General features: G+C 71.0%; 194 protein-coding genes, 3 tRNA genes and 2 pseudogenes (2 of these 199 running past the window's edge). 75 read left to right on the forward strand and 124 right to left on the reverse strand.

What is annotated here, in order from left to right; all coding sequences use genetic code 11:
* The 6 genes from AB0P41_RS02395 to AB0P41_RS02420 all read right to left on the reverse strand — a co-directional run.
* Positions 1-354 carry the 5' portion of a histidine phosphatase family protein gene (locus AB0P41_RS02395; RefSeq protein ID WP_356715560.1) on the reverse strand. It extends 300 nt beyond the left edge of the window, so only the first 354 of its 654 coding nucleotides appear in the window; its start codon is at positions 352-354; its stop codon lies beyond the left edge, outside the window.
* Positions 351-782 (reverse strand): ribosome silencing factor, encoded by a 432-nt coding sequence (gene rsfS, locus AB0P41_RS02400; protein WP_356715464.1) that lies wholly within the window; start codon positions 780-782, stop codon positions 351-353. Before rsfS ends, AB0P41_RS02395 begins: the two co-directional genes overlap by 4 nt.
* Positions 783-842: 60 nt before the next feature.
* Entirely contained in the window at positions 843-2,585 is a 1,743-nt protein-coding gene (locus AB0P41_RS02405; RefSeq protein ID WP_365929552.1) for an LCP family protein, read from the reverse strand.
* Positions 2,586-2,604: 19 nt separating this feature from the next.
* Positions 2,605-3,222, reverse strand: coding sequence for a nicotinate-nucleotide adenylyltransferase (gene nadD / locus AB0P41_RS02410; RefSeq protein WP_356715468.1), 618 nt, complete (start codon positions 3,220-3,222; stop codon positions 2,605-2,607).
* Between the two features lie 38 nt (positions 3,223-3,260).
* Complete coding sequence (locus tag AB0P41_RS02415; protein WP_356715470.1) at positions 3,261-3,422, reverse strand: hypothetical protein; 162 nt, start codon at positions 3,420-3,422, stop codon at positions 3,261-3,263.
* Positions 3,423-3,506: 84 nt separating this feature from the next.
* On the reverse strand, positions 3,507-3,659 hold the full coding sequence (locus AB0P41_RS02420; protein ID WP_187355734.1) for a hypothetical protein: 153 nt from the start codon (positions 3,657-3,659) through the stop codon (positions 3,507-3,509).
* 110 nt (positions 3,660-3,769) lie between these two features.
* Here AB0P41_RS02420 and AB0P41_RS02425 point away from each other — a divergent pair, with 110 nt between their 5' ends.
* A complete protein-coding gene (locus AB0P41_RS02425) occupies positions 3,770-4,915 on the forward strand; it encodes a M48 family metallopeptidase (RefSeq protein WP_356715472.1) in 1,146 nt (381 codons plus the stop codon).
* On the opposite strand, the gene AB0P41_RS02430 is transcribed toward AB0P41_RS02425, so the two are convergent.
* The 5 genes from AB0P41_RS02430 to proB form a co-directional block, all read right to left on the reverse strand.
* Complete coding sequence (locus AB0P41_RS02430; RefSeq protein WP_365929554.1) at positions 4,848-5,969, reverse strand: hypothetical protein; 1,122 nt, start codon at positions 5,967-5,969, stop codon at positions 4,848-4,850. The two genes, AB0P41_RS02425 and AB0P41_RS02430, sit on opposite strands and share 68 nt — an antisense overlap.
* 309 nt (positions 5,970-6,278) lie before the next feature.
* On the reverse strand, positions 6,279-6,878 hold the full coding sequence (locus tag AB0P41_RS02435; protein ID WP_356715476.1) for a hypothetical protein: 600 nt from the start codon (positions 6,876-6,878) through the stop codon (positions 6,279-6,281).
* A 90-nt stretch (positions 6,879-6,968) separates the two neighbouring features.
* Positions 6,969-8,252 carry a glutamate-5-semialdehyde dehydrogenase gene (locus AB0P41_RS02440; RefSeq protein ID WP_356715478.1) on the reverse strand — a complete coding sequence of 428 codons (1,284 nt, stop codon included), beginning with the start codon at positions 8,250-8,252 and terminating at the stop codon, positions 6,969-6,971.
* 98 nt (positions 8,253-8,350) lie between these two features.
* Positions 8,351-8,836: a hypothetical protein gene (locus AB0P41_RS02445; protein ID WP_356715480.1), complete on the reverse strand. Its 486-nt coding sequence runs from the start codon at positions 8,834-8,836 to the stop codon at positions 8,351-8,353.
* A 130-nt stretch (positions 8,837-8,966) separates the two neighbouring features.
* Entirely contained in the window at positions 8,967-10,085 is a 1,119-nt protein-coding gene (gene proB, locus AB0P41_RS02450) for a glutamate 5-kinase (RefSeq protein WP_365929953.1), read from the reverse strand.
* Between the two features lie 318 nt (positions 10,086-10,403).
* Between proB and AB0P41_RS02455 the strand changes: the two genes are divergently transcribed.
* Positions 10,404-11,816, forward strand: a complete 1,413-nt coding sequence (locus tag AB0P41_RS02455) for a polysaccharide pyruvyl transferase family protein (protein ID WP_365929557.1) — start codon at positions 10,404-10,406, stop codon at positions 11,814-11,816.
* 55 nt (positions 11,817-11,871) lie between these two features.
* Here the strand turns inward: AB0P41_RS02455 and AB0P41_RS02460 are convergent, their stop codons facing one another.
* The 26 genes from AB0P41_RS02460 to AB0P41_RS02585 form a co-directional block, all read right to left on the reverse strand.
* The gene (locus AB0P41_RS02460) at positions 11,872-13,092 is read right to left on the reverse strand and encodes a glycosyltransferase family 2 protein (protein ID WP_365929559.1); all 1,221 of its coding nucleotides are present in this window, start codon (positions 13,090-13,092) and stop codon (positions 11,872-11,874) included.
* Between the two features lie 211 nt (positions 13,093-13,303).
* A complete protein-coding gene (rfbC, locus tag AB0P41_RS02465; RefSeq protein WP_365929561.1) occupies positions 13,304-13,900 on the reverse strand; it encodes a dTDP-4-dehydrorhamnose 3,5-epimerase in 597 nt (198 codons plus the stop codon).
* A 94-nt stretch (positions 13,901-13,994) separates the two neighbouring features.
* Positions 13,995-15,998, reverse strand: coding sequence for a glycosyltransferase family A protein (locus AB0P41_RS02470; protein WP_356715488.1), 2,004 nt, complete (start codon positions 15,996-15,998; stop codon positions 13,995-13,997).
* A 237-nt stretch (positions 15,999-16,235) separates the two neighbouring features.
* Positions 16,236-17,000 (reverse strand): hypothetical protein, encoded by a 765-nt coding sequence (locus AB0P41_RS02475; protein ID WP_365929563.1) that lies wholly within the window; start codon positions 16,998-17,000, stop codon positions 16,236-16,238.
* Positions 17,001-17,324: 324 nt separating this feature from the next.
* Positions 17,325-18,203, reverse strand: coding sequence for a dTDP-4-dehydrorhamnose reductase (gene rfbD, locus AB0P41_RS02480; RefSeq protein WP_365929565.1), 879 nt, complete (start codon positions 18,201-18,203; stop codon positions 17,325-17,327).
* Between the two features lie 138 nt (positions 18,204-18,341).
* Positions 18,342-19,328, reverse strand: coding sequence for a dTDP-glucose 4,6-dehydratase (gene rfbB / locus AB0P41_RS02485; protein WP_356715494.1), 987 nt, complete (start codon positions 19,326-19,328; stop codon positions 18,342-18,344).
* Positions 19,325-20,395, reverse strand: coding sequence for a glucose-1-phosphate thymidylyltransferase (locus AB0P41_RS02490; protein ID WP_356715496.1), 1,071 nt, complete (start codon positions 20,393-20,395; stop codon positions 19,325-19,327). Before AB0P41_RS02490 ends, rfbB begins: the two co-directional genes overlap by 4 nt.
* A 365-nt stretch (positions 20,396-20,760) precedes the next feature.
* Complete coding sequence (locus AB0P41_RS02495; protein ID WP_365929567.1) at positions 20,761-22,806, reverse strand: hypothetical protein; 2,046 nt, start codon at positions 22,804-22,806, stop codon at positions 20,761-20,763.
* 129 nt (positions 22,807-22,935) lie between these two features.
* On the reverse strand, positions 22,936-24,438 hold the full coding sequence (locus tag AB0P41_RS02500; RefSeq protein WP_356715500.1) for a bifunctional cytidylyltransferase/SDR family oxidoreductase: 1,503 nt from the start codon (positions 24,436-24,438) through the stop codon (positions 22,936-22,938).
* A 299-nt stretch (positions 24,439-24,737) separates the two neighbouring features.
* Positions 24,738-26,180, reverse strand: a complete 1,443-nt coding sequence (gene obgE / locus AB0P41_RS02505) for a GTPase ObgE (protein ID WP_356715502.1) — start codon at positions 26,178-26,180, stop codon at positions 24,738-24,740.
* A gap of 139 nt (positions 26,181-26,319) precedes the next feature.
* Positions 26,320-26,577, reverse strand: coding sequence for a 50S ribosomal protein L27 (gene rpmA / locus AB0P41_RS02510; protein ID WP_014045902.1), 258 nt, complete (start codon positions 26,575-26,577; stop codon positions 26,320-26,322).
* 14 nt (positions 26,578-26,591) lie between these two features.
* Entirely contained in the window at positions 26,592-26,912 is a 321-nt protein-coding gene (gene rplU, locus AB0P41_RS02515) for a 50S ribosomal protein L21 (RefSeq protein ID WP_015577124.1), read from the reverse strand.
* A gap of 503 nt (positions 26,913-27,415) precedes the next feature.
* On the reverse strand, positions 27,416-31,612 hold the full coding sequence (locus AB0P41_RS02520) for an Rne/Rng family ribonuclease (protein WP_365929569.1): 4,197 nt from the start codon (positions 31,610-31,612) through the stop codon (positions 27,416-27,418).
* A 228-nt stretch (positions 31,613-31,840) separates the two neighbouring features.
* Complete coding sequence (locus AB0P41_RS02525) at positions 31,841-32,620, reverse strand: TIGR03936 family radical SAM-associated protein (protein WP_356715506.1); 780 nt, start codon at positions 32,618-32,620, stop codon at positions 31,841-31,843.
* A 122-nt stretch (positions 32,621-32,742) separates the two neighbouring features.
* A complete protein-coding gene (locus AB0P41_RS02530; RefSeq protein WP_365929571.1) occupies positions 32,743-33,876 on the reverse strand; it encodes a hypothetical protein in 1,134 nt (377 codons plus the stop codon).
* A gap of 75 nt (positions 33,877-33,951) precedes the next feature.
* A complete protein-coding gene (locus AB0P41_RS02535) occupies positions 33,952-35,877 on the reverse strand; it encodes a TIGR03960 family B12-binding radical SAM protein (protein WP_365929573.1) in 1,926 nt (641 codons plus the stop codon).
* 50 nt (positions 35,878-35,927) lie between these two features.
* Complete coding sequence (locus tag AB0P41_RS02540; RefSeq protein ID WP_365929575.1) at positions 35,928-37,511, reverse strand: CHAD domain-containing protein; 1,584 nt, start codon at positions 37,509-37,511, stop codon at positions 35,928-35,930.
* A gap of 79 nt (positions 37,512-37,590) precedes the next feature.
* Positions 37,591-38,784, reverse strand: coding sequence for a rod shape-determining protein RodA (gene rodA, locus AB0P41_RS02545; protein ID WP_365929577.1), 1,194 nt, complete (start codon positions 38,782-38,784; stop codon positions 37,591-37,593).
* Positions 38,784-40,958, reverse strand: a complete 2,175-nt coding sequence (gene mrdA, locus AB0P41_RS02550) for a penicillin-binding protein 2 (RefSeq protein WP_365929580.1) — start codon at positions 40,956-40,958, stop codon at positions 38,784-38,786. Before mrdA ends, rodA begins: the two co-directional genes overlap by 1 nt.
* 64 nt (positions 40,959-41,022) lie before the next feature.
* Positions 41,023-41,685, reverse strand: a complete 663-nt coding sequence (gene mreD / locus AB0P41_RS02555) for a rod shape-determining protein MreD (RefSeq protein ID WP_356715519.1) — start codon at positions 41,683-41,685, stop codon at positions 41,023-41,025.
* 10 nt (positions 41,686-41,695) lie between these two features.
* Entirely contained in the window at positions 41,696-42,754 is a 1,059-nt protein-coding gene (mreC, locus tag AB0P41_RS02560; protein ID WP_365929583.1) for a rod shape-determining protein MreC, read from the reverse strand.
* Between the two features lie 97 nt (positions 42,755-42,851).
* Positions 42,852-43,871, reverse strand: coding sequence for a rod shape-determining protein (locus AB0P41_RS02565; RefSeq protein ID WP_031091955.1), 1,020 nt, complete (start codon positions 43,869-43,871; stop codon positions 42,852-42,854).
* 293 nt (positions 43,872-44,164) lie between these two features.
* The gene (ndk, locus tag AB0P41_RS02570) at positions 44,165-44,578 is read right to left on the reverse strand and encodes a nucleoside-diphosphate kinase (protein ID WP_014156293.1); all 414 of its coding nucleotides are present in this window, start codon (positions 44,576-44,578) and stop codon (positions 44,165-44,167) included.
* Between the two features lie 109 nt (positions 44,579-44,687).
* Entirely contained in the window at positions 44,688-45,050 is a 363-nt protein-coding gene (locus AB0P41_RS02575; RefSeq protein ID WP_365929585.1) for a DUF4233 domain-containing protein, read from the reverse strand.
* A gap of 3 nt (positions 45,051-45,053) precedes the next feature.
* Positions 45,054-46,577 (reverse strand): folylpolyglutamate synthase/dihydrofolate synthase family protein, encoded by a 1,524-nt coding sequence (locus AB0P41_RS02580; protein ID WP_356715526.1) that lies wholly within the window; start codon positions 46,575-46,577, stop codon positions 45,054-45,056.
* Between the two features lie 124 nt (positions 46,578-46,701).
* Positions 46,702-49,320 (reverse strand): valine--tRNA ligase, encoded by a 2,619-nt coding sequence (locus AB0P41_RS02585; RefSeq protein ID WP_365929587.1) that lies wholly within the window; start codon positions 49,318-49,320, stop codon positions 46,702-46,704.
* A 137-nt stretch (positions 49,321-49,457) separates the two neighbouring features.
* On the opposite strand from AB0P41_RS02585, the gene AB0P41_RS02590 reads away from it, so the two are divergent.
* Complete coding sequence (locus tag AB0P41_RS02590; protein ID WP_365929589.1) at positions 49,458-50,468, forward strand: hypothetical protein; 1,011 nt, start codon at positions 49,458-49,460, stop codon at positions 50,466-50,468.
* A 72-nt stretch (positions 50,469-50,540) separates the two neighbouring features.
* Here AB0P41_RS02590 and clpX read toward each other — a convergent pair whose 3' ends face one another.
* From clpX to AB0P41_RS02615, 5 genes are all read right to left on the reverse strand, one after another.
* Positions 50,541-51,839, reverse strand: coding sequence for an ATP-dependent Clp protease ATP-binding subunit ClpX (clpX, locus tag AB0P41_RS02595; protein ID WP_103516222.1), 1,299 nt, complete (start codon positions 51,837-51,839; stop codon positions 50,541-50,543).
* Between the two features lie 156 nt (positions 51,840-51,995).
* A complete protein-coding gene (locus AB0P41_RS02600) occupies positions 51,996-52,679 on the reverse strand; it encodes an ATP-dependent Clp protease proteolytic subunit (protein WP_356715532.1) in 684 nt (227 codons plus the stop codon).
* A 67-nt stretch (positions 52,680-52,746) separates the two neighbouring features.
* Complete coding sequence (locus tag AB0P41_RS02605) at positions 52,747-53,352, reverse strand: ATP-dependent Clp protease proteolytic subunit (protein WP_031091967.1); 606 nt, start codon at positions 53,350-53,352, stop codon at positions 52,747-52,749.
* A gap of 286 nt (positions 53,353-53,638) precedes the next feature.
* Positions 53,639-55,036, reverse strand: coding sequence for a trigger factor (tig, locus tag AB0P41_RS02610; protein ID WP_356715534.1), 1,398 nt, complete (start codon positions 55,034-55,036; stop codon positions 53,639-53,641).
* Positions 55,037-55,186: 150 nt separating this feature from the next.
* Positions 55,187-55,263, reverse strand: a tRNA-Pro gene (locus tag AB0P41_RS02615).
* Positions 55,264-55,439: 176 nt separating this feature from the next.
* Between AB0P41_RS02615 and AB0P41_RS02620 the strand changes: the two genes are divergently transcribed.
* Positions 55,440-55,513: transfer RNA gene (locus AB0P41_RS02620), tRNA-Gly, on the forward strand.
* Between the two features lie 57 nt (positions 55,514-55,570).
* Here AB0P41_RS02620 and AB0P41_RS02625 read toward each other — a convergent pair.
* Both AB0P41_RS02625 and AB0P41_RS02630 read right to left on the reverse strand, forming a co-directional pair.
* A complete protein-coding gene (locus AB0P41_RS02625; RefSeq protein ID WP_365929592.1) occupies positions 55,571-55,924 on the reverse strand; it encodes a DUF1330 domain-containing protein in 354 nt (117 codons plus the stop codon).
* Between the two features lie 90 nt (positions 55,925-56,014).
* Positions 56,015-56,209 carry a hypothetical protein gene (locus AB0P41_RS02630; RefSeq protein WP_356715538.1) on the reverse strand — a complete coding sequence of 65 codons (195 nt, stop codon included), beginning with the start codon at positions 56,207-56,209 and terminating at the stop codon, positions 56,015-56,017.
* A gap of 491 nt (positions 56,210-56,700) precedes the next feature.
* Between AB0P41_RS02630 and AB0P41_RS02635 the strand changes: the two genes are divergently transcribed.
* Positions 56,701-57,864, forward strand: a complete 1,164-nt coding sequence (locus tag AB0P41_RS02635; RefSeq protein WP_356715540.1) for an acyltransferase family protein — start codon at positions 56,701-56,703, stop codon at positions 57,862-57,864.
* Positions 57,865-57,912: 48 nt separating this feature from the next.
* Here the strand turns inward: AB0P41_RS02635 and AB0P41_RS02640 are convergent, their stop codons facing one another.
* On the reverse strand, positions 57,913-58,413 hold the full coding sequence (locus AB0P41_RS02640) for an HD domain-containing protein (protein ID WP_365929594.1): 501 nt from the start codon (positions 58,411-58,413) through the stop codon (positions 57,913-57,915).
* A gap of 151 nt (positions 58,414-58,564) precedes the next feature.
* Between AB0P41_RS02640 and AB0P41_RS02645 the strand changes: the two genes are divergently transcribed.
* Complete coding sequence (locus tag AB0P41_RS02645; RefSeq protein WP_356715544.1) at positions 58,565-59,743, forward strand: cation:proton antiporter; 1,179 nt, start codon at positions 58,565-58,567, stop codon at positions 59,741-59,743.
* A gap of 114 nt (positions 59,744-59,857) precedes the next feature.
* Here the strand turns inward: AB0P41_RS02645 and AB0P41_RS02650 are convergent, their stop codons facing one another.
* Positions 59,858-61,003: a PP2C family protein-serine/threonine phosphatase gene (locus tag AB0P41_RS02650; RefSeq protein WP_356715546.1), complete on the reverse strand. Its 1,146-nt coding sequence runs from the start codon at positions 61,001-61,003 to the stop codon at positions 59,858-59,860.
* A 104-nt stretch (positions 61,004-61,107) separates the two neighbouring features.
* On the opposite strand from AB0P41_RS02650, the gene AB0P41_RS02655 reads away from it, so the two are divergent.
* On the forward strand, positions 61,108-62,340 hold the full coding sequence (locus tag AB0P41_RS02655; RefSeq protein ID WP_365929597.1) for a GNAT family N-acetyltransferase: 1,233 nt from the start codon (positions 61,108-61,110) through the stop codon (positions 62,338-62,340).
* Between the two features lie 10 nt (positions 62,341-62,350).
* On the opposite strand, the gene AB0P41_RS02660 is transcribed toward AB0P41_RS02655, so the two are convergent.
* Together AB0P41_RS02660 and AB0P41_RS02665 are read right to left on the reverse strand one after the other, a co-directional pair.
* A complete protein-coding gene (locus AB0P41_RS02660) occupies positions 62,351-63,172 on the reverse strand; it encodes a DNA-formamidopyrimidine glycosylase family protein (RefSeq protein WP_365929599.1) in 822 nt (273 codons plus the stop codon).
* 74 nt (positions 63,173-63,246) lie between these two features.
* The gene (locus tag AB0P41_RS02665; protein ID WP_356715551.1) at positions 63,247-63,735 is read right to left on the reverse strand and encodes a ribose-5-phosphate isomerase; all 489 of its coding nucleotides are present in this window, start codon (positions 63,733-63,735) and stop codon (positions 63,247-63,249) included.
* A 249-nt stretch (positions 63,736-63,984) separates the two neighbouring features.
* On the opposite strand from AB0P41_RS02665, the gene AB0P41_RS02670 reads away from it, so the two are divergent.
* Complete coding sequence (locus tag AB0P41_RS02670; protein ID WP_356715553.1) at positions 63,985-65,430, forward strand: amino acid permease; 1,446 nt, start codon at positions 63,985-63,987, stop codon at positions 65,428-65,430.
* Positions 65,431-65,533: 103 nt separating this feature from the next.
* Here the strand turns inward: AB0P41_RS02670 and AB0P41_RS02675 are convergent, their stop codons facing one another.
* A complete protein-coding gene (locus AB0P41_RS02675; protein ID WP_356716495.1) occupies positions 65,534-66,127 on the reverse strand; it encodes a biotin transporter BioY in 594 nt (197 codons plus the stop codon).
* Between the two features lie 256 nt (positions 66,128-66,383).
* Between AB0P41_RS02675 and AB0P41_RS02680 the strand changes: the two genes are divergently transcribed.
* Together AB0P41_RS02680 and AB0P41_RS02685 are read left to right on the forward strand one after the other, a co-directional pair.
* Entirely contained in the window at positions 66,384-67,775 is a 1,392-nt protein-coding gene (locus AB0P41_RS02680) for an amino acid permease (RefSeq protein WP_365929602.1), read from the forward strand.
* Positions 67,776-67,894: 119 nt separating this feature from the next.
* Entirely contained in the window at positions 67,895-69,307 is a 1,413-nt protein-coding gene (locus AB0P41_RS02685) for an amino acid permease (RefSeq protein WP_365929603.1), read from the forward strand.
* 31 nt (positions 69,308-69,338) lie between these two features.
* Here AB0P41_RS02685 and AB0P41_RS02690 read toward each other — a convergent pair whose 3' ends face one another.
* Complete coding sequence (locus tag AB0P41_RS02690; protein WP_365929604.1) at positions 69,339-70,304, reverse strand: winged helix-turn-helix domain-containing protein; 966 nt, start codon at positions 70,302-70,304, stop codon at positions 69,339-69,341.
* Between the two features lie 60 nt (positions 70,305-70,364).
* On the opposite strand from AB0P41_RS02690, the gene AB0P41_RS02695 reads away from it, so the two are divergent.
* Entirely contained in the window at positions 70,365-71,612 is a 1,248-nt protein-coding gene (locus AB0P41_RS02695; protein WP_365929606.1) for an MFS transporter, read from the forward strand.
* On the opposite strand, the gene AB0P41_RS02700 is transcribed toward AB0P41_RS02695, so the two are convergent.
* Positions 71,551-72,003, reverse strand: coding sequence for a GNAT family N-acetyltransferase (locus tag AB0P41_RS02700; protein ID WP_365929608.1), 453 nt, complete (start codon positions 72,001-72,003; stop codon positions 71,551-71,553). The two genes, AB0P41_RS02695 and AB0P41_RS02700, sit on opposite strands and share 62 nt — an antisense overlap.
* A 128-nt stretch (positions 72,004-72,131) precedes the next feature.
* Here AB0P41_RS02700 and AB0P41_RS02705 point away from each other — a divergent pair, with 128 nt between their 5' ends.
* Together AB0P41_RS02705 and AB0P41_RS02710 are read left to right on the forward strand one after the other, a co-directional pair.
* On the forward strand, positions 72,132-73,193 hold the full coding sequence (locus AB0P41_RS02705) for a glycerophosphodiester phosphodiesterase family protein (RefSeq protein WP_365929610.1): 1,062 nt from the start codon (positions 72,132-72,134) through the stop codon (positions 73,191-73,193).
* A 97-nt stretch (positions 73,194-73,290) separates the two neighbouring features.
* A complete protein-coding gene (locus AB0P41_RS02710; RefSeq protein ID WP_365929612.1) occupies positions 73,291-73,932 on the forward strand; it encodes a superoxide dismutase in 642 nt (213 codons plus the stop codon).
* Between the two features lie 135 nt (positions 73,933-74,067).
* On the opposite strand, the gene AB0P41_RS02715 is transcribed toward AB0P41_RS02710, so the two are convergent.
* Positions 74,068-74,928 (reverse strand): helix-turn-helix transcriptional regulator, encoded by an 861-nt coding sequence (locus AB0P41_RS02715; protein WP_365929614.1) that lies wholly within the window; start codon positions 74,926-74,928, stop codon positions 74,068-74,070.
* An 86-nt stretch (positions 74,929-75,014) separates the two neighbouring features.
* Between AB0P41_RS02715 and AB0P41_RS02720 the strand changes: the two genes are divergently transcribed.
* Together AB0P41_RS02720 and AB0P41_RS02725 are read left to right on the forward strand one after the other, a co-directional pair.
* Positions 75,015-75,782 carry an SDR family oxidoreductase gene (locus AB0P41_RS02720; protein WP_365929616.1) on the forward strand — a complete coding sequence of 256 codons (768 nt, stop codon included), beginning with the start codon at positions 75,015-75,017 and terminating at the stop codon, positions 75,780-75,782.
* Between the two features lie 144 nt (positions 75,783-75,926).
* Entirely contained in the window at positions 75,927-76,136 is a 210-nt protein-coding gene (locus AB0P41_RS02725; protein WP_356716514.1) for a tautomerase family protein, read from the forward strand.
* Between the two features lie 70 nt (positions 76,137-76,206).
* Here the strand turns inward: AB0P41_RS02725 and AB0P41_RS02730 are convergent, their stop codons facing one another.
* Positions 76,207-76,854: a DsbA family protein gene (locus AB0P41_RS02730; protein ID WP_356716516.1), complete on the reverse strand. Its 648-nt coding sequence runs from the start codon at positions 76,852-76,854 to the stop codon at positions 76,207-76,209.
* A gap of 133 nt (positions 76,855-76,987) precedes the next feature.
* On the opposite strand from AB0P41_RS02730, the gene pepN (AB0P41_RS02735) reads away from it, so the two are divergent.
* From pepN (AB0P41_RS02735) to AB0P41_RS02750, 4 genes are all read left to right on the forward strand, one after another.
* Positions 76,988-79,576, forward strand: a complete 2,589-nt coding sequence (gene pepN, locus AB0P41_RS02735; protein ID WP_365929619.1) for an aminopeptidase N — start codon at positions 76,988-76,990, stop codon at positions 79,574-79,576.
* A gap of 171 nt (positions 79,577-79,747) precedes the next feature.
* The gene (locus tag AB0P41_RS02740; RefSeq protein WP_365929621.1) at positions 79,748-80,755 is read left to right on the forward strand and encodes a hypothetical protein; all 1,008 of its coding nucleotides are present in this window, start codon (positions 79,748-79,750) and stop codon (positions 80,753-80,755) included.
* Positions 80,756-80,899: 144 nt separating this feature from the next.
* A complete protein-coding gene (locus AB0P41_RS02745; protein ID WP_365929623.1) occupies positions 80,900-84,208 on the forward strand; it encodes a S8 family serine peptidase in 3,309 nt (1,102 codons plus the stop codon).
* A gap of 183 nt (positions 84,209-84,391) precedes the next feature.
* On the forward strand, positions 84,392-85,420 hold the full coding sequence (locus AB0P41_RS02750; protein ID WP_365929626.1) for an aspartate-semialdehyde dehydrogenase: 1,029 nt from the start codon (positions 84,392-84,394) through the stop codon (positions 85,418-85,420).
* 273 nt (positions 85,421-85,693) lie between these two features.
* Here AB0P41_RS02750 and AB0P41_RS02755 read toward each other — a convergent pair.
* A pseudogene (locus tag AB0P41_RS02755) lies at positions 85,694-86,188 on the reverse strand (DUF1203 domain-containing protein); the annotation flags it as partial.
* A 113-nt stretch (positions 86,189-86,301) separates the two neighbouring features.
* On the opposite strand from AB0P41_RS02755, the gene pepN (AB0P41_RS02760) reads away from it, so the two are divergent.
* Entirely contained in the window at positions 86,302-88,878 is a 2,577-nt protein-coding gene (gene pepN, locus AB0P41_RS02760; protein ID WP_365929628.1) for an aminopeptidase N, read from the forward strand.
* Positions 88,879-88,935: 57 nt separating this feature from the next.
* On the opposite strand, the gene AB0P41_RS02765 is transcribed toward pepN (AB0P41_RS02760), so the two are convergent.
* The 7 genes from AB0P41_RS02765 to AB0P41_RS02795 all read right to left on the reverse strand — a co-directional run bounded on the left by AB0P41_RS02765 (position 88,936) and on the right by AB0P41_RS02795 (position 95,273).
* Entirely contained in the window at positions 88,936-89,334 is a 399-nt protein-coding gene (locus AB0P41_RS02765) for a VOC family protein (protein WP_356716532.1), read from the reverse strand.
* A gap of 157 nt (positions 89,335-89,491) precedes the next feature.
* Complete coding sequence (gene alc, locus AB0P41_RS02770; RefSeq protein WP_365929630.1) at positions 89,492-90,637, reverse strand: allantoicase; 1,146 nt, start codon at positions 90,635-90,637, stop codon at positions 89,492-89,494.
* A 59-nt stretch (positions 90,638-90,696) separates the two neighbouring features.
* Positions 90,697-91,617, reverse strand: a complete 921-nt coding sequence (locus AB0P41_RS02775; RefSeq protein WP_356716536.1) for a LysR substrate-binding domain-containing protein — start codon at positions 91,615-91,617, stop codon at positions 90,697-90,699.
* 79 nt (positions 91,618-91,696) lie between these two features.
* Positions 91,697-91,909 carry a hypothetical protein gene (locus AB0P41_RS02780; protein ID WP_015577166.1) on the reverse strand — a complete coding sequence of 71 codons (213 nt, stop codon included), beginning with the start codon at positions 91,907-91,909 and terminating at the stop codon, positions 91,697-91,699.
* 38 nt (positions 91,910-91,947) lie between these two features.
* Complete coding sequence (malQ, locus tag AB0P41_RS02785; protein ID WP_365929632.1) at positions 91,948-94,095, reverse strand: 4-alpha-glucanotransferase; 2,148 nt, start codon at positions 94,093-94,095, stop codon at positions 91,948-91,950.
* Positions 94,096-94,428, reverse strand: coding sequence for a hypothetical protein (locus tag AB0P41_RS02790; protein WP_356716539.1), 333 nt, complete (start codon positions 94,426-94,428; stop codon positions 94,096-94,098).
* Positions 94,429-94,736: 308 nt separating this feature from the next.
* Positions 94,737-95,273 carry an HNH endonuclease gene (locus AB0P41_RS02795; RefSeq protein WP_365929634.1) on the reverse strand — a complete coding sequence of 179 codons (537 nt, stop codon included), beginning with the start codon at positions 95,271-95,273 and terminating at the stop codon, positions 94,737-94,739.
* Positions 95,274-95,590: 317 nt separating this feature from the next.
* On the opposite strand from AB0P41_RS02795, the gene AB0P41_RS02800 reads away from it, so the two are divergent.
* From AB0P41_RS02800 to AB0P41_RS02885, 18 genes are all read left to right on the forward strand, one after another.
* Positions 95,591-96,655 (forward strand): mechanosensitive ion channel family protein, encoded by a 1,065-nt coding sequence (locus AB0P41_RS02800; RefSeq protein ID WP_356716541.1) that lies wholly within the window; start codon positions 95,591-95,593, stop codon positions 96,653-96,655.
* A 147-nt stretch (positions 96,656-96,802) separates the two neighbouring features.
* Positions 96,803-97,963, forward strand: a complete 1,161-nt coding sequence (locus AB0P41_RS02805) for an ROK family transcriptional regulator (RefSeq protein WP_365929636.1) — start codon at positions 96,803-96,805, stop codon at positions 97,961-97,963.
* A 130-nt stretch (positions 97,964-98,093) separates the two neighbouring features.
* A complete protein-coding gene (locus AB0P41_RS02810) occupies positions 98,094-99,434 on the forward strand; it encodes an ABC transporter substrate-binding protein (RefSeq protein WP_365929639.1) in 1,341 nt (446 codons plus the stop codon).
* Positions 99,435-99,445: 11 nt separating this feature from the next.
* Complete coding sequence (locus AB0P41_RS02815) at positions 99,446-100,444, forward strand: sugar ABC transporter permease (protein WP_365929641.1); 999 nt, start codon at positions 99,446-99,448, stop codon at positions 100,442-100,444.
* Between the two features lie 7 nt (positions 100,445-100,451).
* On the forward strand, positions 100,452-101,354 hold the full coding sequence (locus AB0P41_RS02820) for a carbohydrate ABC transporter permease (RefSeq protein WP_365929954.1): 903 nt from the start codon (positions 100,452-100,454) through the stop codon (positions 101,352-101,354).
* A 4-nt stretch (positions 101,355-101,358) separates the two neighbouring features.
* Positions 101,359-102,624, forward strand: coding sequence for a 6-phospho-beta-glucosidase (locus AB0P41_RS02825; RefSeq protein WP_365929642.1), 1,266 nt, complete (start codon positions 101,359-101,361; stop codon positions 102,622-102,624).
* Positions 102,615-103,583, forward strand: a complete 969-nt coding sequence (locus AB0P41_RS02830) for a BadF/BadG/BcrA/BcrD ATPase family protein (protein WP_365929644.1) — start codon at positions 102,615-102,617, stop codon at positions 103,581-103,583. The genes AB0P41_RS02825 and AB0P41_RS02830 overlap by 10 nt, the downstream gene beginning before the upstream one ends.
* A gap of 291 nt (positions 103,584-103,874) precedes the next feature.
* Entirely contained in the window at positions 103,875-105,263 is a 1,389-nt protein-coding gene (locus tag AB0P41_RS02835) for a hypothetical protein (protein WP_356716552.1), read from the forward strand.
* A gap of 11 nt (positions 105,264-105,274) precedes the next feature.
* Positions 105,275-106,315 carry a glutamate ABC transporter substrate-binding protein gene (locus AB0P41_RS02840; protein ID WP_356716554.1) on the forward strand — a complete coding sequence of 347 codons (1,041 nt, stop codon included), beginning with the start codon at positions 105,275-105,277 and terminating at the stop codon, positions 106,313-106,315.
* 47 nt (positions 106,316-106,362) lie between these two features.
* Entirely contained in the window at positions 106,363-107,700 is a 1,338-nt protein-coding gene (locus tag AB0P41_RS02845; RefSeq protein WP_356716556.1) for a hypothetical protein, read from the forward strand.
* Complete coding sequence (locus AB0P41_RS02850) at positions 107,697-110,450, forward strand: tetratricopeptide repeat protein (RefSeq protein WP_365929646.1); 2,754 nt, start codon at positions 107,697-107,699, stop codon at positions 110,448-110,450. Before AB0P41_RS02845 ends, AB0P41_RS02850 begins: the two co-directional genes overlap by 4 nt.
* A 2-nt stretch (positions 110,451-110,452) precedes the next feature.
* Positions 110,453-111,814 (forward strand): PP2C family serine/threonine-protein phosphatase, encoded by a 1,362-nt coding sequence (locus AB0P41_RS02855; RefSeq protein ID WP_365929648.1) that lies wholly within the window; start codon positions 110,453-110,455, stop codon positions 111,812-111,814.
* A 163-nt stretch (positions 111,815-111,977) separates the two neighbouring features.
* On the forward strand, positions 111,978-113,339 hold the full coding sequence (locus tag AB0P41_RS02860) for a VWA domain-containing protein (RefSeq protein ID WP_356716562.1): 1,362 nt from the start codon (positions 111,978-111,980) through the stop codon (positions 113,337-113,339).
* Positions 113,340-113,449: 110 nt separating this feature from the next.
* Positions 113,450-114,979, forward strand: coding sequence for an FHA domain-containing protein (locus AB0P41_RS02865; protein WP_365929650.1), 1,530 nt, complete (start codon positions 113,450-113,452; stop codon positions 114,977-114,979).
* Positions 114,980-115,052: 73 nt separating this feature from the next.
* The gene (locus tag AB0P41_RS02870) at positions 115,053-115,457 is read left to right on the forward strand and encodes a globin (protein WP_356708129.1); all 405 of its coding nucleotides are present in this window, start codon (positions 115,053-115,055) and stop codon (positions 115,455-115,457) included.
* A 158-nt stretch (positions 115,458-115,615) separates the two neighbouring features.
* Positions 115,616-118,942, forward strand: a complete 3,327-nt coding sequence (locus tag AB0P41_RS02875; protein ID WP_365929652.1) for an FtsX-like permease family protein — start codon at positions 115,616-115,618, stop codon at positions 118,940-118,942.
* Between the two features lies 1 nt (position 118,943).
* Positions 118,944-121,715 carry an FtsX-like permease family protein gene (locus AB0P41_RS02880; protein WP_365929653.1) on the forward strand — a complete coding sequence of 924 codons (2,772 nt, stop codon included), beginning with the start codon at positions 118,944-118,946 and terminating at the stop codon, positions 121,713-121,715.
* Entirely contained in the window at positions 121,712-122,668 is a 957-nt protein-coding gene (locus tag AB0P41_RS02885; protein ID WP_356708135.1) for an ABC transporter ATP-binding protein, read from the forward strand. Before AB0P41_RS02880 ends, AB0P41_RS02885 begins: the two co-directional genes overlap by 4 nt.
* Before the next feature lie 88 nt (positions 122,669-122,756).
* Here the strand turns inward: AB0P41_RS02885 and AB0P41_RS02890 are convergent, their stop codons facing one another.
* From AB0P41_RS02890 to AB0P41_RS02920, 7 genes are all read right to left on the reverse strand, one after another.
* Positions 122,757-123,449 carry a hypothetical protein gene (locus AB0P41_RS02890; RefSeq protein WP_365929655.1) on the reverse strand — a complete coding sequence of 231 codons (693 nt, stop codon included), beginning with the start codon at positions 123,447-123,449 and terminating at the stop codon, positions 122,757-122,759.
* Positions 123,446-123,868 (reverse strand): thioesterase family protein, encoded by a 423-nt coding sequence (locus tag AB0P41_RS02895; protein ID WP_356708139.1) that lies wholly within the window; start codon positions 123,866-123,868, stop codon positions 123,446-123,448. The genes AB0P41_RS02890 and AB0P41_RS02895 overlap by 4 nt, the downstream gene beginning before the upstream one ends.
* Positions 123,869-123,873: 5 nt before the next feature.
* On the reverse strand, positions 123,874-125,538 hold the full coding sequence (gene ettA, locus AB0P41_RS02900; RefSeq protein WP_104785750.1) for an energy-dependent translational throttle protein EttA: 1,665 nt from the start codon (positions 125,536-125,538) through the stop codon (positions 123,874-123,876).
* Between the two features lie 207 nt (positions 125,539-125,745).
* Positions 125,746-127,119, reverse strand: coding sequence for a Cys-Gln thioester bond-forming surface protein (locus AB0P41_RS02905; RefSeq protein ID WP_365929658.1), 1,374 nt, complete (start codon positions 127,117-127,119; stop codon positions 125,746-125,748).
* Positions 127,120-127,418: 299 nt separating this feature from the next.
* Positions 127,419-127,844, reverse strand: coding sequence for a single-stranded DNA-binding protein (locus AB0P41_RS02910; RefSeq protein WP_365929660.1), 426 nt, complete (start codon positions 127,842-127,844; stop codon positions 127,419-127,421).
* A 154-nt stretch (positions 127,845-127,998) separates the two neighbouring features.
* On the reverse strand, positions 127,999-130,062 hold the full coding sequence (locus AB0P41_RS02915) for a GTPase (RefSeq protein WP_365929662.1): 2,064 nt from the start codon (positions 130,060-130,062) through the stop codon (positions 127,999-128,001).
* Positions 130,059-131,699, reverse strand: a complete 1,641-nt coding sequence (locus AB0P41_RS02920) for an ATP-binding protein (RefSeq protein ID WP_365929663.1) — start codon at positions 131,697-131,699, stop codon at positions 130,059-130,061. The genes AB0P41_RS02915 and AB0P41_RS02920 overlap by 4 nt, the downstream gene beginning before the upstream one ends.
* Before the next feature lie 318 nt (positions 131,700-132,017).
* Between AB0P41_RS02920 and AB0P41_RS02925 the strand changes: the two genes are divergently transcribed.
* Positions 132,018-132,090 (forward strand) — tRNA-Arg (locus AB0P41_RS02925).
* A 202-nt stretch (positions 132,091-132,292) separates the two neighbouring features.
* Here AB0P41_RS02925 and AB0P41_RS02930 read toward each other — a convergent pair.
* From AB0P41_RS02930 to AB0P41_RS03005, 16 genes are all read right to left on the reverse strand, one after another.
* Positions 132,293-133,681 carry a site-specific integrase gene (locus AB0P41_RS02930; protein WP_365929665.1) on the reverse strand — a complete coding sequence of 463 codons (1,389 nt, stop codon included), beginning with the start codon at positions 133,679-133,681 and terminating at the stop codon, positions 132,293-132,295.
* Complete coding sequence (locus AB0P41_RS02935) at positions 133,681-133,878, reverse strand: helix-turn-helix domain-containing protein (RefSeq protein WP_099172630.1); 198 nt, start codon at positions 133,876-133,878, stop codon at positions 133,681-133,683. Before AB0P41_RS02935 ends, AB0P41_RS02930 begins: the two co-directional genes overlap by 1 nt.
* A gap of 162 nt (positions 133,879-134,040) precedes the next feature.
* On the reverse strand, positions 134,041-135,288 hold the full coding sequence (locus AB0P41_RS02940) for a DUF3631 domain-containing protein (RefSeq protein WP_365929668.1): 1,248 nt from the start codon (positions 135,286-135,288) through the stop codon (positions 134,041-134,043).
* A complete protein-coding gene (locus AB0P41_RS02945) occupies positions 135,285-135,635 on the reverse strand; it encodes a hypothetical protein (RefSeq protein WP_365929670.1) in 351 nt (116 codons plus the stop codon). The genes AB0P41_RS02940 and AB0P41_RS02945 overlap by 4 nt, the downstream gene beginning before the upstream one ends.
* A complete protein-coding gene (locus tag AB0P41_RS02950) occupies positions 135,632-136,534 on the reverse strand; it encodes a bifunctional DNA primase/polymerase (protein WP_365929672.1) in 903 nt (300 codons plus the stop codon). The genes AB0P41_RS02945 and AB0P41_RS02950 overlap by 4 nt, the downstream gene beginning before the upstream one ends.
* Positions 136,535-136,622: 88 nt before the next feature.
* Positions 136,623-136,811: a hypothetical protein gene (locus AB0P41_RS02955; RefSeq protein ID WP_365929674.1), complete on the reverse strand. Its 189-nt coding sequence runs from the start codon at positions 136,809-136,811 to the stop codon at positions 136,623-136,625.
* Positions 136,812-136,828: 17 nt separating this feature from the next.
* Entirely contained in the window at positions 136,829-137,002 is a 174-nt protein-coding gene (locus AB0P41_RS02960; RefSeq protein ID WP_365929676.1) for a hypothetical protein, read from the reverse strand.
* A 136-nt stretch (positions 137,003-137,138) separates the two neighbouring features.
* On the reverse strand, positions 137,139-139,175 hold the full coding sequence (gene traB, locus AB0P41_RS02965; protein WP_365929678.1) for a plasmid transfer protein TraB: 2,037 nt from the start codon (positions 139,173-139,175) through the stop codon (positions 137,139-137,141).
* A gap of 105 nt (positions 139,176-139,280) precedes the next feature.
* A complete protein-coding gene (locus tag AB0P41_RS02970) occupies positions 139,281-139,676 on the reverse strand; it encodes a DUF3307 domain-containing protein (RefSeq protein WP_365929680.1) in 396 nt (131 codons plus the stop codon).
* An 11-nt stretch (positions 139,677-139,687) separates the two neighbouring features.
* Positions 139,688-140,284: a plasmid transfer protein TraA gene (gene traA / locus AB0P41_RS02975; RefSeq protein ID WP_365929681.1), complete on the reverse strand. Its 597-nt coding sequence runs from the start codon at positions 140,282-140,284 to the stop codon at positions 139,688-139,690.
* A gap of 99 nt (positions 140,285-140,383) precedes the next feature.
* Complete coding sequence (locus AB0P41_RS02980) at positions 140,384-140,941, reverse strand: hypothetical protein (RefSeq protein ID WP_365929683.1); 558 nt, start codon at positions 140,939-140,941, stop codon at positions 140,384-140,386.
* Positions 140,942-140,980: 39 nt separating this feature from the next.
* A complete protein-coding gene (locus tag AB0P41_RS02985) occupies positions 140,981-141,307 on the reverse strand; it encodes an RRQRL motif-containing zinc-binding protein (RefSeq protein WP_365929685.1) in 327 nt (108 codons plus the stop codon).
* Positions 141,304-142,308 carry a DUF2637 domain-containing protein gene (locus AB0P41_RS02990; protein WP_365929687.1) on the reverse strand — a complete coding sequence of 335 codons (1,005 nt, stop codon included), beginning with the start codon at positions 142,306-142,308 and terminating at the stop codon, positions 141,304-141,306. Before AB0P41_RS02990 ends, AB0P41_RS02985 begins: the two co-directional genes overlap by 4 nt.
* Complete coding sequence (locus tag AB0P41_RS02995; RefSeq protein WP_365929689.1) at positions 142,305-142,592, reverse strand: DUF6303 family protein; 288 nt, start codon at positions 142,590-142,592, stop codon at positions 142,305-142,307. The genes AB0P41_RS02990 and AB0P41_RS02995 overlap by 4 nt, the downstream gene beginning before the upstream one ends.
* Entirely contained in the window at positions 142,589-142,897 is a 309-nt protein-coding gene (locus AB0P41_RS03000; protein WP_365929691.1) for a hypothetical protein, read from the reverse strand. Before AB0P41_RS03000 ends, AB0P41_RS02995 begins: the two co-directional genes overlap by 4 nt.
* A gap of 204 nt (positions 142,898-143,101) precedes the next feature.
* On the reverse strand, positions 143,102-143,524 hold the full coding sequence (locus tag AB0P41_RS03005) for an NUDIX domain-containing protein (protein ID WP_365929694.1): 423 nt from the start codon (positions 143,522-143,524) through the stop codon (positions 143,102-143,104).
* A 950-nt stretch (positions 143,525-144,474) separates the two neighbouring features.
* Between AB0P41_RS03005 and AB0P41_RS03010 the strand changes: the two genes are divergently transcribed.
* A complete protein-coding gene (locus AB0P41_RS03010; RefSeq protein WP_365929696.1) occupies positions 144,475-145,611 on the forward strand; it encodes a helix-turn-helix transcriptional regulator in 1,137 nt (378 codons plus the stop codon).
* On the opposite strand, the gene AB0P41_RS03015 is transcribed toward AB0P41_RS03010, so the two are convergent.
* From AB0P41_RS03015 to AB0P41_RS03025, 3 genes are all read right to left on the reverse strand, one after another.
* Complete coding sequence (locus tag AB0P41_RS03015) at positions 145,595-146,389, reverse strand: NUDIX domain-containing protein (RefSeq protein ID WP_365929697.1); 795 nt, start codon at positions 146,387-146,389, stop codon at positions 145,595-145,597. The two genes, AB0P41_RS03010 and AB0P41_RS03015, sit on opposite strands and share 17 nt — an antisense overlap.
* A gap of 441 nt (positions 146,390-146,830) precedes the next feature.
* Positions 146,831-147,400 carry a hypothetical protein gene (locus tag AB0P41_RS03020; RefSeq protein ID WP_356708149.1) on the reverse strand — a complete coding sequence of 190 codons (570 nt, stop codon included), beginning with the start codon at positions 147,398-147,400 and terminating at the stop codon, positions 146,831-146,833.
* A gap of 214 nt (positions 147,401-147,614) precedes the next feature.
* Positions 147,615-148,412, reverse strand: a complete 798-nt coding sequence (locus AB0P41_RS03025; RefSeq protein WP_365929956.1) for an HAD-IIA family hydrolase — start codon at positions 148,410-148,412, stop codon at positions 147,615-147,617.
* A 120-nt stretch (positions 148,413-148,532) separates the two neighbouring features.
* On the opposite strand from AB0P41_RS03025, the gene AB0P41_RS03030 reads away from it, so the two are divergent.
* The 7 genes from AB0P41_RS03030 (at position 148,533) to AB0P41_RS03060 (ending at position 155,830) form a co-directional block, all read left to right on the forward strand.
* Complete coding sequence (locus AB0P41_RS03030; RefSeq protein ID WP_365929699.1) at positions 148,533-149,807, forward strand: phosphoribosyltransferase family protein; 1,275 nt, start codon at positions 148,533-148,535, stop codon at positions 149,805-149,807.
* A gap of 128 nt (positions 149,808-149,935) precedes the next feature.
* A complete protein-coding gene (locus tag AB0P41_RS03035; RefSeq protein WP_365929701.1) occupies positions 149,936-150,502 on the forward strand; it encodes a GNAT family N-acetyltransferase in 567 nt (188 codons plus the stop codon).
* Positions 150,503-150,746: 244 nt separating this feature from the next.
* On the forward strand, positions 150,747-152,270 hold the full coding sequence (locus AB0P41_RS03040; protein ID WP_365929703.1) for a sugar ABC transporter ATP-binding protein: 1,524 nt from the start codon (positions 150,747-150,749) through the stop codon (positions 152,268-152,270).
* The gene (locus AB0P41_RS03045) at positions 152,267-153,319 is read left to right on the forward strand and encodes an ABC transporter permease (RefSeq protein ID WP_365929705.1); all 1,053 of its coding nucleotides are present in this window, start codon (positions 152,267-152,269) and stop codon (positions 153,317-153,319) included. Before AB0P41_RS03040 ends, AB0P41_RS03045 begins: the two co-directional genes overlap by 4 nt.
* Positions 153,303-154,358 carry an ABC transporter permease gene (locus tag AB0P41_RS03050; protein WP_365929707.1) on the forward strand — a complete coding sequence of 352 codons (1,056 nt, stop codon included), beginning with the start codon at positions 153,303-153,305 and terminating at the stop codon, positions 154,356-154,358. The genes AB0P41_RS03045 and AB0P41_RS03050 overlap by 17 nt, the downstream gene beginning before the upstream one ends.
* A gap of 54 nt (positions 154,359-154,412) precedes the next feature.
* Positions 154,413-155,498 (forward strand): rhamnose ABC transporter substrate-binding protein, encoded by a 1,086-nt coding sequence (gene rhaS, locus AB0P41_RS03055; protein ID WP_365929708.1) that lies wholly within the window; start codon positions 154,413-154,415, stop codon positions 155,496-155,498.
* 17 nt (positions 155,499-155,515) lie between these two features.
* Positions 155,516-155,830 (forward strand): L-rhamnose mutarotase, encoded by a 315-nt coding sequence (locus AB0P41_RS03060; protein ID WP_356708163.1) that lies wholly within the window; start codon positions 155,516-155,518, stop codon positions 155,828-155,830.
* A 44-nt stretch (positions 155,831-155,874) separates the two neighbouring features.
* On the opposite strand, the gene AB0P41_RS03065 is transcribed toward AB0P41_RS03060, so the two are convergent.
* From AB0P41_RS03065 to AB0P41_RS03075, 3 genes are all read right to left on the reverse strand, one after another.
* Positions 155,875-157,059 (reverse strand): hypothetical protein, encoded by a 1,185-nt coding sequence (locus tag AB0P41_RS03065; RefSeq protein ID WP_365929710.1) that lies wholly within the window; start codon positions 157,057-157,059, stop codon positions 155,875-155,877.
* Positions 157,060-157,117: 58 nt separating this feature from the next.
* Positions 157,118-158,071: an STM4015 family protein gene (locus AB0P41_RS03070; protein ID WP_365929712.1), complete on the reverse strand. Its 954-nt coding sequence runs from the start codon at positions 158,069-158,071 to the stop codon at positions 157,118-157,120.
* Positions 158,072-158,183: 112 nt separating this feature from the next.
* Positions 158,184-159,752 carry a von Willebrand factor type A domain-containing protein gene (locus AB0P41_RS03075; RefSeq protein ID WP_365929958.1) on the reverse strand — a complete coding sequence of 523 codons (1,569 nt, stop codon included), beginning with the start codon at positions 159,750-159,752 and terminating at the stop codon, positions 158,184-158,186.
* 288 nt (positions 159,753-160,040) lie between these two features.
* On the opposite strand from AB0P41_RS03075, the gene AB0P41_RS03080 reads away from it, so the two are divergent.
* Together AB0P41_RS03080 and AB0P41_RS03085 are read left to right on the forward strand one after the other, a co-directional pair.
* Positions 160,041-160,349 carry a trypco2 family protein gene (locus tag AB0P41_RS03080; RefSeq protein WP_356708169.1) on the forward strand — a complete coding sequence of 103 codons (309 nt, stop codon included), beginning with the start codon at positions 160,041-160,043 and terminating at the stop codon, positions 160,347-160,349.
* Between the two features lie 6 nt (positions 160,350-160,355).
* Positions 160,356-165,047, forward strand: a complete 4,692-nt coding sequence (locus tag AB0P41_RS03085; protein ID WP_365929714.1) for a trypsin-like peptidase domain-containing protein — start codon at positions 160,356-160,358, stop codon at positions 165,045-165,047.
* A 44-nt stretch (positions 165,048-165,091) separates the two neighbouring features.
* On the opposite strand, the gene AB0P41_RS03090 is transcribed toward AB0P41_RS03085, so the two are convergent.
* Together AB0P41_RS03090 and AB0P41_RS03095 are read right to left on the reverse strand one after the other, a co-directional pair.
* Complete coding sequence (locus tag AB0P41_RS03090; protein WP_356708172.1) at positions 165,092-165,982, reverse strand: ABC transporter permease; 891 nt, start codon at positions 165,980-165,982, stop codon at positions 165,092-165,094.
* Positions 165,979-168,708, reverse strand: a complete 2,730-nt coding sequence (locus tag AB0P41_RS03095) for an alpha/beta fold hydrolase (protein WP_365929716.1) — start codon at positions 168,706-168,708, stop codon at positions 165,979-165,981. The genes AB0P41_RS03090 and AB0P41_RS03095 overlap by 4 nt, the downstream gene beginning before the upstream one ends.
* 131 nt (positions 168,709-168,839) lie before the next feature.
* On the opposite strand from AB0P41_RS03095, the gene AB0P41_RS03100 reads away from it, so the two are divergent.
* Together AB0P41_RS03100 and AB0P41_RS03105 are read left to right on the forward strand one after the other, a co-directional pair.
* Entirely contained in the window at positions 168,840-169,274 is a 435-nt protein-coding gene (locus AB0P41_RS03100) for a GNAT family N-acetyltransferase (protein ID WP_365929718.1), read from the forward strand.
* A 90-nt stretch (positions 169,275-169,364) separates the two neighbouring features.
* Positions 169,365-170,000, forward strand: a pseudogene (locus AB0P41_RS03105) (phosphatase PAP2 family protein); the annotation flags it as partial.
* 33 nt (positions 170,001-170,033) lie between these two features.
* Here the strand turns inward: AB0P41_RS03105 and AB0P41_RS03110 are convergent.
* Entirely contained in the window at positions 170,034-170,717 is a 684-nt protein-coding gene (locus AB0P41_RS03110; protein ID WP_365929721.1) for a response regulator transcription factor, read from the reverse strand.
* 7 nt (positions 170,718-170,724) lie between these two features.
* On the reverse strand, positions 170,725-172,152 hold the full coding sequence (locus tag AB0P41_RS03115; RefSeq protein WP_365929723.1) for a histidine kinase: 1,428 nt from the start codon (positions 172,150-172,152) through the stop codon (positions 170,725-170,727).
* A gap of 105 nt (positions 172,153-172,257) precedes the next feature.
* Here AB0P41_RS03115 and AB0P41_RS03120 point away from each other — a divergent pair, with 105 nt between their 5' ends.
* On the forward strand, positions 172,258-172,812 hold the full coding sequence (locus AB0P41_RS03120) for a hypothetical protein (protein WP_356708806.1): 555 nt from the start codon (positions 172,258-172,260) through the stop codon (positions 172,810-172,812).
* Here the strand turns inward: AB0P41_RS03120 and AB0P41_RS03125 are convergent.
* Genes AB0P41_RS03125 through AB0P41_RS03135 form a run of 3 tightly spaced genes read right to left on the reverse strand, consistent with a single transcriptional unit; the run spans position 172,778 to position 174,467 of the window.
* The gene (locus AB0P41_RS03125; RefSeq protein ID WP_356708178.1) at positions 172,778-173,383 is read right to left on the reverse strand and encodes a DUF4291 domain-containing protein; all 606 of its coding nucleotides are present in this window, start codon (positions 173,381-173,383) and stop codon (positions 172,778-172,780) included. The genes AB0P41_RS03120 and AB0P41_RS03125 overlap by 35 nt on opposite strands.
* 45 nt (positions 173,384-173,428) lie before the next feature.
* Positions 173,429-173,644 carry a DUF397 domain-containing protein gene (locus tag AB0P41_RS03130; RefSeq protein ID WP_365929726.1) on the reverse strand — a complete coding sequence of 72 codons (216 nt, stop codon included), beginning with the start codon at positions 173,642-173,644 and terminating at the stop codon, positions 173,429-173,431.
* Positions 173,550-174,467: a helix-turn-helix transcriptional regulator gene (locus tag AB0P41_RS03135; protein WP_365929728.1), complete on the reverse strand. Its 918-nt coding sequence runs from the start codon at positions 174,465-174,467 to the stop codon at positions 173,550-173,552. Before AB0P41_RS03135 ends, AB0P41_RS03130 begins: the two co-directional genes overlap by 95 nt.
* A 158-nt stretch (positions 174,468-174,625) precedes the next feature.
* Here AB0P41_RS03135 and AB0P41_RS03140 point away from each other — a divergent pair, with 158 nt between their 5' ends.
* From AB0P41_RS03140 to AB0P41_RS03155, 4 genes are all read left to right on the forward strand, one after another.
* Complete coding sequence (locus tag AB0P41_RS03140) at positions 174,626-174,766, forward strand: hypothetical protein (protein ID WP_365929729.1); 141 nt, start codon at positions 174,626-174,628, stop codon at positions 174,764-174,766.
* 26 nt (positions 174,767-174,792) lie between these two features.
* Positions 174,793-175,407, forward strand: coding sequence for a hypothetical protein (locus tag AB0P41_RS03145; RefSeq protein WP_365929731.1), 615 nt, complete (start codon positions 174,793-174,795; stop codon positions 175,405-175,407).
* Positions 175,408-175,435: 28 nt separating this feature from the next.
* Positions 175,436-175,882 (forward strand): SUKH-3 domain-containing protein, encoded by a 447-nt coding sequence (locus AB0P41_RS03150; protein ID WP_365929733.1) that lies wholly within the window; start codon positions 175,436-175,438, stop codon positions 175,880-175,882.
* A 154-nt stretch (positions 175,883-176,036) separates the two neighbouring features.
* On the forward strand, positions 176,037-176,993 hold the full coding sequence (locus AB0P41_RS03155; protein ID WP_365929735.1) for a hypothetical protein: 957 nt from the start codon (positions 176,037-176,039) through the stop codon (positions 176,991-176,993).
* On the opposite strand, the gene AB0P41_RS03160 is transcribed toward AB0P41_RS03155, so the two are convergent.
* Genes AB0P41_RS03160 through iolC form a run of 6 tightly spaced genes read right to left on the reverse strand, consistent with a single transcriptional unit; the run spans position 176,994 to position 184,374 of the window.
* The gene (locus AB0P41_RS03160) at positions 176,994-178,037 is read right to left on the reverse strand and encodes an aminoglycoside phosphotransferase family protein (protein WP_365929737.1); all 1,044 of its coding nucleotides are present in this window, start codon (positions 178,035-178,037) and stop codon (positions 176,994-176,996) included. It abuts the gene before it with no gap.
* Positions 178,038-178,079: 42 nt separating this feature from the next.
* Entirely contained in the window at positions 178,080-179,579 is a 1,500-nt protein-coding gene (locus tag AB0P41_RS03165; protein WP_365929739.1) for a CoA-acylating methylmalonate-semialdehyde dehydrogenase, read from the reverse strand.
* A gap of 13 nt (positions 179,580-179,592) precedes the next feature.
* Entirely contained in the window at positions 179,593-181,509 is a 1,917-nt protein-coding gene (gene iolD / locus AB0P41_RS03170) for a 3D-(3,5/4)-trihydroxycyclohexane-1,2-dione acylhydrolase (decyclizing) (RefSeq protein ID WP_356708194.1), read from the reverse strand.
* Entirely contained in the window at positions 181,506-182,384 is an 879-nt protein-coding gene (gene iolB, locus AB0P41_RS03175; protein WP_365929742.1) for a 5-deoxy-glucuronate isomerase, read from the reverse strand. Before iolB ends, iolD begins: the two co-directional genes overlap by 4 nt.
* A 29-nt stretch (positions 182,385-182,413) precedes the next feature.
* On the reverse strand, positions 182,414-183,304 hold the full coding sequence (locus AB0P41_RS03180) for a deoxyribose-phosphate aldolase (protein ID WP_356708198.1): 891 nt from the start codon (positions 183,302-183,304) through the stop codon (positions 182,414-182,416).
* Positions 183,301-184,374 carry a 5-dehydro-2-deoxygluconokinase gene (iolC, locus tag AB0P41_RS03185; protein ID WP_365929744.1) on the reverse strand — a complete coding sequence of 358 codons (1,074 nt, stop codon included), beginning with the start codon at positions 184,372-184,374 and terminating at the stop codon, positions 183,301-183,303. The genes AB0P41_RS03180 and iolC overlap by 4 nt, the downstream gene beginning before the upstream one ends.
* A 168-nt stretch (positions 184,375-184,542) precedes the next feature.
* Between iolC and AB0P41_RS03190 the strand changes: the two genes are divergently transcribed.
* Entirely contained in the window at positions 184,543-185,469 is a 927-nt protein-coding gene (locus tag AB0P41_RS03190; RefSeq protein ID WP_365929746.1) for a sugar phosphate isomerase/epimerase, read from the forward strand.
* 169 nt (positions 185,470-185,638) lie between these two features.
* Positions 185,639-185,830, forward strand: a complete 192-nt coding sequence (locus tag AB0P41_RS03195; RefSeq protein ID WP_129263096.1) for a MerR family transcriptional regulator — start codon at positions 185,639-185,641, stop codon at positions 185,828-185,830.
* A 19-nt stretch (positions 185,831-185,849) separates the two neighbouring features.
* On the opposite strand, the gene AB0P41_RS03200 is transcribed toward AB0P41_RS03195, so the two are convergent.
* Positions 185,850-186,899 (reverse strand): zinc-dependent alcohol dehydrogenase family protein, encoded by a 1,050-nt coding sequence (locus AB0P41_RS03200; RefSeq protein ID WP_365929748.1) that lies wholly within the window; start codon positions 186,897-186,899, stop codon positions 185,850-185,852.
* A 218-nt stretch (positions 186,900-187,117) separates the two neighbouring features.
* Between AB0P41_RS03200 and AB0P41_RS03205 the strand changes: the two genes are divergently transcribed.
* Complete coding sequence (locus AB0P41_RS03205; RefSeq protein ID WP_356708206.1) at positions 187,118-187,423, forward strand: heavy-metal-associated domain-containing protein; 306 nt, start codon at positions 187,118-187,120, stop codon at positions 187,421-187,423.
* A gap of 778 nt (positions 187,424-188,201) precedes the next feature.
* Here the strand turns inward: AB0P41_RS03205 and AB0P41_RS03210 are convergent.
* Positions 188,202-189,500, reverse strand: a complete 1,299-nt coding sequence (locus AB0P41_RS03210; protein WP_356708208.1) for a citrate synthase — start codon at positions 189,498-189,500, stop codon at positions 188,202-188,204.
* Between the two features lie 197 nt (positions 189,501-189,697).
* Positions 189,698-191,929 (reverse strand): ATP-dependent RecD-like DNA helicase, encoded by a 2,232-nt coding sequence (locus AB0P41_RS03215; RefSeq protein WP_365929751.1) that lies wholly within the window; start codon positions 191,927-191,929, stop codon positions 189,698-189,700.
* Positions 191,930-192,107: 178 nt separating this feature from the next.
* On the opposite strand from AB0P41_RS03215, the gene AB0P41_RS03220 reads away from it, so the two are divergent.
* Both AB0P41_RS03220 and AB0P41_RS03225 read left to right on the forward strand, forming a co-directional pair.
* Entirely contained in the window at positions 192,108-193,538 is a 1,431-nt protein-coding gene (locus AB0P41_RS03220) for a hydrolase (protein ID WP_365929753.1), read from the forward strand.
* Between the two features lie 246 nt (positions 193,539-193,784).
* On the forward strand, positions 193,785-194,543 hold the full coding sequence (locus AB0P41_RS03225) for a methyltransferase domain-containing protein (RefSeq protein ID WP_365929755.1): 759 nt from the start codon (positions 193,785-193,787) through the stop codon (positions 194,541-194,543).
* A 43-nt stretch (positions 194,544-194,586) separates the two neighbouring features.
* On the opposite strand, the gene AB0P41_RS03230 is transcribed toward AB0P41_RS03225, so the two are convergent.
* The gene (locus AB0P41_RS03230; protein ID WP_365929756.1) at positions 194,587-194,994 is read right to left on the reverse strand and encodes a RidA family protein; all 408 of its coding nucleotides are present in this window, start codon (positions 194,992-194,994) and stop codon (positions 194,587-194,589) included.
* Positions 194,995-195,121: 127 nt separating this feature from the next.
* Here AB0P41_RS03230 and AB0P41_RS03235 point away from each other — a divergent pair, with 127 nt between their 5' ends.
* The gene (locus AB0P41_RS03235) at positions 195,122-195,502 is read left to right on the forward strand and encodes a helix-turn-helix domain-containing protein (RefSeq protein WP_365929757.1); all 381 of its coding nucleotides are present in this window, start codon (positions 195,122-195,124) and stop codon (positions 195,500-195,502) included.
* A 101-nt stretch (positions 195,503-195,603) separates the two neighbouring features.
* On the opposite strand, the gene AB0P41_RS03240 is transcribed toward AB0P41_RS03235, so the two are convergent.
* The 4 genes from AB0P41_RS03240 to AB0P41_RS03255 form a co-directional block, all read right to left on the reverse strand.
* Positions 195,604-197,541: a glycosyltransferase family A protein gene (locus AB0P41_RS03240; RefSeq protein ID WP_365929759.1), complete on the reverse strand. Its 1,938-nt coding sequence runs from the start codon at positions 197,539-197,541 to the stop codon at positions 195,604-195,606.
* Positions 197,542-197,841: 300 nt separating this feature from the next.
* The gene (locus AB0P41_RS03245; protein WP_356708222.1) at positions 197,842-198,675 is read right to left on the reverse strand and encodes a sugar phosphate isomerase/epimerase family protein; all 834 of its coding nucleotides are present in this window, start codon (positions 198,673-198,675) and stop codon (positions 197,842-197,844) included.
* Complete coding sequence (locus tag AB0P41_RS03250; RefSeq protein WP_365929761.1) at positions 198,672-199,814, reverse strand: dihydrodipicolinate synthase family protein; 1,143 nt, start codon at positions 199,812-199,814, stop codon at positions 198,672-198,674. The genes AB0P41_RS03245 and AB0P41_RS03250 overlap by 4 nt, the downstream gene beginning before the upstream one ends.
* Entirely contained in the window at positions 199,811-200,962 is a 1,152-nt protein-coding gene (locus tag AB0P41_RS03255; RefSeq protein ID WP_356708226.1) for a Gfo/Idh/MocA family oxidoreductase, read from the reverse strand. Before AB0P41_RS03255 ends, AB0P41_RS03250 begins: the two co-directional genes overlap by 4 nt.
* A gap of 108 nt (positions 200,963-201,070) precedes the next feature.
* On the opposite strand from AB0P41_RS03255, the gene AB0P41_RS03260 reads away from it, so the two are divergent.
* The gene (locus AB0P41_RS03260) at positions 201,071-202,138 is read left to right on the forward strand and encodes a LacI family DNA-binding transcriptional regulator (protein WP_365929763.1); all 1,068 of its coding nucleotides are present in this window, start codon (positions 201,071-201,073) and stop codon (positions 202,136-202,138) included.
* Between the two features lie 66 nt (positions 202,139-202,204).
* Positions 202,205-202,993 (forward strand): sugar phosphate isomerase/epimerase family protein, encoded by a 789-nt coding sequence (locus AB0P41_RS03265; RefSeq protein WP_356708230.1) that lies wholly within the window; start codon positions 202,205-202,207, stop codon positions 202,991-202,993.
* Between the two features lies 1 nt (position 202,994).
* Here the strand turns inward: AB0P41_RS03265 and AB0P41_RS03270 are convergent, their stop codons facing one another.
* Positions 202,995-203,897 (reverse strand): EamA family transporter, encoded by a 903-nt coding sequence (locus tag AB0P41_RS03270; RefSeq protein ID WP_356708232.1) that lies wholly within the window; start codon positions 203,895-203,897, stop codon positions 202,995-202,997.
* 98 nt (positions 203,898-203,995) lie between these two features.
* Between AB0P41_RS03270 and AB0P41_RS03275 the strand changes: the two genes are divergently transcribed.
* The 3 genes from AB0P41_RS03275 (at position 203,996) to AB0P41_RS03285 (ending at position 207,096) form a co-directional block, all read left to right on the forward strand.
* Positions 203,996-204,913, forward strand: coding sequence for a LysR family transcriptional regulator (locus AB0P41_RS03275; protein WP_365929765.1), 918 nt, complete (start codon positions 203,996-203,998; stop codon positions 204,911-204,913).
* Positions 204,910-205,092, forward strand: a complete 183-nt coding sequence (locus AB0P41_RS03280; protein WP_365929766.1) for a hypothetical protein — start codon at positions 204,910-204,912, stop codon at positions 205,090-205,092. Before AB0P41_RS03275 ends, AB0P41_RS03280 begins: the two co-directional genes overlap by 4 nt.
* A gap of 147 nt (positions 205,093-205,239) precedes the next feature.
* Entirely contained in the window at positions 205,240-207,096 is a 1,857-nt protein-coding gene (locus AB0P41_RS03285; RefSeq protein WP_365929768.1) for a glycoside hydrolase family 3 protein, read from the forward strand.
* A gap of 176 nt (positions 207,097-207,272) precedes the next feature.
* On the opposite strand, the gene AB0P41_RS03290 is transcribed toward AB0P41_RS03285, so the two are convergent.
* The 7 genes from AB0P41_RS03290 to AB0P41_RS03320 form a co-directional block, all read right to left on the reverse strand.
* Positions 207,273-208,754: a S28 family serine protease gene (locus AB0P41_RS03290; protein WP_365929770.1), complete on the reverse strand. Its 1,482-nt coding sequence runs from the start codon at positions 208,752-208,754 to the stop codon at positions 207,273-207,275.
* A gap of 78 nt (positions 208,755-208,832) precedes the next feature.
* Positions 208,833-209,291 carry a hypothetical protein gene (locus AB0P41_RS03295; RefSeq protein ID WP_356708242.1) on the reverse strand — a complete coding sequence of 153 codons (459 nt, stop codon included), beginning with the start codon at positions 209,289-209,291 and terminating at the stop codon, positions 208,833-208,835.
* Positions 209,292-209,374: 83 nt separating this feature from the next.
* Positions 209,375-213,067, reverse strand: a complete 3,693-nt coding sequence (locus AB0P41_RS03300; RefSeq protein ID WP_365929960.1) for an ABC transporter ATP-binding protein — start codon at positions 213,065-213,067, stop codon at positions 209,375-209,377.
* Positions 213,068-213,330: 263 nt separating this feature from the next.
* Positions 213,331-214,194: a serine hydrolase gene (locus AB0P41_RS03305; protein WP_365929772.1), complete on the reverse strand. Its 864-nt coding sequence runs from the start codon at positions 214,192-214,194 to the stop codon at positions 213,331-213,333.
* Between the two features lie 201 nt (positions 214,195-214,395).
* A complete protein-coding gene (locus AB0P41_RS03310) occupies positions 214,396-216,078 on the reverse strand; it encodes a thiamine pyrophosphate-binding protein (RefSeq protein WP_365929774.1) in 1,683 nt (560 codons plus the stop codon).
* A complete protein-coding gene (gene speB, locus AB0P41_RS03315) occupies positions 216,075-217,043 on the reverse strand; it encodes an agmatinase (protein ID WP_356708248.1) in 969 nt (322 codons plus the stop codon). Before speB ends, AB0P41_RS03310 begins: the two co-directional genes overlap by 4 nt.
* Positions 217,044-217,127: 84 nt before the next feature.
* Positions 217,128-218,591, reverse strand: a complete 1,464-nt coding sequence (locus tag AB0P41_RS03320; RefSeq protein WP_365929776.1) for a sodium:solute symporter — start codon at positions 218,589-218,591, stop codon at positions 217,128-217,130.
* Between the two features lie 121 nt (positions 218,592-218,712).
* On the opposite strand from AB0P41_RS03320, the gene AB0P41_RS03325 reads away from it, so the two are divergent.
* Positions 218,713-220,233 (forward strand): PucR family transcriptional regulator, encoded by a 1,521-nt coding sequence (locus AB0P41_RS03325; protein ID WP_365929778.1) that lies wholly within the window; start codon positions 218,713-218,715, stop codon positions 220,231-220,233.
* A gap of 107 nt (positions 220,234-220,340) precedes the next feature.
* Positions 220,341-221,762 (forward strand): hypothetical protein, encoded by a 1,422-nt coding sequence (locus AB0P41_RS03330; RefSeq protein WP_356708254.1) that lies wholly within the window; start codon positions 220,341-220,343, stop codon positions 221,760-221,762.
* 34 nt (positions 221,763-221,796) lie between these two features.
* On the opposite strand, the gene AB0P41_RS03335 is transcribed toward AB0P41_RS03330, so the two are convergent.
* Together AB0P41_RS03335 and AB0P41_RS03340 are read right to left on the reverse strand one after the other, a co-directional pair.
* On the reverse strand, positions 221,797-222,408 hold the full coding sequence (locus AB0P41_RS03335; RefSeq protein WP_356708256.1) for a hypothetical protein: 612 nt from the start codon (positions 222,406-222,408) through the stop codon (positions 221,797-221,799).
* Between the two features lie 214 nt (positions 222,409-222,622).
* Positions 222,623-223,273: an RDD family protein gene (locus AB0P41_RS03340; protein ID WP_365929780.1), complete on the reverse strand. Its 651-nt coding sequence runs from the start codon at positions 223,271-223,273 to the stop codon at positions 222,623-222,625.
* A 220-nt stretch (positions 223,274-223,493) separates the two neighbouring features.
* Between AB0P41_RS03340 and AB0P41_RS03345 the strand changes: the two genes are divergently transcribed.
* Positions 223,494-223,904: a RidA family protein gene (locus tag AB0P41_RS03345; protein WP_365929782.1), complete on the forward strand. Its 411-nt coding sequence runs from the start codon at positions 223,494-223,496 to the stop codon at positions 223,902-223,904.
* A 116-nt stretch (positions 223,905-224,020) separates the two neighbouring features.
* On the opposite strand, the gene AB0P41_RS03350 is transcribed toward AB0P41_RS03345, so the two are convergent.
* The gene (locus AB0P41_RS03350; RefSeq protein WP_365929784.1) at positions 224,021-224,869 is read right to left on the reverse strand and encodes a helix-turn-helix transcriptional regulator; all 849 of its coding nucleotides are present in this window, start codon (positions 224,867-224,869) and stop codon (positions 224,021-224,023) included.
* Positions 224,870-225,118: 249 nt separating this feature from the next.
* Here AB0P41_RS03350 and AB0P41_RS03355 point away from each other — a divergent pair, with 249 nt between their 5' ends.
* The 3 genes from AB0P41_RS03355 to AB0P41_RS03365 all read left to right on the forward strand — a co-directional run bounded on the left by AB0P41_RS03355 (position 225,119) and on the right by AB0P41_RS03365 (position 227,990).
* Complete coding sequence (locus AB0P41_RS03355) at positions 225,119-226,060, forward strand: SDR family oxidoreductase (RefSeq protein WP_365929786.1); 942 nt, start codon at positions 225,119-225,121, stop codon at positions 226,058-226,060.
* 131 nt (positions 226,061-226,191) lie between these two features.
* Positions 226,192-226,860, forward strand: coding sequence for an RNA polymerase sigma factor (locus AB0P41_RS03360; protein ID WP_365929788.1), 669 nt, complete (start codon positions 226,192-226,194; stop codon positions 226,858-226,860).
* Entirely contained in the window at positions 226,857-227,990 is a 1,134-nt protein-coding gene (locus tag AB0P41_RS03365; RefSeq protein WP_365929790.1) for a CU044_5270 family protein, read from the forward strand. Before AB0P41_RS03360 ends, AB0P41_RS03365 begins: the two co-directional genes overlap by 4 nt.
* A gap of 49 nt (positions 227,991-228,039) precedes the next feature.
* On the opposite strand, the gene AB0P41_RS03370 is transcribed toward AB0P41_RS03365, so the two are convergent.
* Positions 228,040-228,600: a hypothetical protein gene (locus AB0P41_RS03370; protein WP_365929792.1), complete on the reverse strand. Its 561-nt coding sequence runs from the start codon at positions 228,598-228,600 to the stop codon at positions 228,040-228,042.
* Between the two features lie 147 nt (positions 228,601-228,747).
* On the opposite strand from AB0P41_RS03370, the gene AB0P41_RS03375 reads away from it, so the two are divergent.
* Together AB0P41_RS03375 and AB0P41_RS03380 are read left to right on the forward strand one after the other, a co-directional pair.
* Positions 228,748-229,341 (forward strand): TetR/AcrR family transcriptional regulator, encoded by a 594-nt coding sequence (locus tag AB0P41_RS03375; protein ID WP_356708272.1) that lies wholly within the window; start codon positions 228,748-228,750, stop codon positions 229,339-229,341.
* 58 nt (positions 229,342-229,399) lie between these two features.
* Positions 229,400-230,038, forward strand: a complete 639-nt coding sequence (locus AB0P41_RS03380; protein ID WP_356708274.1) for a hypothetical protein — start codon at positions 229,400-229,402, stop codon at positions 230,036-230,038.
* Between the two features lie 37 nt (positions 230,039-230,075).
* On the opposite strand, the gene AB0P41_RS03385 is transcribed toward AB0P41_RS03380, so the two are convergent.
* A protein-coding gene (locus AB0P41_RS03385; protein WP_356708276.1) for an alpha/beta fold hydrolase crosses the window boundary here: on the reverse strand, positions 230,076-230,686 show its 3' portion. 244 nt of this gene lie beyond the right edge of the window; only the last 611 of its 855 coding nucleotides appear in the window; its start codon lies off the right edge, out of view; its stop codon occupies positions 230,076-230,078.

Here is a 230,686-nt window from a genome sequence, read left to right on the forward strand (position 1 = left end):
ACCGCGCTTCCACGCGGCGTACTGCTCGCCGTACTGCCCGACGATCTCTTCGTGCGTGAGGCCCTGCCAGGCGCCCGCGTACGTCTCACGCAGCGCCGAGTCGTGCGCGACGCCGAGACCGGTGACCGAGGCGAGCTCGGCAGCCGTGGCCGCCGCCCGCCGCAGGTCGGACGCCACGATCGCGTCCGGCTTCAGCGACGCGAGCAGCCGGGCGGCGCGGCGGGCCTGGCCGACACCGGTCTCGGTCAGCTCGATGTCCGTGGAGCCCTGGAAGCGGCGCTCCAGATTCCACGCCGTCTGCCCGTGCCGCCAGAGGACGATCTTGCGGCCCCTGCCGCTGCTGCTGCCGTTCAGCTCTGGTCACCTTCCGTGCCGCCGTTGAGCTGGGCGTGCTCCTCGGCCTTGCCCCGGGTCCTGAGCGCGTCCTCGGGGAGGGCGATCTCGGGGCAGTCCTTCCACAGCCGCTCGAGCGCGTAGAAAACGCGCTCCTCGCTGTGCTGGACGTGGATCACGATGTCGACGTAGTCGAGAAGGATCCAGCGGGCGTCGCGGTCGCCCTCGCGGCGCACCGGCTTGGCGCCGAGCTCCTTCAGCAGCCGCTCCTCGATCTCGTCGACGATCGACTTGACCTGGCGGTCGTTGGGAGCCGAAGCCAGCAGGAAGGCGTCGGTGATCGACAGCACGTCGCTGACGTCGTAGGCGATGATGTCGTGCGCGAGCCGGTCGGCCGCCGCCTGGGCGGCGGCGTTGATGAGCTCGATGGAGCGGTCCGTGGCGGTCACATGCAGGCTTTCGTCGGCGGTCAGATCGACCTCTAGGGTCTCACGGACCGCCGACAGCCCTTACGACGTCGGCTCGGAGATCTTGTAGTCCTGTCCGAGGGCGACGGACACGTCGGCGTTCGCGGCCGGCTTGCCCTTCTTCACGGCACTCTCCGGCAGACCCAGGGTTTTGGCGACCTCGACCGCCTTGGCCTTGTCCCCGGCGGCCCCGTAGACCACCTCGGACGACGCCGCGGTGTCCGCCTTGCCGCTGTCGACGAAGGTGTAGCCCCCGTTGACGAGCTGCACCCTGGCGGTCTCCGTGCCCTTCGTGTCGCCCGTGGCGTTCCTGATGCCGACGCGTACCGCCGCACCCTGCTCCGGGGCCTTCACCTTGCCGCCCAGTACGTCCTTGACGACGCTCTCGGTCGCCGCGTCGGTGAGGGTCCCGTCGCTCTGGACCGGGAGCAGCTCCGTTTCGTAGTCGCCCACCTTGGCGTGCCCGGCGAGCTTCGCCAGGGAGGCGCCGAGGTCCTGCTCCGGCAGGGACGGGTCGAGGATCTGCGCGAGGGTCTCGATGGTGACGGTTGCGGCCTTGGGGTCCTCGGACAGCTTGCGCAGCACGCTGCGCATCACCTGCCCGAAGCGCGTCAGCTGCTTGGCCTCCGGCTCGCCCTCGCCCTGGTAGGTGGCGTACGCGACGGCCATCGGACCGCTCAGCGTCTGTGCCTCCCCCTTGTTCACCAGTGGCGGCGCGCCCTTCTTGGAGTCGGGCACGGCGGTGTCGGTGTCGACCTCGATGTTGCCCACGAGCTCGACGAGGTTCTCGAGGTACGGGGTGTCGAGGCGCCAGGTTCCGCTGATGCTGGTGCCGAGCAGGGTGTCGATCGCCTCACGGGTGCCGGTGGACCCGTCGTCGTCGACGGACTTGCCGAGCGTGGTGGTGGACCCGTCGTCGGCGGCCACGGCCAGCGAGTTGGGGAGCAGGACGGTGGTTCCCCGCTCGGTGGTGACGTTGTCGACGAGCAGCGCCGTCGAGGTGCCGCCCTTCTTGGTGTTGTGCAGGTGGACGACGATGACGTCCCGCTTCTGCGGGCCCGTCGCCGCGGCGTTCTGCTCGTCCTTGCCCGAGACTCCCGGGATCTTCCCGGCGAACCAGAGGTAGCCCGCTCCACCGACGACCACGAGAGCCACGACGACTATGAGCGCGACCATCCGGTTGTGCCCGCGTCGGCGTGCCTCCTCGCGCCGCTCGCTGCGGCTCTCGGTGAATTTGAGCCAGTCGATGACGTCTTCGGAGTCCTCGTCGGGCTCCTCGATGAAGGAGAACTGCTCGGCACGGTCGTCGCGGTCGGCACGGCGTTGCCCGGGGAGAGCCGGGTCCGCCGGCGGTTCCGGTTCACTCCGCTGTTCCGGGAAGGGAGGCGGGGCCGGGGCCGCGGGCGCGGCCGTCGGCGCGGCGGTGGCCTGCGGTGCGTTCCACTGCTGGGTGGAGTCGTCCACGGCGGGCTGCCGGCCGGTGTCGTAGCCGTACCCGCCGTAACCACCGCCGTCGTAGCCGTACCCCTGCTGCGTCGGCTGTGCCTGCTGTGCCTGCTGGGTGGCGTACGGGTCGTACTGCTGCTGCGTGCCGGCGTACGGGTCGTAGCCGTAGCCCTGCTGCGGCTGCCCGTCATGTTGGGGCTGCTGGGGCTGCTGGGGCTGCTGGGCATACGGGTCGTACTGCTGCTGGCCCTGCTGCTGGTAGACCGGCTGCCCGTACTCGTCGTAGCCGATGATCTGCGGCTGCTGGTACGGGTCGTACGGGTCGTGTCGGTCGGTCACAGGTGCCCCTCTCCGTGGCTCATTCGCCGCGGTACAGCTGGCGCTTGTCGATGTAGCGGACGACACCGTCCGGCACGAGGTACCAGACCGGCTCCCCCTGCGCGACCCTGGCACGGCAGTCCGTGGACGAGATCGCCAGCGCGGGCACCTCCATCAGCGAGACGCCGCCCTTGGGCAGCCCGTCGTCCGTCAGCAGGTGCCCCGGCCGGGTGACGCCGATGAAGTGGGAGAGCGAGAAGAGCTCCTCGGCGTCCCGCCAGGTCAGGATCTGCGACAGGGCGTCGGCGCCGGTGATGAAGAAAAGGTCGGCGTCGCCGTGGACCGCGTGCAGGTCCCGCAGCGTATCGATCGTGTACGTCGGTCCGCCACGGTCGATGTCGCTGCGGCTGACCGAGAACTGCGGGTTGGACGCCGTCGCGATGACCGTCATCAGATAACGGTCCTCGGCCGGCGAGACCTGCTTGTGGCTCTTCTGCCAGGGCTGCCCGGTCGGGACGAAGACGACCTCGTCGAGGTGGAAGTGGGCCGCCACTTCGCTCGCCGCCACCAGGTGTCCGTGGTGGATCGGGTCGAAGGTCCCGCCCATCACGCCGATTCGGCGCTTGCCGCGGCCGGTAGGCACTTCCTGCTCTTCCATGCGTGCAGACCCTACTGGCACAGCTGTTCGCCTCTGCCTCAGCGGTCTCGGTTGAAGCGGGTGGTGATCCACAGCAGGAGCAGCAGCACGAGGAGCGCACCGCCACCGGTGAGGTACGGGCTGAGGCTTTCGTGGTTACCACCCTGTTCGCCTTCGGAGGCGAGGGTGACCAGCTGGTGCGCGGTGCTCGAGAGGCTCATCTTCTGCAGGACCTATCCATCGGGAATCAGGAGGGAGACGTCGCGCACATCGTATGCGGGCGCCCCGGGCACGCTCACGCCGACTCAGTCGTTGTTGTCGTCGTTGCGGTATCCACGCAGGAGGAACCAGGCGAGCAGGGCGGCGCCGACGAGCGAGACGAGCAGCACGATCCGGAGCGTGTTGCCCGGTCCCTGGTCCTCGGACACGGCGGCGAGCATGACGGCGGTGTGCGGCATTCCGGGCGCTCCTCAAAGTTATCCACAGCCCCCCGCACACCGTAGCGCCAGCGCATACGCTGGCATTTGTCAGGGGGACGAGCAACGTCTCGTACGAACAGGGGGCATCCATGACCGACGCCAGTCACGAGAGCGTGCCGAGCAGGCACCGCAAGCGATTCCCGGACATCTCCTCACGGGCCTACGAGCACCCGGCGGACCGCTCGGCCCTCGTGGCCCTGCGCAAGCTGAGCGGCTTCGACACCGTGTTCAAGGCGCTGAGCGGCCTCCTGCCCGAGCGCAGTCTGCGGCTGCTCTTCCTCTCGGACTCCGTCCGGGTGAGCGACGCCCAGTTCACGCATCTCAACGACATGCTGCGGGACGCGTGTTACATCCTGGACCTCAAGAAGGTCCCGCCGATGTACGTGAACCAGGACCCGCAGCCCAACGCCATGTGCATCGGCCTCGACGAGCCGATCATCGTGGTGACGACCGGGCTGGTGGAGCTGCTCGACGAGGAGGAGATGCGTGCCGTCGTCGGCCACGAGGTGGGTCACGCCCTCTCCGGCCACGCGGTGTACCGCACGATATTGCTCTTCCTCACCAATCTGGCGCTCAAGGTGGCGTGGATTCCGCTCGGCAATGTCGCGATCATGGCAATAGTGACCGCGCTGCGCGAGTGGTTCCGCAAGTCGGAGCTGTCCGCCGACCGTGCCGGCCTGCTGGTGGGACAGGATCTGCGCGCCTCGATGCGCGGGCTGATGAAGATCGCCGGCGGTAATCATCTCCACGAGATGAATGTGGACGCCTTCCTGGCCCAGGCCGACGAGTACGAGAAGGGCGGCGACCTCCGCGACTCCGTGCTCAAGATCCTCAATGTGCTGCCCCGGACGCATCCGTTCACCACGGTCCGCGCGGCCGAGCTGAAGAAGTGGTCGGAGACCCGCGACTTCCAGCGCATCATGGACGGCCATTACCCCAAGCGCGACGAGGACAAGGACACCTCGGTGACGGACTCCTTCCGTGAGTCCGCGTCGCACTACGCCGACACGGTGCGCACCAGCAAGGACCCGCTGATGAAGCTGGTCGGTGACATCGCCGGCGGTGCGGGCGACCTCGGCGGCAAGCTCCGCGACAGGTTCACGGGAGCTGCGGGCGGGGGCGCCGCCGGTGGCGGCGCGGGCAAGGGCGGCGCTTCGGCCTCGGACGCTACGGACGGCTCCGAGGGGACCTGGCGACGCCCGGATCCTGAAGAGGGCTCCGGGTCGGGGAGCTGACGGCCAGCGTGCCGCAGAGCGCCGCCGCGGGCACGCCCGTGGCATAGGGGTCGGTGCCTGCGGGCCCCCGGGTGTCCGCCCGCTCGCCCGCGAGCAGCGGGCGCAGCGCTCCCGTCGTATCGGCCGAGCACGCCTGCGGGCCGGCCTGGACGTAGGCGCTGCGGACCTCCAGCCGGTGCAGCCGGATGTCCTCGCGGTCGAGCAGGAAGTGCAAGACGCGGCGCACGGTGAAGAGCGAGGCTCCGTCGGCCCGCTGGGGGCCGGACACGGCGGGCCGCAGTGCGTAGGTGAAGGTGTGGTCGGACACCACCTCCAGGGTGTCCGCCCCCGCTTCCGCGTAGGAGAGGGTGCCCTGCACCCTGATGTCGGAGTCGGCCAGTTCCACCTCGGCCGGGTCGAAGCGCACCAGCCAGCCGGTCGCACTGTGCACGCCGTCGTCGGCCGGTGCGTTTATGCTCCGGTCGAACTGCGCCGTCTGATCCGGGTCGAGCAGCCGGCCGACCGGCCTCACGACCCCTGCGGTGAGTACGTCGGGGTCGAGGGAGGAGCCCACCAGGTAATCCTTCACCGTGGTCAGGGCGATGGTCACCTGACTGTCCGAGAAGTTCTTCGTCCGCCGGACCGACGGGAAGTTGATGCCCGCCGCGCCCGTCCGGTGCCCGGCGGCCGGGCCGTCGGCGAGGAGCGACTCGGCGGCTCCTCCGGGTACGGGGCTTCGGGGGGCGAGCGGGATCACCGTGGTCTGCAAGGGTTCCGCGCGCCTGCCGACGGGCGTCGGGTAGGGGTTGCGGAACCCGAAGTAGACGGCGGTGGCGAATGCCAGCGCGATCAGCACGACGAGAGCGATGCCCGCCCTGGAGCGGTGCCGGCGGACCGGGCGGCCGGGAAGGGAGCGTACGGCGCGCGCGTGGTCACCCATGCGCTCCTGGGCGGAGAATTCCTGCAGCCTGGCAGCGCGGACGAACGATTCGTCGAAGACGACTGAGCGGTACTCGTCCTCCCCGCCCGAGGGGTTGTCGGGCGGATCTTCCGGCGGTTCTCCGCGGCCTGTCATGACTTCTCCCGATCTCCGCGCCACCGGCGGGGCTGGCGCTGGGGTCCGCCTCAGCCCCTTGGCATCGGGCGGACCTGTCCGTCACGGGTTCGACACATGGACACGTGACTTGCCTCTTCCCGGCCACGGGACGGGAGGAGGGGTCACAAGGTCATACCTTCAGATTGGGTCGATCCTCATCACGGTAAACGCCCCGCAGGTGGGAGCGCAGGTGGAGCGCCGCCGGGAGAGCGGTCGCGAGGCAGGCAGGGAGAAGCCACGGCCGGGAGGAGTGACGGAGGGAGGGGGATGCGGGGCGGGGAACGCGGCTCAGGGGGTACGGGGAACGGCCGAGACCGCAGGGCGGGAGTAGTCGGCCGAGGCGGAGGGAGCCGCGCCCGGCTTGTCGACGCCGCTGGTCGCGGGGGGCGGCACCTGGTCCTGCCGGCTGCCCGCGGCGCCGCGGTACACGGCGCTGAAGGCCAGCGCCACCATCCCGATTCCCATCAGCAGGGCGAGCAGCCAGGCGACCGGCCGGTGCCAGCGCGACGTACCCCGGTAAGGGCGCAGGGAGCCGCCGTGGGGCCCGTAGGGGCCGTTGCCGTCCTCGTGGAGGCCGTCGGGGTCATCGGGGTCGTAGAGGTCGCCGAAGGCTCTCTCGCGGCCGTACGCCCCGTCCGGGCCGTAGCCGTCGTCGTAGAGGTCGTCGTCCGGAGGGCCGCCGCCGGAGCGCGCCCTGCTCGCCTCGGCTTCGGCGCGGGCCTGCGCGGCGGCCAGCAGGCGCTCGACCGCGGTGGGCTCGTGGATCTCGGCGGACCGGACGAAGTCCTCGTCGAACACCACGGAGGCGAAGTCCTCGTCCGCGCCCCCGCGGTCGTCGTCGGGCTCCCAGCCGTCCGGGAACGGCCTGCCCCCCACGTCGTCCGGCACGGCTTCAGCGTAGCCCCGGCGGGGCGATTTGGGCAGGGAGCCCGCGCATTCGCCCGGACATGCACGCCCGCCCCGCCCGGGGCCCCGGGACTAACGGATGTGGCCGTCGCCGGTGACGATGTACTTCGTGGACGTCAGCTCCGGCAGCCCCATCGGCCCCCGGGCGTGCAGCTTCTGCGTGGAGATGCCGATCTCGGCGCCGAAGCCGAACTGGCCGCCGTCCGTGAAACGCGTGGACGCGTTCACGGCGACCGTCGTGGAATCCACCAACTGGGTGAACCGGCGGGCCGCGGCCTGCGAGGTGGTGACGATCGCCTCGGTGTGGCCGGAGGACCAGAGCCTGATGTGCGCCACAGCCGATTCCAGCGACTCCACCACCGCGGCGGCGATGTCGTACGAGAGGTATTCGGTCTCCCAGTCCTCCGGGGTCGCCGCCACGACGGTGGCCTTTGACCCCTCGGCGTGCGCGAGCACCCGCTCGTCGCCGTGCACCGTCACGCCGGCCTCGGCCAGCGCGTCCAGGGCGAGGGGCAGGAAGTCCGCGGCGACGTCCTTGTGGACCAGGAGCGTCTCGGCGGCGTTGCAGACGCTCGGCCGCTGCGCCTTGGAGTTGACCAGGATCTCGACGGCCATGGAGAGATCGGTCTGCGCGTCGACGTACACGTGGCAGTTGCCGGTGCCCGTCTCGATGACGGGGACCGTCGACTCCTCCACGACCGTGCGGATCAGGGAGGCGCCACCGCGCGGGATCAGCACGTCGACGAGGCCGCGGGCCCGCATCAGCTCGCGGACCGAGTCGCGGTTCTCTCCCGGGACGAGCTGCACCGCGTCCGCCGGGAGGCCGGACCCGCCCACCGCGTCACGGAGCACCCGCACGAGAGCGGTGTTCGAGGCGTACGCCGACGAGGATCCACGCAGCAGTACCGCGTTCCCCGACTTCAGACAGAGCGCGGCGGCGTCGACCGTCACATTGGGCCGGGCCTCGTAGATGATGCCGACCACCCCGAGCGGCACCCGCACCTGGCGCAGGTCGATCCCGTTGGGAAGGGTCGAGCCCCGGACCACCTCTCCGACCGGGTCGGGCAGCGCCGCCACGTCGCGTGCGTCGGCGGCGATCGCGCGGATGCGCTCCGGGGTGAGCGTGAGCCGGTCGACGACCGACTCACTCGTCCCGGCCTCTCGGGCCTTCGCGACGTCCTCGGCGTTGGCATCGACGATCTCGCCGGTGCGCACCTCGAGGGCGTCCGCGATCGCCAGCAGGGCGTCGTCCTTCGCCGCGCGCGGGAGTGGCGCGATGTCGTCGGCGGCGGCGCGTGCCCGGTAGGCGGCCTGGGCGACCGGGGACATGTTGTCGTACGGCGAAAGCGTGGTCATGCCCGCAGGGTAGTGCGCACACCGCGGGCATCCGTCACGTATCCCGTGATGCGAGACAGGCGTATCAGCGTCCGCACACCCGGTCCGGTATGCCCCCGTCAGTACGGGTGCACCCCGACGGGGGCGGCCGGTGGCGGTCCGTAGCCCTCGGCGATGCGCAGGTGGTAGGTCTCCCGGTCGATGACCTCCAGGCCGACGATCTCCCAGGGCGGGAGCTTCGCGCTGGACCGGTGCTCGCCCCACAGCCGCAGCGCCACCGCCGCGGCGTCGTGGAGGTCCCGGGCCTCTTCCCAGTAGCGGATCTCCGCGTGGTCGTTGGCGTACCGGCTGGTCAGCAGGAACGGGTGGTCGTGCGCCAGCTGTTCCAGTCCGCGTCTGACCTCCTTCAGCGGTGTCTCACCGCCGGAGACGCTGAGGGTGATGTGCCACAGCTTGGAGCGGGTCAGCTCCTCGTCCGTCACCACCGGTTCCTGCTCGGTGGTCCGGTCGGTGGGCGTGCCGACGTAGTCGGCTCCCGCCCCGACGCTGGTCAGGGCACGGCTGCCCGTTCCGCGGGGCAGCGCCCCCGGGCGCGCTCGTCTCACCGGCGGCCTCCTGTGAATGTGTAGCTGTGCCGACCCCACTGTGTCCCCGTGACAAAGTTGACCAGCCCGGGACCGGATGTGGGGCGGTTTTCATGAAGGTGTCCGCCCGAAGGCTGGACTTTCAGCCGTTTCAGGGGGTCGGGCGGGGCGCGAGGACGACGAGATCGTCCCTGTGTACGACTTCCCGCTCGTAGGCCGGGCCCAGCTCGCGCGCGAGGTCGCGGGTGGACCGGCCGAGCAGCTGCGGGATCTCCTTGGCGTCGAAGTTGACCAGCCCGCGGGCGACGGCCCGGCCGGCCGGGTCCCGCAGCTCGACCGGGTCCCCTGCGGAGAACTCGCCCTCGACCGCGGAGATACCGGCGGGGAGCAGGGACGTCCGGCGCTCGACGACCGCGCGCACGGCCCCGTCGTCGAGCACGAGGGCGCCCTGCGGTGTCGAGGCGTGGGCCAGCCAGAGCAGCCGGTCGGCCGAGCGGCGCCCGGTGCGGTGGAAGTACGTGCCGGTGTCACGCCCGCCGAGGGCGTCGGCGACGTGGCTCGCCGAGGTGAGGACGACCGGGATCCCGGCGGCGGTGGCGATCCGGGCCGCCTCCACCTTGGTGACCATGCCTCCGGTGCCGACACCCGCCTTTCCCGCGCTGCCGATGGTGACGCCTTCCAGGTCGGCCGGTCCGCTCACCTCCGCGATGCGGGAGGTGCCCGGCCGGCTCGGGTCCCCGTCGTAGAGGCCGTCGACGTCGGACAGGAGGACGAGCAGGTCCGCGTGCACCAGATGGGCGACCAGTGCGGCGAGCCGGTCGTTGTCCCCGAACCGGATCTCGTCCGTGGCGACCGTGTCGTTCTCGTTGACGACGGGGAAAGCTCCCATCTCCAGGAGCTGGTCGAGCGTGCTGTAGGCGTTGCGGTAGTGGGCGCGCCGGCTGGTGTCGTCCGAGGTCAGCAGCACCTGTCCGACGCGTACGCCGTACCGGGCGAAGGACGCGGTGTAGCGGGCGACGAGGAGTCCCTGGCCGACACTGGCCGCGGCCTGCTGGCGGGCCAGGTCCTTGGGTCTGCGGACGAGCCCGAGGGGTGCGAGGCCGGCCGCGATGGCGCCGCTGGAGACGAGGACGATCTCGCGCTCCCCGCCGCTCCTCACCTTGGCGAGGACGTCGACGAGCGCGTCCACCCGATCGGCGTCAAGCCCTCCCGCCGCTGTGGTGAGCGAGGAGGAGCCGACCTTGACCACGATCCGGCGGGCGTCGGTCACACCGGGCCTGCGCCCCACGCCGCTCCCGGAGGGTGTGTGGAGTGCACCTTCGGGCACCCTTGCCGCACCTTCGGGCTCCCTTGCCGCGCCTTCGGATTCCCTTGCCCCTGACACGTACGCCCGTCCCCATCACGTCGTCCTGCTCGGTTCCGCTCAATCTACGCGAGGGGGCGGGGCCGGCACCGAGCCGTCTCAGCTGCTGTCGCCGCGGGGACGTCATTACACAGAACGACCGGCCAGGGTCACGTTTCGACATGCCCCCGAATGGGGCTATTTACGCAATCTCCACCCCCCATTCATAGAGCTACCCTCTATTGCGTGACAGATGAACTCTCCCGCCAGAAGCGCATTCTCCTCAGATCGGGCAAAAGCCCCTTCGATGTGGCTTCGCTCGAACAGTCCCTCGACAGAGATGTCTTCGCGACCAACGCGGGCAACCTGATCTTCAGTGACGCGGCGCACAAGCTTCTGACGACTCCGCGGGCAGAGGTCTTCTCCAACGGCATCCGTACGGACCCGGCGGCCGCCGAACGCATGAACGAGGAGTTCGACGTATTCGTCGTCCCTCTGGCGAACGCCTTCCGCCCGACGTTCGAGCGGCCCCTGAAGCGGATGACGCAGCTGATCAAGAAACTGCGCATCCCCGTGGTCGTCCTGGGTGTCGGCGCGCAGGCCGACCTCAAGTACGACGCTTCCCGGCTCAAGGCCATGGAGCCGACCGTCAGGGAATTCGTCACCGAGGTGCTCAACCGCAGCGCCTCCATCGGCGTGCGGGGCGAGTTCACCGAGCAGTACCTCAAGAACATGGGATTCCGGGACGTCGAGGTCATCGGCTGCCCCTCCATGTTCATGAACGGCGAGACGTTCACGCTCGACAAGAAGACCGAGTCGCTCACGACGGACTCCCGCATCTCGGTGAACGGATCGCACAGCGCCGTACGTTCGCACGGCCTCGACGCCATCATCCGTCAGGCCCACAAGCGCTATCCGAACCTGCGGTTCATCGGGCAGAACCTTCTCGAGGCCGAGCTGCTCCACTGGCGGCAGACGTCGAACCCGATCGGCGCCCAGACCTCGATGCCGACCCACCCGTCCCACCCGATGTACCGGGAGGGCAAGGTCCGGCTCTACGTCGACCCGGCCACCTGGATCGAGGAGCTGCGCGCGTTCGACTTCTCGTTCGGCTCGCGCATCCACGGGAACATCGCCGCGCTGCTGGCCGGCGTCCCGAGCACCGTGCTCTGCAGCGACTCGCGGACCCTGGAGCTCTGCCGTTACTTCGGCATTCCGCACCGCAAGATCTCCGAGACGCCCAAGAACATCGACCCCGCCGAGCTCTACGAGGCGGCGGACTTCGGTGAGCTGGTGAACGGCCACAAGGAACGCTTCCTCCGTTTCACCGGCTTCATGGAGAAGAACGGCCTGGAGAACACCTTCCACCACGGCGACGGCGGCAAGGCGTTCGACGCACAGATGTCCAAACTCGTCCTGCCGCCCGCCGCCCGGCCGTGGACCGACACCGACCCGGAGACCCTGAGCAGCCGCTTCGGCTGGCTGCAGAGCAGGCTCCAGGAGCTGACGGAGGAGAACAACGAGCTGCGGCGGGCCCAGCTCACCGGCAGGACCGACCGCTTCGGAACCAGGGCACGCGGCGGCGCGGGCGCCACGTACCGGCGCGCCCGGCGCGTGGTGGGCAGGCCCGTCAGGAAGTTCCTCCGCCCGGAGCAGTGAGCCGGAGCATCGAGCCGGAGCAGCAAGGCAGGCCGTTCCCGCGTCCGCCCGGGCCCTAACGCGCGCGGTGCGGGGTGCGCCGCGCCGACCGGGCCGCCCTGCCCGCCTTGCGGACGAGGCGTCGCGTGATCGAGGTGACGGTCTGCCGCTTCGGCACCTCGATCCGCTTGCCGCCGACCCACTCCCGCACGGTCAGCTCGTAGGCGGAGTCCGGCAGCCCCGCGTCCTCGCCGAAGTGCGGATAGGCCAGGTACGCCCTGCCCCGGAGCCCCTTGCGGACCACCTCGGGCTCCTGCTTGTCCGCCATGAACCGGAGGACGTCCAGGAGAAGATCGAGCCGGCCACTGGCCACACAGGCCAGCCGCAGCCGCTCGTGGACCTTGAGACGGCGGCCCAGGCCCGCGGACCAGTAGGCCTTGAGCAGCGGGGCGGCCAGCTCCATCTTCTCCCTCCGCACCGCCTCGGACTGCCGCAGCAGGGACGGGCCGAACTGCGGCAGCAGGGTGATGACGAAGGGCCGGACCATCAGGTCGTCCCGCTCGGGCCCCGGAGGGAGCTGCGCCGCGATGAGCTCCGTCAGCGCCCGTGCGGAGTCGAAGCGCAGCCGGTAGCTCCCGCTCCGGGTCACGTGCTTGCCGTCGTCCCGGCCCACCAGGTAGTAGCAGGTGTAGTCGGCGACGACGGACACCCCGTTGCCGCGCAGGTACGCCTCCATGGTGAAGAGCGCGTCCTCGCCGGTCTTCAGCCCTTCGTCGAAGGTCAGACCGAGCCGCACGAGCATCTCCCGCCGGAAGAGCTTCTGCGCGCTGAGGGTGAACTTGATGCGCGAGGAGAAGAGGTCGGCACGCTCGACGGTCTCCTTCCACATCGACTTCGGCGCTCCGCGGTTGACGCCGACGACCTTGCCGAGCACCACGTCGGTACCGGCGCGGTCGCCCATCGCGACCAGCCGTTCCAGCGCCTCCTCGCCGAAGTAGTCGTCCGCGTCGAGGAAGAAGACGTAGCGCCCGCGGGCCAGCCCCAGTCCGACGTTGCGCGGCCCGCTGGGTCCGCCGGAGTTCTCCTGGTGGACGACACGGGTCTCGATCGCGGTACGCGCGGCGAACTCGTCCAGGTACTCCCCCGTGCCGTCCGTGGACCCGTCGTCGACGGCGATGATCTCCATCCGTCCGGCGGGCAGGGTCTGCGCCTCCACGGACTCCAGGCAGCGGATCAGGTACGGCATCGCCTCGTAGGCCCCGATGACGATGCTGACGTCTGGTGCGCTTGTGCTCATCTCTCCCCGGTCCGGACACTTCGCTCTTCAGGAGAAGACGGTGGAACTGCGGTTCATGTCGCGTTCCTCGCACGGGCACACGAAAGCGGCCTGCCCGTTCCCCTCTTGTCAAAGGAGACGGACAGGCCGTTCATAAGGTTGCCTCTGACACCGGACTACCTGTGGACGTGCGGGGAACGGCTCCGCGCGGGCCAGGAGCCCGCGGGTCGGATCAGCGTGCGCGCAGCTGCTCCCGGAAGGAGACACAGTCCTCGTAGCGGGGCAGCAGGCCACGCTCCTCCGCCTCGGCGAGCGTCGGCGCCTGCTCGTCCTTCGGGGAGAGCAGGGGGGCGATGCCCTCGGGCCAGGTGATGGCCAGACCCGGGTCGAGCGGGTTGATGCCGTGCTCGCGCTCGGGGGCGTATCCCTCGGAGCAGAGGTAGACCACGGTGGCGTCGTCGCTCAGGGCGAAGAAGGCGTGTCCGAGGCCTTCGGAGAGGTAGACCGCGTGGTGGGTCTCGTCGTCGAGCCGGACGATCTCCCACTGCTTGTACGTCGGGGAGCCGACCCTGATGTCGACGATGACGTCGAGAACCGCGCCCCGCACACACTTGACGTACTTCGCCTGGCTCGGCGGCACGTCCGCGTAGTGGATGCCGCGCAGGGTGCCGCGCTTCGACACCGAGCAGTTCGCCTGGACGAGGCTGAGTTCCTGTCCGGTCGCGGTACGGAAGTCCGCGCCCCGGAACCACTCGTGGAAGCTGCCGCGGTCGTCCGGGAACACCTTCGGCTCGTGAACCCAGGCGCCTTCGATGGACAGAGGTCGCATACGTCTCTACTTCTTTCTCGACTGACTGTGCTGTGCGCTGCGGTGTACGCCGCCGGATCCGGAGGCCGGCCCGCCGTCGTGGCGGGCCGGGCCCTCAGCCGAACAGGCCGCGCTTGAGCCTGCCCGCCACGCGCCGGGGGAAGGATCGCTTCTTCGGAGCGGGCGCGGGCTTCTTGGCCGCGGGCTTGGCGGCGGGCTTCTTCGTGGGAGCGGGCTTCGCGGCCTCGACGGTGCCGTCGTCCGCGACCCGGAGCACCGCGGGCAGCGCGCTCCACCGCGGCTTGCCGCGCCTGGCCGACGGCATGCCCAGCCCCATGTCCCAGACCTGTCCCGGAATCAGGCCGCCGGGCAGTTCGGCGGTCAGCACGGCGCCCTCGGGTGCCGCGGTGAGGGTGGCGTCCGCCTGGACCGTGTCGGCGCCCGCGGACTTGAAGCGCAGGACCACGGGCTCGGTGCCGGCCGCAGGGCCCACCGCGAGCGGCAGCGGCAGCTTCACGCGGCCGCTCTCGATCCGGACGTCCTCGGGCGCGAGCCGTCGCACGTCCCGGTCGATACGGCTGGTGGCGAGGTCCACGTCGAGGGAGAGGTTGCCGTGCGGCTCGGTCCAGTAGGGCAGGACCACCCTGCGCGGCGAGCCGGTCAGGCGGGCGAGGCGGCTCTCCTCGACCTGGTCGGCACGGACCGATCCCAGGCGGGTCTCCTTGGTCCAGCCACAGGAGCTGATCCGGAAGAGGATGTCCCAGATGCCGTCCCCGAGCGGCGCCCCGTTGGCGGCGGTCTCCGGGTCGATCGTCGCCGAGGCCCGGAGTTCCTGCCGGAACGTGGAGCCGTCCCCGACCGGGATCCGTTCCCTCGTGAACTCGACCGGCTGGAAGAACTCGGCAGCCGTGGAGCGCTCACGCACGACGAGGTCGACCTTCGACTTCGCGACCGGCGCCACGGTGCTGACCCCGAGGCCGGCGATCCTGCTCAGGGTCTCCCCGGCGAGCTGCGGGGCGAGCAGGTCCTCGCCGTCCACGGAACGGAAGGTCATCGGCGCGTCCGACACCTGGTACTCGGCGGTGAAGCCGACCTTCAGGGTGCCGCCGTCCCAGGCGAGGCTCTCGAGTCGCCCCGCGGGCTTGATGCCGGACTCCCAGCGGGCCAGCTCCTCGATGTCACCGAGGCGGTCGTCCACGATGAGCGCGGCGACTATCTGCTGGGTCGGCTGCATGCCCGCGGCGACGCCCGGGCCGAACCGCTCGGTGACCACACCCCGGATCTCGGTGAAGAGCTCCGCGCGGTAGTCCTCGGGAAGGCTCAGCAGCCGCTTGCCGCGGAGCCGCTCCACCATCTCGTTGCGCAGCCAGCGGCGGTAGAGGCCGTCACGGATCTTCCCAGGCTCGGTGTACTGCTCGACGATGTCGAGCGCTTCACGGAGGTTGCCGTAGTAGCCCACCGGGTCGAAGCGCTGGAAACCGGCGTTCGAGGCGTCCTCGCGCTTGATGTGGTAGTAGCACAGGTAGTCGCTGAGGACGGAGATGTTCGCCGCCCGCAGGTAGGTCTCCACGACGAAGACGTGGTCCTCCAGGCGCCTGCGTCCCTCGCGGAACTTGATGCCTTTGCTCTCCAGGAACTCCCTGCGGAACATCTTGTGCGGCGTCAGGCTGTCGATCAGCGGGGCGTTGGAGACGCTCGCCCTCGGGCGGTTGACGCGGAAGAGCTCCACCGGGACCGGACGGCCCTTGCCCGCCATCTTCCCGATGATGACGTCGGAACCGTTCTCCACGCCGTAGCGGTACATGCGTTCGAGCGCCTCGTCGCCGAGCCAGTCGTCGTTGTCGACGTACATGACGAACTCACCCTTGGCCGCCGCTGTCCCGACGTTGCGCGGCTTGCCCGACCAGCCGGACGACTCCTGGTGGATGACGTGCATGTTCGGGTGGGCGGCGGCGAGTTCGTCCAGGCGGGCGGGGGTCGCGTCCGTGGATCCGTCGTCGACGAAGATGGCCTCGTACTCGTCGTCCGGCAGGGACTGCCGCAACAGGGAGGAAATGCAGTCCTCGATGTACTCGCCCGGGTTGTAGACGGGAATGACGACGCTGACCTTGACGGACATGCAGAACCTCATCTGGTAATCAGGAGAAATCGGCGCTGAATCCCACCCGGGACGCCCGCCCGACAGGATATATCCGGAGAGGGAGACTCTTCTCCGGGGTGGTTGTTCGGTAATCAGGCGAGGACAATGAGTAACGGGCCGGTACGGGGGTGAACGACGAGCCGCCGGGCTCAGAATGTGCCCGGCGGCGGTCGGAGTCCGGCGTCTTCGGGAACGGACGCCGGACGGGCCACGCATTCAGCTCTTGGCGCCTTCCTCGCTGTAGCGCTTCTTGAGCACCCGCTTCTTGTTCGTACCTTCTGCGTTCTTGCCCTTCTCGATGATGACAAGGTTGTGGTAGAAGTGCATGCCCACAATGTTGAGGTCGGTGTAGGACGGCTCGTAACCCTCGTCCACGAACTCCTCGTAGTTGAGGCCGTCGGCGAGCTTTTTCAGCATCGACATGCTGGTCTTCGGGTCGTCCCGGTCCTCGCTGCCCTGCCATTCCGGCCAGTACGAGGTCTGCGTGTCCTCGACGGCATAGATGCCGCCGTCCTTGAGCAGCGGGAAAAGCGTCTCGAACGTGGTCAGAATGTGCGGGCTCAGGTGGCTGCCGTCGTCGATGATGACGTCCAGCGTGCCGATCTTCGAGGCCACACCGATGAGGGAGCCGGGGTCGGACTGGTCGCCGATGAAGGTCGTGATCCGGTCCTCGTCGACAAATGACTTGTCCTGGATGTCCATTCCGAAGATCTGCGCCTTGGGGAAGAAGTGCTTCCACATACGCAGGGACGCTCCGCCTTGCCCCGCTCTGCTGTAGCCGCCGATACCGATCTCCAGCAGATTGAAGGAGTCATTCTTCAGATGCTCGAGGTGCCGCTGATAGTGCTGCGCGTAGCGGTGTGTTCCCCACTTGTCCGTCCTGAAGTGCTGGGCGAGCTTGCGCAGGTCGTGCGAGATCGCAGCGATTCCCGTGGGCGCGGCCGGGCGCGGCGCGGCGGGGCGCGGAACAGGGGCGGGCACTCCCGCCAGTCTCCTCCGGAGGCGGCGCAGCCGCTTCCATCCCGCCTCTCCGACAATTGCCCTGACCATCTTCTTTGCAGCCGTCGTTGTTGCCATCGTACGGATCCCCTTCCGTATGGAACACTGCGCAGGCATCACAACGGTGGGTCGTGATACCCAGAAGTCCAGCTCGTCAGCGATTCGTGAACCCCGGAGTTCAAAGTCGATTCGCCGGCTCGGCCGGCACAGGAACAGCGTGGACGCCGAAATGCGTCAGCCCGCGCCGACCGGCTCGATAAGCAGTGAACTTACTGGGTCCGGGCAACAGTCGGCAATCACCACAGGTCACGGAGTTCCGTGGAGATCCTTGAAAGACTCCGCGAGCGCCTCCCGCCAATTGCGGATGGGTTCGAGACCGGCTTTCGCCCAGCGGTCGTGACCCAGCACGCTGTACGCGGGACGCGGAGCCGGCCTGGCGAACGCAGCGCTGGTGGTCGGGCGGACACGTTCCGGGTCGGCGCCCAACTGCTCGAAGATGGCCCGGGTGAAACCGAACCAGGTGGTCTCGCCGCTGCTGGTTCCGTGGTAGATGCCCGCCGGTGCCGTGCCGGCCAAGGCGCCCCGTCCCAGCCGTACGAGCCGGTCGGCCAGGTCACCGGTCCAGGTGGGCTGGCCCAGCTGGTCGTCCACGACGTCCAGCGTGTCCTTGATGCCCTCGAGCTTGATCATCGTACGGACGAAGTTGCCCCCGCCCGCTCCGTACAGCCACGCGGTGCGGACGACGTAGCCCCGGTCGGGCAGCAGGGAGAGGACGGCCCGCTCGCCCGCCAGCTTGGTCCGCCCATAGGCGCTCCTCGGCGCGGTGGGCGCGTCCTCGGCGTACGGCTCGTCCGCCTGCCCGTCGAAAACGTAGTCGGTGGAGACCTGGAGGAGCACGATTCCGTGCTCGGCGCAGACCTCGGCGAGGAGCCGGGGGCCTTCGCCGTTGATGCGCAGCGCCTCGTCCTCGCGGGTCTCGGCGTCGTCCACCGCGGTCCAGGCGGCGCAGTTGACGATCACGGACGGACCGTGTTCCTCGACGGCCCGTCGTACGGAATCCGCGTCGGTGATGTCCAGCGCCTTGCGGTCCAGGCCCACGGCGCTCTCGCCGTCCCGGGCCAGCCTGGCCAGGACGTCCTGCGCGAGCATCCCGCCCGCTCCTGTGACCAGCCAACTGCCGCTCATACCGCATCCCGCTTTCTGTTGTGCCTGCCGGCGTGAACCGTGAGCCGGTGAACCCGGCAGCAGGGGAGCCGGAGCCCCTTCGGTCCGGCTCCCGCGTCGCTCACCGCCGGGCTTCACCGGCATCGTAGGGCGTAGGGCTCAGAGCGCCGCGCGGTCCTTCAGCGGCTCCCACCAGTCGCGGTTGTCGCGGTACCACTGGACGGTCTCGGCGAGCCCCTGCTTGAAGTCCTTGCGGGGCACGTAGCCGAGCTCTTCCCTGATCTTGGCGCAGTCCACCGAGTAGCGGCGGTCGTGGCCCTTGCGGTCCTCGACGTAGGTCACGCTGGTCTCCCAGTCGGCGCCGCAGGCCTCGAGCAGCAGGCCGGTCAGCTCCTTGTTGGAGAGTTCGGTGCCACCGCCGATGTTGTAGACCTCGCCGGCCCGGCCCTTCGTGCGCACCAGCTCGATGCCCTGGACGTGGTCGTCGATGTGCAGCCAGTCGCGGACGTTCGCCCCGTCGCCGTACAGCGGGACGGTCTTGCCGTCCAGCAGGTTGGTGACGAAGAGCGGGATGACCTTCTCGGGGAAGTGGTGGTGCCCGTAGTTGTTGGAGCACCGGGTCACCCGCACGTCGAGACCGTGCGTGCGGTGGTACGAGAGGGCGATCAGGTCGCTGGACGCCTTGGCGGAGGAGTACGGCGAGTTGGGCTCGAGCGGGTGCGTCTCCGGCCAGGAGCCCTCGTCGATCGACCCGTAGACCTCGTCCGTCGAGATGTGCACGAAGGTCTTGATCCCGGCCAGGTGCGCGGCGTGGATCAGGGTGTGCGTGCCCACGACGTTCGTGCGGACGAACTCTGCACCGCCGTCGATGGAGCGGTCCACATGCGACTCGGCGGCGAAGTGCACCACCTGGTCGTGTTCGGCCATCAGCTTGCCGACGAGCTCGGGATCGCAGATGTCACCCTGCACGAAGGCGAAGCCGGGGTGGTCACGGACCTCGTCGAGGTTGGCCGGGTTGCCCGCGTAGGTGAGCTTGTCGAGCACCGTGACAGCCACGTCGCCCGGCCCCTCGGGGCCCAGCACCGTGCGGACGTAGTGGGAACCGATGAAGCCGGCCCCGCCGGTCACCAGGATGTTGGTCGTCATGAGGAGATCTGTACCTTGCTGTGGTCACCGAGCACGAGTCGGTGGGCGGACGGGCTGCGGGGCGCGGGGGTCACTTCGACGTTGCGGCCGATGAGCGACGCCTCGACCCGCCGGACTCCGATGATGGAGGCGTCCCTGAGGACGATGGAGTACTCGATCTCACTGTCCGCGATGTTGCAGCCTTCGGAGACCGAGGTGAACGGGCCGACGTAGGAGTCGCTGATCACCGAGTCCGCCCCGATGATCACGGGGCCTACGATGCGGCTCCCGGTCACCTTGGCCCCCTTCTCGATGCGGACCCTGCCGATGATCTCGCTGGCGTCGTCGACCTCCGCCTCCTCGGCGTGCGGCTCGACGGTCTCCAGCACCGAGCGGTTGACCTCCAGCATGTCGGTGACGTTGCCGGTGTCCTTCCAGTACCCGGAGATCGTGGTGGAGCGCACGTTCCGCTGCTGGTCGATCAGCCACTGGATGGCGTGGGTGATCTCCAGCTCGCCCCGCCAGGACGGCTCGATGGAGCGGACCGCCTCGTGGATGGAGGGGGTGAAGAGGTAGACGCCGACCAGGGCCAGATCGCTCTTGGGGGCCTTCGGCTTCTCCTCCAGGGCGACGACCCGCCCGTCGGAGTCGAGCTCCGCGACACCGAAGGAGGTGGGGTTGGGGACATGCGTCAGCAGGATCTGGGCGTCGGGCCGGTCACTGCGGAACTCCTCCACCAGCCCGCTGATGCCGCCGACGATGAAGTTGTCGCCGAGGTACATGACGAAGTCGTCGTCGCCGAGGAACTCCCGGGAGATGAGCACGGCGTGGGCCAGGCCCAGCGGCTCGTCCTGCGGGATGTAGGTGACCTCGAGACCGAACTCCGAGCCGTCACCCACCGCTTCCCGGATCTCGTCGACCGTGTCACCGACGACGATGCCGACCTCGGTGATGCCCGCGTCGGCGATGGCCTCGAGGCCGTAGAAGAGAACCGGCTTGTTGGCGACCGGCACCAGCTGCTTGGCCGATGTGTGGGTGATGGGGCGCAGACGGGTGCCCGCCCCACCGGAGAGTACGAGAGCCTTCACGTTTTTCTGTCCCCATATTGAGAGTGTGGTGATCGAGTGCCGGACACCGGTGCGAACGAAGCATGCTGAACGCGATGTGATTTTACTGTGAAATCCCTTGCTCCCCTGCCGCACGGAAAGGTAGGACCGGCGCGTCCACCCGGTCGCGCGGGCCGAGGAGTGAACACGGCGTCACCGGTGTACACCCCGGCGACGTCGTGCAGCCGCCGGGAATCGCACTGTCGTTCACGTTCAATTGAGACAACCGATACGGCGCGTTGGTTGTGCGCGACACGCTTTTTCGACCTGTGAGCTGCACCACAAAGGCCCGCCGAAACCCGTTTCCAGGTTTCGACGGGCCCATGCCCGATGTGTGCTCCGCGGGATCAGCCGCCCACGGGTTCGCCGAGGCTCCGGGCGACGCCGATGTTGCGCGCCTCCGCCTTGGCGGCCAGTTCCCGGACCGCCGTGTCGAACTGCTCGAGGGAGGTGGGCTCGTCGGGGCCGAGCAGGTACTGCTTCAGCTCACGCCGGTCCTCGCCCAGGGAGTCGGCCGCCGGGTCGGTGACGGCGGCCAGCAGCTCGTCCAGCTCGACCGCCGAGTTCGAGAGGATCACCGCGGCGCGTACGGCGGTGTTCTGGCGCCGGAACTCCTCCACGCCCATCGCGGCCGAGTCGGTCACGGCGTACGGCTTGCCGCTCGCGATGAAGTCCGAGACCACGCTGGAGATGTCCGAGACCATGGCGTCCGACTCGTTGAAGCAGTCGTACAGACGGGGGGCGGCCCCGACGATGACCTTGTGCTCCCACCAGCCGGTGGAACGCCAGTAGGCGTCGTTCCACTCCTCCCTGAGCTTCGCGGTCTCCGCCTCGGTCCCCGGGTCGACCTTGGCGTCCCTGGACTGCTCGGCCTCGTCCCGGTCGGTCTGCGCGCTGCCGGCGAGCCGGGACAGCTGCGTCTCGATGCGGAGCATCGCGGCCCGCGCCTCGGCCTGGTCCGCGCGGAGCGCCTCGCGCTCCTTCGCCCACCGGGGGTCGGTGGCGCGTTCGGTGGCGGCCTTCTCGATCATCGCGGTGATACGGGCGTGCACGGCCTTCGCCTGCCGGCTGCGGGTGCCGGTGAAGGGGTGCGGCTTGTAGAGCACCCGGACCGGCTCTTCGGCGGTGAGCAGACGCCTGACGATGTTCTCGCCCGCCAGCAGCAGCGAGGTGTTGCCGGGGTTGTCGTCCCAGCCCTCCCAGGTGGGGGCGTACAGCACGGTCGGGACCGGGTTCTTGGGGGCGCCGGTCCACGCCTTGATCGAGGCGAGCTGGGGGCGCCCCACCTCGACGATGTCCTCGTCGCGGATGCCGACGTCGGCCAGCGCGTAGCGGTCCCGCCCGGCTTTCCCGGCGGTCCACACCTCGTCGTACACCTTGCTGTAGGGGTTGACGCTGGCGAGCTTGTCGCTGTCGCCGTGCCCGATGAAGACGTGCTTCATCGTCGGGACCCGCAGCATGTGGATGTTCTTGCCGACGTTCGCCGCGTACAGCGCCACACGGACCGACGAGAGGTCCAGGTTCATCAGGTGGACCCCGCCGGGCACGCAGAGCACCGGCACCGAGGTCATGGCCAGCTGCGGGACGATGTTGCGCTCACGCAGGAAGATCAGCGGCCGCCCCCCGAGCTGGGCCATCGTCTCCAGCCACATGTTCACCTGGTACGCCGAATCCTTCGAGCCGGAGAAGTACATGATGACCGTCGGCCGGTAGCTGCGCAGCCAGTCGTCGACCGCCGCGAGGACCTTGGCCTCCGGCGGGACGAGGCGGCTGGGGCGCGCGTAGGGCAGCAGCGCGGCGAGGTAGAGGACGGCGAAGCCGAGCATGAGCGCCAGGCCGGCGTACGCGAAGGCGGCGGTGCCGGTCTCGATGGCGATCAGCACGCCGATCAGGCCGAACAGGTCCAGGTGCAGCATCTTCTCGGCCGGGCGGCTCATCAGCCTGCGCGGCGGGGCGTTACCGATGGACACGGCGCTCAGGTCGATGTTCCGTGTGACCACCGGCAGCTTGCGGCGCAGCCTGATGAGGGTGACTATCGCGCTCTGCGGCGCCTGGAGCCCGTAGAAGGCCAGCAGGCAGGCCACCGTCACGTAGAAGAGGGTCGCCTCGCCGTAGCCCATGCGCGAGAGCAGCAGGACCAGCAGCAGCTGACGCACCAGGAAGCGGATCGAAAGACCCGCGCGCACCGCGGCGAGCCGGTTGATGAGATAGCTGCCGCAGCGGTGCAGATACTGGTCCGCCGCATACGTCACGAAGGCTGCCGCCGCGAAGAACCACAGGTTGGGGGCGATGGCCGCGGCCATGATGCACGGGAAGCCCAGACCCAGGAGAAGCGCGGCGGCCAGCTCCGAACCGCTGCCGACACGAGCCAAACGAATGGCTTTCGAAATCACGAAGTACCGCTCCTGAGAATCCGACTGGATAACCTTGCGGGGAAATTGTGAAGAGCGCCTTCACGCATTCGGACCCCGCCGGTTTCGCCCTTACGGCGAACCGACGGGGTCCGAATAGTCGATCACTGATTATGGCACATCGATCTGACGGTCCAGCACCGAGGCCAGGGCCTGCTCGAAGCCCGACGCCTCGCTGGCACCCCGGGTCGGGTCCTGCTGGCGGACATCGATCACATGGCCGGTCATCTCGGACAGCAGGACGTCCACGGACGTCCGGGCCACGGCCTCGGAGGAGAGCAGCGAGCCCACCGGCTCCTCGCCGAACGCCTTGGTCCGCATCGGCGTCGCGGTCCGCTCGGGATTGACGCAGTTCACCCGGACCCCGTCCGCCGCCCACTCGTCCGAGAGCGCCTGGGTGAGGTTCACCATGGCGGCCTTGGTGGAGGAGTAGAGGCTGTACTCGGCGCGGCCGCGGGTGTAGCTGCTGGAGGTGTAGAGCAGCAGCTGGCCCTTGGTCTCCGCGAGGTACTTGTACGAGGCGCGGGCGATCTGGACGGGCGCCAGGTAGTTGACGTTCAGCGCCTCCTGGATCGTCGCGCTGTCGGTCTCCGCGAGCTTGCCGATGCGCAGGACGCCGGCGGTGTTGACCACGTAGTCGATGCGCCCGGTCTCCGCGTACGCCGTGGAGAGCGCCTCGTCGACGTGTTCCGGGTTCTCGATGTGCGTCCCCGTGGTGGAGCGCCCCAGGGCGTACACCTTGGCGCCGAACGACTCCGCGAGCGACGCGATGTCGGCCCCGATGCCGTACGACCCGCCGAAGACCACCATGGTCTTGCCGGTGAGCAGCTCCCGGTAGCCCGCCTCGCCCGTCGGCTGCGGCACGGCGGTCGAGGCCAGCTGGAACAGCTTGTCCGCGATGAAGACGTCGACCGGCTGGGTGACCTTCATGTTGTACTCGTCGCCCGCGACGACGTAGATCGGCACGTCCGGGAGGTACTTCAGGACCACCGAACAGTCGTCGGTGGCCTGGAAGTTGGGGTCACCCGAGGCGACCTCGTAGGCCCGCCGGATGGTCGACAGCTTGAACGCCTGGGGCGTCTGGCCGCGACGCAGCCGGGAGCGGTCGGGTACGTCCGTGATGAACGCGCCGTCCTCGCCGTGGGTGCGGGTCACGATGATGGTGTCGGCGGAGGGGATGGCGACGTCGACCGCCTGGTAGCGATCGAGGGCCTCGACGCAGTCCTTGATCACCCGCTGGGAGAGCAGAGGGCGCACGGCGTCGTGGAACAGTACGTTGCGGTCCTCCCCCTCGGCCAGGCCCTCGCCGAGTGCCGCGATGGCACGCTCGGTGGTCTCGTTGCGGGTCGAACCGCCCTCGATCACCTTGATGACCTTGGTCAGGCCGGCCTTCGCGACGATCTTCTCGACATCGGCGACATACCCCGGCGCCATCAGGACGATGACGTCGTCGATCGATTCGGCCTGCTGGAAGATGCTCAGGGTGTGCTCGATGACGGCTTTGCCGGCGATCTTCAGCAGCTGCTTCGGTATCGACAGACCCACGCGCTGACCGGTACCGCCGGCGAGTACGACTGCCGTGGTGCGGACTTGGGCTATGTACTGCTCAGACACAGACGACCTACCTTGCGAGGGCTGGGGAACATCCCGATGGTTACACTCTCCGTTACCATCTCGCAAGGTGAACGTCGAGTGCGCCTCACCCTGTGAACACCTGCCGTTCCCCTGCCACACAGGAGAAACACCTGAACGGCGGCCCTGCGGGCAGGTGACCGACACCACACGAGTGAGCGGCATGGAGCACCTATGAGCGGAGCCTCCGCGCACCGGATTTCACCCGGGCGGCCCATCGGCACCCTCTGTACTCCGTGTCCCGCCCGGGCGGCTCCCCGTCGCCGGGCGGGACCGCGTCATCAGTCGCTGAAGGGCTCGAACCCCTCGTACTCGCGCTGCGCGACGTCGTGCTCGGACTCACGCTCGCGGCGGCGCTGCGCGGCGGGGCGGGGCGCCTCCAGGCGGTGGTCCTCGCCACGGCGGCCCAGCATCTCGGCCCCGGCGGCCATGGTCGGCTCCCAGTCGAAGACGACCGCGTTGTCCTCGGCGCCGATGGCCACGCCGTCGCCGGCCCGGGCACCCGCCTTGCGCAGCTCGTCCTCGACACCGAGCCGGTTGAGCCGGTCCGCGAGGTAGCCGACGGCCTCGTCGTTGTTGAAGTCGGTCTGCCGGATCCAGCGCTCGGGCTTCTCACCGCGCACGCGGTAGATGCCGTCGTCCTCCACCGTCACGGTGAAGCCGGCGTCGTCGACGGCCTTGGGACGGATGACGACCCGCGTCGACTCCTCCTTCGGCTTGCTGGCCCGCGCCTCTGCGATGATCCCGGCGAGGGCGTACGAGAGCTCGTTGAGGCCCTTGTGCGCGATGGCCGACACCTCGAAGACGCGGTAGCCGCGCGCCTCCAGGTCCGGGCGGATCATGTCCGCGAGGTCCTGGCCGTCCGGGATGTCGACCTTGTTGAGGGCGACGATGCGCGGGCGGTCCTCGAGGCCGCCGTACAGCCGCAGCTCCTCCTCGATCATGTCGAGGTCGGAGACCGGGTCGCGGTCCGACTCCACCGTCGCGGTGTCCAGGACGTGCACCAGGACGGAGCAGCGCTCGACGTGCCGCAGGAACTCCAGGCCGAGGCCCTTGCCCTCGCTGGCTCCGGGGATGAGCCCCGGGACGTCCGCGACGGTGTAGACGGTCGAGCCGGCGGTGACGACGCCCAGGTTGGGGACGAGGGTGGTGAACGGGTAGTCCGCGATCTTCGGCTTGGCGGCGGAGAGCACCGAGATCAGCGAGGACTTGCCGGCGCTCGGGTAACCCACGAGCGCGACGTCGGCGACGGTCTTGAGCTCCAGGACGATGTCCCGGCTCTCCCCGGGCTCGCCGAGCAGCGCGAAGCCGGGCGCCTTGCGGCGGGCGGAGGCCAGCGCGGCGTTGCCGAGACCGCCACGGCCGCCCTGGCCCGCGACGAAGGTGGTCCCCTGGCCGACCATGTCGGCGAGGACGTTGCCGGCCTTGTCCAGGACGACGGTGCCGTCCGGCACGGGCAGCACGAGGTCCTGGCCGTCCTTGCCGGAGCGGTTGTCACCGGCGCCGGGCTGGCCGTTCGTGGCCTTGCGGTGGGGGTGGTGGTGGTAGTCCAGCAGGGTGGTCACGGCCTGCTCGACGACGAGGATCACATCGCCGCCGCGTCCGCCGTTGCCCCCGTCGGGGCCGCCGAGCGGCTTGAACTTCTCACGGTGTACGGAGGCCACGCCGTGGCCTCCGTTACCCGCGGCGGCATGGAGCTCGACGCGGTCCACGAAGGTGGTCATGGTGGGTGCCTCCAGGTACAGCGGAAAGTACGGGAATGTCTCTTGACGTAACGCGCCGAGGGCGGACCCGCTTCCCCGGTTACCGGGAAAGCTGAGATCCGCCCTCGGAAGGTGCTGTGTCGCTCAGCCGTTGCCTGACTCAGGCAGCGACGGGAACGATGTTCACGACCTTGCGGCCACGGTGCGTACCGAACTCCACCGCACCGGCGGTCAGCGCGAACAGCGTGTCGTCGCCGCCACGGCCGACGCCCGTGCCCGGGTGGAAGTGGGTGCCGCGCTGGCGGACCAGGATCTCACCGGCGTTCACGGCCTGACCGCCGAAGCGCTTCACGCCGAGCCGCTGAGCATTGGAATCGCGCCCGTTCCGAGTGGACGATGCGCCCTTCTTGTGTGCCATGTCTCCTCAGTCCCTTACTTCGCAGCCGCGGGAATACCGGTGACCTTGATCGCCGTGTACTGCTGGCGGTGACCCTGGCGACGGCGGTAACCCGTCTTGTTCTTGTAGCGAAGGATGTCGATCTTCGCGCCCTTGTGGTGGTCCACGATCTCGGCCTGGACCTTGATGCCGTCCAGGACCCAGGGGTCGCTGGTCACGGCGTCGCCGTCGACAACGAGCAGGGTCGAGAGCTCGACCGTGTCGCCAACCTTGGCGGTGGAAATCTTGTCAACCTCAACGATGTCGCCGACAGCAACCTTGTGCTGGCGACCACCGCTGCGCACGATGGCGTACACGCGGATCTCTCTCTCACTCGGAACGGATCCCCTGATGCCAGCCGCTCGCACGGGCCGAGGCCCGGGACGATCCGGAAGGATGAGCGGCCTCTGCCGACAGGTGCGCGATGCGCCGAAGCCGGTAGGGATGTGCTCAGGGGTAGGTGCGTACGGAAACACACCGAGCGTTAAGACTACGGACAGCCGCCCTGCCGGTCAAACCGGCCCCGGCCCGGCAGCGGAAGCGCCCGGAAGGATCCCCGGGAGCCGCGAAGAACGCCTCAGAACGTACCCGCCCGAGGGGCGCCGACGGCTTCCTGCGGGACCACGCTCAGGGCCTCTGTCGGTGGCGCTGCGGGCCCTGCACGTGCCGCCCTGCCCTGGCCTGCGCGGGCGTACGGGGCCGTTGTGCGCCCACTCCCCCGCCGCACGGGCCGCGGGCCCCTGTCCTCGTCCCGCACACGTCTGTGGGCCCCGCCTCGGTCGAGGCGGGGCCCACAGACGCTGTCACTTCCCGGCCGGTCCTACAGGTCGGTCGAGGCCGTCACGGAAGGCGACGACTGCTCGGCGGCGACGGTCTTCTTCGCCGCTGCCTTCTTCGTCGTCGTCTTCTTCGCCGCGGTCTTCTTCGCGACCGTCTTGGCAGCCGTCTTCTTGGTGGCCGCCTTCTTCGCCGTGGCCTTCTTGGCGGTCTTCCGCGCCGCGGCCTTCTTCACCGGAGCTTCTGCTTCCGCTGCCTCGGTGTCAGGCACGTCGGACGGGTCGGAACCGGCGTCCGTGACCACCACGGCCGCTGCCTCTTCGGTGCCGGCCGGCGACCCCGCCGGGGCGGTGGCCTTCCGCGTCGCCCGGCGACGGGCACGCGGCGGGGCCGCCTCCGCGTCAGCCGCCGGAGCCTCGGGCTCCGGAGCCTTCTCCGCAGGAGCGGGCGCCGGTGCCACGGCGGCCTCGACCACCGGGTCCTCCGCCGCGACGGGCTCCGCCGCGGGCTCGGCCGGATGCACCGGCGGTGTCACGTCGGCCTGCTTGGGCGAGCCCGCCGGGGCGGTCGCCTTCCGGGTCGCCCGGCGACGCGTACGCGCCGGAGGCGCGGCCTCGGCCTCGGGGGCGGCGGGAGCCTCCGCCCGGGTCTCGGCCACCGGCTCGGGCTGCTGCTCCTCGGCCACGGGGGCCGCCGGAGCGGGCTCGGCCACCGGGGCGGGCGCACCGGCCGGAGCCGTGGCCTTGCGGGTCGCGCGCCGGCGGCCACGGCCGCGCGACGCCGCCGCCTCGGCCTCGGCCGGGCTGCTGTACAGCTCCTCGTCGGCGACGAACTCCGGCTCGGGCAGCGCCACCGGGGCGGCGACCTCCGCGGCCACCTCGGCCTCGGTCTCGACCTCGGCCGGCTGCTCGTGCTCGTGCTCCTGGCCGTGCTCGTGCTCGTGTCCCGCGCCGCCGCGACCGCGCTTCTTGGAGCGCTTGCCACCGCCGCCACCGGCGGCCGTGGGCTGCTCCATGTGGACGATCACGCCGCGCCCGTTGCAGTGGACGCAGGTCTCGGAGAAGGACTCCAGCAGACCCTGGCCCACCCGCTTACGGGTCATCTGGACCAGGCCCAGCGAGGTGACCTCGGCGACCTGGTGCTTCGTACGGTCGCGGCCCAGGCACTCCAGGAGCCGCCGCAGGACCAGGTCCCGGTTGGACTCCAGCACCATGTCGATGAAGTCGACGACGACGATGCCGCCGAGGTCGCGCAGCCGCAGCTGGCGGACGATCTCCTCGGCCGCCTCCAGGTTGTTCTTGGTGACGGTCTCCTCGAGGTTTCCGCCCTGGCCGGTGAACTTGCCGGTGTTGACGTCGACGACGACCATCGCCTCGGTCTTGTCGATCACCAGCGAGCCGCCGCTCGGCAGATAGACCTTGCGGTCCAGCGCCTTCATCAGCTGCTCGTCGATGCGGTACGTCGCGAAGACGTCGACCTCGGAGGTCCAGCGCGACAGCCGGTCACTGAGGTCCGGTGCGACGTGCGAGACGTAGCCGTGGATGGTGTCCCAGGCGTCGTCACCGCTGACGATCACCTTCGAGAAGTCCTCGTTGAAGATGTCGCGGACGACCCGGACGGTCATGTCCGGCTCGCCGTAGAGCAGCGTCGGCGCGTTGGAGCTGCTGGTGCTCTTCGACTTCTTCTGGATCTCTTCCCACTGGCCCTGCAGCCGCTCGACGTCGCGGCGCAGCTCGTCCTCGCTCGCGCCCTCGGCGGCGGTGCGCACGATGACACCCGCGTCCTCGGGAACGATCTTCTTGAGAATGGTCTTCAGCCGGGCACGCTCGGTGTCGGGCAGCTTGCGGCTGATGCCGGTCATCGAGCCTTCGGGCACGTAGACCAGGTACCGGCCGGGCAGCGAGACCTGGCTGGTCAGACGGGCACCCTTGTGGCCGATCGGGTCCTTCGTCACCTGGACGAGGACGGACTGGCCCGACTTGAGCGCGGTCTCGATGCGGCGCGGCCCGTGGGCCATGCCGAGTGCCTCGAAGTTGACCTCGCCCGCGTAGAGGACGGCGTTGCGGCCCTTGCCGATGTCGACGAAGGCGGCCTCCATGGACGGCAGTACGTTCTGCACCTTGCCCAGGTAGACGTTGCCGACGTAGCTGGTGGCCTGCTCCTTGTTGACGTAGTGCTCGACGAGCACGTTGTCCTCGAGGACACCGATCTGGGTGCGCTCGCCGCTCTGGCGGACGACCATGACGCGCTCGACGGCCTCACGGCGGGCCAGGAACTCGGCCTCGGTGATGATCGGGACGCGGCGGCGGCCCTGCTCGCGCCCCTCGCGGCGGCGCTGCTTCTTGGCTTCCATGCGGGTCGAGCCCTTGATGGACTGGACCTCGTCGAAGCCGGTGCCGGGCTCGCGCTCGGCCTCCTTCTTACGGGGCTCGCGGACCTTGACGACCGTGCGCTCCGGGTCGTCGGCGCCCGTCCCCGTGTCCTCGCCGGCGGCGTCCCCGCTGCGGCGGCGACGACGGCGGCGGCGACGGCTGCTGCTGGAGCCGGAGGAGGACTCGTGCTCCTCCTCGTCCTCGTCGTCGTGCGCCTGCTGCTCGTCATCGGAACGGTCCGAGCCGGCGTCGTCCTGCTGCTCGGCGTCGTCCGTGTCGTTGGCCTCGCCGCGACGGCGGCGACGGCCACCACGGCGGCGACGGCGCGAGGGACGGTCCCCGTACTCGTCCGTCTCGTCGCCCTCGTGCTCGGCGTCGGTCTCGGGCTCGGCCTCGTGCTCGTCCTCGACGGGGGCGGCCGGAGCCGCCTGCTCGGCCGGAAGCGTCACCGGCGTCGCGGCCGGCTCGGTCTCCACGGCCTCGCCACGGCGGCGGCGACGGCGGCGCGAACCGCCCTGGGGCGCGGACTCGGCGGCTTCGGCGGGTGCGGCGGCCTCGGCGGTACGCCTGCTCCCGTCCTTGCGCGGCGCGCGGTCCTCGCTCGTCTGCTCCTCGGCTCCGTCGCTCTCGTCGTAGACCGGGGCGGAACCCACGGCGGCAGCGGCGGCAGCCGCGGTCTCCGGGGTCTGGAACATCGGCTCGGAGAAGACCGGGGCCTGGAAGACGGCCACGGCGGGGCGCGTCGCGCGGCGTCCCTTGCGGGCGGGCTCCTCGGTCTTCCCGGTGAACTCGGGGCGGCCGGCGGCGGCGGTGGCGCGGCGGCGCTGGCGGCCGCGCGGCGCGGCCTCCTCGACCTGCTCCGCCTCGGCGGCCAGCTCATCGGCCACCGCGGCGGGGAGGTCCTCACCCTTCTCGGCGGCCGCCTCGGCGACCTCCTCGACGGGCTGCGGGGCACCGGCCGGCGCGGACGCCTTACGGGAGGCACGGCGGCGGGCACGCGCGGGCGGCGCCGCCTCGACGGCGGGCGCCTCGACGGTCTCCTCTGCGCGGGCGGGTGCGGCGGCCGGCTCGGCGGCCTCCGCAACCGGTTCGGCCACGATCGCGGCCGACGGCTCCGCGGTCCGGGCGCCCTGCGGCGTACCGGCCGGGGCCGACGCACGACGGCGGGTACGGCCTCGCGGCGCGGCTGCGGGCTCGGCCGGCTCCGCGGGGACCTCGGCGACGGGCTCGGGAGCCTTCACCGGCTCGGCCACGATGTCCTGCGCGGCGGTCACGTCCGTCCGGGGGGCACCCGCCGGAGCGGTGGCCTTGCGGGTGGCGCGGCGACGGCCGCGGGGGGCCTCCACGACGGGCGCCTCGACGGCCTCCTCCACCTCTTCGGCCTCGTCCTCGGCCGGGGTCTCGATGACCGGCTCCACGACCTCGGCGGCGGTCTGCGGCGCACCAGCAGGAGCGGTCGCCTTACGGACCGCGCGGCGGCGGGTACGGGCGGGCGGCGCGGCCTCGGCCGGCTCCTCGCTCACGGCAGGGGCCTCAGGGGTGGCCGGGATCTCGGCGACGGCCTCCGGGGCCGGCTCCACGATTTCGGCGGCGGCCTGCGGCGCACCCGCAGGAGCGGTCGCCTTACGGACCGCTCGACGACGGGCACGTGCCGGAGGCGCGGCCTCGGCGGCGGGCTCGGCGGAGGCGGCCGGTGCGGCCGGCGTGACGTCCTCGGCGGTGGACGCGCCCGGCGCGCCCGACGGCGGGCCGGCGGGGCGGGACGCCGCGCGGCGCCTGCGGCGCGGCGGCAGCTTGTCCCCGGGGGCGTTGTTGTCGTCCGTGTTCACGGGGTTTCCGGTGTTACCGGGTTCGTTCGGCTCGTGCATGCGGGCGGTTCTCCCGTCGCGCTCCCGGGCGCCACGCCTTGTTCCGGTCCGACGCGATTCGCGTGATGTGCGCGATACCGCCGTCCGGGGCGCGGGCGCCGCACGGGAGCTGATGTCTGGCTCGCCGGTTCCGTACGCGTACGCACGGCCTGGCGAAAGTCTTATGGGGCGGTGCGCGGCCCGACCCAGGTGGCTCCCGAGTCCGAGGGCTGCGCTACAACGACCGCCTTACGCGGAACCTGCACCTTCCGGCGCCGTCGCGGCGGCTGCCGGATCGGCCGTGGAAACGGCCGGGGCTGCCTCGCGGTCAGGCGCGAGCGGGTCGGTCACCGTGCCGGACTCCTCGTCGAAGAGCCCCTGCGCCAGCCTGGTCACCGCTGCGGGGACCGGCGGCGCCAGGTCGGCCACAGCTCGGAGACCGGACAGGACGTCGTCGGGTCGCACGGCAGGTGTCACGTGCCGCACTACCAGCCGCAGTATCGCACAGGGCCCGTCCCCGGACCTATCAGGCTGTGGATCCAGGGCCTCGAGCCCGGCGACCGCGGCACGGGCGTCGAAGGTCCGCATGCCGTTCTTCGCGCGGCGCTGGACCTCGACGGTCTCCGCGCCCAGGAAGGCGGCGACGGCCTTTTCGGCGTCCTGAACGGTGACCCCGTCCAGCCGCATCTCCCATACGGAGGCGGTCAGCCGGTCGGCGAGGCCGGAGGTACGGGCCTCCACCGCGTCGATGACGTCGAGGCCCTCGGGCATCGACGCGTCGAGCAGTCTGCGCAGTGTGTCCGGGTCCCGCGCCTCGGTGAGGGCGATCTCCAGGAATTCGGCCTCGCTGCCCGTGCCCGTGGGCGCGGCGTTGGCGTACGACACCTTCGGGTGCGGGGTGAAGCCGGCCGAGTAGGCCATCGGCACCTCGGAGCGGCGCAGCGCCCGCTCGAAGGCACGCTGGAAGTCTCTGTGACTGGTGAACCGGAGGCGGCCCCGCTTGGTGTAGCGCAGTCGGATGCGCTGCACCGCCGGTGCGGGCGGCGGGCCTTCGGGCTGTCGCTTGCCCAGTGGTTCTTCTCCTCGGTGCGGGGCGGCCGCGGTGGCGTGCCGCCCACGAAGTACGGGGTGCCCCGGGGTGCCGCTCCGGCTCACCCCCGCTCGACGGTTTTGTCGGCAAGCAGGGAGATCTCTGGTGCGGGCGCCGCGCTGGGGACAGTCGTTGTCCTACCCAGGGTACGCGCAGCGGACCCTTCGAGTTCCCGCGCGTCCGTGACCTGCGGTGGTCCCACCAGGGCGCGCCATGCGTCCCTGCGGGCCGTGCGGAGGGTCTCGCGGGCCGAGGCGAACGCGCCGCGGGCCGCGCGTCCGGCCTCCAGAGCGGCCCTCTTGACGGGGGCCCAGACGGCGTCGCGCACGAAGTGCCCCACCGGCGTGAACACCGCGCGGTAGACCCAGGTCACCGGCGCACCGACCAGGTGCCACGCCAGCCAGGCCAGGGCGCGGCCGACGGCGCGGGAGATGAACCCGGCGATCCGCCAGGCGACACCGAAGGCGGCCGCGATCTCCCGGCCCCCGGGCGCCAGGATCCGGCGGTACACCCAGGCGAGTGGCAGCACGAGCAGGCTCATGACCAGCCACACGACGGCGGTCCGGAGCCCCCGGCCGGTGGCGGCGATCCCCTTTCCGGCCATCAGGAACATCCATGCGATGCCGTGTCCCAGCGGTGTCAGCACGTACCGGTACACCCGGGCGAGCGGCAGTACGAGCAGGTGCGTCACCAGCCAGTCCACCGCGATACCGAGCGGCTTGAGGACGTACCGCCACACGCCGACGGCGGGCCACACCAGGAGGAAGGTGATGAGTCCGGTGACCGCCGGGACGAGGAGCTTGCCGTACACCCACCGCAGCCCGTGTCCGAACGGGGTGAGTACGGCTCCGTAGAGCCACACCAGTGGCACGACGACCCTGTACCGGACGGCCGGGACGACGACGTAGCGCCACAGGCCCACCCAGGGCCATACGAGAAGGGCCACGGTCAGCCAGGCGAGCGCCCTTCCGACCGGGGTGAGCACCTGATCGTACAGCCACTCCAGCGCCCGTCCGAGGGGTCGCAGCAGCACCCGTTCGACGAGGCGGCCTCCCGCGACGAGAAGGTCCCAGATCATCCGGACCGGAAGGACCAGGACGAGCACCACGATCCTCACGGGGATCCTGACCAGGGTCGTCAGACAGCCTTCTCCGCCTTCGTACGGCGCGGGCGTGCGGTGCTTGTCGAGGTCCATGCCGTAAGGGACGCGAACGCCCGGCCCGGAGTTTCCCGGGCCGGGCGTTCGTCACCAGGCTGTCACCCGGAGGGTCTACTTCACCACCGTGAGCGGCAGGAGCTTCTTGCCGGTGGGGCCGATCTGGATGTCCAGGTCGAGCTGCGGGCACACGCCGCAGTCGAAGCAGGGCGTCCAGCGGCAGTCCTCGACCTCGGTCTCGTCGAGCGAGTCCTGCCAGTCCTCCCAGAGCCAGTCCTTGTCGAGACCGGAGTCCAGGTGGTCCCAGGGCAGGACCTCCTCGTACGTCCGCTCGCGGGTGGTGTACCAGTCGACGTCGACACCGAAGGCGGGGAGCGCCTTCTCCGCGCTCCTCATCCAGAGGTCGTAGCTGAAGTGCTCGCGCCAGCCGTCGAAGCGGCCGCCGGACTCGTAGACCTCGCGGATGACGGAGCCGACCCGGCGGTCACCGCGGGAGAGCAGGCCCTCGACGATGCCGGGCTTGCCGTCGTGGTAGCGGAAGCCGATGGAACGGCCGTACTTCTTGTCGTCGCGGATCTTGTCCCGGAGCTTCTTCAGCCGGGCGTCGGTGTCCTCGGCGCTGAGCTGCGGGGCCCACTGGAAGGGGGTGTGCGGCTTGGGCACGAAGCCGCCGATGGAGACGGTGCAGCGGATGTCGTTCTGCCCGGACACCTCGCGGCCCTTGGCGATGACGTTGACCGCCATGTCACCGATCTGGAGGACGTCCTCGTCGGTCTCGGTGGGCAGGCCGCACATGAAGTACAGCTTCACCTGGCGCCAGCCGTTGCCGTACGCGGTGGCGACCGTGCGGATCAGGTCCTCCTCCGAGACCATCTTGTTGATGACCTTGCGCATGCGCTCGGAGCCGCCCTCGGGGGCGAAGGTGAGGCCGGACCTGCGGCCGTTGCGGGTCAGCTCGTTGGCCAGGTCCACGTTGAACGCGTCGACGCGGGTGGAGGGCAGCGAGAGGCCGATCTTGTCGTCCGTGTAGCGGTCGGCGAGGCCCTTGGCGATGTCACCGATCTCGCTGTGGTCCGCGGAGGAGAGCGACAGGAGGCCGACCTCCTCGAAGCCGGTGGCCTTGAGCCCCTTCTCCACCATCTCGCCGATGCCGGTGATGCTTCGCTCCCGCACGGGGCGCGTGATCATGCCGGCCTGGCAGAAACGGCAGCCGCGGGTGCAGCCGCGGAAGATCTCCACGGACATCCGCTCGTGCACGGTCTCGGCGAGGGGGACGAGCGGCTGCTTGGGGTACGGCCATTCGTCGAGGTCCATGACGGTGTGCTTGGAGACCCGCCACGGCACGCCGGACCTGTTGGGCACGACGCGGCCGATGCGGCCGTCGGGGAGGTACTCGACGTCGTAGAAGCCGGGGACGTAGACGCCGCCGGTCCTCGCGAGACGGAACAGCACCTCCTCGCGGCCGCCGGGCCGGCCCTCGGCCTTCCAGGCGCGGATGATCTCGGTGATCTCCAGGACGGCCTGCTCGCCGTCGCCGATGACCGCGCAGTCGATGAAGTCCGCGATCGGCTCGGGGTTGAACGCGGCGTGACCGCCCGCCAGCACGATCGGGTGGTCGACGGTGCGGTCCTTGGACTCCAGCGGGATGCCCGCGAGGTCGAGCGCCGTGAGCATGTTGGTGTAACCGAGCTCGGTGGAGAAGCTGAGACCGAACACGTCGAAGGCGCCGACGGGGCGGTGGCTGTCCACGGTGAACTGGGGCACCTTGTGCTCGCGCATCAGCTCCTCGAGGTCGGGCCACACGCTGTACGTGCGCTCGGCGAGGACGCCCTCGCGCTCGTTGAGCACCTCGTACAGGATCATGACGCCCTGGTTGGGCAGCCCGACCTCGTAGGCGTCCGGGTACATGAGTGCCCAGCGGACGTCGCACTCGTCCCACGGTTTGACGGTGGAGTTCAGCTCACCGCCGACGTACTGAATGGGCTTCTGCACATGCGGGAGCAGAGCTTCGAGCTGTGGGAAGACCGACTCGGCAGACATCTGAGGACCTTCGTAGCTGGCAGGGGTGACCATCAAGCGTAACCCGGTGCTCAGCCTTTCCACGCCGCGCGCAGCTTCGGACGTGACGCCCGCGCCCAGACCTCGGGCAGCTCGCGCTCCCGTGCCGCCGCGGCGGCCTCCTCCTGCCCGTACAGAAGGCCCCAGGTGAAGGCGGACTCCCCCGCGCCGTGGGCCTGGACCGCCAGGGTGCGCAGGGCGTCCCTGGCCACGACGCTGTCCTGGTGGTCGCCGAGGACCGACTGCACGGACTTCATCCGCTTGGCGAACTTCTTGGCCGGCTTGCCCAGCGCCGGCCTGGCGGCCTCGGCGGCGTACCGGACGCGTTTGGCGGCCTTGCGCGCTTCGTGCATGGCCACGTCGCGTTCCGTGCCGGGCTGCAGGTCCAGGGCGTGGCCGACGCGGGTGGCGAGACGCTCGTAGTCCTTCAGCACGGCCCGGGGCAGGACGTCCCGCGGCGGCCGCGCGGCTCCGGGGAGCAGGGGCGGGCAGGCGAGGAGGGCGTCCAGGGAGTCCAGCAGGGCCAGGTAGCGCTCCGCGTCGAGCACGGAGGCGACCCGTCGCCGTGAACCGGTGCGCCTGGCGACGGAGGTGAGGGTCAGCCGGGCGCTCACGGGGCCCAGGAGAAGGGTGTCGGGCAGCCCGGCGACATCGGAGCGGAGCCGCTCGGTGAGGACTTCCTCGTCGCGGTCGACCCCGAGCTCCGCGGCGAGCCACTTCAGCTCGGCGCGGAGGGGATCGGTGACGGTGCGGTCGAGCACCTTGCGGTACGTCCTGAAGGCGCTGCGCAGCCGGCGGGTGGCGACCCGCATGCGGTGCACGCTGTCGGGCAGGTCGCGGCGTACGGCGGGGTCGAGCTCGACGAGGGCCGTGACCTGGCGGCGTACGTAGGCGAGCACATGGTCGCCCGCGGTGCGCGGGGACGGCGTCTTCGACTTCGCCTCGGTCTTGGCCTTCGCCTTGGTCTTCGTATCGGCCTTCGACTTGGCCTTCGTCGCCGGCGGCTTCCCCGGAGCGGTCTCGGCCAGCGCCCTGGCCAGCTTGGACGGCGCGGCCGAGGGCCGCACACCCGCCTTGCGCAGCCGCCGCTCGACGGCGTCGAGCAGGGCGGGGTCGCCGTCGTCGGCCAGTTCGACCTCCAGCTCGGTCCACGCCGCCGTGGTGCCGTGCCCGTCCTCGGTGAGCCGCTCCGCGAGGACCTCGTCGATGCTCAGCTCGGCGAGCAGGGCTCCGTCCTCGTCGAGGAGGTGGTGGACGTCGCGGGCGGAGAAGATCCGGACGACGGGGTTCACCGCCGCGTTCCGCACCCGGGAGCGGAGCAGGTCGCCGAGCTCGGGTGGCAGGGAGTCGGTGAGCGGGGCCCGGATCTCGTCACGGACGCCGGCGGAGACGGGGAGCTTGAGGTGCCACCCGGCGTCGTCCCCGCCTGTTCTGCGGCGCAGGGTCAGGGAGTCCGAGGCCAGCCGGAGGTCCTCGGTGTCGTAGTAGACGGCGTCCAGTTCGCTGAGTCCCCGGTGGACGACCGCGGAGACCCCGGCCGCACGGGTCAGGTCGGGCAGCCCGGCCTCCGGAGTCGCTTCGTACTTACGCTCGATCTCACGCTTCGAGTCCGCCATAAGACGAACCTATCCGCGATACCCCGGGATATGCAGGACGGAGCCGGGCCGTCCGGCAGGCACCGGAGGGCCCGGCCGCTCAGGCCGACATCGGCCGTTGCACCTTGATGGACTGGAGCAGCCCGACGGCCACCCAGACGGCGAACATCGACGAGCCCCCGTAGGACACGAACGGCAGCGGGAGCCCGGCCACCGGCATGATCCCGAGTGTCATCCCGATGTTCTCGAAGGACTGGAAGGCGAACCAGGCGATGATGCCCGCGGCCACGATCGTCCCGTACAGCTCGGTCGTCCCGCGGGCGATGCGGCAGGCCCGCCACAGGACGACGCCGAGCAGGACGATGATCAGTCCGGCTCCGAGGAAGCCGAGCTCCTCGCCCGCGACGGTGAAGACGAAGTCGGTCTGCTGCTCGGGGACGAACTGCCCCGTCGTCTGGGAGCCGTTGAAGAGCCCGGTCCCGGTGAGTCCGCCGGAGCCGATAGCGATGCGGGCCTGGTTGGTGTTGTAGCCGACGCCGGCGGGGTCGAGCGCCGGGTTGGCGAAGGCCGCGAAGCGGGCGATCTGGTAGTCGTCCAGGACGCCGAGCTGCCAGACGGCCACCGCCCCCGCCGCGCCCGCGCCGAGGAGCCCGAAGACCCAGCGGTTGGACGCGCCGGAGGCGAGGAGCACGCCGAGCACGATGACGGCCATGACCATCACGGAGCCGAGGTCGGGCATCAGCATGACGACGGCCATCGGGATCAGCGCCAGGCCGAGGGCCTTGGCGACGGTCCGGTGGTCCGGGTGGAGCTGGTCGCCCGCGTCGACCCGGGCGGCGAGCAGCATCGCCATGCCCAGGATGATCGTGATCTTGGTGAACTCGGAGGGCTGGAGGGAGAAGCCGCCGGGCAGCAGGATCCAGGCGTGCGCGCCGTTGACGGTCGTGCCCAACGGGGTGAGGACCGCGAGGACGAGCAGGACGGACAGCCCGTAGAGGACCGGCACCGCCCCCCGCAGGGTGCGGTGCCCGAGCCAGATGGTGCCGATCATCAGCGCGAAGCCGATGCCGGTGTTGAGCGCGTGCCGGAAGAGGAAGAAGTAGGGATCGCCGTGCGTGAGGGACTCGCGGTTACGGGTCGCCGACCAGACCAGCAGCGAGCCGACGAAGGACAGCGCCAGGGCCGACCCGAGCAGGGGCCAGTCCAGCCGCCGCACGACGGAGTCGCGGGCGGTGAGCTTGGCCCAGACGGAGCGTTCCTCGGGGGCGTAGCGCGAGACGGAGAAACCTGCCATCAGTCACGCCTCCCCACGGTCGCGGGCAGGGCGCCCGCGAGCGCCTGGGTGCCGTCGTCGACGGGAGCGGGGGTGTACGGCTTGATCTTGGGCGACTCGATCTGGCCGTCCGGCTTGATCTTGGGCAGGGTCTTCTGGGGCGTGGGCAGCAGCGCCTTCCTGATGTCCTGCTTGCCGCTCGGGTCGAGCCCGTACAGCGCGTTGTAGATGTTGCGCACGGCGGGGCCGGATGCGCCGGAGCCCGTACCACCCTGGGAGATCGTCATGACGATCGTGTAGTCCTTGGTGTACGAGGCGAACCAGGAGGTCGTCTGCTTGCCGTGGACCTCGGCCGTGCCCGTCTTGGCGTGCATCGGGATCTTGTCCTGGGGCCATCCTCCGAAGCGCCAGGCGGCGCTGCCCCGGGTCGCGACTCCCGCGAGGGCTTCGTCTATCTTGTCGCGCGTGTCCGCCTTGAAGGGCAGCTTGCCGTGGGCCTGGGGCGCGATCTCCTGGACGGTCTTGCCGTCGCCGCTGACGACCGCCTTGCCGACGGTCGGATCGTACAGGGTGCCGCCGTTGGAGATCGCCGCGTAGATGGTCGCCATCTGGATCGGGGTGACGAGCGTGTCACCCTGGCCGATCGAGTAGTTGACGGAGTCACCGGCGCGCATCTTGTTGCCTTCGAGGCAGCCCTCGTACGCGATCTTCTCGACGTAGGTGCCGTCCTTCTTGCCCTGCTTGCACCAGGCCGCCTTGTTGGCGTCGTAGAAGTCCTGCTTCCACTGGCGGTCGGGGACACGGCCGGCGACCTCGTTGGGGAGGTCGATGCCGGTCTCCTTGCCGAGCCCGAACTGGTGGGCGGTCTTGTAGAACCAGTCCGCCGGGTTCTTCTTCGGCTTGTTGCCGCCGTCCTTCGCCCACTCCTTGTGGGCCAGGCCGTAGTAGACGGTGTCGCAGGAGACCTCGAGCGCACGCCCGAGGCTGATGCTGCCGTAGCCCTGGGACTCGAAGTTCTTGAAGACCTGGCCGCCGATGGAGTACGAGCTGGGGCAGGGGTAGTTGCCGTCGAATTCGTAACCGGCGTTGACCGCGGCGGTCGAGGAGATGACCTTGAAGATCGACCCGGGTGCGGCGGTGCCCTGGATGGCCCGGTTCAGCAGCGGGAAGTTGGACTTCTTGCCGGTGAGCTTCGCGTAGTCCTTGGCGGAGATGCCGCCGATCCAGGCGTTGGGGTCGTATGTCGGCAGGGACGCCATGGACACGATGCGGCCGGTCTTGGACTCCATGACCACGACGGCACCGGAGTCGGCCTTGTACAGCTCGTTGGTGTTGCGGTCCATCTCCTTGCGGGCCGTCTCCATCGCGTTGTTCAGCTCGTACTCGGCGACGGCCTGGACCCGGGCGTCGATGGAGGTGACGACGCTGGAACCGGGCTGGGCCTCGTCGTTCTGCGCCTCGCCGATGACACGGCCGAGGTTGTCGACCTCGTAGCGGGTGACACCGGCCTTGCCGCGCAGTTCCTTGTCGTAGGTGCGCTCCAGGCCGGAGCGGCCGACCTGGTCGGAGCGGAGGTAGGGCGAGTCGGTGTCCTGCGCCTTCGTGACCTCTTCGTCGGTGACGGGCGAGAGGTAGCCGAGGACCTGGGCGGTGTTGGCCTTGCCGGGTGCGGCGTAACGACGTACGGCGGTGGGTTCGGCCGTGATGCCGGGGAAGTCCTCGGCCCGCTCACGGATCGTGAGGGCCTGCTGGGTGGTGGCCTCGTCGGTGACGGGGATCGGCTGGTAGGGCGAGCCGTTCCAGCAGGGCTGCGGGGTCTTGGCGTCGCAGAGCCGGACCTTGTCCTGGACGTCCTTGGGCTTCATGTCGAGGACGCCGGCCAGCCGGGTGAGGACGGCGACGCCGTCGTCCTTCATCTTCATCAGCTCGGTGCGGCTCGCGGAGACGACGAGGCGGGTCTCGTTGTCGGCGAGGGGGACACCGCGGGCGTCGAGGATGGCACCGCGGACGGCGGGCTGCACGACCTGCTGGACGTGGTTGTTCTTGGCCTCGTCGGTGTACTCCTGCCCGTTGCGGATCTGGAGGTACCAGAGCCGGCCGCCGAGCGTCAGGAGCAGGGAGAAGACGAGGACCTGGATGACGACGAGGCGGATCTGGACCCGCTGGGTCCGGCCCGTCTCCGGGATGTTGCTCACGAGGTCCCCCCAGTGCTGGTGGGCCGGCCGGGGATACGGGGGTCGCCCCCGGGAGAAGACAGCCTCACAGTCGCTTGACCCCCTTGATCCTTCCTGCGCGTGCGGCGCGGCTGCGGGCGGCCCGCAGGCGCATCCCGTTCCGCTGGCTGCCGATCCGCAGCCCGGTGCCGGTGGCCAGCCAGCCCGCGGCGACGTCACCGCTGCCGGAACTGTCGGCGACCGGGTCGTTCTCGGTGCGTCTGGCGAGCGCCATGATCAGCGGAACGGTGAACGGCGCCAGCAGCAGGTCGTACACCACGGCGGTGAACAGCAGGCTGCCCAGGCCCACATGGCGGGCCGCCGTGTCGCCGACGAGCGCGCCGACACCGGCGTACAGCAGGGTCGATCCGAGCGCCGCGGCGACGACGAAGGCCATCGGGGCGAACGCCGACTTGAGCTGGCCCTTCTCCGGGCGGGCCATTCCGGCGAGGTAGCCGATGACACAGAGCACCAGGGCGTAGCGCCCCGCGGCGTGGTCGGCGGGCGGCGCGAGGTCCGCCAGGAGGCCCGCGCCGAAGCCGATGAGGGCGCCGCTGACCGGTCCGTACACGAAGGCGAGTCCGAGGACGACGAGGAGCAGCAGGTCGGGGGTGGCCCCGGGCAGTTGCAGCCGGGCGAGGACGGAGACCTGGACGACGAGGGCGACCACGACCAGGGCGACGGAGAGCAGGATCCTGTTCAAGCGCATGACGTCAGCTCTATTCCTGCTCGTTCGCCGTGTCACCGGCGGCCGTGCCGGTGTCGCCGGAGGCGTCCGGGGAGGCGCCCGGGGAGGCGGAGGCGTCGGGTTTCTCGTTGACGTTCCCGACGACCTTTCCGCTGCCGTCGACGAGGTCGCCGTTCGGCTGGACGGTGACGGTGACGGTCGGGGTGGGCTTGGGCTTCTCCGGCTTCTTGGGCTGCGCCGGCAGGACCATGTCGCGGGGGTCCTCGCGGGGCGCCTGGACGACGATGCCCACGACGTCGAGCTTGGTGAAGCCGACGTACGGGCGGACGAAGACGGTCCGGGTGAGGTCTCCGCCGGACGGGTCGACGCGGACCACCTCGCCGACCGGCACGCCGGGGACGAAGGGCTTGTCCTTGCTGGACCCGAAGGTGACCAGCCGGTCGCCCTTCTTCACGTCGGCCTTGCCGTTGAGGAACTGGACCGACAGCGGGCGGGATCCCTGGCCGGTGGCGAAGCCGAGCTCGTCGGTCTTCTCCATCCGGGTGCCGACGGTGAAGTCGGGGTCGTTGGCCAGCAGGACGGTCGCGGTGTTCGGGCCGACGGTGGTGACCCGGCCGACGAGCCCTTCGCCGTTGAGTACGGTCATGTCGCGCTTGAGGCCGTCGTTCGCCCCCGCGTCGATGGTGATGGTCCAGGAGAAGCCCTGGGCCGCTCCTATGGCGATGACCTGGGCCGCCTTGATGCCGTACTGGCCGGCTCCGGCGGTCTTCAGCATGCTGTCGAGCTGGCGGACCTTGCTGGTGTTGCGGTCGTCGCTGCCGAGCTTCGTCTTCAGCGCGGCGTTCTCGTGCTCCAGGGCCGCGATCCGGTCGTGCCGGTCACCGGAGTCCCGTACGGCGCCGATGGCGTTGCCCACCGGGTCCACCGCCGCCGAGACGCCGTTCTCGACCGGACCGAAGACCGTGGCGGCGGCCTGCCGTGCTCCGTCCACCGGCGACTCCTCGCCACCGCGGATATCCACCGTGATCAGGGCGAATGCGATGGCGATCAGCAGCACCAGGAGCAGCCGGCTCTCTCGTGTGTCCCTCACGTGCGGCGGCCGTGCCTTCCTCGTCGGAATGTTCGTGCCTGTATACCAACGTTCCGCCGTACGGGACGGCAGTGCCCGTACGGCGGAACAGCGTGTTCTAGCGTCGGGGCTGGGCGTCCAGCACCTGCTGGAGTGCCTCGAACTCCTCGACGCACTTGCCGGATCCGAGAGCCACGGAGTCCAGCGGGTCCTCGGCGATGTGGATCGGCATGCCCGTCTCGTGGCGCAGCCGCTCGTCGAGCCCGCGCAGCAGCGCGCCGCCGCCGGTGAGGACGATGCCGCGGTCCATGACGTCGCCCGAGAGCTCCGGCGGGCACTTGTCGAGCGTCGTCTTCACGGCGTCGACGATCGCGTTGACCGGTTCCTCGATGGCCTTGCGGACCTCGGTCGCGGAGATGACGACGGTCTTGGGCAAACCCGAGACCAGGTCGCGTCCGCGGATCTCGGTGTGTTCGTCCTTCTCCATCTCGAAGGCCGAGCCGATGGTGATCTTGATCTGTTCGGCGGTGCGCTCACCGAGGAGGAGGGAGTACTCCTTCTTGATGTGCTGGATGATCGCGTTGTCCAGCTCGTCCCCGGCGACCCGGATGGACTGGGCAGTGACGATTCCGCCGAGCGAGATCACCGCGACCTCGGTGGTGCCGCCACCGATGTCGACGACCATGTTGCCGGTGGCCTCGTGGACCGGCAGCCCGGAGCCGATGGCCGCGGCCATTGGCTCCTCGATGATGTGCACCTGGCGCGCGCCGGCCTGCGTCGACGCCTCGATGACGGCGCGTCGCTCGACCCCTGTGATGCCGGAGGGCACACAGACGACGACCCGCGGGCGGGCCAGGTAACGGCGCTTGTGGATCTTGAGGATGAAGTAGCGGAGCATGCGCTCCGTGATCTCGAAGTCGGCGATCACGCCGTCCTTCAAAGGCCGCACGGCAACGATGTTGCCCGGCGTGCGGCCGATCATCTTCTTTGCCTCGGAGCCGACCGCCAGGATTCCGCCGGTGTTGGTGTTGATGGCCACGACGGACGGCTCGTTCAGGACGATGCCGCGCCCCCTGACGTACACCAGCGTGTTGGCAGTCCCGAGGTCGATAGCCATGTCACGGCCGATGAACGACATTGAGTTCCCCTTGTTCCCCATGAGGATGCGTCGGGCCTTCCCAAGAAGCGAAGAATGGCTTGTTTTGAGTAGGCGAGGGTTGGCGCTGCGGGCGTGGAAGCTTCCATCGTAGTGCCGTATGCACGGACACAGCGCGAGGGTCCTTCGCCATGGCGAGCGGAACGGCTGCCCGTTCCACCCATGGTGACGTTACGTCGGAGGGATGCGTTCCCGCGATACGGGACCCTATGCCGAAGGGCGACCGAATTACTTCGGTCGCCCCAGGTCATGAGCGCTGTTTGGCGGAGCCGAAGTCAGGAAAGCCCGGGAAAGAAAAGCTTGAGTTCTCGCTCTGCGGACTCCTCGGAGTCCGAGGCGTGGATGAGGTTCTCCCGGGTGATCGTGCCGAAGTCACCACGGATCGAGCCGGGCGCGGCGGCGATCGGGTCGGTGGGACCGGCCAGGGCACGGACGCCCTCGATCACCCGCTCGCCTTCGGCCACCAGAGCGACGACGGGGCCGGAGGCCATGAACTCGACGAGCGGCTCGTAGAACGGACGGCCCTTGTGCTCGCCGTAGTGCTGCTCCAGGGTCTCCTGGTCGAGCGTGCGCAGCTCCAGCGCGGTGATCGTCCAGCCGGCTTTGCGTTCGATGCGGCCGACGATCTCGCCGATCAGCCCACGCCGGACGGCGTCGGGCTTGAGAAGGACGAGGGTGCGCTGAGTCATGTACGGCTCCTTGGGGACTTCCGGTGCGGGTGAGGGCGAGATTACAGGGGCACGCGAACGGCCCTACGACCGGGTTTACTCTGCGTCATGCTCGGGGCCCGCGTGGGGGTCAGGCCGGAGCCTGCGTGCTCTCCTGTGCCTCGGCATGGGCCGCCCAGCGCGCCTTCGCCTCGTCGATCCTGCGGCCGTAGTGCACCGAGGCCCACCACAGGGCACCGAAGATCACCCCGAGGATGAACATCATCGGGATGAAGAAACCGCTCAGCACCAGCGCGATCTGGAGCGCCCAGCCCAGCTGAACACCACCGGGACGGGTGATCACACCGCAGAGCAGGACGGACAGCAGCATGCCGATACCGCAGACCGTCCACACCGTGCCCATGGACATGTCGTCGGACTTCATCGCCACGAGTCCGGCGAAGCCGATGACGAAGAATTCACCGATCAGCGTCGATGCACAGAGCGTACGCACAGGTCAGCGCCTTCCCAGGAGCAGCCGGGCCTCGCCGACCGTGATCACGGATCCGGTCACCAGGACTCCGGCGCCCGCGTATTCGGCCTCTTCCTCGGCGAGGGTGATCGCCGCCTCCAGCGCGTCGTCCAGACGCGGCTCCACCTGGACGCGCTCGTGGCCGAACACCTCGACGGCGACGGCGGCCAGGGCGTCCGCGTCCATGGCGCGCGGGCTGGAGTTCTGCGTGACGACGACCTCGGCGAAGATCGGCTCGAAGGCTTCGAGGAGCCCGCGCGCGTCCTTGCCGTCGCTGGCGCCCACGACCCCGATCAGCCGGGAGAAGCTGAACGCCTCGGAGACGCCCTCGGCGGCGGCGAGTGCGCCGGCCGGGTTGTGCGCGGCGTCCAGGACGACGGTGGGACTGGACCGGACGACCTCGAGGCGACCCGGCGAGAGCACCGAGAGGAATGCCTTGCGGACCGCTTCGACGTCGAGGCTGCGGGCCTGCTCCGCGCCGATGCCGAAGAACGCCTCGACGGCGGCGAGCGCCACCGCGGCGTTGTGCGCCTGGTGCGCACCGTAGAGCGGCAGGAAGATGTTGTCGTACTCGCCGCCCAGACCCCGCAGGGTCAGCAACTGGCCGCCGACCGCGATCTCGCGGGAGACGATGCCGAATTCCATGCCCTCGCGGGCGACCGTGGCGTCGACCTCGACGGCCTTCTTCAGCATGACCTGCGCCGCGTCGACCGGCTGCTGGGCCAGGATCACCGTGGCGTCCTGCTTGACGATGCCGGACTTCTCACCCGCGATCTCCGCGGGCGTGGTGCCGAGGCGGTCGGTGTGGTCGAGCGAGATGGGGGTGACGACGGCGACCGAGGAGTCGATGACGTTCGTCGCGTCCCAGGTGCCGCCCATGCCGACCTCGACGACCGCGACATCGACCGGCGCGTCGGCGAAGGCCGCGTACGCCATGCCCGTGAGCACCTCGAAGAACGAGAGCCGGTAGGGCTGCTGGGCGTCGACCATCTCGACGTACGGCTTGATGTCGTTGTACGTCTCGATGAAGCGTTCGGCGTCGATCGGGGCGCCGTCCAGGCTGATGCGCTCGGTGATCGACTGGACGTGCGGGGAGGTGTAGCGGCCGGTGCGGAGCTCGAAGGCGCTCAGCAGGGCCTCGATCATGCGGGCCGTGCTGGTCTTGCCGTTGGTCCCCGTGATGTGGATCGAGGGGTAGGCGCGCTGGGGCTCGCCCAGCACGTCCATCAGGGCCGCGATCCGGGTCACCGAGGGTTCGAGCTTGGTCTCGCCCCAGCGTCCGGCGAGCTCCTGCTCCACCTCGCGCAGCGCCCGGTCGGTCTCGGGATCGGCGGGGCGGTCGGGGACCGCCTCGCCCTGCGGCGGACCCGACTGGGTGCGCAGCGTCCGGCTCCCGGCCTCGATCACCGCCAGGTCGGGGTCGCGCTGGGTCTCTTCGTCGACGATCTCCGCGAAGGTGTCGTCGGGGTCGGACGCGTCGTGCCGGTCTGAAGGGCGGGGCTCACTCACAGGGCCAGTCTACGGATGGCCACGGACATCGCGCGCAGCGCCCGCTGCGGCGCCCGGCCCCGGGCACGGCGAAGCCCCCGCGCTCCCGGTCGGTCGGGGGCGCGGGGGCTCCGGTCCAAGGTCATCAGTCCTTCGGCAGATTCGCCAGCTGGGCGGTGATCCTCTCGATGTCGGCCTCGGCCTTGGTCAGCCGGCCACGGATCTTGTCCACGACGTTGTCGGGTGCCTTGGCGAGGAACGCCTCGTTGCCGAGCTTGGCGTTCGCCTGGACGATCTCCTTCTTGGCGGCCTCCAGGTCCTTGCTGAGGCGCTTGCGCTCGGCGGCCACGTCGATGGTGCCGGAGAGGTCGAGGGCGACCGTGGCACCGGCGACGGGGAGCGAAGCGGTGGCGTGGAAGCCGTCGCCGGCCGGCTGGAGGCGCAGCAGCTGCCGGATGGCGGCCTCGTGGGGCGCCAGGGCGGTGCAGTCCAGGGTGAGCGTGGCGGGGACCTTCTGGCCGGGCTGCAGGCCCTGGTCGGAGCGGAACCTGCGGACCTCGGTGACGACCTGCTGGACGGTCTCGATCTCCTGCTCGGCCGCCTGGTCGCGGAAGCCCGAGTCGTTCGGCCAGTCGGCGACGACGAGGGACTCGCCGCCGGTGAGGGTCGTCCAGAGCGTCTCGGTGACGAAGGGGACGACCGGGTGCAGCAGGCGCAGGGTGACGTCGAGGACCTCGCCCAGGACGCGCGCGGAGACCTTGGCCTGCTCGCCCTCGGCGAAGAACGTCGTCTTGGACAGCTCGACGTACCAGTCGAAGACCTCGTCCCACGCGAAGTGGAAAAGGGCGTCGGACAGTTTGGCGAACTGGTAGTCGTCGTAGAGCGCGTCGACCTGGGCGACGACCGTGTTGAGCCGGGAGAGGATCCAGCGGTCGGTGGCGGTCATCCGCTCAGGGGCCGGCAGTGCGCCCTCGACCGTCGCGCCGTTCATCAGCGCGAAGCGGGTGGCGTTCCAGATCTTGTTGGCGAAGTTGCGGGAGCCCTGGACCCAGTCCTCGCCGATCGGGACGTCGACGCCCGGGTTGGCACCGCGGGCCAGGGTGAAGCGGACGGCGTCGGAGCCGTACTTGTCCATCCAGTCCAGCGGGTCGACGACGTTGCCCTTGGACTTCGACATCTTCTTGCCGGTCTCGTCGCGGACCATGCCGTGGAAGGCGATGGTGCGGAACGGGACGTCGCCCATGGCGTACAGGCCGAACATCATCATCCTGGCGACCCAGAAGAACATCAGGTCGTAGCCGGTGACCAGGACGGAGTTCGGATAGAACTTCTCCAGCGACTCGGTCTGCTCCGGCCAGCCCATGGTGGAGAACGGCCACAGTCCGGAGGAGAACCAGGTGTCGAGGACGTCGGTGTCCTGGTGCCAGCCCTCGCCGGTGGGCGCCTCGTCGTTCGGGCCGACGCAGACCATCTCGCCGTTCGGCCCGTGCCAGACGGGGATGCGGTGGCCCCACCACAGCTGGCGCGAGATGCACCAGTCGTTGAGGTTGTCGACCCAGTCGAAGTAGCGCGGGGTCAGGTCGGCGGGGTGGATGTCGACGCGGCCGTCGCGGACGGCGTCGCCCGCAGCCTTGGCGAGCGTCTCGACCTTGACCCACCACTGCATCGACAGGCGCGGCTCCAGCGTCGTCCTGCAGCGGGAGCAGTGGCCGACGGAGTGGACGTACGGGCGCTTCTCGGCGACGATCCGGCCGTCGGCGCGCAGGGCGGCGACGATCGCGGACCGGGCCTCGAAGCGGTCCAGTCCCTGGAACGGGCCGGGGGTCATGATGATGCCGCGCTCGTCGAGGACCTGGATGGTCTCCAGGTCGTGGCGCCGGCCGATGGCGAAGTCGTTCGGATCGTGCGCGGGGGTGACCTTGACGGCGCCGGTGCCGAACTCGGGGTCGACGTGGGTGTCCGCGACGACCGGGATGGTGCGGTTCGTGAGCGGCAGCCTGATCCGCTTGCCGATGAGGCGGGCGTAGCGCTCGTCGTCGGGGTGGACGGCGACGGCGGTGTCACCGAGCATCGTCTCCGCGCGGGTGGTGGCGACGACGATGGTGTCGTCACCGTCGCCGTACTTCATGGAGACGAGCTCGCCGTCGTCGTCCTGGTAGTCCACCTCGATGTCGGAGATGGCCGTCAGACAGCGCGGGCACCAGTTGATGATGCGCTCGGCGCGGTAGATCAGGCCGTCGTCGTACATCCGCTTGAAGATGGTCTGGACGGCCGTGGACAGGCCCTCGTCCATGGTGAAGCGCTCGCGGTCCCAGGCGACGCCGTCGCCGAGGCGGCGCATCTGGCCGGAGATCTGACCGCCGGACTCTTCCTTCCACTGCCAGACGCGCTCGACGAACGCCTCGCGGCCCAGGTCGTGGCGGGACTTGCCGTCCTTGGCGAGTTCGCGCTCGACGACGTTCTGGGTGGCGATGCCGGCGTGGTCCATACCGGGCTGCCACAGCGTCTCGTAACCCTGCATGCGCTTGCGGCGGGTGAGGGCGTCGATCAGCGTGTGTTCGAAGGCGTGGCCCAGGTGGAGGCTGCCGGTGACGTTCGGCGGGGGGATGACGACGGTGTACGCGGGCTTGTCGCTCTTCGCGTCGGCCGTGAAGTAACCGCGTTCTACCCAGCGCTCGTACAGCGGCCCCTCTACCTCGGCCGGCGCGTACTGGGTCGGCAGTTCGGGGGTGCTGGCTGGCTGCTGCGCTGCGTTCTCGGTCACGCCACACAGTTTAGGGGCGTCACAGTCGTGCACTGAAACCGGTTTGTTCAGTAACGGTGTACGTCCGGATGCCCTATGTGAGCGCCGCTTCCGTCAGGATGTTCGGAACGCATAAGCATTCTGGAGGGGACAGCGCAATGAGCTACAACCAGCCGGGCCCGTACGGCGGGCAGCCGCCGCAGGGCCAGCCCGGACCGTACGGCCAGCAGCCGGGCCCGTACGGGCAGCAGCCCGGCCCGTACGGCGGCCCCCCGCCGCAGGGTCCTCCGCAGGGCCAGCCCGGCTACGGCTACCCGCAGCAGGCCCCCCAGGGCGTCCCGCCGCAGCAGCAGCCCCCGCAGGGCTACGGCTACCCGCAGGGCCAGCAGCCGGGCCCGTACGGCCAGCAGCCGCCCACTCCCCCGTACGGCGGCCAGCAGGCGTACCCGGGCATGCCTCCGCAGCCGGGCGCCCCGAAGAAGAAGACGGGCCTGATCATCGGCGCGGCCGTGGTGGCGCTGGCGGTCGTGGCGGGCGGGGTGTACTTCCTGACGTCGGGCGGCGGCAGCGGCGACGTGGCGGACTCCACGAAGGGCTACAAGCTCACGCCGGCCGCCTCGGTGGACAGCTTCAAGAAGAAGGACACCGCCAAGTCGTCCTCGGACACGCCGACGAGCAAGGAGAAGTCCGAGGCAGAAGCGCTGGGCATCAAGGACCCCCACAAGGCCGAGGCCCAGTACCAGAGCGGCGATCTCGAGAAGAACCCGCTCACGACCAAGATGCTCATGTTCTACGGCAACTGGGGTGACGTCAGCGACCCCGCGAAGGCCCTCGACGGCATGTTCACGCAGGCCAAGATGGGTATGGCCGAGAGCGACGACGCCAAGACCTCCCTGGTCGGCAGCCCCGAGGAAGTCACGCCCTCCGGTTTCGAGGGTGCGCTGATGAAGTGCCAGGACATGAAGGTCGTCAACGACGAGGCCGACGGCACCGCCGCGAACGGGCCCAAGGAAATGGTCATGCCCGTCTGCATCTGGGCCGACTACAGCACCGTCGGTGCGGTCATCGGGGTCGACATCGGCGCGGCCATGACCAACAAGTCCATGTCGCAGGACGAGGTGGCGACCCTCGCCGCCAAGCTCTACAGCACCTCCCGCACCAAGGTCTGATCCCGCACAGCGCGAAGGGGCGCCCGGCCATCGGCCGGGCGCCCCTTCGCGTGCGCGTCGTTGTCGCTGCCGCTACGCGGACTTCTCGTGGCGGCCGCCGTCGTTCTTGCCGATCGTGCGCGGTTCGCGCGGGACCAGCGTCGGGTTGACGTTGTTGCGGACGACGTCCGGGGTGATGACCACGCGGGCCACGTCCTTGCGGGACGGGACCTCGTACATCACGGACTGGAGGACCTCTTCCATGATGGCGCGCAGACCGCGTGCGCCCGTCTGGCGGAGGATCGCCTGGTCGGCGATCGCTTCGAGGGCCTCGCGCTCGAAGTCCAGCTCGACACCGTCGAGTTCGAACAGGCGTTGGTACTGCTTCACCAGCGCGTTACGCGGCTCGACCAGGATCTGGAGCAGTGCCTCGCGGTCCAGGTTGTGGACCGAGGTCAGCACGGGGAGGCGGCCGATGAACTCGGGGATCATCCCGAACTTCACCAGGTCCTCCGGCATGACCTCCTGGAACTGGTCGCTCGCCTGGATCTCCAGCTTGGAGCGGATCGTGGCGCCGAAGCCGATGCCCTTGGCGCCGGCCCGCGACTCGATGATCTTCTCAAGGCCGGAGAAGGCGCCGCCCACGATGAACAGGACGTTCGTCGTGTCGATCTGGATGAACTCCTGGTGCGGGTGCTTCCGTCCGCCCTGCGGCGGCACGGAGGCGGTGGTGCCCTCCAGGATCTTCAGCAGGGCCTGCTGGACGCCCTCGCCGGATACGTCGCGCGTGATCGACGGGTTCTCGCTCTTGCGGGCGACCTTGTCGATCTCGTCGATGTAGATGATGCCGGTCTCGGCCTTCTTGACGTCGTAGTCAGCGGCCTGGATCAGCTTCAGCAGGATGTTCTCGACGTCCTCGCCGACATAGCCGGCCTCCGTCAGCGCCGTCGCGTCCGCGATGGCGAACGGGACGTTGAGCATGCGGGCCAGCGTCTGCGCGAGGAGCGTCTTGCCCGAGCCCGTGGGGCCCAGCAGCAGGATGTTGGACTTGGCGAGCTCGATCGCGTCGTCACGATTCGCGCCGCCGCCGTTCTCCCCGGCCTGGACCCGCTTGTAGTGGTTGTACACAGCGACCGAGAGGGCCTTCTTCGCGGGCTCCTGCCCGACGACGTACCCCTCGAGGAACTCGTAGATCTCGCGCGGCTTGGGGAGCTCCTCCCACCGCACCTCGGAGGTCTCGGCGAGCTCCTCCTCGATGATCTCGTTGCAGAGATCGATGCACTCGTCGCAGATGTACACACCGGGTCCCGCGATGAGCTTCTTCACCTGCTTCTGGCTCTTTCCGCAGAACGAGCACTTGAGCAGGTCGCCGCCATCACCGATGCGTGCCACGAGGTGCTTCCCCTTCGCCTGGGAGCAGCCTGGTTCAGCGGCTCCTGGTGCCTCTATCCGACGGTACCTTGCCTGGCCCCCCGTTCGGGCCCCCCTTGGCACGGTTCACACGGCCGTGGCCGTGCGAACGGAATGTGCCAAGGGGAAAGACCGACGTCAGACGGCCGCGCCTGCGGTGGTCTTACGGGTGGAGACAATCTGGTCCACCAGACCGTACGCGAGTGCGTCGTCAGCGGTAAGGATCTTGTCGCGCTCGATGTCCTCGCTGATCTTCTCCAGCGGGGTGGTGGAGTGCTTCGCCAGCATCTCCTCGAGCTGGGTGCGCATACGCAGGATCTCGTTGGCCGCGATTTCCAGGTCGGAGAGCTGCTCACGGCCGGTCTGCGAGGACGGCTGGTGGATCAGCACACGGGCGTGCGGGAGCGCCATGCGCTTGCCCGGGGTGCCCGCCGCCAGCAGGACGGCGGCGGCGGAGGCCGCCTGGCCCATGCAGACCGTCTGGATGTCCGGCTTCACGAACTGCATCGTGTCGTAGATCGCGGTGAGCGCGGTGAACGAGCCGCCGGGGCTGTTGATGTAGATCGAGATGTCGCGGTCCGGGTCCATCGACTCCAGGCACAGCAGCTGCGCCATGACGTCGTTGGCCGAGGCGTCGTCGATCTGCACACCGAGGAAGATCACGCGCTCCTCGAAGAGCTTCGCGTACGGGTCGTACTCACGCACACCCTGCGAGGTGCGCTCCACGAAGCGCGGGACGACGTAGCGGTTGTCCACCTGCGGGCCGGTGTAGAGGCCGCTCGCGGAGGCGCCGGAGAAGTTGTTCATGTGGGTGTTCACCATCCTGGTGGCGTTTCTGTGGGCTGGAGGTCTCGGCGTACGAGAGGGTGCGGGGTGGTGCACGCCCGGATCAGGCGCCGGTGCCGCCGCCGCCCGGGATGCCCGACGCGACCGAGATGATCTCGTCGATGAGGCCGTAGTCCTTGGCCTCCTCGGCGGTGTACCAGCGGTCGCGGTCGCCGTCGCGGATGATCGTCTCCACGGTCTGACCGGAGTGGTGCGCGGTGATCTCGGCCATCCGCGTCTTCGTACGGAGCAGGTACTGCGCCTGGATCTTGATGTCCGAGGCCGTACCGCCGATGCCGGCCGAACCCTGGTGCATGAGGATGTCGGTGTTCGGGAGCGCGAAGCGCTTGCCCGCCGTGCCGCCGGTGAGGAGGAACTGGCCCATGGAGGCCGCCATGCCCATACCGATGGTGACCACGTCGTTCGGGATGTACTGCATGGTGTCGTAGACCGCCATGCCGGCCGTCACCGAACCGCCGGGGCTGTTGATGTAGAGGTAGATGTCCTTGTCGGGTTCCGCGGCAAGGAGCAGAAGCTGTGCGGTGATCTTGTTGGCGATGTCATCGTCGACCTGCTGACCGAGGAAGATGATGCGCTCGCCGAGCAGTCGGCTGTAGACCTGGTCACCGAGGCCTCCACCGAGGGACGGCTCTCCGGCGGCGTAGGGCATCAGATTCGTCACGTATCCACCTGCTCGTCTCTGACGGCTCCGGCCGTCTCAGCGTCTTCGTACCGGGTGGGCCGGGACTACCCGACCCTTCCTCTTCATGGACCCTAACGCGCAGGTGGGACAACGCCATCCCGCTTCCCCAACTGTTCGCTGGGAGCGCAAGGTAAGCAGTCCGCACAAGGGTTCCAGGGCGGTCCCCCCGGGGCGCGGGCCGATACGACGACGGGCCCCGGACTGATTCGTCCGGGGCCCGTCGTGCGGATCAGATCAACGAGCGGAGCGGGGCTCAGGCCTCGTTCTTCTCGTCCTTCTTCTCGTCGGCCGGCTCGGTGGTCTCCTCGGCGGCCTCGACCGTCTCGGTGGCCTCGTCCTCGTCGTCCTCGAGCTCGACGACCTCACCGTTGGTGTCGACGACCTTGGCGGCCTCGACCACGACGGCGAGCGCCTTGCCGCGGGCGACCTCGCCGACGAGCATCGGCACCTGGCCGCCTTCGACGACGGCCTGGGCGAACTGGTCGGGGCTCATGCCGGAGGACTGCGCGCGCCGCATGAGGTGCTCGGTGAGCTCCTCCTGGTTGACGTTCAGCTTCTCCTTGTTGACGAGCTCGTCAAGGATGAACTGGGTCTTGATGCCCTTGACGGCCTGCTCGGAGGTCTCGTTCTCGAACTCCTCCAGGGTCTTGCCCTGGATCTCGAGGTACTTCTCCAGGTCGAGACCCATCTGGCCCAGCTGGTGGTGCTCGAGGTTGTGCTTGCGGGTCTGGACCTCGTCCGCGAGAAGCTTCTCGGGGATCGGGACCTCGGCCAGCTTCAGCAGCTCCTCGAGGACGCGCTCCTGGGCCTGGGTGGCCTGGTCGTACTGCTTGGTGCTCTCGAGGCGCTTGCGGCTGTCCTCGCGGAGCTCGGCGAGCGTGTCGAACTCGCTCGCCATCTGCGCGAAGTCGTCGTCCAGCTCGGGCAGTTCGCGCGAGGCGACGGCGGTGACCTTGACGGTGACCTCCGCTTCCTTGCCCTCGGCGGAGCCGCCCTTCAGCTCGGAGGTGAAGGTGGCCTCGCCACCGGCCTCCAGGCCGGTCACGGCCTCGTCGATGCCTTCGAGGAGCTCGCCGGAGCCGATGGTGTACGAGACACCGGCGGCCACGCCGTCCTCCAGGACCTCTCCGTCGACCTTGGCCTCGAGGTCGATCGTGACGACGTCGCCCTCGGCTGCGGCGCGCTCGACCGGGTTGGTCGAGGCGAAGCGCTCACGGAGCTGCTCCACGGCCTTGTCGACGTCCTCGTCGCTGACTTCGAGTGCGTCCACGGTGACCTCGATGCCGGAGTAGTCCGGGATCTCGATCTCGGGACGGACATCCACCTCGGCGGTGAAGGCCAGCAGCTCGCCATCCTTGAGTTCGGTGATGTCAACCTCGGGCTGGCCCAGAACGTTGAGCTCACCCTCGTTGACAGCCTCGGTGTAGAACTTCGGAAGGGCGTCGTTGACGGCCTCCTCCAGCACAGCACCACGGCCGAACCGCTGGTCGATGACGCGGTTGGGGATCTTGCCCTTACGGAAGCCCTTCACCGTGACCTGCTGGTTGATCTTCTTGTACGCCGCGTCGAGGCTGTCCTTGAGCTCCTCGAAGGGCACCTCGATGCTGAGCCGAACCCGAGTCGGGTTCAGGGTCTCCACGGCGCTCTTCACGGTTCGGTCTCCTTGGTGGCTGACTTCTTGGGGTTCTGCTGGGCCGCCGAGAGGCGGCTTCGCGGATCGAGCCCGGTACATCAGACACACGGGCACGCAATTTGCATAGTAACGGCAAGCGGGAGGACTCCCACAATGCGATCTTGCTGGTGGTCGGGGTGGCCGGATTCGAACCGACGACCTTCCGCTCCCAAAGCGGACGCGCTACCAAGCTGCGCCACACCCCGTCGGTGCGACACGTAGGGTACATGCAGAAGGGCCCCGCGCAGACCGCTTCGCGCAGGCATCCCCGGCGCAGTCACGGGGGCACACCGATACGGGTGTGCGCGCACCTTCCCCGACCCGCTACGATGCTTCCCGTACCGAGTTCCGCCGGACCTCCCGGACCGGCGTCGCGGTGCTTGCGGGCGTAGCTCAATGGTAGAGCCCTAGTCTTCCAAACTAGCTACGCGGGTTCGATTCCCGTCGCCCGCTCCAACGGCTCAGGGCCGGCCGGAGGATTCTTCCTCCGGCCGGCCCTGAGTGTTTCCGTGGTCACTCGCCCGCCGGCTCCAGGGCCTCACGCATCGCCTTGGCGGAGGCCGCCGGGTCGTAGCCCTCGGGGACGCCGTCGACCAGGATGATGTCGCCCTCGATGTGCCGGGAACGCAGCGGTGCGATCTCCCTGTACGTCGGCGAGTCCCACCACGCACGCGCTTCGGCGATCCCGGGGAAGCCGAGCAGCACCACGCTCCCCGGCCAGCTCCCCTCCTTCACCTCGTGCGGCATGAAGTGCACCAGGAAGCGGCCGCCGAAGGCCTCGAAGGTCGCCGGGAGCCGCTCGACGTACTCGGCGATGTCCGGGTGCGGGGCGGCCTCTTGCAAGTGGGCTATCGCATAGGCGGGCACGGTGTCCTCGTCCTCCGGTGTCGGTCGGTCAGTGGTTCCGTGACGCCGGGAGCCCGGCAGTCGGTCCGGGCCGGGCTCCGCCACGTCACCTCAGAAGCTGATCTGGTTGATCGTGTCGGCTATCGAGTTCATGAATCTGTTGATCGACGGCGCGATGCCCGTCGAGGCGAGGAAGAAGCCGAAGAGCACGGCGACGACCGCCGGCCCGCCCTTGATGGATCCGCCGCGGATCAGCACCACCAGGACGATCCCCAGCAGAAGCACCACAGACAGTGAAATGGCCACGACTGATCACACCCTTGGTCGGTCCGCCTTGCCGGCCCGGTGGCATGCGGCCAGCACACCTCCGTCGCGTCCATCGTGCCACCAACTCGCCTGTGACTGCTGCCGGGTGATGGAGAGAGATGACCGGATCGCGCCATCCTCGCGCCCGCGTGCGACCAGGAGCGCCCTGGCGCGCTCCGGCGCACGCAGCGCACGCCCGGGGGCGGGGAGAGGGGCGCACCGAGAAGCTGTGCACCCGCTGTGCGCAGAGCAGTTCGAATACCGGCCGATGTGATCGTTTCCATATCCCCACACTTCATTCACAGGCTTTTGCCAGGAGTGCGTGCGACGTAATTCACTCTCACCAACCAGCCGCCGATATGCACCATTTAAGCCGGATGAATCATCACGTAACGGGCGGTTGCCGGTGGTTTCGCATTCGAAAGGCGGGGAACACGCGATATTTCTCAGGGGTTTTACGCATACCGATCGGCGGGTCTAAGGTGCATGAGATGTCCAAAGCTCCGAGCGAAATTCAGAGGGCCCCGATCACCCCGGAGAGCCGGGAGTCGGAGCCGAGACACGAGCAGATCCTGACGGCCCCGGGGGCGCCCTCCCCCGCCGTTCGGACAGCTCCTGCCCCCGTGGAGGCACCAGCACCGGCCAAGAGCCGTGACGCGTACTTCGACAATGTGAAGTACCTCGCGATCGTGCTCGTCGCCGTGGCCCACTCGTGGGAGCCGGTGATGGAGGGGAGCCGCGCGACGCGAGCGCTGTACATGGTCGTGTACACGTTCCACATGCCGGCGTTCATCCTCGTCTCCGGATACTTCTCGCGGTCGTTCAACATGAGCGCACCCAAGGTGAAGCGGCTCGTCACCGGCGTCGCGGTGCCTTACGTGCTCTTCGAGACCGCCTATTCGCTCTTCAAGCGCTACGCGGGCGGCGAGGGCGATTCGCCCATCACCCTGCTCGACCCGTTGTTCCTCACCTGGTTCCTGATCGCCCTGTTCATCTGGCGGGTGACCACGCCGATCTGGCAGTCGCTGCGCCACCCGCTCCCGGTCGCCCTGCTGATCGCGGCGCTCGCCTCGGTCTCCCCGGGCATCGGCGACGACCTGGACCTGCAGCGCGTCTGCCAGCTCCTGCCGTTCTTCGTGCTCGGCCTGCTGATGAAGCCCGAGCACTTCCAGCTGATCCGGCGCCGCGAGGTACGGATGCTGGCCGTTCCCCTGTTCGCCGTGACCCTGGCCTTCGCCTACTGGATCGCGCCGGACATGCGGCTCGGCTGGTTCTACCGCAGCGACAGCGCCCAGGAGCTGGACTTCCAGTGGTGGGCGGGGCCCGTGATGACCCTCGCGATGTTCGGATGCGCGCTGCTGCTCACGATCGCGTTCCTCGCCCTGGTGCCGCGCCGCCACATGTGGTTCACCGTGCTGGGCGCCGGGACGATCTGCGGTTACCTGCTGCACGGTTTCCTGATCAAGGGCGCCGGCTACTACGGCCTGTTCGACCGCTACGAGTGGCTCTCGGGGCCCGTTGGGCTCGTCCTCATCTCGCTGGTCGCCGCCGTGGCCGTGACCCTGTTGTGCACCCCGCCGGTCCGGCGCGCGCTCCGCTTCGCGACCGAGCCGGACATGAACTGGGCCTTCCGCAAGAACCCCGTCAAGCGCTGAGCCTGTCCGGATCGGCCCCTCCCCCCGGGGGCCGGTCCCGTCGGTGCGTCAGCCGGCCGCCGGGTTGGCCGGATCCCGCTGTTCGGCGGGGGTGACACCCCCCGCGAGCCCCAACAGGCCGCGCACCTGCGCATATTTCTCGCTCAGCCGGGTACGGGTCGCCGGCTCCAGAACCGCGAGCCGGTCCGGGTCCGCGTTGTGCGCCAGATCCGACTCCTTGATCAGCAGCGCCCCGGGTGTGGCGAGAATCCGCCCGGTGTACGTGAAGAGGTCCTCGCCGTCCCGCTTGGTGACGGCGAGGACCATTTCCTTTACCCGCCGGGGAAGCGGAGCCTCGTCCAGCCACTGCCGGGAGAGCGCGCCGTCCTCGACCGCGTCGTGCAGCCACGCGGCGGCGATCTGCTCCTCGCTGCCGCCCCGGATCCGCACACCCTCGGCCACCGCGGCCAGATGCTCCGCGTACGGGCGCCCCGCCTTGTCGGTCTGTGTGCGATGGGCCTCGCGGGCGATCGCTTCCACCTGGGACAGCGTCAGATACGGGATCGGCATGGGCCGACTGTACGTCGGGCACCGCTCCGCCCTGAAGGGTTCTCCGAGGCACTCCGAATCGTTCGGTAAACTAATTACTGACGATTCCTTGACGCACTCTTGACCGAACGAAGGAGACGGGCTCATCGGACACGCAGACACGCTCATCGCCATGGGGGGCGCGTTCCTCGCCGCCGCCGTCCTCGCCCGCGTCGGCGGCCGCATCGGACTGCCGACCATCCCCCTGTTCATCCTCGCCGGGATCCTCCTCGGCCCGCACACACCCGGGGTCGTCCTGCTCGACGACCCGCACGACCTTGAGATGCTCTCCGCGCTCGGTCTCGTGCTGCTGCTCTTCTACCTCGGCCTCGAGTTCCACCTGGACGACCTGAAGAAGGGCGGGCGCAAGATGGCGCTCGCCGGTGGCACCTATCTCGCCCTGAACGTCGGCGCGGGGCTCGGTTTCGGCTTCGCGCTGGGCTGGGGCACCTCGGAAGCGCTGGTCCTCGCGGGCGTGCTCGGCATCTCCTCGTCGGCCATCGTCACGAAGGTCCTGGTGGACCTCGGACGGATCGGCAGTCCGGAGACGCGGCCGATCCTCGGCATCATCGTCGTCGAGGACGTCTTCCTCGCCCTCTACCTGGCCGCCCTGCAGCCGATCCTGTCCGGCGCCGACAGTCTCGGCGCGGCGGTCCTCGACGGCGGGAAGGCGTTCGGCTTCCTGCTGCTGCTCGCCCTGGTGGCCCGGTTCGGCACGAAGCTCATCGGCAAGCTGATGAACACCAAGGACGACGAACTCCTCGTCATCTCCTTCCTCGGTGTCGCCGTCTTCGTCGCCGGGATCTCCGAGTGGTTCGGGGTGGCCGACGCGATCGGCGCGTTCATGGTCGGCCTGATGCTGGGCAGCACCACCTCGGGCCCCCGCATCCTGAAGCTGGTGCACCCGCTGCGCGACGCGTTCGGAGCGATCTTCTTCTTCGCCTTCGGGCTGTCCATCAACCCCGGCGATCTGCCGAGCGTGGTGTGGCCGGTCCTGGCCGCCGTCGCGGTGACCGTGGCGATGAACGTCTTCGCGGGGCTGGCGACGGCGAAGATCTACGCCTTCGGCCCGAAGGCCACGGCGAACATCTCCACCACCCTGCTGGCGCGGGGTGAGTTCGCGCTGATCCTCGCCACGATGGCGGCCGGCGCGGGCCTGGACGAACGGCTCTCCCCCTTCATCGCCGGATACGTGCTCCTGCTCGCGGTCCTGTCGCCCCTGGCGGCCGGCCGTTCGCACTGGCTCGCCCGGATCCTTCCCGGAGGACGGACACGGGACCAGGAGGCCGAGAAAGAGGCGGTACCGGTCTGACGCGCGGACGCCCGGGTGCGAGGGCCGAGCCCCGCACCCGGGAGGACTTCACGTTCGGGTGACGGCGGACACCTCAACTTGACGCCCGTACGGTTTCGACCGATTCGGCCGGATTCAGCCCCGGCGGGACAGCAGAAGCAGCGCGCGGTCGTCGTTGACGTCCTTCGCGCAGGCCTCGATCAGATGCCAGGCCGCGCCCTCGAAGCCCGTGGTGACGTAGCGGTCGGCCTCGCCGGTCAGCCGGTCGATGCCCTCGGCGATGTCCCGGTCGGACGCCTCCACCAGGCCGTCAGTGAAGAGCATCAGGACGTCCCCGGGCGCCAGCGAGCCCTTCACCGCGTCGAACTGCGCACCGTCGTACACACCGAGCAGCGGTCCCTCCGCGGCCATCTCCTCCCACCGGCCGCTGCCCGCGTGCAGCTGCAGTGCCGGGGGATGACCGGCCGAGAGGAGTTCGTAGTCACCGGAGTCCAGATCCAGGACGAGATGGATGGAGGTGGCGAAGCCCTCGTCCCAGTCCTGGCGCAGCAGATAGCCGTTGGCGGCAGGGAGGAAAGCGTGCGGCGGCAGGGAGCCGAGGAGTCCGCCGAAGGCTCCCGACAGCAGCAGGGCGCGGGAACCCGCGTCCATGCCCTTGCCGGAGACATCGGTCAGCACGACCTCCAGGGTGCGGCCGCCGTGGGTACGGGCGGCGACGACGAAGTCGCCGGAGAAGGACTGGCCGCCCGCCGGGCGGAGTGCCATCTCGCGGTGCCAGCCGTCGGGGAGGGGCGGCAGGGCGCTCTGGACCCTGATCCGCTCGCGCAGGTCGAAGAGCATCGTGCCGCCGCGCCGCCACGGCACCCCGACCCTGGCCCGGAACTGGGCGAGGACGAGCCCGAAGAAGCCGCAGGCCGCGACGGTCAGGACGATGCCCGGTGTGACCCGGGCGGGCCCTTCCGCGTAGGGGCCGAGGGCGACGGACTCCACGATCAGGGCCGCGGCTGCCGTCGCGTAGAGACTCAGCAGGCTGGCCGGCCGCAGCAGCAGTCCGCCCGCGACGATCGGCAGGGCCAGGGCGGTCGGTGAGCACCAGACCGGGTTGATCAGCGTGACGCAGGTGATCACCGGGATGATGATCAGCAGACCGGCCAGGGCTATCCAGTCGGAGCCGTCCCCGCGGAAGTAGTCGACTCCGGACCTGCGCAGCGCGATGCGCGCCCGGTGCGCTGATCTTCGCCACCGGGCGGGGTAGGTGTCTGCTCCTCTGCGACGGGCCATTGCCGGGACCTTATCCACCCGACGGCCTCCGGTGCAGGGGGACCCGGTGACAATGTGTTCGAAACTGGTTCGCTCAGGCCTCGCCGCCCTGGTAAGCAGGGGTCATGACTACGGAACTGCGGGTGTTGTCGGCGGAGGAATCGGAAGCCTGGTTCGGCTGTCTGGAGCTGGCTTTCGGCGGGGTCCCCTTCTCTCCCGAGAGCCGCGAGATGTACGCCGCCCTGGCCGAGCCGCAGCGTGCGCTCGCCCACTGGGACGGCGCGGACTGCGTGGGCACGGCCGGCTCGTACAGCTTCCGGCTGACCGTCCCCGGCGGGGCCGCGGTGCCGACCGCCGGGGTCACGGGGGTGAGCGTCTCCTCGACCCACCGCAGGCAGGGACTTCTGACCGCGATGATGCGGCGCCAGCTGGACGACGTCCGCTCGTGGGGCGAGCCGCTCGCTGTGCTGCTGGCGTCGGAGCCCGGCATCTACGGCCGGTTCGGCTACAGCGCGGCCACGACCGAGACGAAACTCCGGATCGACACCTCCCGGGCCTCCCTGGCGCTTCCCCCGGGCACGGACGGGGTGCGGGTGCGCCGGTCGTCACCGGCGCGGGCCCTCGACGCCTGCGAGGCGGTGTACGCGCAGCTGGCCGCGGGCCGGCCCGGCACTCCGCTGCGCCGGCCCGGCTGGGAGCGGGTGCCCGTCAACGACCCGGAGAGCGGCCGCGGCGACGGCTCCCCGCTGCAGTGCGTGCTCGCGGAGCGGGACGGCGAGGTCACGGGGTACGTGACGTTCCATCTGCGGCCCGCCTGGGACGACGCCGGCCCCCGGGGCACCGTGGCGGTGCGTGACCTGGCGGCGCTGGACCCCGCCTCGTACGCGGCGTTGTGGCGCTACCTCTTCGGGATCGACCTGACGACGGTCGTCGAGTGCCACAACCGGCCCGCGGACGACGCCGTGCTCCGGCTGGTCTCCGACGTCCGGCGCTGCGAGGTGCGGCAGCGGGACGGTCTGTACGTGCGGCTGGTCGAGCTGGGTGCGGCACTGGAGGCCCGGCGCTACCGGGCCCCCGTCGAAGTGGTACTGGAGGTGGAGGACGCCTTCTGCCCGTGGAACGCGGGGCGTTGGCGCCTGACCGCCGACGCCAAGGGCGCGGCCACCTGCCGGCGGACGGACGACGAGCCCGAACTGGCCCTTTCCGTGAACCAGTTGGCGGCCGCCTATCTGGGCGGCGTGTCACTGACGACGCTCGCGGCGGCAGGGCAGGTGCGGGAACTGCGGGCGGGCGCACTGGCGGAGACCGCCCTGGCGTTCTCCTCGGACACGCAGCCGTGGTGCCCGCACGGATTCTGAGCCCGCTCGGTCACCTTCCCGCCACGGACGGCTGGCAGGCCGGGCACCAGAAGAGGTTGCGGGCCGCCAGGTCCGCCGTACGGACCTCGGTGCCGCAGATGTGGCAGGCCTGCCTGGCCCGGCGGTAGACGTACACCTCGCCGCCGTGGTCGTCGACCCGCGGGGGCCTGCCCATCGCCTCGGGCAGGTGCTCGGGGCGGACGGTGTCGATGCGGTTGTTCCGCACGCCCTCGCGCATCAGGACGCCGAGGTCGGCCCAGACCGCTTCCCACTCGCCCCGCGTGAGGTCCTTCCCCTGTCGGTACGGGTCGATGCCGTGGCGGAAGAGGACCTCCGCGCGGTAGACGTTGCCGACGCCCGCGACGACCTTCTGGTCCATGAGCAGGGCGGCGACCGTGACACGGCTGCGGGAGATCCGCCGCCAGGCACGCTCGCCGTCCTCGCCGGCGCGCAGCGGGTCCGGGCCGAGCCGGTCGTGTATCGCGCGCTTCTCGGGGCCCGTGATCAGGGCGCACGTGGTGGGGCCCCGCAGATCGGCGTAATGGGCGTCGCCGAGCAGGCGCATCCGGACGGTGTCGGTGGGCGGCGGAGCCGGAGTCGTCCCGAAGCCGAGCTTGCCGAAGAGGCCGAGGTGGATGTGGACCCAGACCGCCCCCTCGAAGCCGAGGAAGAGGTGCTTGCCGTGCGCGTCGACGCCGGTGAGGGTCCGGCCGTCCAGCAGGGACGCGCTGTCGGAGAACTTGCCCTGGGGGCTGCTCACGCGCACCGGGCGGCCCGCGAAGCGCTCGTGGTGGTCCGCGGCGAGGCGGTGGATCGTATGCCCCTCGGGCACGGCGTTCTCCTGGTGACGCGCCTGTGCCGCCGGGTGAGGACCCGGCGGCACGGGGAAAGCGGGTGCGGGGCCGGTCAGCCCTGCTGCGGGTGGTGGGCCGGGATCGGGGGGAGCTCGCCGGTGTTCTCGTACGCCGAGAGCATCTCGATCCGGCGGGTGTGGCGCTCCTCGCCGGAGTACGGCGTGGCCAGGAAGATCTCGACGAACTTGGTGGACTCCTCCACCGTGTGCATCCGGCCGCCGATGGCCACCACGTTGGCGTCGTTGTGCTCCCGGCCGAGCGCGGCGGTCTGCTCGCTCCATGCGAGCGCGGCGCGTACGCCCTTGACCTTGTTCGCGGCGATCTGCTCGCCGTTGCCGGAGCCGCCGATGACGATCCCGAGGCTGTCCTTGTCCGCGGCCGTCCGCTCGGCGGCACGGAGGCAGAACGGCGGGTAGTCGTCCTGGGCGTCGTAGATGTGAGGACCGCAGTCGACGGCCTCGTGGCCGTGGGCCGTGAGCCACTCGACGAGGTGGTTCTTCAGTTCGAAGCCGGCATGGTCGGAGCCGAGGTACACGCGCATGGAGCGAAGTGTGGCACGGACCGGGCGGGGTAATGGTCAGCGGGGTCGGGACCCACCGGGCTTTCGACGGGTCCGGTCCGGGCCGGGGCTGTGTGCAAAACCACACGGGCAACGATCGGGTCAAGGAAACGGACTAGGGGGTTCCGATTTCGAGGCCGGCCGGGCTTGAATGCGTGGCCTCGTCTTCGCACCACCCCCGCTGAAGGCAGCACCCGACACACATGATCAGAAAACGTAAGGATTCGATCCATGACGTCGCAGACGACTCTGGCCGGACCGGGCCAACAGCCCGGCGAGCCGGGTAAGCCGGGATCTCCGGACGGGCTCCAGGCCGGCCTCAAGAACCGCCATCTCTCAATGATCGCCATCGGCGGCGTGATCGGAGCGGGCCTCTTCGTCGGCTCCGGAGCGGGCATCGCCGCCGCGGGACCGGCCATTCTCCTGTCGTACGCGCTGGTCGGCCTGATGGTCGTCTTTGTCATGCGAATGCTCGGCGAGATGGCCGTCGCCCGGCCGAGCTCGGGTTCCTTCTCCGCCTACGCCGACCAGGCCCTGGGCCGCTGGGCCGGCTTCTCCATCGGCTGGCTGTACTGGTTCTTCTGGGTCGTGGTGCTCGCCGTCGAGGCCACGGCGGGTGCCAAGATCCTGGAGAGCTGGGTCCCGGGCGTGCCGCAGTGGGCATGGGCCCTGATCGTCATGGTGGTGCTGACGGCGACCAACCTGGTCTCCGTCGGCTCGTACGGCGAGTTCGAGTTCTGGTTCGCCGGGATCAAGGTCGTGGCGATCGGCGCGTTCGTCGTCGTCGGCCTGCTCGCCGTCTTCGGCATCCTGCCCGGCTCGGACAACGCGGGCTCGGGCCTGGCCCACCTCACGGACACCGGCGGGTTCTTCCCCGAAGGGCCCGGGGCCATCCTCACGGGTGTGCTGATGGTCGTCTTCTCCTTCATGGGCAGCGAGATCGTGACGCTGGCGGCAGGCGAGTCCGAGGACCCGCGCCGCGCCGTCTCCAAGGCCACCAACAGCGTGATCTGGCGTATCGCGATCTTCTACCTGGGGTCGATCTTCGTGGTCCTCACGCTGCTGCCGTGGAACGACCCCTCGATCGTCGAGGACGGTTCGTACGTCGCCGCGCTGAACGCCATCGGCATCCCGCACGCCGGCCAGGTCATGGACGTCATCGTGCTGACGGCCGTGCTCTCCTGCCTCAACTCCGGCCTCTACACGGCCTCGCGCATGGCCTTCTCGCTGGGACAGCGGGGGGACGCGCCCAAGGCGTTCGCCACGGTGAACAAGCGGGGCGTGCCGCAGGCGGCGATCCTGTCGTCCGTGGTGTTCGGCTTCGTCGCGGTGTTCTTCAACTACCAGTGGCCCGACACGGTCTTCGCCTTCCTGCTGAACTCCTCCGGTGCGGTCGCACTGTTCGTGTGGCTGGTGATCTGCTTCACCCAGCTGCGGATGCGCGGCATCATCCTGCGCGAGTCGCCCGAGAAGCTCGTCGTACGGATGTGGCTCTTCCCGTATCTGACCTGGGCGACCATCGCGATGATCTCCTTCGTCCTGGTCTACATGCTGACCGACGACGCCGGGCGCGAACAGGTGCTGCTCTCGCTGCTGGTCGCGGCGCTGGTCGTGGCCGTCTCGCTGGTGCGCGACGCCCGCAGCCGGAAGGCGGAGGCGGCCTCGCCGGCCGAGTGACCCGCACGCGCACCTGACGGCGGAGGCCGGGTGCGCCAGGAAACACCAGAGGCTCGCCGGTCCCGTCAGGACCGGCGAGCCTCTTCGGTTCGGACCCGCGGTGTCAGCCGCGGCGCCCGATGAGCTTCCAGGACGCGGGCAGGGCGCCCATGGCCAGCGCGGCCTTGAGCGCGTCACCGATCAGGAACGGCACGAGACCGGCCGCGACCGCGGCGCCCATCGACATGCCGGTGGAGAGCGCCAGGTAGGGCACGCCGACCGCGTAGATGACCAGGGAGCCGACCGCCATCGTGCCCGCGGTGCGCAGGACGGACCGGTCACCGCCCCGGCGGGCCAGGCCGCCGACGACCGTGGCGGCCAGCAGCATGCCGAGGACGTAGCCGAAGGAGGCACCGCCCGGTCCCGAGGTGCCCTCGGAGAACCACGGCATGCCGGCCATGCCGACGACCGCGTACAGGGCGAGGGAGAGGAAGCCGCGGCGGGCGCCGAGGGCGGTGCCGATGAGCAGTGCGGCGAAGGTCTGGCCGGTGACGGGGACCGGGGAGCCGGGGACGGGCACGGCGATCTGGGCCGCGATGCCGGTGAGCGCGGCGCCGCCGGCGACCAGCGCCGCGTCCACGGCGTAGCGGTGCCGGGCTGCGGGCAGCAGGTCGGCGAGGACCGCTCCGGAACGGACGGGGGCGGCAGCAGTGCTCATCGGGACTCCGCGGGTGAGGTGGGCAGGCAGGACTGGAGGCGACGTTAGCCGACGGCACATCCCCGGATCACCATCAGCCGCCCACAAAGCGGCGGTTGAGGAGTTAGTCGGGTTCACACAAAGATCGGGACGCAATGACCCCTCGGCGTGATGCTGGTCACGGAGGTGGGGGTGTGCCCGGCACTCCGTTCGGGAAGGAGCGCCGGGCCGTGAGACTGTAGGTTCCCCATAAATGATCCGAGAGTGACCGCAGCTCATGCACGACGTGCCCCCCACGCACTCCCCCGTACGGTCCGAGCCCCTGGCCCACGGTCTGAAGCAACGGCATCTGACGATGCTCGGTCTGGGCGGGGTGATCGGCGCCGGTCTCTTCGTCGGATCGGGCGCCGGGATCGCGGTCGCAGGGCCGGCCGTCGTCGTCTCGTACCTGATCGCGGGCGGGCTGGCGATGCTGGTGATGCGGATGCTCGGCGAGATGTCGGCCGCGATGCCCGCGTCGGGGTCCTTTTCCGTCCACGCCGAGCGCGCGCTGGGCCGGTGGGCCGGCTTCAGTGTGGGCTGGCTCTACTGGTTCATGCTGGTGGTGGTGCTCGCCGTGGAGGCGACGGCGGCCGCGCAGATCGCCCACGCCTGGGTGCCCGCGGTGGACCAGTGGCTCTGGGTGCTGCTGTTCATGGTGGTGTTCACCGTGGCCAATCTGACGGCGGTGAAGAACTTCGGCGAGTTCGAGTTCTGGTTCGCCGCCCTGAAGGTGGCCGCGATCGTGGCCTTCCTGGTCCTCGGCCTGCTCGCCGTCCTCGGTGTCCTCCCGGACACGGACCCGGTGGGCCTGATCAACCTGACCGGCCAGGGCGGCTTCCTGCCGAACGGCTGGGACGGCGTGGTCTCCGGCGTACTGACGGTGGTGTTCGCCTTCGGCGGCCTGGAGGTCGTGACGATCGCGGCGGCCGAGACCGACGATCCGGCGCGCGCCGTGGGGCGTGCGGTGCGCAGTGCCGTGGTGCGCATCCTCTTCTTCTACGTCGGTTCGATGCTGGTGATCGTGACCGTGCTGCCGTGGACCGCGCAGCAGGCGGGGCTCAGCCCGTATGTGAAGGTCCTCGACTCCCTCGGGGTGCCGTCGGCCGGGCAGATCATGAACATCGTGGTGTTCGTGGCACTGCTCTCGGCGCTCAACGCCAACCTGTACGGCTCGTCCCGGATGATCTTCTCGCTGGCCGAGCGCGGCGAGGCGCCGCGCGGGCTGCTGAAGGTGTCCGGCGGGCGGGGCGGCGGAGTGCCCCGCCGGGCGGTGCTGGCCTCGGTGGCCTTCGGCTTCGTCTCCGTACTGCTCAATCTCCTGTGGCCCGACACCGTCTTCCTGTACATGCTCAACTCCGTCGGGGCGGTTCTGCTTTTCGTCTGGGGCCTGATCGCCGCCTCGCAGCTGCGGCTGCGGCGCCGGCTCGAACGGGAGGCGCCGGGCGCCCTGGCGCTGCGGATGTGGTGCTTCCCCTATCTGACGTGGCTGACACTGGCCGGTCTGCTGGCCGTCCTGCTGCTGATGCTCACCGATGACGCGGCGCGCCCCCAGGTGCTGTGGTCGGCGGGGGCCACCGCCCTGGTGCTGCTCGTGGCAGGGGTACGGGAGCTGCGGACGAAGGTGTAGGCGGGTGCACACCTTGTGTGAGCCCGGTGACCGTATAGCGGACAACGGTTCCCCGTGGTCGGGGCTCGTGGCCAGACTGTGGGCCGTCCCCTGTCCCGACCAGTGAACAGAGCCTGTCCATGTCCCGGACCTCCGCGCCGCCCCCCACGGACGCCGCCCCCACCGCCGACTCCGCGCTCACCCACGGCCTCAAGCAGCGCCATCTGTCGATGATCGCCCTGGGCGGCGTGATCGGGGCCGGACTCTTCGTCGGCTCCGGCGCCGGCATCGCCGCGGCCGGCCCCTCGATCGTCGTCGCGTACGGCGTCTCCGGGCTGCTGGTCATGTTCGTGATGCGGATGCTCGGCGAGATGTCCGCGGCCAATCCCGCGTCCGGCTCCTTCTCCGTCCACGCGGAACGGGCGATCGGACCGTGGGCGGGCTTCACCGCCGGCTGGTCCTTCTGGGTGCTGCTCTGCGTCGCCGTCGGGCTGGAGGGCATCGGCGCCGCGCAGATCGTCACGGGCTGGCTGCCGGGTACGCCGGAGTGGGCCTGGGTCGCCCTGTTCATGGTGATCTTCCTCGGCACGAACCTGGCCGCCGTGAAGAACTTCGGCGAGTTCGAGTTCTGGTTCGCCGCGCTCAAGGTCATCGCGATCACGCTCTTCCTCGTGCTGGGCGTCCTCGCGATCCTGGGCGTACTGCCCGGCACGGGCTCCCCCGGCACCTCGAACCTCACCGGGGACGGCGGCTTCATGCCGCACGGCTCGGAGGGCCTCATCATCGGCCTGCTCGCCTCCGTCTTCGCGTACGGCGGCCTGGAGACCGTCACCATCGCCGCCGCCGAGTCCGAGAACCCGGTCCGGGGCGTCGCCAAGGCGGTGCGTACGGCGATGTGGCGCATCGCCGTCTTCTACATCGGCTCGATGGCGGTCATCGTGACCCTCGTGCCGTGGGACGACCCCACGGTCGCCGAGGTCGGCCCCTTCTACGCGATGCTCGACCACCTCGGCATCAGCGGCGCCGCGGAGATCATGAACGTGGTCATCCTGGTCGCCCTGCTCTCCGCCATGAACGCGAACATCTACGGCTCCTCGCGCATGGCCTGCTCGCTCGTCGCCCGTGGCCAGGGCCCGAAGGTGCTCGGCAGGATCTCCTCGGGCGTCCCGCGCAACGCCGTGCTCGCCTCGTCCGTCTTCGGCTTCCTGTGCGTGCTGCTCAGCTACTGGCGCCCCGAGGACGTCTTCCCCTGGCTGCTCAACATGATCGGCGCCGTGATCCTGGTCGTCTGGATCTTCATCGCCGTCTCCCAGCTGATCCTGCGCAGGCGCACCGAGCGCGAGGCCCCGGACCGGCTCGTCGTCCGGATGTGGCTCTTCCCCGGTCTGACGATCGTGGCGCTGGTCGCCATGGCCGGCATCTTCGTCCTGATGCTGCGCCAGCCCGACACCCGCGACCAGCTGCTGGCGACCGGCGCGCTCACCGCGGTGCTGATCGTGACCGGCCTCGTGCGGCAGAAGCGGGCGGAGCGCCGCGCGCCTGCCGGGAGCTGAGCGCGCGGCCCGCCCCTGCCCGCGACGCGCCTCAGCCCGCCTGGGCCCGCAGGAGCACCTCGCCGGCCTCGGTGCGGAAGTAGAGCACCGAGCGGCCCGACCTGCGGCGCCCGGCCAGGCCACCGTCCAGCAGCACCTTCAGATGGCGCCCCACCGATCCCAGCCCCTGTCCGGTCAGCGCCACCAGTTCCGTGGTGCTCCTGGGGCGGTCGAGCAGCACGAGGACACCGGCCCGCGCGGGCCCCAGCAGCCGGCCCAGGCTGTCGGGGACGGCGGGCCGGTCCGCGTCCGAGAGCGTGCCTGAGCAGGCGTACACGACGGCGTACCGTCGCGCGGCGGCGTCCCAGGAGACCCAGCCCTGACGGGGCGTGACAGGGACGAACACCAGCTGTACGCCGGCGAGTTCACGCGGCGGGTAGTCGCGCGGGTTCACCTGGAGGCGGCTGCCGCCCAGCCAGCGCATGCCGGGGTTCAGCGTGTCCAGGGCGGCCGCCCAGCCGCCCTGGCTCAGCTGCCCCGCGCGCGCCACGACGTCCGCCTCGATGATCCGGCGGCGGCGCGGCCAGTCGGGGAGCACGATCCGCTCCCAGACCCACTCCAGCAGTCCGGCGGCCTTCCGCGGCAGGTCATCCCGGTGGAGAACGGCCGGGAGCGGACCGCCCCTGGACACCTTCAGATCGGCACGGGCCTGCTCCGGGGAGGTCGCGCGCACCCGGGCCAGATCCTGGGCGAACGTGGTCCCGCCGGCGGGTGTGGGGGTGAGGAAGTCCGCGATCCAGTGGCCGCCGAACCCGGTCCGTACGAGCTCCGCGGTGACCGGGTCGCCGGCCAGCCGCTCCCGGTAGGCGGGCCGGTGGGTGTCGGACCAGGCCCGCTCGGCCGGGTTGGTGGCCGCTCCACGCTCCAGGAACTGGAGGGCCGCGGTGGCCTCGGCCAGTTCCGACACGACGAAGCGCCCGGCGGCCAGGGTGTCCGCGTTGACCTGCCACCAGCCCATGGTTTCGCCTCCGCGCGAAACGGTAACGGCTGTGCGGGACCCCGGCCGAGACTTCCCGGCATGCTCACCTACCGGGAAGTGTTCCGTGTGCCGCAGTTCGGGCCCCTCTTCGCGACGAGCGCGCTGCAGGGCGCCGCCTCGACGACGAGCGGGCTGGCCCTGGGTGTCCTCGTGTTCACCACGACCGGCTCGCCACTGCTCTCCGCGCTCTCCATGTTCGGTGCCTCGCTCGCCCAGCTGATCGGCGCGACCCTGCTGATGTCGGCGGCCGACCGGCTCCCGCCGCGCGGAGCGCTGAGCGGCGCGGCGCTCGCCTTCGGCGTCGGGACCGCCGTCCTGGCCGTCCCCGGGCTGCCGCTGCCCGTGGTGTTCGCGGTCGTCCTGGGCGAAGGGGTCGTCGCGGCGGTGACCGGCGGGGTGCGGTACGGACTGCTCAACGAGGTGCTCCCCAAGGACGCCTATCTGTTGGGGCGTTCGGTGCTCAACATGTGCTCCGGCACCATGCAGGTCTGCGGTTACGCGGCCGGGGGCGTGCTGGTCGCCACGCTCTCCCCGCGCGGCACGCTGCTCATCGCCGCGGCCCTGTACGCCGCCGGCGCCACGGCGGCATGGTTCGGCCTCGCGCGCCGTCCGCCCCGGGCCACCGGGCGGCCGTCGGTGGGCGAGACCTGGCGGACCAACGCACTGCTGTGGTCCTCGGCCCCCCGACGGCGCGTGTACCTCTCGCTCTGGGTGCCCAACGGGCTGGTCGTCGGCTGCGAATCGCTCTTCGTGCCCTACCGGCCGGACCGGGCGGGACTCCTCTTCGCCTGCGCGGCGCTGGGAATGCTGGCCGGGGACACCGTGACGGGCCGCTTCGTGCCGCCACGGTGGCGCGGACGGCTGGGCACCCCGCTGCTCCTGCTGCTGGCCGCGCCCTATCTGCTGTTCGCCCTGCGCCCGGCGCTGCCCCTGGCCCTGGTCCTCGCGACGGTCGCCTCCACCGCCTTCTCCGCGAGCCTGGTGTTCCAGGAGCGTCTGATGGCGCTGACTCCGGACGCGATGACGGGCCAGGCCCTCGGTCTGCACTCCTCCGGGATGCTCGCCATGCAGGGTGTGGCGGCCACGCTCGCGGGGGCCCTCGCCCAGCGGTCGTCCCCCGCGACGGCGATCACCGTGATGGCGGCGGCTTCCCTCGTGGTGACCCTGGCCCTGGCGCCCGGACTGCGGCGGGACCGTCTACAAGGCGCGCCGACGGAGGTGGCCGTCACCCGAGACGGAGCTCCAGCAGCGGCAGTTCGCGCCCCGGGACCGAACCGGAAGGGGTAGCGCCGATCCGCACCGCGCCCATTGCCTCGTAGAACGGCTCGGCGTTCGGATCGGCGTCGATGGTGAGCCGTACGAAGCCCAGCCGGCGGGCGCGCGCCACGGTGTGCTCGAACAGGAGCCGGCCCACGCCCCGGCCGATGGTGTCCGGCTCCACGAACATCATCGCCAGTGCGCCCCGGGGCGGTTCCCCGGCGAGGGTGGTGAAGCCCAGCACGCGGCCGTGCTCCTCCGCGACCACCACTCGGCCACCGGCCGTGTCGCCGGGACGGACCGTCAGTTCGTCGCGGCAGGCCGCCATGAACGCCTCGTCGTAGCCCCAGTGGGCCTTGGACCGCAGGGCGAGCGCGGTCAGCGCCGCGGCGTCCCCGGGCCGCCCGGGTCGTAGGTGCATGCCTTCCTCCTGTGCCGGCTGCCGAGTACCGTACGCGTGGCCGTACATGAGGCAGCAAGGTTCCGTCCGTCCCGGCGTGACCCCGTGTGGCTTCGGTGGTCGCTCCGCGCGCCTCCCGAGGAGCCCGCATGGCTTTCCAGCACCCGCGCCGCCGCTCGATCCTTCTGGCGACAGCCGCAGTCTCCGCCGCGGCGGCGGCCCCCGCCGCCGCCTCCGAAACGCAGGGGGGCCGCAGGGGCCCGCTCGTCATCGGCCACCGGGGCGCCGCCGGGTGGCGGCCCGAACACACCGCCTCCGCCTACACCTTCGCGGTGCGGGCCGGGGCCGACTGGATCGAGCCGGATCTGGTCCCGACGAAGGACCACGTCCTGGTGGTGCGTCACGAGAACGAGATCTCGGGCACCACGGACGTGGCCCGGCACCCGGGGTTCGCCGGCCGCCGCACCACGAAGACGGTGGACGGCCGCGCCGTCACCGGCTGGTTCACCGAGGACTTCACCCTCGCCGAGCTGAAGACGCTGCGCGCGGTGGAGCGGCTGCCCCTGGTCCGCAACCGCAACACGGTCTTCGACGGCCGTGAGCAGATCATGACCTTCCAGGAGGTCATCGACCTGGCACGCGCCCTGTCGAAGGAGCACGGACGCCGGATCGCGGTCTTCCCGGAGACGAAGCACCCGACGTACTTCCGCTCGATCGGCCTGCCCCTGGAACCACAGCTCGTCCGGGCCGTACGCCGCAACCGGCTGACCGCACGCGACTGCGTCGTCCAGTCCTTCGAGCCGTCCAGCCTCCGCGAGGTGGCCGCCGCGCGCCTCGGACTCCCGCTGTGGCAGGCGCTGGGGACGGGCGGCGGACCGTACGGCCACCCGGTGACGTACGAGGAGATGAGGACACCGGCGGGGTTGCGCGAGATCGCCTCGTACGCCAGGTGGATCGGCCCCGACAAGTCCTCGCTGGCCCCTCCGCTCACCCTGCTGGAGGATGCCCACGCCGCCGGGCTGAAGGTCGGGGCGTACACCTTCCGCGCCGAGAACCGGTACCTCCCGGCCGAGTACCGGAAGGGCACCGCGCCGGACGACTTCGGCGAAGCGTTCGCCGAGTACGCCTTCCACTTCGGCCGTGGCGTCGACGCCGTCGTGACCGACTTCCCCGACCTGGCGGCCATCGCCCGCGACGCCCTCCGGACCTAGGACGAACGGCTGATCACCTTCGGGCCCTCCTCCTGCTAGCCTGCAATTGCGAAGGACTTGCAATAACCACCAGGTAGCAGTTGGAGGGTTCGAACCCATGGCCACGTACACGCTTCCGGAACTCCCGTACGACTACGCGGCGCTCGAACCGGTCATCAATCCGCAGATCATCGAGCTCCACCACGACAAGCACCACGCCGCGTACGTCAAGGGTGCGAACGACACCCTGGAGCAGCTGGAAGAGGCCCGGAGCAAGGATGCCTGGGGCGCGATCAACGGCCTCCAGAAGAACCTCGCCTTCCATCTCTCCGGCCACATCCTGCACTCGATCTACTGGCACAACATGAGCGGCGACGGCGGTGGCGAGCCCCTCGCGGCGGACGGTGTGGGCGACCTGGCCGACGCGATCGCGGACTCCTTCGGCTCGTACGCCGGCTTCAAGGCCCAGCTGACGAAGGCCGCGGCCACCACGCAGGGCTCCGGCTGGGGCGTCCTCGCGTACGAGCCGGTCAGCGGGAAGCTGATCGTCGAGCAGGTCTACGACCACCAGGGCAACGTCGGTCAGGGCTCCGTCCCGGTCCTGGTGTTCGACGCCTGGGAGCACGCCTTCTACCTGCAGTACAAGAACCAGAAGGTGGACTTCATCGAAGCCATGTGGCGCGTCGTCAACTGGCAGGACGTGGCGAAGCGCTACGCCGCCGCCAAGGAGCGCGCGGACGTGCTGCTGCTCGCTCCCTGATCCGCCGGAGCGACCCGAGCGTCCTGCCTCGTGATCGTCTTCTCAACCTTCACCGGGCAGGCGGATGGACGGAGAGCCCCCGCGAGGACATGACTCGCGGGGGCTCTCCCATGCCCACGCCTGCGCCGCCGGCCTTCAGCGTGTCGGCTCGGAGATCTCCTGGGTGCCGACGACGGCGAGCAGGTCGAGGAGTGCGGCGCTGTCGGTGCCGACCGCGGGAGTGAACCAGAGCAGCCGCTGCCGGCCGTCCTCGCTGAACAGGTTGAGGCAGTTGACCTCGATCAGGCCGAGGGCGGGGTGGTCGATGCGTTTGCGGTCGTCGCGCCGGAACGCCACGTCGTGGTCGGCCCACAGGGCGGCGAACTCGGGGGAGGTGCCGAGCAGCGAGCCGATCATCGAGGCGGCTTCGGAGTCCTTGGCATCCCGTCTGGCGGCGGCTGCCCGCAGGTCGGCGACGAAGGCCCGGGACTGGGTCTCGTGGTCGGCTTCGGGATACAGCCTCCGGGCGTCGGGCTCGGTGAACCACCGGTGGACGAAGCTGGCCCGGGGGCCCCGGAGGCCGGAGTGGTCCCCGAGCAACGCCACGGCGAGCGGGTTCTGCACGAGGGTGACGTGCAGGTCGGTGATGACCTGTGCGGGCGTCGACGTCAGACGGGTGAGCAGGTCCAGCATGCCGGGATGGATGTGCGCGGCGGGTGTGCTGTGCACGGGCACCGGGCGGTCCGCCAGGCGGTAGAGGTAGTCGCGCTCGTCAGCGGTCAGGCGCAGTGCCCTCGCCAGCGCGGCGATCATCTGCTCGGACGGCTGGGAGCCGGCTCCGCGTTCGAGTTCGTTGTAGTAGTCCACCGATGCTCCGGCGAGCTGGGCGACCTCGTCGCGGCGCAGCCCGGGCACCCGGCGCCGGGGTCCGGAGGGAAGGCCGACGTCGGCCGGGCGGATGCGGTCACGCCGCGACCGCAGGAAGGTCCCCAGCTCGGTGTACTTCACAGAACCCATGCCCCCATTGTGCGTCGGGCCCGGCCACCGACCCAGGGGATGGCGTCCCCTGGCTCCGCCGGCCGGGGCGGCGCATCGTGGAGGGCATGACTACGAACCACCCCACAACCACTCCCCCTCAGGCGGCGGCGCGGGTCGCCCTCGTCACCGGCGGATCCCGCGGCATCGGCCGGGCGGTCTCCCACCAGCTCGCCCGGGACGGCCTGGCCGTCGTGGTGAACTACGCCCGCGACGCGGCTGCAGCCGAGGAGACGGTGTCGGCGATCACCGCCGCCGGCGGGCGGGCGATCAGCGTGCGGGCCGACGTGGCGGACGAGCACGCGGTCGCCGCGCTGTTCGACCGGGCGGAGCAGGAGTTCGGCGGCGTGGACGTCGTCGTCAACTGCGCCGGCCGGCTCGCCCTGTCCCCCATCGCCGACCTCGACCTGGCGGTGCTCGACGACGTGCACCGCACCAACATCCGCGGCACCTTCGTCGTCGCCCAGCAGGCCGCCCGGCGACTGCGCGCGGGCGGCTCGTTCGTGGGGTTCTCGTCCTCCGTGGTCGGCACCTGGTTCCCCGCGTACGGCGCCTACGCGGCGAGCAAGGGGGCCGTCGAGGCGATCACGCTGATCCTCGCCCGCGAGCTGCGCGGACGGGACATCACCGTGAACACGGTGGCGCCCGGTCCCACGGCCACGGACCTGTTCCTGGAGGGCAAGACGCCCGAGCAGATCGACCAGCTCGCCATGACCCCACCGCTGGAGAGGCTGGGGACCCCGGAGGACATCGCCCGGGTGGTCGCCTTCCTCACCAGCCCGGCAGGGCACTGGGTGAACGGCCAGATCCTGCGGGCCAACGGGGGCATGGTGTGACGGCGCAGCCCGACGCCGCGGTGATCACCGGCGTACGACCGGATCCGCGCGGGGTCTCCCCGCCGCACCGGCACGGGAGAACCCCGAGAACCCCGAGAACCCCGAGAACCCCGAGAACCGCAGACCCCGCCAGGAGAGACACGCATGCCTTTCGCCCACTTCAAGGTCCCTGCGGACACCGTCACCGCCGAGGACAAGAAGAAGATCGTCGAGCGCACCACCGAGCTGTACGTGGAGATCTACGGTGAGCGGGCACGTCCCACGGTTGTCGTACTCGTCGACGAAGTGGCCGACGGCGGCTGGGGTGTCGCCGGCGGGGTCCTGACCGCCGCCATGCTCAACGGCGACACCTGAGCCTCACCCGCGGGAAGGCCCCGGCCCCTGGTGAGTCACCAGGGGCCGGGCGCCCGCATCCACGGCGTGGTCAGTCGAAGACCGGGCCCTGCGTGCGGGTCCGCTTGATCTCGTAGAAGCCGGGGATCGAGGCCACCAGCAGGGTGCCGTCCCAGAGCTTGGCGGCCTCCTCGCCCTTCGGGGCGGGGGTGACGACCGGGCCGAAGAAGGCGATCTGCTCGCCGTCGGCGCCGGGCACGGCGATGACCGGGGTGCCGACGTCCTGGCCGACCTTGTCGATGCCCTCCTGGTGGGAGGCGCGCAGCTCCTTGTCGTACGCGTCGGAGTCGGCGTACTCCAGGAGCTCGGCCGGCAGGCCGACGTCCGCGAGCGCGCCCGCGATCGCCTCGCGGGTGGGGCCCTCCCCGTTGTTGTGGAAGCGGGTGCCGAGGGCGGTGTACAGCGGGCCGACGACCTCGTCGCCGTGCTTCTGCTGGGCGGCGACGACGACACGGACCGGCGCCCACGCCTGGGTGCGCATCATGTCCTGGTACTCCTCGGGCAGCTCGTCGAGCTTCGGCTCGTTGAGCACGGCCAGGCTCATCACGTGCCAGCGCACCTCGACGTCGCGGACCTTCTCGACCTCCAGCATCCAGCGGGAGGTCATCCAGGCCCAGGGGCAGAGCGGGTCGAACCAGAAGTCGGCCGGGACCTTGCCGGTCGTGCTGTTCTCGGGCATGTCTCTCCTCATGAGGTCGGTCTGCGCCTGTGAGGCGGAACACCACGAGGCCCTCCGGCCATTCCCGTGCGCGGGCGCAGAACGGCGCATGGGAGGATCGAAGGTCTTCGAACGAGACACAAAGGAGTGCTCCGTGCCCGGTGAGAACCTGTCCCGCGACGAGGCCCGCGAAAGGGCCGAGCTGCTGACCGTCGACGGTTACGAGGTCGCCCTCGACCTCCGCTCCGCCGTCGGTGAGCCCGACGGGGGCGACGAGGCCGGTCCGCGCACCTTCCGCTCGCAGACCACGATCCGCTTCCGCTCCGGCCGTGCGGGTGCCTCGACCTTCGCCGATCTGATCGCCCCGTCCGTGGACGCGGTGACCCTGAACGGCAAGGACCTGGACCCCGCGGCCGTCTTCGACGGCGTCCGTATCGCGCTGGAGGACCTCGCCGAGGGCGAGAACGTCCTGGTGGTCGACGCGCGGTGCGCGTACAGCCGGACCGGCGAGGGCATGCACCGCTTCGTCGACCCGGAGGACGGCGAGGTCTACCTCTACACGCAGTACGAGCCGGCGGACGCGCGGCGGGTCTTCGCCAACTTCGAGCAGCCCGACCTCAAGGCGCCCTACCGGTTCGAGGTGACGGCGCCCGAGGGCTGGCGGGTCTGGAGCAACGGCGCGGAGGAGTCGCAGGAGGGCGAGGTCCACCGGTTCGCGGAGACGCTGCCGATCTCGACGTACATCACGGTGGTCGTCGCCGGGCCGTACCACTACGTGAGCGACCACTACTCCCGTACGTTCGACGACGGCTCGAAGCTGGAGATCCCGCTCGGCGCGATGTGCCGCAAGGGTCTCGCGCGCCACTTCGACGCGGACGACGTCTTCCTGCTCACCAAGCAGGGCCTGGACTTCTTCCACGACAACTTCGACTACCCCTACCCCTTCGGGAAGTACGACCAGGCGTTCGTGCCCGAGTACAACCTCGGCGCCATGGAGAACCCGGGCCTCGTCACCTTCCGCGAGGAGTACATCTACCGCGGGAAGGTCACCTCGGCCTCCTACGAGCGCCGGGCCAACGTCATCCTGCACGAGATGGCGCACATGTGGTTCGGCGACCTGGTCACCATGCAGTGGTGGGACGACCTGTGGCTGAAGGAGTCCTTCGCCGACTTCATGGGGACGTTCTCGATGGTCGAGGCCACCCGCTTCACCAACGGCTGGACCACCTTCGCCAACAACCGCAAGGCGTGGGCCTACCGGGCCGACCAGCTGCCGTCCACGCACCCGGTCACGGCCGACATCCGTGACCTGGAGGACGCCAAGCTGAACTTCGACGGCATCACGTACGCCAAGGGCGCCTCGGTGCTCAAGCAGCTCGTGGCCTATGTCGGACGGGACGCGTTCCTGGAGGGGGCGCGCCGCTACTTCAAGCAGCACGCGTACGGCAACACGCAGCTGGGCGACCTGCTCTCGGTGCTGGCCGAGACGTCCGGGCGCGACATGAGTGCCTGGTCGCGCGCGTGGCTGCAGACGGCGGGGGTCAACGTCCTGACGCCGGCCGTGACGTACGACGGTGAGGGCCGGATCGCGGAACTGTCCGTGACCCAGGAGGCCGCCGCCTCCCACCCGGAGCTGCGTCCGCACCGGGTCGCGGTGGGCCTGTACCGGGTCTCCCCGGAGGGGGAGCTGGTGCGGTACGCCCGCGCCGAGACGGATGTCGCCGGTGTACGCACCGTCGTCACGGAGCTGGCCGGGGCCGAGAAGCCCGATCTGGTGCTGGTCAACGACGACGACCTCACCTACTGCAAGGTCCGCCTCGACGAGGGGTCCCTGGCGACCCTGCGCGCGCACCTCGGTGACATCACCGATCCCCTGGCGCGGGCGCTGTGCTGGTCGGCCCTGTGGAACCTGACGCGGGACGCGCTTCTGCCGGCCCGGGACTTCGTCGCGCTGGTGCTGGCGCACGCCGGCCGGGAGAGCGACATCGGTGTCCTGCAGATGCTGCACGCCTGGGCGCAGTCGGCGCTGGTGCACTACGCCGCGCCGGCCTGGCGTGAGGAGGGCGGCCGGGCGCTGGCCGAGGGCGCGCTTGCGGAGCTGCGGCGCGCGGAGCCGGGCAGCGAGCACCAGCTGACGTGGGCGCGGTTCTTCGCCGCCGTCGCGGCGTCGGACGCGGACTTCCAGCTGCTGGGCGAGCTGCTCGACGGTTCGGCCGTGATCGACGGCCTGGACGTCGACCAGGAGCTGCGGTGGGCGTTCCTGTCCCCGCTGGCCTCGCACGGCAGGGCCGACGAGGCCGCCGTGGACGCCGAACTCGCCCGGGACGACACGGCGTCCGGCAAGCGGCACCACGTGCGGTGCCTGGCCTCGCGTCCCTCCGCGGCGGTCAAGGCGCAGGCGTGGGCGACGGTCGTGGAGTCGGACAAGCTGTCCAACGCCTTCGTCGGCGCGACGATCGCGGGCTTCGGGCAGCCGTCGCAGCGTGAGCTGCTGGCGCCGTACACGGCCTCGTACTTCGAGGCGATCGAGCGGGTCTGGACCGAGCGTTCCATCCAGATCGGCATGGACGTGGTCAAGGGCCTGTTCCCCGGGCTGCAGGACGACCCGGCGACCCTCACCGCGACGGACGCGTGGCTGGCCTCGCACCCGGACGCGGCACCGGCGCTCCGGCGCCTCGTCCTGGAGGCGCGGGACGATCTGGCACGGGCGCTGCGGGGTCAGGAGCGCGACGCGGCGGCGTGAGATTCCGGCGCGCGCCCCGCACACGTGTGTGGGGCGTGCGCCGCACAATCCCCGTCGCGACCGCCCTTTTCGGCAATCGAACTGCCGTGCTTCAGTACGGCGTCGTCCTGGAATGTCGACGGGCGTGTAACACGGGTTATCGCACCGCGAGGGTGCGGAAGCCTCCACGGCATGAACCGGAACACCCCGCTCTCCCCGCGCCCCGTCCACGAAGCGGCCCACCGCGTGCAGTCCGCCGCGCAGCTGCGTTCCCAGGGCGTGACGGCCGCGCAGACCGCGGCCCAGTGCCTGCCCGGCGGTCCGTGGCAGCAACTGCTGCCCGGCGTGTACCTCCTGCGCCCGGGACCGCCCACGAACGACGACCGGGTGCGCGGCGCCCTCCTGTACGCCGGTCGGCCCCCGGCGGGCGCCCGGCGCACCGTGCCGGTGCAGCCTGGGCCCGGTTACGGTGAGGCCATGGTGACGGGCCTGGCGGCGCTGGCCCTGTACGGCTTCACGTCGGCTCCCCCGGTGATCGCGCTGCACCGGATCGACGTGCTGGTCCCCCGCACCAGGCGGCTGCGCTCCACCCGCTTCGTCCAGGTCACCAGGGCTGCCGTCCTGCCCCGGCCGCTGCGCAGGCTCGGGGTGCCGCTCGCTCCGGTGGAGCGGGCGCTCGCCGACGCGCTGGCCTCGCTCACCGACGCCTCGACCGTGCGCCGGATCCTGACGGAGGCGGTACGCGGCGGGTACTGCGAACCGGCGTCCGTGGTACGGGAGCTGAACGACGCGAAACTGCTGGGCCGCCCGCACGTGGTGGACGCCGTGGACGCGCTGCTCGTGGAGGGCCGGGCGATGGCGGAGGGCCGGCTGTACGAGATGGTGCGCGCCCACCGGCTGCCCCAGCCGCTGTGGAACGTGGAGCTGTCGCTGCCGGGCGGCAGCCCCCTGGGAGGGGTGGACGCGTACTGGCCGGAGCAGGCGGTCGCGCTCGAACTGGGCGTCTGCTCACCCCGGGAGGAGCAGGTCGCCTTCGCCGCCGAGCGGGAGCACCTGGAGCGGCTCGGGGTGACGGTGGTGCGGGTGACACCGAAGCAGCTGCGCGACTCGACGGAGCAGCTGTCGGTGGTGCTGCGCACGGCGATGATGGCGGCCGAGGACCGTGAGCCGGCCGCGTACGTCGTGGTCCTGCCCAGGTGAGTGGCGTAATCGCACAGGTGGCGGATCTACGCCATGTCACTTTCTCGTCCCCGCCAAGTCTCCACAAACCCCTGTCATTTACGAAAGGCTGAGCGGTCATCGGGTACCGAATTCCGGACTCTCTCTTTCTTTCACAAAACAGGGATGCTGATGACCAAGGAATCCCCCGGCTCCATACCCGGGGCGAGACGCGCGGCGCGCATCGCGGCCGCAGCCGGACTGGCGGCCGCGCTGGCCGCCACCGGCGCCGCCCCGGTCTTCGCCGCCGACGACCCGGCGGCTTCCCCGGTGAAGCCCGCCGCCGCGAGCGCGAAGGGCGACAAGCTGGGCGAGGCCGACGCCGATGTGCTGGCGAAGGCCGAGGCCAAGGGCGAGAAGAACATCACGATGATGGTCGCCACCACCCCCGGTGCGACCGAGCAGGTCGCCGACCAGCTGGACGCCGTCAAGGGGTCCGTGCTGGGGCAGACGTACGACAAGCTCGGCTACGTCCGGGCGACCGTGCCGACCGCGACCGCCGAGGCCACCATCAAGGCGGCGCAGAAGCTGTCCTCGGTCCACGGCATCGATCTCAAGCAGGAGATCAAGCTGGACGACCCGACGCCCACGGGTGACCGGGCGGCCGGCGCGAAGCAGCTGAAGGCCACGGGCAGTTACGCGGCGCCGAACAAGAGGACCCCGGCGAAGAACCCGTACAACCCGTCCTTCGAGACGGGCGCGGTCGACTTCGTCCAGCAGCACCCGAAGGCCGACGGCCGCGGGATCACCATCGGTGTCCTGGACTCCGGTGTCGACCTCGGTCACCCCGCGCTGCAGAAGACCACCACCGGCGAGCGCAAGATCGTCGACTGGGTGACGGCCACCGACCCCGTCAGCGACGGCGACGGGACCTGGCTGCGGATGGACCAGGCCGTGTCCGGCCCGACGTTCACGAGCGGAAGCACGACGTACTCCGCGCCGAAGGGCTCGTACGCCTTCCGCGTCTTCAAGGAGTCGGCCACCCGCGGCGGCGACATGGCGGGCGACCTCAACCGTGACGGTGACACCACCGACCAGTGGGGCGTGCTGTACGACCCGGTCACCGGCACCACGCGCGTCGACCTGAACGGCAACGCGGACTTCGGCGACGACACCGTCCTGAAGCCGTACAAGGAGAAGCACCAGGTCTCCTACTTCGGTGAGGACGACCCGCGGACCGACGTCGTCGAGCGCATCCCGTTCGTCGTGGAGACCCGCAAGGACGTCGTCGTCGACGCGGCCGGCAACACGGCCGACTACGTCAACATCGGCGTCATCGAGAGCGAGCACGGCACGCACGTCGCGGGCATCACCGCGGCCAACGGCCTGTTCGGCGGGAAGATGAACGGCGCGGCGCCCGGCGCCAAGGTCGTCTCCTCGCGCGCCTGCACCTGGTCCGGCGGCTGCACCAACATCGCGCTGACCGAGGGCATGATCGACCTCGTCGTGAACCGTGGCGTCGACATCGTCAACATGTCGATCGGCGGCCTGCCGCCGCTCAACGACGGCAACAACGCCCGCGCCGAGCTCTACAAGCGGCTCATCGACATCTACGGCGTCCAGCTGGTCATCTCGGCCGGCAACGACGGTCCGGGCGTCAACACCATCGGTGACCCGGGTCTCGCGGACCACGTCATCTCCGTCGGCGCGTCCATCTCCAAGGAGACGTGGGCGGCCAACTACGGCTCGAACGTCACCAAGAAGTACGACATGCTGCCCTTCTCCTCGCGCGGTCCGCGTGAGGACGGCGGCTTCGCGCCGATCCTGACGGCCCCGGGCGCGTCCATCAACACCACCCAGACCTGGATCCCCGGCGGTCCGGTCAAGGAGGCGGGCTACTCCCTCCCCGCCGGTTACTCCATGCTGCAGGGCACCTCGATGTCCTCGCCGCAGGCCGCCGGTGCGGCGGCGCTGCTGCTGTCCGCCGCGGAGCAGAAGCACATCGAGCTGCCCCCGGCCGACCTGCGGACGGCGCTGACCAGCACGGCCACCCACATCAAGGGCGTGCCCGCGCACGCCCAGGGTGCCGGTCTGATGAACATCGTCGGCGCCTGGAAGCAGATCGAGAAGAAGGGCGCCGCGGCGCACGAGTACACCGTGAAGGCCCCGGTCGACACCGCGATCGACTTCGCGCTGAAGACCCCGGGCTTCGGCACCGGCCTGTACGACCGTGAGGGCGGCCTGAAGGCCGGCCAGAAGAAGTCGTACGACGTCACCGTCACCCGCACCACGGGGCCGGACAAGGCCGTGAAGCACAAGCTGTCCTGGAAGAACAACGACGGCACCTTCAAGCTGACCGGTTCGAGCACCGTCTCGCTGCCGCTCGGCAAGCCGGTGACCGTCAAGGTCCAGGCGAAGCCCCGCACGGCGGGCGTCCACAGCGCGATCCTGGTGGTGGACGACAGGAAGACCACCGGCGTGGACCAGCAGATCCTCTCCACGGTGGTCGTCGCCAAGGACCTGGTGAAGCCGGGGTACGCGTTCTCGACGAGCGGCTCGGTGCAGCGCAACGGCACCACGTCGTACTTCCTGAACGTCCCCGAGGGCGCCGAGACCCTGGAGGTCGCGATGAGCGCCCTGCGCTCGGGCAGCCAGACGCGGTTCATCTCCATCCACCCGTACGGGGTCGCGGTGGAGGACAGCTCCACGGTCTACTGCTACCCGAACTACGAGAACCCGGCCAACACCTGCCGTCCGGACACGCGCTCCTACAAGGACCCGCAGCCCGGCGTCTGGGAGATCGAGGTCGAGTCGCGCCGTACGTCGCCGCTGCTGGACAACCCGTACAAGCTGGACGTCTCGCTGCTCGGTGCCTCCTTCGACCCGGCGGTGCAGACCATCGCCGAGGCGAAGATCGGCACCCCGGCCGCGGTGGACTGGACGGTCACCAACAACGCCGGCGACCTGGAGGGCTCCCTGAAGGGCGGCACCCTGGGTTCGGCCGACGTCGAGCGTCCGTCGATCTCCACCGGCGGCGAGTACACCAAGACGGTCACCATCGGTGAGGGCGTCGAGAAGCTGGACGTCGCCATCGGCAACACGTCGGACGCCAACGCCGACATCGACCTGTACGTGTACAAGGGCGCCACCGAGGTCGGTGCCTCGACCACGGCGGGCTCGGAGGAGTCGGTCAGCCTGGTGAACCCGTCGGCCGGCACGTACACCGTCGTCATCGACGGCTACTCGGTCCCGGCCGGGACCACCGAGTACGACTACCGCGACGTGTACTACGCACCGTCGCTCGGCGAGATCAAGGTCGACGAGTCCAAGGCCGTGAACCTGGCCAACGGCGCGTCCGCCGAGGTCGGGGCCGAGGTCGTGGTCGCCGGAGCGGCTCCCGAGGGCCGGCAGTTCTTCGGCGAGGTCCAGCTGGTGAACGCCCGCGGCACCGCGGCGGGCACCGGCAGCGTCGTGATCGAGAAGGTCGCGCCGTAGCCGTCACGGTGGTGTGATCCGTACGACATCGGACAACAGTGGGGCGGGTGCTCGCAAGGGCTCCCGCCCCACTGCTCCGTGCGCGCCCCGTCCGCCTGTCGGACAATGGATTGGACAAGGAAGCCCGGGACATAAGCATCATGGACCGGCAACCGTGCCCGTTCGTCGTGTGAGGGAGTTTCTGTGAAGGTCGGAATCGTCGGCGCCACCGGTCAGGTCGGCACAGTCATGCGCAGCATCCTGGCCGAGCGGAAGTTCCCCGTCGCCGAGATGCGTCTCTTCGCCTCCGCGCGTTCCGCGGGCTCCACCCTCGCCTACGAGGGCACGGACATCACGGTCGAGGACGCCTCCACGGCGGACTACACCGGCCTCGACATCGTGCTCTTCTCCGCCGGTGGCGCGACCTCGAAGGCACTGGCCGAGAAGGTCGCCTCGCAGGGCGCCGTCGTGATCGACAACTCCTCCGCCTGGCGCAGGGACCCCGAGGTCCCGCTGGTGGTCTCCGAGGTCAACGCGCACGCGGTCAAGGACCGCCCCAAGGGCATCATCGCCAACCCGAACTGCACCACGATGGCCGCCATGCCCGTGCTGCGCCCGCTGCACCAGGAGGCGCAGCTCGACGCGCTGACCGTGGCGACCTACCAGGCGGTGTCCGGTTCCGGGGTCGCCGGTGTCGCGGAGCTGCACGGCCAGGCGTCCAAGGTCGTCGCGGAGGCGGACAAGCTGACGCACGACGGCGACGCGGTCGACTTCCCCGAGCCTGCCGTCTACAAGCGCCCGATCGCCTTCAACGTGCTGCCGCTGGCCGGCTCGATCGTGGACGACGGTTCCTTCGAGACCGACGAGGAGCAGAAGCTCCGCAACGAGTCCCGCAAGATCCTGGAGATCCCGGAGCTCAAGGTGTCCGGCACCTGTGTCCGGGTCCCGGTCTTCTCCGGCCACTCCCTCCAGATCAACGCCCGTTTCGCCCGTCCGATCAGCGTCGAGCGCGCTTACGAGCTGCTGAAGGACGCCGAGGGCGTCGAGCTCTCGGAGATCCCGACCCCGCTCCAGGCGGCCGGCAAGGACGCCTCCTACGTGGGCCGCATCCGCGCCGACGAGACCGTCGAGCACGGCCTGGCGCTGTTCGTCTCCAACGACAACCTGCGCAAGGGCGCCGCGCTCAACGCGGTCCAGATCGCGGAGCTGGTGGCGGCGGAGCTCAAGGGCTGAGTCATTCGTCCCCGAACAGGGCGGTCACCGGTCTCCGGTGGCCGCCCCTTTCGCGTCCCGCCGGGCGGCGCTCACTGCGCCCTGCGGTCCGCTTCCTGGTCAGCCGCCCTCAGCAGGCCGATGGCCACGTGGAGCACGGCGGACCGGGAAGGCAGGCCGGCCGCCGCGGCATACGCGTCGAGGAAGTCGATGTCCTCCTGCGGCAGATTCACGGTGATTCTCATTCCACCCATTCTGTCGGAAATCCGATTCCTCTGAGTGCCACTGTCCGCCCCGTCGCACCTCGAAGTGGAAGCACCCGTACTCCACCGCCCGCACATGCGCCAGCACCACCTCCGGGTCGGCGAAGGCCTCCGTCAGCGCTTCCTCGAAGCCCTTCTCCTCGTCGGCCGGGATCTCCAGCAGCCGGCCTCCGACGATCCTGCCGTCCGCGTCGTAGCGCCGGACCGTGCGCAGCGCGCCCGCCCGCGAGAACGGGTAGCCGGTCCGGTCCGCCGCCGGGCCCTCGCACTCCTCGGCGTGGATGAAGACCGGGCCCTGCTCGTCGTACGCCCCGGGGCGCGCCCAGGTCTCCGCCGCCCAGCGCCGCAGCGGCGCGTACGCCACGAGGGCGATCAGCTCCCCGGGACGTGCGCCGCGCAGGCAGCAGCGGAGGGGCTCACCGCCCTCCGTCGCCGTGTACGGGACGCAGGGACGTCCGGCGTCGTCGGTCGTGCGGAGCTCTTTCAGAGCGTCCGGCCCGATGGGCCGTGCCTCGTGAGTGGTCATGAACCGAGGGTCGCCCGGCCGACTCCGCCGGTCCGGCGGAAAACGGACATCGCGCTGCGCCCGTCCCGCGTGGAAGGATGGCAAAAAACATCGCATATCAAGGAGATGACCGCGTGCCTGGCACGAATCTGACCCGCGAAGAGGCACAGGAGCGGGCGCGCCTGCTGACCGTGGACGCGTACGAGATCGATCTCGACCTCTCCGGCGCGCAGGAGGGAGGCACCTACAGGTCCGTCACCACCGTGCGCTTCGACTCCGCCGAAGCCGGGGCGGAGACCTTCATCGATCTGGTCGCCCCCGCGGTGCACGACATCGTGCTGAACGGCAAGGACCTGGACGTCGCCGCCGTCTTCCGGGACTCCCGGATCACGCTGAAGCACCTCCGGGCCGGAGCCAACGAGCTCAAGGTCGTCGCCGACTGCGCGTACACGAACACCGGCGAGGGACTGCACCGGTTCGTCGACCCGGTCGACGAGCAGGCCTACCTCTACACCCAGTTCGAGGTCCCGGACGCCCGCCGGGTGTTCGCGAGTTTCGAGCAGCCCGACCTGAAGGCCACCTTCCGGTTCACCGTGAAGGCGCCGTCCGGCTGGACCGTGATCTCCAACTCGCCGACGCCGCAGCCCGAGGGCGACGTCTGGTCCTTCGAGCCGACGCCGCGCATCTCGACGTACATCACGGCTCTGATCGCCGGTCCGTACCACGCGGTGCACAGCAGCTACGAGAAGGACGGCCAGTCCGTGCCGCTCGGCATCTACTGCCGGCCGTCGCTCGCCGAGTACCTCGACGCGGACGAGATCTTCGCGGTCACGCGGCAGGGCTTCGAGTGGTTCCAGGAGAAGTTCGACTACGCGTACCCCTTCGCCAAGTACGACCAGCTCTTCGTCCCCGAGTTCAACGCCGGGGCGATGGAGAACGCGGGCGCGGTCACCATCCGCGACCAGTACGTGTTCCGTTCCAAGGTCACGGACGCGGCCTACGAGACGCGCGCCGAGACCATCCTCCACGAGCTGGCCCACATGTGGTTCGGCGACCTGGTCACCATGGAGTGGTGGAACGACCTCTGGCTGAACGAGTCGTTCGCCACGTACACCTCCATCGCGTGCCAGGCGGACGCCGAGGGCTCGAAGTGGCCGCACTCCTGGACCACGTTCGCCAACTCCATGAAGACCTGGGCGTACCGGCAGGACCAGCTGCCGTCGACGCACCCGATCATGGCGGACATCCAGGACCTCGACGACGTCCTGGTGAACTTCGACGGGATCACGTACGCGAAGGGCGCCTCGGTCCTGAAGCAGCTCGTGGCGTACGTCGGCAAGGACGCCTTCTTCCAGGGCGTCCAGGCGTACTTCAAGGCGCACGCGTTCGGGAACACGCGCCTGTCGGACCTGCTGGGCGCGCTGGAGGAGACCTCCGGCCGTGACCTGAGGACCTGGTCGAAGGCGTGGCTGGAGACGGCCGGGATCAACATCCTGCGCCCGGAGATCGAGACCGACGGGAACGGTCACGTCACCTCCTTCACCGTGCTGCAGGAGGCCCCCGCGCTTCCCGCCGGGGCGAAGGGCGAGCCGACGCTGCGCCCGCACCGGATCGCCATCGGCTGCTACGACCTCGACGCGGCCGGGAAGCTGGTCCGCACGGACCGGATCGAGCTGGACGTCGACGGGGAACGCACCACGGTTCCGTTCCCGGCCGGCACGGCGCGACCGGCGGTCGTCCTGCTCAACGACGACGACCTGTCGTACGCGAAGGTCCGCCTCGACGAGGAGTCGCTGCGGGTCGTCACCGCGCACCTGGGTGACTTCGCCGAGTCCCTGCCGCGCGCCCTGAGCTGGGCCTCGGCCTGGGACATGACGCGCGACGGCGAGCTGGCGACGCGCGACTACCTGGCGCTGGTCCTCTCCGGTATCAGCAAGGAGACGGACATCGGCGTCGTCCAGTCGCTGCACCGCCAGGTGAAGCTGGCCCTGGACCTCTACGCCGCCCCGGACTGGCGCGAGGCGGGTCTGAACCAGTGGACCGAGGCGACGCTCGCGCACCTGCGCGCGGCGGAGCCGGCCAGTGACCACCAGCTGGCCTGGGCCCGCGCCTTCGCCGCGACGGCGCGCAGCCCGCTCCACCTGGACGTGCTGCAGTCGCTGCTGGACGGCACCCAGGAGATCGAGGGCCTGGCCGTCGACACGGAGCTGCGCTGGGCGTTCGTTCAGCGCCTCGCCGCGACGGGCCTCATCGACGAGGAGGAGATCGCCGCCGAGTACGAGCGCGACAGGACGGCCGCGGGCGAGCGCCACGCGGCGTCCGCACGCGCGGCCCAGCCCTCCGAGGAGGCCAAGGCCGAGGCGTGGGCCTCGGTCGTCGAGTCGGACAAGCTGCCGAACTCCCTTCAGGAGTCGGTCATCGGCGGTTTCGTGCAGACCGACCAGCGTGAGCTGCTCGCTCCGTACACCGAGCGGTACTTCGCGGCGGTCAAGGACGTCTGGGACTCGCGCAGCCACGAGATGGCCCAGCAGATCGCGGTGGGTCTCTACCCGGCGCTCCAGGTCTCGCAGGAGACCCTGGACGCCACGGACGCCTGGCTGGAGTCGGCGAAGCCGAGCGCGGCCCTGCGCCGGCTGATGTCGGAGTCGCGCGCGGGCGTGGAGCGTGCGCTGAAGGCCCAGGCGGCGGACGCGGCGGCGGCCACCGCGTAGCGGAGCCCGCACGGCGAGGGGGGCGTCTCCGCCAGGAGGCGCCCCCCTTCCGTATCCCTAGGCCCGGCTCTCCTCCGTGTCCTGCGGGTACCAGCGCAGCTCGACGGTGTTGCCGTCCGGATCCTGTACGTAGACCGACTGTGCCCGGCCCCGTGCGCCGAACCGCTCCCCCGGGCCGTCGAGCACGGTGAAGACGCCGGAGTCGATGACCTGCTGCCAGTCCAGGGGCTCGACGACCAGGCAGATGTGGTCCACGTTGGACTCGCCGCGGGGGCCGCTGAGCAGATCGATGATGGTGGTCGGGCTGACCCGTACCGAGGGGAACGGGACCGTGCCGGAGCGCCACTCGTCCACCCGGACCGGCTCCAGGCCGAGGGGACCGCAGTAGAACTCCAGCGCCCGCTCGACGTCCCGCACGTTGAGCACCAGATGGTCGAAGGCCTTGACGCGCAGCATGGGCCGCCCTTTCGGTGTTGACGCCGTCGGTTCTCGCTCGTTGCCGCCATCCTCCCCCGGGGGGCCCTCGCGCCGCTGCCGGAATGAGAACCGCCCGGCGGACGGGCGCCTGGTGCGCAGCCGTCCGCCGGGCGGGAGTTGTGGGTGTCCGGGGGCGTCAGCCCTTGGACTGCTCGTAACGGCGGGCCAGTTCGGCCGCGCCCGCCTCCGTCGGCGAGCCGTGGAGGCGCATCCTGGCCACACCCCCGTCGGGGTAGGCGTCCAGGCGTACGTGGGTGACCACGGCCTCGGTGCCGAGGACGAAGCGGTGCAGGGTGTCGGGCTGGAGCCGGGTGCGCGGGAGGATCTCGAACCACTCGCCGCTCTCGCCGTCGCGCCCCTGGAGGCCGATCCAGCCGGCCGCGTTGCCCTTGAGGTAGGCGGTGTCGATCTCGACGGCGCGCACCGCGCCCTGGGCCGGCAGCCGGAAGCGCACCCAGTCGTTCGTGTCGCGGACCCGGCGGCGGCGGTTCTCCCAGCCGTCGTCCATCTTGCGGGAGGTGCCGGGCAGGATGATCTGCGCCGGTGAGGAGTAGAAGCGGTCCGAGGCGTCCTCGTACATGCCGCCGTTCAGGATCGAGATCAGGTCGATCGTGCCCAGGGCCGCCAGCCAGGCCGGGTCGGGGACGACCTCGCCGTGGACGCGGAGGCGGGCGATGCCGCCGTCGGGGTGCTGGCAGATCCGCAGGTGGGTGTAGCGGCGGCCGCCCGTGACCTCGAAGCCGTTGGCGGCGTGGCCGCGTACGGGGGTCGGCGGGACGAGCTCCTCCCACTTCACGTCGTCGGCGAGGAGCTCCTCAGGCCCGGGGGCGCCTTCCACGGCCACCGCCTGGACGGAGACGCGCTGCGGGTAGTTGCCGCGGAAGTGGGCGGTGTCGACGACGATGCCGCGGATGATTCCGGGGGTGCCCAGCCGGACGATCGCCCAGTCGTGGTCCTCGGGTGCGGGGAAGGGGCGGTCCGCGTCCGCGCCGCGGCGGCGGCGGGTCTCCCAGCCGTCCATGATCTTGCCCTTGTGGCCGAAGCGCTCGGGGTCGAAGACCGCGGGTTCGCGGATCAGGAGGTTCTCGCGCTCGGCGAAGAACTCGTCGTTGGCCGCGATGACGCCCGCGCCGAGGCGGCGGTCCGCGAGGTCGACCAGCTCGGTGAAGGGGAAGTCGCCGGTCCGGTAGTCGGCGTAGGGGTCACCGCCGCCGTAGGGGGCCGCGTCGTTGGCGTGCGGGTCGGTGGAAGGGGGCTCCGGCTGGATCTTGTCGGTGGGCATGTGCCTACTGTGCTGCCGCAGCACCGATCAGGTCCATCGAAAGTTTTCGTACAGTCTTTTCAGTTCTGCTGAACGGTCTGCGCCGCCAGTCGGAGCGCCTCCAGCACCCGTGCGACCGCGGGGCCGCTCTCCGCCCCCTGCCGCACCGCCGCCACGACATGGCGGTGCGGCCGGTCCTCCTCCAGGACGCGCATCACCACGCCGTCGCGCGGCCGGTCGGAGGCCGACACCATCCGGGGGACGAGGGCGACGCCCATGCCCGCCCGGACCATGGCGAGGATCGCCGTCCAGCCGGCGGCGCTGTGGGCCTGCTCGGGGACGAATCCAGCGGCCTCGCACGCGGCGGTGGTGATCTCCGACCACGGGCCGGACCCGCCGAAGATCCAGGCATCACGGGAGAGGTCCGCCAGCCGCAGGGCGGGTGCCCCGGCGAGGCGGTGGCCGGCGGGCAGTGCCACGTCCAGCGGGTCGGCGAGGAGCGGCAGCAGGCTGAAGCGGGGGTCCCGGGCCGTCGGGGCGTGCGCCGCCAGGGAGAGCGCCAGGTCCACCTCACCGGCCGACAGCAGCTCGTACGCCTGGGCCGCCTCCGCCTCCCGCACGCGCACCTGGGGCCCGGGCCGGTCCCCGGCCGCGAGCAGCCGCACGGCCGGCACGACGAGGGCGGGCACGGCGGTCGAGAAGGCACCGACCCGTACCCGGCCCGCCTCTCCCCGCAGATAGCCGGTCAGCTCGGCGTCGGCCCGTTCCAGCTGGGCGAAGACGGCCTCGGCGTGGCGCAGGACGAGATGGGCGGCGTCGGTGAGCCGCACGCGGCGGCCCTGCGCCTCCAGCAGCGGTACGCCGAGCTGTCTGGAGAGGTTGGTGAGCTGCTGCGAGACGGCCGACGGGGTCATGAGAAGGGCTTCGGCCGTGGCGGTGACCGTGCCCCGGTCGCGCAGAGTGCGCAGGATGCGGAGCTTCTTGACGTCCCACTCGGTCATGGCCGAAACCTACCCGTCACCCGGACATGCCGATGCGCCGCGCGGTACGTCGTACCGGCGGCGCACTCGGAAGGGCGTGCTAGGCCTGCTTCTTGGACTTGTCGAGGACCATGACGAGTCCCGCGATCACCAGGAACAGGACGATCGGGAGCGCGACGTAGAGACCGAGGGTCTCCAGCACGTTCAGCCCCGGGCCCGGGTCGTCACCGTCGTCGCGGGTCAGCGCGAGCGCCGGGGACGACATGAGCAGCATCATCAGCGTCGTACCGGCCGCGACGGCGCCGGCGCGCATAGCGTTCTTCTTGTCCACGGTGCAAACGTAGCGAACGCCTACGAGGGGCGCGCGCCCGGGGGTGCCGTACGGGACTCGTGGCCGTCCGTCAGGACCGCCATGAGCCGGTGCAGCCGGGGGGACGCGGTGATCTCCTCCAGCGTGACGGGATGGCCTTCCGCGTCGGCGATGGGCAGGCGCCAGTTGGGGTACTGGTCCCAGGTCCCGGGAAGGTTCTGCGGCCGGCGGTCGCCCACGGTGTCCGGGAGCCAGACCCCGGCCATCCGGGCGGGGGTGGCCCGCAGGAAGCGGTGGACCGCGCGGACCGCCGCCTCCTCGTCGCCGTCGCCCTCGGGCAGCATCCGGAGCCGGGCCAGGCAGGCCAGCCACTCGGCGGTGTCGGCGGCGTCCTCGGCCAGCTCCTGCTCCAGGCTCCGGGTGAGCAGCCCCAGCCGGTGGCGGAGCGTCACGTGATCGCCGGTCAGGCGTGCGGCGGTGGAGGGCAGGTCGTGGGTGGTCGCCGTGGCCACGCAGCCCTCGCGCCACCGCTCGGGTGCCAGCGGCCGCCCCGTGCCGTCCCAGTCGCGCTCGAACCAGAGCACGGAGGTGCCGAGCACCCCGCGCCGGGCGAGCGCCTCGCGTACGCCGGGCTCGACGGTGCCGAGGTCCTCCCCTATGACGACGGCACCGGCCCGGTGTGCCTCCAGGACGAGGACCGCGAGCATCGCCTCGGCGTCCTGGCCGACGTAGGCGCCCTCGGTGGGCGGGCGCCCCTCGGGCACCCACCAGAGCCGGAAGAGACCCATGACGTGGTCGATGCGCAACGCTCCGGCGTGGGCGAGGAGGCCCCGCAGGAGGTCGCGGTAGGGGGCGTAGCCGGACGCCGCGAGGGCGTCGGGGCGCCAGGGGGGCAGCCCCCAGTCCTGGCCGTGGGCGTTGAAGGCGTCCGGGGGCGCGCCGACGGACATGCCGTGCGCGAAGGCGTCCTGCTGGGCCCAGGTGTCGGCGCCGTCGGGGTGGACGCCCACGGCGAGGTCGTGGACTATCCCGACGGCCATCCCCGACTCCCGCGCGGCGGTCTGGGCCATGGCGAGCTGGGTGTCGGTGAGCCAGGCGAGCCGGCAGTGGAAGTCGACCCGGTCCAGCAGCTCGGTGCGGGCGCGTGCGCTCCCCGGGGAACGGGGGTCCCGCAGCCCTTCTGGCCACTCACGCCACCGGGGGCCGTGCACCTCTGCCAGGGCGCACCACAGGGCTTGGTCCTCCAGGGCCTGCCCCTGCTCGGCGAGGAAGTCGCAGTAGGCGGCGCGGCGGCCGGGGGTCAGGGGGACCTCGTGGACGATCTCCAGGGCCTGCTTCTTGAGCGCCCAGACGGCGTCCCGGTCGATCAGCGCGCCCTTGTTCAGCACGGCCTCGCGGAGGGCGGCGGCTTCCTGGCGCAGGTCGTCCAGGGCCGCCCTGCCGGGCTCGGCGACGTGGCCGTACTCCGGGATCGACTCGATGTGGAGATGGACGGGGTCGGGGAAGCGGCGGGAGGAGGGGCGGTACGGGGACGGGTCGGTCGGGCTGCCGGGCACGGCGGCGTGCAGCGGGTTGACCTGGACGAAGCCGCTGCCCAGGGTGCGTCCCGCCCAGGCTGCGAGGTCGGCCAGGTCCGAGAGGTCGCCCATGCCCCAGGAGCGGGCGGACAGCATCGAGTAGAGCTGGACGAGGAATCCGTGCGTGCCGGCGGCCGGCTGGGGTACGCGGTCCGGAGCGACGACGAGCGTGGCGGTGGCGTAGCGGTGGTCCGTCGTACGGACGGTCAGCCGGTGGACGCCCAGGGGCGGTTCGGTCCACCAGGCGGGTGTCGTCGGCGTGCTCGTCTCGGGGGCGGGTGCGGGAAGCACCCGCATGCGCAGGGGCGACCGCGCGTCGGTGGCACCCGGCTCGGGGTCGACCGTCAGGAGCGCGCCGGGCGGCAGCGCGGTGAGCGCGGCCGGCAACGGCTCTCCGGACCAGGCCACCACGGTCGGCGGGAGCAGTCGGGAGGCCGCTGCCGATTCGGCTGCGGCGAGTGATTTCTCCACCTCCGCGGGGGTGCCGGCGTCGACGCCCAGAGCGGCGAGCACGGCCGTGACCGTGCCGTCGGGGACGGACACCGTGACATCCGCGGACGGGGAGAAGGAGGTGGCGACGCCGTGCAGTGCGGCGAGCCGGGACAAGCCCATTCAGACTCCTGGGGACTCCATGCCCCCTGCGGTGCCGGGTGCTGTCGGCTCGCTGGTCAGAGGGGCGACGGCGGCGAGCGGTGGCTCGCTCGTGAGGGGTGTGGCGTCGGCGAGCGGAGGCTCACTGGTGAGCGGGGGTTCGCCGGGAAGCTGGGCGCTGTCGAGGGAAGCGGGCTCACCGATCAGGTGCGAGACATCGGCGAGCGGCAGCTCACTGATCATCGGAGGGGCGGTGAAGGACGGGGACGTCTTGCCTGCCAGCGGATCGGAACCCACGGGGCTAGGCACCTGTTTGGAGAGGGCGGAGAGCAGAAGCTGCGCGGAAGCGGGCATGGTGGCCTCCTGGCCGTGGACAACAGGACACAGCAGACCTACCCAGCGGGCGCGGGAGCAGACGTGGACGTGACATAGGCGTTATGACAACGATTCCAACGTGCCGTGGGTCACACTTCGTTCCCCGGCGCGTCGGTATGGACCGTTTTCAGCCACTCGGCCGCGCCTCCTCCGCCGTGGAGGCCCCTGGTCCCGCGCCCGTCCGCCGGACCGACGCCACGCCCGCCCGGGTGACGCGGTCGCCCGCCCGGGTGATGCGACGGCCTCCGCCACGTCGACGGCCTCCGCCACGTCGACGGCCCGGTTGCTCAGGCGGAGACGCCGTCGATGCGGGCCATCACGTCGTCCGCGCCGAAGGGCTGCAGATAGGGCAGCCAGCGCGGGTCCCGGTGCCCGGTCCCGATGATCCGCCAGGCGAGACCGCTGGGCGGCGCCGGCTGGTGGCGCAGCCGCCAGCCGAGCTCCGGCAGGTGGCGGTCCGCCTTGTCGTGGTTGCAGCGGCGGCAGGCCGCCACCACGTTGTCCCACGCGTGCTGCCCGCCGCGGCTGCGCGGAATGACGTGGTCGACGCTGGTCGCGGCGGCGCCGCAGTACATGCAGCGGCCACCGTCCCTCGCGAAGAGCGCCCGGCGCGTGAGCGGGACGGGCCCCCGGTACGGGACCCGTACGAACCGTTTGAGACGGACCACGCTGGGCGCCGGTACGGCACGGGTGGCACTGTGCATGAAGGCGCCGGACTCCTCGAGGCAGATGGCCTTGTTCTCGAGGACGAGGACGAGCGCGCGGCGGAGAGGTACGACGCCGAGCGGCTCGTACGAAGCGTTGAGAACCAGGACGTGCGGCACGGTGGATGCCTCCTTGTACGCCGGCGACGCGTGGCTCGCGCCGGGACGATCCGATCTCAGTCTCTCCTCATGCCTGGTCCGAGCGCCACCACGTGCGGGTAACGGGCCGAAGGGATTTTTCTCACCGTCCGGCCGTACGCACGCCCCCGGCACACCGGAACACGTGTGTGAACGGGGATGCGGGGCGCCCTGTGGGATCGGGCACACCCCACGCGCCCCCGGTGAGACGTGTCTCTCCCTCCCCGACGGCAACGAACCGGCCCCCCGCCTTCGTTACTGTGGTTGGTCTGCTGTCGCCCCATATGGAGGTCCCCGTCGTGTCCCTGTCCGCCCTCCTGGCCGCGGCTCCGTCCCCCGGGGCCGCCGGCTCGCTGGACGAAGCCGCCGAGCGGGCCGGGAACGCCGCAAGCTGGGTCGAGGAGAACTGGTCCACCTGGCTGAACACCGGCCTCCGGATCATCCTCATCGCGGCCATCGCGATCGTGCTCCGCTACCTCATCCGGCGCGCCCTGACCAACCTCATCGACCGGATGAACCGCAGCGCCCAGGCGGTGGAGGGCACGGCCCTCGGCGGCCTGCTGGTCAACGCGGAACGCCGCCGCCAGCGCTCCGAGGCCATCGGCTCCGTGCTCCGCTCGGTGACGTCGTTCCTGATCCTCGGCACCGCGGCCCTGATGATCCTGGGTGCCTTCCAGATCAATCTGGCGCCCCTGCTGGCCTCCGCCGGGGTCGCCGGTGTGGCGCTGGGCTTCGGCGCGCGCAACCTCGTCACCGACTTCCTCTCCGGCGTCTTCATGATCCTGGAGGACCAGTACGGCGTCGGGGACCAGATCGACGCGGGTGTCGCCTCCGGTGAGGTGATCGAGGTCGGCCTGCGGGTCACCAAGCTGCGGGGCGACAACGGCGAGATCTGGTACGTGCGCAACGGCGAGGTCAAGCGGATCGGCAACCTCAGCCAGGGCTGGTCCACGGCCGGTATCGACGTCACGGTCCGCCCGACGGAGGACCTGGAGTCGGTCCGCAAGGCGATCGCCGGCGCCGGCGAGACCATGACGAAGGAAGAGCCCTGGTCGGAGCGGTTGTGGGGCCCGGTGGAGGTGCTCGGCCTGGACGCGGTGCTCCTCGACTCGATGACCCTGCGGGTCACGGCGAAGACCATGCCGGGCAAGTCGCTGGGCGTCGAGCGCGAGCTGCGCTGGCGCATCAAGCAGGCGCTGGACGCCGCCGGGATCATGATGATCGGCACCCTCCCCCTCCAGACGGACGGGGAGGCCGCCGCCGATCCGACGGCGGCCGTGGCTGCCCCCTCGGCGTACGCGTCGGCGACGTCGCCTCAGTCGCTGGCGGCGACCCCGATACCGCCCCCCAACCTCGCGAAGTAGCCGGCACCGGACGTCCGGTGCGCACAGCGCCCCCGCAGGTAACGCTTTGGTTGCCTCGGGGGCGCTTCCCATTGACGCCCCGGTGACGCCGCCATACCTTCCTCTCACCGATAGGAAAGTTTCCTAACAGAGGCAGGCGCGTCGCTCATGGCCGGAACCACCCCAGGCACCCCCAGCGTTCTGCGTGCCATGAACGACCGGGCGGCGCTCGATCTCCTCGTCGCCCAGGGGCCCCTCACCCGCACGCGCATCGGCGAGCTGACCGGGCTCTCCAAGCCCACCGCCTCCCAGCTCCTGGCGCGCCTGGAGGAGGCGGGCCTGGTCCGCTCGACGGGCAGCCAGAGCGGGCGCCCCGGACCGAACGCCGTGCTCTACGAGATCAATCCGGCCTCCGCCCATGTCGCGGCGCTCTCCGTGGGGCCCACCGGGATCGACGCCGTGGTCGCCGACATCACCGGCACGGTGGTCGGCTCCTGCCGCGTGGAGGCCGAGGCGGTCGCGGAGGACGTACGGCACCGCACCGCCCAGCTCGTCGCCGAGGCCGTGGACGGCGCCCTGCGTCCGACCGGTCTCGGCCACGACGACCTCGCCGCCGTGGTGGTGGGCACCCCGGGCGCGATCGACCCGCACACCGGTCAGCTCCGTTACGCGCCCCATCTGCCCGGCTGGCACTCCCGCACGCTGCTGGCCGACCTCGCCGAGGTGGTCGGCAGGCCGGTCGTCATCGAGAACGACGTGAACCTCGCCGCCGTCGCCGAGCAGTACGAGGGCGCGGCGCAGGACCACGACCACTTCGTGCTCGCCTGGGTCGACGAGGGCGTCGGCGCGGCGATCGTGCTGGGCGGCACCCTCCTGCGCGGCGCCACCGGCGGCGCGGGCGAGATCGGCTACATGCCGCTGCCCGGCGCCCCGCTCGCCCGGGGCGGCGCCGCCGACTGGGCGGGGCCCGACGCGGGGGGCGGCTTCCAGAGCCAGGTCTCCTCCCCCGCCGTGCGCGACCTGGCCGGAGGCAGGCCGCTGGCCGAGGCGCTCGCCGACGAGGCGGTGTCCGCCGAGGTCGCCCGCAGACTCGCCACCGGCCTCGCCTCCGTGGTCGCCGTGGTCGATCCGGAGCTGGTCGTGCTCTCCGGCTCCGTGGCCCAGGCCGGCGGGGACGCCCTGCGCAAGCGGGTCGAGGCCGAGATGACCGGTCTGGCGCTGCCCAGGCCGCTGCTCCGCGTCAGCGACATCGAGGGCGACCCGATACTGACCGGCGCTCTGCGCACCGCCCTCGCCCAGGCGCGCGACAGCACGTTCGACACCGCCTGACCCCGCCCGACCCCGCCTGACCCGTCCTGCCGGCCCGCCGTTCCGCCCGTACCGGGTGGTCCGTACGGCACCCCCATGCCCGGTGCGGCCTCGCCCGCCTGTCCCTCCTCCCCCGCGAAGGAAGTCCGCCATGGCGCTACGGCGCATTCGTACCCGCGTGCCCCTGGCGCTCGGCGCAGCGGCCCTGCTGCTGTCCGGCTGCGCGAATCCGAGCACCGGCAGCAACACCGACGACCCCACGAAACCGGTCACGCTGAAGTTCTGGCACGGCTGGTCGGCGCCCGGTGAGGTCAAGGCGATCGACGAGAACATCGCCCGGTTCGAGAAGCTGCACCCCAACATCGACGTCGTCTCCACCGGCAACGTCAGCGACGAGACGATCAACCAGGCGCTGCGGGCCGGAGGAGGTGACGCACCCGACGTCGTCACCTCGTTCACGACCAACAACGTCGGGCAGTACTGCTCCTCCGGCATGTGGGCCGATCTCGACCCCTTCATGAAGAAGAGCGGGATCGACAAGGCGAAGGTCTTCCCCAAGACCCTGCTCGACTACACGCGGTACGAGGGCGTCCAGTGCGCGGCGCCCCTGCTCGCCGACGCGTTCGGCATGTACTACAACAAGGACGCCTTCGAGGAGGCGGGCATCAGCCGGCCGCCTCGCACCATGTCCGAGATGAAGGCCGACGCGGTCAAGCTGACGCGTAAGAAGAAGGACGGCTCGCTCCGGCGCGCCGGCTTCATGCCGAACTTCCAGCTCTACCAGAACTCCCCCGACCGGATGTTCGCGCAGTGGGGCCCCGAGTACTTCGACAACGACGGCAAGGCGAAGCTCGCCGACGAGCCCAGGACCGAGCAGTTCTTCACCACCATGCGCCAGATCTCCGACGCGCAGGGCGGTCACCAGGCCATGGAGCGGCTGCGCGCCACCTTCGGTGACGAGATGTCGTCACAGAACGGCTTCCTGACCGGCAAGCTCGCCATGCACCTGGACGGCGAGTGGCGCGGCCTGATGCTCGACGAGGCCGAGGCGGACTTCGACTGGGGAGTCGCCCCGCTGCCGGTCCCCGACGACCAGGCCGACACCTACGGGCGCGGCTACCTGACGGGCACCGTGGCCGGCATCGCGCACAGCAGCCGTCACCAGAACGCGGCGTGGGAGCTGGTGAAGTACCTGACGACCGACACCGACGCGGTCGTCCGCTTCGCCAACGCCATCCACAACGTGCCGTCCACCTTCGAGGCGCTCAAGTCGCCCGACCTGGACGCCGATCCGGCCTTCCGGACCTTCATCGAGATCGCGCAGAACCCGCACAGCCAGGCCGTCCCGCCGTCGAACAACGGCGGGCAGTACATCACCTCGTTCATGGACTTCTCGCAGTCCGTCGAGGCGGGCAGGACCAAGGACCTGCACGGCGCCCTGCGGGAACTCGACGAGCAGATCGACGCCGACAACCTCCAGTCGGAAAACTGAGGAGCCGAGTCATGGCACTTTCCCTCTCCACCCCGGCGAAGTCCGCCGGACGGGGGACCGAACCGGCCCCCCGCAACTCCCCTCTGCGGCGCAAGCGGAACCGCGAGCGGCTGCGCACCCTGGGGTTCCTCTCGCCCTGGCTGGTCGGCTTCTCGGTCTTCTTCGGCTATCCGCTGATCGCGACCGTCTACTTCTCGTTCATGCACTACAACCAGATCAAGGCGCCGACGTTCGTCGGGCTGCGCAACTGGCGGTACGTGCTGGAGCAGATGCCGCTGTTCGGGCCCGCCCTGTGGAACACGCTGTGGCTGGTCGTGGTGATGGTCGCGCTGCGGGTGGTGTTCGGCCTCGGTGTCGGCCTGCTGATCACGAAGATCAAGACGGGGGTCGGGCTGTTCCGCACGGCCTTCTACATCCCGTACCTGGCACCGCCGGTCGCCGCCACCGTCGCCTTCGTCTTCCTGCTCAACCCGTCCACCGGACCGGTCAACGAGATCCTCTCGTGGATCGGCCTGCACGGCCCGAGCTGGTTCAACGACCCGAACTGGTCGAAGCCCTCGCTGGTGCTGCTCTCCCTGTGGGGCATCGGCGACCTGATGGTCATCTTCATGGCCTCGCTGCTGGACGTGCCGAAGGAGCAGTACGAGGCCGCCGACCTGGACGGCGCGGGGTCCTGGGCGAAGTTCCGCTACGTCACCTGGCCCGCCATCACGCCGATCGTGCTGTTCGCCGTCGTCACGGGCGTCGTGCAGACGATGCAGTACTACACGCAGGCCCTCGTCGCGGGGAAGCTCGCCTCCGGCGTCTCCATCGGCCCCGGCACCGTGATTCAGCCCGGCTATCCGGACCACTCCACCCTGACGGTTCCTCAGCTCGTCTACTCGATGGGCTTCCAGAACTTCAACACCGGTGCCGCGTGCGTCCTCTCGCTCGTGCTCTTCGCCATCGCCATGGCCGTCACCCTTCTGCTGATGCGCAAGAGCGTCGGCCTCATCCCGGCGGAGGACTGAGATGACCCTGACCAGCCCCACCCTGACCAGGCCGGACACCGCCGCACCGAGCCGGCCGAGCGACCGGGACGCGGCAAGGCACCGGCGCAAGCGCGTCCTGAACTGGATCGCCGTCCACTCCGTGGCCGTCGCGCTCGCCCTGTTCTTCGTCCTGCCGTTCGTCTTCGTCCTCCTCACCTCGGTGATGAGCGACGACCAGGCGATGAGCGGGGAGCTGTGGCCCGACTCCTGGAACTGGTCGAACTACTCGACGGTCTTCCACACCCCGGGCTTCCTCGGCTGGTGGCGCAACTCGCTGATGTACGCGCTCGTGGGCACCGTGTTCACCGTGTGCTCGTCGGTGCCGGTCGCCTACGCGCTGGCCAAGTTCCGCTTCCGCGGCCGGCGTACGGCGATGATCCTCGTCATCTCCACGATGATGCTTCCGCCGCAGGTCATCATCATCCCGATGTACCTGGTGTGGGCGCAGCAGTTCCACCTGTCGGGCTCGCTGTGGCCGCTGATCATCCCCATGGCGTTCGGCGACGCCTACTCGATCTTCCTGCTGCGGCAGTTCCTGCTCACCATTCCGCAGGAGTACATCGAGTCGGCGAAGGTCGACGGGTGCGGCGAGTTCCGCACGCTGCTCAAGATCGTCGTGCCGATGGCCAAGCCGGGCATCGCGGCCATCGCTCTCTTCCAGTTCTTCTACTGCTGGAACGACTACTTCGGACCGCAGATCTACGCCGCGCAGAACCCGGGCGCCTGGACCCTGAGCTACGGCCTGGAGTCCTTCAAGAGCGCCCACGCGGTCAACTGGAACCTGACGATGGCCGCGACCCTGCTCGTCATGGCGCCGGTCATCATCGTGTTCTTCTTCGCACAGAAGGCCTTCGTCGAAGGCGTCACCCTCACCGGAGTAAAGGGCTAGAAGCATGAAGCTCGCAGTAGTGGGCGGCGGGTCCACCTACACCCCCGAACTGATCGACGGTTTCGCGCGGCTGCGGGACACCCTGCCGGTCGAGGAGCTCGTGCTCGTCGACCCGGCGGCCGACCGGCTGGAGCTGGTCGGTGGTCTGGCGCGGCGGATATTCGCCAAGCAGGGCCACCCGGGCCGGATCGTCACCACCTCCGACCTGGACGCCGGGGTCGCCGGCGCGGACGCCGTGCTGCTCCAGCTCCGCGTCGGCGGGCAGGCCGCCCGCAACCAGGACGAGACGTGGCCGCTCGAATGCGGCTGCGTCGGCCAGGAGACCACCGGGGCGGGCGGTCTCGCCAAGGCGCTGCGCACCGTCCCGGTCGTCCTCGACATCGCCGAGCGGGTACGCCGCACCAACCCCGACGCCTGGATCATCGACTTCACCAACCCGGTCGGGATCGTCACCCGGGCCCTGCTCCAGGCCGGGCACAAGGCCGTCGGCCTGTGCAACGTGGCGATCGGCTTCCAGCGGAAGTTCGCCGCGCTGCTCGACGTGACGCCGGGCGAGGTCCACCTCGACCATGTCGGGCTCAACCACCTGACGTGGGAGCTCGGGGTGCGCCTGGGCGGCCCGGACGGCGAGGACGTCCTGCCGAGGCTCCTCGCGGAGCACGGTGACGCGATCGCCGGCGACCTGCGCATGCCCCGGCAGATCGTCGACCGCCTCGGAGTGGTCCCGTCGTACTACCTGCGGTACTTCTACGCGCACGACGAGGTCGTACGGGAGCTCGGCACGAAGCCGTCCCGCGCGGCCGAGGTCGCCGCGATGGAGAAGGAACTCCTGGAGATGTACGGCGACCCGGCCCTCGACGAGAAGCCCGCGCTGCTGGGCAAGCGGGGCGGCGCCTTCTACTCCGAGGCGGCCGTCGACCTGGCGTCCGCGCTGCTCGGCGGGGGCGGCTCCGCGGTGCAGGTGGTCAACACGTACAACAAGGGAACGCTGCCCTCCCTGCCGGACGACGCGGTGATCGAGGTGCAGGCCCGGGTGGACGGCAGTGGCGCGACGCCGCTCTCGGTGCCCACGCTGGACCCGCTGTTCGCCGGGCTGATCGGCCACGTCACCGCGTACGAGGACCTGGCGCTGGACGCCGCGCTGCGCGGTGGCCGTGACCGGGTGTTCAAGGCGCTGATGGCCCACCCGCTGATCGGCCAGTTCGAGTACGCCGAGGCGCTCACCGACAAGCTGATCGCGCACAACCGGGAGCACCTGGCGTGGGCCTGACCGCACATGTGCTCGCGATCGACGCGGGCAACAGCAAGACCGACGTGGCGGTGATCGGCGCCGACGGGGCCGTCCTCGGCACCGGGCGCGCGGGTGGCTTCCAGCCGCCGGCCGTCGGCATCGGCACGGCCGTCGACGTGCTGGCGGAGGCGGTCGGGGCCGCACTCGCGCAGGCCGGGGCCGTCGGCGTCGACCATGTGTCGGCCTGCCTCGCCAACGCCGACCTCCCCGTGGAGGAACGGGAGTTGGCGGAGGCGCTGGAAGCCCGCGGCTGGGGCGGAACCGTGGAGGTGCGCAACGACACCTTCGCGATACTGCGCGCGGGGGTCGACGAGCCCTGCGGCGTGGCCGTGGTGTGCGGCGCGGGAATCAACTGCGTCGGCATGCGGCCGGACGGGGCGACCGCGCGCTTCCCCGCGATCGGCCGCCTCTCCGGTGACTGGGGCGGCGGTTCGGGGATGGCCGAGGAGGCGCTGTGGTTCGCGGCGAGGGCCGAGGACGGCCGCGGCGAGCCGACCGAGCTGGCCCGGACGCTGCCCGGCCACTTCGGGCTCGACTCGATGTACGCCCTGATCGAGGCGCTGCACCTGGGGCACATCCCGTACGCCCGCCGTCACGAGCTGACCCCGGTGCTGTTCGCCACCGGGGCTGCCGGCGACCGGATCGCGCGCGGTCTCGTGGAGCGCCTCGGCGACGAGGTGGTGGCGATGGCCGCCGTATCGCTGGCCCGGCTCGGCCTGCTGGAGGAAGAGGTCCCTGTGGTGCTGGGCGGCAGCGTGCTCGCGGCCCGGCACCCCGCTCTGGACGACCGGATCGGTGAACTCCTCGCGGTCCGCGCGCCGAAGGCGGTGGTCAGGGTCGTCTCCGCTCCGCCGGTCCTGGGTGCCGGACTGCTGGGCCTGGACCGCACGGGGGCCGCCCCCGAGGCGTACGACAGGCTGCGGGCGCGGTACGTCTGAGAGTCGGCCCGCCGGGCGTCCCGTGGCTGTGCCGCGCGGGGCGCCCCTCTCGTACGGGAACCGATCTGCTGTCCCGAACGTGTTCATGGTGGGGAGATCAGTCTGCTCAGGGGCCCGACCGGCCGATTGCCTTGATCGCTCGCGCTCGCCCTGATCGAATACGGGGGCGGGGGCGCGATCCGGGCATTCCTGGTGGACTGCGGCCCCTGGGGCCATACTTCTGGCCAGGACGAGTCGTCCCCCGATCGGCCGGGGGGCCCGGGCCGTCGTCATGACCGAGGGGGAGGTCACGTGACATACCCGCCGAGCCGGGCCGCACTGCGGGAGCCCGGGCCGGATGCGCCGTCCGCGCCCGTGACCGTACCCGCGCAGCGCCGTGGTGCCCCGTCCGTGGCCGTCGACCGGCTGCGCGCCGCGGCGACGACCGAGCCGGGCAGGCTGCAGATCTTCGGTGCCGTACTGGCCCTGCTGGTCGTGGTGTTCGGTGCGGTGACCGTCACGGAGATCTCCGGACGTGCCTCGTCCGCCGACGACGTGGTGACACGCAGTCAGCCGTTGAGCGCGGCCGCCGCGAGCATCTACCGTTCGCTGGCCGACGCGGACACGATGGCCGCGAGCGGTTTCCTGGCGGGGGCCCAGGAGCCCAAGGACGTGCTCGCGCAGTACGACGCGGACATCAAGGAGGCCTCCCGGCTGCTGGTGCAGGCCGCGGCGAGCACCGACGCCTCGACCTCCTCGCACCGGGAGATCACCACGCTGGGCGAGCTGCTCCCCGAGTACACGGGGCTGATCGAGCGGGCGCGTGCGAACAACCGGCAGGGGCTGCCGCTCGGCGGCGCCTATCTCCGGTACGCCAACCAGAAGATGACGAACGAGATCCTCCCGGCGGCCGAGCGGCTGTACGCGGCGGAGACCGGCCGGCTGACCACCGACTCGGCCGACGCCCGGCGTTGGCCCTTCCTCTCGCTGGCCACCGGGGCCCTGGCGCTGGCCGCGCTGGTGTGGATGCAGCGGCGCAACTACCGCAGGACGAACCGCGTCTTCAACCACGGTCTGCTCGCGGCGACGGCCGCTGCCACGGTGGTGCTGCTGTGGCTGGCCGTGGGGCACACGGTGGCCAGGGCGGAGCTGCACAGCGCGATGGCGAACGGGCAGCAGTCACTCGACGTCCTCAACAAGGCCAGGATCAACTCGCTGAAGGCGCGGGCCAACGAGAACCTCACGCTGGTCGCCCGGGGCGCCGTCCTGACCGCGGACGGCACGGACAAGTACGAGACCGACTACAGCACGGGCATGAAAGCACTCGGCACACAGCTCGAGAGCGCGGAGAAGCTCGCCGGCGACGACTCCGGGGGGAGTGAGCCGGTGGAGGCCGCCATCAGCAGTGTGTCCGAGTGGCAGGACCGCCACAAGAAGGCCAGGGCGACGGACGACCAGGGTGATTACGACAGCGCGCTGCTGCAGATCATCGACCCGGAGAACTCCACGGGTGAGTCGTTCGAGAAGGTCGACGACGCGCTGGAGACGGCCCTCGCCCATGAACAGGACCAGTTCGACGCGGCGGCCGAGGACGGCCGCGGGGCCCTGGGCGGGCTGCCGGCCGGGGCAGCCGTCCTCGCCGTGCTGGGTGCGGTCGCCGCGATCGTCGGGGTCAACCGCAGGCTCTCGGAGTACCGGTGAGGGGACGAGCGATGACCAGGCCGAAGGGCTGGGCCGCACGGAGCAGACTGCGCGGCTGGGGCGGTGTGACGGGCATGGCGGTGGCCTGTGCGGTCACGGCCTCGCTCACCCTGCTGCCGCTGGCGCACGGCGAGGGGACGCTGGGCGGGCTGCACACGGGGCAGGGCGCCACCTCCGCGGTGCCCACGAAGGCCGAGGAGTGCGAGGACCCGGAGGCGAGTCTGCCGGCGTCGAGCGCCGACGGCCCGACCATCGAGAAGATCAAGAAGCGCGGCAAGCTGATAGCGGGTGTCGACCAGAACAGCTTCCAGTGGGGCTACCGGAACCCGGAGGCCGAGTCCGGCACGCTCGAAGGCTTCGACATCGACCTGGTGCGGGCCATCGCGGAGAACATCCTCGGCGACCGCGACGCGGTGATCTTCCGTGCCATCCCCACCAACCAGCGCATCGACGCACTGGAGAACGACAAGGTCGACGTCGTCGTGCGCACGATGACGATCAACTGCAAGCGCGCCGAGCAGGTAGCGTTCTCCACGGCCTACTTCCAGGCGGGCCAGCAGGTCCTGGCGCCCAGGAAGTCGACGATCACCGGCTACGACGAGTCGCTCAAGGGCAAGCGGGTCTGCACGGCGGAGGGCTCGACGGCGTTCGACGCGCTGAACGAGAAGTCCTTCGGCGCGGTCTTCGAGGACGAGCACGACGGCACCGAGCTGGACGAGGACCAGCTGACCGTCCCCAACCAGCTCGACTGCCTGGTGCGGCTGCAGCTCGGCGAGGTCGACGCGGTGGTCACGGACAACGCGCTGGCGGCCGGCCAGGCGGCCCAGGACCCCGCCGTGGAGCTCAAGGGCGACAAGCCGTTCACCACCGAGTACTACGGCGTGGCCGCGAAGCTCGGCGCCGACGACCTGGTGGCCCGGGTCAACCAGGTCCTGGCCGAGTACCGCCAGGGCGGGGCGCAGAGCCGCTGGATGACGTCGTACCGCACCTGGCTGGAGGAGGGACTGCCCGGCATCAAGGGCCCCCCGGCACCCAAGTACCGCAGCAACTGAACCTGTCCGGGCCCTGGGGTCCGGCGGCCGGAACGGAGAGGTTATCGATGGGCGTGGCGGGATCCTTCCCCGGTTTCGCGGGGAGGCCCCCCGGCCCGGTCATGGACCGGGACGGGGTGGACCGTGCGCTGGCCCGGCTCGGCGCGGAGCACGAGGCCATCGAGACCTCGCTCCTCGCTCTGGAGGAACACGCCGGCCGCAGGCTCCTGGAGGGCGCCACCCTGGCCGGTGTCACCAAGGAGCGCTGGAGCTCCACCAAGCGGTCGATCACGCTGCTCTGGCGGTACTTCGACGCCTACACCGGGGCGCTGGCCTCGGCCCGTGAGATCCGGGGCAGGCGCCGCTACCCCGGCAGGAGCGACCTGGTGGCCCTGACCGAACTGCTGCGCGGCGACGGTGTGACCGTGGCGAACCAGGGAGCGGCCGGCCCCGGCGCCTCGCTCACCGGTCCGGCCCGGCTCTCCGAGCGGTTCACGCTGGAGGAGTTGGTCGCCCGGATGAACGACCTGTACTCCCAGGCGCTGGACATGGTCCTCGCGTCGGACTCCGTATGGTCGGCGCTGCCCGCCCGGATAGACATGCTGGCCGCCGAGCTGCGCCGCACCGGCTCGCTGGCGCACTCCGTCGGGGTGCGGCCCGGGGAGCATCCGGCCGGTGACGACCTGGAGTCGATCGCCGAGGAGCTGGCCACGCTGCGCAAGCAGGTGATCTCGGATCCACTGGCGTTCTGGGTGCCGGGCCCCGGCAGTGCCGCGCCCGGCGGAGGGCGGCCCGACACCACGCGCTACGACCGCGCGGCCCTCGCCCTGGAGGACGTGCGCCGGGAGATCGAAGCGGTGCTGGCGGTCCGGCAGGGCGCCGAGCAGCGCCTGATCCAGGTGCGTGACCTGCTGTCGCGCGCGAGCCGTACGCTCACCGAAGCCCGGTTGGCGCGCGGCGAGGTGCTGGCGAAGATCGCCGCCTCCGAGGTGCCCGCCGTCAGCGGTCCGCCGACCGCTCTGCAGGAGCGGCTGGCCGCCGCCTCCGAATACCGCAGGCACGCCCAGTGGAACCGGCTGTCGCCGCTGCTGGACTCGCTGGAGCGGGAGGCCGAGGACGAACTGCTGCGCGCCCGGGAGTCGCTGACGTCCGTCACGGCACCGCTCGCCGTCCGTGCGGAGCTGCGCGGCAGGCTCGACGCGTACAGGGCGAAGGTGGCCCGGCACGGCCTGGCCGAGGACCCGTTCCTGATCGAGCGGTACGACGCGGCCCGCCGGATGCTGTGGAGCGCCCCGTGCGATCTGCGCGTCGCCGAACAGGCGGTGCTGCGCTACCAGCAGGCCGCCACCGATCTGCTGACACCGCGCCGTCGGGTCGAGTACGACGGACAGGGGGAGACATCATGAGTACGCAGTGCCAGCGCCCCACGTGCGAGGGCAGCTACGAGGACATGGGCGGCGGCGAGCTGTACTGCGACACCTGCGGCCTCGCGCCCGTCGTGTCGCCGACGGGCATGGTGAGTTCACCGCCCACCGGCATCGCGGGCGGCGGCAGGGCGGCGGGCGGCCGGGGAAGCGGCAGCACCTCGCAGCGGACCGGTTCGCAGGCGTCCGCGCGCTCCTCGTCCCGCTCGTCGACCTCCCGGCGCTCGGTGTCCGGGAGGCTCTCCCGCTCCCTGTCCGGCAGCGCCACGTCCCGCTCGGTCTCGGTGCGCTCCTCGGGCGCCTCTACGGGTTCCTCCTCCGGGCGCGGCCGGCTGGGCGCGGGCCTGGTGCTCGTGCCCGACGTGCCGCGGCCCGACCCGCACACGGCGGTGATGGAGAACCCCGAGGTCCCCGAGCGGAAGCGGTTCTGCTCGCGCTCCGACTGCGGTGCGCCGGTGGGCCGGGCCCGTGGGGAGCGGCCGGGCCGTACCGAGGGGTTCTGCACCAAGTGCGGTCACCCCTACTCCTTCGTGCCCAAGCTGCGCGGTGGTGACATCGTGCACGGGCAGTACGAGGTGGCGGGCTGCCTGGCGCACGGCGGGCTCGGCTGGGTCTATCTCGCGGTGGACAGGGCGGTCTCCGACCGCTGGGTGGTTCTCAAGGGCCTCCTGGACACCGGGGACCAGGACGCCATGGCGGCGGCCATCTCCGAGCGCCGCTTCCTCGCGGAGATCGAGCACTCCAACATCGTCCGCATCTACAACTTCGTGGAACACCTGGACCAGCGCACCGGTTCGCTGGACGGCTACATCGTCATGGAGTACGTCGGCGGGAAGTCGCTCAAGGAGATCGCCAACGAACGCCGCACACCGGCCGGGAAGCGGGACCCGCTGCCGGTGGAGCAGGCCTGCGCGTACGGCATCGAGGCGCTGGAGGCGCTCGGCCACCTGCACAGCCGCAACGTGCTGTACTGCGACTTCAAGGTCGACAACGCGATCCAGACCGAGGACCAGCTCAAGCTCATCGACATGGGCGCGGTGCGCAGGATGGACGACGACGAGTCGGCCATCTACGGCACCGTCGGCTACCAGGCGCCCGAGGTGGCCGAGGTCGGCCCGTCCGTCGCCTCCGACCTCTACACGGTCGCGCGGACCCTCGCGGTGCTGACCTTCGACTTCCAGGGGTACACGAACGTCTTCGTGGACTCGCTCCCCGACCCGGACAACATCGAGGTGTTCCGGAGGTACGAGTCGTTCTACCGGCTGCTCGTGCGGGCCACGGACCCGGATCCGGCCCGGCGGTTCTCCTCGGCCGCGGAGATGGCGGAGCAGCTGACGGGTGTGCTGCGGGAGGTGGTCGCCCTGCAGACGGGGCGCCCGCGCCCGGCGCTCTCGACCCTCTTCGGCACGGAGATGCGCGTGACGGACACGGCGTTGTTCGCGGAGCCGGCCGGTGAGGTGTCGCGGCTCGGCGCCCGGACGGGCCCCTCCGGCGGCGCGGGACGCCTCGGACGCCGACGCGCGGTGGCGGCAGCCACGCTCCCGGCCCCGTCCCTGACGGCCGCCCCGCCCGTCGCCCCCGCCCCGCCCGTCGCCCCCGCCCCGCAGGGCGCACCGCCCGGCGCCGCTCCGCTGCACGCGCCCGACACCCACGTCCGGGGCGGTGGCGCGGCGGGGAGCGCGCCGGCGTACGCGCAGCCCCCGGCGGTTGTTCCGGCTCCTCGCGCGCCGGTCCAGGGACCCGGTGCGCTCCCGGCCGTGTTCCCGGGTGCCGCCCCCCGGCTCGCCGCGTTCGACGCGCGGGCGACCTCGCTGGCCCTGCCCGTGCCCCGGGTCGACCCGAACGACCCCAACGCCGGTTTCCTCGCCGGGGTGATGACGTCGGCGCCCGCAGAGCTGATCTCCGCCCTGCACTCCGTGCCGGCGGCCTCGCTCGAGACCCGGCTGCGGGAGCTCCGCGCCCGCCTGGAGATGAGTGAGCTCGACTCCGCGGTACGGGCGCTGACGGCGGTGGAGGCCCAGCACCAGGACGACTGGCGGGTGGTCTGGTACCGCGGGATCACCTCGCTGGTGACCGGTGACAACGAGAACGCCGCGCTGTCCTTCGACGCGGTCTACGACGCCTTCCCCGGCGAGCCCGCGCCGAAGCTCGCGCTGGGTGTCTGCGCGGAGGTGCTGGGGCAGCTGGACAACGCCGCGGAGTACTACCGCCTGGTGTGGGCGACGGACCCGAGCTTCGTCAGCTCGGCGTTCGGTCTGGCCCGGGTGCAGATCGCCGCCGGGGACCGGCCCGCGGCGGTGCGCACCCTGGAGTCCGTGCCCGAGTCGTCGATCCACTACACGGCGGCCCGGGTCGCCGCGGTGCGGGCCCGGCTCCGTGAACGCGCCCCGCACGAGCCGCTGATCGACGATCTGTCGGCCGCCGCGGACCAGGTGACCGCGCTGCGGGACTACGGCCTGGACGCGGTGAGACGTGAGCAGTTGTCGACCGAGGTACTCGGCACGGCGCTCGACTGGGTACTCTCCGGTAGTCCCACGGCTCAGCCGTCGGCTCCGCCCTCCCCCGCAGCCGCGGGGCCGAGGACGGTGCTCGGCAGTGAGCTGGACGAGCGGGGCCTCAGGTTCGGCCTGGAACGCTCGTACCGGATGCTCGCCCGGCTCGCGCAGCGGGGCGACGAGAGGATCGAACTGGTGGAGCGGGCCAACCGTTTCCGCCCCCGGACCTGGGTGTGAAGATGTCAGAGAGCCACCAGCAGGCCTCCTTGCCGGGGTGCCCCAGCTGCGAGGAACCGCTGGAGCCGGGCGACCTGTTCTGCGGGGTGTGCGGGTACGACCTCTCGGCCGTGCCGGCGCCGCCCGCCGACCGCCCGACGGTCGCCATCACGGTGCCCGGGCATGGCCCGGGGGCGCCTGCCGGCGGCGGTCCGGTGGAGTGGCCCCCCGCCTCCGAGACGGACAGCTCGGACCTGCCGGCGCCCACGCACCGCCCGGCCGATCTGCCGGGTGTGGACTCGGGCGGCAAGCCCCTGGCCGCCGGGGAGGCGGCGTCGGTCCGCTACGACGAGCCGGACGCCCCGGAGGGGGCCGCCCGGGCCGGTGCCGCCGGCGACTTCGAACTGGCCGCCCCCGACCCCCGCACCGCGGAGCACGCCGCCGCCGGCGGGGCGGCGTCCGGTGCCAAGGTCTGTGTGGCCTGCCGCTCGGGCCGTGTGGACACCGACGGTTACTGCGAGAACTGCGGTCACGCCCAGCCCCGTGAGCGCGACCACATGGAGCAGGAGCTCGGCTCGGTGGCCGCGGTCAGCGACCGGGGTCTGCGCCACCACCGCAACGAGGACGCGTTCGCGGTGTCCTCCACCGCGCTGCCGGACGGCTCACCGGCCGTCGTCGCCATCGTGTGCGACGGCGTCTCGTCGGCGAGCCGCCCCGACGAGGCGTCGGCCGCGGCGGCGAGCGCCGCCAACGAGTCGCTGCTGGAGTCGCTGCCGCGCGGCACGCACGCGCAGCAGGCGATGCACGAGGCGATCCTGGCCGCGTCCGAGGCCGTCAACGCCCTGGCCCAGGACCCCGGTCAGGCGATGGAGCACGACCAGCACCGCCATCAGAACGCCCCGGCCTGCACCCTGGTCGGCGCGATCATGGCGGGCGGTCTGCTGATCGTCGGCTGGGTCGGCGACAGCCGTGTCTACTGGGTCCCCGAGGACCGCTCCCAGCCGCCGGCCCGGCTCACGGAGGACGACTCCTGGGCGGCGCAGATGGTGGCGACCGGCCTGATGAACGAGGCGGAGGCGTACGCCGACGAGCGCGCCCACGCCATCACGGGCTGGCTCGGTGCCGACGCGTACGAACTGGAGCCGCACACCGCGTCGTTCAAGCCCGACCGGCCCGGCCTGGTGGTGGTGTGCACCGACGGCCTGTGGAACTACGCGGAGGCGGCGGCGGAGATGGCCGCGGCCGTGCCGGCGGACGCGTACGAACGGCCTCTGCACGGCGCCCAGGTGCTGGTCGGTCATGCCCTCGACGGCGGGGGCCACGACAACGTAACAGTGGCGCTGCTGCCGTTCGCCGTGGCGGCGCCGGGGGCAGGATCGGCCTGAGCCGCTCGCGGTCCGCCGGCCGGCGGACCGTCCTGTCCCGCGCCCTGCCCGTCCCGCGCTCCGTGCCCCGCGCCCCGCGCCCCGCGCCCGCGTCCTACGCCCTGAACTCTGTCCGCCCACCTGTCTTCGTCCGACATACGTGGAGCATCGAGGAGCCGATCAGATGGCCAACTTCTCCAAGTCCAGCGTGCCGCAGTTCTCCGTCGAGGTGTACCAGAACGAATACCTCCCCGAGGGCGGCCGCGAAGTCAACGCGATCGTCACCGTCACGTCCACGGGCGGGGGAACGACCGGCGGTGTGCCGCTGACCGACGGTGTTCCGGCAGCCGGGCGCCTCCCGGGGCGGGCGCCGGGCGCCGCCGTGGTGCTCATGGTCGACTGCTCGGGCTCGATGGACTACCCGCCGACCAAGATGCGCAACGCCCGCGACGCGACGGCGGCGGCCATCGACACCCTGCGGGACGGCACACGGTTCGCCGTGGTCGCGGGGACGCACGTGGCCGAGGACGTGTACCCGGGCAACGGGCAGCTGGCGACGGCCGATCCGGGGACCAAGGCTCAGGCGAAGGAGGCCCTGCGCCGGCTGAGCGCGGGCGGTGGTACCGCGATCGGCACCTGGCTACGGCTGGCCGACCGGCTGCTCGGGGCCGCCGAGGCGGACATCCGGCACGGCATCCTCCTCACCGACGGACGCAACGAGCACGAGTCACCGGAGGATCTGCGGGCGGCTCTGGATTCCTGTGCGGGCCGGTTCACGTGTGACGCGAGAGGTGTGGGCACCGACTGGGAGGTGAAAGAGGTCACAGCGATCGCCTCCGCCCTGCTCGGCACGGCGGACATCGTCGCCGACCCTGCGGGGCTGGCCGCGGACTTCACACAGATGATGGAGAACGCGATGGGCAAGGAGGTCGCGGACGTGGCGTTGCGGCTCTGGACGCCCGTCGGTGTGGAGATCGTCTTCGTCAAGCAGGTGGCTCCCGCCGTCGCCGATCTGAGCGACCGCCGCACCGGGGCGGGACCGCGCGCGGGCGACTACCCGACCGGTTCCTGGGGTGACGAGTCCCGGGACTACCACGTGTGCGTCAGGGTTCCGGAGGCCGGGATCGGCCAGGAGATGCTGGCGGCCCGGGTCTCGCTGATCCTGCCGCCTCCGGCCGGCGGTGGAACCCCGCAGACGCTCTCCCAGGGACTCGTCCGGGCCGTGTGGACGGACGACATGGTCGCTTCCACCTCGATCAACCCCCAGGTGGCGCACTACACAGGACAGGCGGAACTGGCACAAGTCATCCAGCAGGGACTTGATGCGCGTAAATCGGGCGACTTCGACGGCGCGACGGCCAAACTGGGCCGTGCGGTGCAGCTCGCGTCGTACTCCGGAAACGCGGATACTGCGAAACTGCTTTCGAAGGTGGTCGACGTCGTCGATGCGGCGACCGGTACTGTGCGACTGAAAGCGAGGGTCGCGGAAGCGGACGAGATGACACTCGAAACGCGCTCGACCAAGACAGTTCGCGTCAAGAAATAGAGACACGGACGACAGTGAACGACCGTACGGAGAGCCGCCCCGGCCGACCGGACGGCGCACCGACAGCATGGCGGCCTCCGGGCCGGACGAGGAGAGGGGGAAGCGCCGACATGCCGACCTGCCCGAACGGACACCAGTCGGGTTCCGAGGACTGGTGCGAGGTCTGCGGACACCGCATGGCCGGGACGGGCGCGCCCTCGGGCGCTGTCCCGCCGCCGCCTCCCCCGCCGCCCGCACCCGGGTACGGCTATCCCCCGGTGTCCGGCACCGGGGAGCCGACCGCACAGGCCGAGCTCTGCCCGCAGTGCCGCACCCCGCGCGAGGCGATGGCGCCGTACTGCGAGGAGTGCCGCTGGAACTTCCTCACGAACACGGCGACGTCGTACACGCCGCTGGCCCCGCAGGGCGGCGCGGGTGGCCCGGCGCCGGGTCTGAATCTGCCGCCCGGCTTCCAGTCACAGCAGGGCCCGCCGTCGCAGCAGCAGCGGGACCCGTTCGAGTACCAGGGTTCCCGGCCTTCGCAGATGAACCGGCCGGCCGAACCGCTCGCGCCCGACCAGGGCAGCCGCCCTGCCGCGCCCGAGCAGGGGGGCCGCCCTGGTCCGCCTCCGCCCCCGCCCTCCTTCCAGCAGGGGCCGCCGCCTCCGCCGTCGTTCCAGCAGCAGTCGCCGTCCCCGTTCGAGTCGCAGGGGCAGGGTCCTGGTCAGCAGGGCTCCGGCCCGCAGGGTTCTGGTCAGCAGGGGCCCGGCTCGCAGGGCCCGGGCTCCCAGGGGCCCGGCCAGCAGGGATCCGCTTCGCCGTTCGAGCAGCAGAGCCCTCCGTCCCCGTTCGAGCCCCAGGGCCGGCCGGGCCAGCAGGTCCCCGGGCAGCAGGGCGGCCCCGGTCCGCAGGGCCCCGGCCAGGGTGGCCGGCAGGGGCAGGGCCCGCAGGGTCCCGGTCAGCAGGGTCCCGGTCAGCAGGGTGGTCCGCCCTCGCCGTTCGAGCCTCAGCGGCAGGGGCCGCCTCCCCCGCCGTCGTTCCAGCAGCAGTCCGCGCCGCCCGCGCCCCAGCCCCCGCAGGCGCCGCAGCCCGGTGGTGACGACGACTGGATGCTGCCGCCGCCCTCCCAGCAGCAACAGCATCCGCAGGCCTTCCAGCAGGGCCCGCAGACGCCGCAGGCACCCCGGGCGCCTCATTCGCCGCAGCAGCAGTTCCCCGGCCAGGGTCCCGCCCAGGGCGGCCTGGATCAGGGAACGGTCAGCTGGAAGGCCGTCATCGGCCCGGACCGTGACTACTTCCTGGCGATGATGCAGCGCAGCGGCCCCGAGGCGACCGGGCTGAACCTGCCCGCGTACTCCCCGGAGCAGCACCTTCCGCTCACCGGCAGCCAGATCACCATCGGCCGCCGCCGGCACAGCACCGGCGAGTCCCCCGACATCGATCTCGCCGTGCCGCCGGAGGACCCGGGCGTCTCGCACCAGCACGCCGTGCTGGTGCAGCAGCCGGACGGCACCTGGGCCGTCGTCGACCAGAACTCCACCAACGGCACCACGCTCAACGGCGCCGAGGACCCGATCCAGCCCTATGTCCCCGTCCCGCTCCACGACGGTGACCAGGTGCACGTGGGGGCCTGGACGACGATCACGGTCCGCCGCGACTGAACCACCGGAGCCGGCCGGGGTCAGGAGTCCTAGGACTCCTGACCTCGGCCGCTGTGTCTGCGACGATGGACGGGTGACAGAGATTCCGCGCGACACGCTTCAGGAGCAGACCTTCTACGAGCAGGTCGGCGGCGAGGAGACCTTCCGACGCCTGGTCCACCGCTTCTACCAGGGCGTCGCTGACGACCCGCTGCTGCGACCGATGTACCCGGAGGCGGATCTGGGCCCCGCGGAGGAACGGTTCACGCTGTTCCTCATGCAGTACTGGGGCGGCCCCCGCACCTACAGCGACCAGCGGGGGCACCCCCGGCTGCGGATGCGGCACGCCCCGTTCCAGGTGGACCGGGCGGCGCACGACGCCTGGCTCGGTCACATGCGGGTGGCCCTCGACGAGCTCGGTCTCCCCCCGGAGCAGGAGCGGCAGTTGTGGGAGTACCTCACCTACGCGGCCGCCTCGATGGTCAATACCGCGGGCTGAACCATGTGCGGAATCCGGTACTCCAGAGCCGCATAACGGTCACGATCGCATCAAGGTGCACCCACAAGCGGTTTCCAGGAGCCGGTGCACTCTGAAAGCATCCGGTACACGCCGGGGGGCGTGCGAGGCGTGCGGCTGCTGAGGGTTCGGGGGATCAGGTGACGGGGTTCGTCCTTCTGCGGGTGCGCGCGCACCGGCTCCTGCTCGCCGCCGCGGTCCTGGCCGTGCTGCTCACCACGTGTGTGCTGGCCGCGCTCACCGCGTTCTCCGGTTCCATGGGCGATGCCGCCCTGCGGCACACGCTCACCCACCGTTCCGCCGCGCAGGCCTCGCTCCTCGTCTCCGCCGATGTGGACCGCGAGCAGCGGGACGAGGCCGACGCCGCGGTGCGCCGGGCCGCCCGCGACACGTTCGACGGGCTGCCGGTGACCGTACGGAAGCTGGAGAGTTCGGGGTCGTACGCGCTGCCGGACGGTCTCCAGGCGCCCGCCGCACGGCGCGACGAGCCCGATCTGACGCATCTCGCCTCGCTCGACCGCAGCCGGATCCGTCTCACCGCGGGGCGTCTGCCGGTCGCCGGGGCGGGGGACGGGAAGGGACGCGTGCAGGTCGCGCTGCCCCGCGCCGCCGCCGAGGCGCTGAAGCTGAAGCCGGGTTCCCGCCTCAACCTCACCGACCGGCTGAAGGAGACGTCGCTGCCGGTCGAGATCACCGGCCTGTACGAGGCGTCCGACCTGAACGACCCGTACTGGCAGCTGGACCCGCTCGGCGGGCGCGGAGCCCGCAAGGTCGTCTTCACCACGTACGGTCCCCTGCTCGCCGACCCCGCCGTGCTCGCTTCCGGCCGGGTCAGCGCAGGCCCGGTGTCCTGGCTGGCCGCCGCCGACTTCCGTACGGTGACCACCGGCCGGACCGATGCGCTGCGCCGGGCGTCGGCGGACGGGCCCAAGGCGCTGTCCGCCTCCCCGGTCTTCGGGGGCGAGGCCACCGTGCGGACCTCGCTGCCGACCGTCATCGGCCAGATCGACCGGGCGCTGTTGGTGTCCCGCTCCACGATCATGATCGTCGCGGTGCAGCTGGTCCTGCTCGCCGGTTACGCCCTGCTGCTCGTGGCCAGGCTGCTGAGCAGCGAGCGTGGCGGCGAGACCGAACTGCTGCGGGCGCGGGGCGGTTCCAGGGGCCGGATCGCCTCACTGGCCGCGGTCGAGGCGCTGCTGCTCGCGGTGCCCGCCGCGGTCGTGGCGCCACTGCTCGCCGGTCCGCTGACCCGGCTGCTCGCGGCCCGGAGCGAGCTGGGCAGGATCGGGCTGCGGCTCGACGTCGGGGCGGACGGCACGGTCTGGCTGGTGGCGGGCGCCGTCGCGCTGGCGTGCGCGCTCGCCGTGGTCGCGCCCGCCCTCACGTCGGGCGCGGGGGGCCGCCGTGGCTCCCGGGCCGCGGCGCTGCCCGGCCCGGTGCGGGCCGGCGCCGACATCGGGCTGCTGCTGATCGCGGGGGTGGCGTACTGGCAGCTGGACCGGCAGACCGGGGCGTCCGGGAGCGGTGCGCTGAGCGGCGACCGGGAGGGTGAGCTGGGCATCGATCCGCTGCTGGTCGCCGCCCCCGCACTGGCCCTGCTCGCGGGCACGGTCCTGACTCTGCGTCTGCTGCCGCCCGCGGCCCGGCTCGCGGAGCGCCGTGCGGCGGGTGGCCGGGGGCTGTCCGGGGCCCTGGCGGGCTGGCAGTTCAGCCGTCGACCGCTCCGGGGCGCCGGCCCGGTGCTGCTGCTGGTCCTGTCGGTCGCAATGGGCATGCTGGCCATCGGCCAGAGCACGTCCTGGGACCGTTCCCAGGATGACCAGGCGGACTTCAGGTCGGGCGCCTCGGTCCGCGTGGTGGGCACGCTCTCGGGCGACCCCGCGAAGGCCGCCGCGTACACGGGTCTTCCGGGCGTACGGGAGGCGGCTCCGGCCTTCCGTACGACGGCCGATCTCTCCGGCGGCCGGACGGCCGAGATCCTCGCCCTGGACACCGCGCACGCGGACGAGGGGATGCTGATGCGCGAGGACCTGTCCGGCGCGTCGTCACAGGAGCTGTTCGACGCGATCGCACCGCCCAGGACCGCGCGGGCCGGAGTGGTCCTGCCCGAGGGCAGTGAGCGGGTGCTGTTCGATCTGCGGATCCGTGACACCTCGGCGCCCGGCGGCAGGTCCCCGTCCTCCTCGACGGCGATGGTGAGCGTGCTGCTGGAGGACCGTTACGGCATCGGGTACCGGATCGGGGCGGGGACCGTACCGGTGGACGGCCGCGCGCACAGCGTGTCGTTCCCGGTGTCCGCCGCCGGAGAGCTGGCGGTGACCGGCTTCGAGCTGGACAGCGACGTACCCGAGAGCCGCTCCGAGGAGCGCCTGGCCGCCGTGACCGGGCTCAGGGCGCTCACCACGGAGGGCGGCGAGCAGCCGGTCTCCGGCTCCGACGGAGTTCGGTGGCAGGCGGGGGTGACCATGGCCGCGGCAGGGGAGGAGCAGGCCGGAGAGGCGCCCGAGGCGGTGACGGGCTCCGGCGTGTCACCGGCCTTCCGATACGGGACCGGCTACACGCGCCCCGACGGTGGCTTCTACGGCGCCCCGGTGAACACCCTCCGGATCACCGCCGACCGTCCCGCGGCCCCCGCGCTGAAGGCGGTGGCCACCGATGCGTATCTGACGTACGCGGGGGCCAAGCCGGGGCAGGAGGTCGACCTCACGCTGGCGGGCAACACGGTCCGGGTGAAGCTGGTGAAGTCGGTGCGGCAGCTCCCGACCACCGGCCCCGGGGCGTCCGCCGGTCTGCCCGAGGGGGCCTCGGAGGAGTCGTCCACGAAGCCGGGCGGGGGCCTGCTGCTGGATCTGAAGGCGGTGTCGGAGGTGCTCGCCCACCGGGCGGGTGCCACCCTGGCGCCCACCGAGTGGTGGCTGAGCACCGCACCGGGCGACGGCGCGGAGGTGGCCGCGGAGCTGCGCGCGCTGCCCGGCACCGATCCGGCGCAGGTGCGGGTGCGTGACGAGGTGGCGCGGGAGCTGGCGGACGACCCGCTGGGAGCTGGGCCGCAGTCCGCGCTGCTGGCCGTCGCCGTGGTGGCGGCCGCGCTGGCGGCGGTCGGATTCGCCGTCGGACTCGTGGGCTCACAGCGTGAACGGGCCGCGGAGTTCGCCGTGTTGCGGGCGCTGGGTACGCCCCGGCGCCGGCTGGCCAAGACCGTCGCCGCCGAACAGGGCGTTCTGATCGCCCTCGCCCTGCTGATCGGGCTGGCCCTCGGGGCCGTGCTCACCAGGGCCGTCGTACCGCTCGTCGTGCTGACCGGGCAGGCCGCGAGGCCCGTGCCGGACGTGCTGGTGCTGCTGCCGGCCGGACAGGTCGCGGTCCTGCTCGCGTCGGTCGCCGCGGTGCCGCTGCTGACCGTCGCCGCGATCACACTGCGGCGCGCCGATCCCGCGGTGTCGCTGCGCCACCAGGGGGACAACTGACATGAACGCCGCCAAGATCCCGGCCGCCTGTGCCCCCTGGGTGCGTACGCGGCTGCGCACCGCCCCCGGTATCTCAGCCGCCCTCGCGGTCCTGGTGTGCCTGACCGCCTTCCTCGCCGCCGCGTTCCCGCGTTCCGTGGACGCGTACGAGACGAAGGCGCTGCGCCATGACGTCACGACGGCGGAGCCCGGGCAGAGCGTGCTCGAAGTGGCCACACCGCCGCCTTCGCTCGCCGCGCCGCGTCCGGTGCGGGAGCAGGCCATGCGGGAGAAGGCCCTGGCCGGGATCGACCGGGCGCTGGTGAAGCGGCTTCCCGACCCCGTGCGGGCCGATCTGCCGCTCTCCTCCTACGGTGTGCACACCACGAAGCCGATCGTCGCGGAGGAGGCCTGGCTGCCCCGTCCCAACGCGATGCCTCCCCAGCTCCACTACGCCGTCCCGTCGGCGCTCGGCGAGCACAGCGAGCTGGCCGCCGGGCGCTGGCCCGCCTCCCACGGCGAGGTGACCGCCGCGACCGGCGAGGTGGAGGCGGCCGTCACCGAGGAGACCGCGAAAGAACTGAGGATGAAGCCGGGCTCCACGCTCACGGTGCCCACCCAGGGCGGGAAGCCGCTGACCGTACGCGTCACCGGCATCGTGACCCCGCTGCACCCGGAGAGCGGCTACTGGTCGGTCGATCCCCTCTACCGCGCCCCGTCCCTGATGCAGGACCCGGCTTCCCCGACGCCGGTCCTCTACTGGACGGGGACGCTGCTCATGGCACCCGGCACCGGGCCTGCGCTGCTCGACACGATGGGCGAGCCGGAGCTGTACTGGCGCCTCGCCCCGGATGCCTCCGGACTCACCGCGGCCGACGTCCCCCGGCTCCGGGACGCCGTGGCCGGGCTGGAGAACGGCCCCGCACTGCTGAAGCTGCGCGCCCTGGTCGGGCCCAACACGACGCTCACCACGGACCTGGACGCGATCCTCGACGCTTACACCGCGATGCGCGCCGCGATCGGCCCCGTGGTCACGGTCGCGGCCGTGGGCATCGGCGCCGTGGCCGCCGTCGTCCTGCTGATGACGGGCGGGCTGATCGGCGCGCGCCGACACCACGAGCTGGCTCTGCTGCGTTCCCGCGGCGGCTCGCTGCGGGGCATCGGCGGGCGGCTGCTCGCCGAGACGGCGGTGGCCGTGCTGCCCGCTGCCGCTCTCGGGCTGCTGCTCGCCGTCCTCCTCGTCCGCGAGGCCCGGTTGCTGCCCGCCGTGGCGGGCGCGGCCGCCGTCGCGTCGCTCGTCTGCCTGGTGCTGCCGCTCCGTACGACCCTGCGCCACCGCAGGCCGCTGCTGCACGGCGCCCGCGACGACGTGGTGGACGCCAGGCCCAGCCGCCGCCGTACGGTGGCCGAACTCACGCTGCTCGTCCTGGCGGCCGGCGCCGTCGCGGCGCTGCGCCGCCGTGGCACGTCGACGGGCTCGGGCGCCGATCTGCTGGTCAGTGCCGCGCCCGTCCTGGTGGGGCTGATCGCCGCGCTCGTACTCGTACGGCTGTATCCGCTCCCGCTGCGCCTTGCGGCCCGCCCGGTGGCGCGGCTGCGCGGAGCGGTCGGCTTCCTGTCGCTGGCCCGCGCGGGCAGGGCATCGTCGAGCGGCACGCTGCCCCTGCTGGCCCTGCTGATCGCGCTGACCACCGCCGCGTTCGGCGGTTCGGTGCTCGCGGGGGTCGCTGACGCCCGTGACGAGGCGTCGCTGCGGGCCGTCGGCGCGGACGCCCGGATCAGCGCGGAGGGCGGGCTCTCCGCCCTCTCCGAGGGCTTCGTCCGTGAGGTGCGGGCGGTGGACGGCGTCCAGGACGTCACCCCCGTACGCATCGAGTACGGGACCCCGCTGGCGGCCGGCCCGGACGTCAGGTCGGACACGAAGCGCGCGACGCTGCTGGGCGTCGAACCGGAGTCGTACGCGCGACTGGCGCGCGGCACCGGGCTGCCGGCCTTCCCCGGGGCCACGCTGGAAGGCGGAGCGGGGCAGGACGAGGTGCTTCCCGCGCTCGTCTCGCCCGCGCTCGGTGAACGGCTCGGTGAGCGGCCGCACACCATCCGGTCGCAGGCGGGCGACATCAGGGTGCGGGTCGCCGGGGTGCTGACGCGCACCTCCGCCGTGAGCGGTTCCGAGTTCCTGATCGTCGACGCGAAGCGGCTCGCCCAGCCGGATCCCACGACCCTGCTGATCACCGGTTCCTCGCTCGACGGGCGCCGGCTGACGGCCGCCGCCCGTGACGAGGGGCCGGAGTACGGGGTGCGGCTGCGGTCGGCGGAGCGCGAGAGGTTCGTGGACACCCCGATGCAGTCGGGCGCCGAACGGATCTACGGGGCCGCGGTCGCGGCGGGAGCCGGATACGCGCTGCTCGCCGTGGGCCTCTCCCTGCTGCAGACCGCCCCGGAGCGCACCACGCTCCTGGCCCGGCTGCGCACCATGGGGCTCACGACGCGGCAGGGGAGGCGGCTGCTCGCCTTCGAGGCGATGCCGCAGGCGCTGCTGGCGGCGTTCGGCGGGCTCCTCGTCGGCTGGGCGACCATCGCCCTGCTGGCACCGGGCGTCGATCTGGGCGTGCTGGCACTGGCCGGCGGCGACCCCTCGACGCCTCACACCGCATCGCTGCGGGCCGACCTCCTGTCACTGGCTCTCCCGGCGGCCGGCGTGGTCGTCCTCGCCGCCGCCGTGGCAGGAGTCCAGGCGTGGTGGGCGAGCCGTCGTGGCTCGATCAAGGAACTCAGGGCAGGAGACACCCGGTGACATCGTCGACAGAGACCACCCTGGCGGAACTCGAACAACGGGCGGCGGCCCGCCGTGACCGGCCTTCGTACGGGCACGACGCCCTGATCGCCTGCGACCGGCTGGTGCGCATCTTCTCCACGGACGGCGTGGAGGTGCAGGCGCTCCAAGGGCTCGATCTGCTGGTCACGGAGGGCGAGCTGATGGCTCTGGTCGGCGCCTCGGGCAGCGGGAAGTCGACCCTGATGAACATCCTGGCGGGCCTGGACGTCCCCACGGCCGGGTCGGCGAAGGTGGCGGGCTGCGACCTGCTGGCAATGGGGCAGAAGGAGCGGCTGCGCTACCGCCGCGACGTCGTCGGGTTCGTCTGGCAGCAGACCTCCCGCAATCTGCTGTCGTACCTGACCGCCGTACAGAACATCACGCTCCCCATGCAGCTGCGGGGCGGCGGCCGGAACCGCGAACGGGCCGCGCGGGCCGAGTCGTTGCTGGAGATGCTGGAGGTCGCGGACTGCCGCGACCGCCGTCCCGCCCAGATGTCCGGCGGCCAGCAGCAGCGGGTGGCGATCGCGGTGGCCCTGGCCAACAACCCGTCGGTGCTGCTCGCCGACGAACCGACCGGTGAGCTGGACTCCGCGACCGGCGAGCAGGTGTTCGCCGCGTTCCGGCGTGCCAACGAGGAGCTCGGCACGACGATCGTCATCGTCACCCACGACCAGGCGGTGGCGAGCGAGGTGCGCCGCACGGTCGCGATCCGCGACGGCCGTACGTCGTCCGAGGTGCTGCGGCGCACCGAGGTGGACGCGGCGACGGGGCAGGAGTCCCAGGTGGCGCGGGAGTACGCGATGCTCGACCGGGCGGGGCGGCTGCAGCTGCCGGCCGACTACACGGAGGCCCTGGGGATGGAGCACCGGGTGATGCTGGAGCTGGAGCAGGACCACATCGGGGTGTGGCCGGACGCGCCGGAGAAGTAGGCCCGGACTCGCGGCTTCAGGCGGTCCCCGGCTCCCGGCTTCAGGAGGACCCTGGCTCGCGGCTTCACGCAGTCCCCGGCTCGCGGCTTCAGGCGGTCCCGACCGTCACGGCGAGCGCGCCGAGGCCGCCGCCGCCCGCGCCGCGCAGCGCGATCGAGCCGAACGGCGTGCGCAGCCGCAGCCAGGCTCCCGCCGTGAACAGGGCGACGGGGAAGTCGGGCGCCGGGCGGAGGAAGCCGAGGGACTGGGCGGCGTGGACGGCGCGCAGCGGGAGCTCCGTGTCCCCGACCGTCCGGGACCAGATGTCGTGGCCGATCAGGTCGCGTTCCGCCCGGGTGCGCCGGTCCTCGGGCAGCGCCGCGTCGCGGGACCGGAACTCGGCCACGGCGTCGGTGAGCCGGGTGCGCAGGTCGACGGGGCCCGGCAGCCCGGGTCGTTCCTGCCAGCCGCCGCGCGGCGGCAGCAGCCCGGCCCAGGGCGGCCCGGTGACGGAATCGGGCAGGGGGCAGACGGCTTCGCCGGCCGCTTCCGTGTCGAGTGCTTCGAGGAGTTCACCGGCCGAGACCGTGACGTCGAAGTCGGGGTCCCCGGACAGCCGGGCCGTCCGGATCGCGAGGACCTCGAACGACGGCGGCCGGCCGAAGACGGCCAGGGCACCGCCGCCCGCCTGGAGACGGACGGCGGCGGCCCGGTCGTAGTGCAGGAGCCGGCCGAGGAAGGCGGCGAGGTCCGCCGCCTCCCTCGCGTCGGCGAACCGCAGCGACCGTACAGGCACTGTCATACGACGGCGGGCTCCTGGTCGAGGTACTCCTGGAGGAAGAGCTTCTCCTCGGCGGTGATCCGCCGGGGCCGCTCCTCGGCCAGGTTGTAGGGCACGACGACCGTCGACGCCCGTACGTACACCTGCTCGGGGTCCTTGACCTCGTAGGCGATCGTCAGCGACGCCGCGGTGATCTTCGTGACCCAGGACTCGATGGTCACCGGGGCGTGCCGGTGGACCAGCGGGCGGACGTAGTCGATCTCGTGCCGGGCCACGACGGACCCGCCGGCGAAGGACGGCGAGCCGTCCCCCGGCGCCAGCCGGAACATGAAGTCGATGCGCGCCTCCTCCAGGTAGCGGAGGAAGACCACGTTGTTCACGTGGCCGAAGGCATCCATGTCCGACCAGCGCAGCGGGCAGCTGTAGATGTGACGGGCCAAGTCGATCAGCCTCGCGTGAGCTTCTTGTAGGTGGCACGGTGCGGGCGGGCCGCGTCCGCGCCGAGACGCTCGACCTTGTTCTTCTCGTACGACTCGAAGTTGCCCTCGAACCAGTACCACTTGGAGTCGCCCTCGTACGCCAGGATGTGCGTGGCGACGCGGTCCAGGAACCAGCGGTCGTGGGAGATGACCACCGCTGCTCCGGGGAACTCCAGCAGGGCGTTCTCGAGCGAGGACAGGGTCTCGACGTCGAGGTCGTTGGTGGGCTCGTCGAGGAGCAGCAGGTTGCCGCCCTCCTTGAGCGTCAGCGCCAGGTTCAGGCGGTTGCGCTCACCACCGGAGAGGACACCGGCCGGCTTCTGCTGGTCCGGGCCCTTGAAGCCGAACGCGGAGACGTACGCCCGCGAGGGCATCTCGACCTGGCCGACGTTGATGTAGTCCAGCTCGTCCGACACGACGGCCCAGAGGGTCTTCTTCGGGTCGATGTTGGCGCGGGACTGGTCGACGTACGAGATCTTGACCGTGTCGCCGACCTTGATGGCGCCGGAGTCCGGCGTCTCCAGGCCCTGGATCATCTTGAACAGCGTGGTCTTGCCCGCGCCGTTCGGACCGATGACGCCGACGATGCCGTTGCGCGGGAGCGTGAAGGACAGGTCGTCGATGAGGACCTTGTCGCCGAAGGCCTTGGAGAGGTTCTCGACCTCGACGACGATGGACCCGAGCCGCGGGCCCGGCGGGATCTGGATCTCCTCGAAGTCCAGCTTCCGCATCTTGTCCGCCTCGGCCGCCATCTCCTCGTAACGGGCGAGACGCGCCTTGGACTTGGTCTGCCGGCCCTTGGCGTTGGAGCGGACCCACTCCAGCTCTTCCTTGAGCCGCTTGGCGCGCTTCTCGTCCTTGCGGCCCTCGACCTTGAGGCGGGTGGCCTTCTTGTCGAGGTACGTGGAGTAGTTGCCCTCGTAGGGCAGGGCGCGGCCGCGGTCGAGCTCGAGGATCCACTCGGCGACGTTGTTCAGGAAGTACCGGTCGTGCGTCACGGCGACCACGGCGCCCGCGTACTTCGAGAGGTGCTGCTCCAGCCAGTTCACCGACTCGGCGTCGAGGTGGTTGGTGGGCTCGTCGAGGAGGAGCAGGTCCGGGGCCTCGATGAGGAGCTTGCAGAGCGCCACACGGCGCTTCTCGCCGCCGGAGAGGTTGTTGACGGGCCAGTCGCCGGGCGGGCAGCCCAGGGCGTCCATGGCCTGCTCCAGCTGCGCGTCCAGGTCCCAGGCGTTGGCGTGGTCCAGGTCCTCCTGGAGCTTGCCCATCTCGTCCATGAGCGCGTCGGAGTAGTCGGTCGCCATGAGCTCGGCGACCTCGTTGAAACGCTTGAGCTTGCCCATGATCTCGGCGGCGCCGTCCTGGACGTTCTCCAGGACGGACTTGTTCTCGTCGAGCTTCGGCTCCTGCATGAGGATGCCGACGCTGAAGCCGGGCGACAGGAAGGCGTCACCGTTGGACGGCTGCTCCAGGCCCGCCATGATCTTCAGCACCGTGGACTTGCCGGCGCCGTTGGGCCCCACGACACCGATCTTCGCGCCGGGCAGGAAGTTCAAGTTGACGTCATCGAGAATCACCTTGTCGCCGTGCGCCTTGCGCGTCTTGCGCATGGTGTAGATGTACTCAGCCAAGAGAAACCGTCCGGCAGCAATAGAGGTGTGGGCAGATACACCCATCTTGCCTGACGTCCGCGCCCGGACGGAAACCCGTCCGGTCCCCGGTACGGTCCGGGCCCCTCCGGGCGGCCCCTCCGGAAGGGCCCGGACAACACGAAGGGCCTGGTACGGACGTCCGTACCAGGCCCTTCACCGGCGCGTTCCCGCTGCGCCTGTGCTCAGTCACTCACCGCTGGTCTGCGTCTTCTTCCTGCGGAGCAGGAAGACCGCGCCGCCGCCGAGGACGACGAGGGCGATGGCGACGCCCGCGATGACGGGGGTGGCGCTGGAACCGCCGGTGGCGGCGAGGTCGCCCTCGGTGCCCGGGGTGCTCGCGGCGGGCGCGGGCGTGGGCTCGGAACCGGTCTGGGTCGTGGTCTCGTCACCCGGGGCGGGGGTGCCGGCGGTCTCGCAGTCCAGGACGCCCTTGAAGTTCTTGCTGAAGCCGTCGGGGCCGGTGATCGTGAAGTCGTAGGCCTCGTCCTCGCCGACCGGGACGGTCACCGTGCGGGTCTCACCGGCCGGGATGGTGTGCTCGGTGCCGGCGAGCTCGAAGGTGAACGCCTCGTCACCGGTGTTGCTCGCGGTGATGTCGACGCCGCCCTTGGCGCAGTTCTTCTGGGCGGTCACCGCGGGGACGGCGCCCTTCTCGGCCCAGGTGGCGGTCGCCGTCGCGGAGACGGTGGACTCGCTGGAGCCGGCGAGGATCATCGTCTGGCTCTTGATCAGTCCGGCGAAGACCCGGCCCACGGGCACGGAGGTCGTGGCCTGGACGGAGAACGAGGAGGAGCCGTCGGTGGCGTCCTCGGGGACGGAGAAGTACAGGTCCGTGCCGTCGGCGGCCTCGGTGACGGGCTTGCCCGCCTTGTCGGTGACCTGGACCCCGCTGGCGGCGACGTCGGCCGGCGGTGCGACCGAGACCTGGCCGGCGTCGGTGTGGACGGTGACCGGACCCAGCTTCTCACCAGCCTTGCCGGAGACCGCGGCCGGAGACAGCCCCACGGATGCCTTGGGCTCCGCGACGTTCTGGGCGTTCTTCTCCAGCCAGTCGGCGAGCTTCTCGGCGTTCTCGTCCTTGGCCGTCACATCGGCCTTGTCCGAGAAGCGCCAGATGGCGACCTGGGTGCCGGCGGCTGCGGTCTTCTCGTTGAGCGGGCCGGTACCGGCCTCCTCGGCGAGCGCCGCGAAGTCGTTGACCTGCGGGTAGGAGTGCTGCAGGATCCAGCGCACCTTGCCGGCGTCCTCGTTGGCGCCGAGCGAAGACTGGTCCCAGGGGGTCTCCAGGTACTTCGCGCCGTCCTTGGTGGGCGTGTGGAAGTCGATGCAGTACGTCTGGATGGTGCCGCCGCCGTCGACCTTCATCTCGAACAGGCCGGCGGGCAGCTCCTGGGGCTTCTTGCCCTCACCGGTGTTGAGCTCGGCGGTGCCGTAGGTCTTCAGACCTTCCAGTACGGCGACCGCACCGCCCTGATGCTGACCCGTCTCGTCCGTGGGCGCGGCCGTGGCGGCCGTCGCTCCGGCGATCGTTCCCGCGGCGACCAGCCCGGTGGCCAGCATCGCCGCGGCCGTCCTGACGAGCCCGCGGCCGTGGCCCTTGCCCCGGCCCCCTGGGGAGCTCTCTGTCGCCGCCGTCGACGACGCAGTGGATGCTGAAGACACAGAAAACACAGAATTCCCCTCCGGGCGAGACCTTCACGCATGAGGCGCGTGTGGGAGGTGCCTCGCCAGCAAACTCAAGTGCCGCATGAGTACGGGGGAATCGTAAGGAGCCGAGCGATCGGGAATCCCCGTCATGCCGTCAGATAAGCATTCCGACTCGTAATCGTTATAGCTCTGTTCGGCGCGCCCCCTCCTCTTCAGGACACCGATACCATTTCCGTGGCCGGTTTCTGACGATGTGTAGGCGACGTCAGGGAAGGGTCGGCTCTGACGACGCGCCGGAACGCCGCCGTCCCCCTGGTCAGGTCGTGTCCCACCGCCACGGCGTCGATGTCCACGGAGGTCTTCCACGCCCCCTCCCGCTCCTCCTCACGCACCTTCAGCCGGCCGTGGACGACGAGCGGCTCGCCGACCGAGACCGAGCCGGACAGATTCACCGCGAGCGTCCGCCGCGCCCACACCGTGTAGAAGCTGGTGCGGCCGTCCGTCCACGCCTGCTGCTCCCGGTCCCACCGCCGGGGCGTCACCGCCAGCCGGAATCGCGCCGTGGGCCCCGTGGCCGTGTCCCGGAAGTCCACCGCCGTCGCGGCGTTTCCCACCAGTGTCACCAACGTCTCGTTCATTTCCGTTCCCCCGATCACTGCCGCATTACGTCCGCTTTCCGGCCCGCTGTCCGCCGTGCACCGATGCGGTGCGTTGACGGGCGGTCCGGTGCGTCTGTCCGGTCTCTGCACACCATGCTGGACGGAAAACGGAAATTCCGCCGAGACCTGTGGATTACCCGCCGGTTGTGGACAACTCCGTCACCGCCACGTACCGCTCCCGCACCTCGCGGTAGCGGGCCAGTTCCGCCGCCACCGGGTCGAGGACCCTCACCCTGCCGCATCCGGCGGCGGCCTCGCGGAGCCGCCGCTCCGCCTCCTGCCCGTACCGGCGCGCGGGTCCCCGCGCCGCCGCCGCGCACGACCACTCGACGAGCGGCCCGCCGACCACTCCGGTCAGCATGAGCAGGGCCGGGGTGAGGAGGCCGGGTTCGAGCACCCCCACGATCTGGCCGAGCAGCCACAGTCCGCCGAAGATCTGGAGCAGTGTCATCGAGGCCTGCGCGAGTACCGCCGCGGGCCACCACGCCGGGCGGGGCGGCCTGGCGGCACGGCCGCCCCGCCCGGCGACGGGCGCTGTGGCCCTGCCCACGGAACCGGAACCGGAACCGATGGACCGGACGGAACCGGAACCGGAACCGACGCCGACACCGACACCGGCTCCGACACCGACACCGGCACCGGCACCGGCGGACCCGGAACCACGCTTTCCCTGCCCCGCCGCCGTAGTCGTCCCTCCCTCGCCCTGGCCGCCCGGCTCCACCGGAGCGGCCCCCGTGTCCGCGTCGCCCCCGCGCCCTCGGCCACCGGCTCCCGCCTGGGCGTTCCGTGACAGTACGTCCAGCGCCTCCGGCAGCCCCTTCGCCCCGTTCACCGCCGTCTCACGCACGGCCTGTGCCCACGGCGCGGGCAGCCCGTCCACCGCGTCGTCCGCCAGTTTCCGTACGGCCTGCTCCACCCGCTGCCGGGCGGTGAGCTCCTCCTCCGGCGGGGCGAGCGCCTGCGCCATCAGGTCCAGGCCGCCGCCCAGCTGCCGGGTGGACTCGTACCAGCGCCACAGCCGCAGCCACGGCGTCCCGCAGGCCCGTCCCGCGTTCCGCCGCCACTCGCGTTCCGCCGCCTGACCCGCCGCAGCCGCGCCGACGGCTTCCGCGAGCCGGTCGGTGAATTCCTCCCGGGCCCGCTCACCGAGCCCCGGCCGCCCCTCCGCGACGTACACCGGCCGGAGCCGCGCGGCGGCGGCGTCCACGTCGGCGGAGAGCCTGCGCGCCGCCGCCGTACGGGCCTGGACGAATGTGCCGAGCAGCTCCCGCAGGTCACCCACCCCGGCCCCGGTGAGCGCGGACAGGGACATGACGGTGGCGCCCGGCTCCCCGTGCTCCCCCACCGCCATGCCGTCCTCGTCGAGCAGCCGGCGCAGGTCGTCCAGGACCAGGTCGGCGGCCTCGCCGGACAGCCGGTCGATCTGGTTGAGCACGACGAAGGAGATCTCGGCGTGCCCGGCGAGGGGCCGCAGATAGCGTTCGTGCAGGGCGGCGTCGGCGTACTTCTCCGGGTCGACGACCCAGATCACCGCGTCGACCAGGGCCAGCACCCGGTCCACCTGCTCGCGGTGGCCGGTCGCCGCGGAGTCGTGGTCGGGCAGGTCGACCAGGACGAGTCCCTGCAGTGCCTCGTCGGTGGCCGTGCCGCCCTGGACCGGCCTGCGCCGGAGCCTGCCGGGGATGGCCAGCCTGTCGAGCAGCCCGGCGGCGCCGTCGGTCCAGCTGCAGGCGATCGGGGCGGAGGTCGTCGGCCGGCGCAGCCCCGTGTCCGAGATCTGCACGCCCGCGAGCGCGTTGAAGAGCGTGGACTTGCCGCTTCCGGTCGCCCCCGCGACGGCGACGACCGTGTGCCGGGAGGAGAGCCGCTGACGCGCCGACGCCTCGTCGAGCACCCGGCCCGCCTCGGCGAGGGTGTCCCCGTCGAGGCGGGCGCGGGACAGCCCCACCAGTTCGCGCAGTGCGTCCAGCCGGGGCCGCAGCGGGCTGCCGGACAGTCCGTACGCCTCGACCTGGGGCCCCGGTTCGTCGTCCTCGGGAGTCCGCCCGGCCTCCGCGCTCTCCGGCGCGGCGTCGGCGGCACGGCGCGCGATGAGCCCGTCGTCCCAGCGCCTGCTGTCGTCCCGCCCGGCGTCATCCGCGCCGTCGTGCTCCGGCCCCTGTCCGTGGTCCCGGTCCTGGTCAGTGACGGCAGTCATCGCTGCCACCTCTCCTTCTGCAGTACGGACAGCGCGGCGATGAGTTCGGCCTGCGGCTCGGGGGCGACGTCGAGTGTGTCCAGCGGGGCGAGCCTCCGGTCGCGCTCGCCGTGCATGATCCGGTCCAGGCAGTCGGTGAGCAGCGCCCCGCCCTTGTCGCGGAGGCGCAGCGCCCCCTGGGCGCCGATCCGTTCGGCGAGCTGCTCCCCCGCGCCCCTGGCCCGGCGGCCGCCGAGGAGGGCGGCGGCCAGCAGCGCGGCCACCGTCTCGGCGTCGGGCGCCGCATTGCGTTCGAGGAGCCGCGCCTCCTCCTCGGCCAGCTCCTCCAGGACGCGCCGCCAGCGCCGTACGGCCATGGCGATCCGGCCCTGGATGTCCTCGGCGGGGCCCCATCCCCCCGCTTCCCGGCCGGCGTCCTCGAACCGGAAGTTCCCGGCGGCGGGCTCCCGCTGCCAGACCGTGCGGATCTGCTCGTCGGAGGCCGCCACGGCGCACTGGAGCAGAGCGATCAGGCTCTCCACGAGTGCGTCCAGCAACTCCCCCGCGGTGCTGTAGAGCGGATATCCGCGCCACCGGGTGCGGGCGCCGCCGGCGAGCACCGCGCCGTCACGGAGCCTCCGCCGCACGCGCGACAGCTCCTTCCCGTACGCCTCCTCGACGACCCCGGTCAGCCGTACGGCAGCGGCGTACTGCGCGGCGACGGCTCCGGCCAGCTCGGGCATCCGTACGTTGAGCGAGTCGATGACCCCGGACGCCGTACGTCCCACGGCCTGCTGACGGGCCGCCGGGTCCTGTGCCCGGTGCGTGAGCCAGGCTCGCAGAGGGGCGACGGCGGTGGTGGGCAGCAGTCCGCTGCCGCCGCCCGCGGACTCGGGGAGCTCCGGGATGGTGAAGCGGGGCACCTCGCCGAGGCCGGCCCGGGTGAGCAGTGCGGCGTACTGCCGTGACACCTCGGCGATCACCTGGTGCGGCACCCGGTCCAGGACGGTGACCAGGGAGGCGTCGTACTCCTTGGCGGTACGCAGCAGATGCCACGGCACCGCGTCCGCATAACGGGAAGCGGTGGTCACCATGACCCAGATGTCGGCGGCGCAGATGAGTTCGGCGGCCAGGACCCGGTTCCGGACGACGAGGGAGTCGATGTCGGGGGCGTCCAGCAGCGCGAGGCCGCGAGGCAGCGTCGCCGCGGTCTCCACCCGCAGCACGGTGTCGTCTCCCCCCTCGGCCCCGAGGTGATCGAGCCCGTCCGGATCCGGGACCTGCCCCGGGGGAAGCCATACCCGGGTCAGCTGCGGCAGCACCCGCACCCCGGCGAACCAGTGGTGGTCGTCCGGGTGGCAGACGAGTACGGGGGTCCGCGTGGTCGGGCGCAGCACACCGGCCTCACTGACCCGGCACCCCACCAGCGAGTTGACCAGCGTGGACTTGCCGGCTCCGGTGGATCCGCCGATCACCGCGAGCAGGGGTGCCTCGGGATCCTTGAGACGGGGTACGAGGTAGTCGTCGAGCTGGGCGAGCAGTTCGGTCCGCGTCTGCCGGGCGCGGGGGGCTCCCGGCAGGGGAAGTGGAAGACGCACGGCAGCGACACGGTCGCGCAGGGCGGAAAGTGCGTCGATGAGCTGGGGCCGTACATCCATGGTTACCACATGTGAAGAATGCCCAATTTTGACGCCTTTTTGAAGCGTATAGGCCCCTCTGCGCGGCGGATCCACCCTGGGGGACAGAGGGGACGAGTGGGGCGCAGGCATAACGAGTGCACAACACCCGGGGCGCGAGGCGTCAAAAGCGATGCATGAATCGCACCCACCTGCGATTATCGGTTCGCTTCACCGAACCTCCACATCGTGCCACGCAGGTGAAGCAACCGGGACGAGGCGATCTGAGCCCTATCCTTGTCCCCGCAAGGTCACGGATGGCTTGAACCAGCGCCTTCCGCGGCACCAGGCCGACACCCGGCCCCCGTAGCTCAGTGGATAGAGCAGGCGCCTTCTAAGCGCTTGGCCGCAGGTTCGAGTCCTGCCGGGGGCGCACAACGCGCACCACTGTGAGGCCCTCCACCCCGGAGGGCCTTTTCGCTGGTCAGGGGCACATTACCGAGCGATGCGTAGCAGGAACGTAAGCGCCGGACCGGCCTCATGTGACCACGAGGACGGTCCGGCGCTGTCCGGCTGTCACCGGGTTTCTGCGGGTGGCTACGGAGAATCCACGGAGACGTTCTCCGCGCTCCTCGTCAGCCTGCGTCGGGCAGCTCGGGGAGGTCTTCCCCGGCTTCCATCCGCTTCTTGAGCTCTGAGAGCTGACCGGACACACAGCGGGCGTAGATGGCCAGCAGGACCGGCACGCTGTTCCCCGCCCACTCCGCGACCTGCGCCGGCGGAATGCCGTCGTTCAGCCACTTCGTCAACCGGGTGTGCCTCAGGTCATACACCCGCTTCCCCAACGGGGATCCAAACTCATCGGGAGTGAAGATCGCGGCGCGGGCTGATCGCCAGGCCCGGCGGATGACGGAGCCTGCGAGCAGCTCGCCGCCCTCACCCTGGAACAGCAAGTCGCCCGGCTTCAGCTCTTCGGCCCTGATGTGCTCGCGCAGAATCCTCGTGAGCGACGGATGCCCAGGGACGACACGCGTGTCGTCTGCGGCCCGCCCTTTCAGCCCCCGCTCCTCGTGGATGGCCCCCGTGTCGGTCCAGTTCTTGCCGACCTCCGGCTGAGCCGTGTGGAACAGCAGCTCGCACCACTGATCCGCAGCGTCTACCTCCGGCAGTTGAACATCCCGCACACGCATCGCCACCGCTTCCTCGGGACGCGGGCCGGCGTAGTAGAGCACGGCGAAGAACGCATGCAGCCGGGGGCCACCGCGGGTGCGACCGCGCACCCACCCCAGCAACCGGGCCGCCTGGCCGGTGTTCAGGATCGCCCGCTTGTCCACCGCAGACGAAGTCTTCGGGGCGGTCCCCCGGCCCTTCGGCAGGGGGTTCGTCCGCAGGACCTTGCGCTTCACCGCGTGCTCCATGGCGACGTTGAGGACGCGCCGATTGCGCTTGACGGAGCTGGCCGCGGCTCGGGTTCCGTCCAGCAGGACATCGAAGGCGCGCAACACGTCGTCCACCTTGGCCGGGTCCTCCCAGGCCGCCATGGACAGTGTGTTCCGTTCCACCCACCTGAGGATGACGGAAACCTCCTGCGGCGCCTCCTCGCGCCGCTTGGTATTGAAGGCGAACTCACGAAGTGCCGTCCGGACGTCGATCGGCTTGAAGCCTGCCGGCGGCGTTCGCAGCAGCGCGATGGTGGTCGCCGTCAGCGCCTTGGCCGTGTTCTTCCGACTGTTGCCAGCCGTACGGTTCCACTGGACGTCCGCGAACTGGACCGCGAAGTCGTACCAGTTCACAGCCGTCGCGCCCGACTGGTGCGAGACGGGGCGCCCGGTGCTCAGGCTGAACGCCTCGCCGCGCCGGGTCGCGCTGACCAGCTCGGAGCGGAAGGCGTCCGCGAGCGCTCGTGTCGCGAATGGGGCTCGCTGCTCGTTGCCGTCGAGGGTCCACCGCACGGTGTACGTGGTGCCTCGCGAACCCTTGTACGTCGCGGTCTTCCAGACCTTGACGTTGTACGTCGTCTCCATCAAGCAGCGTCCTCGTGGTCGTCGAGCCAGTTGTCCAAGTCGCTCCGACGTACGCGCAGGTCGCCGTTCGGAAGCTTGATGCAGCGGGGGGCGCGGCCCTTCTGGCGCCAGTCGTAGAACGTGGACCGCGAGACGTGCAGCTCTTCGCAGACTTCGGGGAGGGTGAGCATCTTGGAAGATCCGGTCTTGCTGGGCATTGGGCGTGCCTCCTCGGCCGTGCCTCTTGTCCTGGTGGATCCGCCACGTCCGCCACGCCGCCACATCGCAGGTCAGAGCCCTGCGTTTGTGGCGGATAGCGATTCTGTGGCGGATAGGTGCCGCCACACCCGTGATGTGGCGGCACCTGGTGGCGCTGGGGTTCAGCCCGCGACCGGGAAGAGCGGTGTGGCGGTTTCCGCAGACGTGTGGCGGATGGCTGTGGCGCTATCCGCCACAGATTCACCCCCGCTGACCTGCGGTGTGGCGGATGTGGCGGACGTGGCGGATTCCTCAGGGGAGGGAGGGCAGTACCGCGTCCAGGCGTCCGTGAGGTCTTCCGCGTAGTAGCCCTTGGGGAAGCCGGACGGAGTACGGATGCCCCGCGGCTTGATGGGCTTGTTCGCCGGGGTGACGTATTGGGCGAGCAGCCGGGCCAGGGTGCGGGAGTTGATCGGCTTGTCGTCCAGATCTCCCCAGGGGGCGTCATCCATGGCCAGCAGGCCTTCCAGGACGACGGCGGTGGGGACGCGGTCTGCGCCGCAGAACACTCGGTCGCGGAGGTCGGTCAGCAGCCGGACTCCGAGGGAGGCTTCGTCGTTGTCGTGGGCGGCGCTGATCAGTTCCAGGCATGCGGTGCGGGCCCGTGCGGGCCAGTCGCCCCCGGCGGCGTCGGCGACGGCGAGGAGGGGCTCCCATACGTCGGCCGGACGGTCGGTGACCCCGTCGGGCATCTCGGGCCAGGCGTCGGCGACCTGGTCGCGGACGGTGTCGGCCCACGCCGCGAGCTGGTCACGGAGTTCGTGTCCCTGCTTCTCGTGGATGCGCTGCCGGTAGGGCTCCACCCGCTCGTTCGGGGCGCGCTTGCGCATGCGGACGATGACGGAGCGGGTCAGCACTGTGTCGGGCAGGGAACCGAGCCCGGCCATGGCGACCGCGCAGTATGAGCCGAAGACCTGCGCGTTCTGGTTGGAGCCCTCCCCCACGCACCGCAGGGCACCGCCGATGCGCCGATACCCAGCGTTCAGGAAGCCCCGCAGCGCCTCGTCCGCACCGGCCTTCGGGCCGAAGATGGTGTCCACCTCGTCGAAGAGCACCGTGGGCAGCCCAGCAGCAGAGTCGACCAGCCGGTACAGGGCATTCGCGGATGCCGAGACCGTGCTGACCGGCCGCGGGGTAAGGAGTTCCACGATCTCCAGCGCCCGGGACTTCCCCGACCCCGGCTCCGGGGAGAGGAACGCGATCCGGGGTGTGGTCTCGAAGCACTCCACCAGGTGCGCGTGAGCGTCCCACAGAGTGACGGCGACGTAGGCGGCCTCGGTGGGGAAGACGTTGAACCGGCGGTGGAAGGTCTCCACGTCGTTGAGCACGGTGGCGCCGTCGAGAGGCGGTGCGGGTGGTGTCGCGTTCATACGGCGGCGCCTTCCTGGTGGGTGCGGAGCGGGCAGAGGTCGCGATGGCGGGTGTGGTCTTCGATCAGGGCGAGGGCCTTGCGCTGACCTACGGCGAACCGGTTCCGACCGCACTCGCAGATGCTCGTGGCGGTCGGCACGGCGCCGCGGGGCGCAGAGATGGTGAGCCAGGCGATGGGGTAGCGGCCGTCCCCCGTCTGCTGGTCAGGACGGACAGCAGTGGGGACGCCTTCGGCGACGCCCTTCGCCGCCCCACCGCCGGTGCCGGTCGGGGCCGGTTCGGCGAGGTCGGGGCCGGTGGGGGCGGAGGGCAGGCATTTCAGAGGGGGATTCGGCCGGGGGCTCATGTCGTCTCCCTCGGCCGGCAGGTGCGCAGGGACCAGTTCAGAACGCTGCGCAGAGTCGAGCGGCACTGGGACGCCGGGAGTCCGGCCGCCTCGCCCGCCCTCTGAAATGCTTCTTCCACCTCGTGCCGCGTGAGGTCGCCCCAACCGACGAAGCGGGCCACCTTCCTCGCGCTCTTGAAGAGTTGCGCCTCACGGCCGCCCTCGGCGGTGCCTGCCACGAGGGCGGTCTCGCGCTCCAGCGCGGTCTCAGCGGCCCGGTTGCCCCGCTTCGGCACGGACAGCCGCAGGGGCCCGGTGGGGCGCTCCACGGGCTTGAGGAGGTCCAGCAGCCACTCAGGCAACGGAGCCACCGGGGCGGGGTCGATCACCTCGTACGCTCGGCCGTTGACGGTGCTGCCGGGGGCCACGACGTACCCGCCCCAGGCCCGGGTGTCGATCGAGGGGGCGAGGGACCCGGCGGTGTTGCCGAGCCGGATGCTGTCCGGGGCGGTGAAGTACAGGTGCTGTCCACCGCTCGCGGTCCGCACCCGGTAGGTAGCGGGCACGGCCTGCTCGGCGCGCTCGCAGAGCGCCTCAAAGGTCGTCACGCCGCCAGGCGTGTCCGTGCTGCTGTTGGGCTTGGGCATGTCGAGGTCGACGACGACCAGCCCGGACGGGCCGGTCGCGATCCCGATGTTGAACCGGCTGGCGGACCATGCCCGGTGGATGCGGTCGGGGTCGGTGGTGGCGCGCTGCTCCCACTTGCGGTGACCGGTGGCGCAGTCGCCGGTGCGGGGGCAGGCGGTCTCGCCGTGGAGGGCGGGCGGCTTGCCGCCAGGCCGTAACGGGAACACCGCCCAGCCGCGGGCTGCGGCTTCGAGCGCTGCGGACAGCAGCGCGGAACGTACTTCATGGGTCATGCTGGATGTCTCCAGTTCTCTTGTGTGAGGTGCTGGACGAGGGCGGCCCCGCTTCATTGGCGTGAGTGGGGGGCCGCCCTCGGCACAGCTACTTCCGGTTGCCGTGGCGGGTGTGGTCCTGGGCGAGCGCGGCCAGTCGGCCGGCCTCGTCCGGGGTGACGGCGCGGTAACGGATCCGCAGGGTGCAGTCCGGCGCCGGGCAGCGCAGGGTGCGCATGCCGTTCAGTCGGGCAACGGCGTCGGACACCTGGTTCGCGTAGGGCTTCAGGTTGGGCACGGGTTCCTGCTCTCGGGTCAGTTGTGGAAGCGGTTGGACGTGGGGTGTTGGTCGCACCAGTCCTCGGCGCACACCTTGTGGACCGGTTCGCGGTCGTGGGAGCGCATGGGAGTGGGTTTGCCGCAGAGCACGCACGGCAGGTCCCGGTGGGCGTCGAAGTGGCGGGCGTCCCGCCAGTCCAGGAGCGGCACGAGGGTGTCCCGTCAGGGGTGTCAGGTACGGGGTGTCAGACCCGTCAACCGGGGTGTCAGGCGCGTCTGACATGGCCGTCTACCTAGGGAAACGTGGTGTCAGGCCGTCAGGGGCGTCAGGACCGTCAGGGGGCTGTCAGACGGTCGCGAGCTGGGGCACGATCCGGTAGCGGCCGGTGTCCGCGGTCTCCGCGAGGCGTCCCTCGATGACCATGCGGGCGATCTCTCCGGAGACCCATCCACGCTTGCGGCCGAACTGGTCGCAGTAGGCCATGAACTCCTTCGGGCCGACGGTCTCCATGCCGTCCTGCTCGAACTGCTCCAGCAGCCGGACCATCACGTCCCGGGCCTCGCTGGGGGAGACCGCGATCCGCTCCGCCGCGGGCCGCTCGGCGAGCCGCACCGTCCCGGCCGGAGAGGGCAGCTCCTCCTCGGGGTCGAAGTCGTCCGCGTCGATCCCGTCGAAGTCGTCCTCGTGCACGGGGGTGAGGTCCTTTCCGCCGGCGGGGGCCGGGAGCGGGGCGGTGGGGGTGGTCTGTCCGGTGCGGGCGGCCCGGTCGGTGAACAGCTTCCCGGCCGCGGCGGCGGCCGCTTTGGCGGTGACGGGGTCGATGGTGGGGCGCACGGCCGTGTAGTCCGCGGCGATCGTGGTGAGGTCTTCGACGGTGATGTTGTGGGAGCGGGTGGGGGTGGCCCACTCGTCCTGGTCGATGCCGTTCGCGGCGAGGTAGGCGTAGCCGGGTTTCTTGTCCTTCCACGCTTCGGGGCGGGCGCCGGCGTCGATGGCTTCCTCGGGGAGGGCGAATCCGGCGTCGGTGTGGTCGCGGACGCCGTGGCACCAGGAGGAGCCGAGGGAGGCGCGGGTGTCGGTGGGCATCTGGTAGCCGGAGGCGCGCTGCATGGAGACGACCAGGGAGACACCGGCGGAGCGGGCTTCCTGCGCGATCCCGGTGAAGTCGAGTCCTTCCCGCAGGGACTTGGCGGCTTCCTCGAACCAGGCGACGAGGTAGGGCATGCCGGGGGTGCCGTCGGCGCGGGGTTCGGCGGCCTCGGGGACCCACTGGTTGTATCCGTGGGCGGCGAGCCACTGGGTGCGGGCGGGGATGACCGCCTCCAGGGCGGAGACCATCGCTTCGGTGGAGGCCATGTCCAGGGCCGCCCAGTCCATCGCGCCGATGAGCGGACCGAAGGTCTGGGTGACCTTGACCGGGTCGGAGCCCCACACGATGACGTCCCGGCGGGTCAGGATCTCCGCGAGCGCGTTCAGCGCGGACACCGACTTCCCGGACCCGGTCATTCCCATGATGAGCAGGTGCATCGCGTTTCGGGAGACGGCCGGGTCACCGGACATCCACATCAACAAGGGGTCGCCGTGCTCGTAGAAGCCGACGTTCAGCGGCTCGGCGATTGACCCGCCCGGGGCGGACGGTCCGGGCCACTGGCTGCCGTCCTTCAGCACGTCCTGGGGGACGACGATGAGTTCGCCGCGGCCGGCGGACTCCGGGTCCGGGCGCATCCGTACCGCGTTCGGTGCCACGTCCAGCGCCCCCGCGAGCCTGACCAGGGCTTTGGCGACGTCGTCGTTGACGAGTTCGCCGGGCGGCAGCTGGTAGCCGACGGTGACCCGGTTCGGTTCCACCTTCGTCCCCTTGAGCAGGGTCTTGGCCAGGCCGACCTTCTCCAGCAGTCCCTTGTCTGCGGACTCGTTGCCGGTGGCGTCGGGGTTGCGGCGCATCACCATACGGATGTTCCACGACAGGGCCAGCGTCGGGGCACCCATCAGGTACAGGTCCGCGAGCGGCCCGGACATCGGTCCGGCGAGCGCGGCGGCGGTCAGCCACGCGGACCCGGCGGCGACGGTGACGGCGGAGTGCAGCCGCCGCTGGCTGCTGGTCGACCGGCCCGCCCACCAGGTCGCGCCGGACAGGGCGACCGAGGCCAGGGTGAGGCCGACACCGGCCGCGGCCGAGCCGCCCCACTGCCAGTGCGCGGGCAGACTCACCACACCGAGGGCCCCGGCAGTCAGCCACGGGGGAAGGTGCGGCTTGGCCCGGTGCAGCACGTACCCGGTCAGGTCCCCACGCCCGGCGGTCCCCTGCAGCTGTTCCTCGTGGCGCTGCTCGGCGCCCGGAGCGGCCCCGGTCCCGGTGTGCTTGCTGGTCTTGCGTGCCATGGTGCGTGTCCTCTCAGGTCTGCCTGCTGCGGGTGGTACGGGAGTGCCCCGGGCCTGATTCGATCGGGCGCCCTCACGGCGGTGTTGCCGGGGCTGTTGTGCTGGTCAGGCGCTCAAGGCCAGGGCTGCGACCAAGAGCGCGGCCACATGGGCGGCCTGGTCGACGTGGGCGGCGCCTCCGTGCTGTGCCCACTGGGACTGGCCGGTGTGGTGCATCCACCACTGGACGGGCCACCGGCGGTCGATGACCGCGTGCGTGGCCCCGATCCACACCAGCGCGCCGACCGCGACCGGCATGGAGATGTCCACGTCATCGAGCAGGGCGGCCCCAGCGAGCAGAGCCGCCCCGCAGGTGACGATGTGCGTGGCAGCGTGATGGGCATTCGCGGACCATCCCGCCCACCCGCCGCTCGCCTTGTGGGCGGCCTGGTGGTCGGTCTGCAGCGGGTAGTCCGCGAGCAGATGAGCGACGTAGAGCAGGACGAAGAGACTGGCGAACACGGCTCGGCTCCTCAGGCGTTGAAGTCGAAGGGACGGCCGGGCTGCTGGCGGGCGCGGGGGTTGTGCTGCATCTCGGGGGAGTACTCGCGCTGGAACGCCGCGTAGGTGGCAGCGGCGTTCTTCGCGGCGCTTTTCGCTTCGTCGGCGACCTTGGACAGGCGCCGGGTCACCCGCCGGGCCCGCATCCGCGACCCGAACGGCTTCCCCTCCGCGTCGGGTACCTCCTTCAGCACCGCGTTCAGCACCTCGGAAGCCATCGCGATGTCGAAGGACAGCTGGATGAACGCCGCCCGCGCGGCCTCGCAGTAGTTGCGGACGTCGTCGTTGGTGAAGAACTCCGGATCCGCCAGCGGTGAGTGAGTGTTCCCACGGCGCCCGCCACCCTGGCCCTGGCCGACGCGGGACCCGTTGCCCGGGCCGCCCTGCCGCTTCCCGCCGTTGTCCTTGGGCCCGAAGTGGAAGTTGTACGTCGGGGCCCCCTTCGGCTGCTCGTGCCCCGCCGCCTTCGCCTGCTGATTACGCGGGAAGGACGGCTCCTGGGCGCCCGGGCCGCCGTGCTGCTGGCCGGGGACGGCGTTGAAGAACCCGTTGGACTGCTGCTGAGCCATTGCTATGTCCTCACTGGTCGAGTGATGCGGTGGCCGGACTGCTGCCCAGTCCTCTGCCGCCCCCGGGCCCGTAGCGGTACCGGGAGCGGCAGGGGGTTGTCAGCTCACGTGCGTGCTCGTGCGCCCCCACCAGCGGCTGCTGGCGGTGATGTTGGTGGTGTGGTGGTGGACCGCGCTGGTCCTGGCGGTGCCGAGCGCCGCGGGGGCGACGCGGGAGGCGACGACCGCGACCGCGATCCACATCGCGACGGAGCCGAGCCCGGTCAGCGCGGACACGACCTGCCCCGCGCCGACCAGGAGCTGCCCGCCCCCGAACCCGATCCCGCCGGCCAGCAGCCCGCCCGCGGCCAGGCGCTGAGCGCGGGCGTCGATGAGCGGGGCCGGGGTCAGGTCCCGCGGCTGGCAGAGGGCCGGGGCGGTGGGAAGGTACTCGCGCAGCACCGGGACCATCTGCCCGCCCGGCCCCGGGACGTAGACGACCGGCCCGGACTGCTCGTTGTGCAGCTGCACGGCCCCGGACACAGGCGTCGAAGGAATGGTGGGCCAGCCCGCAGGGGCCTGAACCACGGGGATGTGGAGCTGATCCATCACTGTCTCCTGCTGGTCGGTGCGGTAGACGGCGGAGAGCGCCCCGGGCCCGATTCGATCGGGCACCATCACGGCTTCGCCGGGGCTGGTAGAAGGGCTGCGGCCGAGTCAGGCGCCCGAGTCGGCGCAGGGCACGCACGTGCCGAGGGAGCGCGGGATGCAGTAGCCGGCATCGCGGCGGCAGGTGGGGCAGGTCCGGCGGGCCCGCATGGCCGCTTCGAGAGCGGCCATGCGGGCGGGCGTCATGGGCCGTACGGGCTTGGCCCGGTCGATGCGGTAGAGGTAGGCGACCAGCGGGCCCCGCCGTCGGCGGGGCCGTTCGAGCTGCGCGGCCACGTCCTGCCCGCCGGGCCGAAGCCCGAGGGCGCGGAGCTGGCGGCGGGTGGCGTAGCCGTCGGGTGCCAGGCGCCACCGGTAGACCGGCAACGCGCTCACTGGCTCGCGCCTTCAAGCGCCCGGGTTGACGAGTGGTCGCGCAGATCCTGGTAGCGGCTGGAGATCCAGCCGACCGACCAGCCAGTCAGCTCGGCCGCGGCCCGCACCGGGAGCCCAGCAGCGAAGGCCGCCTGCACGGTCTCCAGGGCTTGGGGTTCAAGCAGCTTCTCCTTGGGCGGGCCGGCCGCCAGGACCGCGGCGCGTTCACGCTCGGCCCGCTCCTGCCGCTCAGCCTGTTCACGGCGTTCACGCTCCTCGCGCTCACGACGCTCCGCAGCACGGCGCTGAGCGGCCTCTCGTTCAAGGCGTTCACGCTCTACCTGCTGCTGTTCACGCTCGCGTTCACGGCGTTCACGAAGCTCCCGCTCAGCACGCTCCCGAACCTCTGCCCGCTCGCGCTCCTCACGCCGCGCCGCCTCCTCCCGCGCCGTCTGTTCACGGGCCAGCAGCGCTTCGTGCTCACGCTGCTCACGGGCCAACTGGGCGGCGTGCTCGCGCTCCTCACGCTTCCGCCGATCGGCCGCCTCAAGGCGCTGAGCGGCTGCCCGCTCGCGCTCGGCCTGCTCGGCCCTCTGCCGGGCTTCCTGAGCGGTCAGCGCGGCAGTGATGGCCTGCCGGTAGGCGAGCCCGGTCTCTGCGGTGACGATGAGCAGGAGCGGGGCAACTGCGTGCACAGCCACCCCGACCAGCTCCGTCTTCAACGCGGAGTCGGCCACGTTCAACGCGAGGGTCATGCCACCGGTCATCCACCGCAGCGCGATCGGCCACCGGCCACCGTGCCCACCCAGGCGGGCCAGGACGGCATCGAGCCGGACCACGATGACGACCGCGGCGTCCACCACCAACGGCAGAATCGGCGCCGTCCACTTCCACCCGTCCGGTGTGTGCCGCTCCATGAGCGGGGTCACCGTGAGGATGGAGAAGAGCATCGCCCCGCCCACGATCAGCCACGTGCCCACCGACAGTGCCCTCTCCGCTGAACGGATCTGAACACTGTTCACGGCGTGCCCCCGTCCCGTGAACGCACCCGGACCGAGGCCAGCAGCAGCACCGGCGACGTGTCGTCGCCGTGGATCTCGCTGTGCTCCGTCCACGCCCACTCGGCGTCATCGGTGAACACGAACCCGAGCGCGGTCAGGGCCCGTGAACGCTCGGCCATCGTCGGCACGATCGGCGCGGGGCCGAAGTCATGCTCCGGCCACGGGGCCCCCTGGACGTCCACCAGCTCGACGTACAGGCGCCACCGGCCGCCCCGGTTGGACAACTGCGCGGTGTACTCCTTCATGCGGCCACCGCCGAACCGGCGACCGCGCCCACCGTGGCCGGGCGGCGAACGCTGCGGCGCGGGCGCCGGCCGTTCGCCTGCGGCTTCAGGGGCAGCGTCCGCAGCAGGGACGCGGCATAGGCCGCGGTCTCCGGCTCGCTCTCCCTCAGGTCCGCCAGAACCTCGTGGGCGACGTCCAGCCGCGCCGCCCGCTCCATCGCGGACTCCGTGGCCGAACCGGTGAACAGCTCCAAGTCGATCCCCAGAGCCAGCTCAATGAACTCGGTCGCGGTAACAGGCTCGCGACCAGCAACGATGTTCTTCATGGGTCGTTTTCTCCTTAGTCGGTGGACGGCCCAAAACAGCGGCCCCGGTGTTCCAGCACCGGGGCCGCGCGCCGTTCAGGGAGGGCCACCACGCGGTGGTGGGCCCGGCCGCCAGAGCAGGCGGCGAGTGCCCCGGGCCGGATTCGATCCGGCGCCGTCACGACCCCGCCGGCAGGCGGCGGGACCGGGGCGAAGCGAGGTAGGTCAGACGGTCGCCGCCGTGGCGGCGGCGATGATGTCGGCGTGGTCGAACGCCAGCGGCGGAAGGTCGGCGAGCGGCCACCAGCGGACGTTGACCGCGTCGTCACCGGCTTCGGCGGGCGTGCCGGAGATGACGGTGAGCTGGTAGGCGACAGTGACGTACCGGCCGCGCGGGTCACGGCCGGGGGCGTCCCAGGTCCCGACCTGGGACAGTTCCTCCGGCGCCGCGTACACACCGGCCTCTTCGGCCAGCTCGCGGGCAGCCGCGGCGCGGCTGGTCTCGCCGGGGTCGACGTGCCCACCGGGCAGCGCCCACTGGCCGGCGTGCGGGTCCCAGCCGCGCTCGATCAGCAGGACGTACCCGTCGGTCGTGGTGACGACGACGTCAGCGGTGTAGCGGATGGTCTCGAACGTCTCGGTGCTCATGTCTCTCCCTCAAGCAACGACCCGCACGGCAGGCACCGTGCGGGTGGAGCGCCCCGGCCGGGAGTCGAACCCGGCCTTGCGACCATCGGGGCGGATCGATCAGCGGGCGGTCACCCACAGGTAGGCGCCCGCTATCAACGGCGCCCCTGCATCCGCGCGTTGTCGCCGGACTGCTTGTTCTGCTGCGCGTTCTTCCTCGCCAGCTCGGCCCGCTCGGCGTCTGTCAGACTGGTAATCACAGGTGCCTCCAACTCAGGTGCCTGTATCGCGGCATCCCGGTTGCCCCCGGGGTGCCGCTCACGGTTCCGGACCATCCGGCTCCCCTCAGCCCCGCCCGTACAGCCCGTGTGAAACGGACTGGACGGGCAGGGGAGGCAACCGGTCCCGCGATAGCCGCGGGAATCACGGTTCGTGCTGGCGGCCCGCGCTAGGCGGCCACCGACACAAAGGGCGTGGTCACCTGCGCCGGTCCAGCGCGGGCAACGCCCTGGTACATCGCCTGATCATTGGGTTCCTCTCAGTCGGCTGAATGGCATGGAGCACTGCAAGGGGGATCTCGTCCCCACACTCCGGCCGTTGCTCGCGGTCACCGGGCCACCTCGCCAGTCGGGCCGAAGCCCTGTCCTCTGGCCTTTAGCGGGATTGCAGCGTCCCCGCCCTCAGCTACCGAGCAGCCCAAAGAAGGCCTCTCGGTGCGCACCAGAGGAGCGGGAAGCCCCGCCCCATCTGGTGCGCACCAATAGCTTGACTCTGGTGCGCACCAGAGTCAAGCGGTGCCACCGATACGCGTGACGTTCGCTTGTCTTGGTGCACCTCTAGGAGACCGGCAATGAGCACGCCTTCGGTAGCCAACAGCCCTTAACAACAAACCTGTTAAGGGCTGTTGACCTGCGGCGACGTGAGGCATGCTGGGACAGTCCGCGAAACGACTGACCGCCGGGTGGTGACCTGTGAGCACAGGACTACGAACTGCGCGAACGGCGCGAGGCTGGTCTCAGGAACGACTGATTCGGGAAATCGAGCAGTACGCGCGGAGGCACGTCACCGACGTCGCGTCCACGGGGAGTCTGCGCGTCTACGTTTCCGAGTGGGAGAACGGCAAGCGAGCCATCTCAGACCGCTACGCAACCATCCTCCGACGGCTCCTCGGCATCACCGACACGGAGCTGAGGAGCAGCCCGCCACAGACCGTGAGCCCGCCCGCCGCAGCGGACGGATACGACGAACTTCTGAACCGGATCGATGCGGCCGGCAGCGTGAGCGAGTCCGTGGTTAAGACATTCAACGACCAGACCGAGTTGCTGCGCACCATGGACCGGCAAATGGGTTCAGCGGGTCTCGTTGACCAAATGCAGGGGCACCTTGCGGCACTGGAAGACACTCTGAACTTCGCCGTGCTTCCCACCGCACGGCGCCCAGTAGCGCTCGCCTTGGCCGGCGCCTCGACTCTGGCAGCTTGGCAGGCCATCGACTCGGGAGCTATCGAACGCGCCTGGCGACACTACGAACTCGCCAAACGGGCAGCTCGCGATGCGGAAGCACCGATGTACCTGGCCCACGCGATGGCTGAGCAGGCGTACGTGCTGTGCGCGGCTGGCAGGCCAGCCCTCGGGGTCGAGCTGGTCCGCGATGCGCAACGCACCCTGGCTGAGGCTGGTTCCCCTCGACTCCGGGCATGGCTGCACGCCACCGAAGCGGAGCTCTGCGCCCACGCAGGTATGCCCGACGACTGCCGACGAGGGCTTGAGGCAGCCGAGGCGATCATTCCGGCGACTCCGGAGGACCGCGACCCGGACATGCTGAGCATCTTCCTCAATGCCTCTCATCTCACCCGATGGCGCGGCAACGTGCTCGCCTTGCTCGGCGACGATGAGGCACTGACCAGCCTCTACGGCGCTTTGGAAGTCATGGATTCGACCTTCATTCGCGCACAGGCTGGTCTCTACAGCGACCTCGCTCAAGCACACCTTGCCCGGGGCGAGTACGACGAAGCCAACTCGCACCTGCGGCAGGCACGGCTGCTCGCCAACCGCACGGGGTCCGTGCGGTATCGGCGCCGTATCGAGCAGCTCAGCGCTCGGCTGTAGCCCCGCGCTTTCCACGTGTGGCCAGGATGTGGAGTAGGGCAACGAGAGTGCCCGATCCCAGGAGCTGACCGCGAGCCATCAGGCCTGGAATGTCAGCGAGGGGCACCCACTCGACGAGCCCCGCCTCTTCAACATCGGTGGGCGGTCCCACCTGCTCGGCTCCATGGCCCACGAAGATTTCGTGGGGCGAGTCGACCATCCCAACCATGGGCTGATAGGTGACGACGTGCTCCAGCGACTTCGCGCGCCACCCGGTCTCTTCGACTACCTCCCGGAGTGCGGCGGCGTCGGCCTCTTCTCCCTCGTCGACGATCCCGCCAGGCAGTTCCCACCCCCACTGGCCGGGCACGAAGCGGTACCGCCACAGCATCAGCACACGGTCCCGGTCGTCGACCACTGCCGTGATAGCGACGTGGTGGAGCTTCACCACGTGATGCTCGAAACGCTCCACGCCAGGCGGCTCTACGTCCCAAAGTTCCAGCTTGACCCAGCGGTTGTCATAGACGCTCCGCTCGCCGTGAATGCGCCAAGCATCGAGTCCCTCGGGAGTCTTGACGGTGACGCTGTCGTCACCCGGCACGCGGTAGGAACTGCGGTCGCGCACCTCAAGTGCGCCCTCGCCTACCAACCGCGCCAGGACCTGACGCAGCGCGGTCCTCCCGATGCCCAGTTCCTCGACAAGGGCGCGCTCCGAAGGCAGCTTGCCGCCAGGGGCGTAGTCACCCGCAGCAAGTCGCGCTCGAAGCGTCTCGTAGACCTTCGCTGTCTTCGGTCCCATGCGGGGAGCACTCTCCGTTCTGAAGTGGTGCGTACCAGCGTAACGGGCAAGGGTCATGCTGCCTCCGAGGCTGCCTGTTTCCCGTGGCGCCCAAACCAGCGACGGACGGGCGGAACGATGTCTTCCGGTGAATACACGGAGACGGAGCGGGCCGGAGAACCGGCTTCCGCCACTACTTAGCAGGTCAGAGCCCTGAACTGCGGAAAGTGAAGCACTCTCTTCTAAGCGCTTGGCCGCAGGTTCGAGTCCTGCCGGGGGCGCACAGCGCGCACCACTGTGAGGCCCTCCACCCCGGAGGGCCTTTTCGCTGGTCCGACGCACACTAGAGATTCGGCCGTAGAGCGCGCGTAAGCGCCGGACCGGCCTCGGGTTGCTGCGAGGGCGATCCGGCGCTGTTCCGCCTGCCACGGGGGAGGGATGAGGACAGGGGCGCTCAGCGACTCACTTCTCCACCGGCGGGCACGTGCCCGTGTCCTCACCGATCGAGTTGATCTCGGCGTTCGACCGGGAGTCGCCCGCGTAGTTGATCTGGTCCGTGCACTTCGTGTCCGGGTCCTTCGGCGTACCCGACGCCTCACCCGACTTCTGCACCGGCGGGCACGTGCCCGTGTCCTCACCGATGGAGTTGATCTCGGCGTTCGACCGGGAGTCGCCCGCGTAGTTGATCCGGTCGGTGCACTTCGTGTCCGGGTCCTTCGGCGTACCCGACGCCTCACCCGACTTCTGCACCGGCGGACAGGTGCCCGTGTCCTCGCCGATCGAGTTGATCTCGGCGTTCGACCGGGAGTCGCCCGCATAGTTGATCCGGTCCGTGCACTTCGTGTCGGACTCGGCGGGCGTACCGGCCGACTTGCCCTCCACGGAGTCGGACTGCGAGGTGCCCGCGGCCGACGCCGACGAGCTGCTCACGGCAGAGGACGCGCTGCCGCCACCGTCGCTTCCACACGCTGTCAGCGCCAGGCCGAGGGCTACCGCGGTCATGGTCAGTACCGAGATCTTCCGAGTGCGCATGCTGGTCTCTGTCCTCTGCGTGGGGGTGTCACGGGCTGGGCGACCGTTCGCCCGTGTTGCTTTCTGTCTTCCCAGACGGCCGGTGCGGTTGCCCGAGTTGCCTCTTGATCGTCTTCAAGACACGTTCGTGACATGACAGTGGTCGCGTCGTGAACTCCGCGTCGTGGACTCCGCATCGGGCCTGTCGCCGGCGGGCGGTTTCCCAGGACCCGGCTCAGCGCCCCATCCGCTCCAGCAGCGCCGGCACGTCCGCGAACGAGTCCAGGACGTGGTCCGGGGTCCCGTCCGCGGCCTCGTGGGTCTCCGGCCGGTACTTGCCCGTCCTGACCAGCGCCCCGGTGATGCCGTGGCGTTGTGCGGCGAGCACGTCCGTCTCGATGTCGTCACCCACCATCAGCGTCCCGCCGGGGCCGGTGCCGAGGTGGGCCAGCGCGGCGGCGAAGAAGGCGCCGGACGGCTTGCCGGTGATGACGGCCTCGGTACGCGCGGCGCGCTCCAGGCCGGCGAGGAAAGCTCCGGTGTCGAGGTCGAGCCCTTCGGCGGTGCGCCAGTACAGGTTGCGGTGCATCGCGACGAGTGCCGCGCCCTGCTGGACGAGGCGGAAGGCGCGGTTGAGCGCCGCGTACGTGAAGGCGCCGCCCGCGCCGCCGAGGACCACGACGTCGGGCGCGGCTCCCTCGGTGTCCTCCTCGACGAGGGTCACCCCGGGCAGGTCGTCCCGTACGTCGCCTGTGTTGATCAGCAGACAGCGGGCTTCCGGATGGTGCTCGCGGAGATGGGCGGCGGTGACCGCCGGCGCGGTGAGGATGTCTCCGGGGCCGACGGGGAAGCCCGAATCCGCGAGCCGTCCGGCGATCCGGGAGCGCGTCCGCGACGTGGTGTTGGTGACCAGCGCCAGGGGGACGTCCGCTGCGCGGAGCCGTTCCATCGCTTCCACCGCGCCGGGCAGCGGTTCCCAGGACACCGTCAGCACGCCGTCGATGTCGATCAGGACCGCGCCGATCGGCTCCACCATGTCCACGCCCATGTCCCCGACCGTCCTCGACTTGCCCGGCCGGCGCAAATGCGGTTCCTTCGAAAGTGGGTGCGCGCGTGTGTGTTCCGCTCTTCCCTCGGTTGGAGGTGAACCCCCGTGCTGTTCACCGACCGCACGGACGCCGGGCGGCGGCTCGCCGTGGCGCTGCGGCACCTGGAGCGCCGCGATCCCGTCGTCCTGGGGCTGCCGCGCGGCGGCGTCCCGGTGGCGTACGAGGTGGCGCAGGCCCTCGGCGCCCCGCTCGATGTGATCGTGGTCCGCAAACTCGGGGTGCCCCACCACCCGGAGCTGGGTTTCGGTGCGATCGGCGAGGGCGGGGTGCGGGTCATCAGCGACGAGATCGTCCGCCATGCCGGTGTCCGGGAGAAGGACCTCGACTCCGTCGAGCGCGCCGAGGAGGCAGAGCTCCTCCGGCGGGCGCAGGCCTACCGGAAGGGGCGCCCGCGCCTGCCGCTGAGGGGGCGCGCGGTGGTCGTGGTGGACGACGGGGTGGCCACCGGAGCGACCGCGCGGGCGGCCTGCCAGGTGGTGCGGGCGCAGGGTGCCGCCCATGTCGTACTGGCCGTGCCGGTCGCGTCACCGGATGTCGCCGACAGGCTGCGCGAGGATGTCGACGAGGTCGTCTGCCTCTCCGCACCGCAGCTCTTCTCCGCCGTGGGTGAGTGGTACCGGGACTTCTCCCAGACCTCCGACGAGGAGGTCGTCTCCCTGCTGGCACGGGCCGGTGGTGGTGCCGCCACGGCCGAGGAGGTCGAGGTGGACGCGGGCGGCGTCCCGCTCCCCGGTGACCTGGTGCTCCCCAGGGAGGCGGGTGCGGTCGTGGTGTTCGCCCATGGTTCGGGCAGCAGCCGCCACAGCCCGCGCAACCGCGCCGTGGCCACGGCGCTGAACCGTGCCGGCCTGGGCACCCTGCTCTTCGACCTGCTCACTCCCGGGGAGGAGGTCTACCGCGCCAACGTCTTCGACATCGGCCTGCTGGCCGGGCGACTGGCGGACACGACCAGCTGGCTCCGCCGCCGGGTGTCCCTCCCGGTCGGCTCCTTCGGGGCGAGTACGGGCGCGGCGGCGGCGCTGCAGGCCGCCGCCGCGGCGGACTCGGGCGTCGGCGCCGTGGTCTCCCGTGGCGGGCGCCCCGATCTGGCCGGGGCGGATCTGTCGGCGGTGCGCGCGCCCACCCTGCTGGTGGTGGGCGGCGCCGACACCACGGTGATCGATCTCAACCGGCAGGCGCAGGCGGCACTGCACTGCGAGAACCGGCTGGAGATCGTCCCGGGCGCCACGCACCTGTTCGAGGAGCCGGGAGCACTGGACCGGGTGGCGGAACTGGCCGAGGACTGGTTCACCACGCACCTGGTGCGGCCGGCCGGCTGATCGGGGAATCCTCCCGGGAGTTGTGGCCCCGGCACACCGGCCCTCCTATCCTGTCGGGAGCAGTTTTGTCGGAGCAGTCCTGCCAAGAGCAGTCCTGTCGTGAGAGTCCTGTCGGGAACAGTCCAGGGGTGGGTGGTGCGCTCGTGCGGGTCCAGCTGGTCGAGGGCGGACGCCTTCCCGCGTACGCCGAGGGGATCCGGCGGGTGTACGCCGAGGTCTTCTCGGCACCGCCCTGGCACGAGGAGCCCGCCGCCGCCGCGCTGTACGTCGAGCGGCTCGCAGCCGACGCCGTGCGCCCGGGGTTCACCGCCGCGCTGGCCACCGACGGGGACACCGTGGGCGGCTTCGCCACGGCCTGGACCACTCCCGATACGTTCCCCTCCGACCGCAGTTACGGGCACGTCGCCGAAGCCCTTGGGCCCGACCGTGTCCGTGACTGGCTGTGCGGGGGCCTGGAGGTCGACGAGCTGGCCGTCGCCCCCGAGGCGCGCCGCACCGGACTGGGCGCGGCCCTGCTGTCGGCGGCCACCGAGAGTGCCCCGGACGGGCGGTGCTGGCTGCTCACGTCCGTACACGCCGGGGCGACCATGCGCTTCTACCGGCGCGCGGGCTGGCACCAGGTGCCGGTGCCCGTGCCCGGCAAGGCCGGCCTTGTCGTCCTCCTCGGGCCGAGGCATCCCGCAGCGCGCCCGTAAGTGGAGCGATGCACGCCCGCCGCATGAATCGATTCAAAAGCCCGGAAGATAGTGGCCCACCCTGAAGGCTGTCAAGGGTGCCCACCCCTTCACCCCGTTCGCGTCGCAGCATCGCTTCTCTTCCTGGAACTTCCCGCCATCAACCCATTGACGGCGCCCGCAATCCCCGTTTAGCTTCCGAGCAACCTCATTGAAACCTTTCACGGCGGGCGGAGCGGAACAGTCCCTCCGCTGAGGAGCTCCCATGAACCAGTCCGCCCCGGACCCGGCCCCGGTCCTGGCCCTGAAGGGCGTGAGCAAGTCCTTCGGTGCCGTACGGGCCCTGAGGGACGTGTCCCTGCAGTTGTTCCCCGGCGAGGCCCACGCACTCGCCGGGGAGAACGGCGCCGGCAAGTCGACTCTGATCAAGGCACTCGCCGGGGTGCACCGCCCGGACAGCGGCGAGGTGCTCCTCGACGGCGAGCCCGTCGTCTTCCACGGCCCGGCGGACGCCCGTGACGCCGGCATCGCCGTCATCTACCAGGAACCGACGCTCTTCCCCGATCTGTCCATCGCCGAGAACATCTTCATGGGCCGTCAGCCCCGGCGCTCACTGGGCCGGATCGATCGCAGGGCCGTGCACGGGGCGACCGCCGGGCTGATGCGGAGGCTGGGGGTCGATCTGGCACCTGACCGGCCGGCGCGCGGACTGTCGATCGCCGACCAGCAGATCGTCGAGATCGCCAAGGCGCTCTCCTTCGACGCCCGCGTCCTGATCATGGACGAACCGACGGCCGCCCTGACCGGCAGCGAGACGGCCCGGCTGTTCTCCGTCGTCCGTGCGCTGCGCTCCGAGGGCGCGGCGGTGCTGTTCATCTCGCACCGCCTGGACGAGATCTTCGAGCTGTGCCAGCGCGTCACGACCCTGCGCGACGGCCGGTGGATCTCCTCCGAGCCGCTGGAGGGGCTCACCGAGGACGACCTGGTGCGCAGGATGGTCGGCCGTGACCTCGACGACCTCTACCCCAAGCAGGACGCCGAGGTCGGCGAAGTCGCCCTGTCCGTACACCGGCTGACCCGTGAGGGCGTCTTCCGCGATGTGTCCTTCGACGTCCGCCGCGGTGAGATCGTGGCGCTCGCCGGACTCGTCGGCGCCGGGCGCACGGAGGTGGCCCAGGCGGTGTTCGGCGTGGACCGCGCGGACGCGGGCGAGGTGAAGGTGGCCGGCACGGTGCTGCGCCCCGGTTCGCCGACCGCCGCGATGGACGCCGGGCTCGCCCTCGTGCCCGAGGACCGGCGCCAGCGCGGGCTGGTGATGGACATGTCGATCGAGCGCAACATCGGTCTGACCGGTCTGGGCGAGGTCCGCAAGCGCGGGCTCGTCAGCCGGGCCCTGGAGCACGACCGGGCCGCCGACTGGGCGGTGCGCCTCCAGCTCAAGTACAACCGGCTGGCCGACACCGTGGGTGTGCTCTCCGGCGGCAACCAGCAGAAGGTCGTGCTGGCCAAGTGGCTGGCGACCGGACCCGCCGTGCTGATCGTCGACGAGCCGACGCGCGGGATCGACGTCGGCACCAAGGCGGAGGTCCACCGGCTGCTCTCCGCGCTCGCGGCCGACGGTCTCGCCGTGCTGATGATCTCCTCCGACCTCCCCGAGGTCATCGGCATGGCCGACCGGGTGCTCGTGATGCACGAGGGCCGGCTCGTAGCCGAGATCCCGCGCGGGAGCGCCACCGAGGAGTCGGTCATGGCCGCGGCAACCGGACGCAACGAGAGGGCAGCGGCATGACCACCACCATCGGGAGTCCCCCGGACACCGCGAGGGCGCCGGAGCGGAGCGCTTCCTCGCTCGTGGACGCGGTCTTCCGGGCGCGGGAGATCTCCATCGCGGGGGCACTGGTCCTGCTGGTCCTCGGCACCTACCTGGCCAACCCGCGCTTCCTCTCCGACCAGGGCATCAAGGACCTGCTGCTCAACGCGTCGATCCTGGTGCTGCTCGCCGTCGGCCAGTCGGCGGTCGTGATCACCCGCAACATCGACCTGTCCGTCGGGTCCGTCGTCGGACTGTCCGCCTTCGCCTGCGGCAAGTTCGTCGCGGGCAGCGACCACGGTGTGCTGACCGTGATGCTGCTCGGCATCGCCATCGGCGTGGTCTGCGGCCTGGTCTCCGGCGCCCTCGTCAGCTTCGGCAAGGTCCCGGCGCTCGTCGTGACCCTGGGCATGCTCTACATCATCCAGGGCGTCGACTACTGGTGGGCGCAGGGTGAGCAGATCAGCGCCGCCGACGTCCCCGAGGCCGTCCTGGGGCTCGGCAGCGGCAGCGTGCTGGGCGTCCCGTACCTCCCGCTGATCGCTTTGGTCCTGCTCGCGACGACGGCGTACTTCCTGCGGAGCTACCGCTCGGGGCGCGAGCTGTACGCGATCGGGTCGAGCCCCGAGGCCGCCCGGCTCGCCGGAATCCCGATCCGCCGCCGGGTGCTCGCCGCGTACGCCTTCTCCGGGGCCGTCGCCGGCTTCGCGGGGGCGCTGTGGCTGGCCCGCTTCGGCACCGTCGTCGCGGACAACGCGCACGGCTGGGAACTGACCGTCGTCAGCGCCGTCGTCGTCGGCGGTGTCGCCATCACCGGTGGCACCGGCACCGTCTGGGGCGCCGCCCTCGGCGCCCTGCTGCTCACCACCATCGGCAGCGTCCTGGTCGTACTGAAGGTGGACGCGTTCTGGCAGGGCGCCAGCACCGGTGCGCTCCTCCTGCTGGCCATCAGCGTCGACCGGATCGTGAACCTGCGGATGACCGCCGCCCTGAGGAAGAGGAACGCCCGCCATGACCACGGCGCCTGACACGAAGACGGCTCCCACGCCGCGGGCCGGATCGAAGCCCTCTCCCGTACGCGCCCTGGCCCTGCGCTGGGACACCGCGGTCGGTGTCCTGCTGATCGCGGTCCTCGTCGTCGGACTCGGGTCCACGGAGGGCTTCGGTTCGGCCGAAAACCTCGCGTTCGCCTTCAACGACATCGCCGAGGTCGCCCTCATCGCCCTGCCGATGACCCTCCTGGTCGTCGCCGGGCAGGTCGACCTGTCGGTGGCCTCCATGCTGGGCCTGGGCAGCGCGCTGACCGGCGCCCTGTGGGAAGCGGGCTGGGCCTTCGAGATGATCGTGCCGGTGGTGCTGCTGGTGGGCGTCGCCGGGGGCCTCCTCAACGGCTGGCTGGTCACCAGGGTGGGCCTGCCCTCCCTGGCCGTCACCATCGGCACCCTCGCGCTCTACCGGGGTCTGGCCTCGGTGGCGCTCGGCAGCGACGCGGTGACGGACTTCCCGCAGGTCTACGCGGACTGGGCGGTCGACACCACGACCGTCCCCGGCACCTTCCTCACCTACCCGGTGCTTCTCTTCGTGGTCCTGGCCGCGGTCACCGCGGTGGTGCTGCACGCCACCGGGTTCGGCCGCTCGCTCTTCGCCATCGGCGCCCAGGAGGAGGCGGCCTACTTCGCCGGCATCCGGGTCAAGCGGATCAAGCTGCTGCTCTTCGTCGTCACCGGCCTGTTCTCCGCCTTCGCGGGGATCGTCTTCACCCTCCGGTACGGAAGTGCCCGCGCGGACAACGGACTCGGCTTCGAGATGCTCGTCATCGCGTCCGTCCTGCTCGGCGGGATCGACTTCGACGGCGGAAAGGGGACGCTCTTCGGCGCGGTCGCCGGTGTCCTGCTGATCGGCCTCCTGAAGAACCTCCTCACGCTCAACGACATCGCCAACGAGGTGCAGGTCATCGTGACCGGGCTGCTGCTCGTGGCGTCCGTACTGACCCCACGGATCATCGCCACGGTCGTCGAACGCCGGCACAGGCGGGCCGCGAACGCCCCCGCACCCCAGTCGTCATAACCGCCCCTCCCCGTACCCATCCGGCCCGTACCCCTCCGAAAGGCACACGCCGCCATGATGCTCCGCAATGCCGCTGGGCGCCGCGCCGTCGCGACCGCAGCCACCGCCGTCTCCCTGGCCCTCGCCCTCACCGCCTGTTCCGGCACCACGAAGGACAGCGAGGAGAGCGGGAGCGCGAAGGCCGGCAGCTCCGCGAAGGCCGACCCGGACGCCCCGCTGAAGAAGGGGCTGAAGCTCGGTTTCCTGCCCAAGCAGATCAACAACCCGTACGAGAAGATCGTCGACGAGGCGGGCATCGCGGCGGCGAAGGAGTACGGCGGCACGGGCAAGGAGGTCGGCCCGTCCGACGCGAACGCCTCCTCGCAGGTCTCCTACATCAACACCCTGATCCAGCAGCGCCAGGACGCGATCCTCATCGCCGCGAACGACCCGAACGCGGTCTGCGGCCCGCTCAAGCAGGCCATGAAGAAGGACATCAAGGTCGTCGCTTACGACTCGGACACGGCGAAGGACTGCCGTCAGCTCTTCATCAACCAGGCGAGCTCCGAGGAGATCGGCCGCAGCCTGGTCCAGCACCTCGGTGAGCAGATCGGTTACAAGGGCAAGGTCGCGATCCTGTCGGCGACCCAGAACGCCACGAACCAGAACACCTGGATCGAGTTCATGAAGGAGGAACTGAAGCTCCCGAAGTACAAGGGCATGGAGCTGGTCAAGGTCGCGTACGGCGACGACGCGGACCAGAAGTCCTTCCAGCAGACCCAGGGCCTCATGCAGGCCTATCCCGACCTCAAGGGCATCATCTCCCCCACCACGGTCGGCATCGCCGCCGCGGCACGCTACCTGAGCGACTCCTCGTACAAGGGGAAGGTCGTGCTCAACGGGCTGGGCACGCCGAACCAGATGCGCAAGTACGTCAAGGACGGCACCGTCGAGCAGTTCTCGCTCTGGAACCCGGAGGAGCTCGGCTACCTCGGCTCGTACGCAGCCGCGGCGCTGGCTTCGGGGCAGATCACCGGTGTGGAGGGCGAGAAGTTCAAGGCGGGCAAGCTCGGTGAGTACACGGTCGGCAAGGACGGCGAGGTCATCCTCGGCGAGCCGACCGTCTTCGACTCCGAGAACATCGACCAGTTCAACTTCTGACCGGAGGGGCCGGCTCCATGCAGCGCGTCTGCTTTCTGCTGAAGGTCCGCGAGGACCGCAAGGACGAGTACCGCGAGCGCCACGCGGCGGTGTGGCCGGAGATGCTCGCCGCGCTGTCGGAGGCGGGCTGGCACAACTACTCGCTGTTCCTGCGCGAGGACGGCCTGCTGGTCGGCTATCTGGAGACGGAGGACTTCGACGCGGCCCGGGAGGCGATGGCCGCGACGGAGGTCAACGCCCGGTGGCAGCGGGAGATGGGCGAGTTCTTCGAGCAGCCGGAGGCCGCCGACGAGGCCATGGTCCCGCTGGCCGAGGTGTTCCACCTCGCCTGACCGGTGTCCGCCCCGGCTGCCGTGACAGCCGGGGCGGACGTACGTCAGGACGCGGCGAGGGCACCTCGTACGTCCGGGTACTCCACCTCGTCGGGGAGCGTGTGGCCGAGCTCGGTCAGCCGGGCCGCGACGTCCGCCGGGCTCCGGCCCGTCAGGCTCGCGCTGCGCAGGACGTGCTCCAGGTGGACGTTGTCCCGGTACGAACGGTCGACGGTGTCCAGCAGCCTGATGTCCGCCTCGTCGGCGGTCTCCGGCAGCTTCGCGTTCCCGTGCAGCCAGTGGCCCAGTTCGGTCAGCCGCGCGGTGATCTCCGCCGGGCCGCGCCCCGTGACGAGGGACGCGCGCAGGATGTGCTCCATCCGCAGTCCGACGACCGTGTTCCGGACCAGCCAGGGGCGGCACCCGTCGAGATTCGCGCTGAGGATGACGAAGTCCTCGTCCTCCGGAGTCTCGGGCACCGATCCGCCCGGCCCAGCGAACCCCAGAACCTTCAGCCGGTCCACGAGGTCCGCGGGGCGCCGTCCCGTCCTCCTGGCAACGTCGAGGACATGCCCCAGGGGCGGCTCCTTGTACCGGCCGAACCAGCGGGCAGCGGCGGTGTGACCGGCTGCGAGCAGCAGTTCGTCGTCGGCTTCGGGGGTGTACGGCAGCTTCAGGCCGAGTGATGCCAGCCGGACGGCGGCGGCGTGCGGACTGCAGGACACGTAGTCGGCGGCCTCCAGTACGTGGCCGGCGGTGACCTCGTCGCCCCAGTCGAGCCACTCGCCGTCCCCCCGGGCGTCGGTGCGGGTCAGCATGACGTCCCGGGGGTCCGGGGACTCGGGGAGCGGGCCGCTGCCGCCGATCCGGTAGCCGAGAGCGGTCAGGCGGCACCCGACGTCGGCGGGAGAGCGCCCGGCTTGTTCCGCCGTTCCGAGCAGCTGGCACAGGGACACGGGCCGGGAGACATCGATCCACGGCTGCATATGGTCGTCCCTCCTGACCAGGGAGGCATCCTCCATGCCGACGGAGCCGGGAAGGGGGGCGCCGGACTGCTGGATCTCGGCGTATCCGAGGGCGGCCAGCCGTGCCACGGTGGCGGCGGGAGTCTCATCCCGCACCGCCGCCGCGTACAGCACGTGCGCGTGCGGAACGGGCTCGGCGGGGTCCAGCCAGGGGTAGTGGCCGTTGAGGTTGCGGCTGACGAGCCGGAGGTCGTCCGGGTCCTGGAAGTCGGGGGCCGGGGTCATCGTGCGGGCCTTTCGGGGGCGGCGGGGCAGGAGGGCGAGGGGCGGGGCAGGGTGGCGGTCATTCGGCGACCGCGACGTATCTGCTGGGCGCGTCGTCCCAGTCGAGGTCGTCCTCCTCTTCCTGCCTGCCGGTGAGGTTCACCCGCACCCCCTGCGGCTCCAGCTCGGTCCAGAGCCGCAGCATCATGTCCTGGCTGAGGTAGTGGTGCGAAAGGTCCAGTTCGCGCAGGTGGGACAGTGACTGCCCCCGCAGCAGGGCCTGTGCCCCCTCGTCGCCGAGCGTGCCCATGGACAGGCTCAGCGAGGTGAGCCCCTTCACGACCGGCGCGGAGGCCAGGGCCGCGGCCAGCTCGTCCTGGACCGGGCTGTTCTGCAGCCCGAGGTGGCGCAGGGCTGGCTTGCCGACTCCGGCGAACAGCGGCGCGAGGTCCTCGGCCGTGGTGCCGCCCCCGTAGTCCTCGTCGCCCAGCCAGAGCTCCAGGTGCTCCAGCGAGGGCAGGGAGGCTGCGGCGATCTGGGCCACGGCCTCGGGGGGCAGTCCGCCGGACTCGACGCGGAGCACCCGCAGCCCCGCGTGGCCCGTCACGGGGAATTCCAGGTCCTCACCGCCTCGCAGGCCCAGCTCCCGCAGCCCCGGGAAGGCGTCCAGGAGCTCCGCGATCCCGCCCTGCCCGATCATGGAGATCATCCCCTCCTCGTCCTCCACGTCACCGAGGAATATCGCCTCCAGCGCGGTGAACCGGGAGCGCAGGCCGATCAGTTCGTCCGGGCTGCTGCCGCCGTCGTTGCCGTACCAGGGGTTGCCGAAGAGCAGGGCCCGCACCTTCCCCAGGTCGACCAACTCGGTGAACCGTTTCCAGTGCGACGTGTAGCCCTCGTCGGTCACGTACGGACCGCAGTGGAGGCGCCAGGCCACGGCGTCCGCGTCGGGGAGATCCGCGGGGTGCGCGTACGGCGGGAAGGTGAAGACCGGCAGTCCGTCGAACTGCTCGACATGATGGACATAGGACAAGACATGGCTCCTGACAGTCCGTTCGGTAACTGTTCGATGTGTTCTATCAGCAGCCTCCGACAAGAACGGGCCCGGCAGGTGTGGTCACCTGCCGGGCCAATGGGCCTTCGTGTCAGCCGAGTTCGCCCTCACCCTCCCCGCCCGGCGATTCGCCACCGTCGTTCCTGAGCCGGTCGGCCTGCTCGATCGCGGTGGCGAGCTTCTCCACCGAGCTGTCCTCGGTGGAGGCCGCCAGCTTCCGGGCGCGGCCGGCGAGGTCGCCGAGCGTGGGCGTTCCCTGGAGGTCACCGCCGCGCAGTGTGTCCGCGAAGTACGCGGCCACCGCGGTCACCTGGAGCCGTGCGCCGGCGTCGTCCCAGAGCCTTCCGTCGATCGCGCCGGTCCCGACCGACCCGGTCTCCTCGTGCGCCTCGCGTGTCTTCGGGTCCAGCCAGCGCACGGTCGCCGTCGCCACGTGGCCGGAGGCGCCCTCACGGAGGCGTACGGCGTAGAGCGCGGTCACCGTGTGGCCCGGACCCACTTCGCCGCCGTCGACGCTGTCGTCCCGGAAGTCGTCGTCGGCGACCTTGCGGTTCTCGTAGCCGATGAGCTCGAACTGCTTGACCGTCTTACGGTCGAACGCCACCTGGGCCTTGGCGTCGCGGGCCCGGAGTTCGACGTGGGCGGGCAGCTGGTCGACGAAGACCTTCCTGGCCTGTGTCTCGTCGGCGATGTAGGTGGTGTTGCCGTCGCCCTTGTTGGTGAGGCGCTCCATCAGTTCGTCGCCGTAGTCACTGCCGACGCCGACGCCGAAGAGCGTGATGCCGTACTCCTCGCGTGCGTCCCCGACGCGTTCGAGGATCGCGTCGGCGTCCGTCTCACCGGTGTTGGCGAGGGCGTCGGAGAGCAGGACGACGCGGTTGTTGGCGCCCTCGCGGTGGCCTTCGACCGCCTCGTCGTAGCCCTGCTCGACGCCGGCCGCCACATTCGTGGAGTCGGCGGGTTCCATCGCGGTGATGGCGTCGCGGATCTTGGTGCGGTTGCCCTGGAGGCGGGTCATCGGCAGCCGGGTCTCGGCCTCGTCGCTGAAGGTGACCAGGGAGACGGAGTCGTCGTCGCGCAGTTCGTCGGCGAGTATGCCCAGTGAGGTCTTCGCGAGGTCGAGGCGGCCCGGTTCGGCCATCGATCCGGAGATGTCGACGACGAAGGTCAGCGCGGCGGGCGGGCGTTCGCCCGTGTCCGCGGCGGTCTTCGTCGCCAGCCCGACCCGTACGAGCGACCAGTCGGCGGCATCGGTCCGTGCGCCGTCGACGTTCACCGAGAAGCCGTTGCCGTCCGGCCGCTCGTAGCCCTGGCGGAAGCTGTTGACGAACTCCTCCGGGCGCACCGTGCCGGCGTCCGGGAGCTGTCCGTCGCCGAGCGTGCGGCGCGCGTATCCGTAGCTGGCGGTGTCCACGTCGAGCGCGAAGGTCGACAGGTAGTCGGGCGCCACGCTCTCCCGTGCCGCGCCGGCCTCCGCCTGCCCCGCCCCGTCCTCCTGCGGCCGCGCCGCGGCGGAGGGGGCCCGCTTGTCCCCGCCGCTGCCGGCGACACCACGGTCGGCCGTCGCCTCGTTGCCGGTCCCGCTGCACCCGGTCACCAGGATCCCGCCCGCCAGGAGCAGTCCGAGCGCTCCCCTGTACGTCCTTGCCCTGCGGTCCATCCGTACCCCCCACGTCGTAGACATTCGCCAATGTGACGTGCGAGGCGGCCGGGCGGAGTCGTCAGAAGCGTTGCGGAACCGTCTCGATGGCGCAACGACGGAGGCCCCACAGGGCGGAACGTCAGGGTCGGGACACGACGTCCTTACGTCTGAACCCGCGGAAGGGCATGGCGATCTCGGTGCGAGCGGCCTGACTCCAACGCACCGGGCCAACTCGTCATTCACGTCGATCGGACCCGTGAACAGCCCTATCATGATGCCGAACAGAGGTGTTGGCGAGGAGGACTCGTGGTCGAACTGTCCGACATGATCCGTCAGTTGCGTCACGAGCTCGATGTCGCGATGAGGGACGGCAGGGACGAGGCGGTACGGTTCGAACTCGGTCCCGTCGAGATCGAGGCGACCGTGACGGTGGACCGCGAAGCCGGTGCCAACGGAAAGGTCCGCTTCTGGGTCGCAGAAGCGGGCGGTAACGGGAAATACGCGCAGGCGCGGACCCAGCGCATCACCCTCACCCTGCAACCGAAGGCTGTTGCCCCGGACGGCACGCCTCGGACGGCTCTGATCACGGGCGCCGAGGCCGACGGGGAACGCTGACCCGGCATGTGGGCCGACCGTGTCGCCGAGGTCATCGTCGACCTGCCTCTCCCCGCGGGCCGGCGCCGGGGGTCGGGCTATCTGGTGGCGTCGGACAGGGTGCTGACCGCCGCGCACGTCGTCGCAGACGCGGCTGCGATACGAGTGCGCTTCGACGCCGATCATCCGGGTGAGCGGACCGCCGAGGCCGAAGTGGCGTGGTCACATACGGGGATTGACGTCGCCGTCCTGATCCTTCCGGCGGACCGGCCGGTGGCGGTGGGAGCCGCGGAGTTCGGTCGGGTCGGCCGGCACGGAAGCACGGAGAAGCTGCATTGCACCGCAGTCGGCTTCCCATGGTTCAAGCTGCGTGGCATCGGCAAGGACGCGCAGCCCTACCGGGACTGCGAACAGGTCCACGCGACGTGCGCGCCGCTCTCCAACCGCCGGGAGGGCACGCTCGACCTCGTCGTCCCTCCTCCGGCTCCGCACCCGGACCTGGGCGTCTCTCCCTGGGAGGGCATGTCGGGCGCGGTCGTGTTCAGCGGTGGACGGATCATCGGGGTCATCACCGAACACCATCTCGCCGATGGCCTGGGCCGCCTCGCCGCGAGCCGCGTGGACCGCTGGACCGAGCGGCTGAAGGCCGGCGAAGTCCGGACTCTGGAGACGTTGCTCGGCTGCGGACTGACTCCCGCCGCCCTGCATGATGTGATGCCGCCGCCGAGACCCGGTCGTGTCCAGGACGGGTACGACTCGGTGAGCGTCTCAGGCCCGGGCGTGGCCGCGGTTCCGATCGACGAGGCGGTCCGTGACCCTCGGCCCGTGTTCGACAACGTGCTGGGCGGCGGTCTCACAGGTCGCGACTGGGTGGTCGAACAGATCCAGGTCTTCCTCGGCAGCCGGCGATCCGGATATTTGTGGATCGAGGCCGACGCCGGTATGGGCAAATCCGCGCTGGCGGCGCACCTGGTCCGCGAGCGCGGCTGGTTCGGCCACTTCGTGCGGTACGCCAGGGGGGAGACGGTCCGGGTCGGACTGCAGAACCTGGCCGGCCAGTTGATCCGACACTACGGCCTGTGGGACATGGCTCCCGCCCGCATGCTGCCCGAACGGCTCTTTTCACCGGAGGGGTTCGAGGTCGTACTGACGCGTGCCGCCGAGCAGGCCCGGAGGGAGGGCGGCTGTGTGGTGCTGGTCGTCGACGGAGCGGACGAGGCCGAGCGCCGGCCGGGCGCCCTGCCCTGGGGTCTCCCCCGGCTGCTGCCGGACGACGTGTTCGTGATCGGCACCCACCGGACAGGGCACCCTCCCGGGCACAGTGACCCGCCCCCTGCCGTACTGCGCATCGACGCCGATGACGAACGCAACCTGAGCGACCTGACCGCGTACCTGCGTGCGGAGGTCCGGGAGAGAGCGCTGGCTGCCCGGCTGACCGAAGCGGGCGTGACACCTGAGCAGTTCACGTCCAGAGTCGCCGAGCGCAGCGGCGGCGTGTGGGTCTACCTGCGCTACCTCCTGCAGGAGGTCCGGCTGGGTCTGCGTCAGGCCAGTGCCCTGGACGAGCTTCCCGACGGACTGTGGTCCTACTACGTCGACCGCCTCAGGGACTGGAGCCGGGATGAGTACTGGTACGACGGTCTGCTGCCGCTGTTGGCGACCCTCACGGCAGCCGGTGAACCGCTGCCTGTGACTGGGCTTGCGGCCCTGTCCGGGGTCCCTGAGGGCCGGGTGCGCGAGTGGTGCCAGCGCCGCTTGCGGCCCTTTCTGACCGCCACGTCCAGCACTCCCAGAAGGTTCGAGATCTACCATGCCAGCCTCCGTGAGGTCCTCGCCGGTGTCACGCCCGAGCCGTCGGAGGGGCGGTCGAACGAAGAACAGCAGTCGTGGGCCGATGCACTGGGGACGGCCACCCGGGAGGCGCACTCAAGGGTGGCCGAGCGGTACCTGAAGCATTTCGGCGGACTGGACCGGGGGCTCGGGACGCTGGCCCAGGACCCGTCACTCGCGGGCGTCGACGACGGGTACCCGTTACGGCATCTGGCCGGGCACCTGGCCCAGGCCGGGCGCTGGGAAGGGCTGCACGGGCTGCTCGGCGCCGAGCGGTCCACCGGGCAGCATATGGGCGTGAACGTGTGGTTCGCCGCCCACGACCACGCCGACACCCTGGACTCCTACCTCGACGACATCGCCCTGGCCCGCGAGGACTGCCGACAGCGCACCGACCGAGCGTTGGCCGAGCACCGGCCCGCCACGGCCCTGGCCGGGGAGCTTCACTACACACTCATCGCCGCGTCCCTCACCAGCCTGACCGACAACGTCCCCGCCGGACTGCTCCGTCATCTCGTGGCTCAGCACATATGGAGGCCCGCCCGAGCTCTGGCCTTCGCCCGCAGGCTGACAGATCCCGAGTCCCGCGCTCACGCTCTCAGTTCCCTTGTGGCGCTCCTGCCCGCCGAGGAGCAGAAGGACGTGGTCGACCAGGCGCTGCGCTGCGTCCGCGCCGTCGAATTCGATCACAACCGAGGGCCCGCCCTGGTCAGGGCGATTGAATACGTGCCCCGGGAAAGACGGGACGAAGCGGCTGCGGAAGCACTGCGTATCGCCGCCGGCATGGGGACCCCGATGGATCGGATCCGAGCTCTGACCGGTCTGATCAAGTGGCTCCCCGTGAGCCTGCGGGAGGAAGCGGCGAGGCTGGCCTGGGTGAGTGCTGCGCGGACCCCGGACAACGGTCGCCGGCCCCTGTCGTCCCAGACCGAAATGGATGACCGTCGCAGCCACCGTGCGGCGGCCGTGGCCGAGGTGCTCGAACATCTCCCTGAAGACGTTCGAGCGGCCGAGGCAGCTCGCGTGCTGAAGGATGCCGATTTCATCCGCACCAGCTTCACCCGCGTCCGCGTCCTGCGACTGGTGGCCTGCCATCTCCCCCCTGGGCGGAGGGAGAAGGAGCTGAGTCGCGCCTTCGAAGAAGCAACCGCCATCGTCAACCAGAACGCCCGTGTCCGGGAGCTGGCCGACTTGGTTCCCGGCCTGCCCCCCCGGCAGCGGGACGAGGCGATGGATCTCATCCTCCGGGAGGCAGCCGGGGCAGCCACTGACCAAAAGGTCCTGCTGTCGGATCCTCTTGATGTGCTACGACACCTGCCCGCCGCACATGTCCCGATCGTGGCGGAACAGGTGAGGGAGATCCTCGACGGGCCGTATCACGCATACGAGCGGGCCAGGAACCTGGCGACACTCCTCGACTATCTGCCTGTTGAGCGCCGCCGTGCGGTGGCGGAAAGGTGTCTCGCCGAGGCCGGTGCCCTCGGCCGACAGGCGAGCGGCACCGGGACGCTGCTCGACCTCATCGGACAAGCGACGCCGCACCATCAACTGGCCATGGCCGTACAGGTTCTGGAGAACTCGACAGCCTTCACTTCCGATTATTTCCCAGCCCACACACTGAGAAGACTCGTCGAGCAGGTGTCGCCCGAGCACCGGCGGGCAGTCGCCGACCGGGCACTGGATGTCGCGCAGACCCTCACCCGTCCGCAGGACCGCGCACAGGCCCTGACCGAAGTCGCTCAGCACCTGCCGCCGCATCTACGGCAGACGCTGCTGGACCAGGCCCTCGACACGGTCGCCGCCGTCACCGACGTGGCCGCGCGAGCTCACGCGCTGAGTGGACTGTTCGCACGCCTCCCCGTCGAGCGAGCGCGGGCCGTGCTCGAACGGACGCTGGAGGACGTCGAGGCCATCACCGACGAGTACCGCCGCGCCCGGTCGCTCACCAAGCTCCTCGGACACCTCCCCGAGGAACGCAGGAACGCGCTGGCCGAACAGGCGCTTGACGCCATCACCGACGACCGCACCCCTGCCTTGTCCCTGCTCCTTCCCCGAACATTCAACAGGTACGGGGTCATCGAGGACGCGGACAGGAGAGGAGTCGGCCTCGACCATCGGGAGGCCATGAGGCGCCGCGCTCATACCCGGGCCGCCCTGGTGGAGCACCTGTCTCCGCCCCGTCGCCGAGCACTCCTGGAGCGAGCACTGGGCGAGGTCGCGACCACTGTGTGGAGCTCGCACCACGCCCCGGTACTGGCCGAGCTGGTAGGCCACTTCCCGGTGGAGCGCAGGGAGGCCGTGCTGGCTGAGGCACTGCGGAAGGCCGACGATCACACACGCTTTCTCAGCGACTGGCGGGCCCAGGAACGCACGCATGTGCTGATCGAAGCGATGCGCCACTTCCCCGCCGAACTGCGGGAACCGATCGTTGACCGGACGCTGGCCGAGGCTCTCACCATCCCCGCCCCGGAACACCGCGCCGAGAAGCTGACCCGACTGATCGAGTACCTTGCCCCGGAGCGCCGACCCGCGGTGGCCGAGCAGGCATGGGAAGCGCTGATGCGCGTCGAAGGGTACCGACAGGAGGAATTGTTCAGGGGCCTGATCCCGTACCTGCGCGGCGAACTCCTGGCCCCCGCCCTGGGCACGATCGTCCGCAACCCCTACATGACGGTACCGGCGGTGATCGCCCGAGCCGGCGAGACCCTGGCGGCCGATGCACCGGCGGACTACGTCGCACTCCTGCGCACCGTCACGCGGACACTCCCGCGAGGCGAGCACCTCAGCATCCTGAGCCGTGCCGCTCCCGGCCTCCGCCGACTCGCCGGCCCGGATGCGATCCCGCTGATCAGCGACTCGATCGTCGCTGTCGGTCGCTGGTGGCCGTAAGACCTGTCGCCCTACGGCCGGGCATCGGCTGCTCCGTCCGAGGGTCAGGACACGATGTCCTTACGGCTGAACCCGCGGAAGGCGAAGGCGAACAGGATCAGGGCATAGGTCACCGATACGGCCGCGCCCTTCACCATCCCGCCCCAGGCGAGGTCGGGCTGGAGCGCGTCCGCCCAGGCGAACTGCCAGTGCGCGGGCAGGAACTCACGCCAGGTGCCGAGTGCGGTGACCGCGTCCAGGACATTGCCGACGATGGTCAGCCCGACCGCGCCTCCCACCGCGCCGAGCGGTGCGTCCGTCCTCGTCGACAGCCAGAACGCCAGCCCAGCGGTGACGAGTTGGGAGACGAAGACGAAGGCGACGACGAGGGCGAGGCGCGGCACGGTGTCCGATGTGGTGAGCGCGCCCCCGGTGGGAAGCTTCAGCGGCCCCCAGCCGTACGCCGCCGCTCCCGCGCCCAGGGCGACGAGCGGCAGCAGCACCATCGCTGCGAGGCTGAAGCCGAGCGCCACGACGAGCTTGCTCCACAGCAGCCTGGTCCGGGGGACGGGCGCCGCGAGCAGGTAGCGCAGTGAGGACCAGCTGGCCTCGGAGGCGACGGTGTCCCCGCAGAACAGGGCGACGGGCACCACGAGCAGGAAGCCGGCGGAGACGAAGAGGCAGGTCGCCGCGAAGTTCGCGGCGGACTCCGTCGCCACGTCCATGAGGTTGATGCGCGAACCGCCGCCTCCCCCACCGCCCTCGCCGCCGCCGGGGGTGCCGCCGACCGCGAAGGCGATGATCAGGACGAACGGCAGTGCTGCCAGCACCCCGAACATGAGCAGGGTGCGCCGCCTGCGCAGCTGCCTCATCGCCTCCACGCGCAGCGGCAGGGTGCGGCGGGCACGGTAGCCGGGGGCTTCGGCGAGTGCCTGGATCTCAGTTGCGGAGCTCATGCGGATCCTTGGGAGATGAGGGTGAGGAACGCGTCCTCCAGGCGGCGGTGCGGCCCGACACCCGTCACCGGCACGTCGAGACGGACCAGGTCGGCGACCAGCTGCGCGGCCGTGGCGCCGTCGAGGCGGACCAGCAGCCCGTGGCCGTCGTCGAGGCGGACGGCTGAGCCGATGCCCGGCAGTTCGGCCACCTTGTCCACGAGTGGTCCGGCCACCTCGGTGCCCGTGGTGACGAGCAGCATGTCGCCGGAACCGGTGATCTCGGCGACCGGGCCGGCCTGGACGAGCCGGCCCCGGTCCATGACCACCAGGTGCGTGCAGGACTGCTCCACCTCGGAGAGGAGGTGGCTGGAGACGATCACGGTGCGGCCCCCGGCCGCGTACCGGATCATCACGTCCCGCATCTCGCGGATCTGGGGCGGGTCGAGGCCGTTGGTCGGTTCGTCGAGGATGAGGAGGTCCGGCATGCCGAGCATGGCCTGGGCGATCGCCAGCCGCTGCCGCATGCCCTGGGAGTACGTGCGCACGGCGCGGGCCAGGGCGTCACCGAGCCCGGCGATCTCCAGGGCCTCGTCGATGTGGGCGTCCTCGGCGGGCCGCCCGGTGGCCTGCCAGTACAGCTCCAGGTTGGAGCGGCCGGACAGGTGCGGGAGGAATCCGGCGCCTTCGACGAACGAGCCGACGCGGGACAGCACAGGGGCCCCGGGGCGGATCGCGTGCCCGAAGACGCGGATCTCACCGGCGTCGGGGGTGATGAGCCCCATCAGCATCCGCAGGGTGGTGGTCTTGCCAGCGCCGTTCGGCCCGAGGAGGCCGAGGACCTGCCCCTTCTCGACGCGGAAGCCGAGGTCGCGGACGGCGTACCGGTCACTGGACCTGGCGTACTTCTTGGACAGCCCGGTGATCTGCAGCGGTACGCCGGTCAGCGCCGGGTCGGGGGCGGGGGCCGCGGTGCGCCGGCGTGCGGTGAGCAGGACGGCGGCGGCGATGACGAGTCCGGCCGCCGGGAGTCCCCAGGTCCACCAGGGCAGCGTGGCCGCGGCGGTCTTCACGGCGGGCGCCGTGGGGACGGTCAGGGGTCCGTCGAGGGAGACGGTGTACGTCGCGGGCTCGGCGGGTGAGGCGTAGGCGAGGTCGGTCGCGGAGAGGACGAGGCGGAGGCTGTGCCCGGCCTCGACCTCGTGGTCGACGGCGGGCAGGGTCAGCTCGACTGGCTTGCCCTGCTCGTCGGGGGTGATCCGGTACGGGGAGACCAGCTGGGAGGGCAGAACCTGCTGCTTCCCGTCCGGCGAGACATCGTAGACCTTGCCGAAGAGCACGGCGTCGCCCTGGTCCGCCTTCACGTTCACGCGGACGGTCGGCGACCCGGTGACGTGCACGGCGCTGTCCAGCGGGGCGGAGTCGAAGCGGGCGTACTGCCCGGGGAAGTCGAGGGAGAAGCCGACGCCGAGCGAGGACAGCTGGGAGAGGCCGCCTCCGATGCCGGGGACGGCGGAGATGGAGGGCGGGTTGGCGCCGGCGGGGTTGCGGAAGGTCTGCGTCAGGTTCTTGGCGGGGGCGCTCTGCCCGCCGCCGGTCCCGGGCCGGTCCATGGCACCGCCCGTCGTGGCCGGCTGCCCTGCGCCGGTGAGAGGGATCTCCCGTCCGCCGCTGTTCAGGCCGGGGTACGTGTCGCTGCTGGCGCCGCGCTTCAGGGCGGCGCCGTCGGTGGAGTCGACGCCGCCGGTCCGGGTCACGCGGAACCCGGGCCCGGTGTCGGCGCCCTCGTCCTTCTTCAGGTACCGGTCGAACCAGTCGCCGATCCGGCCCTCGACGCGGTCGCCCTCGTCGTCCCCTCCGTCGTGCCCGCCCGCGATCCAGTCGACGGAGACGGGTGCGCCGTTGGCCTTGACGGCCTTGGCCATGGCGTCGGACTGGCCGAGCGGGAACAGGGAGTCGCTCTGGCCCTGGAGGATGAGCACGGGCACGTCGATCCGGTCGGCCACGGCCTCGGGGGAACGTTCCGTCAGCAGCGCGCGGGCGGCTGCGTCCGGTTTGCCGCTGACGGCGACCCGCTCGTACATCTCGCACAACTGCTTCTGGAACTTCTGGCAGCCGCCGCCGGAGCTGACGAAGATCCCGGCCCAGAGTTTCTTGAAGACCCCGTCCGGGAAGAGCGCGTCGGCGAGGTTCCAGTAGCTGATCACCGGTGCGATGGCGTCGACCCGGTCGTCGTGCCCGGCGGCCAGCAGCGACACGGCACCACCGTACGAAGCGCCGGTGACCCCGACACGCGGGTCGCCCTTCGCGTCGAGCTGCACCTCGGGCCGGCCGGCCAGCCAGTCGATGAGGCCGGACACGTCCTTGACCTCGCCGTCCGGCGCGTTGAGCGTGATCTCGCCGGTCGTCCTCCCGAATCCGCGGGCGGACCAGGTCATCACGGCGTACCCGTCGGCGGCCAGCTTCTCGGCCTGGGCGCGCACATCGTTCTTGCTGCCGCCGAAGCCGTGCCCGATGAGGACGGCGGGCCGGGGCCGCGTGCCCCCGGACGTGAAGTACGAGGTGTCGACCGACACCCCGTTCATCTTCATCATCCGGTCCTGCCGGTGCACGGTCGGGGGGCTGTCGTCGGCGACGGCGGTCCAGGTACCGGCCCCCACGAGCACGGCGAGGGCGGCGACCACCGCGGCCCACCGGCCTGGGGTACGGGGCAGCCGGTGCCGCCACCGGGAAGTCGGTTTCTCCATGGCTCGACCCTAAACGGAGCGTGCGGTGCACCAGGATGCCCCCAGGGGGAACTCCCCGGCCTCCCTGAGAGGTACGGCACGGTCCGCCCGTACTCCGCATGCGGTACACCACACGCGCGAAAGGCCCCTGAGTGAACATCCGCCCCGCCACCACCACCGCCGAGCTCCTCGCCGCCGCGCGTCTCTACGACGCCGAGCCCCGCCCCGGGTGGGCGGCCCGCTTCCTCGCGGCGGACGGCCATCTGATGCTGATCGCGTACGTGGACGGTGCCCCCGCCGGATTCGTCTCGGGCATCGAGATGCTGCACCCGGACAAGGGCGCGGAGATGTGCCTGTACGAGCTCTCCGTCGACGAGCCGTACCGCCGCCGCGGCATCGGCCGGGCGCTGACGGAGGCGCTGGCGGCGGAGGCCCGGGAGCGGGGCTGTTACGGCATGTGGGTCGGGGTGGAGCGCGACAACGAGGCGGCCCTCGCCACCTACCGCTCATCGGGGGCGGCGGACGACGGGGTGTTCGCCATGCTGACCTGGGAGTTCAGCGGTACGGGCGCCCCCGGCGCGGCGTGAGACCGTTCCCCCACCCCTGACGAACGTCGCATACGTGGCCTGCCGTTCGGCCCGGGTGCCGGGCCCGCGGCCACTCGTACGTTCTGCGGCATGACGAACCCACATCCCCGGGCCGCCCGCCCGCTCGGCGCGGCAGCCCTTCTCGCATCGGCCGGCGGCGCCGTCGCGCTCCTGTCACCGGGCGGGCTCGGCCGGGCCGAGCCCACCGAGGTGACCCAGGGTGTCTCCGTGTCCGCGTACCGGTGGCTGACGGAGACTGTCGCGGACGCGCCCGACCTCCTCGCTCATCTCCTGGAACCGGTCACCGAGCTCACCCTGATCGCCCTGGGCCTGTTGCTGCTCCTGCTCGGGTGGACGGCCGTCCGCCGCAGGGACGCACGCCTGGCTGCCGGCACGGTCCTGACCGGCGTCGGGACCGTCGCGGCGTACGCCGTCAGCGAGGCGCTAAAGCTGGTGGCCGACGAGGAACGCCCCTGCCGGGCCGTGTCCGGGGTCGAGGCGGTGGCCGCGTGCCCGGAGGCAGGCGACTGGTCGTTCCCCAGCAACCACGCCACACTGGCCGCCGCTCTGGCGACGGGGCTTGCGGTCCGGCGGCCTCGTCTGGCCGCCGTGACCGTGCCGCTGGCCGTGGCGGCGGCGCTGCTGCGTGTCCTGACCGGGGTCCACTACCCGCACGACGTACTGGCGGGGGCGCTGCTGGGCGCGGCCGTGGTGGCCGCGCTCCTGATCGTGGCGCAACGGCCGGTGGAGCGGGCCGCGTCAGCCGTTCTCCGTCGTGTGCGCGGGCACGACACCCGCCTCATGGGCCATGACGGCAGCGGCGGCCCGGTTCTCCACCCCGAGACGCGACAGGACGGAGCTGACATGCGCCTTGACGGTCCCCTCCACCACGTGGAGCCGCCGGGCGATCTGCCCGTTGGACAGTCCGCTGCCGAGGAACGACAGCACCTCGCGTTCCCTGGGAGTCAGCCCGGCGACCTTCTCCCGGGCGGCGGCCCGGCGCCCGGCCCGGTCCCCGGCTCCGCCGGACGCGAGGTGCGCGACCACGCGCGCGGCGACCTTCGGTGACAGATAGGCGGCGCCGTCGGCCACCGCCCGTACGCCCGCGAGGAGTTCCTCGGGCTCGCCCGACTTGATCAGGAAGCCGGCGGCCCCGCAGCCGAGCGCCCGGAGGATGTAGTCGTCCTCACCGAACGTCGTCAGCATGACGATGCCGGTGCCGGGAACGGTCCGGCTGATGTCCGCCGCGGCGTCGATGCCGTCGGTCCTCGGCATCCGTACGTCGAGCACGGCCACGTCGGGGCGGTGCAGCCGCACGAGCTCCACCGCCTCGTGGCCGTCACCCGCCTCGGCGACGATCTCGATGTCCGGGTCGGTGGACAGCACGGCCCGGACACCGGCCCGGATCATCGGCTCGTCGTCGGCGATCAGCACCCTGGTCATCGCGCGCTCACCCGGTCAGGGCGTCGAGCGAGACCAGCGTGTCGTCGCGGAAGCAGAGCCGGTAGGCGTCCCCGGACCGGCTGTCGAAGCGGTCGGCCGTCATCGCGTAGTACTCGCACGTCACTCCTCGTCCCTCGGGGCGCTCGCCACCGGAGGGCCGGTGGACCGACTGCCGGTCCGGCAGCACCCGCCGCACCTCCGCACGATCCTGCCCCACCCGGAGCCGGGCGTAGTCACCCGGATCGAGGGTCGAGCGTGCCGCCGCCACCATGTCCCACCCCGTCACCGCCGCACCCAGGACCGCGCCCGCGCCCAGCGGGGCCAGGAGCGCGGCGGCCAGGGTGCGGCCCGTACGGCGCCGTGCCCTGCGGAACTCCGCCGGCGCCCCGGCCGAGGGCTCAGATGTACGACGGTCCGGCAGCCGCGCCGGAAGACGGTGCGGCAACCGGGCGGACACGGCGAAGCCGCCTTCGCGGGGGCCGTGCTCGAAGGTTCCGCCGGCGAGCCTGACCCGTTCGTCGAGCCCGATGAGCCCCCGGCCTCCCTGCCCCGGCAGCCGCCCGGCCGGGGGCTTCGCGGGACCGTTGACGACGGCCACCTCGCTCTCGGTCTCCGTGTGCCTGACCTGGACGGTGGCCATCGCGCCGGGCGCGTGCCTGGCCACATTGGTCAGTGCTTCCTGCACGACCCGGTGCACGGCCCGTGCGACGACGGGAGGTAGCCCGTCCGCCTCGCCGTCCACCCGCAGTTCGACCCGCAGCCCGGACTCGGCCGCATCGCCGACCAGTTCGGCCAGCTCCGCGCCGTGCGGCCGCAACGGCGGCGGTTCCTCGTGGCCGCTCAGGACGCCGACCACTTCGCCCAGGCGCTCGACCGCCGTGGCCGCCCGTGCCCTGATGTCCTTGGCGGCCCGTCGCTGCTGGTCGTCGAGCCCGGGGGCCAACTGGAGAGCGCCCGCGGACAGGGCGATCAGGCTGAGGTCGTGACCGAGCACGTCGTGCATGTCCTGCGCGATACGGGCCCGCTCCGCCAGCCGGGCCTGTTCGGCCACCAGCTGCCGCTCCCGCCCCAGCCGTTCGGCCTTCTCCCACCCGGCCCGGGCCAGCTCCTGGTACTGCCGCCAGAACCGCCCCGCGAACCAGGGCAGCAGGACGCCCAGGACCATCACCCCGACGAACCGGGTACCGAGCGCGAGCAGGGGCGGCACCAGCGAGACGGCCACCACACCGGCGGCGAGCACGGCGGCCAGCGAGCAGAGCACCGCTCCGGTACGCCCGGGGCCGCGCCCTGCCAGGAACGCGGCGACCACGGTCGGCGCGGCCCACCAGGGGCTCACCAGACTCAGCCCCCCGAACAAGGCCACAGCCACGGGCACCAGGACAGCCGCCACACGGTCCCCGCTCACGTTCCGGCGCGGAATCAGGTTCAGGTTCACCGGCCCGACGGTACGGAACCCGGGGCCCGTCCGGCACTGCCGAAAGTCATGGTCGCGACCACGAATTCGATGGCGGCGGTACGGGTCCGCTGTCAGGCTTCCGCCATGAACCCGCAGCGTCCGGAAGTCCTTCTCATCGGCGGCCGGGCCGGCGTCGGCAAGACGACGGTCGGCTGGGAGATCTCGGACCGCCTGCGAGCGGCCGGGATCGCGCACGCGATCCTTGAGGGCGACTACCTGGGCCAGGTGCATCCCGCCCCCGCCGACGATCCCCACCGCTCGGCGATCACCGAGGCCAACCTGACGGCGATGTGGCGGAACTTCGCGGCACTCGGCCATCACCGTCTGGTCTACACGAACACGGTGAGCGTGCTGCCCGGCTCGACCTCCATGTTCGAGCGAGCGATGGGCCCCGGCGTACGCGTCGTCCGGGCCCTGCTCACCGCTTCGGACGCCACGGCGGTGGCCCGGCTCTCGGCCCGGGAGATCGGCTCCGCCCTCGACCGCGAGATCGCGGGCAGTGCGCGCAAGGCCCGGCTCCTGGACGAGCAGGCGCCGCCCGACGTTGTCCGGGTGACCACGGACGGCCGGACGGTGGTGGAGATCGCCTCGGACGTGCTGGAGCTCACGGGCTGGCGGGAGCCGGGCGAGGAGCACTGAGGTCGAGCGGTGTCTCCACCGGCAACAGGGCGGCGGCCTTCTCCCGCTCTCCCGCCCGGACCGCCGCGTGCACCTCGCGTGCGAGCGGCGTGACATCGCGTACGGACACGGTCCACTCGTCGGCGTACCGCCGGGCGGCCTCCCCGGAGAGTCCGAGCTGGAGCGAGCGGTACGGGAGCGGGTTCAGGTCGAGATCGCGCTCGGGGTCCCACTGGACGCGGGCGGGGGCGGACCGCAACGCCCGCTTCCACGCACCCTGGTCCTCGTGCACTCCCCTCACGTAGTGGGAGAGTTCGGCGTTCTCCAGCGCCCAGGCGAAGCCGTCACGGACGATCTCGACGGCGAGCACGGTCTCCTGGCCTTCCTTCGTACCCCAGCCACAGCGGTACATCATCCACAGGAAGCTCGGCTTGATCCAGGTCATGCGGTCGCGCTTCCAGGCCGACGGGAAGCGCCCGTCACGGGCGGCGGGCAGTCCGATGGCCGGCCGGTAGGCCTGGTACACGGTGACGGTGGACTCGGTGTGCTGCGCGCGGATCTCGTAACGGGGCGGGTGTGTCCGGTCGTTCATAGGCCCAGGATGCGGGCCCCGGCGCCCCGCAGCACCTGGTTTTCCCTACGTGGTACGGCCCGCGCCGACGTCTCCGATGAACGCGGACCACGCATCGGCCCCGAATATCAGCGTCGGGCCGTCCGGCACCTTGCTGTCACGGACGGGCAGCCCGCCGGGGTACCCGTCAGCGACTTCCACGCAGTCGCCGCCCTGCGTGTTGCTGTAGCTGGACTTGCGCCAAGCGGCGGCGTGCAGAGCGACCGGGGGGACGAGCGTCACGGTTGAGGTCCTCCAGAACGGAACGGATCATGGTGGCCGACGCACGTGGCGACAGCGCAAGGCTTAGCAAGTAATCGAATGCTAAGGCGTATTCGGCAACCGCCACACCGTGCTCGATCAACTCCCCCGAGTGCGATCCCTCCAGGTATGCGACATCGGCACGCGACGCGAATGACAGCACGGTTGCCGATCCATCAAGCAGTGGGTGGGCGCCCGCGCTGAACGGCAGCACTTGCAGGGTGATCTCGTTGCGGGACTCGGCAACGTCGAGGAGATGCTTCAACTGGGCGGACATGACCGACGGTTGCTCCACCACCCGATGAAGCACCGCTTCGTCCAGTACCGCCCACAGCACGGGAGGCTTGCTCCTGCCCAAGATTTGCTGACGCGCCATCCGCGCGGCAAGCAGCTTGTCGAGCCCGTCTCCCACACTTGGCCGCGCGACGCTCAGAAGCCCTCGCGCATACCCCTCGGTCTGAAGCAGGCCAGGCACCGAGTGCGCCGCATACTTCCGGATCTTGGTCGCCTTCGGTTCCAGATTGACGTACCGGATGGCCCAGTTGGGGATCGGCGTCCGCACCACGTGCTGCCACAGGTCCATCAGGTCACCGTCGGCCTTGAGCAGCCGGTCAAGGGCCTCGGCCACGTCGAATACTGGCGTCTCGTTGCCCAGTTCGAACTGCGCGATGCGGCTGTGGGCGATCGGGATCATGTTTCCCAGTTCCCGCTGCGTCCAGCCCGCCTTCATACGGAGCTTGCGGAGCATCGAGCCGTACAGCGCTTCCAGCGACTGGGTCGGGTCCAGCTTCTTCGGTGCGGGCACAGCGGCCACCCGTTTTCACTTGGCGTCTCGAAAACAACTACTCCTGGTGATCGTATCGATACGGACCGATGCTCAGTGATGGAACAGTCAGAGACCGACCCGTCGAGGAGTACCGCACGTGATCTCTGCGTCTGGACGTCCCGTCACTCGTCAGCCCGATGTCACAGCCGCTGATCGACCTGGGTCGATGCAACCTCGCCACAACGCGCCGGCTGACCGCCGCGCTCCGGCAGCGGAGGGCGGAACTGGTCGCCAAGGTCCGCGAGGCCAACAAGCAGAGCACCAGCAGGCCCGTCTGACAGGGACGATGGGCCAGACTCAACGCATGGACGTCCCCGCGCTGCTGGAAGCCGCTTTTCTGCTGGTCCCCGAGAGGGCCGCCACCGAGAACGACATCACGGTGAACGACGTCTGGGACTACCTCACTCAGGACGAGTGGGAAGTGGCCCTCGGTCTGCTGGAAGAGCTCGGTGACGTCCAACCGCTCCCCCTCAGCTTCTGGGAAACCCTGGCCACCGCAGCTGAACAGATGCGGCTGGTCAGGAGCGCGGCCTGGTGCGACTGGCGCTGCTACGAGGCGCGCAACGGCACAATCCGAGCCGACCTCACCCTCCGCCCTGCTGCCGAGGCGCGTCGGAAGACGGCCATCCCCGGGGCCGGCGTCCTGCGGCCGATGTGGGACATCGGGAACCGGTCTCCGGCCGGTGATCCGGCCGTCAACATAGCCCGGCTCTGGGTGGAATTCATGCCACTTCTGGAACCGGGCGGACAAGCCTCGGTGCGGCTTGCCCCTCTCGACCCCTCACAGTGGCAGCACCTTGAGCCGGGCCAGGTGATCATCATGCACGAGGACGGGTCCGTGGCGGGCACGGCGGTCGTCCTGGAGATCCGTCGAACGGGGCCCGGCAACACATCGAAGGCCGGGCGCTCGGCGGTCTGACATGCCCGTTCTTTTCACGATCGAAGAAGTGGACGCCTGGCTGACAGAGGCCGGGTGGTACCCAGGGCGCAATGTCGGAGAGGAGGCAGACCGAGCAATTACGGCCGCCGTCGAGCGATACCGATCCTACGGCGTGGAGATCTCACCCTCCGGCCCTGCTCTCGCCTTCATCCGGGAGCACGCGTTCCTTCGGGCCGTCATCGACACCGCACCGGGGAATCTCGCCATCTTCACGCCCCATCTGGTCTTCAAGGGAGACGCAGAGGAAATCTCCGAGCTCGCCGCAGACCTCGGCGTGCAGCTTTTTCCGGTGGGCTACGACACCTATGACGGTTCCACCCTGCTCATCGACGGGAGCGGGCGCTTCTTCCTCTGTCATCACACGGGGGCCTACTACCTCGGGCGCGAAAAATACGAGGCAATGATGAGCCTCATGAGCAGTGACATGGACGATGCGGAGAACTACTTTGTCTGAGCCCTTTCCCGGAGCGGCGGCGCCCCCCATGACCCGCACCACCCCGCCTCGCCCCCTCGACGTGGAAGCGGCTTTCCCCGCCCTCGCGGCCCACCGGCGTACAGCCACCCGCTTGCACCCACGTCATGGCTCACCAGGGGCACACGACAATTCGGTGGCGGGCCCCCTGCTCTGGCCGGCCGACGAACCGTGGCCGGTGTGCACCGCAGTGCACCCGAAGGGCAGGGGCCACCTCCTCTCCGACGTGCGGCTGAGCCGTCGGATCCAGCGGGAGGCCAGGGGACGGGAGTACACCGAGGACGAGCAGCGCCTGCTCAGCGGCATGAGCGAGGGCAACCACGACCCTGACCTTCGTGACGACGACCCGTTGCCGATGCTGGCCGTTGCCCAGTTGTACGCACGAGACGTTCCGGACCTCGTGGGGGCGGACGGGCACGACCTGCTCCAGGTCTTCTGGTGTCCCTTCGAGGTGCACGGAGCCGACCGCACCATCGACGTCGTACTGAAGTGGCGGCGTTCGGCCGACGTCGGCTCCGTACTCACGCCGCAGCCCGAGCCGCCGGTGGCCGGCCGCGCCGAATGCGTGCCGACCACCTGCGTCGTCCACCCGGAACAGGTCGTGGAGCACGAATATCTCGGACTGCTGGACGAAGAACTCCAGGGGGAGATCGACGCGTGGGAGGAAGGGCTCCTCGGCGAGGACGACGAGAAGGACGAGGACGACTTCTCCTCTCCGGGAAGCTACGCGACATATGAGGAGTACGCAGAGGCGATGGCCGTGGCCCGAGCTGCGGAGCCTGAGGAGACCACCTACATCAGCGATCTCTCGATCGCACCCGGCTGGAAGGTCGGCGGCTTCGCCTCCTGGCACCTGACCGATCCCGCCCGGGTCGACTGCGAAGTGTGCGGGGCAACGATGCCGCCCCTGCTCACCGTGGACATGTGGGAGTGCGACGGGGCCTCACGCAGCTGGCTGCCGATCGAGGACCGCAACCCCGACCACGACCCGTACGCGACCAACCCGACCGACGTCTACCTCGGTCGTGGCCTGATGCGCGTACACACCTGCCCGGTCGACCCCGCCCACCCGCACCGCCTGAGCTTCCAGTGACTACTCCGGACGCCTCTCCGGCACCGGACGGACCGTAGGCCACCTGTCCAGGACCGCACGGCGCAGGTCCGCCGCGAGAGCTCCGAGATGCCGCAGGTCCCCGTCGTCCGAGGTCATGCCGGCGACCACCCCGAGCCGGTGCGCGAGGCGTTGGCGGGCGGTCGCCGTGCCCCAGGTCCAGTCCTCGTCCGGGAGGCGGGCCAGGTGGTCGGTGGTGCCTCGCTGGGCCCGCTGGACCAGGGCGTCGCCCCGGATCAGCCAGCCCGCGCAGGCGTCGGCGAGGCCGGTGTCCGGGAGTGGGGTGCCGGTCTCGGCGTGCCAGGACGTGCGGTAGGCGGCCTCCGCCCGCTCCAGCAGGGGACCGGACGCCCTCGTGACGCACCAGCAGGTCGGGAACCCGATGCGTAGGTAGGCGAGCTCCATCAGGCCGCTGCCCAGGGACGCCTGCTCGAAGTCGATGAACCTGACCCCGTCCGGGGTGTGCAGATCGTTGCCGGGGCACGGGTCGCCGTGGAGGAGCGCGGTCCCTTCCGCCCGGTCCAGGCGCCCAACGAGGGCGCGGAGCTCGTCCCGTACGCCTGACGGCGCGGCGACTCCGAGGGTCTCGGCCAGGGTGAGGAACGACGTGACGTCGGCACCGGTCGGGCCCTGCCAGCGGGGCAGGGCTCCCGCGTCGCCCGGCCGGGCGGTGCTGTGCAGCCTCGCGAGAGCGGCCGCGTAGTCGACGATCCAGTCGGCGGGCGGGCGGCCCTCGTCGAGGTGTTCGAGGACGAGTACCCGCTCGGCCGGATCGGTCCCGAGGATCGCCGGCACGACCGGGGTGCCGGAGGCCCGGCCGGCGATGGTCAGGGCGGCCACTTCGCGGTCGTACCGCTCGTCGGCCCCGGGGCCCGCCACCAGCTGCTTCAGCACCGCCGGGCGCCCGGCCAGCTCGATGCGCCAGACCTGCGAACGCGGGCTGCTCTCCAGGCCGACCGGATGGGCTGGCGAGCCCAGACGCGCCCTCAGGGTCTCGCCGAACGGAAGCTGCGATGCCGTCACCATGGGGTCAGTCTTCCATTCGGCGAGTTCCCTCGTGACGCCGTGTCAGTGGTTGCGGGGGAAGCCGAGGTCCACGCCCGCCGGGGCGTCGGCCGGGTCGGGCCAGCGGGTGGTGACGACCTTGCCACGGGTGTAGAAGTGCACGCCGTCGTTGCCGTAGATGTGGTGGTCGCCGAAGAGGGAGTCCTTCCAGCCACCGAAGGAGTGGTAGCCGACCGGAACCGGGATCGGGACGTTGACGCCGACCATGCCGGCCTCGATCTCCAGCTGGAAACGGCGGGCCGCCCCGCCGTCGCGGGTGAAGATCGCGGTGCCGTTGCCGAACGGCGAGGCGTTCATGAGGGCGACGCCGTCCTCGTACGTCTCGACGCGCAGGACGCACAGGACGGGGCCGAAGATCTCGTCGCGGTAGGCGTCGGAGTCCGTGGAGACGTTGTCCAGGAGGGACAGGCCGATCCAGTGGCCGTCCTCGAAGCCCTCGACCGTGTGGCCGGTGCCGTCGAGGACGACGTCGGCGCCCTGGGCGGCGGCGCCGGTGACGTAGGAGGCGACCTTGTCGCGGTGGGCGGCGGTGATCAGCGGGCCCATCTCGGAGGCCGGGTCGGTGCCGGGGCCGATCTTGATCTTCTCGGCGCGCTCGCGGATCTTCGCGACCAGCTCGTCCGCGACGGAGTTCACGGCGACGACGGCGGAGATGGCCATGCAACGCTCCCCCGCCGAGCCGTACGCGGCCGAGACCGCGGCGTCGGCCGCGGCGTCCAGGTCGGCGTCCGGGAGGACCAGCATGTGGTTCTTCGCGCCGCCGAGGGCCTGGACGCGCTTGCCGTTGGCGGAGGCGGTGGCGTGGATGTACCGGGCGATGGGGGTGGAGCCGACGAAGGAGACGGCGGCGACGTCGGGGTGGGCGAGGAGCCCGTCCACGGCGACCTTGTCACCGTGCAGGACGTTCAGCACGCCGTCGGGCAGTCCCGCCTCGGCGGCGAGCTCCGCCAGCAGGTTGGCGGCCGACGGGTCCTTCTCGCTGGGCTTGAGGACGAAGGTGTTGCCGCACGCGATGGCCAGCGGGAACATCCACATCGGCACCATGGCCGGGAAGTTGAACGGGGTGATGCCCGTGACGACGCCGAGCGGCTGCCGGATCGAGGAGACGTCGACCCGGCTGGATACCTGGGTCGACAGCTCGCCCTTGAGCTGGGTGGTGATGCCGCAGGCCAGCTCGACGATCTCCAGGCCGCGGGCGACCTCGCCCAGCGCGTCGGAGTGCACCTTGCCGTGCTCGGCGGTGATCAACGCGGCGATCTCGTCCCGGTGGGAGTCCAGCAGGGCGCGGTAGCGGAAGAGGACGGCGGTACGGGCCGAGAGCGAGGAGGTGCCCCACGTCGCGTACGCGGTCCTCGCTGCGGACACCGCGGCGTCGACCTCCTCGGTGGAGGCGAGCGCCACCTGCGTCGTGACGGCGCCGGTCGCCGGGTCGGTGACGGGACCGTGGTTGCCCGACGTGCCCTCGACGGTCTTGCCACCGATCCAGTGGTTGACGGTCTTCATGACGGGGTCTCCTTCACAGGTGGCGGCGTCGGGCTGCGATCTGCCGGTCGTACTCTTTCCTGGCCTCGACCGCCGACGGGCGGGTCGCGGTTTCGGCTACCGGAACATCCCACCACGCCTGTGCCGGGGGAGGCCCCGACACTGTGTCTGCCGTTTCGGTCTCGACGTAGACACAAGTGGGACGGTCCGCGCCGCGCGCCTTCGCGAGGGCCCCGCGCAGCTCCCCCACCGATCCGGCGCGCAGTACGTCCATGCCCAGCGAGGCGGCGTTGGCGGCGAGGTCGACGGGCAGCGGGGCGCCGGTGAACGCCCCGTCCTCGGCGCGGTGCCGGTAGGCGGTGCCGAAGCGTTCGGCGCCCACGGACTCGGAGAGGCCGCCGATGGACGCGTAACCGTGGTTCTGGAGGATGACGAGCTTGACGGGCAGGCCCTCCTGTACGGCGGTGACGATCTCGGTGGGGTTCATCAGATACGTGCCGTCGCCGACGAGCGCCCAGACGGGCCGGCCGGGCGCCGCGAGCTGGACGCCCAGGGCGGCGGGGATCTCGTATCCCATGCAGGAGTAGCCGTATTCGACGTGGTACTGGCGCGGGGAGCGGGCCCGCCACAGCTTGTGGAGGTCGCCGGGGAGGGAGCCCGCCGCGTTGATCAGGATGTCGTCCTCGGTGACCAGCTCGTCCAGCAGCCCGAGGACCTGCGCCTGGGTGGGGCGGGCGTCCGGGTCGCCGGTGGCGAAGGCCGCGTCGACGCGGCTCTCCCAGCGCTCCTTGGCCTCGGTGTACTCGCTCTCGTAGGCGGGGGCGACGCGGTGCCCGCGTGCGCCGAGGGCCTCTCCGAGGGCTTCGAGCGCGGTGCGTGCGTCCCCGACGAGGGGGAGGGCGGCGAGCTTGTGGGCGTCGAAGCCGGTGATGTTGAGGTTGAGGAAGCGGACGGCCGGGTCGGCGAAGAGGGTGCCGGACGCGGTCGTGAAGTCGGTGTAGCGGGTGCCGATCCCGATCACCAGGTCGGCCTCGCGGGCGAGCGCGTCCGCCGTGGCGGTGCCGGTGTGGCCGATGCCGCCCACGTCGGCGGGGTGGTCGTGGCGCAGGGAGCCCTTGCCGGCCTGGGTGGAGGCGACGGGGATGCGGGTGGCGGCGGAGAAGGCGGCGAGGGTCTCCTCCGCGGCACTGTGGTGGACCCCGCCGCCCGCGACGATCAGGGGGCGCCGTGCGGCGCGCACCGCGCGGACGGCCTGTTCGAGTTCGTACGGGTCGGGGGCGGGCCTGCGTACGTTCCAGACCCGCGTGGCGAAGAACTCCGCCGGCCAGTCGTACGCCTCCGCCTGCACGTCCTGCGGCAGCGCGAGCGTGACGGCGCCCGTTTCCGCCGGGTCGGCCAGGGTGCGCATGGCCTGCAGGGCGGCCGGGATCAGCGCCTCGGGGCGGGTGATCCGGTCGAAGTAGCGGGAGACGGGGCGCAGGCAGTCGTTGACCGACACGTCGCCGGTGTGGGGCACTTCGAGCTGCTGGAGCACGGGGTCGGCGGGGCGGGTCGCGAAGGTGTCGCCGGGCAGGAGCAGCACCGGCAGGTGGTTGACGGTGGCGAGCGCGGCACCGGTGACGAGGTTGGTGGCGCCGGGCCCGATGGAGGTGGTGACGGCGTGGGCGGAGAGCCGGCCCGACTGGCGTGCGTATCCGACGGCGGCGTGCACCATGGCCTGTTCGCTGCGGCCCTGGAGATACGGCATCGCGGGGCCTGCCTCGACGAGTGCCTGCCCGACGCCGGCGACGTTGCCGTGGCCGAAGATGCCCCAGGTGGCGTCGATCAGGCGGTGGCGCCGGCCGTCCCGCTCGGTGTACTGGCGGGCGAGGAAGGCGACGAGCGCCTGGGCTGTGGTGAGTCTGCGGGTGGGCTTCGAGGCCGTGCGGGGCGTGCTGCGTGGTGTGGTCACCGGGCGGCCTCCGTGCTGTGGAGCGGCAGCCGTGGGTCGACGGGCTGTTCGGGCCAGGTGTCGCGGATCCAGCGGTGGTCCGGGTGGTCGCTGATCAGCCACTCGCGCTCGCCCGGGCCCGCCATCACGTTCAGGTAGTACAGGGTGCGGCCGGGCGGGGCGATGGACGGACCGTGCCAGCCGTCGGGGATGAGGACGGCGTCACCCGTGGCGACTTCGGCGAGGACGTCCGTGCCGCCGGGGCGGGACGGCGACACCCGGTGGTAGGCGAGGCCGTCGCCCTCGACCTCGAAGTAGTAGATCTCCTCCAGCACCGACTCGGTGCCGGGGTGGTGCTCGTCGTGCTTGTGCGGGGGGTACGAGGACCAGTTCCCGCCGGGGGTGAGGACCTCGACGGCGATGAGCCGGTCGCATTCGAAGGTGTCGGCGGCGGCGAAGTTGTGCACCTGGCGCGAGCAGGCGCCGGCGCCGCGCAGCTCGACCGGTACCTCCGGCGCGGGGCCGTAGCGAGCGGGGAGTCGTCGCTCGCACTTCGCTCCTGCCAGGGCGAAGCGGCCTCCTGCGCCGGAGGCGATCTGGGCGCGGGCGTCGCGTGGGACATAGGCGAAGTCGGTCGCCGCGCTGAACACGTCTTTCCTGCCCAGCAGTTCGAAGATCTCACCTGCTGCCTGCACCGTACAGCCACCGGACAACGGCAGGATGATCCATTCACTCTCCCCGGTTACCAGGGTATGAACACCTCCCGGCCCGAGCTCCAGGACGCGCAGACTCGACCGCTCCCACCCGGCACGCCCCGGGTCGATGTCGAGGGCGTAGGGGCCGCGTCCTGCCTGCCCGGCCCTCAGGTGGTGCCTCTGCTCGTCGCTCGTCGTCATGCCCGATCCCTACCCGTCGTCCGGCTCGTTCACAGCAGCCCCACGGCTGTGTCGACCGCCCCCGCCACGTCCCCGTCGGCGGGGTAGAGCAGCGAGCGCCCGACCACCAGCCCCTGGACGGTCGGCAGCCGCAGCGCGCCGCGCCATTTCTCGTACGCCGTGTCGGGGTCCCCCGTGACCTCGCCGCCGAGCAGCACGGCGGGGAGGGTCGAGGCGCGCATGACCCGCTCCATGTCGTCGGGGTCGTCGGTGACGGGGACCTTGAGCCAGGTGTACGCGGATGTCCCGCCCAGGCCGGAGGCGATGGCGATGGAGGTGGTGACGGCGGTGGCGCCCAGGTCGGTGCGGAGCCCGGCGGGGGTGCGGTGGCAGAGGAACGGCTCGATGAAGACCGGCAGCCGGAGGGCGGCCATCTCGTCCACGGCGCGGGCGGCGGTGTGCAGCGTGTCCAGGGAGCCGGGGTCGTCGTGGTCGATCCTCAGCAGGAGTTTGCCCGCGTCGTAGCCGTGGCGGGAGAGATCGGCGGGACGGTGGCCGGTGAAGCGGTCGTCGAGCTCGAAGGCGGCTCCCGCGAGCCCGCCGCGGTTCATGGAGCCGAGGACGACCTTGCTCTCCAGGGCACCGAGGAGGAGCAGGTCCTCCAGGACGTCCGCGCCGGCGAGCACTCCGTCGACGCCGGGGCGGGCGAGGGCGAGACAGAGGCGTTCGAGGAGGTCGAAGCGGTCCGCCATGGCCAGGTCGTCGTCGCCGACGGCGAGGGCTCCGCGGGCCGGGTGATCCGCCGCGATGATCATCAGGCGTCCGGTGGGGCCGAGGAGGGGGCGCCTGCCGCGGGCTGCTGCGGCCTCGGCGACGGCTTCGGGGCGGTGGGCGCGGAGCCGGACGAGATCGGCGACGCCGGCCGCGGCGGGCGGGGTCATGGGGTGGCCCCCGTGGGCCCTGCGACTCCCGGGGGTGCCGGGGTTCCCGGAGGTTCTGCAACTCCCGCGGTTTCCGTGGCCGCACCGGCCGTGCCCTCGGTGAGGGCACGCTCGACCTCGTGCGGGAACGGCATCGCTGACGAGCAGGCGAGGCGGGAGGCGACGATGGCCCCGGCCGCGTTGGCGTAGCGCATGATGTGCGCCGTGTCCCAGCCGGCGAGGAGGCCGTGGCAGAGGGCGCCGCCGAACGCGTCCCCGGCGCCCAGGCCGTTGACGACGTCGACGGGCAGGGGCGGGATCTCGGCGGTGGTGCCGTCGCGGTGGACGGCGAGGACGCCCTCGGGGCCCTGTTTGACGACGGCGAGTTCGGGCCCGGTGTCGAGCAGGGCGCGGGCGGCCGCGTGCGGTTCGCGTTCCCCCGTCGCGATCTCGCACTCGTCGAGGTTGCCGACGGCGACCGTGGCGTGGGCGAGTGCCTCGCGGTAGTGGGCGCGGGCGGCCCCGTCGTCCTCCTCGCCCCAGAACATGGGGCGCCAGTCGAGGTCGAAGACGGTGGCGCGCGGGTGTCCGTCCGCGCCCGGCGGGGCTGGCGTGCCGCGGGCGCGGAGCGCGGTGAGGGTCGCGGTGCGGCTGGGTTCGGCGCAGAGGCCGGTGCCGGTCATCCAGAAGACGCGGGCCGCCCGCACCGCGTCCAGGTCGAGCTCGTCGCTGTGGATCTCCAGGTCGGGCGCCTTGGGCTGCCGGTAGAAGTAGAGCGGGAAGTCGTCCGGCGGGAAGATCTCGCAGAAGGTCACCGGGGTCGGGTACTCCGCCACCGCGCCGACCCACCGGTCGTCCACCCCGAACTCCCCCAGCGCCTGGTGGAGATAGTCGCCGAACGCGTCCTGGCCGGTCCGGGTGATCACAGCCGTGCGCCGTCCCAGGCGGGCGGCCGCCACCGCCACGTTGGACGGGGAGCCGCCGAGGAACTTCCCGAAGGTCTCGACCTGGGCCAGCGGTACACCGGTCTGCAGCGGGTAGATGTCCACCCCGATCCGGCCCATGGTGATCACGTCGTACGGCTCAGGCATACGCATCCCTTCGACCCGGTGCTCCGGCCCGTCACGTCGTCCCGGGAGGCGGCCACGGCCGGACGGCCGCTCCCAGGTCTAGCCCTCGCCCGGAACCCTGTCAACACTTTGTCCGGACATTCGGACGAAGCCTTGACACCCCTTCCCGGGAACTGGAGGGTGGGCGATATGACCTCCTCCGTACCCCCTCCGGCCCGCATCCGCATCGGTTCGGCTCCCGATTCATGGGGAGTGTGGTTCCCCGACGATCCGCAGCAGGTGCCCTGGGAGCGATTCCTCGACGAGGTCTCCGAAGCGGGATACGAGTGGATCGAGCTCGGCCCCTACGGTTATCTGCCGACCGATCCCGCCCGGCTCGCGGACGAGACCGCACGCCGGAACCTCGCCGTCTCGGCGGGCACCGTCTTCACGGGATTGCACCACGGTCCGGCGGTCTGGGACCGCACCTGGGAGCATGTCGCCGGCATCGCGGCACTCACCCGGGCGATGGGCGCCGGGTACCTGGTGGTCATCCCGTCGTTCTGGCGGGACGACAAGTCGGGTGAGGTGCTGGAGGACCGCACGCTCACCGCCGCGCAGTGGCGCGACCTCACCACCCAGACGGAACGCCTGGCCCGCGAGGTCCGGGACCGGTACGGGCTGCGGATCGTGGTGCACCCGCACGCCGACACGCACATCGACAGCGAGGAGAACGTCAACCGCTTCCTCGACGCCACCGACCCCGACCTGGTCTCGCTCTGCCTCGACACCGGTCATTACGCGTACTGCGGCGGGGACAGCGTGAAGCTCATCAGGACCTACGGTGAGCGGATCGGCTATCTGCACCTCAAGCAGGTCGACCCGGAGGTGCTCGCGGACGTCGTGGCGAACGAGGTGCCGTTCGGTCCGGCCGTGGCGCGCGGCGTGATGTGCGAACCGCCTGGCGGGGTGCCCGCGCTGGAGCCCGTGCTGGACGCCGCGCGCGCCCTGGGCACCGACCTGTTCGCCATCGTCGAGCAGGACATGTACCCCTGCCCGCCCGACAAGCCGCTGCCCATCGCACGCCGCACCCGGGAGTTCCTCCGCATCTGCGGACCCGCGCGGCCGTCCTCCTGAGCTGCCTCTTCAGCCACTCGTTCCCCTCCCGCCACAGCAGTCACCTCTCTGTCACGTATGTCCGCGTTCCGCTGGGCCCCTGTCACGGGCTCGCGACACCCCCTGCCCGCACCCGGTCGCTCTCGTTCACCGGAACAGAGGCGCAGGGACGTACAGAGAGGTGTCATCCATGACGGACAGAACGCTCTGGTCGTACAAGGACATCGCGGCACACATCAGGGTCCAGCCGGACACGATCCGTTCGTATCGCAAGCACGGGCTTCTTCCGCCTCCCGACGACGTCAGGAACGGGAAGCCCTACTGGTACGTGGACACCGTCCTGGCGTGGATCGCGTCCCGGCCCAGCAACCGGGGCCGTTGAGCCGGCCGGACACGAACGCTCAGGCCGCCGCCGGTTCGATGATCGTGACGCCCGCTCCCGGGGCGGTGCCCATCGCGGCGAGGGCCGCCGGGGCGGCGTCCAGCGCGATGGTGGACGTCACCAGCAGATCCGGCCGCAGGGTGCCGGCCCGGACCAGGTCCATCATCGGCGGGTAGTCATGGGCGGCCATTCCGTGACTGCCGAGGATCTCCAGCTCCAGTGCGATCACCCGCGCCATGGGTACGACCGGATCACCGGCCGCCGGCGGCAGCAGCCCGACCTGGACATGGCGGCCCTGCCGGCGCAGGCTCCGCACCGAGGCGGCACAGGTGACCGGGGAACCCAGCGCGTCGAGCGACAGATGGGCGCCGCCGCCGGTCAGTTCGCGTACGGCCTCGTCGGCGCCGACGGGGTGGGCCGAGGCGTCCACACAGGCGGACGCGCCGAAGGCCCGCGCCAGCTCCAGGGCCTGCCGCGAGACATCGACCGCGACGACCCTGGCCCCGCACGCCACCGCGATCATCACGGCCGACAGCCCGACCCCGCCGCAGCCGTGCACGGCGACCCACTCCCCCGGCGCCACCCGCCCCTGTCCCACGACGGCGCGGAACGCGGTGGCGAAACGGCATCCGAGCCCGGCCGCCGTGGCGGACGACAGCCCTTCGGGCACCGCGACCAGATTGACGTCGGCCTGCTCCAGGGTCACGTACTCGGCGAAGGACCCCCAGTGGGTGAAACCCGGCTGGGTCTGCCGCTCACAGACCTGCTGGGCGCCGGCCGCGCAGGCGGAGCACCGGCCGCAGGCACAGACGAAGGGCACGGTGACCCGGTCGCCGGGGCGCCAGTTGTGCACGCCGGGGCCCACCTCCTCGACCACTCCTGCCAGTTCATGCCCCGGCACGTGCGGGAGGACGATGTCCGGGTCGTGCCCCATCCAGCCGTGCCAGTCGCTCCGGCACAGCCCCGTGGCCTCGACCCGGACCACGACGCCTCCGGCCGACGGGGCGGGGTCGGGGAGGTCCCGGACCTGGGCCTCCTGCCCGAACCGCTCGAACACCACTGCCCGCATCGCCCCGCCTCCCGTGCCCCGGCTCGCGCCGTGTCCCGCAGGGCCGGCGCCCGCGGTCCGGCGAATCTACGCCCCGGATCGGAACCCGCCGCAGACGAGGTCGCGTACGCTTTATACCCCCTAGGGGTATAGTGTCGGGAGAGGGGGCACACCGGGCTTCCCGGCGCCCCCTCGCGCCACAACCGTCACATATCTGCGCCTGCGAAGAGGAGAACGCCATGACCGCCGAAACCGACACGCCCCGGACCGCCGGCTCCTGCTGCTCGTCCACCGGTTCCTGCCACGACGGGGCGGCCGATGCCCAGGCGGGCGGCGTCACCACGGTGTTCGAGGTGAAGGGCATGACCTGCGGCCACTGCGAAGGCGCGGTCACCGAGGAGGTCTCCGGGATCGAGGGAGTCACCGCGGTGAAGGCGGAGGCCGCCACCGGCCGGGTGACCGTCACCTCCGCGGCGCCGCTGACCGACGACGCCGTACGCGCGGCCGTCGACGAGGCGGGGTACGAGCTCGTGGGCCGCGCCTGAGGGTCGGCACCCCCGCGACGCGGGCGGCCTCGTGCCGTTTCATGGAGATCTCAAGGTGGCCCCTGCCATCATCCGCCCCTTGAGGCGTACTCTGTGCACCATCGGAAGCAACCGCTTCCCGGCCTGCGGCCACCCTGTGGCCACTCCGCCGCTCACCACGTCATGGCTGGTCAGAGCCATATCCGGGGGTGCGGCAGAGGACGTCACCGACAGCCTCCGTCGTGACGGGCGGTCTGCGGTCGCACCCCTTCACACAATTTCTACAAAGAGACTTAGATCACACCGATTCGAGGGTAACCATCCGATGGGTTGGTGAGTCTAAGAGTGCGATGCCAAGGATGTCTTGGGGGACGTCCGACGGAGTGTCTTGGGGGACGCTCCGGGCAACGTGGCCGGGGCGCGTGCACCGGGGAGCTTTGAGCGGCCCTCCCGTGCGTACGTACCCCGGCAGTCGCACAGCAGGACCGAACTGAATACGCACCACCGGAAACAAGGGAGTTCAGGCTCCCGCGCAGACGCCCGGCCGGATCCCGTGGGGGGAATCCGCTCCGGGATATGGGAAGCGCCCCGTCCGTCGACCCGTGGGGGGATCGGCAGACGGGGCGCTTCTCGCATTCCGCGGCTTCACTGCTTCATAGCTTCGCTGCTTCCTGGCGCCGCCGCTCCACGGTGCGGAACGCCGAATCGCCCCGACACCGTGCTCGATGATCGAGCACGGCACACGGGGCGAAGGATGCCGGCCGGCGCGGCCGGGGTACTGCTGGTGTGTCCGGGAGCGTCAGCGGCCCTCGACCGGGACGAAGTCGCGCAGGACCTCGCCGGTGTAGATCTGGCGCGGGCGGCCGATGCGGGATCCCGGCTCCTTGATCATCTCGTGCCACTGGGCGATCCAGCCGGGAAGGCGGCCGAGCGCGAACAGCACGGTGAACATCTCGGTCGGGAAGCCCATGGCGCGGTAGATCAGGCCCGTGTAGAAGTCCACGTTGGGGTAGAGGTTGCGCGAGACGAAGTACTCGTCGGAGAGCGCGTGCTCCTCCAGCTTGAGCGCGATGTCGAGCAGCTCGTCGGACTTGCCGAGCGACGACAGCACGTCGTGGGCGGCGGCCTTGATGATCTTGGCGCGCGGGTCGAAGGACTTGTACACCCGGTGGCCGAAGCCCATCAGGCGGACGCCGTCCTCCTTGTTCTTCACCTTCTGGATGAAGGAGTCGACGTCGCCGCCGTTGGCCTGGATGCCCTCGAGCATCTCCAGCACCGACTGGTTGGCGCCGCCGTGCAGCGGGCCCCACAGGGCCGAGATGCCGGCGGAGATCGAGGCGAACATGTTCGCCTGCGAGGAGCCGACCAGTCGCACGGTGGAGGTCGAACAGTTCTGCTCGTGGTCCGCGTGCAGGATGAGCAGCTTCTCGAGCGCCGAGACGACGACCGGGTCCGGCACGTACTCCTGGGCCGGCACGGAGAACGTCATCCGCAGGAAGTTCTCGACGTAGCCGAGGTCGTTGCGCGGGTAGACGAACGGGTGACCGATCGACTTCTTGTACGCGTACGCCGCGATCGTCGGGAGCTTGGCCAGCAGCCGGATCGTCGAGAGGTGACGCTGCTCCTCGTCGAACGGGTTGTGGCTGTCCTGGTAGAAGGTGGACAGCGCACTGACGACCGAGGACAGCATGGCCATCGGGTGGGCGTCGCGCGGGAAGCCGTCGAAGAAACGCTTGACGTCCTCGTGCAGCAGCGTGTGCTGGGTGATCTCGTTCTTGAAGTCCGACAGCTCGTCGGCCTTGGGAAGGTCGCCGTTGATCAGCGTGTAGGCGACCTCGAGGAACGTCGAGCTCTCGGCGAGCTGCTCGATCGGGTAGCCGCGGTACCGCAGGATGCCCTGCTCGCCGTCGAGGTAGGTGATGGCGGATTTATAGGCGGCTGTGTTGCCGTATCCGCTGTCCAGCGTGACCAGGCCCGTATTGGCCCGGAGCTTCCCGATATCGAAGCCCTTGTCGCCGACGGTGCTGTCGATCACCGGGTAGGTGTACTCGTCATCGCCGTACCGCAGTACTACAGCGTTGTTGGTGTGCTCGCTCACGTCATCCCTCACCGACGTAGTGCCTCTTCTTCGAGGTGCCCTGACTGTCTCCACCCTCCCCCATTTGGCGCAGGAGAGTGCACTCGGGGTCGTCCATTGGACCTACCGACGGCACTGAGTGCCGCCAACTTGCCCATCCTGCCCCCTCCCGTCCGGTTCCGGAAGGGCTCAGTGATGTATCCCACCGTTTTGATCGATCATTTTTTCGGGAAGTCTTCCGACGCCTCGCCGCGGAGCCGGAAATCCAGTGCTGTGCAGCGCCTGCCTGCGGAAACCGTGCGGACGGCCTGGCCGATGGCCTTCCGGGAGCCGACCAGTACGACGAGCTTCCTGGCTCTGGTCACCGCGGTGTACAGCAGGTTCCGCTGGAGCATCATCCAGGCGCTGGTGGTGACCGGGATGACGACCGCCGGGTACTCGCTGCCCTGCGAACGGTGGATGGTCATCGCGTAGGCGTGGGCCAGTTCGTCCAGCTCGTCGAAGTCGTACGCGATCTCCTCGTCCTCGTCGGTGAGAACCGTCAGCTTCTGCTCGTCCGTGTCCAGACCGGTGACGACCCCGACCGTACCGTTGAAGACGCCGTTCTCGCCTTTGTCGTAATTGTTTCTGATCTGCGTCACTTTGTCCCCGACCCGGAAGACCCGGCCGCCGAACCGCTTCTCGGGCAGGCCGGGACGGCCCGGGGTGATGGCCTGCTGGAGCAGTCCGTTGAGGTGACCCGCACCCGCCGGGCCGCGGTGCATCGGGGCGAGGACCTGCACGTCACGGCGGGGGTTCAGGCCGAACCTGGCCGGGATGCGGCGGGCGGCGACATCCACCGCGAGCACTCCGGCGTCCTCCGTCTCGTCCTCCACGAACAGGAAGAAGTCGTCCAGCCCCTGGGTGAGCGGCGGCACCCCGGAGTTGATCCGGTGGGCGTTGGTGACGACACCGGACTTCTGGGCCTGCCGGAAGATGGTGGTCAGCCGGACCGCCGGGACCGGGCCGCCCTCGGCGAGCAGGTCCCGCAGCACCTCCCCCGCGCCGACCGAGGGCAGCTGGTCCACATCGCCGACCAGCAGGAGATGGGCACCGGGTGCCACCGCCTTGATCAGCTTGTTGGCGAGCAGCAGATCGAGCATCGACGCCTCGTCGACGACGACCAGATCGGCGTCCAGCGGCCGTTCACGGTCGTACGCCGCGTCCCCGCCGGGCTTCAGCTCCAGCAGCCGGTGCACGGTGGACGCCTCGGCGCCGGTCAGCTCGGAGAGCCGTTTGGCGGCCCGCCCGGTGGGGGCGGCGAGCACCACCTTGGCGTTCTTCGCGCGGGCCAGCTCGACGACGGAGCGGACGGTGAACGACTTCCCGCAGCCGGGGCCGCCGGTCAGCACGGCGACCTTCTCGGTGAGGGCGAGCCGGACGGCCGCCTCCTGCTCGGGCGCCAGCTTCGCTCCCGTGCGCCCGGAGAGCCAGGACAGCGCCTTGCCCCAGTCGACGTTCCCGAAGGCCGGCATCCGGTCCTCCGGCGTACGCAGCAGACGCCGCAACTGGGCGGCGAGGGAGATCTCGGCACGGTGGAAGGGGACGAGATACACGGCGGTGACCGGCTGCCCGTCCTCGGGGCCCGGCACCTTCTCCCGGACGACGCCCTCGGGATCCTCAGCGAGCTCCGCCAGACAGTCGATGACGAGGCCGGTGTCGACCTGGAGCAGCTTCACCCCGTCCGCGATCAGCCGCTCCTCGGGGAGGAAGCAGTGCCCCTGGTCGGTGGACTGCGACAGGGCGTACTGCAGCCCGGCCTTGACCCGCTCCGGGCTGTCGTGCGGGATCCCCACGGCCTGGGCGATGCGGTCGGCGGTGAGGAATCCGATGCCCCAGACGTCGGAGGCCAGCCGGTAGGGCTGGTTCCTCACCACGGAGATCGACGCGTCCTCGTACTTCTTGTAGATGCGGACGGCGATGGAGGTGGAGACACCGACGCTCTGGAGGAAGACCATGACCTCCTTGATCGCCTTCTGCTCCTCCCAGGCCGCGGCGATCATCTTCGTCCGCTTCGGACCGAGCCCGGGCACCTCGACGAGCCGCTTGGGCTCCTGCTCGATGACGTCCAGGGTGTCGACGCCGAAGTGGGTGGTGATCCGGTCGGCCATGACCGGCCCGATGCCCTTGATCAGGCCGGAGCCGAGGTAGCGGCGGATGCCCTGGATGGTGGCGGGCAGGATCGTCGTGTAGTTCTCGACGGTGAACTGCTTGCCGTACTGCGAGTGGGAGCTCCAACGCCCTTCCATCCGCAGCGACTCACCGGGCTGCGCGCCGAGCAGCGAGCCGACGACGGTGAGCAGGTCCCCTGCCCCGCGTCCCGTGTCGACGCGGGCGACCGTGTAGCCGTTCTCCTCGTTGGCGTACGTGATCCGCTCCAGGACGCCTTCGAGGACGGCGGTGTTGGACATGGCTCCGACGGTACCGGGCGGGTCCGACAGCACACCGGGGCCGCGTCCCCTGGGGCATGAGTCCGCCGGGCAGCTTCGCGAGGGCGGGGAGCGGGGGCACTCGGTGCCGCCTCTTCGGGCACCTGTTGTGCCCCATGGCTTCCTGACTCGGCACCATTGCCACGTTTAACGTCCGGGAGTGAGCCTCTGGACTTCCCTTGAGCCCGCCTCCACGACCGTGGACCCGGGTGGCAGTGCGACTGTGCGGCTGCGTCTGCGTAACACCGGTGACGTGGTGGAGGAGTACCGCTTCGAGGCGGTGGGCTCGCTCGCCCCCTGGACCGTCGTCGAGCCGCAGTCCCTGCGGTTGTATCCGGGGACGACGGGGTCGGTGGATCTGACGTTCGCTCCGCCGCGTACGCCGGACGCGACGGCGGGGCCGAATCCGTACGCGGTGCGGATCGTGCCGACGGAGCATCCGGATGCGACGACGGCCCCGGAGGGGAACGTCACCATCACTCCGTTCACGCAGGTGCGGGCGGAGTTGGTTCCGCCGACGGTGAAGGGCCGTTTCCGCGGCCGTCCGAAACTGGCCGTGGACAACCTGGGCAACACGAAGCTGACGGCTTCGGTGAGCGGCAGCGACAACGGCGATCAGCTGTCCTACGACATCCGTCCGGGCAGCGTGCAGATCGAGCCGGGCCGTGCGGCGTTCGTGAAGGCGACGCTGAGGCCACGGCAGATCATCTGGTTCGGGTCGGCGGAGCAGCGGCCGTACACGCTGGCCGTGCAGCGGTCGGGGGCGGCGCCGCTGGATGTGGAAGGCACGTACGTGCAGCGGGGTTTCCTGCCGCGCTGGCTGATGGCGTTCCTGAGTATCTTCCTGGCGCTGGCGGTCACGTTCGTGATGCTGTGGATCGCCTACAAGCCCCAGGTCCGCAGCACCGCCACCGAGAAGACCCAGGAAGCCGGCGTCAGCATGCTGCCGCCCTCCGCCTCACCGTCCGCCGGTGCGCCGAAGGCCCCGTCCGCCGAGGCCACGCCGCCGCCGTCCGCGGCGGTGACGGAGCAGCCCGGCGGAGCGGGGGCCGGAGGCGGCGGTTCCGAGAAGGAGGAAGAGGCCGAGGCCCCCGAGAGGACCGCGGCGACCGCCGTCCAGGAACTGGCCGTGGACGATCCGGGCGGACGGCACATCTGCTACCGGGTCCATGCGGCGGGCAAGGGGTGGACCGACGCCGTGTGCGACGGCGAAGCCGCGGGCGAGGCGGGCTCGGGGACGCCGCTCACGGCCGTGAACATCGCCGTGTCCGGCACCAAGGGCACGTCCGGTGGCGCCTACGTCGCCGACCCCGCGTCGACCGAGGGCAAGGGAAAATACTTCGATCCCTGGTCGAAGGCCGCCGACGGCATCGACAACTACGTCGGCAGCACCAAGAAGGACGCCCCGGACCTGATGGGCTTCTCGATCAGCGTCGACGCCGGCAAGGGCACCGTCTGCCAGTCCAGCTACGTCAACAACCACGACTGGCTCGACCTGGCGTGCGACAACCCCGGGGACGCGCTCGAGTTCACCTACGTCGGCACCCACGACAACAAGGAGTGGATCGAGGCGGTCAAGCTCAGGGTGTGATGCAGCCGTCCCGCGGCAACCGCGGCCTGCCGGCTCCGGGAAACATGTCCTGGCGCAGTCCGGATCACCCCCGTGCGGGCCTTCCAGGGGTGCGTGGAGCGGGGCGCGCACCGGAGTCGGGCCGAGGGGGTCCCCGCCCTGTCGGCGCAGCGCTCCGACGGCCGCAGGACCTCCCGCACATAGGCTCTGACCTGGCCTTATGTATGCGGCGGGCGTAAAATTCCCTCATCGGGAAGGGGGTTCCGGATGCTCCGGAACGTGCGCTCCGTCGAGGACGTACTGCAGCTCATGGACAGCCTGTTCGCACCTGAGGCCGACCGGTGGACCAGCGAGGCGGGTGGCTGGTGGGACGGGTTCTACGAGGACCGGTCGAAGCCGGTGCCGTTCTTCGTGGCGAAGCCCGACGAGAGCCTCGTCTCGTACGTGGAGAGGGGCCTGATCGCCCCTGGTCGGGCGCTCGATCTCGGGTGCGGTCCGGGGCGCAACGCGCTCTGGCTCTCCTCGCGCGGCTTCGAGGTGGACGCCGTCGATCTGTCGCCCGGCGCCATCGCCTGGGCGGAGGAACGGGCCCAGGAGGCAGGCGCGGACATCCGTTTCCGCTGCGGCGACGCGTTCGCCGAGGACGCGCCGGCCGGCCCGTACGACCTGATCTACGACTCGGGCTGTTTCCACCACCTGCCGCCGCACCGGCGCGTCAGCTATCTCCGGCTCGTGGAGCGGTCCCTGGCGCCCGGCGGGCATCTCGCCCTCAGCTGCTTCGCCTCCGGGGCGATGGGCTCCGAGCTGCCGGACGCCGAACTCTACGGCCGGGGAGGGCTGCAGGGCGGTCTCGCCTTCACCCCCGAATCCCTGCGCTGGATCTTCGAGGGGATGGAGGAGGTCGAACTGCGCCGGATGCGGGAGGAGCCGGCCGACTCCCCCCACTTCGGCAGGAACTTCCTCTGGTCCGCCCTCTTCAGGGGCGACGTGTCGTTGGGAGATCACGGACAGAATTCGGGCCGATAAAGGCAGTTGGGCTGTCCCCTACCTCCCGACGACGGACCCGCGGTCAGTCCAGGAAGGCTGTGGCTTCGATCTCCACCTGGTGGGCGGGGGTGTCCAGTGCCGCGACGCCGATGAGTGCCGCCGGCGGGGTCGCTGTGACACCGAGCTTCTCGGTGGCCCGGGAGATGCCCGCGAGGAGCAGGGGCATCTTGTCGGGGGTCCAGTCGACGACGTACACGGTCAGTCTCGTCACGTCGGCGAAGGAACCGCCGACGCCGGCCAGGGCGGTGCCGACGTTCAGGTAGCACTGTTCGACCTGGGCGGTGAGGTCGCCTTCGCCGACGGTGACGCCGTCGGCGTCCCAGGCGACCTGGCCGGCGACGGAGACCAGCCTGGAACCGGTCGCGACCGACACCTGGTGGTAGATGCCGGTCTCCGGCAGTCCCGTGGGGTTCGTCAGGGTGATGGCCATGCTGTCCGCCTCCTTGCCGCGCGGCCCCGACGGGGCGACGCGCGCTCTCTTGTGGTTACTGGGAAACCGTAGGAGAGTGAGGGCTGACGTGGAAGAACGCACTTTTCGGTGACAGGGGAACCTGAAGGTGACCAAGCAGTTCAGTGGCTCCATCGAGGAGCAGGCGGATCTGAGGCGCGCGGACTCGCTGGCGCGGGAGATCTTCTCCGACGTCGCCAACAAGTGGGCGCTCCTGATCATCGAGGCCCTGGGCGCCCGCACCCTGCGCTTCAGTGAGCTGCGGAGCGCGGTCGAGGGCATCAGTCACAAGATGCTCACCCAGAACCTGCGCATGCTGGAGCGCAACGGCCTGGTCGAGCGGACCGTGTATCCCACGGTCCCGCCGAAGGTGGAGTACACCCTGACCGAGCCGGGCCAGGGGCTGCGGAAGACGGTCGACGTGATGTGCGAATGGACCCACCGGAACCTCGGGCACATCGAGGCGGCCCGGAGTGGCTTCGACGGCTGAGGCGGCCTGCGCCGGGGCCGGGCTCACCGCCCGGCCCGGCGGGTCGCGGCGCCGCTCCCGCGAGCGCCCGGCCCGGCGCCGGGCCCGGCACCGATGCCGGCTCAGCCCGACCGGCCCAGCCGTCGCCGTACGCGCCGGACCCGGCGGTTGTCGGCGACCGTGTCGAGGATCCGGCGTCCGGCGCCGGCCTCGTACGCCGGGCCCTCCAGCCGGAGCAGGCCGCCACCGCGGACCACGGCGTACGCGACCGGCGCGTCGGCCTTCGGCAGGGTGACCGGGTGGCGTCCGTCAGGGAGCTTCAGGCGGGCGGGCAGACGCAACACCGCCGTGGGCCCGTCGGCGGCCGGGACCACTTCGGCGGTGACCGTCAGGGCGGACACGGTGACCTTGACGGGAGCCGGGTCTCCCGGGCCCGCCGCCACGTACGGCAGCGGGAGCGACCGCCCGCCGCGTACGGCGTTGGCCGCGGCGGCACCGGCCGTGTCGGGGCCGAACCTCCGCAGGCGCTGGTCGATGTCGAGGGCGAGCTGGCCGACACCGGCGGTCCGGTACGGGAGCGCCAGCCGGCCGCCGGTCAGCGCCGGGCCCGCGGCCGGTCCGCCCGGGGTGCCCTGGCCGGTCACGCGGACCATCCGGTCGATGCCCAGCAGTTGGACGAACGCCCACACGTCGTAGACCCCGCGCTCCAGCCGCCGTCCGCCGGCCAGTGACCGCGGGTCGAGGCGGAGCCGCCCGGAGGCGACGAGCCGGGAGCGGCCCTCCCCCAGGGGCTGGAGCCGGACTTCGAGGTCGCCGTCCGGGTACCACCAGTCCTCGCGGTCGCGGTCCTTGACGACCAGTTCCGCGTACGCCATCCGGAGCGGATCGCGGACCTCGAATCCGTCCTCCGCCCCCGGTACGCCGGTCAGCAGCTCCGGGTCGAGCCACCACGTCCCGTCGCGTTCGGTCAGGACGAGCGGTTCACCGTCGCCGCGCAGCAGTTCCAGCGTGACGTCGGCGACGAGGCAGCCGTCCCGCCAGTGCGGTGCGCCGAGTTCGCTGCGGGCGGTCACGGTGCGGACGTGCTCCGCGAACGCGACCGCTCCGGCGAAGTCGCCGCGTTCCAGCAGGCCGGCCCGCACCCCGCTCACCGCGGGCAGTCCACGCCGCACGGCGGGCGGGAACTCCTCCAGCGCCACCTCGCGGGCCGTCTCGAACCGCTGGCGCTGCTCGGCCGGGTCCTCCCGCAGGATCTCGGGCTCGCGGGCCCTGGACAGGACCTCGACGTGGTAGAGCCGGTGCAGGAGCCGGTTCTGCAGGGCGTCGACGTCGTCGGAGGGGCTGGTGCCGTCCTTGACCTGCCCGATGACGGTACGGAGGTTGGGCCAGAACCCGTGCCGGGGGTTGAACCGGTGGCGGGTGTTGTTCCCGCCGTCGTCCCGCTTCATCCAGTAGTAACAGGGGTAGTCGGCCAGGACCGAGATGCGTTCCGCCTTCAGGTAGGCGGCGGTGACGAAGGCCAGGTCCTCCATGATCCACGGGCCCTCGGGGAAGCGCAGCCCGTGCTGCTCGACGAAGGCCCGCCGGAACATCTTGTGCGGTGACATGCTCTGCATGAGCTCGTCGTTCTCGATCGTGCAGCTGTCCAGCGTGTACCGGAACAGCCTCCGGGGCCGCACCATCGTGCTGGACATCTTGCCGATCACCACGTCGGCCCGGTTGCGCGTCGCGTGCTCGTACAGCCGCTCCAGGGCCTCGGGGCCAAGCTTGTCGTCGTGGTCGACGAACTGCACGTACTCGCCCCTGGCGTGCTTCATGCCGAGGTTGCGCGGCGCGCCCGGCCAACCGGAGTTGGGCTGGGTGTGCACCTGGACGTGGTCGTGCCCGGCCGCCAGCTTCTCCAGCCGTGCCAGGGTGTCGTCCGTGGAGCCGTCGTCGACGTAGATGACCTCGTACTCGTCGGCCGGAAGGCTCTGCCCGAGCAGCGACGGGGCGCACTCGTCGACGTATTTCCCGGTGTTGTACACGGGGACGATCACGCTGACTTTGACTCTCGGCATTCCACGGACCTTCACGTTGGCGGGCTCGGGGCATCCGAACCCTTACTCACCGGGCCCGGACGGCGAGGGGACGAAACCCTGATCCGGTCCACGGAACCGTCCGGACGGCTCACGGACGGCTCATGCAAGCGGAATGGGGCCCGGCCCACAGGCCGGACCCCCCTCGCTTTCCCCCTCCGTCGGGCTTCCCGATCCCCCCGGACCCCTCCCCGGAAGTCCCGACGCTGAGTACGACCGGGCAAGGTACGTAAAGGTTGCACGCCTTGACGATCTCTTTACCTTCGAGTCGTCCACCCGCTCTCAGCAGGCGTGTTCCAGGTACCGGGCGGCGACTTCGGCGATCACTTCGGCTCCGTCGCGGGCCCATAGCTCCTCGTTGAAGATCTCGACCTCGATCGGTCCGTCGAAGCCGGTCGCCTCGACCTGCCGGCGCATCGCTCGGAAGTCCACGCTCCCGTCGCCCAGTTGGCCGCGGCCGACCAGAACGCCCGCCGGAAGCGGAGTGATCCAGTCGGCCAGCTGGAAGGAGTGGATCCGGCCGCCCGCGCCCGCCCGGGCGATCTGCGCGGGCACCTGGTCGTCCCACCAGATGTGGTATGCGTCCACGACCACCCCGACCTGCTCGGCCGGGAAGCGCTCGGCGATGTCCAGGGCCTGGGACAGGGTGGAGACGACGCAGCGGTCCGAGGCGAACATCGGGTGGAGCGGCTCGATCGCGAGGCGGACTCCGCGCTCGGCGGCGTACGGGGCGAGCTCGCCCAGCGCGTCGGCGATGCGCTCCCGGGCGGCGTACAGGTCCTTCTCCCCTTCGGGGAGCCCGCCGGAGACCAGGACGAGGGTGTCGGTGTCCACGCCCGCCGCCTCGTCGACCGCCGCGCGGTTGTCGTCCAGCGCGCGGGCGCGTCCGGCGGGGTCCGTGGCGGTGAGGAAGCCGCCGCGGCAGAGGCTGGTGACGGTGAGGCCGGCGTCCCTCATCAGCTGCCCTGCCCGCTCGACGCCGTACGCCTGAACCGGGGCGCGCCACAGGCCGACCTGGCCGATGCCCGCCTTGGCGCAGCCCTCGACGAGCTCCGGCAGGGACAGCTGCCGGACCGTCTCCTGGTTGATGGACAGGCGGGAGAGTTCACTGCTCATCGGCTTCCTCCGTGGACGGTCAGCAGCGCGCGCATCCGGGCCTCGGCCAGCTCGGGGTCCGGGAACAGGCCGAGGCGGTCGGCCAGTTCGTACGCCTTCGCCAGGTGCGGCAGCGAGCGGGCGGACTGCATGCCTCCGACCATCGTGAAGTGGTCCTGGTGGCCCGCCAGCCAGGCGAGGAACACGACGCCCGTCTTGTAGAAGCGGGTCGGGGCCTCGAACAGATGGCGCGACAGCTCGACCGTGGGGTCCAGGAGGGCCCGGAAGCCCTCGGTGTCACCGGTGTCCAGGGCGCGCACCGCGTGGGCGGCCAGCGGGCCGAGCGGGTCGAAGATCCCGAGCAGGGCGTGGCTGAAGCCCCGGTCGTCGCCCGCGATCAGCTCGGGGTAGTTGAAGTCGTCGCCGGTGTAGCAGCGCACCCCGCCGGGCAGACGGCGCCGTACGTCGATCTCGCGCTCGGCGTCCAGGAGCGAGATCTTGATGCCGTCGACCTTGTCCGGGTGTTCCGCGATGACCTTGAGGAAGGTGTCCGTGGCGGCGTCGAGGTCCGCGCTGCCCCAGTAGCCCTCCAGTGCCGGGTCGAACATGGGGCCGAGCCAGTGCAGGACGACGGGCTCCGTGGCCTGGCGCAGGAGATGGGCGTACGTCTCCAGGTAGTCCTCGGGGCCCTGCGCGGCGGCGGCCAGCGCGCGGGAGGCCATCAGGATGGCCTGGGCGCCGCTCTCCTCGACCAGGGCGAGCTGCTCCTCGTACGCGGCGCGCACCTCGGGCAGGGTGGCGGGGCCGGTGAGCTGGTCGGTGCCGACGCCGCAGGCGATCCGGCCGCCGACCGTCTTCGCCTCGGCGGACGACCGGCGGATCAGCTCCGCGGCGCCCGCCCAGTCCAGGCCCATGCCGCGCTGTGCGGTGTCCATGGCCTCGGCGACGCCCAGGCCGTGCGACCAGAGGTGGCGGCGGAAGGCGAGGGTGGCGTCCCAGTCGACGGCGGCGGGGTCGTCGGGGCTGATGTCGGCGCCCGGGTCGGCGACGACGTGGGCGGCGGAGAAGACCGTGCGGGAGGCGAGCGGAGTCCCGGTGGGGACCAGGTCGAGCGGGGTGGCCCGGGGCTCGTAGAGCCCCTGCGGGAGGTGGATGGTCACAGGGTCAGCTCCGGCACGTCGAAGCGGCGGCCCTCGGCCGAGGACTTGAGGCCGAGCTCGGCGAGCTGGACGCCCCGGGCGCCGGCCATCAGGTCCCAGGTGTAGGGCTCGTCGAGGACGATGTGGCGCAGGAAGAGCTCCCACTGGGCCTTGAAGCCGTTGTCGAACTCGGCGTTGTCGGGGACCTCCTGCCACTGGTCGCGGAAGGACTCGGTGACCGGCAGGTCGGGGTTCCAGACCGGCTTGGGGGTGGCCGAGCGGTGCTGGACACGGCAGTTACGCAGGCCCGCGACGGCGGAGCCGTGGGTGCCGTCGACCTGGAACTCGACGAGTTCGTCGCGGTTGACGCGGACCGCCCAGGAGGAGTTGATCTGGGCGACGGCGCCGCCGGCCAGCTGGAAGGTGCCGTACGCGGCGTCGTCGGCGGTGGCGGCGTAGGGCTTGCCCTGCTCGTCCCAGCGCTGCGGGATGTGCGTCTGCACATGGGCCGAGACGCTGGTGACCTGGCCGAACAGCTCGTGCAGGACGTACTCCCAGTGCGGGAACATGTCGACGACGATGCCGCCGCCGTCCTCCGCGCGGTAGTTCCAGGAGGGGCGCTGGGCCTCCTGCCAGTCCCCTTCGAAGACCCAGTAGCCGAACTCGCCGCGCACGGAGAGGATCTCCCCGAAGAAGCCGCCGTCGATGAGGCGCTTCAGCTTGAGCAGGCCCGGGAGGAAGATCTTGTCCTGGACGACGCCGTGCTTGATGCCGGCGTCGCGGGCGAGGCGGGCCAGTTCGAGCGCGCCCTCGACATCGGTCGCGGTGGGCTTCTCGGTGTAGATGTGCTTGCCGGCCGCGATCGCCTTCTTGATCGCCTCCACACGGGCGGAGGTGACCTGGGCGTCGAAGTAGATGTCGACCGTCTCGTCGGCGAGCACCGCGTCCAGGTCCGTCGACCACTCGGTGAGGCCGTGCTGCTCGGCGAGCGCCTCCAGGGCGTGGGCGCGGCGGCCGACGAGCACGGGCTCGGGCCACAGCACCTCGCCGTCACCGAGGTCGAGGCCGCCCTGCTCGCGGATCGCGAGGATCGAGCGCACCAGGTGCTGCCGGTACCCCATGCGTCCCGTGACGCCGTTCATGGCGATGCGCACTGTCCTGCGTGTCACGAAAGTTCCTCCATACAGCCGTAGCAAGCGCTTTCTATGCGGTATGACGCTAGCCTGCCGACAGTGGCCCGGACAAGGGGGCCGCTCCACAACTCCTCAAGGAGAGCGATGACAGTCACCCTGGCGGACGTAGCGGCCCGCGCCCGGGTGTCCCCGGCCACCGTGTCCCGCGTCCTGAACGGCAACTACCCGGTGGCCTCGTCCACCCGGGAGCGGGTCCTGCGCGCGGTGGACGATCTGGACTACGTACTGAACGGCCCGGCCAGCTCGCTCGCCGCCGCCACCTCCGACCTGGTGGGCATCCTGGTCAACGACATCGCCGACCCGTTCTTCGGCATCATGGCCGGAGCGGCGCAGAGCGAGATCGGCGGTCCGGGCGACGGAACCGGCCGGGCGGGCGGCGAGAAGCTCGCCGTCGTGTGCAACACGGGCGGCTCCCCGGGGCGCGAACTCACCTACCTCACCCTGCTGCAGCGGCAGCGCGCCGCGGCCGTCGTCCTGACCGGCGGCGCGCTGGAGGACCCGGCGCACCAGGCCGCGATGGCGGTGAAACTGGCCAAGCTCGCGGACGCCGGCACCCGGATCGTCTTCTGCGGACGCCCCCCGCTGCCGGGCACCGACGCGGTGGTCGCCGCACTGACCTTCGACAACCGGGGCGGCGCCAGGCGCCTCACCAAGCACCTGATCGCCCTGGGCCACCGGCGGATCGGCTACGTCGCAGGGCCGTTGGAACGCACCACGACCCGGCACCGGCTGGAGGGGCACCGCGAGGCCATGAAGGCGGCGGGGCTGTACGGGGACGAGGAGAGCGTCACCGTCCACGGCCCGTACGACCGGAGTTCCGGCTACGACGCCACCCTCGAACTCCTGCGCAGGGAACCGGACGTGACGGCGGTCGTCGCCGCCAACGACACCGTGGCACTCGGTGCCTGTGCGGCGGTCCGGGAGCGCGGGCTCCGCATCCCCGAGGACATCTCGGTGGCCGGATTCGACGATCTGCCGTTCTCCGTGGACGCCGTACCCGCCCTGACGACCGTCCGGCTGCCGCTGTTCGAGGCGGGGGCGCGGGCCGGCCGGCTGGCGATGGGCAAGGAGGCACCTCCGGCGGGAGGCACGGCGACGATCGCGGCGGAGCTCATGGAACGCGGATCGACGGCGCCGCCCCGGACGGGATGAGGAATCTCCCCGGCGAACACGGGCACGGGTACGGATACGGGTCGCACCGATGAAAGGACAGACACCTTGAAGCTCGCTTTCTCCACCCTCGGAGTTCCGGGGATGCCCGTGGCGGACGTGGTGCGGCTCGCCGCCGGGAACGGCTACCAGGGGGTGGAGCTGCGCGCCCATCCCGAGGAGCCGGTCCACCCCGGCCTGACCTCGCTCGAACGGGCCGCCGTCGCCGAGGAGTTCAAGCGCGGAGGGGTCGAGATCCTCACCGTCGCCGGGTATGTGCGCGTAGCCGCCGAAGGTGAGGACGAGCCGGTGATCGCCGCACTCGCCGAGCTGGTGGAGCTGGCGCGCGACCTCGGCGCGGCCAACGTCCGGGTGTTCCCCGGCGGCGGGGACCAGGACCCCGCGGAGGCCGACGCGATCGCCGCGCGGCGCCTGGGGGCCGCCGCGCCGCACGCCGCCGACCTGGGCGTACGCATCCTGCTGGAGACCCATGACTCGCACCGCGCCGGCGCCGACGTGGCCCGGGTCGTGGGCACCGTCGGACACGGGCGGATCGGCGCGATCTGGGACGTCATGCACACCTGGCTGGCCGGTGAGGAACCGGTGGCCAGCCATGCGGTGCTGGCCCCGCACCTGGGATACGTACAGGTGAAGGACATCGCCTCCGCCGAGGACACCGCGCCGCTCGCCCTCGGCGCCGGGGTGCTGCCGCTGAAGGCGTGCCTTGACACGCTGGACCCGGACAGTTGGGTCTGCTGGGAGTACGAGAAGCGCTGGTACGCCGGCGCCGCGGACCTGCCGGACCTGCTGGCGGCGGGCCGGGAGCACATCCTGCGGCTCGGCGCGCCCAAGCAGTAACTCAGACACGCGCTTCCTCGACCGCCGGCAGCGGCGGTGCGCCGGCGCGACGGGGCCGTGCGAGCGAGGTCAGCGCCACTCCCCCGACCAGCAGCGCCGCCGCGCACCACCGGAGGGGGCTGACCGTCTCGCCGAGGAGGAGCGCGGCCGAGGACATCCCGAAGACGGGCACGAGCAGGGTGAACGGGGCCACGGACGAGGCCGGGTGGTGGCGGAGCAGGAAGCCCCAGGCCGCGAAGCCGAAGACGGTGGAGATCCAGGCGACGTAGACGACGGTGCCGACGCCGCTCCAGTCGAGCGAGGCCAGGGCCTCGGCGTCACGTTCCCAGCCCTCGAAGACCAGGGAGAGGCCGAGCAGGGGCAGCACCGGCACGGTCGAGACCCACACCATGAAGTTGAGGGAGTCCGGCGGCGCCGCCCTGCGGGTGATCACGTTGGAGACCCCCCAGCAGGCCGCCGCCAGGATCACCAGCACGAAGGCGAGCACGGGCCCGGAAGCCCCCTCGTCGACGGCGGCCACGCCTATGCCGGCGAGCGCGACACCCATGCCCAGGATCCGCGTCCTGCCGGGCCGTTCGGACAGGACCAGGGCCGCGAACAGGGCGGTGAAAACGGCCTGGACCTGGAGGACGAGGGAGGAGAGACCGGCGGGCATCCCACGGTCCATCCCGATGAAGAGCAGCCCGAACTTGGCCACCCCCAGGGCGAGGCCCACCCCGATGACGTACTTCCACGCCACCGTGGGCCTGCCGACGAGGAACACGGCGGGCAGGGCGGCGACGAGGAAGCGCAGGGCGGAGAAGAGCAGGGGCGGGAAGTGGGCGAGACCCAGCTCGATGACGACGAAGTTCACGCCCCAGACGGCGGCGACCAGCGCGGCCAGGGCGATGTGGAGGGGACGCATGGACCGAGCATCCGATGCCAGGACCATGTAGCACCAGCGCGGATTTCTTCATGGTTGGATTGAGGACCGCTAACGTTTCCGCTCGCCCGGAGGCCCCGGTGCTCGACCTGTCCCGGCTGCGCGCCCTGCACGCCGTCTCCGTCCACGGCTCGGTCGCGGGGGCCGCCGCCGCTCTCGGCTACACCGCCTCGGCGGTCTCCCAGCAGATCACCAAGCTGGAGCGGGAAACCCGTACGACCCTGCTCGAAAGACGGGGGCGCGGGGTGGCGCTCACCGAGGACGCCCTTCATCTCGCCGCCACCGCCCAGCAGTTGCTGGCAATCGTGGAGCAGGCGGAGACGACGCTGGAGCAGCGAAGGGGGCAGCCGACGGGGCGGCTTTCCATCGCGGCGTTCGCCTCGGCGGCGCGCGGGCTGCTGCCCGGGGTGCTGGCGGAGCTGGCACGGGACCACCCGGCACTGGACGCGCGGCTCACCGAGGTCGACCCGCACCTCTCGGTCGACCTGGTGGCGAAAGGCGTGGTCGATCTCGCGGTCGCCCACGACTGGGACATCAGCCCGCTCCCCGCACCGGAGGGCGTCGCGCAGGCGGTGCTCGGGGACGACCGGTGCGACCTGCTGGTACCGGAGGGACACCCGCTCGCCGGCCGGGACGCGGTGCGGCGGGAGGAACTGGCCAAGGAGCGGTGGGTGTGCCAGCCGCCCGGCACGGTGTGCCACGACTGGCTCGTACGGACCCTGCGGGCGGCGGGGTACGAGCCGGACATCCGGCACCGGGCGGAGGAGAACCACACCCAGCTGGCCCTGGTGGCGGCCGGGCTCGGCGTGGCGATGATCCCCCGGCTGGGGCGGGGCCCGCTGCCGCCGGGCGTGGTCGCGGTGCGGCTGGATCCCGTACCGGTGCGGCGGCTGTACGCGCTGTGGCGTACGGAGGCGGCACGGCGGCCCGCGATCATCGCGGCGGTGTCGGTGCTGCGGGCGGCGTCCGGCTGTCCTCACTCGGTCTCGCCCCGATGACCTGCCCCCTCAGCGGTGCGGCCATCGCCGCCTGGGGGGCTCAGCCGGTGTTCACCGTCAGCGCCGCTTTCGTGGCGCCCGGCGCTCTCGTCGGGTTCGGCACGCGGTCGTTGCGGTGCGCCGAACTGCCGAGGGCGGGGCCGTCCGAGGCGGTGCCGTCGGGCCCGGCCGGTGGCTGAGGGCCCCCCGTCCGCCCTCATTGCCGGGCATGTCCGCCCCTTGTCCCGCGTGTCACGTCCGTTCTCGGACCGCCCCCTTGACTGGTAGTTACTTTCCATATATCCGTACCTTCTTGGAAGTTTCTTTCAGCACCGGAAGGGGCTCACGTGCACCACCGCACCTCCAGACGCACCCTCCTCACCGCCACCGCGGCGACCGCCGCTGCCGCGGCCTCCGGCGTCGCCGCTCTCCCCGGCGCCGCGCAGGCAGCCACGACCGGAACCTCCCCGGACAGCCGCCTCAAGCGGCTCATCGCCCGGATGAGCCTTGAGGAGAAGGTCGGCCAGCTCTTCGTGATGCGGGTGTACGGGCACTCCGCGACCGACCCCGACCAGGCGGACATCGACGCCAACCTCGCCGAGATCGGGGTCCGCGACGCCGCCGAGCTGATCTCCACGTACCACGTCGGCGGAATCATCTACTTCGCCTGGGCGCACAACACCCGCGACCCGCACCAGATCGCCGCCCTCTCCAACGGCATCCAGCGGGCCGGGCTCGCCGGTCCCACCCCGCTGCCGCTCCTCGTCTCCACCGACCAGGAGCACGGCATCGTGTGCCGCGTCGGTGAACCCGCGACCCTGCTGCCGGGTGCGATGGCGCTGGGCGCGGGCGGTTCACGCTCCGACGCCCGCGCGGCGGGCAGGATCGCGGGAGCCGAGCTGGCCGCGCTCGGCATCAACCAGAACTACGCGCCGGACGCGGACGTCAACGTCAATCCGGCCAACCCCGTCATCGGCGTACGCTCCTTCGGCTCCGACCCCGAGTCGGTCGCCGGAATGGTCACCGCCCAGGTGAAGGGGTATCAGAGCGCCGGGATCGCCTCCACGGCCAAGCACTTCCCGGGCCACGGCGACACCAGCACGGACAGCCACACCGGTCTGCCCGTCATCACCCACACCCGCGAGCAGTGGGCCGAGCTGGACGCCCCGCCGTTCCGGGCGGCCGTCGCCGCCGGCATCGACTCGATCATGACGGCCCACATCGTGGTGCCCGCCCTGGACCCGTCCGAGGACCCGGCGACCCTGTCCCGCCCCATCCTCACCGGCATCCTGCGCGAGGAGCTCGGCTACGACGGGGTCGTGGTCACCGACGCGCTCGGGATGGAGGGCGTCCGCACGAAGTACGGCGACGAGCGCGTCCCTGTCCTCGCCCTGCTGGCCGGGGTCGACCAGCTGCTCAATCCGCCGCACCTCGACGTCGCCTGGAACGCGGTCCTGAACGCCGTGAAGAGCGGCGAGATCAGCGAGGCGCGCATCGAGGAATCGATTCTGCGCATCCTGCGGCTGAAGACGAGACTCGGGCTGTTCCGCGACCCGTACGTCACCCGGCGGGGCGTCGACCGCACGGTCGGCGTCCCCTCGCACCTCGCCGCCGCCGACCGCATCGCCGAGCGGACGACGACGCTGCTGGCCAACGACGGTTCGCTGCTTCCCCTCTCGCGCCGGTCCCACAGGAACCTCCTCGTGGTCGGGGCCGATCCGGCCTCCCCGTCCGGCACGACCGGTCCCCCGACGACGACGCTCGCCGGGGCCTTCGAGGAGCTGGGGTACGCGGCGACGGCGCTGCCGACGGGCACGGCCCCGACCCAGGCGAAGATCGCCGAGGCGGTGGCCGCGGCCCAGGGCAAGGACGCGGTGATCGTGGGGACGTACAACGTCACGGCGACCAGCAGCCAGCGCTCCCTGGTCAGCGCCCTCGCGGCGACCGGCGTCCCGGTGATCACCGTCGCGATCCGCAATCCGTACGACATCGCCCACCTGGCCGGTACGGGCTACGCCGCGAGCCTCGCCACGTACTCCTGGACGGACGTCGAGCTGCGGGCCGCCGCCCGTGTGATCGCGGGGCGGGCCCGGCCGGAGGGCCGGCTGCCGGTCCCGGTGCAACGGGCTGACGCGCCCGCGCAGGCGCTGTACCCCGTCGGCTACGGACTGTCGTACCGGAGCTGGGCCGCCCCCAGGCCGTGACCGCCCGAATGAGCTGGAAGCACCCCGTGCGCCCGGCGTGCGCCCGCTCCGGCGGGTCACGCCGGGTGCACGTCCATGTGCCGGCCCGTGTGCGGTCGGGCGGGGGCATGCCGGTGGGCTGGGTCCACCGGATGTGAACATCCGGCGGGCCCAGCCCACTTCGGTGCCGAGCGGCCCTACGGCCGCAGGGTGCCCCGGTCCCGCTGGAGTTCGGCGTCACGCACGTCCAGGCGCGCGTCGAACTTCGCGAGGGGCTTCGCCTTCGCCGGATCGGCCTCGACGGCCGCGGGGGCGACTCCGGCCCAGCGCAGGATGGCGGCGGTCGCCTTGGCCTTCTCGTCGGCGACGAGACCGGCGACCTTGGAGCCGTGGTTGCCGCCGGGCACCGTGTAGACGTAGCTGTCGCGGGCGCCGCGGCCCAGGCGGAAGGGCTCGGCTCCCCACGGGTCGTTCTCGCCGTAGACGTACAACATGTGCCGGGCGTTGTTCCGGACCCAGCTGTCCACGTCACGCATGGCCGAGGGCTGGAACTTCATCGGGATGGAGCGGGGCACGAAGTTGCGCGGCGGCTGGTAGCCGTAGCGGCTCAGGTTCCCGAGCCAGGGCTGCTTGATGTCGGGCGAACCGAGCTGCGCTCCCGCCTGGTAGTAGTACGGCGTGTAGTTCGCCAGGCCCTGGTCGGCGTAGGCGGAGAAGCCGGAGATGCCGTCGATGGAGTCCCAGATCTCCTGGTCGGTGGCGTTCGGGGCGTCGGCCGGGATGGAGTCGCAGTCGGCGAGCAGGCTGTACTGCCAGTACGCCCAAACGTAGTCCATGACGACGGCCTCGTACGCCTTGTCGAGCGTGCCCACGGTGTCGAAGGTCAGGCCGTTCTCGGCGGCGTACGCCTCGAACTTCTTCTCCAGCGGCTCGCGGCGGACGAGGGCCTCGCGCTGGACGCCGCTCAGCCGGTCACGGCACTCCTTGGTGCCGACGCGGGCGAAGAACCGGTCGTACGCCGAGTCCTCCTTGTTGACCACGTCGTTGGGGGCGACATAGGCGACCACGCCGTCCATGTCCTTCGGGTAGAAGCGCTCGAAGTAGGTGGCGGTCATGCCGCCCTTGGAGCCGCCGGTGGTGAGCCAGTTCTCGGAGTAGATCTTCTTCAGCGCCTTGAAGACCCGGTGCTGGTCGCTGGCGGCCTGCCAGATGTCGAGCTTCGACCAGTCGGCGGGGGCCGGGCGGGACGGGGTGAAGAACCGGTACTCCAGGGAGACCTGGTTACCGTCGATGATCTGCGTGGGCTCGCTGCGGCTGGGGTTGGTCGAGACGTTGTAGCCGCTGGTGAAGAAGACCGTGGGCCGGGTCGTGTCCTTGTGCAGCAGGGTGAGGCGCTGCTGGAAGGTGCCCTTGGACGGGTGCCTGTGGTCGACCGGCTGGGTGTAGTTCAGGACGAAGAAGCGGTAGCCGGGGTAGGGCTTCTCCTCGATCAGACTCATGCCCGGGATGGCCAGGATGCGGTCCTTGATGTCCTCGCTGCTGCTCTCGCTGCTGCTGAGGCCGCTGCTCTGCTTCGCGGCCGGTTCCGCGGCTGTGGCCGCACCGGCCGAGGCCCCGGTCGCACTCACTGTGCCTATGAGCACCGCGAGCGACAGAACACCTCTGAGCGCCTTGCGCATGCACCCTCCCCTTGATTCACGACAGTCGCCGTGAACCTAGCGGTGGTAACACCCGTCACGCCAGACCCCACTCGCACATCAGCACCCGATCCACCCGGTGGAGCCGGAAGATCCCCCGATCGAACCCGACGCACGGACGCAGCGGTTGAGCGCGTGCACCGTGACCGGGCCTGCCAGCTTGGTGAACCTGCCGCTGTCGACGACCGCCCGGCCGCCGCGCGGCTGGAGCGAGACCCGCATCGCCCGCCGCGCGCCCGGCTTCTTGGCGACCGTGACGGCGCACGCGTAGGCGCGGCTCTTGTAGACGCGCAGCGAACCGGTGGAGAACGTCACCGACTTGACCAGCCGTCCGGAGCAGGGCGAGGCGGCCTGCGCCGGGGCGTGGCCGACGGGGCCCGTCACCAGCACGAGGGCTCCGAGCAGCGGCAGGAGGAGGAACGACACCGCCGTGCGCCGGCCCGCCGCCGCTCCGGGCCGTTTCGGTTCCGTCCGTCCCGATGACCTCAGCTGTCTCGCCACACGGTCCACCCCATCCACCACTCGAACATATCGACCCCCGTCGGACACACGTACGCATGGATGTACGACGCGGGAAGCCGGCGTTCAGTTGCGGGGATGTCTCATACACCCGCCGGGGCGTCCTCCCCTATGCCCTCTCCTATGAAGGTGCGCCACAGCCGGGCGTACACGCCTTCCCTGGCCAGCAGCTCGGCGTGCGTGCCGTCCTCGGCGACCCGGCCCCGGTCCATCACCACGACCCGGTCGGCGCGCGCCGCCGTCGTCAGCCGGTGGGCGACCACCAGGGTGGTGCGCCGTCCTGCCAGCCGGTCGGTGGCCTGGTTGACCTGCGCCTCGCTGGCGAGGTCGAGGGAGGCCGTCGCCTCGTCGAGGAGCAGGATGTCGGGGTCGACCAGTTCGGCGCGGGCGAGCGCGATCAGCTGGCGCTGGCCGGCCGAGAGGTTGCGGCCCCGTTCGGCGACCTCGTGCAGATAGCCGTCCTCCAGGGTGGCGATCATGTCGTGCGCGCCGACGGCCCGTGCCGCCGCCTCCACCTGGGCGTCGGTGGCCTCGGGGAGTCCGTACGCGATGGCGTCGCGGACGGTGCCCTCGAAGAGGTATGCCTCCTGCGGCACCACTCCGAGCCGGTGCCGGTACGCCGTCCTGTCGAGCTGCCGAAGATCCGTGCCGTCCGCCGTGACCCGTCCGCTCGTCGGGTCGTAGAACCGGGCGACGAGCTTGACCAGCGTGGACTTGCCCGCGCCCGTCTCGCCGACGAAGGCGACCGTCTGGCCCGCCGGGATCCGCAGATCGACGCCGGTGAGGGCCTCCTCGTCATCGGCGTAGGCGAACGAGACGTTCTCGAAGGCGATCTCGCCGCGCAGCGACGTCACGTCCACCGGCTCGTCGTGGTCGGCCGTGGAGGTCGGCTCGCGCAGGAGTTCCTGGATGCGGCCGAGGGAGACGGTGGCCTGCTGGTAGCCGTCGAAGACCTGCGACAGCTGCTGCACGGGAGCGAAGAACAGGTCGATGTAGAGGAGATAGGCCACCAACGCGCCCGTGGTCAGCGTGCCGTTGTCGACACGGCCGGCGCCGACGATCAGCACGGCGGCCGCCGCGACGGAGGCCAGCAGCTGGACGAACGGGAAGTAGACCGAGATCAGCCACTGACCGCGCACCCGGGCCTGGCGGTAGTGGTCGCTGCGCGCCGCGAACCGCTCGGCGCCGTCGTGCTCGCGCCGGAACGCCTGGACGATCCGCAGACCGGAGACGGACTCCTGGAGGTCGGCGTTGACGACGCTGATGCGCTCACGGGCGAGCTCGTACGCCTTGACGCTCCGGCGGCGGAAGAAGAACGTGCCGACGATCAGCAGCGGCAGCGTCGCGAAGACGACCAGGGCCAGCTGGATGTCGAGGACGAGCAGCACGACCGTGATGCCGAAGAAGGTGACCAGGGAGACGAAGGCGGTGACCAGGCCGGTCTGCAGGAAGGTGGAGAGCGCGTCCACGTCCGTGGTCATCCGGGTCATGATCCGGCCGGTCAGCTCACGCTCGTAGTAGTCGAGGCCGAGCCGCTGGAGCTGGGCGAAGATCTTGAGGCGCAGGGAGTACAGCACGCGTTCGCCGGTGCGGCCCGTCATCCGGGTCTCACCGATCTGCGCGGCCCACTGCACGAGGACGGCGAGCAGTCCGAGTCCGGCCGCGGCCCAGACCGCGCCGAGCGCCATCTTCGTGACGCCGTCGTCGATGCCGTGCCGGATCAGCACCGGCAGCAGCAGTCCCATGCCCGCGTCGACGGCGACCAGCGCCAGGCTCACCAGCAGCGGGGCCCCGAAGCCGTGCAGCAGCCTGCGCAGGCCGTACGACTTCTCCGGGCGCACCGCGCTCGCCTCGTCGATGCCGGGGGCGTCGGTGGCGGGCGGCAGCGCCTCGACCTGGGCGAGCAGCTCGGGGGTGGCGGGCATACCGGCGGCCGCCGCGTCGCGCCGCTCCTCCTTGCGGATCCACAGCCCGGGGGTGAGACCGCGCTCGGCGTCGAACTCCGCGTCCAGCTCCTCCAGGAGCGCGCGGTCGTCCTCCGGTCCGGCGGCGACCGGCGGCTGGTGCCCGGGTGAGGTGCCGCCCAGCTCGTCCGGGTCGGTGAGCAGCCGGCGGTAGAGCGCCGAGCGCCGCTCCAGCTCCGCGTGCGTGCCGATGTCGGCGAGCCGGCCCTGGTCGAGTACGGCGATGCGGTCGGCTAGGCCGAGCGTGGACCTGCGGTGGGCTATCAGCAGGGTCGTGCGGCCCTCCATGACCTGCGCCAGGACCTCGTGGATCTCGTGTTCGACCCGGGCGTCGACGGCGGAGGTGGCGTCGTCGAGGAGCAGCAGGCGGGGGTCGGTGAGGATGGCGCGGGCGAGCGCGACGCGCTGGCGCTGGCCACCGGAGAGGGTGAGCCCGTGTTCGCCGACCTTGGTGTCGTACCCCTCGGGCAGTTCGGAGATGAAGCCGTGCGCCTGGGCGGCGCTCGCGGCGCGTTCGATCTGCTCCTGGGTGGCGCCCGGGTATCCGTACGCGATGTTCGCGGCGACGGACTCGGAGAAGAGGAAGCTGTCCTCCGGTACGAGGCCGATGGCGGCCCGCAGCGAGTCCTGGGTCAGCTCGCGGACGTCGTGGCCGCCGACCAGGACGGCGCCGTGCGACACGTCGTAGAAGCGGGGCAGCAGGAGCGAAACGGTCGACTTGCCGCTGCCGGAGGCGCCGACGACGGCGACGGTCTCGCCGGGCTCGATGGTGAGGGAGAAGCCGTCGAGGACCGGGCGCTCCTCGTCGTAGCCGAAGCGGACGTCGTCGAACTCGACGCTCGCGGGGGCGTCGGCCGGAAGCGTCTTGGTGCCGTCCTCCATGGAGGGCTCGGTGTCGATCAGCTCCAGGACGCGTTCCACACCGGCGCGGGCCTGCTGGCCGACGGTGAGGACCATGGCGAGCATCCGGACCGGACCGACGAGCTGGGCGAGGTAGGTGGAGAAGGCGACGAACGTGCCGAGGGTGATCTCGCCCCGGGTGGCGAGCCAGCCGCCGAGGGCCAGCATCGCGACCTGGCCGAGCGCGGGGACGGCCTGGAGCGCCGGGGTGTAGCGGGAGTTCAGCCGGATGGTGCGCAGCCGGCCCGCGAAGAGCCTGCGGCTGACCTCGCGGAGCTTGCCGGTCTCCTGCTCCTCCTGGCCGAACCCCTTGACGACCCGGACGCCCGTGACGGCGCCGTCGACCACTCCGGCGACGGCGGCGGCCTGGCTCTGGGCGTACCAGGTGGCCGGGAAGAGGCGGGTCCTGGAGCGGCGGGCGATGAACCACAGCGCGGGGGCGACCGCGAGGGCGACGAGGGTCAGGGGCAGCGAGAGCCACGCCATGATCACCAGGGAGATGAGGAAGAGCAGGATGTTCCCGATGGTCATCGGGAGCATGAAGAGGAGGCTCTGGATCAGCTGGAGATCGCTGGTGGCCCGCCCGACGACCTGCCCGGTGGAGAGCTCGTCCTGCCGCTTCCCGTCGAGCCGGGTGAGGGTGCCGTACATCTCGGTACGCAGGTCGTGCTGGACGTCCAGGGCGAGCCGTCCGCCGTAGTAGCGGCGGACGAAGGTCGCGATGTAGACGAGGACGGCGGCCCCGATGAGCAGGCCGGTCCAGACCGCGAGGGAACGGGTGTGGCTGCCGACGACGTCGTCGATGATCACCTTGGTGATGAGGGGGACGAGCGCCATGACGGCCATGCCCGCGAGCGACGAGCCGAGCGCCAGCACGACGTTGCGCCGGTAGCGCCACGCGTATCCGCTCAGCCGCCGGCCCCACCCCTGTGTCCCGGGGTCCTGCGCCTCGGCGCCGTGTTGCTCCGCGCCTTGCTTCTCCGCGCCCTGTTTCTCCGCGCCTTGCTTCTCCGCGCCCTGTTTCTCCGCGCCCACGCGTGCCTCCTGTATCGCCCCGTCGCCCCGCCTGGGCCTGCCGCATGTCTCCAACGCGGCCGGCCGGAGATTTCATCCTCCCGCAATGATTCTCAGCCGATGGGCGGATCCGGGGGCCGGGGGTCCTAGGACCCGGCGTGTCAGCCGGTGGCGGGCCCGATGTCCTTGTGGACGGCCTTGGAGACGGCCTGAATGGTGTCGATGCCGTCCTTCATCGTCCTGTTGTCCTGAGTGAGCACGGTGATCACGTAGTCGTGGCCCTTGCCGCTGAACGCGCCGACGCTGTGCACCCGCCAGCCGTGGGTGGCCCGCTCCAGCCAGCCGTTCTTCAGCTGGACCGTCGCGTCACCCGGGGCACCGGCCGGGACACCCCAGCGCTGCTCCGGCACGACCTTGCGCATCCGGTCCTGGAGGAAGGTCCGCGAGCGGTCGTCGAGGACCTTGTTCCTGGCCGTCACCAGCGTCAGCAGACGCTGTTCGTCCTGGGCGGTGATCTGGGTGAGCCCCCATGCCCCCTGGGCGTCCAGTGCCGTACGGGTCATACCCGCGGCCTTGAGGAAGCCCTTGACCTTCGCGGGGCCGAGCTCGTCCCACAGTTCGGTGGTCGCGTCGTTGTCGGACTCGGTGATCATGGCTGTGGAGAGCTTGCTCTCGTGCGGGGTGAGCGGCCGGTCCGTCCTCTGCGCGTCCCAGAGCAGCGCGGCGAGGACGGTGACCTTGACGACGCTCGCCGAGTCCACCTGCTGGGTGGGGCGCAGCGTGCAGCTCGTACGCGTCCGGTGGTCCTGCACCGCCAGGGCGGTGGTGGACTTGTGTCCCTTGAGGGCCGAGGTGATGTCCTTGGACATCTTCGCGGCGAGCCCGGCCCGGTCCGAGGCACAGGAGACGGCGGGGGCCCGGGCCGCGGTGGCGGGCGACGCCACGGCCGCCGGGGCGAGAACACCACCGATCAGGGCGGCGCCGAGCGCGGCACGGGAGTACCGGGTCATCCACTGGTGAGTCATGCAGTCCTCCGCGCTGTCTCGTCGGCCGCCCCTGCGGAGCACCCGGACATGATGCGCGGAACGGACAAAACGAGCTATGGCCTGGGACACAGGCAGGAGGGCCGCACCGGCGCCGGTCCCGCACCGCAAGGCCTCCGGCGCGGCATCGGTGACCGACGCCACGCCGGCCGGAGGCGGGCCGGGACCTGGCGGTGGCCGGGTTCAGAGGTGCGTCGGCTCGAACATCTTCAGCAGCGCGGGAAGCACGACGACCGCGGGCCCCGGGGAGGCCAGGGCCTTGCCCAGGTCGGCGGCGAGCGTCTCCGGCGTCGTACGGACCGCGGGGACGCCGAAGGACTCGGCGAGGGCGACGAAGTCCGGGCGGGAGAGCTCGGTCGCCGTGGCCTCTCCGAAGGCGCCCGTCATGTACTCCCGCAGGATGCCGTAGCCCCCGTCGTCGACGATCAGCCACGTGACGGGCAGGCCGTACTGCCGCACGGTGGCGAGCTCGGCGATCGAGTACATCGCGCCGCCGTCGCCGGAGACCGCGAGCACCGGCTTCGTCGGATCGGCCGCGGCCGCGCCGATCGCGGCGGGGAAGGCGTAGCCCAGGCCGCCGGCGCCCTGCGCCGAGTGCATCGTGTTCGGGCGGCGGGCGTCGAAGGCGGACCACGCCCAGTAGGCGAGGATCGTCATGTCCCAGAAGCTGGGCGAGGTGTCGGGCAGCGCCTCGCGGACCGAGGCCAGCACCTGCTGCTCCAGCGTGAGGTCCTGTTCCGCGATGCGTGCGTGGACCCGCTCCAGCAGCGCCCGGACGCGCTCGGGCGCGGTGTCGTCCTCGCGGGGCTCCACGGCGTCCAGGAGGTCGGCGAGGGCCTCGCGGGCGTCGGAGTGGATGCCGAGCGCGGGGTGGTTGGACTCCAGCTTCCCGGCGTCGGCCTCGATCTGGATGACCCGGCCGCGCGGGGCGAACGTGTGGTAGTTCGAGGAGAGTTCGCCCAGTCCCGAGCCGACGACCAGCAGCACGTCCGCCGACTCCAGGAAGTCCGTGGTGTGCCGGTCCTCCAGCCAGGACCTGAGCGAGAGCGGGTGTTCCCAGGGGAAGGCACCCTTGCCGCCGAAGGTGGTGACGACCGGGGCGTTGATCTTCTCCGCGAGGGCGCGCAGCTTGCCGGACGCGTCGGAGCGTACGACTCCGCCGCCCGCGATGATCACCGGGCGCTCGGCGTCCGACAGCAGGTAGGCGGCGACGAGGGTCAGCTCGGGGCGCGGGTACAGCTCACGCGGTGTGGCGTCGAGCGCGCTGACCACGGGCAGGACGGTCTCGGCGAGCAGCACGTCCTGCGGGATCTCGACCCAGACCGGGCCGTGCGGGGCGGTCAGGGCGGATTCCCAGGCGGCGGCGATCGCGGAAGGGATCTGTGACGCGGTGCGCACGGTGTGCACGGACTTCACGATGTCGCGGAAGGACGCCTTCTGGTCGCGCAGTTCGTGCAGATAGCCGTGACGTCCGCCACCGAGCCCCCGGGTGGGGATCTGGCTGGAGACCGCCAGCACGGGCGCGGACGCGGCTGCCGCCTCCTGGAGCGCGGCCAGCGAGGTCAGGGCGCCAGGACCGGTGGAGAGGAGCAGCGGCGCCACCTCACCGGTGATCCGGCCGTAGGCGTCGGCAGCGAAGCCCGCGTTGTTCTCGACGCGCAGTCCGACGTACGAGAGCGAGGAGCGGCGCAGCGCGTCGAACATCCCGAGCGCGTGCTGGCCGGGGAGCCCGAAGACGGTGGTGGCGCCGAGTCCCTGGAGGGTCTCGACGACGAGGTCCCCACCGTTGCGGCCGGGCGGGGGCTTGAGGGCTGCCTCGGCCTGTGCCGCCGTGAGCTGCGGCCGGTCGTCGTGGTCGTGACTCACTGGGTGCGGCCCTCCGCGATCTGGCGGGACATGATCGTCGTCAGTTCGTACGCCGTGTGCGAGGCGGCGACGGAAGTGATCTCGGCGTGATCGTACGCCGGGGCGACCTCGACCAGGTCGGCCGAGACGAGGTGGCAGGAGGAGAGTCCGCGCAGGATCTCCAGGAGCTCGCGCGAGGTGAGGCCGCCGGCCTCGGGGGTGCCGGTCCCGGGGGCGTGCGCCGGGTCGAGGACGTCGATGTCGATGGAGATGTAGAGCGGCCGGTCGCCTATGCGCTGGCGGAGCTGGTCGGCGATCTCGTCGACGCCGCGCCGCATGACGTCGGCGGAGGTGACGATGCCGAAGCCCATCTTGGCGTCGTCGGTGAGGTCCTGCTTGCCGTACAGCGGGCCGCGCGTGCCGACGTGGGACAGCGCCTCCGTGTCGAGGATGCCCTCCTCGACGGCGCGGCGGAACGGCGTGCCGTGGGTGTACTCGGCCCCGAAGTAGGTGTCCCAGGTGTCCAGGTGTGCGTCGAAGTGGAGCAGGGCGACGGGGCCGTGCTTCTTGGCGACCGAACGCAGCAGGGGCAGCGCGATGGTGTGGTCGCCGCCGAGCGTCATCAGCCGGGCGCCGGTGGAGAGCAGGTCGTCGGCGGCGGCCTCGACGGTCTCGACGGCCTCGTTGATGTTGAACGGGTTGGCGGCGATGTCACCCGCGTCGGCGACCTGGGCGAGGGCGAAGGGGGAGGCGTCCTGCGCCGGGTTGTAGGGGCGCAGGAGGCGCGAGGCCTCCCGGATCGCGTTGCCGCCGAAGCGGGCGCCGGGCCGGTAGGAGACGCCGCTGTCGAAGGGCACTCCGACGACGGCGACGTCGGCGGTGCCGACCTCGTCGAGCCGGGGCAGCCGGGCGAACGTCGCGGGTCCGGCGTACCGCGGGACGCGGGAGGAGTCGACGGGGCCGCGCGGCGATTCGTTGCTGCTCATGGTGTGGGTGCCTTTCGTCGTGCCATGCGCGCCTTGTGGGCGTTCATACGCTGTTGAGTCTCTCAGGGGGCCGGTACCGGCTGGTCAGACGGTGACCGGGTCCGGGGTGGCCGGGTCGTCGGTCCCCCGCCCGGCCAGGCGCTCACGCCAGGCGGTCAGCACGGCCGGATCGGTCGGCCTGGTCGCCAGCGAGACGACCACGTACACCGCGAGTGAGGCGATCAGCCCGTAGTAGACCGGCTCGTTGGCGAGGATTCCGTAGGCGGCCATCAGTCCGATCACCGCGACACCGCCGACGGCCACGGCCGCCAGCGCGCCCGCCGCCGTGCCCCGGCGCCAGAGCAGGCCCCCGAGGATCGGCACCAGCAACCCGCCGACCAGCAGGTTGTAGGCGACGGTCAGCGCCTCGACGACGTCGTTGAGGGCGATGGCGATCACGATGACGGCGACGCCCATGATGAGGATGAACGCGCGGTTCCCCTTCACCTCGTCCCGCTCCTCACCGCCGTCCTTGGCGACCACGCCCCGCAACCGCGACCAGATGTCGTTGTTGGCCACGGTCGCGCAGGCGATCAGGGCGCCGGAGGAGGTGGACATCACCGCGGCGAGGGCGGCGGCCAGCACCAGTCCCCGTACGCCGACCGGAAGTTCGTCCTTCACGATCGTGGCGAAGGCGGCGTCGGCGCTGGGCAGCTTCGGGTACATCACCTTGGCCGCCGTCCCGATGACGGCACCGGCGACGGCGTAGACCAGACAGTACGTACCGGCGACGGTGCCGCCCCAGCGTGCGGTGCGGTCGCTGCGGGCGGTGAACACGCGCTGCCAGATGTCCTGGCCGATCAGCATGCCGAACGTGTAGATCAGGACATACGTGAAGATCGTCTCGCCGCCTATGCCCAGCGGGTCGAAGTACTCCGTCGGCAGCTTCGCCTTCATCTCGCTGAAGCCGCCGGCCTTGACGACGGCGATCGGCAGGAGCAGCAGCAGGACGCCGATGGTCTTGACGACGAACTGCACCATGTCGGTGATCGTGATCGACCACATGCCGCCGAGCGTCGAGTACGCGACGACGATGGTGCCGCCCAGGATGATCGCCACGGTGCGGTTCACGTCGAACAGGACGTCGAAGATGGTGGCGTACGCGATGGTCGAGGTGACCGCGAGCATCAGCGTGTACGCCCACATGACGACACCGGAGATGACCCCGGCCCGGCCGCCGTAACGCAGGTCGAGCATCTCGGAGACGGTGTAGACCTTCAGCCGGGCGATGCGCGCGGAGAAGAAGACGGACAGGGCGAGCAGCCCGAGGCCGATCGTGAAGACCATCCAGGCGCCGGAGAGCCCGTACTGGAAGCCGAGGCCCACGCCGCCGATCGTCGAGGCACCGCCGAGGACGATCGCGGCCATGGTGCCGGAGTACATCCAGGGGCCGAGCCGCCGTCCGGCGACCAGGAACTCGCTCTTGGACTTGGCGCGGCGCATGCCCCACCAGCCCATGGCGAGCATGCCGGCCAGATAGACCACGATCACCGCGTAGTCGACAGCCATGGGCCTTCCTCCGTCTCGGTTCCGCTCAGGGGGTGTGGTGCTGAAGACGGTAGGTGGCCGGAAGCCGACGCTGAAGTGTACGTTTCCTCCATCCTGATGAAGCTGAATGGATGGACCATCCATGCCGGACTCCCCCGCCGGGCCGCCCGCCCCTCCCATCGCCCTCTCCGAACTCCTGGCCCGGGAGGAACTCGGGCTCCGCCGGATCGCGGGTCCGGACCAGGCGGATCTGCTGTGGGTGCACACCTCGGAGATGGCCGACCCGTATCCGTATCTGCTCGGCGGTGAGCTGCTGCTGAGCGCCGGGGTGCAGCTCACGGACGCCGACACCTATGTGGCACGGCTGGTGCAGGCGGGAGCGGCGGCGCTCGGCTTCGGGGTGGCGCCGGTGCACGACACGGTGCCGGCGGCCCTGGTGGAGGCGTGCGACCGGCACGGCCTCCCCCTCCTTGAGGTTCCTCCGGCGACCCGCTTCACCGCGATCGCGCAGGCGGTCTGGCGGCTCATGGCGGAGGCCCGGCACCGCGAGCTGCGCCGGGTGACCCGGGCCCAGCAGGCTCTGGCGACGGCGGCTGCCCGCCCGGACCCGGTGCCTGCGGTGCTGCGTCAGCTCGCCGTACAGCTGGAGGGCCGGGTCGCGCTGCTCACGGCGGACGGCGGTGTGCTGCACGCGGCGGGCGGGCGCCCGGCACCGGATGTGCAGACGGCCCTGGCCCGGCTGGCCCGGGTGGTGGCGCCCACCGCGCCCACCGCGCCCACCGCGCCCACCGCGCCCTCAGGGTCCACGGGTCCCGCCCCGGACCGTAAGCCGAACCCGTCGTCGGCGACCGACACCCGGGGCGGCACCCACCTCTTCGCGTACGCGCTCGGTGGCGGTCAGGGGCTGGCCCTCGCCCTGGCGACACCCCGCCGCGACCTCGGCGACCACACCGTCGCGGGCATCGCCGTCGTGCTGCTCTCCTTGCTCACCGCCCCGCACCAGGGCGCCGACGCCGCGAGCCGATCGGCCGCGCTCGTACGGCTGCTGCTGGGCGCGGCCCCGCAGGACGTGGCCCCGCTGCTGGGCGGCGGCGACTCCTGGACGGTGGTCCACGCCCGGCGCGCCGACGGCACCCCGGCCGGCCCGCTGAACGCCGGGGCCCTCGGCGCCGCCCTGGGCTCCGCCCTCTCGGACGTGGACCGCGAGACCGTACGGGTCCTGCTCCCCGGCCGCCACGAGGCGGTGCCCCCGCAGCCCGGCTGGACCCTCGGCGTCTCCGGCCCCGCCCCGGTCAACGCCCTGCCCGACGCCGACACCCAGGCGGCCCGCGCCCTGGGCCACGCCGAGGCGACCCGCACCGCGCTGACCACACACCGCCCCGGCACCGGCGGCCTGGCCGCCCTGATCCCGCCCGACCGCGCCGAGGCCCACGCCCGCACGCTCCTGGCCCCCCTGACCGAGCCCCTGGCCGAGACGCTGCGCTGCTGGCTGAGCCTCCACGGCAGCTGGGACCGCACGGCGGTGGCCCTCAAGGTCCACCGCAACACGGTCCGCCAGCGCATCGCCCGGTGCGCGGTGCTGCTGGACGCGGACCTGGACGACATGGACGTACGGACGGAGCTGTGGTTCGCGCTGCGGGACCACGGGTCCGCGCGTGCGTGAATCCGGCGACCCGGGATGACAAGATCCCTCACGGGCCGTATTTCACGCGCCCTACGCGAGCCCTCCGTTCTACGATCACCCGTCACAACTACTGGAGGGGGGCGGGAATGCTTGAGGACATCGAGGACGGGGCGAAGGCGGCGACACGGCTCGCGGGAGGTGCGCCGCTTCGAAGCACGCTTGATGTCGCCGACCCCGGTGACTGGCTCGCGCTGGACGCAGGAGTGCGTGAGGTGGCCTGGTACCGCTCGCAGTTCCTGTCGGCGTGGGAGCACTCCACCCCGCTGCCCGCCGACCTGACTCAGCTCGACGGGTCTCGGCTCGCACTCGCCCTCTGCCACCGCGACGGGCGGATCCGTCAGGAGGCGGTGCGTCAGTCGGCGCGGTACCCCGGTCTGCTGCCGTTGGTCGTGATCCGCTGCGCCGACTGGGCCGAACCGGTGCGCGACCAGGCCCGGCAGTTGTTGCACGAGGCCCTGGACGTCGACTCCGCCCTCGGCCTCGCGCCGCTCATCCTCCGCGTCGGCCGCCGCGACAGAGGTGCCTTCGCCGTCGAAATGCTCGGCCGGACCCTGCGCCAGGCATCCCACAGGCAGCTCGCCGCACTCTTCGCCGACCCCGACCGCCTCGTCCGGCGGTTCACGCACCGGCTGGCCATCGAGGGCCGAACGCTCCGTCCCGCTGAGCTGGCCCGCGCAGCCGCCCGGGACCAGGACACCGTGGTGCAGGACCTGTGTGCCACAGCGGCGCTCGCGGCTCCCGAGGATGAGGACGCCTACGAGAGTGTGCTGCCTCCACTGCTGTCCGCACGCAACCCGCGTACCCGTTCGGCCGGCGTCACCGCGCTGAGACGGGCGGGGCGGTCGAAGCAGACCGAGCCGTTCCTGGGCGACCGCTCCGCGCTCGTGCGTGCGTGCGCCCGGTACGTCGTCCGACAGCAGGGAGGTGACCCGGCGGCTTGGTACCGGGAGCGGTGCACGGCGCCGGACGACCCCGAGTTGCCGCCCGGCGCGGTCATCGGGCTGGCCGAGTGCGGGAACCGCGCGGACGCCGGGCTGCTGCGGTCGCTGCTCGCACACCCGGAGGCCGGCGTACGGGCGCGAGCGGTGGCAGGACTGCGGGAACTGGACTGCGTGGACGCGAAGCAACTGTGGCCGCTCCTCGACGACCCCGCCGCCGGGGTCGTCCGCGAGACCGCCACCGCCCTGCTGCCATCGGCCAGGGAACTGCCTGGCGGCCCGCTGTTGGAGCGCACCGGCTCCGCACGGCCGCGGCACGTCCGCGTCGGCGCGTTCCGGCTGCTCGACGCGTGCGGCGGCATCGCGCCGCTACGGGCGGCGGTCGGCCTGCTCGACGACCCGGATACCAAGCTGCGCACCTGGGCCGGACAAGCAGTGCAGCGCTGGCATCCGTCACCGGACGGGCCGCACGGCGACGCGGAGGTGGGTGAACTGCTCGACCGGAGCCGACACCTCTTCAGCGACTACGTGCTGCGCCGACGCAAGTGGGAAGCCGGCGTGGACAGCTGAGACCGCACAGCGGTCCGGAGCTCCGCTCCGGTGGTCACTCCCGGCTGCGGAGAGGAGCGCGTAGCTCGACGCGAAGTCGGATGGACAGATCGACGGGCAGGCCCGAGCCGGCGTGGCGGAGCTCCTTCGAGTAACGGGCGATAAGGTCCAGATCCCGCAACTGTCGCCGAAGTTCGGAGACGAGCGCCTCGTCCGGGTCGACGGAGAGTTCGCCTTCTTCCTGCTCAGCCAGGTACACGAGGTGCTGGTCGATCGCCTCGACCGCCCGGTCGCTGGTCCGGACGGCGAATTCCTGGCAACCGAACAGATAGGCATGTGCGGCGTACAACGCCGCCGCCGCAGCCGACTCGTCCGCGTCGTCCGGCCCGTCCTGGCCGTCGTTGTGGCAGTACTCGCCGAGCAGGTACTCGCCAACGCCACGCTTGACTGCCGAGAAGGCCGTCGAATCGCCGAGGACGCCCTCCCACACGGAATCCAGCAGAGGTCGCAGGCTCACGGTGAACGGTGCTCGCTCGTCCTCCGGCAGTGCCTCGTGCCAACTCATCAGGCGCTCCGCGACACCTGCGGCGAACACACCGCGCTCGCCGGACGACGACGCCTGGAGCCGCTCCTCCACCAGCGCCGAAAGCTCCCGCCACGTGTCCATTCGTAACCACCCCTGCGTCGCGATACCGGCGTGCTCACGCCGGCCGGGCCGATCATCTCAGCCACCGGTGACAGCTCCACACGCAAGATTCCAACGCCGCCGCACTCATCGGGGAAGGCTGCCTCCCCGCTGCCAGGCGCCCTGTCCGACCGCTCCGAAGGGCCGGCGGGCCGACGGGCCGGCCGCCCACCCCTTCCGTCCCTCCGGCGACGGCTCAGCCCTTGTTGACCTTGATGACGACGGTCTTGCACACCTTGTCGGCGAAGGTCTGGTTCTTCTCGTCCCACAGCGGCCACAGCCAGCCGAGGTAGCACGCGAAGCTGTCCAGGAAATGCGCGAGCTTGCGTACGAACGCCATGCCGAAGCCCAGCGGCCTGCCGTCGGCCTCCCGGTGCAGGCTGATGCCGAGGACCTTCTTGCCGGTCGTCTGGCCCGTCTTGCCCTCCAGGTAGAGCTGGAAGAACGCCATGACGATGGTGTAGACCACGCCGATCGCGAAGAAGACTCCCGGCTCGGCGGTCGCCGGGTCGTCGCTGCCCGCGAGGTCGATGAAGCCGAGCGCGTACATCGGGCCGGCGATGATCAGCACGTCCAGCAGGTACCCGCCGACGCGCTGCCCCCAGTGGGCCAGCGGCGGCAGCCCCGCCCCCGGCATGCCGGGCGGCGGGTACGCCCCGTACGGCTGCTGCGGATAGCCGGGCTGAGGGGGCATGCCCTGCTGCGGGTAGCCGTACTGCGAAGGCGCGCCCTGCTGCGGGTAGCCCGGCTGAGGAGGCACGCCCTGCGGCGCCTGCTGCGGGTACCCGGGCTGGCCTTGCGGAGGCTGCTGGCTGTAAGGGTTGTTGTTGGGATCGCCGAAGCTCATGGCGAAGCTCTCCAGTTCAGAGATGGGGACGGAGCGACCTGGACGGAGGGCTGTTTCACGCCACACGCAGTTGCCCCCCGTACAGCCGCGATCGTGCGCGCTCATCGTGTTCGTAGGACAGTCTGCTTGTCTAATCCGGTGGACGGGAAAATGGGAGGCAGCCCGGCAACCGGTCTGCTAGGAATGCGAATTCCCCCTCACCCGCCAGGATTTGGACGCCATGCCCCGCGCTGTCACACTCATCCGCTCCTCCGCCCTCTCCGACGTGGCCGAGTACGCCTACGCCGCCACCGCACCCGCCGACGCACGGCTGATCTTCCTCGCCGGGGCGTGCCCGCTGAACGAGGACGGGTCAACGGCGGCCGTAGGCGACTACGCCGGCCAGGCGGCGAAGGCCCTCGCAAACATGAAGACCGCACTCGCAGCGGCCGGGGCCGGCCTGGAGGACGTCATCAGTACGCGCGTACTGGTGGCCTCCACGCGGCAGGAAGACCTGGTGACCGCCTGGAAGGTGGTCCGCAATGCCTTCGGCGACCACGACGTCCCGAGCACGCTGCTCGGCGTCACCGTTCTCGGATACGCCGACCAACTCGTGGAGATCGAAGCCGTAGCCGCCGTCCTCGCCCCCTGACCGCGCCCCAAACCTGACCACCAGGGAGTCATTGGGAAGTTACGGACAGAAAAGTAGCCCGTTATGTCCAGGATGGACGTCCGTAACTTCCCAATGACGGGACCGCGTTGCGCGGGTCAGCGCAGCGCCTGCGTGCCTATGACCGCGAGGAGGCGCAGTTTGTCGTGGCTCTCGCTGCCCGGGACCGCGGTGTAGACGAGCAGGCGGTGTGACTGGTCCGGGTCGAGGAGGTTCTGGCAGTTCAGTTCGAGTGCGCCGACCTCCGGGTGGATGAAGCGCTTGATGTGATGGGGACGGACTCCGACCTCGTGTGTCTCCCACAGGCTGCGGAATTCCTCGCTCCTTGCGAGGAGCAGCTCGGCGTAGTGGGCGGCCCGGGAGTCGGGGCCCCGCAGAGCGGCCACTTCGCGCAGGCCGGACGCGAACATCCGGGAGAGGAAGGCGTGGTCCGCCGGCGCGTAGAGGTCGCGGGTGGCCGGGTCGGTGAACCAGCGGTAGCCGATGCTGCGCGCGGGCCCGGTGTAGCGGGTCGTGTCGCCGATGAGGGCTGTGCCGAGCGGGGTCTGCCGCAGTGTCTCGCCGAGCTCGGTGACGACCTCCGCGGGCGTGTCGTCCAGCCGGTCGAGGATGCGCAGCAGGCCGGGGCTGATGTGCTCACTGACGGTGCCCGTGCCCCGGACGGGCGGGGCCTGGCCGACGAGGCGGAACAGGTGGTCCCGCTCGTCGAGGGAGAGGTGCAGCCCCTGCGCGATCGAGGCGATCATCGGCTCGGAGGGCCGGGGGCCGCGCTCGCGCTCCAGCCGGGCGTAGTAGTCGGTCGACATGTGGCAGAGCTCGGCGACCTCTTCGCGGCGCAGCCCGCTGGTCCGGCGCCGCCGTCCGCGCGGGAGTCCGACGTCCTCGGGTTGCAGCAGCTCCCGGCGGCGGCGCAGGAACGCCGCGAGCCCGGCCCGGTCGATCTCCATGCGTTCTCTCCCTCTCGTACGGATCCTTTGTAGCGCGCGCTCCCGTGCTTATCCACTGATCGTCGATCCCCCTCTGCGGCAGCGGTGAGGGGCGGGCGGCAGGCGTGTCCCGGTGCTGTCCGTGCAGGTCAGCCGTAGCCTGGCCGCGCCGGCGGGGCGTATCGGTGGATCGGGAGTCCCTGGATGGGCCCGGTCGTCGGGGTCACGGTGGGGGCAACGACATCCACAGGATCTTCAGGGAGTGCACTCATGCCGCGACAGGACATCGACATCACCGTTCCCGACCTGAGCGGACAGCGCGCTGTCGTCACCGGGGCGAGTGACGGGATCGGGCTCGGCATCGCCACGCGCCTGGCCGCCGCCGGCGCGGAGGTCGTCATGCCGGTGCGTAATCCGCGTAAGGGTGAGGGGGCAGCGGCCAGGATCCGTGAGCAGGTCCCCGGCGCGAACGTGTCGCTGCGCGTACTCGACCTCTCCTCGCTCGCCTCCGTCGCGGAGCTCGGCAAGGACCTGCTGGACGAGGGCCGCCCCATCCACCTCCTCATCAACAACGCCGGCGTCATGACCCCGCCCGACCGGCAGACGACGGCCGACGGCTTCGAGCTGCAGTTCGGCACCAACCATCTGGGGCACTTCGCCCTGGTCAACCACCTGCTGCCGCTGCTGCGAGCCGGCCGCGCCCGCGTGACGTCGCAGGTCAGCGTTGCCGCAAACCGCAACGCCATCCACTGGGACGACCTGAACTGGGAACGTTCGTACAACGGCATGCGCGCCTACAGCCAGTCGAAGATCGCCTTCGGCCTCTTCGGTCTCGAACTCGACCGGCGCAGCAGGGCAGAAGGCTGGGGCATCACGAGCAACCTCTCCCACCCGGGAGTCGCGCCGACGAGCCTGCTCGCCGCCCGCCCCGAGGTCGGCCGTGCCGAGGACACGCTCGGCGTGCGCCTGATCCGCGCCCTGTCCGCCCGCGGCATCGTGGTCGGAACAGTGCGCACGGCGCAGCTTCCGGCCCTCCACGCCGCCACGTCGCCCGAGGCCGTGGGCGGCGGGTTCTACGGGCCGAACGGGACCGGGCACCTGGGTGGCCGTCCGGCGGAGCAGAAGCTGTACGGCCGCCTGCGCGGCAGCGAGGACGCGCGGCGAATCTGGCAGATCTCCGAGGAACTCGCGGGCGTTCGCTCCTGGGAGTAGCGCCGCCCCACTGTCGCCGGCCGCTGCCGCGCCGCCGGGCCCCCGCCGTGTGGCGCGGGTCACCGGAACTCCTCGGCCGGGCCGGAGAGATAAGTGGTGTGAGGTGTGATGAGGACGGAGATCGGGAGCGCATGCGTGCACGGATCAGGGCGGGCGACCGCGAGGCGTTCGCCGCGCTCTTCGAGGAGTACGCGCGGGCGGTCTACAACCACGCCTACCGGCTGACGGGCGACTGGTCGACGGCCGAGGAGGTGCTGTCCGAGACCTTTCTGGCGGCCTGGCGCACCCGTCGCGCGGTCGAACCGGAGGGCGACTCGCTGCGGCCGTGGCTGCTCGGGATCGCCACGAACAAGGCCCGCAACGCCAACCGCGGCACCGGGCGGCGCCTGGCCTTCCTGGCCCGCCGCCCCGCCCCGGAACCGGTGGCGGACATCGCGGACGCCACGGCGGGGCGTGTCGACGACGGACGGCGGCTCGCCGCGGCACAGCGGGCGCTGGGCGGGCTCCGCCGACAGGAACGCGAGGTGCTGGTCCTCTGCGTGTGGTCCGGGCTGGACTACGCCGAGACCGCCGAGGCCCTCGGCGTCCCGGTGGGCACCGTGCGGTCGCGGCTGTCCCGTGCCCGTGCCCGGCTGCGCCGGCTCACCGACGAGGAGCTCGGCCGGGCACCTGACGGGGCCCCGCGTGTGGCGCGATCCGGAGAAGCGGTGCGATCAGGCCGGGAACCCCGCCCCGGCCGCGGAGAGGTAGGGAGCAGGGCCCCGTTCGTGGCCCTGCCCATCCAGGAGGAAGCCCGATGAACGACCGTACCTCCGGCCCCGAGCGGGCCGAACGCGAGGAACTGGGCCGGCTGTTGCCGGCCCCGGCCGAACGGGACCTGCCCCCGGGCCGTCATCTCCACCACAAGGACACCCTGATGCGTCTGATCGACCAGGACGGCGACCGCGCCACCGCTCGCCCCCGCCCCCGCCTCCTGCGCCCCGCCGTTCTGCTGCCCGCCGCCGGTCTCGCCCTGGGCGCGGTGCTGCTGACCACGCTCGCCGTGACCGGCCAGGACCGCGATCCGGCACCGTCCGCCGCGGGCGCCAGCTCCGGGACCACGGCTCCGCGGGGTGCGGCGGTGCTGCTGGACCAGATCGCCTCGGTCGCCCGGAAGAGCGACGAACTGAAGGTGACCGACGACCAGTTCGTGTACGTCAGGACGCTGGAGGCCGGCAGCGAGGGCACACTCGGCGGGCCGTTGAAGATGACCGCGCCCAGCGAGCGCGAGATCTGGATCACGCAGAAGGCCGGGCCGGTGGTCGAGGAGGGTCTGATCCACGAGGACGGCTCGTACGGCCCGATCACGGTCGGGGTCCCGGACGGCGAGACTCCCGTCGGCTACCCGGCCGGTTTCAACCGGCCGACGTACACCTGGCTGGCCTCGCTGCCCACCGACCCCGATGCCCTCCTGCGGCGGATCACCACCGAGATCACCCGGGACCAGGACTCGCGCGACACCCCGGCCGGGGATCGGAACCCGGCGCAGGACGCCTTCGACATCATCGGTGAGCTGCTGGGGGGGACGGTGATGCCGCCGAAGACCGCGGCCGCCCTCTACAAGGCCGCGGCGAAGATCCCCGGCGTGACCGTCGACCCCGACGTGGTGGACGCGGCGGGCCGGCACGGCATCGGCGTGGCCCGCGACGACGTCCGGGACGGCTGGCACACCACCTGGATCTTCGACTCGGCCACCCTGGAGTACCTGGGCCAACGGACCTCCCTCATCAGGGACACCTCCATGGGCAAGAAGGGCACCCTGCTCAGCAAGTCGGCGGTCCTGGAGCGCGGGGTCGTCGACGCCCTCCGCGAGAGGCCGTCGACCGGGATGCCGTCGACCGGGATGCCGTCGACCGGGATGCCGTCGGCCGGGGAGCCGTCGACGACCTGACCCGGCGTGGGAAGCGGCCCCACGCGCCCCGGCACCGGCCGTCCCCCGGTCACGCCCGGTCGCGGGCGGGCTTCAGCCGGAGCGCCGAGACGAGGAAGAACACGCCTCCGAGGAAGGCGTAGCCCGCGAGGTTCATCAGTGTGGGATCGCCGCTGCCGGCCTGCGTGACGAACGAGGTGCCGGCGAGTACGGAGATGGCACCGCTGATGATCATCGGCCACTGACCGCCCAGTCCCCGGCGAACGGCACCCGCGACGAGCTGGACGAGCCCGGAGACGACGGCCCAGGCTCCCCAGATCCGCAGGACGTCCGGGATGCCGGACGTGACGGCGACCGCCAGGCCGATGACGGCCAGTGAGCTGATCGCGATGTTCACGTACAGAGCGGGCGCCGGGGCGCCGTTCGCCTTGGCGGACCGTACGTCGACGATCGCGGCCGCCACGTCGAACAGGGGGTAGACCAGCAGGAGCGCCACACTGAGCGGCCCCAGGGTGTCGGCGGTGGCGAACAGGGCGCCGGCCCAGACCGCGGCGAACGCGAAGCGGCCGAAGTACAGCTTTCGCAGGGTCGCGGGAACGCTGGGGGGCGCGGTGCTGACGAGGGTGTCCACGGAGGTGCCTTTCGATGACGGCGCAGGGATGCGCAACAGCCGGCCCTGCACATGAGGGAGAACGTTCGGTCTCATTGCATTAGAGGCCTCCGGTCCGGGCCTGTCAAGACCGAACGTTCTACCTCAGTGGTTTGGTAGCCTGGCCGCATGAGCCGGAGCCCAGAAGGCGGCAGCACGTCCGAAGCGCGGGCGCGGCTGCTCAGCACAGCGATCAGGATCTTCTACGCGGAGGGGATCCACTCCGTCGGCATCGACCGGATCACCGCGGAGGCGAAGGTCACCCGCGCCACGCTGTACCGGCACTTCGCGGGCAAGGAAGACCTCGTCCTCGCGTATCTGGGCCAAGCCGACCAGGGGATCCGAGCGCAGATCGCCGCCGCGCAGACGGACGGACGGTCAGCCGCCGACAACGTCCGGGCCGTGGCCAGGTCCATCACGGAGGGCATCACCTCCCCCGGTTTCCGCGGCTGCGCCTTCCTCAACGCGGTAGCCGAATACCCCGATCCCGCGCACCCGGTCCACCGGGCCGTCCTGGCCCACCGGGAATGGTTCCTGAACACCGTCACGGACCTGCTGGCGGAGACCGGATCCGCACCCGCCGAGCCGGCGGCCCGGCATCTCGTCATGCTCCGGGACGGCGCCATGGCGGCCGGCTGCCTCTTCGACCCGGAGTTGATCTCCGAGACCTTCCTGCACGGCGTCGAGGGAATCCTCAGCTCCCGCGCCGCCGCCGAGGGCTGAGCGGCGCCGCGCACTTCTCCGTCCGGGCGGCCCACCCCGTCCCGATAAGGTCGCCGGCATGCGTGGTGTGCGAGTGGTGCTGATCGGGGGCACGTCGAACGTCGGGAAGTCGGCCGTCGCCCGAGCGGTGGCGGAAGGACTCGGCTTCGAGTGCCTGTCGACGGACGACCTGGCCCGGCACCCGGGGAGGCCCTGGCGGACACCGGAGCGGGAAGTGCCTCCGCACGTCGCCGAGCACTACGGCAGCCTCACGGTCGACGAGCTGATCCGGTCCGTCCTCGACCACTACGACCGGCTGTGGCCCCGCGTCGAGGAGCTGATCACCACCCGCGCGGCCGAGGGCGGCACCGGGACGGGCCTGGTCCTCGAGGGTTCGGCGCTCCGGCCCGAGCCCGTCGCGGAGCTGAAGGTCCGGCGTACGTCCGCGGTATGGCTCACCGCGGACGCCGTGGTGCTACGCGCCCGGGTGCGCGCGGCCGGCCGCTACGAGGCGGCGACTGCGGCGGAACGGCACCTGATGGACCGGTTCCTGGCCCGGACCGAGCGCTACCAGGAGCTCACGCTGGACGCCGTCGACAGACTGGGCCTGGACCGTGTCGACACGGGGGCGGGACATTCGGTCGCGGAGCTGGCCGACCTGGTGCTCGCGACAGTCGGCACACAGGTAACCGTGGGGCGTTCGCCCGGCGGGGGCTGACCGGACACCCCCGCCGGCGAGGGCCCCTCGACGGGCGTCAGTGCGCCGCGAGGCCCGCCAGCAGCTCGGCGGCGGGCTTCGGGTGGACGAGCCAGCGCAGGTGACTCCCCTCAAGTGTCCGGACGTCGAAGGGATTGTCCGGTGTGAGCGCGTCGGCCTCGCGGATCATGCGGTCCTGCACGGCGGGCGGAACGCTGGCATCGGCGGCCAGCCGCACATAGGTCCGGGGAATCCGGCCCCACGTCGCGGCCTGTGCCCGGTCGGCGGACGTACCGGCGTCGAGGTTCTCGTCGGGCTGGAAGGTGTTCAGGAAGGTCCGGAACTCGTCATCGGTGAGATCGGCGGCGAACGCCTGCCGGAACGCGGCGAGCGCCACCGGGTCGGCGGTACGGAAATTGACCCGCAGCAGGCCCAGTTCGGCGGGGTTCCCGACGAGCGCGGCAGCCAGGGCGCCCGGATCGACGTCCGCCATCTCCGGCTGGGCGTAGTAGTCGGCCACCTCCAGGTCGACGGGGCACCAGGCGGAGACGTAGACGATCCGGTCGACCAGCTCGGGCCGGGCGTTGGCGACGGCGGTGACGGTGATGCCACCCCTGCTGTGGGCGACGAGAATGGTGGGCCCGTTCCGCTTGGCCCGTTCGAGGACTT

It is taken from the genome of Streptomyces sp. NPDC079167 (genome assembly GCF_040686735.1).
Taxonomy (GTDB): Bacteria; Actinomycetota; Actinomycetes; order Streptomycetales; family Streptomycetaceae; genus Streptomyces.

Excerpts from the sequence above, each read along its gene's own strand:
- AB0P41_RS03260 (WP_365929763.1), top strand. The coding sequence starts at position 201,071 with ATGACAGTCACCCTGGCGGACGTAGCGGCCCGCGCCCGGGTGTCCCCG.
- AB0P41_RS02605 (WP_031091967.1), bottom strand. The coding sequence starts at position 53,352 with ATGCCCTACGCCGCCGGAGAGCCGTCCCTCGGTGGAGGCCTCGGTGAC.
- AB0P41_RS03195 (WP_129263096.1), top strand. The coding sequence starts at position 185,639 with ATGACGGACAGAACGCTCTGGTCGTACAAGGACATCGCGGCACACATC.
- nadD (WP_356715468.1), bottom strand. The coding sequence starts at position 3,222 with ATGGAAGAGCAGGAAGTGCCTACCGGCCGCGGCAAGCGCCGAATCGGC.
- AB0P41_RS03290 (WP_365929770.1), bottom strand. The coding sequence starts at position 208,754 with ATGCGCAAGGCGCTCAGAGGTGTTCTGTCGCTCGCGGTGCTCATAGGC.
- AB0P41_RS02745 (WP_365929623.1), top strand. The coding sequence starts at position 80,900 with ATGCTGATGACCAAGGAATCCCCCGGCTCCATACCCGGGGCGAGACGC.
- AB0P41_RS03020 (WP_356708149.1), bottom strand. The coding sequence starts at position 147,400 with ATGCGCACTCGGAAGATCTCGGTACTGACCATGACCGCGGTAGCCCTC.
- AB0P41_RS02645 (WP_356715544.1), top strand. The coding sequence starts at position 58,565 with ATGGGGGGCGCGTTCCTCGCCGCCGCCGTCCTCGCCCGCGTCGGCGGC.
- AB0P41_RS03270 (WP_356708232.1), bottom strand. The coding sequence starts at position 203,897 with ATGCGTCCCCTCCACATCGCCCTGGCCGCGCTGGTCGCCGCCGTCTGG.
- AB0P41_RS02460 (WP_365929559.1), bottom strand. The coding sequence starts at position 13,092 with ATGAGCACAAGCGCACCAGACGTCAGCATCGTCATCGGGGCCTACGAG.
- AB0P41_RS02705 (WP_365929610.1), top strand. The coding sequence starts at position 72,132 with ATGGCTTTCCAGCACCCGCGCCGCCGCTCGATCCTTCTGGCGACAGCC.
- AB0P41_RS02845 (WP_356716556.1), top strand. The coding sequence starts at position 106,363 with ATGGGCGTGGCGGGATCCTTCCCCGGTTTCGCGGGGAGGCCCCCCGGC.
- AB0P41_RS03120 (WP_356708806.1), top strand. The coding sequence starts at position 172,258 with ATGAACCCGCAGCGTCCGGAAGTCCTTCTCATCGGCGGCCGGGCCGGC.
- speB (WP_356708248.1), bottom strand. The coding sequence starts at position 217,043 with ATGAGCAGCAACGAATCGCCGCGCGGCCCCGTCGACTCCTCCCGCGTC.
- AB0P41_RS03230 (WP_365929756.1), bottom strand. The coding sequence starts at position 194,994 with ATGGCCATCACCCTGACGAACCCCACGGGACTGCCGGAGACCGGCATC.
- AB0P41_RS03365 (WP_365929790.1), top strand. The coding sequence starts at position 226,857 with ATGAACGACCGTACCTCCGGCCCCGAGCGGGCCGAACGCGAGGAACTG.
- AB0P41_RS03225 (WP_365929755.1), top strand. The coding sequence starts at position 193,785 with ATGCTCCGGAACGTGCGCTCCGTCGAGGACGTACTGCAGCTCATGGAC.
- AB0P41_RS02675 (WP_356716495.1), bottom strand. The coding sequence starts at position 66,127 with ATGAGCACTGCTGCCGCCCCCGTCCGTTCCGGAGCGGTCCTCGCCGAC.
- alc (WP_365929630.1), bottom strand. The coding sequence starts at position 90,637 with ATGCCCACCGACAAGATCCAGCCGGAGCCCCCTTCCACCGACCCGCAC.
- AB0P41_RS03200 (WP_365929748.1), bottom strand. The coding sequence starts at position 186,899 with ATGCGGGCAGTGGTGTTCGAGCGGTTCGGGCAGGAGGCCCAGGTCCGG.
- AB0P41_RS03065 (WP_365929710.1), bottom strand. The coding sequence starts at position 157,059 with ATGACCCCGGCCCCCGACTTCCAGGACCCGGACGACCTCCGGCTCGTC.
- AB0P41_RS02685 (WP_365929603.1), top strand. The coding sequence starts at position 67,895 with ATGTCCCGGACCTCCGCGCCGCCCCCCACGGACGCCGCCCCCACCGCC.
- AB0P41_RS02725 (WP_356716514.1), top strand. The coding sequence starts at position 75,927 with ATGCCTTTCGCCCACTTCAAGGTCCCTGCGGACACCGTCACCGCCGAG.
- AB0P41_RS03360 (WP_365929788.1), top strand. The coding sequence starts at position 226,192 with ATGCGTGCACGGATCAGGGCGGGCGACCGCGAGGCGTTCGCCGCGCTC.
- AB0P41_RS02855 (WP_365929648.1), top strand. The coding sequence starts at position 110,453 with ATGTCAGAGAGCCACCAGCAGGCCTCCTTGCCGGGGTGCCCCAGCTGC.
- AB0P41_RS02540 (WP_365929575.1), bottom strand. The coding sequence starts at position 37,511 with ATGGCGGACTCGAAGCGTGAGATCGAGCGTAAGTACGAAGCGACTCCG.
- AB0P41_RS02600 (WP_356715532.1), bottom strand. The coding sequence starts at position 52,679 with ATGGTGAACACCCACATGAACAACTTCTCCGGCGCCTCCGCGAGCGGC.
- rfbC (WP_365929561.1), bottom strand. The coding sequence starts at position 13,900 with ATGCGACCTCTGTCCATCGAAGGCGCCTGGGTTCACGAGCCGAAGGTG.
- iolC (WP_365929744.1), bottom strand. The coding sequence starts at position 184,374 with ATGCCTGAGCCGTACGACGTGATCACCATGGGCCGGATCGGGGTGGAC.
- AB0P41_RS03090 (WP_356708172.1), bottom strand. The coding sequence starts at position 165,982 with ATGAGCTCCGCAACTGAGATCCAGGCACTCGCCGAAGCCCCCGGCTAC.
- AB0P41_RS02665 (WP_356715551.1), bottom strand. The coding sequence starts at position 63,735 with ATGCGCGTGTACCTCGGCTCCGACCATGCCGGCTTCGAACTGAAGAAC.
- AB0P41_RS02690 (WP_365929604.1), bottom strand. The coding sequence starts at position 70,304 with ATGGGCTGGTGGCAGGTCAACGCGGACACCCTGGCCGCCGGGCGCTTC.
- AB0P41_RS03040 (WP_365929703.1), top strand. The coding sequence starts at position 150,747 with ATGAACCAGTCCGCCCCGGACCCGGCCCCGGTCCTGGCCCTGAAGGGC.
- AB0P41_RS03110 (WP_365929721.1), bottom strand. The coding sequence starts at position 170,717 with ATGACCAGGGTGCTGATCGCCGACGACGAGCCGATGATCCGGGCCGGT.
- AB0P41_RS02730 (WP_356716516.1), bottom strand. The coding sequence starts at position 76,854 with ATGCCCGAGAACAGCACGACCGGCAAGGTCCCGGCCGACTTCTGGTTC.
- AB0P41_RS03245 (WP_356708222.1), bottom strand. The coding sequence starts at position 198,675 with ATGAGCAGTGAACTCTCCCGCCTGTCCATCAACCAGGAGACGGTCCGG.
- AB0P41_RS02950 (WP_365929672.1), bottom strand. The coding sequence starts at position 136,534 with ATGACCCATGAAGTACGTTCCGCGCTGCTGTCCGCAGCGCTCGAAGCC.
- AB0P41_RS02940 (WP_365929668.1), bottom strand. The coding sequence starts at position 135,288 with ATGAACGCGACACCACCCGCACCGCCTCTCGACGGCGCCACCGTGCTC.
- obgE (WP_356715502.1), bottom strand. The coding sequence starts at position 26,180 with ATGACCACCTTCGTGGACCGCGTCGAGCTCCATGCCGCCGCGGGTAAC.
- AB0P41_RS02680 (WP_365929602.1), top strand. The coding sequence starts at position 66,384 with ATGCACGACGTGCCCCCCACGCACTCCCCCGTACGGTCCGAGCCCCTG.
- AB0P41_RS02850 (WP_365929646.1), top strand. The coding sequence starts at position 107,697 with ATGAGTACGCAGTGCCAGCGCCCCACGTGCGAGGGCAGCTACGAGGAC.
- traB (WP_365929678.1), bottom strand. The coding sequence starts at position 139,175 with ATGGCACGCAAGACCAGCAAGCACACCGGGACCGGGGCCGCTCCGGGC.
- AB0P41_RS02655 (WP_365929597.1), top strand. The coding sequence starts at position 61,108 with ATGACTACGGAACTGCGGGTGTTGTCGGCGGAGGAATCGGAAGCCTGG.
- ndk (WP_014156293.1), bottom strand. The coding sequence starts at position 44,578 with ATGACTCAGCGCACCCTCGTCCTTCTCAAGCCCGACGCCGTCCGGCGT.
- AB0P41_RS03190 (WP_365929746.1), top strand. The coding sequence starts at position 184,543 with ATGACCTCCTCCGTACCCCCTCCGGCCCGCATCCGCATCGGTTCGGCT.
- AB0P41_RS03215 (WP_365929751.1), bottom strand. The coding sequence starts at position 191,929 with ATGTCCAACACCGCCGTCCTCGAAGGCGTCCTGGAGCGGATCACGTAC.
- AB0P41_RS02565 (WP_031091955.1), bottom strand. The coding sequence starts at position 43,871 with ATGTCGTTCATCGGCCGTGACATGGCTATCGACCTCGGGACTGCCAAC.
- AB0P41_RS03205 (WP_356708206.1), top strand. The coding sequence starts at position 187,118 with ATGACCGCCGAAACCGACACGCCCCGGACCGCCGGCTCCTGCTGCTCG.
- AB0P41_RS03375 (WP_356708272.1), top strand. The coding sequence starts at position 228,748 with ATGAGCCGGAGCCCAGAAGGCGGCAGCACGTCCGAAGCGCGGGCGCGG.
- AB0P41_RS02715 (WP_365929614.1), bottom strand. The coding sequence starts at position 74,928 with ATGGGTTCTGTGAAGTACACCGAGCTGGGGACCTTCCTGCGGTCGCGG.
- AB0P41_RS03075 (WP_365929958.1), bottom strand. The coding sequence starts at position 159,752 with ATGGACCGCAGGGCAAGGACGTACAGGGGAGCGCTCGGACTGCTCCTG.
- AB0P41_RS02765 (WP_356716532.1), bottom strand. The coding sequence starts at position 89,334 with ATGCTGCGCGTCAAGGCCTTCGACCATCTGGTGCTCAACGTGCGGGAC.
- AB0P41_RS03125 (WP_356708178.1), bottom strand. The coding sequence starts at position 173,383 with ATGAACGACCGGACACACCCGCCCCGTTACGAGATCCGCGCGCAGCAC.
- AB0P41_RS02815 (WP_365929641.1), top strand. The coding sequence starts at position 99,446 with ATGGCACTTTCCCTCTCCACCCCGGCGAAGTCCGCCGGACGGGGGACC.
- rodA (WP_365929577.1), bottom strand. The coding sequence starts at position 38,784 with ATGGCAGGTTTCTCCGTCTCGCGCTACGCCCCCGAGGAACGCTCCGTC.
- AB0P41_RS02650 (WP_356715546.1), bottom strand. The coding sequence starts at position 61,003 with ATGGCCCGTCGCAGAGGAGCAGACACCTACCCCGCCCGGTGGCGAAGA.
- AB0P41_RS02425 (WP_356715472.1), top strand. The coding sequence starts at position 3,770 with ATGACCGACGCCAGTCACGAGAGCGTGCCGAGCAGGCACCGCAAGCGA.
- iolB (WP_365929742.1), bottom strand. The coding sequence starts at position 182,384 with ATGACGACGAGCGACGAGCAGAGGCACCACCTGAGGGCCGGGCAGGCA.
- AB0P41_RS02635 (WP_356715540.1), top strand. The coding sequence starts at position 56,701 with ATGTCCAAAGCTCCGAGCGAAATTCAGAGGGCCCCGATCACCCCGGAG.
- AB0P41_RS02440 (WP_356715478.1), bottom strand. The coding sequence starts at position 8,252 with ATGACCACGCTTTCGCCGTACGACAACATGTCCCCGGTCGCCCAGGCC.
- AB0P41_RS03340 (WP_365929780.1), bottom strand. The coding sequence starts at position 223,273 with ATGAGCTTCGGCGATCCCAACAACAACCCTTACAGCCAGCAGCCTCCG.
- AB0P41_RS02430 (WP_365929554.1), bottom strand. The coding sequence starts at position 5,969 with ATGACAGGCCGCGGAGAACCGCCGGAAGATCCGCCCGACAACCCCTCG.
- AB0P41_RS03060 (WP_356708163.1), top strand. The coding sequence starts at position 155,516 with ATGCAGCGCGTCTGCTTTCTGCTGAAGGTCCGCGAGGACCGCAAGGAC.
- AB0P41_RS02700 (WP_365929608.1), bottom strand. The coding sequence starts at position 72,003 with ATGCACCTACGACCCGGGCGGCCCGGGGACGCCGCGGCGCTGACCGCG.
- traA (WP_365929681.1), bottom strand. The coding sequence starts at position 140,284 with ATGGCTCAGCAGCAGTCCAACGGGTTCTTCAACGCCGTCCCCGGCCAG.
- AB0P41_RS02470 (WP_356715488.1), bottom strand. The coding sequence starts at position 15,998 with ATGTCCGTCAAGGTCAGCGTCGTCATTCCCGTCTACAACCCGGGCGAG.
- AB0P41_RS03050 (WP_365929707.1), top strand. The coding sequence starts at position 153,303 with ATGACCACGGCGCCTGACACGAAGACGGCTCCCACGCCGCGGGCCGGA.
- AB0P41_RS02825 (WP_365929642.1), top strand. The coding sequence starts at position 101,359 with ATGAAGCTCGCAGTAGTGGGCGGCGGGTCCACCTACACCCCCGAACTG.
- AB0P41_RS03140 (WP_365929729.1), top strand. The coding sequence starts at position 174,626 with ATGTCACAGCCGCTGATCGACCTGGGTCGATGCAACCTCGCCACAACG.
- AB0P41_RS03335 (WP_356708256.1), bottom strand. The coding sequence starts at position 222,408 with ATGGACACGTGGCGGGAGCTTTCGGCGCTGGTGGAGGAGCGGCTCCAG.
- AB0P41_RS02530 (WP_365929571.1), bottom strand. The coding sequence starts at position 33,876 with ATGGACCTCGACAAGCACCGCACGCCCGCGCCGTACGAAGGCGGAGAA.
- AB0P41_RS02840 (WP_356716554.1), top strand. The coding sequence starts at position 105,275 with ATGACCAGGCCGAAGGGCTGGGCCGCACGGAGCAGACTGCGCGGCTGG.
- rhaS (WP_365929708.1), top strand. The coding sequence starts at position 154,413 with ATGATGCTCCGCAATGCCGCTGGGCGCCGCGCCGTCGCGACCGCAGCC.
- AB0P41_RS02670 (WP_356715553.1), top strand. The coding sequence starts at position 63,985 with ATGACGTCGCAGACGACTCTGGCCGGACCGGGCCAACAGCCCGGCGAG.
- AB0P41_RS02930 (WP_365929665.1), bottom strand. The coding sequence starts at position 133,681 with ATGGAGACGACGTACAACGTCAAGGTCTGGAAGACCGCGACGTACAAG.
- AB0P41_RS02740 (WP_365929621.1), top strand. The coding sequence starts at position 79,748 with ATGAACCGGAACACCCCGCTCTCCCCGCGCCCCGTCCACGAAGCGGCC.
- AB0P41_RS02880 (WP_365929653.1), top strand. The coding sequence starts at position 118,944 with ATGAACGCCGCCAAGATCCCGGCCGCCTGTGCCCCCTGGGTGCGTACG.
- AB0P41_RS02710 (WP_365929612.1), top strand. The coding sequence starts at position 73,291 with ATGGCCACGTACACGCTTCCGGAACTCCCGTACGACTACGCGGCGCTC.
- AB0P41_RS02720 (WP_365929616.1), top strand. The coding sequence starts at position 75,015 with ATGACTACGAACCACCCCACAACCACTCCCCCTCAGGCGGCGGCGCGG.
- mreD (WP_356715519.1), bottom strand. The coding sequence starts at position 41,685 with ATGCGCTTGAACAGGATCCTGCTCTCCGTCGCCCTGGTCGTGGTCGCC.
- AB0P41_RS02420 (WP_187355734.1), bottom strand. The coding sequence starts at position 3,659 with ATGCCGCACACCGCCGTCATGCTCGCCGCCGTGTCCGAGGACCAGGGA.
- AB0P41_RS03165 (WP_365929739.1), bottom strand. The coding sequence starts at position 179,579 with ATGAAGACCGTCAACCACTGGATCGGTGGCAAGACCGTCGAGGGCACG.
- AB0P41_RS02520 (WP_365929569.1), bottom strand. The coding sequence starts at position 31,612 with ATGCACGAGCCGAACGAACCCGGTAACACCGGAAACCCCGTGAACACG.
- AB0P41_RS02415 (WP_356715470.1), bottom strand. The coding sequence starts at position 3,422 with ATGAGCCTCTCGAGCACCGCGCACCAGCTGGTCACCCTCGCCTCCGAA.
- AB0P41_RS02775 (WP_356716536.1), bottom strand. The coding sequence starts at position 91,617 with ATGACCGAGTGGGACGTCAAGAAGCTCCGCATCCTGCGCACTCTGCGC.
- AB0P41_RS03240 (WP_365929759.1), bottom strand. The coding sequence starts at position 197,541 with ATGCCGAGAGTCAAAGTCAGCGTGATCGTCCCCGTGTACAACACCGGG.
- AB0P41_RS02535 (WP_365929573.1), bottom strand. The coding sequence starts at position 35,877 with ATGTCTGCCGAGTCGGTCTTCCCACAGCTCGAAGCTCTGCTCCCGCAT.
- malQ (WP_365929632.1), bottom strand. The coding sequence starts at position 94,095 with ATGGGCTTGTCCCGGCTCGCCGCACTGCACGGCGTCGCCACCTCCTTC.
- AB0P41_RS03045 (WP_365929705.1), top strand. The coding sequence starts at position 152,267 with ATGACCACCACCATCGGGAGTCCCCCGGACACCGCGAGGGCGCCGGAG.
- AB0P41_RS02810 (WP_365929639.1), top strand. The coding sequence starts at position 98,094 with ATGGCGCTACGGCGCATTCGTACCCGCGTGCCCCTGGCGCTCGGCGCA.
- AB0P41_RS02590 (WP_365929589.1), top strand. The coding sequence starts at position 49,458 with ATGAGCTACAACCAGCCGGGCCCGTACGGCGGGCAGCCGCCGCAGGGC.
- AB0P41_RS02860 (WP_356716562.1), top strand. The coding sequence starts at position 111,978 with ATGGCCAACTTCTCCAAGTCCAGCGTGCCGCAGTTCTCCGTCGAGGTG.
- AB0P41_RS02995 (WP_365929689.1), bottom strand. The coding sequence starts at position 142,592 with ATGAAGGAGTACACCGCGCAGTTGTCCAACCGGGGCGGCCGGTGGCGC.
- AB0P41_RS03325 (WP_365929778.1), top strand. The coding sequence starts at position 218,713 with ATGCCGGACTCCCCCGCCGGGCCGCCCGCCCCTCCCATCGCCCTCTCC.
- AB0P41_RS02915 (WP_365929662.1), bottom strand. The coding sequence starts at position 130,062 with ATGACTGCCGTCACTGACCAGGACCGGGACCACGGACAGGGGCCGGAG.
- AB0P41_RS03145 (WP_365929731.1), top strand. The coding sequence starts at position 174,793 with ATGGACGTCCCCGCGCTGCTGGAAGCCGCTTTTCTGCTGGTCCCCGAG.
- AB0P41_RS03095 (WP_365929716.1), bottom strand. The coding sequence starts at position 168,708 with ATGGAGAAACCGACTTCCCGGTGGCGGCACCGGCTGCCCCGTACCCCA.
- AB0P41_RS02980 (WP_365929683.1), bottom strand. The coding sequence starts at position 140,941 with ATGGTGCCCGATCGAATCGGGCCCGGGGCGCTCTCCGCCGTCTACCGC.
- AB0P41_RS02780 (WP_015577166.1), bottom strand. The coding sequence starts at position 91,909 with ATGCGCGCCGGCGCCGTCGCGGCCGGTACGACGCTGATGATGCTGCTC.
- AB0P41_RS03180 (WP_356708198.1), bottom strand. The coding sequence starts at position 183,304 with ATGACCCCGCCCGCCGCGGCCGGCGTCGCCGATCTCGTCCGGCTCCGC.
- AB0P41_RS02865 (WP_365929650.1), top strand. The coding sequence starts at position 113,450 with ATGCCGACCTGCCCGAACGGACACCAGTCGGGTTCCGAGGACTGGTGC.
- AB0P41_RS03355 (WP_365929786.1), top strand. The coding sequence starts at position 225,119 with ATGCCGCGACAGGACATCGACATCACCGTTCCCGACCTGAGCGGACAG.
- AB0P41_RS03345 (WP_365929782.1), top strand. The coding sequence starts at position 223,494 with ATGCCCCGCGCTGTCACACTCATCCGCTCCTCCGCCCTCTCCGACGTG.
- AB0P41_RS02695 (WP_365929606.1), top strand. The coding sequence starts at position 70,365 with ATGCTCACCTACCGGGAAGTGTTCCGTGTGCCGCAGTTCGGGCCCCTC.
- AB0P41_RS02935 (WP_099172630.1), bottom strand. The coding sequence starts at position 133,878 with ATGCCCAGCAAGACCGGATCTTCCAAGATGCTCACCCTCCCCGAAGTC.
- AB0P41_RS02890 (WP_365929655.1), bottom strand. The coding sequence starts at position 123,449 with ATGACAGTGCCTGTACGGTCGCTGCGGTTCGCCGACGCGAGGGAGGCG.
- AB0P41_RS02920 (WP_365929663.1), bottom strand. The coding sequence starts at position 131,699 with ATGGATGTACGGCCCCAGCTCATCGACGCACTTTCCGCCCTGCGCGAC.
- AB0P41_RS02945 (WP_365929670.1), bottom strand. The coding sequence starts at position 135,635 with ATGAGCCCCCGGCCGAATCCCCCTCTGAAATGCCTGCCCTCCGCCCCC.
- AB0P41_RS03085 (WP_365929714.1), top strand. The coding sequence starts at position 160,356 with ATGTGGGCCGACCGTGTCGCCGAGGTCATCGTCGACCTGCCTCTCCCC.
- AB0P41_RS03380 (WP_356708274.1), top strand. The coding sequence starts at position 229,400 with ATGCGTGGTGTGCGAGTGGTGCTGATCGGGGGCACGTCGAACGTCGGG.
- AB0P41_RS02910 (WP_365929660.1), bottom strand. The coding sequence starts at position 127,844 with ATGAACGAGACGTTGGTGACACTGGTGGGAAACGCCGCGACGGCGGTG.
- AB0P41_RS03350 (WP_365929784.1), bottom strand. The coding sequence starts at position 224,869 with ATGGAGATCGACCGGGCCGGGCTCGCGGCGTTCCTGCGCCGCCGCCGG.
- rfbB (WP_356715494.1), bottom strand. The coding sequence starts at position 19,328 with ATGACGACCAACATCCTGGTGACCGGCGGGGCCGGCTTCATCGGTTCC.
- AB0P41_RS02805 (WP_365929636.1), top strand. The coding sequence starts at position 96,803 with ATGGCCGGAACCACCCCAGGCACCCCCAGCGTTCTGCGTGCCATGAAC.
- AB0P41_RS02640 (WP_365929594.1), bottom strand. The coding sequence starts at position 58,413 with ATGCCGATCCCGTATCTGACGCTGTCCCAGGTGGAAGCGATCGCCCGC.
- AB0P41_RS03005 (WP_365929694.1), bottom strand. The coding sequence starts at position 143,524 with ATGAGCACCGAGACGTTCGAGACCATCCGCTACACCGCTGACGTCGTC.
- AB0P41_RS03305 (WP_365929772.1), bottom strand. The coding sequence starts at position 214,194 with ATGACTCACCAGTGGATGACCCGGTACTCCCGTGCCGCGCTCGGCGCC.
- AB0P41_RS03320 (WP_365929776.1), bottom strand. The coding sequence starts at position 218,591 with ATGGCTGTCGACTACGCGGTGATCGTGGTCTATCTGGCCGGCATGCTC.
- AB0P41_RS02790 (WP_356716539.1), bottom strand. The coding sequence starts at position 94,428 with ATGCCCGCTTCCGCGCAGCTTCTGCTCTCCGCCCTCTCCAAACAGGTG.
- rfbD (WP_365929565.1), bottom strand. The coding sequence starts at position 18,203 with ATGAGCGGCAGTTGGCTGGTCACAGGAGCGGGCGGGATGCTCGCGCAG.
- rpmA (WP_014045902.1), bottom strand. The coding sequence starts at position 26,577 with ATGGCACACAAGAAGGGCGCATCGTCCACTCGGAACGGGCGCGATTCC.
- AB0P41_RS03330 (WP_356708254.1), top strand. The coding sequence starts at position 220,341 with ATGCTTGAGGACATCGAGGACGGGGCGAAGGCGGCGACACGGCTCGCG.
- AB0P41_RS03160 (WP_365929737.1), bottom strand. The coding sequence starts at position 178,037 with ATGGTGACGGCATCGCAGCTTCCGTTCGGCGAGACCCTGAGGGCGCGT.
- AB0P41_RS03000 (WP_365929691.1), bottom strand. The coding sequence starts at position 142,897 with ATGAAGAACATCGTTGCTGGTCGCGAGCCTGTTACCGCGACCGAGTTC.
- AB0P41_RS02905 (WP_365929658.1), bottom strand. The coding sequence starts at position 127,119 with ATGCTGGCCACCGGGCTGGTCGCCGCGGGAACGATCGCCGGAGCGACG.
- AB0P41_RS03280 (WP_365929766.1), top strand. The coding sequence starts at position 204,910 with ATGACCTGCCCCCTCAGCGGTGCGGCCATCGCCGCCTGGGGGGCTCAG.
- AB0P41_RS03015 (WP_365929697.1), bottom strand. The coding sequence starts at position 146,389 with ATGGGACCGAAGACAGCGAAGGTCTACGAGACGCTTCGAGCGCGACTT.